General features: G+C 44.7%; 194 protein-coding genes, 1 tRNA gene and 4 riboswitches (2 of these 199 only partly in view). Of the genes, 61 read left to right on the top strand and 134 right to left on the bottom strand.

The window, feature by feature from the left end:
- Nucleotides 1-460 carry the 5' portion of a TrmB family transcriptional regulator gene (locus MHI27_RS02540; protein ID WP_042184525.1) on the bottom strand. It extends 359 nt beyond the left edge of the window, so the window shows 460 of its 819 coding nt (coding positions 1-460); it begins with the start codon at nt 458-460; its stop codon lies off the left edge, out of view.
- Between the two features lie 33 nt (nt 461-493).
- Nucleotides 494-1276 (bottom strand): zinc ribbon domain-containing protein, encoded by a 783-nt coding sequence (locus MHI27_RS02535; RefSeq protein ID WP_076285934.1) that lies wholly within the window; start codon nt 1274-1276, stop codon nt 494-496.
- A 305-nt stretch (nt 1277-1581) separates the two neighbouring features.
- Here MHI27_RS02535 and MHI27_RS02530 point away from each other — a divergent pair, with 305 nt between their 5' ends.
- The gene (locus MHI27_RS02530; RefSeq protein WP_042193221.1) at nt 1582-2256 is read left to right on the top strand and encodes a GTP pyrophosphokinase family protein; all 675 of its coding nucleotides are present in this window, start codon (nt 1582-1584) and stop codon (nt 2254-2256) included.
- Nucleotides 2257-2356: 100 nt separating this feature from the next.
- On the opposite strand, the gene MHI27_RS02525 is transcribed toward MHI27_RS02530, so the two are convergent.
- Both MHI27_RS02525 and MHI27_RS02520 read right to left on the bottom strand, forming a co-directional pair.
- A complete protein-coding gene (locus MHI27_RS02525; protein ID WP_149644614.1) occupies nt 2357-3160 on the bottom strand; it encodes a hypothetical protein in 804 nt (267 codons plus the stop codon).
- A gap of 32 nt (nt 3161-3192) precedes the next feature.
- The gene (locus tag MHI27_RS02520; RefSeq protein WP_076285936.1) at nt 3193-6279 is read right to left on the bottom strand and encodes a DEAD/DEAH box helicase; all 3087 of its coding nucleotides are present in this window, start codon (nt 6277-6279) and stop codon (nt 3193-3195) included.
- A 499-nt stretch (nt 6280-6778) separates the two neighbouring features.
- Here MHI27_RS02520 and MHI27_RS02515 point away from each other — a divergent pair, with 499 nt between their 5' ends.
- Nucleotides 6779-7555: a tryptophan-rich sensory protein gene (locus MHI27_RS02515; protein ID WP_076285937.1), complete on the top strand. Its 777-nt coding sequence runs from the start codon at nt 6779-6781 to the stop codon at nt 7553-7555.
- An 83-nt stretch (nt 7556-7638) separates the two neighbouring features.
- Here MHI27_RS02515 and MHI27_RS02510 read toward each other — a convergent pair whose 3' ends face one another.
- The 5 genes from MHI27_RS02510 to MHI27_RS02490 all read right to left on the bottom strand — a co-directional run bounded on the left by MHI27_RS02510 (nt 7639) and on the right by MHI27_RS02490 (nt 11954).
- Nucleotides 7639-8019 carry a RidA family protein gene (locus MHI27_RS02510; RefSeq protein ID WP_076285938.1) on the bottom strand — a complete coding sequence of 127 codons (381 nt, stop codon included), beginning with the start codon at nt 8017-8019 and terminating at the stop codon, nt 7639-7641.
- Nucleotides 8020-8112: 93 nt separating this feature from the next.
- Nucleotides 8113-8778 carry an oxidoreductase gene (locus tag MHI27_RS02505; protein WP_405175504.1) on the bottom strand — a complete coding sequence of 222 codons (666 nt, stop codon included), beginning with the start codon at nt 8776-8778 and terminating at the stop codon, nt 8113-8115.
- A gap of 20 nt (nt 8779-8798) precedes the next feature.
- Nucleotides 8799-10073, bottom strand: a complete 1275-nt coding sequence (locus tag MHI27_RS02500) for an MFS transporter (protein WP_081393187.1) — start codon at nt 10071-10073, stop codon at nt 8799-8801.
- Nucleotides 10074-10168: 95 nt separating this feature from the next.
- Entirely contained in the window at nt 10169-11581 is a 1413-nt protein-coding gene (locus MHI27_RS02495) for an ATP-binding protein (protein ID WP_405175503.1), read from the bottom strand.
- Between the two features lie 169 nt (nt 11582-11750).
- Nucleotides 11751-11954, bottom strand: coding sequence for a CsbD family protein (locus tag MHI27_RS02490; protein WP_042184513.1), 204 nt, complete (start codon nt 11952-11954; stop codon nt 11751-11753).
- A 447-nt stretch (nt 11955-12401) separates the two neighbouring features.
- Between MHI27_RS02490 and MHI27_RS02485 the strand changes: the two genes are divergently transcribed.
- The 4 genes from MHI27_RS02485 to MHI27_RS02470 all read left to right on the top strand — a co-directional run bounded on the left by MHI27_RS02485 (nt 12402) and on the right by MHI27_RS02470 (nt 16913).
- On the top strand, nt 12402-13292 hold the full coding sequence (locus MHI27_RS02485) for an FMN-binding protein (protein ID WP_076285940.1): 891 nt from the start codon (nt 12402-12404) through the stop codon (nt 13290-13292).
- A 48-nt stretch (nt 13293-13340) separates the two neighbouring features.
- The gene (locus MHI27_RS02480; RefSeq protein WP_042184509.1) at nt 13341-15221 is read left to right on the top strand and encodes an FAD-dependent oxidoreductase; all 1881 of its coding nucleotides are present in this window, start codon (nt 13341-13343) and stop codon (nt 15219-15221) included.
- Nucleotides 15222-15465: 244 nt separating this feature from the next.
- Nucleotides 15466-15915, top strand: a complete 450-nt coding sequence (locus tag MHI27_RS02475; RefSeq protein WP_405175502.1) for a hypothetical protein — start codon at nt 15466-15468, stop codon at nt 15913-15915.
- A gap of 17 nt (nt 15916-15932) precedes the next feature.
- The gene (locus tag MHI27_RS02470) at nt 15933-16913 is read left to right on the top strand and encodes a polyprenyl synthetase family protein (RefSeq protein WP_149644609.1); all 981 of its coding nucleotides are present in this window, start codon (nt 15933-15935) and stop codon (nt 16911-16913) included.
- Nucleotides 16914-17649: 736 nt separating this feature from the next.
- Here MHI27_RS02470 and MHI27_RS02465 read toward each other — a convergent pair.
- The 10 genes from MHI27_RS02465 to MHI27_RS02420 all read right to left on the bottom strand — a co-directional run bounded on the left by MHI27_RS02465 (nt 17650) and on the right by MHI27_RS02420 (nt 29686).
- Nucleotides 17650-18534: a UbiA-like polyprenyltransferase gene (locus MHI27_RS02465; protein WP_405175501.1), complete on the bottom strand. Its 885-nt coding sequence runs from the start codon at nt 18532-18534 to the stop codon at nt 17650-17652.
- 38 nt (nt 18535-18572) lie between these two features.
- Complete coding sequence (locus MHI27_RS02460) at nt 18573-19859, bottom strand: aspartate aminotransferase family protein (RefSeq protein WP_339268474.1); 1287 nt, start codon at nt 19857-19859, stop codon at nt 18573-18575.
- 97 nt (nt 19860-19956) lie between these two features.
- Nucleotides 19957-21882, bottom strand: a complete 1926-nt coding sequence (locus MHI27_RS02455) for a peptidase U32 family protein (protein WP_405175500.1) — start codon at nt 21880-21882, stop codon at nt 19957-19959.
- Nucleotides 21883-21925: 43 nt separating this feature from the next.
- On the bottom strand, nt 21926-22717 hold the full coding sequence (locus tag MHI27_RS02450) for an energy-coupling factor transporter transmembrane protein EcfT (RefSeq protein WP_042184497.1): 792 nt from the start codon (nt 22715-22717) through the stop codon (nt 21926-21928).
- Nucleotides 22710-23615, bottom strand: a complete 906-nt coding sequence (locus tag MHI27_RS02445) for an ATP-binding cassette domain-containing protein (protein WP_405175499.1) — start codon at nt 23613-23615, stop codon at nt 22710-22712. The genes MHI27_RS02450 and MHI27_RS02445 overlap by 8 nt, the downstream gene beginning before the upstream one ends.
- A complete protein-coding gene (locus MHI27_RS02440; protein ID WP_405175498.1) occupies nt 23606-24460 on the bottom strand; it encodes an ATP-binding cassette domain-containing protein in 855 nt (284 codons plus the stop codon). Before MHI27_RS02440 ends, MHI27_RS02445 begins: the two co-directional genes overlap by 10 nt.
- 29 nt (nt 24461-24489) lie before the next feature.
- The gene (locus tag MHI27_RS02435) at nt 24490-25047 is read right to left on the bottom strand and encodes a Gx transporter family protein (protein ID WP_042123757.1); all 558 of its coding nucleotides are present in this window, start codon (nt 25045-25047) and stop codon (nt 24490-24492) included.
- A complete protein-coding gene (locus tag MHI27_RS02430; RefSeq protein WP_042184493.1) occupies nt 25031-25420 on the bottom strand; it encodes a NusG domain II-containing protein in 390 nt (129 codons plus the stop codon). The genes MHI27_RS02435 and MHI27_RS02430 overlap by 17 nt, the downstream gene beginning before the upstream one ends.
- An 821-nt stretch (nt 25421-26241) precedes the next feature.
- Nucleotides 26242-27177 (bottom strand): alpha/beta hydrolase, encoded by a 936-nt coding sequence (locus MHI27_RS02425; RefSeq protein ID WP_405175497.1) that lies wholly within the window; start codon nt 27175-27177, stop codon nt 26242-26244.
- A gap of 172 nt (nt 27178-27349) precedes the next feature.
- Nucleotides 27350-29686: a choice-of-anchor A family protein gene (locus tag MHI27_RS02420; RefSeq protein ID WP_405175496.1), complete on the bottom strand. Its 2337-nt coding sequence runs from the start codon at nt 29684-29686 to the stop codon at nt 27350-27352.
- A 110-nt stretch (nt 29687-29796) separates the two neighbouring features.
- Nucleotides 29797-29887: riboswitch (cyclic di-GMP riboswitch) on the bottom strand.
- Between the two features lie 492 nt (nt 29888-30379).
- On the opposite strand from MHI27_RS02420, the gene MHI27_RS02415 reads away from it, so the two are divergent.
- Nucleotides 30380-30772 carry a hypothetical protein gene (locus tag MHI27_RS02415; RefSeq protein ID WP_405175495.1) on the top strand — a complete coding sequence of 131 codons (393 nt, stop codon included), beginning with the start codon at nt 30380-30382 and terminating at the stop codon, nt 30770-30772.
- 385 nt (nt 30773-31157) lie between these two features.
- Nucleotides 31158-31532, top strand: a complete 375-nt coding sequence (locus tag MHI27_RS02410; protein WP_042184482.1) for a helix-turn-helix domain-containing protein — start codon at nt 31158-31160, stop codon at nt 31530-31532.
- A gap of 64 nt (nt 31533-31596) precedes the next feature.
- On the opposite strand, the gene MHI27_RS02405 is transcribed toward MHI27_RS02410, so the two are convergent.
- The 3 genes from MHI27_RS02405 to MHI27_RS02395 form a co-directional block, all read right to left on the bottom strand.
- On the bottom strand, nt 31597-32139 hold the full coding sequence (locus MHI27_RS02405; RefSeq protein ID WP_341050551.1) for an NAD(P)H-dependent oxidoreductase: 543 nt from the start codon (nt 32137-32139) through the stop codon (nt 31597-31599).
- Nucleotides 32140-32454: 315 nt separating this feature from the next.
- Nucleotides 32455-32526, bottom strand: a tRNA-Thr gene (locus tag MHI27_RS02400).
- A 95-nt stretch (nt 32527-32621) separates the two neighbouring features.
- Nucleotides 32622-32930 carry an MTH1187 family thiamine-binding protein gene (locus MHI27_RS02395; RefSeq protein ID WP_076285946.1) on the bottom strand — a complete coding sequence of 103 codons (309 nt, stop codon included), beginning with the start codon at nt 32928-32930 and terminating at the stop codon, nt 32622-32624.
- Nucleotides 32931-33304: 374 nt separating this feature from the next.
- A riboswitch (cobalamin riboswitch) is annotated at nt 33305-33540 on the top strand.
- A 216-nt stretch (nt 33541-33756) separates the two neighbouring features.
- On the opposite strand from MHI27_RS02395, the gene MHI27_RS02390 reads away from it, so the two are divergent.
- The 4 genes from MHI27_RS02390 (at nt 33757) to MHI27_RS02375 (ending at nt 39922) form a co-directional block, all read left to right on the top strand.
- Nucleotides 33757-35742 (top strand): anaerobic ribonucleoside triphosphate reductase, encoded by a 1986-nt coding sequence (locus MHI27_RS02390; RefSeq protein WP_076285947.1) that lies wholly within the window; start codon nt 33757-33759, stop codon nt 35740-35742.
- Nucleotides 35739-36254 (top strand): anaerobic ribonucleoside-triphosphate reductase activating protein, encoded by a 516-nt coding sequence (nrdG, locus tag MHI27_RS02385; RefSeq protein WP_042184469.1) that lies wholly within the window; start codon nt 35739-35741, stop codon nt 36252-36254. Before MHI27_RS02390 ends, nrdG begins: the two co-directional genes overlap by 4 nt.
- A 55-nt stretch (nt 36255-36309) precedes the next feature.
- Nucleotides 36310-38643, top strand: coding sequence for a ribonucleoside-diphosphate reductase subunit alpha (locus MHI27_RS02380; protein ID WP_405175494.1), 2334 nt, complete (start codon nt 36310-36312; stop codon nt 38641-38643).
- Between the two features lie 247 nt (nt 38644-38890).
- Entirely contained in the window at nt 38891-39922 is a 1032-nt protein-coding gene (locus MHI27_RS02375) for a ribonucleotide-diphosphate reductase subunit beta (RefSeq protein ID WP_036682584.1), read from the top strand.
- A gap of 172 nt (nt 39923-40094) precedes the next feature.
- On the opposite strand, the gene ssuE is transcribed toward MHI27_RS02375, so the two are convergent.
- Nucleotides 40095-40643 (bottom strand): NADPH-dependent FMN reductase, encoded by a 549-nt coding sequence (gene ssuE / locus MHI27_RS02370; RefSeq protein WP_042184465.1) that lies wholly within the window; start codon nt 40641-40643, stop codon nt 40095-40097.
- 497 nt (nt 40644-41140) lie between these two features.
- Here ssuE and serS point away from each other — a divergent pair, with 497 nt between their 5' ends.
- Both serS and MHI27_RS02360 read left to right on the top strand, forming a co-directional pair.
- The gene (gene serS / locus MHI27_RS02365) at nt 41141-42427 is read left to right on the top strand and encodes a serine--tRNA ligase (protein WP_405175493.1); all 1287 of its coding nucleotides are present in this window, start codon (nt 41141-41143) and stop codon (nt 42425-42427) included.
- A 226-nt stretch (nt 42428-42653) separates the two neighbouring features.
- Nucleotides 42654-48929 (top strand): 5'-nucleotidase C-terminal domain-containing protein, encoded by a 6276-nt coding sequence (locus tag MHI27_RS02360; protein ID WP_405175492.1) that lies wholly within the window; start codon nt 42654-42656, stop codon nt 48927-48929.
- Between the two features lie 84 nt (nt 48930-49013).
- On the opposite strand, the gene MHI27_RS02355 is transcribed toward MHI27_RS02360, so the two are convergent.
- From MHI27_RS02355 to MHI27_RS02305, 11 genes are all read right to left on the bottom strand, one after another.
- Complete coding sequence (locus tag MHI27_RS02355) at nt 49014-49652, bottom strand: histidine phosphatase family protein (protein WP_149646192.1); 639 nt, start codon at nt 49650-49652, stop codon at nt 49014-49016.
- A gap of 38 nt (nt 49653-49690) precedes the next feature.
- Nucleotides 49691-50494: an aminoglycoside N(3)-acetyltransferase gene (locus tag MHI27_RS02350; RefSeq protein ID WP_149646193.1), complete on the bottom strand. Its 804-nt coding sequence runs from the start codon at nt 50492-50494 to the stop codon at nt 49691-49693.
- Between the two features lie 148 nt (nt 50495-50642).
- Complete coding sequence (locus tag MHI27_RS02345; RefSeq protein WP_405175491.1) at nt 50643-52205, bottom strand: response regulator; 1563 nt, start codon at nt 52203-52205, stop codon at nt 50643-50645.
- Nucleotides 52202-54103 carry a histidine kinase gene (locus MHI27_RS02340; protein WP_339244506.1) on the bottom strand — a complete coding sequence of 634 codons (1902 nt, stop codon included), beginning with the start codon at nt 54101-54103 and terminating at the stop codon, nt 52202-52204. Before MHI27_RS02340 ends, MHI27_RS02345 begins: the two co-directional genes overlap by 4 nt.
- A 131-nt stretch (nt 54104-54234) precedes the next feature.
- On the bottom strand, nt 54235-55911 hold the full coding sequence (locus tag MHI27_RS02335) for an ABC transporter substrate-binding protein (protein WP_405175490.1): 1677 nt from the start codon (nt 55909-55911) through the stop codon (nt 54235-54237).
- Nucleotides 55912-56002: 91 nt separating this feature from the next.
- On the bottom strand, nt 56003-56893 hold the full coding sequence (locus MHI27_RS02330) for a carbohydrate ABC transporter permease (RefSeq protein WP_340973909.1): 891 nt from the start codon (nt 56891-56893) through the stop codon (nt 56003-56005).
- 18 nt (nt 56894-56911) lie between these two features.
- A complete protein-coding gene (locus tag MHI27_RS02325; RefSeq protein ID WP_340973907.1) occupies nt 56912-57901 on the bottom strand; it encodes an ABC transporter permease subunit in 990 nt (329 codons plus the stop codon).
- Nucleotides 57902-58120: 219 nt separating this feature from the next.
- Nucleotides 58121-61348: a cellobiose phosphorylase gene (locus MHI27_RS02320; protein ID WP_405175489.1), complete on the bottom strand. Its 3228-nt coding sequence runs from the start codon at nt 61346-61348 to the stop codon at nt 58121-58123.
- Nucleotides 61349-61376: 28 nt separating this feature from the next.
- Entirely contained in the window at nt 61377-62714 is a 1338-nt protein-coding gene (locus tag MHI27_RS02315) for a glycoside hydrolase family 30 protein (RefSeq protein ID WP_405175488.1), read from the bottom strand.
- 305 nt (nt 62715-63019) lie between these two features.
- On the bottom strand, nt 63020-64039 hold the full coding sequence (locus MHI27_RS02310; RefSeq protein WP_042184444.1) for a LacI family DNA-binding transcriptional regulator: 1020 nt from the start codon (nt 64037-64039) through the stop codon (nt 63020-63022).
- 52 nt (nt 64040-64091) lie between these two features.
- A complete protein-coding gene (locus MHI27_RS02305) occupies nt 64092-64574 on the bottom strand; it encodes a hypothetical protein (RefSeq protein WP_042184442.1) in 483 nt (160 codons plus the stop codon).
- A 362-nt stretch (nt 64575-64936) separates the two neighbouring features.
- Between MHI27_RS02305 and MHI27_RS02300 the strand changes: the two genes are divergently transcribed.
- Nucleotides 64937-65662: an HNH endonuclease gene (locus tag MHI27_RS02300; RefSeq protein ID WP_405175487.1), complete on the top strand. Its 726-nt coding sequence runs from the start codon at nt 64937-64939 to the stop codon at nt 65660-65662.
- A 104-nt stretch (nt 65663-65766) separates the two neighbouring features.
- Here MHI27_RS02300 and MHI27_RS02295 read toward each other — a convergent pair whose 3' ends face one another.
- Nucleotides 65767-65964: a YwbE family protein gene (locus MHI27_RS02295; RefSeq protein ID WP_042184438.1), complete on the bottom strand. Its 198-nt coding sequence runs from the start codon at nt 65962-65964 to the stop codon at nt 65767-65769.
- A 61-nt stretch (nt 65965-66025) separates the two neighbouring features.
- Here MHI27_RS02295 and MHI27_RS02290 point away from each other — a divergent pair, with 61 nt between their 5' ends.
- Nucleotides 66026-66328, top strand: a complete 303-nt coding sequence (locus MHI27_RS02290; RefSeq protein WP_042184436.1) for a hypothetical protein — start codon at nt 66026-66028, stop codon at nt 66326-66328.
- Nucleotides 66329-66356: 28 nt separating this feature from the next.
- Here the strand turns inward: MHI27_RS02290 and sdaAA are convergent, their stop codons facing one another.
- The 3 genes from sdaAA to MHI27_RS02275 form a co-directional block, all read right to left on the bottom strand.
- Nucleotides 66357-67235, bottom strand: a complete 879-nt coding sequence (gene sdaAA, locus MHI27_RS02285) for an L-serine ammonia-lyase, iron-sulfur-dependent, subunit alpha (protein WP_042184434.1) — start codon at nt 67233-67235, stop codon at nt 66357-66359.
- Nucleotides 67232-67942, bottom strand: coding sequence for an L-serine ammonia-lyase, iron-sulfur-dependent subunit beta (gene sdaAB / locus MHI27_RS02280; protein ID WP_076285196.1), 711 nt, complete (start codon nt 67940-67942; stop codon nt 67232-67234). Before sdaAB ends, sdaAA begins: the two co-directional genes overlap by 4 nt.
- A 300-nt stretch (nt 67943-68242) precedes the next feature.
- Entirely contained in the window at nt 68243-68824 is a 582-nt protein-coding gene (locus MHI27_RS02275; RefSeq protein ID WP_405175486.1) for a DUF4269 domain-containing protein, read from the bottom strand.
- A 129-nt stretch (nt 68825-68953) separates the two neighbouring features.
- On the opposite strand from MHI27_RS02275, the gene MHI27_RS02270 reads away from it, so the two are divergent.
- On the top strand, nt 68954-69853 hold the full coding sequence (locus MHI27_RS02270; RefSeq protein ID WP_405175485.1) for an SDR family oxidoreductase: 900 nt from the start codon (nt 68954-68956) through the stop codon (nt 69851-69853).
- A gap of 32 nt (nt 69854-69885) precedes the next feature.
- Nucleotides 69886-70341: a hypothetical protein gene (locus tag MHI27_RS02265; RefSeq protein ID WP_094874201.1), complete on the top strand. Its 456-nt coding sequence runs from the start codon at nt 69886-69888 to the stop codon at nt 70339-70341.
- Between the two features lie 7 nt (nt 70342-70348).
- Here MHI27_RS02265 and MHI27_RS02260 read toward each other — a convergent pair whose 3' ends face one another.
- From MHI27_RS02260 to MHI27_RS02220, 9 genes are all read right to left on the bottom strand, one after another.
- The gene (locus tag MHI27_RS02260) at nt 70349-71989 is read right to left on the bottom strand and encodes an NAD(P)H-hydrate dehydratase (RefSeq protein ID WP_405175484.1); all 1641 of its coding nucleotides are present in this window, start codon (nt 71987-71989) and stop codon (nt 70349-70351) included.
- Between the two features lie 46 nt (nt 71990-72035).
- On the bottom strand, nt 72036-72668 hold the full coding sequence (locus MHI27_RS02255; protein ID WP_340973890.1) for an NAD(P)H-binding protein: 633 nt from the start codon (nt 72666-72668) through the stop codon (nt 72036-72038).
- Between the two features lie 217 nt (nt 72669-72885).
- On the bottom strand, nt 72886-73299 hold the full coding sequence (locus tag MHI27_RS02250) for a GNAT family N-acetyltransferase (RefSeq protein ID WP_339244486.1): 414 nt from the start codon (nt 73297-73299) through the stop codon (nt 72886-72888).
- Between the two features lie 244 nt (nt 73300-73543).
- Complete coding sequence (locus MHI27_RS02245; RefSeq protein ID WP_405175483.1) at nt 73544-74683, bottom strand: glycoside hydrolase family 88 protein; 1140 nt, start codon at nt 74681-74683, stop codon at nt 73544-73546.
- A gap of 42 nt (nt 74684-74725) precedes the next feature.
- The gene (locus tag MHI27_RS02240; protein WP_405175482.1) at nt 74726-76681 is read right to left on the bottom strand and encodes an alginate lyase family protein; all 1956 of its coding nucleotides are present in this window, start codon (nt 76679-76681) and stop codon (nt 74726-74728) included.
- A gap of 79 nt (nt 76682-76760) precedes the next feature.
- A complete protein-coding gene (locus MHI27_RS02235; RefSeq protein ID WP_405175481.1) occupies nt 76761-78383 on the bottom strand; it encodes an extracellular solute-binding protein in 1623 nt (540 codons plus the stop codon).
- Nucleotides 78384-78441: 58 nt separating this feature from the next.
- On the bottom strand, nt 78442-79302 hold the full coding sequence (locus tag MHI27_RS02230) for a carbohydrate ABC transporter permease (RefSeq protein WP_339244483.1): 861 nt from the start codon (nt 79300-79302) through the stop codon (nt 78442-78444).
- A 10-nt stretch (nt 79303-79312) separates the two neighbouring features.
- Nucleotides 79313-80233, bottom strand: coding sequence for a sugar ABC transporter permease (locus MHI27_RS02225; RefSeq protein WP_231573375.1), 921 nt, complete (start codon nt 80231-80233; stop codon nt 79313-79315).
- A gap of 281 nt (nt 80234-80514) precedes the next feature.
- Nucleotides 80515-82779 carry a helix-turn-helix domain-containing protein gene (locus MHI27_RS02220; RefSeq protein WP_405175480.1) on the bottom strand — a complete coding sequence of 755 codons (2265 nt, stop codon included), beginning with the start codon at nt 82777-82779 and terminating at the stop codon, nt 80515-80517.
- Nucleotides 82780-83034: 255 nt separating this feature from the next.
- Between MHI27_RS02220 and MHI27_RS02215 the strand changes: the two genes are divergently transcribed.
- The gene (locus tag MHI27_RS02215; protein WP_076285185.1) at nt 83035-83343 is read left to right on the top strand and encodes a hypothetical protein; all 309 of its coding nucleotides are present in this window, start codon (nt 83035-83037) and stop codon (nt 83341-83343) included.
- Between the two features lie 107 nt (nt 83344-83450).
- On the opposite strand, the gene MHI27_RS02210 is transcribed toward MHI27_RS02215, so the two are convergent.
- From MHI27_RS02210 to MHI27_RS02195, 4 genes are all read right to left on the bottom strand, one after another.
- Nucleotides 83451-83675 carry a YezD family protein gene (locus MHI27_RS02210; RefSeq protein ID WP_042184406.1) on the bottom strand — a complete coding sequence of 75 codons (225 nt, stop codon included), beginning with the start codon at nt 83673-83675 and terminating at the stop codon, nt 83451-83453.
- A gap of 111 nt (nt 83676-83786) precedes the next feature.
- On the bottom strand, nt 83787-84650 hold the full coding sequence (gene cysW / locus MHI27_RS02205; RefSeq protein WP_042184404.1) for a sulfate ABC transporter permease subunit CysW: 864 nt from the start codon (nt 84648-84650) through the stop codon (nt 83787-83789).
- A 523-nt stretch (nt 84651-85173) separates the two neighbouring features.
- Nucleotides 85174-86028, bottom strand: a complete 855-nt coding sequence (cysT, locus tag MHI27_RS02200) for a sulfate ABC transporter permease subunit CysT (RefSeq protein ID WP_076285184.1) — start codon at nt 86026-86028, stop codon at nt 85174-85176.
- Nucleotides 86029-86128: 100 nt separating this feature from the next.
- The gene (locus MHI27_RS02195) at nt 86129-87256 is read right to left on the bottom strand and encodes a sulfate ABC transporter substrate-binding protein (RefSeq protein WP_405175479.1); all 1128 of its coding nucleotides are present in this window, start codon (nt 87254-87256) and stop codon (nt 86129-86131) included.
- Between the two features lie 388 nt (nt 87257-87644).
- Between MHI27_RS02195 and MHI27_RS02190 the strand changes: the two genes are divergently transcribed.
- Nucleotides 87645-89912 carry a chlorophyllase/cutinase-like alpha/beta fold protein gene (locus MHI27_RS02190; RefSeq protein WP_339244481.1) on the top strand — a complete coding sequence of 756 codons (2268 nt, stop codon included), beginning with the start codon at nt 87645-87647 and terminating at the stop codon, nt 89910-89912.
- Between the two features lie 129 nt (nt 89913-90041).
- On the opposite strand, the gene MHI27_RS02185 is transcribed toward MHI27_RS02190, so the two are convergent.
- Nucleotides 90042-91091, bottom strand: a complete 1050-nt coding sequence (locus MHI27_RS02185; RefSeq protein WP_042184396.1) for a lactonase family protein — start codon at nt 91089-91091, stop codon at nt 90042-90044.
- 249 nt (nt 91092-91340) lie between these two features.
- On the opposite strand from MHI27_RS02185, the gene MHI27_RS02180 reads away from it, so the two are divergent.
- From MHI27_RS02180 to MHI27_RS02170, 3 genes are all read left to right on the top strand, one after another.
- Nucleotides 91341-91601, top strand: a complete 261-nt coding sequence (locus MHI27_RS02180; protein WP_042184394.1) for a GlsB/YeaQ/YmgE family stress response membrane protein — start codon at nt 91341-91343, stop codon at nt 91599-91601.
- Nucleotides 91602-91836: 235 nt separating this feature from the next.
- On the top strand, nt 91837-92337 hold the full coding sequence (locus MHI27_RS02175; RefSeq protein ID WP_042184392.1) for a CcdC family protein: 501 nt from the start codon (nt 91837-91839) through the stop codon (nt 92335-92337).
- Between the two features lie 172 nt (nt 92338-92509).
- Complete coding sequence (locus MHI27_RS02170) at nt 92510-93472, top strand: L-lactate dehydrogenase (RefSeq protein WP_042184390.1); 963 nt, start codon at nt 92510-92512, stop codon at nt 93470-93472.
- Nucleotides 93473-93543: 71 nt separating this feature from the next.
- On the opposite strand, the gene MHI27_RS02165 is transcribed toward MHI27_RS02170, so the two are convergent.
- Nucleotides 93544-95790: a heavy metal translocating P-type ATPase gene (locus MHI27_RS02165; RefSeq protein WP_339244479.1), complete on the bottom strand. Its 2247-nt coding sequence runs from the start codon at nt 95788-95790 to the stop codon at nt 93544-93546.
- A 232-nt stretch (nt 95791-96022) separates the two neighbouring features.
- Here MHI27_RS02165 and MHI27_RS02160 point away from each other — a divergent pair, with 232 nt between their 5' ends.
- A complete protein-coding gene (locus MHI27_RS02160) occupies nt 96023-96784 on the top strand; it encodes a CPBP family intramembrane glutamic endopeptidase (RefSeq protein ID WP_149646218.1) in 762 nt (253 codons plus the stop codon).
- A 55-nt stretch (nt 96785-96839) separates the two neighbouring features.
- On the opposite strand, the gene MHI27_RS02155 is transcribed toward MHI27_RS02160, so the two are convergent.
- From MHI27_RS02155 to MHI27_RS02140, 4 genes are all read right to left on the bottom strand, one after another.
- Complete coding sequence (locus MHI27_RS02155) at nt 96840-97205, bottom strand: metalloregulator ArsR/SmtB family transcription factor (protein ID WP_042184384.1); 366 nt, start codon at nt 97203-97205, stop codon at nt 96840-96842.
- A gap of 109 nt (nt 97206-97314) precedes the next feature.
- On the bottom strand, nt 97315-98049 hold the full coding sequence (locus MHI27_RS02150; RefSeq protein ID WP_076285177.1) for an ABC transporter permease: 735 nt from the start codon (nt 98047-98049) through the stop codon (nt 97315-97317).
- Between the two features lie 2 nt (nt 98050-98051).
- On the bottom strand, nt 98052-98768 hold the full coding sequence (locus tag MHI27_RS02145; protein WP_076285176.1) for an ABC transporter permease: 717 nt from the start codon (nt 98766-98768) through the stop codon (nt 98052-98054).
- On the bottom strand, nt 98765-99676 hold the full coding sequence (locus tag MHI27_RS02140; protein ID WP_042184378.1) for an ABC transporter ATP-binding protein: 912 nt from the start codon (nt 99674-99676) through the stop codon (nt 98765-98767). The genes MHI27_RS02145 and MHI27_RS02140 overlap by 4 nt, the downstream gene beginning before the upstream one ends.
- A 350-nt stretch (nt 99677-100026) precedes the next feature.
- Between MHI27_RS02140 and MHI27_RS02135 the strand changes: the two genes are divergently transcribed.
- Nucleotides 100027-100284 carry a hypothetical protein gene (locus tag MHI27_RS02135; protein WP_405175478.1) on the top strand — a complete coding sequence of 86 codons (258 nt, stop codon included), beginning with the start codon at nt 100027-100029 and terminating at the stop codon, nt 100282-100284.
- 393 nt (nt 100285-100677) lie between these two features.
- Here MHI27_RS02135 and MHI27_RS02130 read toward each other — a convergent pair whose 3' ends face one another.
- The 5 genes from MHI27_RS02130 to MHI27_RS02110 form a co-directional block, all read right to left on the bottom strand.
- Complete coding sequence (locus tag MHI27_RS02130; RefSeq protein ID WP_179085800.1) at nt 100678-101733, bottom strand: hypothetical protein; 1056 nt, start codon at nt 101731-101733, stop codon at nt 100678-100680.
- Entirely contained in the window at nt 101723-102298 is a 576-nt protein-coding gene (locus tag MHI27_RS02125) for a sigma-70 family RNA polymerase sigma factor (protein ID WP_405175477.1), read from the bottom strand. Before MHI27_RS02125 ends, MHI27_RS02130 begins: the two co-directional genes overlap by 11 nt.
- Nucleotides 102299-103099: 801 nt before the next feature.
- Nucleotides 103100-104515, bottom strand: a complete 1416-nt coding sequence (locus tag MHI27_RS02120) for a HAMP domain-containing sensor histidine kinase (RefSeq protein WP_339799953.1) — start codon at nt 104513-104515, stop codon at nt 103100-103102.
- Nucleotides 104512-105186 carry a response regulator transcription factor gene (locus MHI27_RS02115; RefSeq protein WP_076285173.1) on the bottom strand — a complete coding sequence of 225 codons (675 nt, stop codon included), beginning with the start codon at nt 105184-105186 and terminating at the stop codon, nt 104512-104514. The genes MHI27_RS02120 and MHI27_RS02115 overlap by 4 nt, the downstream gene beginning before the upstream one ends.
- 148 nt (nt 105187-105334) lie before the next feature.
- Nucleotides 105335-105754, bottom strand: a complete 420-nt coding sequence (locus tag MHI27_RS02110) for a pyridoxamine 5'-phosphate oxidase family protein (RefSeq protein WP_042123646.1) — start codon at nt 105752-105754, stop codon at nt 105335-105337.
- Between the two features lie 161 nt (nt 105755-105915).
- Between MHI27_RS02110 and MHI27_RS02105 the strand changes: the two genes are divergently transcribed.
- The 6 genes from MHI27_RS02105 (at nt 105916) to MHI27_RS02080 (ending at nt 112308) form a co-directional block, all read left to right on the top strand.
- Nucleotides 105916-107130, top strand: a complete 1215-nt coding sequence (locus MHI27_RS02105; RefSeq protein ID WP_379424929.1) for an MFS transporter — start codon at nt 105916-105918, stop codon at nt 107128-107130.
- Between the two features lie 80 nt (nt 107131-107210).
- Complete coding sequence (locus tag MHI27_RS02100; RefSeq protein WP_339244475.1) at nt 107211-108662, top strand: hypothetical protein; 1452 nt, start codon at nt 107211-107213, stop codon at nt 108660-108662.
- A 149-nt stretch (nt 108663-108811) separates the two neighbouring features.
- Nucleotides 108812-108922, top strand: a riboswitch (TPP riboswitch).
- Between the two features lie 160 nt (nt 108923-109082).
- Nucleotides 109083-110132 carry an ABC transporter substrate-binding protein gene (locus tag MHI27_RS02095; protein ID WP_405175476.1) on the top strand — a complete coding sequence of 350 codons (1050 nt, stop codon included), beginning with the start codon at nt 109083-109085 and terminating at the stop codon, nt 110130-110132.
- 265 nt (nt 110133-110397) lie between these two features.
- The gene (locus MHI27_RS02090) at nt 110398-110691 is read left to right on the top strand and encodes an MTH1187 family thiamine-binding protein (protein WP_036682688.1); all 294 of its coding nucleotides are present in this window, start codon (nt 110398-110400) and stop codon (nt 110689-110691) included.
- Nucleotides 110688-111449, top strand: a complete 762-nt coding sequence (locus MHI27_RS02085) for an ABC transporter permease (RefSeq protein WP_076300092.1) — start codon at nt 110688-110690, stop codon at nt 111447-111449. Before MHI27_RS02090 ends, MHI27_RS02085 begins: the two co-directional genes overlap by 4 nt.
- 16 nt (nt 111450-111465) lie before the next feature.
- Complete coding sequence (locus tag MHI27_RS02080) at nt 111466-112308, top strand: ABC transporter ATP-binding protein (RefSeq protein ID WP_081382967.1); 843 nt, start codon at nt 111466-111468, stop codon at nt 112306-112308.
- Nucleotides 112309-112422: 114 nt separating this feature from the next.
- Here the strand turns inward: MHI27_RS02080 and MHI27_RS02075 are convergent, their stop codons facing one another.
- The 3 genes from MHI27_RS02075 to MHI27_RS02065 all read right to left on the bottom strand — a co-directional run bounded on the left by MHI27_RS02075 (nt 112423) and on the right by MHI27_RS02065 (nt 115889).
- Nucleotides 112423-113973 (bottom strand): flavocytochrome c, encoded by a 1551-nt coding sequence (locus MHI27_RS02075; protein WP_076285167.1) that lies wholly within the window; start codon nt 113971-113973, stop codon nt 112423-112425.
- 203 nt (nt 113974-114176) lie between these two features.
- On the bottom strand, nt 114177-114926 hold the full coding sequence (locus MHI27_RS02070) for a WecB/TagA/CpsF family glycosyltransferase (RefSeq protein WP_076285166.1): 750 nt from the start codon (nt 114924-114926) through the stop codon (nt 114177-114179).
- Between the two features lie 78 nt (nt 114927-115004).
- The gene (locus MHI27_RS02065) at nt 115005-115889 is read right to left on the bottom strand and encodes a nucleotidyltransferase domain-containing protein (RefSeq protein ID WP_405175475.1); all 885 of its coding nucleotides are present in this window, start codon (nt 115887-115889) and stop codon (nt 115005-115007) included.
- 183 nt (nt 115890-116072) lie between these two features.
- Between MHI27_RS02065 and MHI27_RS02060 the strand changes: the two genes are divergently transcribed.
- Nucleotides 116073-117104, top strand: a complete 1032-nt coding sequence (locus MHI27_RS02060; RefSeq protein ID WP_076300090.1) for a YncE family protein — start codon at nt 116073-116075, stop codon at nt 117102-117104.
- 52 nt (nt 117105-117156) lie between these two features.
- On the opposite strand, the gene MHI27_RS02055 is transcribed toward MHI27_RS02060, so the two are convergent.
- Nucleotides 117157-118680: a DHA2 family efflux MFS transporter permease subunit gene (locus MHI27_RS02055; protein ID WP_076285163.1), complete on the bottom strand. Its 1524-nt coding sequence runs from the start codon at nt 118678-118680 to the stop codon at nt 117157-117159.
- Nucleotides 118681-118872: 192 nt separating this feature from the next.
- Here MHI27_RS02055 and MHI27_RS02050 point away from each other — a divergent pair, with 192 nt between their 5' ends.
- The 5 genes from MHI27_RS02050 to MHI27_RS02030 all read left to right on the top strand — a co-directional run bounded on the left by MHI27_RS02050 (nt 118873) and on the right by MHI27_RS02030 (nt 124292).
- A complete protein-coding gene (locus MHI27_RS02050) occupies nt 118873-119763 on the top strand; it encodes a TetR/AcrR family transcriptional regulator (RefSeq protein WP_405175474.1) in 891 nt (296 codons plus the stop codon).
- Between the two features lie 26 nt (nt 119764-119789).
- Entirely contained in the window at nt 119790-120479 is a 690-nt protein-coding gene (locus MHI27_RS02045; RefSeq protein ID WP_042193184.1) for a response regulator transcription factor, read from the top strand.
- Entirely contained in the window at nt 120476-121480 is a 1005-nt protein-coding gene (locus MHI27_RS02040; RefSeq protein ID WP_405175473.1) for a sensor histidine kinase, read from the top strand. Before MHI27_RS02045 ends, MHI27_RS02040 begins: the two co-directional genes overlap by 4 nt.
- Before the next feature lie 114 nt (nt 121481-121594).
- Nucleotides 121595-122356: an ABC transporter ATP-binding protein gene (locus MHI27_RS02035; RefSeq protein WP_076285161.1), complete on the top strand. Its 762-nt coding sequence runs from the start codon at nt 121595-121597 to the stop codon at nt 122354-122356.
- Entirely contained in the window at nt 122346-124292 is a 1947-nt protein-coding gene (locus MHI27_RS02030) for an FtsX-like permease family protein (protein ID WP_405175472.1), read from the top strand. Before MHI27_RS02035 ends, MHI27_RS02030 begins: the two co-directional genes overlap by 11 nt.
- Nucleotides 124293-124350: 58 nt before the next feature.
- Here the strand turns inward: MHI27_RS02030 and MHI27_RS02025 are convergent, their stop codons facing one another.
- Together MHI27_RS02025 and MHI27_RS02020 are read right to left on the bottom strand one after the other, a co-directional pair.
- Complete coding sequence (locus MHI27_RS02025) at nt 124351-124896, bottom strand: GNAT family N-acetyltransferase (protein ID WP_339244462.1); 546 nt, start codon at nt 124894-124896, stop codon at nt 124351-124353.
- Nucleotides 124897-124965: 69 nt separating this feature from the next.
- A complete protein-coding gene (locus MHI27_RS02020; protein ID WP_405175471.1) occupies nt 124966-125637 on the bottom strand; it encodes an O-methyltransferase in 672 nt (223 codons plus the stop codon).
- Nucleotides 125638-126017: 380 nt separating this feature from the next.
- Here MHI27_RS02020 and MHI27_RS02015 point away from each other — a divergent pair, with 380 nt between their 5' ends.
- Nucleotides 126018-126914, top strand: coding sequence for a LysR substrate-binding domain-containing protein (locus MHI27_RS02015; protein WP_379424919.1), 897 nt, complete (start codon nt 126018-126020; stop codon nt 126912-126914).
- A gap of 439 nt (nt 126915-127353) precedes the next feature.
- On the opposite strand, the gene MHI27_RS02010 is transcribed toward MHI27_RS02015, so the two are convergent.
- Complete coding sequence (locus MHI27_RS02010; protein ID WP_405176686.1) at nt 127354-128538, bottom strand: MFS transporter; 1185 nt, start codon at nt 128536-128538, stop codon at nt 127354-127356.
- Nucleotides 128539-128781: 243 nt separating this feature from the next.
- On the opposite strand from MHI27_RS02010, the gene MHI27_RS02005 reads away from it, so the two are divergent.
- The gene (locus MHI27_RS02005) at nt 128782-129357 is read left to right on the top strand and encodes a TetR/AcrR family transcriptional regulator (protein ID WP_076300086.1); all 576 of its coding nucleotides are present in this window, start codon (nt 128782-128784) and stop codon (nt 129355-129357) included.
- Nucleotides 129358-129439: 82 nt separating this feature from the next.
- On the opposite strand, the gene MHI27_RS02000 is transcribed toward MHI27_RS02005, so the two are convergent.
- The 3 genes from MHI27_RS02000 to MHI27_RS01990 all read right to left on the bottom strand — a co-directional run bounded on the left by MHI27_RS02000 (nt 129440) and on the right by MHI27_RS01990 (nt 134234).
- Nucleotides 129440-129922, bottom strand: a complete 483-nt coding sequence (locus MHI27_RS02000; protein ID WP_076300085.1) for an NUDIX hydrolase — start codon at nt 129920-129922, stop codon at nt 129440-129442.
- A 33-nt stretch (nt 129923-129955) separates the two neighbouring features.
- Nucleotides 129956-131671, bottom strand: coding sequence for an ABC transporter ATP-binding protein (locus MHI27_RS01995; RefSeq protein WP_405175470.1), 1716 nt, complete (start codon nt 131669-131671; stop codon nt 129956-129958).
- A gap of 310 nt (nt 131672-131981) precedes the next feature.
- Nucleotides 131982-134234: a beta-L-arabinofuranosidase domain-containing protein gene (locus MHI27_RS01990; RefSeq protein ID WP_405175469.1), complete on the bottom strand. Its 2253-nt coding sequence runs from the start codon at nt 134232-134234 to the stop codon at nt 131982-131984.
- A 145-nt stretch (nt 134235-134379) separates the two neighbouring features.
- Here MHI27_RS01990 and MHI27_RS01985 point away from each other — a divergent pair, with 145 nt between their 5' ends.
- Complete coding sequence (locus MHI27_RS01985; RefSeq protein WP_405175468.1) at nt 134380-135273, top strand: helix-turn-helix transcriptional regulator; 894 nt, start codon at nt 134380-134382, stop codon at nt 135271-135273.
- A 72-nt stretch (nt 135274-135345) separates the two neighbouring features.
- On the opposite strand, the gene MHI27_RS01980 is transcribed toward MHI27_RS01985, so the two are convergent.
- The 3 genes from MHI27_RS01980 to MHI27_RS01970 form a co-directional block, all read right to left on the bottom strand.
- Nucleotides 135346-136902, bottom strand: coding sequence for a sigma-70 family RNA polymerase sigma factor (locus MHI27_RS01980; RefSeq protein ID WP_405175467.1), 1557 nt, complete (start codon nt 136900-136902; stop codon nt 135346-135348).
- A gap of 85 nt (nt 136903-136987) precedes the next feature.
- Nucleotides 136988-137317, bottom strand: coding sequence for a carboxymuconolactone decarboxylase family protein (locus MHI27_RS01975; RefSeq protein WP_405175466.1), 330 nt, complete (start codon nt 137315-137317; stop codon nt 136988-136990).
- Nucleotide 137318: 1 nt separating this feature from the next.
- Nucleotides 137319-137723: a tautomerase family protein gene (locus MHI27_RS01970; protein WP_405175465.1), complete on the bottom strand. Its 405-nt coding sequence runs from the start codon at nt 137721-137723 to the stop codon at nt 137319-137321.
- A 110-nt stretch (nt 137724-137833) separates the two neighbouring features.
- Between MHI27_RS01970 and MHI27_RS01965 the strand changes: the two genes are divergently transcribed.
- Both MHI27_RS01965 and infC read left to right on the top strand, forming a co-directional pair.
- Nucleotides 137834-138739, top strand: a complete 906-nt coding sequence (locus tag MHI27_RS01965; protein WP_405175464.1) for a LysR family transcriptional regulator — start codon at nt 137834-137836, stop codon at nt 138737-138739.
- A gap of 60 nt (nt 138740-138799) precedes the next feature.
- Complete coding sequence (gene infC, locus MHI27_RS01960; protein ID WP_339244450.1) at nt 138800-139318, top strand: translation initiation factor IF-3; 519 nt, start codon at nt 138800-138802, stop codon at nt 139316-139318.
- Between the two features lie 108 nt (nt 139319-139426).
- Here infC and MHI27_RS01955 read toward each other — a convergent pair whose 3' ends face one another.
- From MHI27_RS01955 to MHI27_RS01915, 9 genes are all read right to left on the bottom strand, one after another.
- Nucleotides 139427-140128: a histidine phosphatase family protein gene (locus MHI27_RS01955; protein ID WP_379424910.1), complete on the bottom strand. Its 702-nt coding sequence runs from the start codon at nt 140126-140128 to the stop codon at nt 139427-139429.
- 18 nt (nt 140129-140146) lie between these two features.
- Nucleotides 140147-140749: a response regulator transcription factor gene (locus MHI27_RS01950; protein ID WP_042184310.1), complete on the bottom strand. Its 603-nt coding sequence runs from the start codon at nt 140747-140749 to the stop codon at nt 140147-140149.
- Nucleotides 140746-141900 (bottom strand): sensor histidine kinase, encoded by a 1155-nt coding sequence (locus MHI27_RS01945; protein ID WP_405175463.1) that lies wholly within the window; start codon nt 141898-141900, stop codon nt 140746-140748. Before MHI27_RS01945 ends, MHI27_RS01950 begins: the two co-directional genes overlap by 4 nt.
- Nucleotides 141901-141904: 4 nt before the next feature.
- Entirely contained in the window at nt 141905-142639 is a 735-nt protein-coding gene (locus MHI27_RS01940) for an ABC transporter permease (RefSeq protein WP_379424908.1), read from the bottom strand.
- A 2-nt stretch (nt 142640-142641) separates the two neighbouring features.
- Complete coding sequence (locus MHI27_RS01935) at nt 142642-143550, bottom strand: ABC transporter ATP-binding protein (RefSeq protein WP_076285144.1); 909 nt, start codon at nt 143548-143550, stop codon at nt 142642-142644.
- A gap of 194 nt (nt 143551-143744) precedes the next feature.
- Nucleotides 143745-144497, bottom strand: a complete 753-nt coding sequence (nfsA, locus tag MHI27_RS01930; RefSeq protein WP_405175462.1) for an oxygen-insensitive NADPH nitroreductase — start codon at nt 144495-144497, stop codon at nt 143745-143747.
- A gap of 31 nt (nt 144498-144528) precedes the next feature.
- The gene (locus MHI27_RS01925) at nt 144529-146991 is read right to left on the bottom strand and encodes a heavy metal translocating P-type ATPase (protein WP_042184302.1); all 2463 of its coding nucleotides are present in this window, start codon (nt 146989-146991) and stop codon (nt 144529-144531) included.
- Between the two features lie 113 nt (nt 146992-147104).
- Nucleotides 147105-147305: a copper chaperone CopZ gene (gene copZ / locus MHI27_RS01920; RefSeq protein WP_042184300.1), complete on the bottom strand. Its 201-nt coding sequence runs from the start codon at nt 147303-147305 to the stop codon at nt 147105-147107.
- Nucleotides 147306-147358: 53 nt separating this feature from the next.
- Complete coding sequence (locus tag MHI27_RS01915; protein ID WP_231573462.1) at nt 147359-147631, bottom strand: metal-sensitive transcriptional regulator; 273 nt, start codon at nt 147629-147631, stop codon at nt 147359-147361.
- Between the two features lie 377 nt (nt 147632-148008).
- Between MHI27_RS01915 and MHI27_RS01910 the strand changes: the two genes are divergently transcribed.
- The 7 genes from MHI27_RS01910 (at nt 148009) to MHI27_RS01880 (ending at nt 154524) form a co-directional block, all read left to right on the top strand.
- Nucleotides 148009-149529 (top strand): MDR family MFS transporter, encoded by a 1521-nt coding sequence (locus MHI27_RS01910; protein ID WP_042184296.1) that lies wholly within the window; start codon nt 148009-148011, stop codon nt 149527-149529.
- Between the two features lie 5 nt (nt 149530-149534).
- On the top strand, nt 149535-150098 hold the full coding sequence (locus MHI27_RS01905) for a PadR family transcriptional regulator (RefSeq protein WP_042184294.1): 564 nt from the start codon (nt 149535-149537) through the stop codon (nt 150096-150098).
- A 118-nt stretch (nt 150099-150216) separates the two neighbouring features.
- Nucleotides 150217-151194, top strand: coding sequence for an aldo/keto reductase family oxidoreductase (locus MHI27_RS01900; RefSeq protein ID WP_405175461.1), 978 nt, complete (start codon nt 150217-150219; stop codon nt 151192-151194).
- 394 nt (nt 151195-151588) lie between these two features.
- The gene (locus MHI27_RS01895; protein WP_405175460.1) at nt 151589-152734 is read left to right on the top strand and encodes a hypothetical protein; all 1146 of its coding nucleotides are present in this window, start codon (nt 151589-151591) and stop codon (nt 152732-152734) included.
- Nucleotide 152735: 1 nt separating this feature from the next.
- Complete coding sequence (sipW, locus tag MHI27_RS01890; RefSeq protein WP_076285139.1) at nt 152736-153323, top strand: signal peptidase I SipW; 588 nt, start codon at nt 152736-152738, stop codon at nt 153321-153323.
- A 91-nt stretch (nt 153324-153414) separates the two neighbouring features.
- On the top strand, nt 153415-154035 hold the full coding sequence (locus MHI27_RS01885; protein ID WP_076285138.1) for a TasA family protein: 621 nt from the start codon (nt 153415-153417) through the stop codon (nt 154033-154035).
- Nucleotides 154036-154194: 159 nt separating this feature from the next.
- Nucleotides 154195-154524, top strand: coding sequence for a helix-turn-helix domain-containing protein (locus MHI27_RS01880; RefSeq protein ID WP_042131791.1), 330 nt, complete (start codon nt 154195-154197; stop codon nt 154522-154524).
- A 202-nt stretch (nt 154525-154726) separates the two neighbouring features.
- On the opposite strand, the gene MHI27_RS01875 is transcribed toward MHI27_RS01880, so the two are convergent.
- A complete protein-coding gene (locus MHI27_RS01875; RefSeq protein WP_231573373.1) occupies nt 154727-154882 on the bottom strand; it encodes an anti-repressor SinI family protein in 156 nt (51 codons plus the stop codon).
- Nucleotides 154883-154909: 27 nt separating this feature from the next.
- Nucleotides 154910-154994, bottom strand: a riboswitch (cyclic di-GMP riboswitch).
- 471 nt (nt 154995-155465) lie between these two features.
- Here MHI27_RS01875 and MHI27_RS01870 point away from each other — a divergent pair.
- On the top strand, nt 155466-158333 hold the full coding sequence (locus tag MHI27_RS01870; RefSeq protein WP_405175459.1) for a 2-oxoglutarate dehydrogenase E1 component: 2868 nt from the start codon (nt 155466-155468) through the stop codon (nt 158331-158333).
- Between the two features lie 52 nt (nt 158334-158385).
- On the top strand, nt 158386-159660 hold the full coding sequence (gene odhB / locus MHI27_RS01865) for a 2-oxoglutarate dehydrogenase complex dihydrolipoyllysine-residue succinyltransferase (RefSeq protein ID WP_405175458.1): 1275 nt from the start codon (nt 158386-158388) through the stop codon (nt 159658-159660).
- 273 nt (nt 159661-159933) lie between these two features.
- Here odhB and MHI27_RS01860 read toward each other — a convergent pair whose 3' ends face one another.
- The 5 genes from MHI27_RS01860 to MHI27_RS01840 all read right to left on the bottom strand — a co-directional run bounded on the left by MHI27_RS01860 (nt 159934) and on the right by MHI27_RS01840 (nt 165512).
- Nucleotides 159934-160902, bottom strand: a complete 969-nt coding sequence (locus tag MHI27_RS01860) for a hypothetical protein (RefSeq protein ID WP_405175457.1) — start codon at nt 160900-160902, stop codon at nt 159934-159936.
- Nucleotides 160863-161471, bottom strand: coding sequence for an RNA polymerase sigma factor (locus tag MHI27_RS01855; RefSeq protein ID WP_405175456.1), 609 nt, complete (start codon nt 161469-161471; stop codon nt 160863-160865). Before MHI27_RS01855 ends, MHI27_RS01860 begins: the two co-directional genes overlap by 40 nt.
- Before the next feature lie 334 nt (nt 161472-161805).
- The gene (locus MHI27_RS01850) at nt 161806-163056 is read right to left on the bottom strand and encodes an OFA family MFS transporter (protein ID WP_340973829.1); all 1251 of its coding nucleotides are present in this window, start codon (nt 163054-163056) and stop codon (nt 161806-161808) included.
- Nucleotides 163057-163182: 126 nt separating this feature from the next.
- Complete coding sequence (locus MHI27_RS01845; protein WP_234532744.1) at nt 163183-163911, bottom strand: LytTR family DNA-binding domain-containing protein; 729 nt, start codon at nt 163909-163911, stop codon at nt 163183-163185.
- Complete coding sequence (locus MHI27_RS01840) at nt 163908-165512, bottom strand: sensor histidine kinase (protein ID WP_269321837.1); 1605 nt, start codon at nt 165510-165512, stop codon at nt 163908-163910. Before MHI27_RS01840 ends, MHI27_RS01845 begins: the two co-directional genes overlap by 4 nt.
- A 262-nt stretch (nt 165513-165774) precedes the next feature.
- Here MHI27_RS01840 and MHI27_RS01835 point away from each other — a divergent pair, with 262 nt between their 5' ends.
- Complete coding sequence (locus tag MHI27_RS01835) at nt 165775-166290, top strand: nucleotidyltransferase family protein (RefSeq protein WP_405176685.1); 516 nt, start codon at nt 165775-165777, stop codon at nt 166288-166290.
- Nucleotides 166291-166341: 51 nt separating this feature from the next.
- Here MHI27_RS01835 and MHI27_RS01830 read toward each other — a convergent pair whose 3' ends face one another.
- A complete protein-coding gene (locus MHI27_RS01830) occupies nt 166342-167859 on the bottom strand; it encodes a methyl-accepting chemotaxis protein (protein WP_405175455.1) in 1518 nt (505 codons plus the stop codon).
- Nucleotides 167860-168103: 244 nt separating this feature from the next.
- Between MHI27_RS01830 and MHI27_RS01825 the strand changes: the two genes are divergently transcribed.
- The gene (locus MHI27_RS01825) at nt 168104-169198 is read left to right on the top strand and encodes a GGDEF domain-containing protein (RefSeq protein ID WP_405175454.1); all 1095 of its coding nucleotides are present in this window, start codon (nt 168104-168106) and stop codon (nt 169196-169198) included.
- 172 nt (nt 169199-169370) lie between these two features.
- On the opposite strand, the gene MHI27_RS01820 is transcribed toward MHI27_RS01825, so the two are convergent.
- Complete coding sequence (locus tag MHI27_RS01820) at nt 169371-172493, bottom strand: EAL domain-containing protein (protein WP_405175453.1); 3123 nt, start codon at nt 172491-172493, stop codon at nt 169371-169373.
- A gap of 291 nt (nt 172494-172784) precedes the next feature.
- Here MHI27_RS01820 and MHI27_RS01815 point away from each other — a divergent pair, with 291 nt between their 5' ends.
- Both MHI27_RS01815 and MHI27_RS01810 read left to right on the top strand, forming a co-directional pair.
- Nucleotides 172785-172928, top strand: coding sequence for a hypothetical protein (locus tag MHI27_RS01815; RefSeq protein ID WP_167348483.1), 144 nt, complete (start codon nt 172785-172787; stop codon nt 172926-172928).
- Nucleotides 172929-173099: 171 nt separating this feature from the next.
- The gene (locus MHI27_RS01810; protein WP_405175452.1) at nt 173100-175427 is read left to right on the top strand and encodes a septation ring formation regulator EzrA; all 2328 of its coding nucleotides are present in this window, start codon (nt 173100-173102) and stop codon (nt 175425-175427) included.
- Between the two features lie 100 nt (nt 175428-175527).
- Here the strand turns inward: MHI27_RS01810 and MHI27_RS01805 are convergent, their stop codons facing one another.
- From MHI27_RS01805 to MHI27_RS01695, 23 genes are all read right to left on the bottom strand, one after another.
- Nucleotides 175528-177129: an ATP-binding protein gene (locus MHI27_RS01805; protein WP_076285217.1), complete on the bottom strand. Its 1602-nt coding sequence runs from the start codon at nt 177127-177129 to the stop codon at nt 175528-175530.
- Between the two features lie 180 nt (nt 177130-177309).
- The gene (locus MHI27_RS01800; protein ID WP_405175451.1) at nt 177310-178098 is read right to left on the bottom strand and encodes a formate/nitrite transporter family protein; all 789 of its coding nucleotides are present in this window, start codon (nt 178096-178098) and stop codon (nt 177310-177312) included.
- A gap of 333 nt (nt 178099-178431) precedes the next feature.
- Nucleotides 178432-180927: an S-layer homology domain-containing protein gene (locus MHI27_RS01795; protein ID WP_405175450.1), complete on the bottom strand. Its 2496-nt coding sequence runs from the start codon at nt 180925-180927 to the stop codon at nt 178432-178434.
- A gap of 251 nt (nt 180928-181178) precedes the next feature.
- The gene (locus MHI27_RS01790) at nt 181179-182279 is read right to left on the bottom strand and encodes a toxic anion resistance protein (protein WP_341058992.1); all 1101 of its coding nucleotides are present in this window, start codon (nt 182277-182279) and stop codon (nt 181179-181181) included.
- A gap of 11 nt (nt 182280-182290) precedes the next feature.
- Nucleotides 182291-182911 (bottom strand): hypothetical protein, encoded by a 621-nt coding sequence (locus tag MHI27_RS01785; RefSeq protein WP_405176684.1) that lies wholly within the window; start codon nt 182909-182911, stop codon nt 182291-182293.
- A 118-nt stretch (nt 182912-183029) separates the two neighbouring features.
- Nucleotides 183030-184085, bottom strand: coding sequence for an ATP-grasp domain-containing protein (locus MHI27_RS01780; RefSeq protein WP_405175449.1), 1056 nt, complete (start codon nt 184083-184085; stop codon nt 183030-183032).
- On the bottom strand, nt 184082-184915 hold the full coding sequence (locus MHI27_RS01775) for an HAD family hydrolase (RefSeq protein ID WP_042184268.1): 834 nt from the start codon (nt 184913-184915) through the stop codon (nt 184082-184084). Before MHI27_RS01775 ends, MHI27_RS01780 begins: the two co-directional genes overlap by 4 nt.
- The gene (locus MHI27_RS01770; protein WP_339244422.1) at nt 184912-186063 is read right to left on the bottom strand and encodes a cysteine protease StiP family protein; all 1152 of its coding nucleotides are present in this window, start codon (nt 186061-186063) and stop codon (nt 184912-184914) included. Before MHI27_RS01770 ends, MHI27_RS01775 begins: the two co-directional genes overlap by 4 nt.
- The gene (locus MHI27_RS01765) at nt 186047-187489 is read right to left on the bottom strand and encodes a phosphoribosyltransferase family protein (RefSeq protein WP_405175448.1); all 1443 of its coding nucleotides are present in this window, start codon (nt 187487-187489) and stop codon (nt 186047-186049) included. Before MHI27_RS01765 ends, MHI27_RS01770 begins: the two co-directional genes overlap by 17 nt.
- Nucleotides 187434-188645, bottom strand: coding sequence for an HpcH/HpaI aldolase/citrate lyase family protein (locus MHI27_RS01760; RefSeq protein WP_256716336.1), 1212 nt, complete (start codon nt 188643-188645; stop codon nt 187434-187436). Before MHI27_RS01760 ends, MHI27_RS01765 begins: the two co-directional genes overlap by 56 nt.
- A 171-nt stretch (nt 188646-188816) precedes the next feature.
- A complete protein-coding gene (locus MHI27_RS01755) occupies nt 188817-189557 on the bottom strand; it encodes a TerC family protein (RefSeq protein ID WP_042123539.1) in 741 nt (246 codons plus the stop codon).
- Between the two features lie 26 nt (nt 189558-189583).
- Entirely contained in the window at nt 189584-190885 is a 1302-nt protein-coding gene (locus MHI27_RS01750) for a TerD family protein (protein ID WP_405175447.1), read from the bottom strand.
- Between the two features lie 242 nt (nt 190886-191127).
- Nucleotides 191128-191709 (bottom strand): TerD family protein, encoded by a 582-nt coding sequence (locus MHI27_RS01745; RefSeq protein WP_076299900.1) that lies wholly within the window; start codon nt 191707-191709, stop codon nt 191128-191130.
- Nucleotides 191710-191760: 51 nt separating this feature from the next.
- Nucleotides 191761-192336 carry a TerD family protein gene (locus MHI27_RS01740; RefSeq protein ID WP_042184261.1) on the bottom strand — a complete coding sequence of 192 codons (576 nt, stop codon included), beginning with the start codon at nt 192334-192336 and terminating at the stop codon, nt 191761-191763.
- Between the two features lie 29 nt (nt 192337-192365).
- Entirely contained in the window at nt 192366-192962 is a 597-nt protein-coding gene (locus tag MHI27_RS01735; protein ID WP_076285126.1) for a TerD family protein, read from the bottom strand.
- Between the two features lie 126 nt (nt 192963-193088).
- A complete protein-coding gene (locus tag MHI27_RS01730; RefSeq protein WP_042184258.1) occupies nt 193089-193535 on the bottom strand; it encodes a tellurite resistance TerB family protein in 447 nt (148 codons plus the stop codon).
- A 327-nt stretch (nt 193536-193862) separates the two neighbouring features.
- Nucleotides 193863-194738, bottom strand: a complete 876-nt coding sequence (aguB, locus tag MHI27_RS01725; protein ID WP_076285125.1) for an N-carbamoylputrescine amidase — start codon at nt 194736-194738, stop codon at nt 193863-193865.
- A 53-nt stretch (nt 194739-194791) separates the two neighbouring features.
- The gene (locus tag MHI27_RS01720) at nt 194792-195820 is read right to left on the bottom strand and encodes an agmatine deiminase family protein (RefSeq protein WP_341126412.1); all 1029 of its coding nucleotides are present in this window, start codon (nt 195818-195820) and stop codon (nt 194792-194794) included.
- Between the two features lie 145 nt (nt 195821-195965).
- Nucleotides 195966-196514 carry a phosphodiesterase gene (gene yfcE, locus MHI27_RS01715; RefSeq protein ID WP_042184252.1) on the bottom strand — a complete coding sequence of 183 codons (549 nt, stop codon included), beginning with the start codon at nt 196512-196514 and terminating at the stop codon, nt 195966-195968.
- 126 nt (nt 196515-196640) lie between these two features.
- The gene (locus MHI27_RS01710) at nt 196641-198125 is read right to left on the bottom strand and encodes a glutamate synthase subunit beta (protein ID WP_405175446.1); all 1485 of its coding nucleotides are present in this window, start codon (nt 198123-198125) and stop codon (nt 196641-196643) included.
- A gap of 297 nt (nt 198126-198422) precedes the next feature.
- On the bottom strand, nt 198423-200378 hold the full coding sequence (gene pulA / locus MHI27_RS01705) for a type I pullulanase (protein WP_405175445.1): 1956 nt from the start codon (nt 200376-200378) through the stop codon (nt 198423-198425).
- Between the two features lie 121 nt (nt 200379-200499).
- Nucleotides 200500-201123, bottom strand: coding sequence for a C39 family peptidase (locus MHI27_RS01700; protein WP_405175444.1), 624 nt, complete (start codon nt 201121-201123; stop codon nt 200500-200502).
- Nucleotides 201123-203324 carry a PAS domain S-box protein gene (locus tag MHI27_RS01695; protein WP_405175443.1) on the bottom strand — a complete coding sequence of 734 codons (2202 nt, stop codon included), beginning with the start codon at nt 203322-203324 and terminating at the stop codon, nt 201123-201125. The genes MHI27_RS01700 and MHI27_RS01695 overlap by 1 nt, the downstream gene beginning before the upstream one ends.
- 280 nt (nt 203325-203604) lie before the next feature.
- Here MHI27_RS01695 and MHI27_RS01690 point away from each other — a divergent pair, with 280 nt between their 5' ends.
- Nucleotides 203605-204420: a hypothetical protein gene (locus MHI27_RS01690; protein ID WP_405175442.1), complete on the top strand. Its 816-nt coding sequence runs from the start codon at nt 203605-203607 to the stop codon at nt 204418-204420.
- Here MHI27_RS01690 and MHI27_RS01685 read toward each other — a convergent pair.
- Nucleotides 204413-205189 carry a YheC/YheD family protein gene (locus MHI27_RS01685; protein WP_231573370.1) on the bottom strand — a complete coding sequence of 259 codons (777 nt, stop codon included), beginning with the start codon at nt 205187-205189 and terminating at the stop codon, nt 204413-204415. The genes MHI27_RS01690 and MHI27_RS01685 overlap by 8 nt on opposite strands.
- A 182-nt stretch (nt 205190-205371) precedes the next feature.
- Between MHI27_RS01685 and MHI27_RS01680 the strand changes: the two genes are divergently transcribed.
- Nucleotides 205372-206475, top strand: coding sequence for a glycosyltransferase family 4 protein (locus MHI27_RS01680; RefSeq protein ID WP_405175441.1), 1104 nt, complete (start codon nt 205372-205374; stop codon nt 206473-206475).
- 58 nt (nt 206476-206533) lie between these two features.
- On the opposite strand, the gene MHI27_RS01675 is transcribed toward MHI27_RS01680, so the two are convergent.
- The gene (locus MHI27_RS01675; RefSeq protein ID WP_076285116.1) at nt 206534-207775 is read right to left on the bottom strand and encodes a DUF445 domain-containing protein; all 1242 of its coding nucleotides are present in this window, start codon (nt 207773-207775) and stop codon (nt 206534-206536) included.
- 273 nt (nt 207776-208048) lie between these two features.
- Here MHI27_RS01675 and MHI27_RS01670 point away from each other — a divergent pair, with 273 nt between their 5' ends.
- Nucleotides 208049-208912, top strand: a complete 864-nt coding sequence (locus MHI27_RS01670) for a Cof-type HAD-IIB family hydrolase (RefSeq protein WP_405175440.1) — start codon at nt 208049-208051, stop codon at nt 208910-208912.
- Between the two features lie 101 nt (nt 208913-209013).
- Here MHI27_RS01670 and MHI27_RS01665 read toward each other — a convergent pair whose 3' ends face one another.
- The 4 genes from MHI27_RS01665 to MHI27_RS01650 all read right to left on the bottom strand — a co-directional run bounded on the left by MHI27_RS01665 (nt 209014) and on the right by MHI27_RS01650 (nt 214829).
- Nucleotides 209014-211242 carry an amylo-alpha-1,6-glucosidase gene (locus MHI27_RS01665; protein ID WP_405175439.1) on the bottom strand — a complete coding sequence of 743 codons (2229 nt, stop codon included), beginning with the start codon at nt 211240-211242 and terminating at the stop codon, nt 209014-209016.
- A 64-nt stretch (nt 211243-211306) separates the two neighbouring features.
- Nucleotides 211307-212185 (bottom strand): carbohydrate ABC transporter permease, encoded by an 879-nt coding sequence (locus tag MHI27_RS01660; protein WP_283912014.1) that lies wholly within the window; start codon nt 212183-212185, stop codon nt 211307-211309.
- An 18-nt stretch (nt 212186-212203) separates the two neighbouring features.
- A complete protein-coding gene (locus tag MHI27_RS01655) occupies nt 212204-213094 on the bottom strand; it encodes a sugar ABC transporter permease (RefSeq protein ID WP_042184236.1) in 891 nt (296 codons plus the stop codon).
- Between the two features lie 22 nt (nt 213095-213116).
- Nucleotides 213117-214829, bottom strand: coding sequence for an ABC transporter substrate-binding protein (locus MHI27_RS01650; protein WP_405175438.1), 1713 nt, complete (start codon nt 214827-214829; stop codon nt 213117-213119).
- A 252-nt stretch (nt 214830-215081) separates the two neighbouring features.
- Here MHI27_RS01650 and MHI27_RS01645 point away from each other — a divergent pair, with 252 nt between their 5' ends.
- Together MHI27_RS01645 and MHI27_RS01640 are read left to right on the top strand one after the other, a co-directional pair.
- Entirely contained in the window at nt 215082-216650 is a 1569-nt protein-coding gene (locus MHI27_RS01645) for a response regulator (protein WP_405175437.1), read from the top strand.
- Entirely contained in the window at nt 216628-218349 is a 1722-nt protein-coding gene (locus tag MHI27_RS01640; protein WP_405175436.1) for a sensor histidine kinase, read from the top strand. Before MHI27_RS01645 ends, MHI27_RS01640 begins: the two co-directional genes overlap by 23 nt.
- Nucleotides 218350-218452: 103 nt before the next feature.
- On the opposite strand, the gene MHI27_RS01635 is transcribed toward MHI27_RS01640, so the two are convergent.
- The 3 genes from MHI27_RS01635 to MHI27_RS01625 all read right to left on the bottom strand — a co-directional run bounded on the left by MHI27_RS01635 (nt 218453) and on the right by MHI27_RS01625 (nt 221026).
- Entirely contained in the window at nt 218453-219814 is a 1362-nt protein-coding gene (locus MHI27_RS01635) for a sugar phosphate nucleotidyltransferase (RefSeq protein ID WP_405176683.1), read from the bottom strand.
- 11 nt (nt 219815-219825) lie between these two features.
- Nucleotides 219826-220662 (bottom strand): DUF6492 family protein, encoded by an 837-nt coding sequence (locus MHI27_RS01630; RefSeq protein ID WP_042184227.1) that lies wholly within the window; start codon nt 220660-220662, stop codon nt 219826-219828.
- A gap of 64 nt (nt 220663-220726) precedes the next feature.
- On the bottom strand, nt 220727-221026 hold the full coding sequence (locus MHI27_RS01625) for a hypothetical protein (protein ID WP_405175435.1): 300 nt from the start codon (nt 221024-221026) through the stop codon (nt 220727-220729).
- Nucleotides 221027-221241: 215 nt separating this feature from the next.
- On the opposite strand from MHI27_RS01625, the gene MHI27_RS01620 reads away from it, so the two are divergent.
- The gene (locus MHI27_RS01620) at nt 221242-223545 is read left to right on the top strand and encodes a UvrD-helicase domain-containing protein (RefSeq protein WP_405175434.1); all 2304 of its coding nucleotides are present in this window, start codon (nt 221242-221244) and stop codon (nt 223543-223545) included.
- Between the two features lie 66 nt (nt 223546-223611).
- On the opposite strand, the gene MHI27_RS01615 is transcribed toward MHI27_RS01620, so the two are convergent.
- The 10 genes from MHI27_RS01615 to MHI27_RS01570 all read right to left on the bottom strand — a co-directional run.
- Nucleotides 223612-224193: a 50S ribosomal protein L25 gene (locus tag MHI27_RS01615; protein ID WP_076285107.1), complete on the bottom strand. Its 582-nt coding sequence runs from the start codon at nt 224191-224193 to the stop codon at nt 223612-223614.
- Between the two features lie 171 nt (nt 224194-224364).
- Nucleotides 224365-224637: a helix-turn-helix transcriptional regulator gene (locus tag MHI27_RS01610; protein WP_076285106.1), complete on the bottom strand. Its 273-nt coding sequence runs from the start codon at nt 224635-224637 to the stop codon at nt 224365-224367.
- A 15-nt stretch (nt 224638-224652) separates the two neighbouring features.
- Nucleotides 224653-224889, bottom strand: coding sequence for a DUF6953 family protein (locus tag MHI27_RS01605; RefSeq protein WP_042123499.1), 237 nt, complete (start codon nt 224887-224889; stop codon nt 224653-224655).
- A 109-nt stretch (nt 224890-224998) separates the two neighbouring features.
- Nucleotides 224999-225316 carry a hypothetical protein gene (locus MHI27_RS01600; protein WP_060623858.1) on the bottom strand — a complete coding sequence of 106 codons (318 nt, stop codon included), beginning with the start codon at nt 225314-225316 and terminating at the stop codon, nt 224999-225001.
- A 93-nt stretch (nt 225317-225409) separates the two neighbouring features.
- Nucleotides 225410-226276: an alkaline phosphatase family protein gene (locus MHI27_RS01595; protein ID WP_076299988.1), complete on the bottom strand. Its 867-nt coding sequence runs from the start codon at nt 226274-226276 to the stop codon at nt 225410-225412.
- Nucleotides 226277-226290: 14 nt separating this feature from the next.
- Nucleotides 226291-227334, bottom strand: a complete 1044-nt coding sequence (locus MHI27_RS01590; RefSeq protein ID WP_405175433.1) for an ABC transporter ATP-binding protein — start codon at nt 227332-227334, stop codon at nt 226291-226293.
- Complete coding sequence (locus tag MHI27_RS01585; RefSeq protein ID WP_042184213.1) at nt 227331-228134, bottom strand: ABC transporter permease; 804 nt, start codon at nt 228132-228134, stop codon at nt 227331-227333. Before MHI27_RS01585 ends, MHI27_RS01590 begins: the two co-directional genes overlap by 4 nt.
- Nucleotides 228131-229054: an ABC transporter permease gene (locus MHI27_RS01580; protein WP_405175432.1), complete on the bottom strand. Its 924-nt coding sequence runs from the start codon at nt 229052-229054 to the stop codon at nt 228131-228133. Before MHI27_RS01580 ends, MHI27_RS01585 begins: the two co-directional genes overlap by 4 nt.
- Before the next feature lie 92 nt (nt 229055-229146).
- A complete protein-coding gene (locus tag MHI27_RS01575) occupies nt 229147-230259 on the bottom strand; it encodes an ABC transporter substrate-binding protein (protein WP_405175431.1) in 1113 nt (370 codons plus the stop codon).
- A gap of 297 nt (nt 230260-230556) precedes the next feature.
- A protein-coding gene (locus MHI27_RS01570) for an ABC transporter permease (RefSeq protein WP_042184207.1) crosses the window boundary here: on the bottom strand, nt 230557-230686 show its end. 647 nt of this gene lie beyond the right edge of the window; 130 of the gene's 777 nt are visible here — the last part of the coding sequence; its start codon lies beyond the right edge, outside the window; the stop codon is at nt 230557-230559.

Raw genomic sequence — 230686 nt, 5'->3', positions numbered from 1 at the left:
CGCCACGCAACTCCGCCTGTTCAAGTTCACTCCGTAGAAGTGACGCTTCCTCACGCCACATATCCACTACAATCTCTTGCTCAGCCATATTAAGTTGGCGAATAAGAGCGCCCAATACATTGCGGTCACCTTCCACATTATAAAACGAAGGGCTAACAGGTCCACCGCGAGGCATCTCACTTTCCATATAAGCCAGTGAAGCTTGAACCCGTCCCGAGATCATGGTCGCAAGCTCCTCTGGATTGAGAACACTGTACCGCGCAGGTTCTCCTTCGCCACATCGTACATATCCCTGCTGCGTAAGGCGTTGTAACGCCGCATACACATTCGATCTTGAAACTCCGAGCTGTTTGGCAACCTCATAGCCAGAAGCCTGACCTTTTGTCGCAAGCTCTACCATAATTTTGGACTCCATCTCTGTGAAGCCCAGATTGCGCAGATGCAGCAGCAGCTGTTCCATCTTGTTGTCCCCCTAAGCTGACTGAAATCCGTTCTATATTTGCTCTGACCCACATCGCGGGCACCATAAGGAGCCCTTAGGTAATTCGTTCCGACAGATTTGGCACTGGATCATATCTCGTACACCATGGTCCTCAGTGACCGCAGATTCCTCCTGGTGCTCATTCTTGTGCCATTCGCCGAAGCGACGGTCTAATTCAAGTTGTCTTTTTCTTTCCCGTTCCAGCTGCTCGGCTTGTTTACGTTCCCGCTCAATCTCTTGCTCGCTCGCCTTATATTCTTCAAGTGGCAGCTCATCATCCGGATGCTGAACTTCAGCATATACAACACTCTGCGGGTGCAGCTTCATTGCAATTTCCTTCTCTTCATCCGTAAGCTCATCTGCGCCATAATATTGATCTTCATCATCTTCATTCACAGATTGAACAAATACCGGTGTAGAAGGCACCCTTCTCGAAGCGGACAATGGCTCCAGCTTACTTCCGCATTTCGGACAAAAGTTTGCATCAAGCGCCACAATATGACCACATGAACATAACCGCTCATTTTTCAGCTCAGCAATTCGTGTCCGCAGGACTTCGATTTTTTCCTGAAGTTTGGAACAGTTACGGGACAGCTCCACCATTTTACCTTCAGCTACCGACATATCCTTTGAACGATATCCTTCATAAAAAAGTCTGCCCATTTTCGTAAATTCAACTTCCATCTCTTGTTCAACATCGGAAATAAGTCCGTTCAGCTTGCCGATCTCTACTGAGTTTTGGGCTTTTTCGGTAACCCGACTCGCGCTATCTTTAATTTTTTTGATAAAACTCATTACAGTTCCTCCCTCTCCAGCGATACGTGTTTCTATCATACCAAATGTATCGAGTAGATTCATTAATGTGCTTTAATACGCGATTTAGAGGAGAATGTTCCTATAAAATCCATACTAATTGATTTAAGCCACTTCCCCCTTACACTTATGGGTTATATTTCCTAATTTTGAATGTAATTTTGCGTCAGGGGTTCTACATCGGTTAAAATAGAATTATCACAAATAACGAAATCGGGAGAGTTTCAGTGGAAGAACATGAGAGCACACAGCTTACGCTTAGTCAGCTACAGGTACACGTAAAGGATCTGCAACAGTGGCAAGGTAACAGCAACGAGGATTTCGCCAAACTGGTTAACGAATTCGAAGCCTTACCGGCACTCTATCGCCACGCGTTAAATGATCTTCAGAATAAAATTGATGTAATCAAGACGGAATGGCAATCCCGCGACGGCTTCAGTCCCATCGAACATGTCAAATGCCGGATCAAAGAACCAAAGAGCATTCTTCAAAAGATGGAGCGCAAAGGCTACGGTTTCAGCTTGGAAAATATGGAGCAATACATTCACGATATTGCCGGAATGCGGATTGTATGTGCCTTCGTTAAAGATATATACCGTTTAGTAGATCATCTTAGTACACGCGAAGACATCCGCGTGCTTGAGATTAAAGATTATATAGCTCATCCTAAACCAAACGGATATCAAAGCCTTCATCTTATAGTCGGTATCCCACTCGTCCTGCTGGAAGGAACACGCTGGGTCAAGGCTGAGATCCAGCTGCGCACCCTAGCTATGGACTTTTGGGCAAGCATGGAACATATTCTGTATTATAAATTCGATAAGCAGTTGCCTTCGCATGTCGCTGAGGAACTAAAAGAAGCCGCGCGCGCTGCTGATGAACTAGATCAAAAAATGCTTCGTCTTCGCCGCGAAATTCTAGAGCTTTCAGAAGGAGAATTGCCTCCTGCTGGTCAGCATTAGAATAACTAACCAGAAACTCTGTTAGATAATTAGGCAAAACAAGAGGCTGTTTCAAGAGTAGCATTCCCTACTTTTGAGACAGCCTCTTTCGTATTTTCACTTACCGCTTAATCGGACCCTTAGTCGCTCGACGTGCAGACGCTTCTGCAACCCGCTGCATAATCAAAGTTAATCCCTCAATGGCTTTAGGTGTCTGCGGTAGCAATGTTCCCCAGTCTTCTGTAACTTCAGCTACTACTACCGGCGAAGGAAACGGTCTAGCCGCAATCTCATGGAACTGTGGCCCAGGCTGATGTAGCGAACCTTCAGCAGCCGCTTCTGCCAGCCATTCGCCAGAGGAAATGGCCGGACCCTTGCGTTCAAGCCGAGCCAATTCCGTAGAAAGTTCACTAACAGAGGCCTCTTCTTCCTCTGTTTCAGCTTCGTCGCTAGAAATATTCCCTTCAGCCCAAAGGGCAAAAATTCCGTCCAAGAGCTCTCCTTTAGTAAATCCTCTCAGCGAAAGTGCCAGCAGTGGCTCTTCAGCAAGACGTTCTTTAATAAGCTTCAAAGTTTCCGCCTTATACTCCACACCTTCACCCTCAAAAAGGGCTTGCTCCAGCTCACTATCCGTAGGTAGAAGCTCAAGCTCTGCCAGTTCACCCGTCAAACGCCCTTGCAGCAAGGCAAATACTTCCCCGGGACTTAGTGCCAGACTTCGTAATATTTCTTTTCTTCGGGAAGCATGCCATACCGGAACCTTCAGAGAGAGAGGTCGATCCGCTTGTTGTTCCTGAGCAGGCGCGCTGGCGTTCAATTCACCCTTCGACCGAGACCCTCCCGTCACTTTCCCAGGTAGCACCGTCCATGCTGCTTTTACTAATCCAGGCACAACTTCCAGCTGCATCTCTAACCGTTCACTCATTGTTCGATCCCTCCGTAACACTCATATCTGTCTTACATCCAGTCCTGATCCTGCAGTTCAATAAGTTCCTTCAGCTCATGATTGGACATCTCAGTCAACCATGTTTCGCCAGAGCCAACAACCTGCTCGGAAAGATTTTTCTTACGCTCAATCAATTCATCAATACGTTCTTCCAACGTTCCTTGGCAAATCAACTTATGCACTTGAACATTTTTATCCTGACCAATTCGGAACGCCCGGTCTGTCGCCTGATTCTCAACTGCCGGATTCCACCAACGGTCGTAATGGATGACATGATTAGCTCTTGTAAGATTCAACCCTACGCCACCCGCTTTTAAAGAAAGTACGAAGAAGGATGGGCCTTTTCCCTCTTGAAAATCATGAACCATCTCGTCGCGCTCTCGTTTTGGAATTCCGCCGTGCAAGAACAGCGGCGCTGTTCCATAACGCTTAGTCAGCTTGCTAACCAAGAGCTCACCCATCGCTACATATTGAGTAAAGATCAACACAGATTCTCCGACCTCCGCAATGCTATCCAGAATCTCGAACATGACTTCCATTTTACCGGAATGCTCACTTCGCGGACCCCTGCCTTCTTCTTTGCGGAATAGCTGAGGATGATTACAAATCTGCTTCAATTTCGTAAGAGAAGACAGCACGAGTCCTCTGCGAGCCATCCCGCTACTCTCTCCAATCACGCCAAGCATTTCATCCACGACACCCTGATATAGGACTGCCTGTGTTTCCGTCAGCGGACAATAAGACTTCAGCTCCAGCTTCTCCGGTAAATCTTTAGAGATATCCGGATCGCTTTTCAAGCGGCGCAACAAGAATGGAGATACCAAGCGATGTAATTCCCTTAGTCGTTCTCCACCCTCTCCAGATACATAACGCTGCCGGAAGGAATGGTAGGTTCCTAGATAACCCGGGTTTAAAAAGTGAAAAATAGACCATAACTCACCTAGTCTGTTCTCTACAGGTGTCCCCGTCATAGCTATGCGATGCGGCGCTGATAGCTTCATCACACTTTGCGCCTGTTTCGTCCGATGATTCTTAATATACTGAGCTTCATCCAGCACCACAGTGGACCACTGAACATTCGCTAAATCCTCGCTGTCACGACCTGCTAAATGATAGGTCGTCAATACAATATCATGACTGGCAGCCAGTTCTAAAAAGCTATCTCCCCGCACTCGGCGTCCACCATGATGAATGTGAACTTTAAGAGAAGGCGCAAAGCGCTGCAATTCCCGCTGCCAGTTCCCCAAAAGTGAGGTTGGGCATAGAATCAGCACAGGCTCCTGCTTCTCTTCAGGTGGAGCACTTAAAGCACGGTCCAGCAGGCAGGTAATGACCTGCACCGTCTTACCGAGACCCATGTCATCGGCCAGACACACCCCAAATCCCAGACCACTGAGAACGGAGAGCCATTGATAGCCGCGCTCCTGATAAGGTCTCAGGGTGCCGTGCAGACCTTCAGGTACGGCACGCACTGGAAGATTACGCAATATGTCGCCCCGCATCAGCGATGACAATAGTCCGGATGTTTCCATCCCCGTGACCGACATCCCTTTCCAGAGCCGCTCTTCACCATCCTCAGCCTCTAGACGCATCCAATCGGCCGCGGTCATTTCCCCATTTTCATGGCGTTTCATATATCTAAGAACCTGGCGAATTTCTTTAGGATCTACCTCAATCCATTCTCCGCGGAAACGTACAAAGGGTACGCCTGCCTCCACTAGTGCGTTTAGTTCTTCTTCACTGATTGTACTCTCCCCAAGTGAGGCTTCAATGCGAAATGAAATCAGCTCTTCCATCCCAAGAGCCACTGGAGCAGGACTATCAATCCCACTCACTACCGGCTGCATTTTCATCTTCATGCCAATCCGGCGGCGTCCCTCACGGCTCCAGCGCGATGGCATCTGCACGGTTATTCCACGCTCACGCAGCTGCTGCACCGTCTCCTTCAAAAAGAAATAAAGACGCTCTGGTTCCAAATCTGCTCCCGTAGGTGCAGGCATAGAAAGAGCGCGCTCTATGTCTGGAGAGATTCTTGCCGCTCGGCCCAGCGCTATAAGAAGCTGCTGCTGTATATTGCGATAGCGTTTCCCCCATAACGTAAACTCTCGTTCCTTACTGCTCCAAATCGATTTTGCCGGAATCCAGAATTCCCCTTCTTCCTTGTTCTCCGCCCAGAAGGTTAAGCGCCAGATTTCGTCATTATCTCCAGGGGGCTCAAGACGTAGCCCAAGACCCAGCTGTCCACTCCGCGCTTCTTCAGGTTCCGATTGCGGCACATCGCTACCAGCTGTCTCATTCACAGTAGCCAGAAGATCTGTCACCTCTGCTTGAGTTCCCTGCACGGGTATATCCCGGCTGCCTGTAAGAAGACTATTCCACCACAGCTCAGTTAAAGGGGAGTAACCCCGGCGATAATTGGCTTTGTAAGGGGTAAGTTCACTTTCAATACCCGCAATCACTTTCTTTATCTCTGCAGTCATTACCGCCTGCATAAAGGAGTAAAGCACATAGGCGCCCGCCTCTTCCCTCGAAGATAAATCCCCCGCTTCAGCAATATGCGTCCCTAAGGCCAATACCGGCATGGACGACGCCAGCTGCAGAAAGATCTCCTTATCCTCCTGCTTTCGAAAAGCTGGAGACCAGCAGACCGTTGCTGCTTGTTCACCACCACGACGGCGTGAACCTACCGGACGTGGGGGCAAGGCTCCTGGTGTAACGCCGCCAGTACCCATCAATTCCAGCGCAAAGCGAGCTGCTGCCGCCCAATAGCGCAATTCGCCTCCAGGTTCTACTCCCTGATCTCGGCATAACGTCTCATCCCATGCCAGAAGCAGTTCAAATGCATCGCTAGGGACTAAGGCGAGCCCTTCGAATGTTCTTCCGGGCAATCCACGGCGTGCTGGCTTCCCCTCTACAGGAGGAGCCGGATATTTCACTTCTGCGAGCCGCAGAGCAGCACTCGCAAAAGGGCGAACTCCTCCCTGCAGCTCCAGCCGCTTCACCACTCGGGTCCAAGCGTCAACCTTCGGCTCCGAAGTTTCGCCAGAGAAGCAAAATAACACATCCCCCAACCATATTGCATAAAGATGCTTAGTCATCGGTGATCTCCTGTCTTTTAAGCAAGCAAAAAAAGAACCAGTCCGCCACCATCAGGTGGTAACTGCAACCTTTTCCGCGAGAAATAAATTTTGAAGCTATACAAGTAGAAGTAGTTTCTCCATCCTTTTAGAGATGAGATACACTCCTGTAAGAAATATAAGGATAAAGAACTAGGATAAAACTTATCTGCTCTTGAATCTTCATCTCTTCATCTTATACGAAAAAGCGCTGATTTAAAAACGTTTCTGCATATTTTCTGTAGATTTTTATACAAATAAAGTTGAAGTACGTAGAAACACCCATGAATTTGATTCATTTCAGCATATTTTTAATAAATGTTCTAGCCACTATCGTAAAATACCCTTCACCACTACCATACTATCCATGAACATTATGACTCACTAGTCACTTCTTTTCTTGTTTATAGTCTTAATTGTGCCGAAAGCGGGTATATTCTAAGTAAGCATCACCCTATTAAAAAGCTAGGGAGTGAATTCTTTGAGACGTTATAATCCTTATAAATGGTGGAATCTTCTGTTCTTTTTAGGTGTGATTATCGTGAATGTGCTCTCGGTCACCTTACCATTAGGCGGGCACAGCACTGGAGAAATCTCTGATAAATATCAGACCTACATCACACCTGCCGGTTACGCGTTTTCCATCTGGTCATTGATTTATCTACTGTTAGCCGGCTTCGTTATTTATCAATTCCGCTCCTATACAGCCTCTAGAGATTCTGTGCGGGCGATTCAGTTCTGGTTTGTTCTGAGCTGTATTTTTAATATGAGTTGGCTCTTCCTTTGGCAATACTTATACATTGAGCTCTCTCTGGTTGCTATGGTGCTGATGTTAATCACACTGATTGTCATTTACCGAAAAACACGTTTGATCGCTAATCCTACCTCAGGCGAGAAATGGCTGATGAAGCTACCCTTTAGTATATACCTTGGCTGGATCTCTGTGGCTACTATCGTGAACATCAGCGTTGTTCTGGAAAAGAATCATTGGGAAGGTTGGGGTCTTAGCGGTAGCACTTGGGGCGTTATTATGCTCTGCGTGGGAACTCTACTTGCAATTGTGGTCAGCTATCCTTACCGAGATAGCATTTATCCACTCGTATTCGTGTGGGCCTTCATTGCGATTGCCTTGGAACACAAAGAGACCAGCGATGTCTATTTAACGGGACTGATTACAGCAGGCCTCCTGCTTCTTTACAGCATCTGGTTATTTTTCAAACCCCGCCGTAGCAGGTATCGGAGATACAGAAGTTACTAATTCTAATATAAAAAATGGCAGGCTAGGTTTTCCACCTTAGCCTGCCATTTTGGTAAAATAATAAAAGTGCAAAGGATAACTCCTTATTTCTTACGAGCTACCGCTTCAATCTCAACAAGTCCGTCTTTAGGTAGACGCGCAACCTCAATAGCACTGCGGGCAGGATAAGGTTCTTTAAAGAAGGTGCTATAAACCTCATTAACGGCCGCGAAATCATTCATATCCTTTAAGAATACAGTTGTCTTTACTACATGGTCTAATGTTGCACCAGCTTCCTCAAGAATGGCTTGTACATTGTTAAGCGCTTGACGCGCTTGTTCTTGTACTCCCTCAGCCAAATTACCCGTTTCCGGATTCAGACCAAGTTGTCCTGAAGTGTATACCCAGCTACCCGTGGTTATAGCTTGACTATAAGGACCGATTGCTCCGGGTGCTTTTGTTGTAGCTACTTGTTTTTTGCTCATCTTACTACCCCTCTCCATTATGTGCTGATCATTTATTGTCCATTGTAAGTCCTGTTCTCATCTTAATGCAAATTTATTAGAGACCCAGAAAGCTTAGCGTTTCCCAATCACATGTATCACTTCATTCGTATAAATATGTAATCCACGGGTATCCGCAGACGCAATGTTAACCATAGCTCTTGCGACTGTCGTACCAGGTATCGCACGATATTTAGCCGCCTTACCCACCATTACAAAATCCAGCGCTTTCATCAAACTGGCTCCGACTCTCTCCCCTAATCTGAATTCTTCACGTTGGCCTAGTAGCAAGGAGGGGCGAAATATATGCATACCTTGAAATCCAATAGCGGTTAAACCTTCTTCCGCTCTTCCCTTAGTCCGACTGTAGAAATTACGCGACTTCGCCTTTGCCCCTATTGAAGAGACGACCAAAAACTGTTTAACACCCTGTTCTCTCGCTATGGCTGCAGCATCAAGCGGATACTGTAGATCGACTCGTTCAAACTTTTCTTGTGAACCCGCCTTTTTTATCGTAGTCCCTAAACAACAGAAGATGGAATGTACCCCTACGAACGACTCTGTATAGTTTCTTAGGTTCTCCCAATCTACAACGATTTGTTTAAGCTTAGGATGTTCTATGGCTAACGGTGTCCGTACAAGCACCCTTACTTCTTCCCAGCTATCACGATTTAACAATTCCTCCGTAACCGCTTTGCCTACCAATCCGGTGGCACCTAATACCATCGCTATTCTTAACAAGGAATAACCCCCTTTTACTTCTATTCGTCCTTTAGAATACGACGACCTAGCAGAAACGCAAGCGCAATCATCAGCGTCCCTACCACTAGCTGCATACCGTATACCTGAGTCCATTGCGGCCAGTGCGAAATTTTTTCATAGAGCTGACCGCCAATAAGCGGACCAAAAAAGGATGATAACCCGGTAAGCGCCGCATATGTGGCCATATACATCGGCCGTTCTTTTTTCGGCGTGTCTCCAATAATAAAGTTAAAGGCCAGCTGGTTGAAACCGCCTACACCAACACCAAAAACGATATGGGCCGCGAATAAGACCACCAGCATCGGCATCACAGACAAGAGTCCCCACATCAATGAGGACAACGCAATAATTGGCAAAGTAAAGAATAACAGTCGCTTATTGCTGTATTTCGCATTTAGATTGCCCCAAACGTAGAAGCTAGCCATCATAAACACGGTCTGGGACACATTAAGCAATGACAACGTTTCATAATTAATATGAAGTAACTGCAACATGACATAAGAGTATAGCGGAACCGTTAGGTTCTGCAACAACAGCCAAGCAGCCAGAAACAAGGTTGACTTCATAAATAATGTATCTTTAAGCGGTTTCTTAAACATGGGCAAAAATTTATGCTCTTCTGATTTCTCGAACGGTACATCCGGATAAAAAAAGAATACTACGACATTCGATATCGAGAAGATCCACACAACAATATATAGAATCAGAAAACCATGACCCCCGGGATAACGGTCCAGAATAATGCCTCCGCCATACATAACCAAACTACCAAGTGCATTCAGGACCGTGTTACGAATCCCAAAATAACGTCCACGTACCCGTGCGGGAACTAGATCACTAATCACAGAGCTCCACAACACACCACCAGCAGTATTGGCAATAAAAGCAGTAGTATATAAAGCAATAAATGCGATGACCCAATATTCTTTAGGAAAAATAAACGGGATTAGTCCCGTAGAACCCCAAAGTATCCTATGCAGACCGATAAAAGTAACCATAGCCCATTTGCGACTTGGCAGCTTCTGAATCAGAAAAGCTACCCCAATCTGTGCCACATTAACTAATGTAGTAAGCGCTAGCACAAATCCAATTTGGCTAGAGGAAGCTCCTAAATACAGTAGGAATCCTGTTAGGAACTGCCCTTGCAGCAGTACCTGAAAAATAGTTGACGGCACACCTTCCAGCGTAGCTATACGCAAATTTCTGCGATGCACTGAAGGTTTACGAACACGTTTTGAAACCGTAACCTTATGCTTATTTTCCATGTTGTCCATAGAGGCGGTAACACTCCTTTGATGCGGCATTGGCTTCATTCTACTCCGCATCAATCTACTGTCAATACGCCAAATCACCAAATAATATTGGAGCTTTACTCACTATCCACTTCAAGGGGCAAATAAAGCGAAAATCGACTCCCCTCCTCTTCCTTACTCTCCAGAGAAATGAACCCGCCGAGCAATCTGGCCAAGTCATTACTAATAGAAAGTCCTAGTCCTGTTCCACCATATTTCCGGCTAGTCGTTCTGTCTGCCTGTTGAAAGGCTTCAAAGATCATGGCATGCTTCTCCGGTGCGATTCCTATGCCACTATCCTCCACATCAAATACAAGCCAATGTTGCACGGCATCCCCTTCCCCACCTTCCTGCTCGTGGATATGCAGCGATACGTAACCTGTCTTTGTAAATTTAAAAGCATTTGAGAGCAAATTACGCAAAATCTGCTGTACGCGATGTGGATCGGAATGAATCATTGGAGGGACATTCTCATCCATGGAGATATTAAAATCCAGTCCTTTTTGTTTGGCCGTCACAGCGAACTGCATTGCCAGCAAATCTGGGATCTCGCTAACATTTAATTCTTCATTTATAATATCTAATCGACCTGCCTCCACCTTGGATAAATCCAGAATGTCGCTGATGATCATCAATAGTTCATCACCCGAACGATGGATAATGGCTGCATACTCTCTTATTTCTGCTTCCGTAAGCAAATCATCATTTTCTTCAATTAATTGCGATAAATTAATGATGCTATTCAATGGAGTTCTAAGCTCATGTGACATATTGGCGAGAAATTCCGATTTGAATTGAGATGCCATCATTAACTGATTAGCACGCTCTTCAAGATCAAGCTTGTTCTTATGTAATTCTTCAGTCTGAGTAGACAACTGTTCGTTAGCATGCTGGATCTGCTCATTCCTTAGAAGACCGAGTTGAAAATCACGGATAATTAATGAGAACAAAATACTTAAAATTAGCCCCGCAGGGAACGTAATTGGCATAATCTCTCTTATGTACTCTTCCACAGGGATAACGCCTAACGCCATAATGTTTATGGCATTCATAAGATTAACGATTAGAATAACGATCAGACCTTGATTCACAATACTGAGGGTTGAGCGTCTGACCCAGTAGCTAAGCGCCGCGCAAATAACTCCCAAAATAAAAAGATTTAGCATTCCTGCAACTGCTGCCTCTGTCACTCCAAAAGTTAACCTTGTAAGCCCCGTCCCTATACCGATCAATATAAGTGTGATGGGTCTAGGATACGCCAGCGTCGAGATGATTAAGGGTACAAACCGCAAATCAAAGATCACATGGTCGTCCAGATTATAACCAAAAAGAGTACTGATCCAACCAGCAAAGATCGCCAGGATCACCCAGCTCGCCTTCTTTATTCCTACACTTGCATTTGAAATGGTATGTTTATAGATCAGATTAGCCAAATAGGCCACGGCTATAAGAATTGCGGTATTCCCGAAAAATATTTTAAGATACCCCATAGTTTTGCTCCTACCTGCACAAGATAAATTACAGATTTCATCTCACAATAATACCATAGCTTAACCTACGCACACCTAATTGTTGCATAGGAAGAGCGCAAATCGTATACGATTTGCGCTCTTCCTATGCATTTTATATTTGGGCATTGAGAGTATAAGCTATTTCGAATTAATCGCGGTAAGAACGTCCCCAGCTTTGATACTCTTTTTCCGCGTCTTCTTTCGAATGTCCATAACGCTCTTGTAGTTTACCTACCAACTTATCCTTTTCACCATCAATCACATCAAGATCGTCATCTGTAAGCTTGCCCCATTGCTTTTTGGCCTCGCCTTTGAGCTGTTTCCATTTTCCTTTAAACACATTGTTGTCCATTATATGCTCATCTCCTTAGCTGAATTAAGTAGGGTAGAATACTATCCTGTGTTATCGTTACATTACCCTGTCCTATGCGCCATGAATCTTACCTAATCTATAGAAAGTCACAATTTGTCAAATAATAGTTTAAAAAAAGGTATTCAAATCCTTTAAAATTTGATACAATCAATGTATAAATTAAACATTTAATTTTTTAAGTGATTTTTTTCACATGAGTTATTTGCTCTATGTGCTAGAATGCCCTCGGAGATGAAACAACATCATTAAATTTTTTTCTATCGTATGCCGATATATGTCATGATACTGTTAGAGTTTGGCTCTTCACCCCAAGATTAAAGTGACAAATATCATTTATAAAGTGATTTTTATCACTTCGCATTACTATTAAAATGTTTTACATTTTAATATATATATTTTAAACTATATTTTTGGAGGTCATAACAAATGAAAAAAACAACAGTAATCTTGTCGACTGCCCTTATCTTAGGTAGTTTGCTTGCAGGTTGTGGTAACAACACAGACAACACACCGGCGGCTACTAATGCTCCAACAGAAAACAGTACAGCAACTAATTCCACTAACACTGGAACTGAAGCGGCTAAGTACAAAGACGGAAATTACTACTCTGCTGCTGAAGTCGACGCTAAAACTGGCTGGCAGTATTATGCGCTTCTGACTGTAGAAGGCGGTAAGATTACTAAGGCTGACTGGGACGCTTTTAACGTAAATACTGCTGGTGACTCTAAGAAAAAACTTTCTGAAGATGGTAAATATGGCATGAAAGCTGGTGGTGCTTCTTCTGAATGGCACGAGCAAGCAGCAAAAGCTGAAGCTTTCCTGATTGAAAAACAAGATCCAGCAGCTATAACTTTAGACGCTGAGGGGAAAACTGATGCTATCTCCGGTGTATCTGTACACGTATCTGACTTTGTAAAAGCTGCTCAAGCTGCTCTGGCTGCTGGACCTGTTGAAGCTGGTCAATACAAAGACGGAGGTTACCATGCTGAAGGCGAAATGGATAAAGACTCCGGTTGGAAATCCACTGTTGACTTGACTGTTGCTAACGGTAATGTTGTTGCTGTTAAATTCAGTGGCGTAAATGCTGCTGGCGACGACAAGAAACAATTCTCCGTCGATGGTAAATACGGTATGAAAGCTGGCGGCGCTTCTGCTGAATGGCATGAAGAGATCGCAAAAGTTGAGCAATACTATCTTGAAAAAGGTACTGCTCCAGAACTTACAGCTGAAGGTAAAACTGATGCAATTTCCGGCGTGAGTATTCATGTTGGTGAATATTTTACACTTGCTGAAAAAGCACTCGAAGGCGCGAAATAATTTCGCATAACCTTCTGCAGTTAATCAGACGAATGAGGTGAATTTCTTTTGAAAAAAATAGTCATTTTGGGCGGCGGCTACGGCGGCGTACTCACGGCTAAGAAACTGGCAAAGAAATTTAAGAAAAACAAAGATGTTGAAATCACACTGATCGACCGGAATCCATATCACACTCTATTGACTGAGCTGCATGAGGTTGCCGCGAACCGTGCTCCAGAGGATTCAATCAAGATCGATCTAAAGAAAATCTTTGCTGGACTTAAAGTGAATGTTGTTCTTGACGAAATCAGCAATATTGATTTCAAGGGTAAGAAACTCAAATCCAATAAAACTACCTATGCGTATGATTACCTTGTAATCGGTACAGGTAGCAAACCAACCTTCTTCGGCATTCCAGGTGCAGAAGAGAATACCTTCTCCTTCTGGTCTTACGATGATGCGGTAGCATTGAAACGTCAAATCCGCGACATGTATACCAAAGCCGCTATGGAGAAAAATCCAACTGTACGCCGTGCAATGTTAACTTTCGTTATCATTGGTGCCGGCTTTACAGGTGTCGAGCTTGTTGGGGAAATGGCTGAGCAACGCGAGGAATTGTGCAAGGAGTTCTATATCGACCCATCCGAAGTAAGATTGATTGTGGCTGATATGGCTCCGAAGATTCTGCCTATCCTTCCAGATAAGCTGATTCAAAAAGCCGAAGCTCACCTTCGCAAGCTGAACGTGGAAATTGTTACAGGCGCCAAGATCACTGAAGTAGGCGAAGGTAGTGTTGCCCTTGGTGAGAAAAATGTTGTCGCTTCACAAACCATTGTTTGGACTGCAGGTGTTGAAGGTTCTGAAATCGTGGGTGGACTTGAAGTACAACAACAAGGACGCAAACGTATTGTTACGAATGAGAACCTTGAAAGTGTAGATCATAAGAACGTATATGTAGTAGGGGACAACATTTTCTTCATTCCTGAAGGTGAAACTCGTCCTGTACCACAAATGGTTGAGAATGCTGAACAAGCAGCTCCGATCGTTGCTGGTAACATTGCAGCTGACATTCAGAACACTGCTAAAAAAGCATACAAACCAGGTTTCCACGGTACCATGGTATCCATCGGTAGCCGCTACGGTGTAGCAAACGTTGGTTTGCCAGGCAAGTTCTTTATGCTTACTGGTTTTATGGCAATGTTATCCAAACACTTTATCAATATGTTCTACCTGTCTCAGGTTGTAGGCTTCAATAAGGTTTGGACTTACATGATGCATGAGTTCTTCCATGTTGAGAACCGTAAGAGCTTCTTGGGCGGACACTTCTCCAAGCGTTCACCTAACTTCTGGCTCGTTCCGCTTCGCATGCTGCTTGGTGGAATGTGGTTATATGAAGGTATAGATAAGCTACGGAAAATTTGGGTAGATCCTAACAAGATATTCCTAATTCCAGCCGCTCCTTTTGCAACGGATGCTTCATCAGCAGCCAGCGTAGCGGTGGATGCAGTTAAAACAACAGTAGATGCACAATCTGCAGCTTCAGCAGTATCCACTGCAAAAGAAGCGGTTGAAGCATTGCCAGTTCCTGGCTTCGTATATAATATTACAAACTGGTTCATGGATTTGATGTTCTACAACAACGACGGAAGTTATACTTTCCTCGCAAAATGGTTCCAAATCGGTATGGTATGTGCAGAAATCGTGTTCGGTATTATGCTCATCGTTGGTCTGTTCACAGCTATTGCTTCTATAGCGACGATAGCCATGTCCGTCATGATCTGGTCGACCAAAATGGCTTCTACAGAAATGTTATGGTATGTTGGTGCGGGTATCGCCTGCATCGGCGGATCGGGCAGCACATTTGGCCTAGATTACTATGTACTTCCTTGGCTTAAGAAACATTGGAAGAGAGTTCCGATCGTCAGACGATGGTATCTATACACCGACTGATTATAAAGCCCTGAATTCGTGTAATTTATTTTAAAGAAAATATGTAGATTGCATGTCAGTAAGCTAAATATGGATGTACTTCAGAGTAATGTGTCCCTAGGACACATTACTCTCCTTATTTACAAGAAGAAAATAATCTTCCTAATATCAGGAAATGGTCAATTTATTCTTTAATGAATGGTTTTGTAGGGATGATCAGGGGTATGGTTTCTTCCGGCAAAACCGACAAGAAGGAGAGAATCTTGTGAACAAACAACTCATAGAAGATACCCTCCGGTTGTTGCATACTGAAATGTCACCTATTGCCGGAATTGAGCTTAATCCCTCTCCGGCTGCATGTGAGCAGCTAATCTCGGTACTAGAACGCCATGATCTGGAATACAACCGCAAAGTCAATTTGCTGGGTATTTACACTATTCTCACTTTGGCAGCTGAGCGCCATATGGAATGTATCCCACGTCATCCCGACCTTACACGCAACATTTTGGATGGAGATTATTTGTACAGCTTTTACCTTCAGTTTGCGGTGAAATGCCGTGAGCTCGACCTAGTTGCTTATCTAGCTCCTTCGATCAAAAAAATGCAAATTAGACGGTCAAATGGAGACTTCGCGGAACATGATCCAGCGGCTGGAATCGAACAGTTCTTGATTCAAGAGTGCAGACAGCGCAGTCGCACAAGCAAAGCCATTTGACAGGTGGGATCTATAAGATGAAGCTGCATGAGGCCTTAAACATAGACATAGATGAAATTAATCGTGAAATCGTAAATCTTGTGGCACGAGATAAGGATGTTCCTAAGAAATCACAACTCGGGCAAAGTGTTCTTGAGCTTATAAATTCCGGAGGTAAACGCCTCCGTCCTCTTATGGTCATTGTTGGCAGTCGTTTTGGCCGAAAGGATACGGGTCGAAGAGCGCTTCAATTAGCTGCTGCCGCTGAATTTATTCATGTTGCCTCATTAATTCATGATGATATCATTGACGATTCTGAGTTACGGCGGGGCAAACCCGCCCTACATACTAAGACGGGCACACTATCAGCTGTGCATATTGGCAATTATATGTCCGCTCGGGTTATCGAACTGTTAAGCAAATATACCGGAGACAAAAACAAATATGTTCATGACTTATCTTCTGTAGCTACTGCTCAGCTCTGTCTAGGTGAGTATCAGCAAATGGAACATGCTTTTGATTATGAGATTACAATGGAGCAGTATCTTGAGAAGTCCTTAAACAAAACAGCTCTTCTTATGGCCACCTGCTTACGTGTGGGTGCATTATCCACCGAAAGCTCAGAGGAAGTGGCCAACCTTCTGTATACCTTTGGCGAAGCCTTAGGCATGTCTTTTCAAATACAAGATGACCTGCTGGATTTCACGCAGTCTGAGGCTGTGCTGGGTAAGCCCGCCGGCAGCGATCTGCGTCATGGTCAGGTTACCCTGCCAGTGCTTTATGCATTACAGGATCCAAAGCTTTCGCCTGTGATTCGTTCAATCGGCCCTGATTCTTCCGATGCTGAGGTGGCACATGTGCTTGCCCTTATTAAGAGAAGCGATGCCTTAGCTCGCGCCGAACAGTTCAGCCAGAACTATCTAGATAAGGCTGGAGCGATTGTGCAGCAGCTCTCCTCCTATCCGGCGCATGCCGATCTGGATACGCTGCTGCAATATTTTGCCGACCGTGATCGCTAAGGATCTGCTCTCAGAGCAATCAAAAACGGATACCACCCATTTACTTGGGTTGGTATCCGTTTTTTTTATGTACTTTTGCTAAACAAGCCGAACGTAGCGCAGCGCCCGTGAGCGTGTTTAGCTCTTGGAGAATAGTCTCTTAGGATTTGACGTTACTATATAGGGAATTCCTCCCTCTAATTAGCTAATAATCACTTGAATTCCACGATTATAGGGAATTCCTCCCTCTAAAAACCTAAATTCGCATGGTTTATAGACCAATCAGCCAATTTAGAGGGAGACTTTCCCTATAACAAGATCTAAAGTCAATAAAGCTCGGTAATATAGGGAGGTTTTCCCTATAAGTCTGCCTTGGATTAGTTCAGCCCTCTCATACGGCTCTAGCCCCCCCCCTCGCAGATGTCCACAAAAACAAAAAAGGAAAGCCGCGTAGCCAGCTTTCCGATCCCTTTGCCTACCCTCTTTTGGGTAGGCTGTTGTCTTTTGTTGTTAGCTTGGAGGCAATGCGCCATTGGTTAGGACTTCACTGCGTGGAATTTTGGAACTGTAGAAGCGTAGCGCTCGCCCGAAAGCTTTCCGTAGGAAAGCTCACTTCTAAAGCATACGCTATTCTCGGATTTCTACCGCAGACAGCCGGTTCAAATCAAAGAAATCCGAGAATAACAGCGATCGAAAGTCCAACATTCCACGCAGTGCAGCTTCCTAACCTCCTAACCATCCATCGAACTAACTCTCCCTAGCTAACATAAAAAAAATCAATCAGCGTACACAATAAAATCACTATGCTGATCACCTGATTCAGATTATAAGAGGCCACCTTCATCAGCTTACGATTCGATGGTTTTATAATCTTATGCTCGGTCATCAGGAGCAGCGTCGCAATGCCAATCCCTACCAGATACATCCAGCCGAGATCACGCCATAAATATAGGAACAATAGCAGCATAATCATGATGAAATGTAGTCCTTTTGCAATGCGCAACGCGTTCTCTAGTCCAAAAAAGCTAGGAATAGACCATAGACCATGCCGCCGGTCAAAGTCGATATCCTGAGTGCCGTAAATAATATCAAATCCGGCAATCCACAGCATAACAACAGTACCGATAACAAACGGTGTAAATGCGATATTTCCGGTTACAGCGAACCATGCGCCAATCGGTGCAGAAGCAATAACAAATCCTAAATATAAATGACTGAGAAAGGTAAACCGCTTCGTGTAGGAATAGGTTGATATCAATACGATAGCCACCGGTGACAAGATCAAGCAGAGCAAATTAAGCATGCCTGAAGCCACAATGAAAATGGCATAGTTGACAATAACAAAGACAACAACTTCTTTTTCCGCCAGTAAGCGTTGAGGCAGATGTCGATGTGCCGTACGAGGATTCTGTTCATCGAACGTACGGTCCGCTAGCCGATTGAATGCATTGGCGCCATTACGGGCGCCTATCAATGCAATCAATCCCCAGATCATCACATGTCCCGATGGCCAGCCCTCTGCGGCCCATACCATCGATATAATAGCAAATGGCAGCGAAAAAAGTGTATGAGAGAACATCACCAGTTCGCTGAACATTTTAAGCTTTAGGCCTGCAGTTTTAAAAATGTTTAGAATAGCCATTAGTTTTCCTCTTTCTTCGCTACTTGAAATTCATTGTATTAGTCATTAAGCTCCGCAAGAACTTCGTTCAGGACGTTAAGCATCCCGTCGATATCTTCTTCCGTAATAATCATCGGTGGCTGGAAGGCTAGTACATTGCGCCCTATGCCATTTTTGCCGATTAGATAACCTCGGTCCTTCATCGCCTCCAGCACTTGATCTGTAAGTGCCGCTGCACCCTCAGCATCTACACCCGTTAGCTCCGCACCCAGCATTAGTCCAGTTCCCCGCACATCAACCATCAACGAAGGATAACGAGCTTGCAAAGCCTTCAGACCTGCCTTCAATCGTTCTCCGAGCTGTACCGAGCGTTCAGGAAGCCGTTCATCTCGAATATAATCAAGCACAGCCAGCGCTGTTGCAGCAGATACCGGATTCCCTCCAAATGTGGAAGCTGAAGGACGGTTTAGGGCAAGGGCAATCTCATCGGTTGTAGCGAAGGCTGCAACTGGAATTCCGTTACCGAGTGCTTTAGCCATACTTATAATATCGGGCACAACGTCAAAATGCTCCATAGCAAACATTTTACCAGTACGTCCAAATCCAGTTTGGATTTCATCAGCGATTAGGAGTACACCGTATCTCTCTAACAATGCTTTTACATCACGGAAGTAGGTTCGGGTTGGCATAATCATTCCGCCGTTGCCTTGGATTGGCTCTACGATCATGGCAGCGATAGTATTCCCCTTCTCTTCAAGCACCCGCTCTAGCGATTCCAGGGATAACGATGCCGCTTCCTCCAGCGATAAATCCGGATGATAAGGGCGAGGAATAAACTCAACGTCATGATCCAAGTATTTATCGGTACGCCACATAGGCAGGCCTGTCACACTCATAGTTAGATTGGTACGGCCATGCAGGCCACTCTCCAGCGCTATAAATCCTTTACGTCCCGTATACATCCGAGCGAGCAGCAGAGCTCCCTCATTAGCCTCAGAGCCACTGTTAACAAAGAAGGTCCGTCGTAGCCCACCCGGCATAACCTCTTCCAAACGCTCTGCCAAATCTACACTCGGTTGAGTTAGATAGATGGTTGTCGTATGCTGCAGCTGCTGCAGTTGTTCAATCGTGCGTACTGTTATAGCCGGATTACAGTGACCACATGCGACTACGGATACGCCAGCGAAGAAATCCGTATAGGACTTTCCTTTTTCATCATAAACAAACTGCATTGAACCACGAACAAGCTGAGGTGCATCACGGTAAAAATGCTGTGTACAAGGATAGAAATATTGCTTACGTTTGGCTGCTACTGCTTCTCTTCCGATGAAGTCTTGTTGTTCCATGAAGGGTTCTCTCCTTTTTGTGAAAATAGTAACTTATTCATAGAGTCCTGTGCACCGCCCTATCACTAGGCGATATTTAGTTCCCATTAAAATACAATTAGTTGAACTGTAGCGAGCCCAAAGTATAACCAGCATAGACTGGCTTAAGGCCGCCCAGCATGTCATCCCCGCTATCAGATCCGTTGATTGCCTGTTGATAAGAAACAATAATTTCACGTAGCTGTTCGACGCTATAGGTTGCTCCTTCAATACGGAAGCTTGATATCCCTAGTCCACTCATCTCACTCAACAAAGGTAAATAGCAAAGCTCTTTTGCGAATAAAAGATGGCAACGGCCGTGCTGATCACGATATACCGGATTCTCGCCTTGGTCTGTCTTTAGTACCAATACATTATTGTGTACATATTGATTATCCTCTTCAGCAATAGGCTCCATTAACTCCGTATTCTCATAAAGATCATGTTCCATATACATTAGTGCAGGTGTACCATGAACAACAACTTCCAAAGGCGTTTTGCAATGAGAGGCAAAGGTAGCAAAATGCTCTAGCGTCATTTCTGGCGATACCGAAAGCTGAGTTAAACCTAAGTTAGCATATAATTGCGCTGAAAGATGATTGTATACATTTAAGTTACTGTCCCCAATTAGCGGATAGCCTGTATTGTTATAACGACGAATAGCTCCTAAATTTGTAACGATAATACCGTCAATCGGCAAGCGTTCTCCGCCAAGCAATTGATCATATTGGTCAAAATGCAGCTCGGTCATCATACGTGGTAAACCCAAGTAGATTTTGCTATCGCCCTTTAGCTCACCCAGTTCCTTGATGTCACGCTTTGTAAAAGGTTTATCTGGTTCAAATACATCCCCTGGCAAGTAGAGGCTATCTACACCAAGCTCTAAGACCATCCGTGCCTGTTCCATATTATTCACACGTACAGCTAACTTAGCTTTTGTCTTTTGCGGTTGCTCGACCTCAGCCAATCTTTCCCGCAACTGCTCAACTCGTTTCTCAGACAGCTCACGCTCTGCAGTTGGTGTACTGAATACTTTTCCAGTGCTATAAAATTTACCAGTTCCTTCATAACGGCGGTTAATGTTAGTCAGTCCTGGTTTGCCGAAGGCATACGCCGTCGAAAAGTCACGTTTACGGTTGTTATGAAGCTCTTTCGTATCTACCGTACGATCAAAGCCAATCGGATCATCGATATACCGGTCAATGGCTTCGCCGTAGCTATTCGCCAGCATCACCATAAACTCCTTATCCCGCATGCGGCCCTCTATTTTGAAGGAGGTAATCCCTGATTCAATCAATTCCGGAAGATGCTCATACATAAACATATCTTTTACAGCTAGGGGGTATTCGGCCGGATATACATACCCGTCTTTTTTAACCCGATAATCCCAGCGGCATGGCTTCATACATTTCCCACGGTTACTGCTCATACCGAATACATGGGAGCTGAAATAACAATTCGCACCGTGAACGGAGCACATATCCCCGTGAATAAAATACTCCAGTTCCATCCCACTCCGCTGACCTAGCAGCTTAGCTGTCTGCAAATCCATTTCCCGCGAAGTAACCACACGACTTACACCCAGGTCACGCAATGCGTAGATCATTTCCAGATTGTGAACATTCATCATGACCGAAGAGTGAATAGGAAGATTAAGCTCCATCTCGCGAATTAGCTCCAGCACTGCCATATCCTGAACAATCAAGGCATCAGGACGAGCACCATCAAGGAAACGCAAATATTCTTTAGCCTCTTCCACATCTTCTTCACTAAATAGGTTATTCACTGTGATATACACTTTTTTGTCTAGACGGTGAGCAATATCTAGTGCCTCTACGATCTCCTCATGAGACAGATTATATCCTTTACGCATCATTCTCATATTCAATACAGGTCCACCAAAATAAACTGCATCACATCGTGCCTGGATCACTTCCTTGAAAATCTCAAACGTTCCTGCGGGTGCTAATAATTCAATCTCTCTACCATTAAAATAACGTGCCATTCAAGTTCCCTCCCAAGTTGATACTCTCCATACAAGTTGTACTTTACACCAAAGCTACTGCAATCCCCATTACAATAAACATAGTAATAAAAATAGTATCGAATATGCCCCACCTTAGGCGGTGATACTGGCTACGCGGAGCATCCATACGAAAGCCACGAGCTTCCATGGAATATACCAGATCCTGCGCACGCCTAAACGCACTAGCGATAATCGGAACCAGCAAGGACACTAACATCCGCCCCTTTTCCTTTAAAGGTAGCTCCTTCAGATCAGCACCCCGTGAGGCCTGCGCTTTCATGATAATCTGCGACTCATCTAGAATCGTAGGTATGAAACGAAGGGAAATGCTGATCATCAGTGTGATACGGTCGGGCTTCAAGCCAAACTTTTTGAATGGAGCCAAAATCCCCTCTAGCCCTTGATTCAGCTTACCCGGCGTTGTGGTGAATGTAAGTAACGCCGTGAAAGTGATCAGAAAGAACATGCGGATGACCGAAAATGCGCCTAATCTTAGCCCTCCTTCATAAATGGACCACGAACCAAGCGTAAGCACCGCCTCACCCGTCTTCACAGACAGCAGCTGTACGATAAAGATAAATAGCATTAAATACCGTAAAGGCTTAGCTGCTTTCAGGAAGTATTTAAGCGGAATCCGAGTGGAAGCCATAACCGCTATTGAGAAAATAGCCAGCAGCGCCATAGCCATCCACGAACGGGAGAGCAGGATAACAGCTACGTATAATAGCATTCCGGTGATTTTGGCACGAGCATCTAGCTTATGCACCCATGAACCGGTCTCAATACTGCGCCCTATGATTAGCTTCTCATTCATGACCATCCCTCTTTCCTTCGCGCTGCTCGCTAGAGTTGCCTGATCCAGATGGCAGCGAAGCGATTAGCTCTGCTAAGCTCTCTGCCGTTAAGCGAGGAGCTTCATCCGTAAGATCAAAGCGATCAGCTACTGCACGCCAGTAACGAAGGGACTGCGGAACCGTCAAGCCACACTGTTCCAGAATCGAAGGGTCATCTGCCAGCGCTTTTACGCTGCCTTGAAATGCCGTACTGCCCTCTTTAAGGACAAGCCAGTTGTCCGCGTAAGGCAATAACTCATCCATCCGATGCGTGACGACGATGATCGTTCTCCCCTGCTCACGGCATAAACGCTCCAGCAAGTGGATTAGATCTGCACGGCTGATGGGATCAAGCGTAGCCGTCGGTTCATCCAGAACGATGACTTCAGGGTCCATAGCTAGTACGGAGGCGATAGCTGCCTTACGCATTTGCCCACCGCTCAATTTAAAAGGATTCCGCTCTAGCAGCGCCAGATCCAGCCCCATATCCAACATGGCCTGTCTTGCGCGTGCCTTTGCCTCTTCGAGGCTCATGCCGAAGTTAAGAGGACCGAAGATAAGATCCTTTTCGACCGTATCTTCAAACATTTGCTGCTCTGGAAATTGAAATACCAATCCGACTCTACGGCGCAGCGGCATCAGCTTAGGTGATTTCTCCCCCGCCTGGATGGTTACATCGAGTACTTTTACTGTACCCTCCGTTGGTTTCAGTATCCCGTTAAACAACTGCAGCAGTGTCGATTTACCAGAACCTGTCGCCCCAGCAATACCAACCATAGAGCCTGTTGGAACACTGAGGTTAATGTCGCGGAGCGCCGTCAGCTTCCATAGGCTTCGGTCAGCATAGGAATAACTTACTTGCTGTAATTCTATGGCCATAACGTGTCTATAAGCTCCTTTTCACTGGCGGGAACATCCACATGGATGCACTGATTCTGCAGCTCGCGTGCAAGACGCCAAGGATACGGTTCACACAGATGGCATTTTTGCAGAAGCTCCTCGTTCCGGAACAGCTCCGCCGGTGTAACATCAGCAGCTAAACCACCTCCATGCAGTGCAAGCACCCGGTCCGATGCCAAAATCTCATCTGCATCATGCGTAATCATAAGGATCGTATACTTTCCTTCCGCTCGCATATCCTGCAAAATACCAAGAAGATCATTTCTGCTTCCTTCATCCAACATAGAAGAGGCCTCGTCAAAAATGACGATGCCTGGTTCCATAGCAAGAATGGAGGCGATAGCGACACGCTGCTTTTGGCCTCCAGACAGCTCACCTGGGTGTTTGGACAGCAGATGATTTATTCCCAGCCTCGTCGTATAAGAGTGTAATCGTTCAGCCATCTCTTCGTACGACAAACAAAGCCCTTCCAGGCCGAATAAGATATCTTCCTCTACAGTGGCTCCAATAAACTGATTATCTGGATTTTGGAACACCATACCGATGCATTGCCGAATGCTTCCGATCGTTTCCTCACTCAGTTGCATACCACTAACCACAATCTCGCCAGCACTCTTAGGCAGCAAAGCATTTAGTAGCTTAACTAGCGTAGACTTCCCGCAGCCATTGGGACCAACCAAGCTAACCCATTGTCCCTGAAAAATAGATAACGTTATATTTTGAAGAATCGGATGCTCAGGATCATAACCAAACGATACCCCATCCAGAGAGATGATAGCTTGTCCTTCTCCCTCTAATTCTTGACCTTCATATGATTCATTCATGTTAGTCATCCTTCCGCTGATGTGACTAATCAGTCCAAAAACTCTTCAAACAACGATATTTTTGACAATGAAGCCACCAAATAACGGACTGCATAGCCCACGGCAATTCCTGTTACTACTCCAGTGATTAGCAGCATGGGAAGATAATAAAAAATACTAAGGGATGAGAATACCATAGAAGCTGCCAGCAGCTGACCGATATTATGTGCAATCCCACCAGCTATACTAATGCCGATCAAGCTTATACTCTTGCCTTTGCCACTAATCAGCATTAACACGAACATTACAACAAAGCTAAACAGCGAACCGAATAAACTGAATAGTAAGCTTGAAAAAGTACCTAGCAAAAATGCAGTAAGCAACGTTTTGAGGATGACAAGCAGGAATGCGTCCCGTCCACGTAAAAAGTAAATACAAGTCAAAATCATAATGTTAGCTAATCCTAGTTTAGCACCCGGCACCAGTCCCATTCCTGACAACGGAATCTGCGCTTCTATTAGACTAAGCACTACTGCCACTGCGGCGAAAATCGCAATAATTACCGTTCTTTTTAAAGCTGTTGCAGATTCACTACTGGACATAGGCATCTATATCATCCTCCCCCGACGCACTTGTGATTTCCACTAATACTCTATGCGGTAGACAGACAATCGTCTGTTTGGGCAGGGTAATAAAACCAAAACCTAGGCATACTTGATCCGGGCAGTCGGCATCGTACATTTCAATCCCGTAATCATGCACCTTCAAGAGGTTATAGCCACGTTCGGTACGGACCTCAATGGTTTGTTCTTCTTTTGTAAGCTTTACCGTTTTAAATAACTCGCCGTCCACCGTTACATTGGCTACGAGATTTTTACCGGCCCCACCTTTATCATCATTGTCCGAAAACCATCTCGGTGCGAGAAAAGCGAGCGCAGCAATTAACACGATGGAAATCAACCACACATCTGCGCGTTTCATAAAAATCTCCCTTATTTTTTAATTAAAATCCAGACTTATTAATTATAACGGTCTACCCTCAATCCTTCAATCAATGTTGGGGTTTATTGTCAGTTTTAGAGAGCTGTTCACAAAATAGGCACGCAAAATAACCCCAGCAAACACAACCCATTCGTCTCTGGCATTTTCAGTTGTAGTTTGTAGCGTTTGCAAAAATATCCAACTTACATTTTAGCCCATTTGCACCGAGATCGCCCATCTCCTCTGGTTTACTAGCTTTTCCGGAATAATTCACAATTAACCCAATTTAAGTTACTTTCAAAATCTAAGCGCTCCTTATCGAGGTTTGTTCCTCTCTAAAATCAAACAACCCTTATCTTGGAATTCATTATTATATTTGCCTTTTAAACAATACTGTGTTATATTTATATCGTATTTGTTTTCGATATATTGTATATCCCCATCAAGAAGATGTCAGGCCGACTATTTTACACTTCGGCAATTTGGACACAGAGGCTTCATGTTTTCTTGCAGAAACTTTCCTTTTTATGAGACTAAATTCGAAATATAGCATTCCGATTCACACTGGCGCGGTCAATGGAGCCGCAAGGGCAAAAGAGAGGTAGGGCTTTTGTCGTATTGGAAGGATTATTCTCGCCACACGGCTGCTGGAAATAACAAGGAATTAAGACACCCGTTACTCACGAACGGCGGGGGATGAATATAACGAAAAAGCATGGCTGTACGAACCTTACATAAGGACACATGCCATGTGTGGAAAAATATAGGCGCCCGATAACCGCTACCTAGCGGATATCGGGCGCTGTCTACGTTCAGGGCTTCTAATTTACATATTGATTCACAAAAGCTGTTACTACGTTTATATACCCCGTCTTATCCATATCATAAGCTAACCCATGCCCTGCTTGCGGCACTACGAACTTCTCTTTGGGACTCTGACATGCCTCATACAATTCATTCATCATACTATATGGTACAAAATTATCGGCATTCCCATGAATAAAAAGAATCGGTACCTTCGCCTTCCTCACCTGTTTCAAGGCAGACGCTTCACTAAAACCATACCCTGCTTTCAAACGAGTAATTAGACTCGCACTTTGAATAAAAGGGAAACTTGGCAAGCGATACATACGCCGTAGTTGGTAGGCTAATTGTGCTTTAACTGAGCTGTAAGCACAGTCCGAGACAATAGCTTTAACCTGCGGCGGGAGTTTTTCACCTGAGGTCATTAGCACTGTAGCACCACCCATAGAGACCCCATGCAGCACAACTTGAGCACTGGGCCCAGTCTTTTCTATTATATATTCAATCCACTGCAAATAATCCTTGCGCTCATGCCATCCAAAACCAATATAATTGCCAGCGCTTTCCCCATGTCCCCTGGCATCGGGAATCAGGATATTAAAGCCCAGTCTCTCGTAATAGATTTTGGCGTACGCCCCCATATCCTTCCCTTTTCCAGAATAACCATGAGCTAAAATCGCCGTACGACCTTCAGCACGATCCGAAAGGAGCAAGTACCCTCTTAGTTGTAGCCCGTCCTCAGATGTAATCTCCACATTCTCAAAGCTCTGACTGGAGATCCAATCCTTCCCCTCACCCCAAGAAGCCCCGGCAACCGGTGGATCAACCTTCAAATCACGATTATTACTCAGGAATTCCTTCGGTGCTCGTTTAATAGCAATTCCATAAAAGAAAAAGCCCGCATAGATCAGAGCTCCTATGACGATGACAGCGCTAATGAAGAACCATACCAATTCATCTTCCCCGTCCTTTCCTCATATCCGTTGTAAATCAGTATAACATCTACTTAGAATGCGCCAAAATATAACAATCGTAACAAAAGAAAACCGCCATCGGAATATGTCCCGAAAGCGGCTTTACTATTCTTCACGGCATAACTTGTATTCAAGCTACAATCACCGTTTATTATTTCTTGCTCGAGAATCTATTTCTCATTAGCAATCCAATAAGTGCAAAACCTAGACCAGTTACATAATAAGGGACTGAACTTGATTCTCCCGTTTTTGGAAGTTCATCCACAGGTGGATTACCTAGCGGGATTGTATCATCCACTGCAGCAATATCCTCTGGTGACGGCGTTGGTGTTACTGTCAATACTGGTCCTAATGGAATCTCATCATCATCAACAAGTACCTCTGTGTTGCTCGACGGTGTTGGTGTTGGTACTTGTGTTGGAGTCGACGATGCTACAGGGCCCAACGGTACAGGATCATCATTAACAACGATAGTGCCAATTACAAATGATGGTGTTGGTGTCGGGAACACCGGAGGCTCCGGCGTTGGCGTCGGTGTTGGCGTTACTTCTGACGACGGTGTCGGTGTTGGCGTTACTTCTGACGACGGTGTCGGTGTTGGCGTTACTTCTGACGACGGTGTCGGTGTTGGCGTTACTTCCGACGACGGTGTCGGTGTTGGTGTTGGCGTCACTTCCGACGACGGAGTCGGCGTTGGTGTTGGCGTCACTTCCGACGACGGAGTCGGCGTTGGTGTTGGTGTCACGATCGGCGTCGGTGTTGGCGTCACGATCGGCGTTGGTGTTGGTGTCACGGTCGGCGTTGGTGTTGGTGTCACGATCGGCGTTGGTGTTGGCGTCACGATCGGCGTTGGTGTTGGCGTCACGATCGGCGTTGGTGTTGGCGTCACGATCGGCGTTGGTGTTGGCGTCACGGTCGGCGTCGGTGTTGGCGTCACGGTCGGCGTTGGTGTTGGCGTCACGGTCGGCGTTGGTGTTGGCGTCACGATCGGCGTTGGTGTTGGCGTCACGGTCGGCGTTGGTGTTGGCGTCACGGTCGGCGTTGGTGTTGGCGTCACGGTCGGCGTTGGTGTTGGCGTCACGGTCGGCGTTGGTGTTGGCGTCACGGTCGGCGTTGGTGTTGGCGTCACGGTCGGCGTTGGTGTTGGCGTCACGATCGGCGTTGGTGTTGGTTTTGGTTTTGGTGTGTGTGTTGGCTTTGGTGTGTGCGTTGGCTTCGGTGTCGGTGTTGGCTTTGGTGTGTGTGTCGGCTTCGGTGTCGGTGTTGGCTTTGGTGTGTGTGTTGGCTTCGGCGTTGGTGTTGGCTTTGGTGTGTGTGTTGGCTTCGGTGTCGGTGTCACGCACGGCGTAGGCGTCACGGTCGGCGTTGGTGTTGGTGTCACGGTCGGCGTCGGTGTTGGCGTCACGGTCGGCGTCGGTGTTGGCGTCACGGTCGGCGTTGGTGTTGGCGTCACGGTTGGTGTCGGTGTTGGTGTCACGGTCGGCGTCGGTGTTGGTGTCACGGTCGGCGTCGGTGTTGGCGTCACGGTCGGCGTCGGTGTTGGTGTCACGGTTGGTGTCGGTGTTGGTGTCACGGTCGGCGTCGGTGTTGGTGTCACGGTCGGCGTCGGTGTTGGTGTCACGGTCGGCGTTGGTGTCGGAGGTGGTTCTTCCCCTCCATATGGATACCAATGCATCTGCACCCCACCAGCAAATCCCTTTGCAATCAGCGTCCCATGCAGTTCACCGGAATTATAAGTTACTTTTGCAAGCGGAGCTAGGATAGTTCCTTCTATTGTTAAACTTCCAATATCAACAGTGCTAGCTTCATAAAAATTAAATAATACCTTGTTAGGGCTACCTCCCCAGATTTGAAAGCTTGGAATGTTAACTGAACTTCCGCTAACGTTAATGATAACTGTGGCGCTATTTGCAATATTAAACTGTAAGCCATTAGCACCAGCGAAATCGGCAGCACTAAGATTAAGAACGTTAAATGGTTCCGGAGCATCAATCGTTATTTTCCCATATTCCTTTTTGAAAGTTCCTATTGTAGCAAGCGAAGAGAATTCATTAGAACGTCCAATAAGAAATTGCTCTTCAGCATCAAAATCAATAGGAGTCCCTTTTCTCGCTGGTTCTTTAAGATCTACACCGTTGCTGGAAAAAACACCACCATAAACGGATGCTCCATGAACAGTCCCATTAGTAAAACTGATGTCATTACCAGCAATAAGAACATCTCCACCTGGATTATCCTTGGATACGCCGTAATTCTGCAAAGTAATATTACCTTTGGCCGCAAGGCGCCCATGAACCTGATCATTAGATTGTTTGAAATCGCCAAAAATAAAAGTATTAAAATTCCCTGCAATACCTAACACAGGTGTAGGAGTATAGGGAAGCACCTCCCCAGCCGCATTTACCAAATGACCTCCAGAAAGACCACTACCTACTGTCAAAATCCCCGCTAATATTAGTGCTAGCAGCGGTTTCATTCTTCTTTTCAAAAAGCACACCTCCTAAATCTATGATTTATATTCAATCAGAATAATTACCAGAAACTCTAAAGGACCTAACAACAAAAAAGACCGCCAAAAAAGAAGTGGAATTCCCTTCTCATGGCAGTCGGACGGTCATAGCGCATTTAAGACACTTTAGACTCCTGGACTTTGCGTCCCACCCTTTCAGGCGGTTTGCTATTATCATGATAATATATGTATTGACTTGCAGATTAGAACTAGCATTTTAAGCATCCTATTAAATAATCGTCTATGACTTTTAATACTTTTGAACTAATAATAGTTTAGCGCTCCATCCCCACAATTGTCAATCAATTCCTTTTGATATTCATACGCGTAAGCAAGCACAAAAAAAAGCGCCTAAAGGCGCTTCACACAAAGGTTTTCCTTTAATTTTAAAGTAACTTTATCCAACCTAATATCGATATCCATAATGGAATACTTAGAATCAAACCAAATACCATTCCACGGCGGAGACTTCCTTCCTCATTCATCCTAATTCTCCCTTTATATAAGTCTGAAGCATTATTTTTTATTATTACAATTTTAATATATTTTATTCTTTCTAATTTAGTTGTGAATTCAATCACATCGGACTAGCTGTTTAGAAATACCATTGATTATTTTTGGAATATCGGGGTAGAATACGAATATACGTTCCCATTAGAGGTGATGAGATTCATGAATAGAGCTGAAAGCAGGGACAACATGCTGGTGAAATCTTATTTATTGCTTCCGATGATTTTATCAGCTTTCGAACGGGACTCCGCCATTCTATCTGCACATTTACGAACACCCACCCCCTATCTGGAGGTTCTTGAAACAGCCGCAGCAGTTGCTACAACAGATCTAAGAGATGTTCGTTCAGAGATGAGAAAACGGGGAATCAAGGTTTATGGGCAGAACAGACTTAACACGGGGATAGAAGCCAAATTTATATGTCGTGGCTACCATGAACGAATGCTGCTGTTAAACGACATTGTCGCTGCCCAAGCTGCCATTCATATGCGCAGATATCTCGGTCTGGATATTTCATCTTTTAAGAGCTATGAAGAGCAGTATCAGATTAAGTGAAGTAGCGAAGAAGCTGCCCCCTCCCCCATTTAATTAGCGAACAAAAAAATAGGCCTTACCATGGGAGTTGGCAAGACCTGAGAGATTTATACCACAAAACACTGGGGGGTGTTTGGTGTCTTCAATATATACCTTGAACCTGAAAATAAGATGATGCTCACATGAAAATTACATTAAAAAACTTCAATTCGTCGCTTAGGCTATCCGCTTGATAGTTAGCCACGAGTGCTTTGAACTAATTGTTTCAAAATGATATAGTGAGTTCGTTGCTCGCAGGATGACTTGATAGCAGGTTGTAAAACATAATAAAGTCGGGACCTGAGTACGTAGCGACAACAGGCGTTTGCCTTTTCGTTGAATATTTTCTGAAGGAGGGTAATAGCCCATGAGTGATGAAATCTGTATACCACCTGGCATTCAGCAGAAGGACACTAGCTTTGGCTACACCTTGTCTATCATTAGTGGTAAATATAAAATGACTATTCTCTACTATCTCTCTGAAAACAAGATCGTGCGGTTCAATGAACTGCAACGGGGTATCGGCACAATACCTTTTAAGACGTTAAGCGTTATGTTGAAAGAACTGGAAGCCGACTGTCTCGTCAGGCGCGAGGAATTCCCCCAGATTCCCCCTAAAGTTGAGTATTCCTTGACCGAGAAGGGCCAATCGCTTATTCCGGTGCTGGATATGATGTGCACTTGGGGAGAGAAAAACTTCGTTCCAGCCGCGCAAGAGATAACAATACCTTTTACGATTTAACGACAACTTATGACAAAAGCAGCATTTCCATTAATGAAAATGCTGCTTTTTGTTTCAATTCTAATTACATATTTTCGATAAATTCAACATAGCCTTGCGAACTGACATCCAATTTCTTCAAGTAATCCGTACTTCCTACCGTCTCAGATTCCGTGCCATAAATGGCATAGAAGGAACGATAATCAGCGTTGCAGTACAAAAAAGTCGTGTCAAAGGGAGATAAAATACGGTCAAGCCCGTAGCCGAGTTTACCTTCTTCACTAAAGTCTTTTGCACTTCCTCCGGCAGTTACAGCTAATGCGATTTTTCGATTTCTTAATTTATCACTCTTCGAACCATATGCCCATCCGTAAGTAAATACTTCGTCCAGCCACTTTTTAAGCAGAGGTGGACTACTAAACCAGTAGACAGGGAATTGTAAGACGAGCTTATCATGCGCTTCAATCAGTTGTTGTTCCTTTTCCACGTTGATTTTTTCATCGGGATAGGCTTTGTACAGCTCGTGCACCGTATATTTGTCTGGATATTTACGGAGTTCTTCGATCCAGCGTTTATTAACGACGGATGTTTCGATGTTTGGGTGCGTGACGACAATAAGTGTTTTCAATGGTGTATCCTCCATGTTTGAATCAGATTTAGGACTTGAGTATACCTCCCACCATGCCATCGCGTAAGTATGCACTTTTAGTTCACGTACTTACCTAAAGGTAAGCACTGCAACCTGCCTGCACGTATGATTGATGTATAGTCTTCGGGGCGAATCTCGTCTTCGGTGTACACCAAATATCACACAAGAGAGACTGGGTCATTCCGCCATTTTACTTGAGTAAAGGTTAGACGAATGTTAGAAGATAGGTGATTTCAAGACAAATGGCACGGTCCCGAAATCCCGGAAACCGTGCCATTGCGCAATTCTTAGATATGCTGGTGAAGGGAATTGAACCCCCGGCCTACGCATTACGAGTGCGTTGCTCTACCCCTGAGCTACACCAGCTTAAGGCTGATTTTTCTGTCAAACAAAAAATATTATACAACTTTCAGTCAGAAACGCAAGCCTATTTCTCCCTATTTCCCTACTCTCCCAAACTGCTATTCCACCTGTAGTTTACGCTCCACAGACTCCAGCTTTCCACGGCTAGTGGAGGGTTTATCGCGGCGGTCGTCTATTTTAAGTGAGGTAGAGACACGCTCTGCACCTGCGGCAAAAGGAGACTCGTGCAGCGCTTCGACTGCAGCAAAAATACGCTGAAGAGGCCCTTCGATGATTGTACCCATGGATGTAAGCTCATAAGTAATCCCTTCTACCGTCTTCAGCACTCGCTGCATATCCGCAACATAGCTGCTAAGGCTCGTACTACCTGTTCCAATCGGAATAACGGTTACTTCAGCAATAGGCATGAGAATACCTCCTCGGAATTTTAAAGTATGTGTGTCCTTCTATTGTAACAACTCCACCGCTCTCCCACAAATGATCTCAGCTTTATTATGCCCCTTCTTCTTTCCCCAAAATTCTCCGAAATATGACTTTCGCCACAAGTATTTTTTTTAACATGAATTCTAGGGTCATCTGCACTACATTTATGGACTCTTTGTGGCATCTTTTCGGACAATTTATGAATCATTTTTTATATGCCTGTGGATCAATTGTGGATTACTTATGGACAGCCTGTGGATCATTTGTGGAGTACTTTTGAAGAACCCGCTCCCCGCGCGGGTTTTCTAAAAAACTGTTTACAAACACAACATCTTGGGTTATTTTTATCTAACGACAACAAAATATAGTGGAGACAGGCGCTTTGATCCTTTATCGGAATCAGAGCTTAATAGGGAAGTACGGTGAAAATCCGCTGCGGTCCCGCCACTGTAACCGGATGCCCCTTACAAGCTTTTAGAAGCTTAAGATGGGCAGATCTCCTGGCAGAAGCCACTGAGGGGTAAGAGCCCCCTTGGGAAGGCGCTGAGAGGTCCTACGGAAGCCAGGAGACCTGCCTGTTTCGACGACACCAACTATGAGTGCCTGCGAGGAACAGGAACGGTGTCCGCATGCGGTCATCTTCTTAGAGGCCACTACAAATATCTGTGTGGATATTTACATAACGCATCGGGCATTTTCTGCCATCCTCGCTAGAGGATGCTTTTTTTATGAGATCACAATGAATATACGGCCGCTCATGCGGTCGAACTTCTTAATGATAAGACGATAGACTGAGAGGAGAGCTATACAATGACGTTGTTGGAGAGACAATTTAACGGTACAACAAATGCACGAGAAGTTCTTTTAGAAGAGCTCATTGATTTAGGACGCGATATTATCGACAGCCGGGATTTGGACTTGCTGCGCGAGAATGCCAATTTGAACGGAGAGAGTTTCTCCGGTAAAATGAGCAAGTTCGGCAGTGAATATTCAAAATGGTATGCCCGCAACTTTACGATGCCGCCGCAGCTAGTGCAAGCCATTGATGACAATGTCGTCTATGTGCATGATCTGGATCAATACGCAATCGGAACGACTAACTGCATTTTTATCCCGTTTGATAAGCTTCTCCGCGAAGGCTTCAACACCGGCAACGGCAGTGTTCGTCCTCCGAACTCCATAATGACAGCTATGTCACTGGTAGCAATTATTTTTCAATCCCAGCAAAATGCTCAATATGGCGGCGTATCCGCCAATAAGCTCGACTATGATCTTGCACCTTATGTAACCAAATCCTTCGCTAAGCTGTTCCGCAAGGGTCTGGATTATTTTGATGAGGGACAAGCTAATGATTCTTTGGGCGAGATTACAATGAGTCGGACCGATCTGGCGGAGTTATATCCAAAAGCGTTTCGTTTTGCACTAAAGGAAACCGAAATCGAAACCCTGCAAGCGGCTGAAAGTATGGTACATAATCTCAACACCATGTCCAGCCGATCCGGTGGGCAAATTCCGTTTACCAGCATCAATTATGGTACTTGTACTTCACCAGAAGGTCAGCTTGTGATCAGCTCCCTGCTAACAGCAACGATGAACGGACTTGGCAGCGGAGAAACACCTGTGTTCCCGATTCAAATCTTCAAATGCAAGCAAGGAGTCAATCAACAGCAAGGTGATCCTAACTATGAATTGTTCCTAAAAGCGGCGGAATGTTCTGCACGCAGACTTTATCCGAACTTCGCTAATCTGGACGCTCCGCTCAACTTGCAGTATTATGATCCAAGTGATCCTGATACGGAATTTGCTACAATGGGCTGCCGCACCCGAGTGCTCGGTGACCGTTTTGGGCGTAATCATTGCTCCGGGAAGGGCAACCTTTCCTTTAATACACTGAATCTGGTTCGGCTCGGTCTGGCACACGGCACAGTAACAGGCCGACGTACCGTCGCAGATGAAGCTGGCTTCTATGAGGATCTAAACCACTATATGGATATTGCGCTGGAAGGACTTCTTCATCGGTTCCACATCCAAAGCGCGCAAAAAGCTAAAGCATCCGATTTCATGATGCGAGAAGGCGTCTGGGAAGGCGGCGAAAATCTCGCTCCTGAAGACTCTGTAGGCGAACTACTTAAGCATGGTAGTCTGTCGCTTGGCTTCATCGGTATGGCGGAATGCATGAAAGCCATGTACGGCAAACACCATGGCGAGGATATGGAAGTCCATGCCAAGGCTGTGGCTATCGTGCGTCACATGCGGGAGTATTGCGACCTTAAAAGTGAGGAACTTAATCTCAACATTACCTTGTTCGCAACACCAGCAGAGGGCCTGTCCGGCAAATTCACCAAGATTGATCGCAAGGTACTGGGTTCTATTCCGGGCGTAACTGACCGTGAGTATTATACGAACTCTTTCCACATCCCTGTATACTACGATCTAGGTGCTGCTCAGAAGATCAGCTTGGAAGCTCCTTTCCATGAATACTGCAATGCCGGGGCTATTTCTTATGTCGAATTAAATGGCAATGCCCGCAGCAATCCATCTGCTTTTATCAAAATCATTAAATATGCACTAGAACAACAGGTCAGCTACTTCAGCATTAACCATCCGATTGACCGCTGCTCCAGCTGCGGATACGAAGGTGTAATTGGGACAAACTGTCCTTCCTGCAACGCACATGAGAATGACGTGCACATCCGTCGTTTGCGCAGAGTTACAGGTTATTTAACTGGCGACTATCAGACCCGCTTCAATGCCGCCAAACAAGCCGAAGTACGGGATCGCGTTAAGCATTTATGAATATTTGCGGATACTATCCGGAGTCGATTAACGAGGGAGAGGGCATGCGGGCCGTCCTCTTCATCAGCGGCTGCCGTCATCGTTGCCCGGGATGCTTTAATCCCGAGACATGGAACTTTAAATATGGAGAAGCCTTCACCTTAGAACGTCAACATGAAATCATTGCAGAAATCGCCGCTAACCCTTTGCTGGATGGTCTAACACTGGCAGGCGGCGATCCTTTTTTCTCGGCAGAAGAGGTACTTGGGTTCATTCATGAGCTTCGCGCCGTGCTCCCAGGCTTCCCCATCTGGATTTACAGTGGTTATACGTATGAGGAACTAACCGCCCTTCCCGGTTCGCCGGAGTGGAATCTACTTACACAGTGTCAGGTATTAATAGATGGACGTTTTATAGAAGAATTGAAAGATACTACACTTCCTTACCGAGGAAGCTCTAACCAACGCATAATCGACATTCCGGCCAGTACGAACGGCTCGGAGGTCTTTCTGTGGCAGCCTACTGCGCTATAATATATCAATTTTTGATATTCAAAATTAACCCAAAATAAGAAGGGATGAAATAACCATGCCACAATTCGTAGTAAAACCAGATAATCGCCAACTGGCTTTTGATGAGAAGCGCCTTTCCGTATACGCCGACCGTATCTTAGAAGGTCTTGATCAACTAAATAAAGAAACATTGCTGCGGGGAGTAATTTCCAAACTGCGTCGTGACTCCGTAAGCGGAGAAGAAATTAGCAATGCCTTCACCATGAGTGCTTTAGAGCTTGTAACGAAAGAAGAGCCTACTTGGAAGTTTGCAGCTGCCCGTGCCCTTCTGACTACCCTTTATAAAAAAGCAGCCGTTCATCGCCGCTATAAAGCTTATCCAGAAGAGCCTTACGGTGAGCTGTACCCGCTAATTACGGATCTCGTAAAAAAAGGAATCTATCGTGAAGAGCTTCTAAGTCATTACACCAAAGAACAAATTATCGAACTAGGTGGGTGTATCGATTATACACGCGATCTTTTGTTTGACTATATCGGTCTGCTTACGCTATCCGACCGTTATTTGGCGCATGATTTTGACGGCCGTGTAATGGAGCTTCCGCAAGAACGTTACATGATTATTGCTATGTACCTGATGCACCGTGAACCACCTGAGAAACGTCTTGAGCTTGTAAAAGAAGCTTACTGGGCTATGAGCAACATCTACATGACAGCTGCTACCCCTACAATGTCCAATGCCGGCAAAAAGGTCGCTGGACAGCTATCCAGCTGCTTCATTGATACGGTAGACGATTCCCTAGAGGGTATCTTTGACTCTAATACAGACGTAGCGCGCCTTAGCAAAATGGGTGGCGGTATCGGCGTCTACCTTGGTAAAGTACGGGCACGGGGTTCGGATATCCGTGGCCATAAGAACACTAGCTCCGGCGTAATTCCTTGGATTCGCCAATTGAACAATACAGCAGTCAGTGTAGATCAACTTGGAACACGTAAAGGTGCTGTCGCTGTCTACCTTGATGTATTCCATAAAGATATTCTCGCTTTCCTCGATCTTAAACTAAATAATGGTGACGAGCGTATGCGTGCACATGACGTATTCCACGGTGTAACCCTGCCGGACTTGTTCATGGAAGCCGTTGAATCACGCAGCCACTGGAACCTCTTCTGCCCACATGAAGTGAAGAAGGTTATGGGCTGGACGGATGAGAACGGTCGTCCGCTTGGTCTGGAAGACTTCTACGATGAAGAGCTTGGTAAAGGCACTTTCCGTGAAAAATATGCTGAAGCTACAGCCAATTTGGAATTGTCCCGTATTACCGTTCCTGCGATCGACATCATGAAACGGATTATGAAATCACAGCTTGAAACAGGTACTCCATATATGTTCTACCGTGATACGGTTAACCGGACGAACCCGAACCGTCACCAAGGTATGGTCTTCTCTTCCAACCTGTGCACAGAAATTATGCAGAATCAATCCGCTACCGTTATTGAACAGGAAGAATTAGTAACCAAAGATGGCAAGACCCGGATTGTTATCTCCAAAATCCCTGGCGATTTCGTAGTCTGCAACCTGAATTCGATTCACTTGGCACGTGCGATTCCAGCTGGTGTGCTGGAAAGACTTGTACCTATCCAAGTACGTATGCTGGACAACGTAATCGACATTAATAATATTGAAGTTCTGCAAGCACAATACACGAACAGCCAATACCGCGCAGTGGGTCTCGGCACATTCGGCTTGCATCACCTATTGGCACTCAAGGGCATTCGTTGGGAATCTGATGAAGCCGTAGAATATAACAACCATTTGTATGAACACATCAACTACCTGTTGGTACGTTCGAGCATGGAGCTTGCCCGTGAAAAAGGCCGTTATCCGAAGTTCGCCGGTTCCGATTGGGAGACAGGTGCATACTTTACTTCACGTGGCTACGTTAGCGGTGAACAAGAAGGTAAATATGTAACCACTGAACAATGGCGCGAGCTGCAAGAAGAAGTGGCTAAAGACGGTGTTCGTAACGCATGGATGTTCGCGATTGCACCGAATGGCTCCACATCGATTATTGCCGGCTCCACAGCCAGCATTGATCCTTTGTATGAATTGCTTTCCTATGAAGAGAAAACAACTTACAAGATCGCTAACCCAGCACCGGATCTGTCCGACAAGACGATTTGGTACTATAAAACTGCGTTTACAATTGACCAAAACTGGTCGATCCGCATGGCTTCTGCTCGTCAGCGTCACGTCGATCAAGGCCAAAGCTTTAACCTGTATGTTCGTCCTGACATCAAGGCTACCGAGTTCCTTGAGCTGCATCTGAACGCCTGGAAGGGCGGATTGAAATCAACTTATTATGTGCGTAGCCGTGCTTTGACAATAGAAGAGTGTGATTCTTGCGCTAGCTAATTATCTTAGTGCCCTGAATAGAAAAACGATGATGAATTTCGTAACTGCGAGGAATGTTTGGGCTTCCGGCCGCTGTTGTCATCAGATGTCTTGATCTTTACCGCTATTAGCGGATGACATCCGATGACAAAGGCGGTCGCTGACGCTCCTACAGCTCCAAACTTCCTCTCCGTTACTCCATCACCGCCTTTCTATGAACAAGACACCAAAGAAAGATTACCCGCGCAAAAAAATGGAGGGAAAATAAATGCAACTACAAAAGATTTTTAACACTGAAGCACCCAACCAATCCACACGCATCATCGACGGTGAGTGCTCCGGTATTCTGAACTGGAACGATATTCGCATGCCACATATGTACAAGCTGTACAAGGTGCTGCTGCTTAATCACTGGATCGCCGATGAAATCCCAATGTCCAAAGATGCGCAACAATTTCCTATGCTCGATGCTGAGGAGCAACGCGTATTTAAGATCAACATCTCCCTGCTCGCCGTGTTAGACTCGATGCAGACGATGTTCGTAAGCGACGTGAAGCGTTATTTTACTGACTCTTCTCTAGAAGCTATCTCTGCCATTATCGGACAACAAGAAGTGGTGCATAACCAATCCTATTCCTATGTTCTTTCCTCAATCGTGTCGGAAAGTGAGCAGAAAGAAATTTTTGAATATTGGAAAAAAGACCCTGTCCTGCTGGAACGCAATCAGTTTATCTCTGATATTTATCAAGAGTTCCGTGATAACCCTACGAGACAGACCTTTTTCCATGCGCTGGTAGCGGATCTCATCTTGGAAGGAATTTTCTTCTACAGCACCTTCGCCTTCTTCTACAATCTGGCCCGTGACCAGAAGATGATGGCGACCAGTCAAATGATCTCTTATATCCAACGTGACGAGAACCAGCACTGCTATTTCTTCGCAGAAGTATTTAAGCAGCTGCTTGTAGATTTCCCTGAGTTGAACACTAAAGAGAACATGGATTACGTGTATCGTACGATCGACCGCGCGGTAGAGCTTGAAACCAACTGGGCTTACTACACCCTTACTAATGTCCGCGGTATTGATCTTAACGAGCTTAGTGACTACATCAAATATACAGCGAACAAGCGCTTAACTTTGATGGGTATGGAAAAAGCCTACCAAGGCGTTGATGTTAACTGCATGCCTTGGATCAAACCTTTCTCCGATGATGCGCTTAATGCCACCAAAACCGACTTCTTCGAAGCTAAATCCCGTAACTACGGTAAGGTTGGCGACGATAACGGATTCGACGATTTGTAAGACCGGATTATAACGAACCCTATATAAAAAAAGAGGCCATTCTCTACTTTCATAGTGAGATGGCCTTTTTGCTATAGCAAAAAGCGTCCCTTCACCCCTTGGATCAGGTATGAATGAGACGCTTATATAGTTGGTATGAATCCATTCGAAACAGAATGCTTGCTACTTAGTCTTAAGCCTTGCGTTCCACACGATGTGTAGTTTCTTCTGCAAGCTCAGCTAACGCATCATTCAGACGCAGCTTCAGCTCCTCAGCAAGCTCTACCACTCCGTGATCATTACGAACCACCTGAGAATCCACGGCATACACTCCACCAAGAATGTAACGTGCACCGAGTACAGACAACACAGGTTTCAAAGCATAATCAATCGTAAGTAGATGTGCAAGACTGCCACCCATGAAGAGCGGGAGTACGATTTTGCCGGCCAATCCCTTTTGTGGAACTAGATCCAAGAAGGTCTTCAGCACGCCTGTATAAGAGGCTTTATAAACCGGGCTAACCACGATTACCGCATCCGCTTCGGCTACAAGGCCGTTCGCTTTGACGATAGAATCACTCTCAAACTTGGTATGAATCAAATCTTCCGCTGGCAGCTCTGCAACGTTAATACGCTCAACCTCAAAGCCCTGATCCGTTAAGCTTGCCTCCGCATACTCTATAACTGCATTGATGCGCGATACCAAGGAAGGTGTTCCGTTAATCACAACAATTTTAGCCACTTCTCCACCTCTTTCATCCCATTAAGCAGCTCACACTGCAAGTATTTATCCCGACAGGAATACTTCAAATTAATATTAATCCTATCGCAGATCAGATATTATTGTCAAACCATAAACGCTTGCGCTCATCCCACTCTTGCGATATACTAAGCAACAATATTAAATCCAAGAATCAGGCCAATGACCGGCATCCAACCGTGAGGCGTCTGCGACCGGAGCCTATAATGACTCCCTAAGTTCACCGGGTTTCGCCCGTTACCGCGAAGACCAAAGAGGGTCGAATTCTTTCCTGCTGTTAAGGAGATTCGATCAACCTGGGTGGCACCGCGAGCTGACGCTCCTCGTCCCATGGATGAGGGCGTTTTTTGCGTTTTTTCAAGCATAAATACCTTCGGCGTCCTTTTAAGGACGGTAAGTGTTTGTGCGAGAACTAGAGGGATAAAGTGAAGTGTGAAACTTACACTTTCTTATCTTTTAAACAAAAAGGAGCGAGCGATATGCTGGAAATGAACTGGATCAAGGATAATCAAGAACTTGTAAGAAACACTGCCACATGGAAAAGAGTCGACTTCCCACTGGATGAATTGCTGGAATGGGATGAAAAGCGCCGAAGCCTGCGACAAGAAGCCGAACAAATGAGAGCCGAACGTAATGGGCTAACCAAAGAGGTTGAACGATTATTACGGCAGGGTGACCGCCCTGCTGGAGAGATCGTCAAGGCACAGGTACGAGAACTCAATCATCGGCTGAACCTGCTGGAAGCTGATCTGAACGAGGCTGAACGCCGCTGTAGAGAGCTCATGCTGCTCGCACCGAATCCGGTGTCGCAGGATACACCCATCGGCAACGATGATAACGATAATGTAGAACTGCGGTTGAACGGAGCGGTGCCGGAATTCGGCTTTGCGCCTCGTGATCATGTGGAGCTAGGTGAACTCCACGATATTATTGATATTCCCCGTGGCGTCAAAGCAGGCGGTCCTCGCAGCTATGTGCTCAAAGGAGCCGGCCTGATGTTACATCTCGCTGTACAAAGACTTGCCCTAGATGTGCTCACTGCACGCGGATTCACCGTGATGGATGTTCCTGTGATTGTCCGCCCTGAAGCGTTGGAGCGAACCGGATTCTTCCCGGGTGGGATGGATCAGACGTACGAGCTCAGCGGAGATAATCGCTGGCTGGTAGGCACATCTGAAGTGTCGCTAGTTTCACTCTACAGCGACGAGATTGTAGAGCTCGACACACCCATGCGATTAGCCGGAATGTCGACTTGCTTCCGCCGTGAAGTTGGATCAGCGGGGCGAGATGTGCGCGGGCTGTACCGCGTACATCAGTTCTCGAAGATCGAGCAAGTCGTCTTATGTCGAAATGACGAGGGGGTCTCGGACCATATGCTTCACGAGATCCTCGCGAATGCCGAGCACATTCTCCAGCTCTTAGAGCTCCCCTATCGAGTTATGGCTGTCTGCACAGGGGATATGTCCCTGAAGACGCATAAGCAGTATGACATCGAGACATGGATGCCTAGCAGAAGCGCATACGGTGAGACCCATTCGGCTTCTAATCTACTCGATTTCCAAGCTCGCCGTTCGGGCATCCGTTATCGGGATGCGGACGGTCGCTTACAATACTGCCATACCTTAAATAACACCGCAGTGGCTACGCCAAGAATTCTGATCCCGCTGCTGGAGAATCACCAGCAAGAGGATGGTTCTATCTACATTCCTCAGGCGCTGCGCAAATATATGGACGGATTAGAGCGGCTAGAACTTCCACAACAGTAGTCTGTTTTATCCAAGTAAATTTAAAATAAATAATGCCTATTCACTTCTCAACAAGAAGCTGAATGGGCATTATTTTTTTCCAGAAACGTTATACCTGGGTCAATTGTTCATTCTCTATGGTTATTAAAATGTAAAGTTTAACATTAGACGACCTTTCATTTTACATATGAGTGCTAACATTTAGTAGGTTTCTAATAAAAGATTTGAGGGGAGAATACTTATCCAAATGATTATTTCTTCAAGAGTAAGGAAATGGTGGGCTAGTGGACTGGCAATGTTAATGCTTGTCGGCAGTGTGCTACCAGCTATTCAGACTGCCGAGGCAGCACCGGATAATAGCAATGTTGTTATCTCACAAGTCTATGGCGGTGGTGGAAACAGCGGAGCAGAGTTTAAGAATGATTTTATTGAATTATACAATCCTACCAACAAACCTGTAGTTTTGACTGGATGGAAAGTTCGGTATACTTCCGCAACTGGAACCTTTAGCAGCGGAACAGAATTAACAGGAACTATTCCTGCAAATGGATACTACCTCGTCCAAGAGGCTGCAGGAACAGGAGGAACTGCTGCACTACCTACTCCTGATGCCGCAGGTATCCTAGCTATGAGTGGGACAAACGGTAAAGTCGACTTGGTTGACCCATCGAATAATACGATAGATTTAGTTGGCTATGGTACAGCTACAGGTGTTGAGGGAACTCCAACCCCTGCTCTCACCAACGCGACAGCCGCTATTCGTAAAGCCGCAGCTGGTGCACCAGCTGATAGCCGTGGTCTAGATACGGATAACAACGTTGCGGATTTTGTTGTTCAAGCAGCAAGTCCACGCAATAGTAGTTATGGTAAAGCACCAGAGACAGCTAGCTCCGTAGTAGCTTCACCAGCCGCTAATGCCTGGCCGGTAGGCACTGAAATTTCTCTGAACTCTCCGACAGTTGGAGCATCCGTCTATTCAGCTGTTTATGGATCAGGTGGTTCAACTGATTTCCAACCTTACACAGGGCCTATCACCTTAACTGAGGACACTACGATTAAGGCGTATGCTTCAGAACCGAATATGCCAAACAGCGCAATAACAACTTTTGACTACACGATTCTGACCAAAACAGACGTCGCAACAGCACGCCTTGGTAATAAAGGTCAGAATATTTCAACAGAAGGTATCGTAACTCACATTAACGCAGCAAAAATGTATATTCAGGATGGAACCGGTGGGATCGTACTTTATGAATTCCCAGAGTTCGCAAACGTTGGAGATCGTGTTGCAGTTAGTGGCGAGATGGATATCTACAGCAACCTGCAAGAGCTCAAACTCCAAAGCGGACTTCAATACTCTGTCGTTGCGAGTGATGTAGGTGTACCCGCACCTAAATTGATTACAGCAACCGACTTGTCTGCAGCGAACGGAGAAAACCATGAAGCTCAGCTGGTAACTATGAATAATGTCACTATAGATAATGTAAATGGAAATACAGTGACTGCAAGTCAAGGCGGACAACAATTCACAATTTTCTCAACCCTGCCTAAACTAGTAAAGGGTGCAACCTTTGATAGTATCACTGGGGTTATCGAGCAATATAATACAACTTATCAATTCATTCCACTTAACGAAAACGCTTTGGTGGAAGAAACCTTTTCCGTAATGGCGAGCCCTGGTGCAGGTCGCATCATTAAAGGAAGTGCTGTGACCCTATCCAGCCCTACCCTTGGAGCACAAATTCATTACACGACCGATGGAACTGAACCGACAGCAGCAAGCAAGCTTTATTCAGATCCAATTACAGTTAGTAAAGATCTTACCATTAATGCAATTGTCGTAGCAGATGGCAAGACAAGTAAGGTGTATACCTTTGCTTATAAAGCTTCTGATCTCCCTCGTATACATGATATTCAAGGAGAATCTCATGCCTCTGAGTATGTAGGTCAGAACGTTACTGACGTAGAAGGTATCGTTACCCAATACGGATACACATTCGCAACTGGCGCTTATAGAGGTTTCTTTATGCAGGACCCTCAGCCGGACAATAATGTGAACACATCGGAAGGTATTTTCGTTTACAGCACAAATGCATCCCTTAAACCTAAAGTTGGAGATTTAGTGCGCGTTAATGGAGCTGTTTCCGAGTATAACGAAGGAAGTGCGAGCAATCTAACCTCCACTCAAATTAATATGACATCACTAACAGTAGATTCCTCTTCTAGTTATACTGTGCCTGAACCTATCGTACTTGGCAAAGGTGGAAGAGCTATTCCTTTTTCCATCATTGATAATGACAGCATGACTGATTTTGAACCTAGTGAAGATGCCATAGATTTTTATGAATCGTTAGAAGGTATGCTTGTAAAACTTCCTACCCCTACGATTATTAGTCCTTACTGGACAAGTGGTAGCGGAAATTCCATGCTTTATAACATCCCTACAAGAGTAGAGAACGATACACCTGATGTCATCACACCAGCTGGTGGACTAGTTCTAAAAGAATATAACCAATTCAATCCTCAGCGCCTTATCATTGCTTATGGAAATCCGGGTCAAGAAGTCATCACCGGAGATAAGTTCGCTGGAGATATTACAGGGGTCATCGGATACAACAATGGCAATTTCAAAGTAATTCCGGAGAACGGTAAGCTGCCAACCATTACCCCAAGTACTTTTAAACAAGAAACAACTACTCTTGAGGTTAATGAGGACAAGCTATTAATCGCTTCATACAACATTGAGAACTTCTACCCAGGCGTCGGAGCAACAAAAATCCAGAAACTTGCCGACTCCATCACGAATAATATGAAAAAGCCTGACATTATCGGCGTGGTCGAAATGCAGGATAGCAATGGTGAAACCAATAATGGAATCACTGAAGCAAGTGCTGACGAACTGATTAAGGCTATTGAAACTGCTGGCGGTCCTGTATATAAATACACAGACATCGCTCCAGTCAACAATCAGGATGGCGGAGCTCCAGGCGGAAACATTCGCGTAGGCTTCTTGTACAATCCAGCAAGAGTACAGCTTGCGGATAGTGTAAACGGTCAAAAAGGTGCATCTACGCAATCCGTTGCTTATGATGCAGCGACAGACAAGCTGACTTACAATCCGGGACGAATTGATCCAACGAATGCTGCATTTGCTAGTTCACGTAAACCACTTGCTGCACAATTTATTTTCGGCGGCGAAAAAGTGATCGTGATCGCAAACCATTTCAATTCAAAAGGCGGCGATAATGGTCCTTTCGGGAACGTCCAGCCACCGGTATTGTCCAGTGAAACACAACGTCATAAAATTGCGGCGGTCGTAAACGGATTTGTCAAAGAGGTTCTGACTGCAAATCCTGAAGCCAACGTCGTAGCTCTTGGCGATTTGAATGATTTCCAATTCACTAAAACTGCAACTATTTTAAAAGGTACAGAGCTGGACAATTTGATCGACACATTGCCTTTAAATGAGCAGTATACGTACACCTATGACGGAAACTCTCAAGTACTGGATCATATTCTTGTCAGTAAAAATCTAACGGCTTCTTCCAAAGTAGATGTCGTCCATCTAAATGCCGACTTCTCTCCATCGAAAGGTCGGGTATCCGATCATGATGCGGTTGTAGCACAGATTGATTTTAGTACTGCTGAAGATTTTCCATTAACAGTTCTACACACCAACGATACGCATGCAGGATTAGATACTGTAAGCTCACCAAACAACATCTTGCGCCGTGTAACAGCAATCAAAACTGCTAAAGCGACTACAGAAAACCCTATTCTTCTCGATGCGGGTGATGTGTTCTCCGGAACACTCTACTTCAACAAGTATCTGGGTCAAGCAGATCTGGCCTTTATGAATCTGGTCAAATATGACGCTATGACTTTCGGTAATCATGAATTTGATAAAGATTCTGATACGCTTTCCAAATTTATTGGCAACGCTAAGTTCCCTTTTGTCTCATCTAATGTGAATTTCTCTGCAGATGATATTCTAAGCAAAATGTTCACCAACGAAATTGGTCGATCGGGTAATGCGGCAACCATCTACCCTGCTCTGATTAAAGAAGTAGACGGAGAACAGGTTGGTATCATTGGTCTGACGACAGAAGATACAGCGAACATTGCTTCACCAGGTAAAGTAACTTTTGAGAATGCTGTAGTGAAGGCAAAAGAAACTGTCGCTATGCTGCAAAAAGAAAAGGTTAACAAGATTATTGTTCTCTCACACCTTGGCTACGAAGAGGATCTCAAGTTAGCCAAAGCGGTTAATGGCATTGATATTATTGTCGGTGGTCACAGCCATACGCAATTAGATCAAGCGGTTGTAGATAACAGCGATCCTAATGCACCGAAGCTTATTGTACAAACTGGTGAAAAAGGACTCTTCCTTGGTCAGCTTGAAGTTAAATTTAACAAAGATGGCGTACTGACAGATTGGAAAGACCAATTAATCTCCATCGACGCTAAGAACGGCGCTAACTATGTTATCGCAGAGGATCCTGAAGCTAAAAAGATCCTGGATACCGACTATAAGCCAGGTATTCTAGAACTGAGCAATGAGGTAGTAGGAAACTCAGAGGTTATTCTAAACGGCGTTCGTGATAATGTTCGCACAAAGGAAACCAACCTCGGTAACCTGATTGCCGATGGTATGCTTTTTGCAGCCAAGAAAGCTGGCACTACTGCCGTAATCGCCCTGCAAAATGGTGGCGGTATTCGCGAGTCCATCAATGAAGGACCAATTACACAAGGTGAAGTACTCGGAGTACTACCATTCAATAACGATCTGGTTACGATCACTTTGACCGGACAAGAAATTAAGGATGCAATGGAGAATGGGGTTTCCAAAACTCCAGCAGCAGACGGGCGTTTCCCGCATGTTGCAGGGTTGAAATTCTATTATGACTCCACGAAGCCTGTGAACGAACGTGTATTACGTATCGAAGTGAAGAACGGAGACAAATATGTTCCTCTAGATCTAAAAGCATCTTATGAAGTAGCTACTAATGCTTTCACAGCTAAGGGTGGAGATTTCTATACTTCCCTTGAGAAGGCCTATAAAGAAGGCCGTGTGAATCTGCTGTACCTGCCGGACTTTGATGTATTTACGAAGTATCTTAAAGAAGTTGGAACTGTCACTGCGAACACTTCCGCTGTTGAGGGCCGGATTGTGGATCTGAAAGGTGCACCATTGCCGGAGATAACCCCAACTCCGACACCAGTACCAACACCAGTGCCAACACCAGATCCAACACTAGTGCCAACATCACCAACAGTGCCAACATCACCAACAGTTCCAACATCACCAACAGTTCCAACATCAACAGCAACAGTAGCACCAACGGCTGCACCGCAAGTAACAACAATTGATGCTGCTGATCTGACCAAACAACTTGCTGAGCTGCCAACTGGTAAACATGAACTGGTTATTCCGGTTAAAGCGACTACTGGCGGCGCTCAAGTAGAACTCCCAGGCAGTGTGCTTGTAAAACAAGCTGCTGCACAGCCTAACACCATTCTTACCCTTACTACTGATGGCGCTTCGTATTCCTTGCCGCTCAGTGTTGTAAACAGTGTATCGCTTGCCGCTCAATTAGGCACCAGCGACTTTACAATTACGGTATCCATTCTATTAGCGGATTCGAAAACGCTAAGCAGCACAAACCAAGCTATCGCTTCACAGCTAGGTAATGCAACTTTAGCTGCTCCAGTAATCGAATTTAGTGTTTCAGCAGTAGCCGGATCTAAGCGTGTACCGCTGAACAACTTCGGCAGTACTTATGTTAATCGGACTATCAATGTACCTACTTCCTTAAATTCAAATAACGCAACGGCAGTCGTCTTCGATCCTGCTACAGGCAAGATTTCCTTCGTGCCTGCGATATTTGCCCCTAAGGCTAATGGAACAACAGATGTTACGATTAAACGGAACAGCAACAGCTATTACACCGTTGTTAAATCTTCCAAAACGTTCGGAGATATTAGCGGACACTGGGCTAAAGCGTCCATTGATCTGTTAGCTTCCAAACTGATCGTTAGTGGAACCAATAGCGATACATTCTCTCCTTCACAGTCGATCACACGGGCTGAGTTCGCAGCATTAATTACGCGTTCTCTTGGACTTGTGACAACGGGTGGCGAGACAACTTTTAAGGATGTAAATCCAAACGCATGGTATGCTGATGCTATTCGCACTGCTGCAGAAGCCGAATTGATTTCTGGTTATACCGATGGCAGCTTTAAGCCAGGTAGCCCGATCACTCGGCAAGAAATGGCCTCTGTATTAGCTAAAGCCATCAAGTACACGGGCAAAACCTTAAATGCCGATCCTGCAGCACTAGCTAAATTCAGTGACGCAGCAAGCATTCCTGCTTGGTCCCAAGCAGCAGTAGCAGAAATCGCTGCTGAGGGCATCATTCAAGGAGCGAAAGACGGTTCCTTTGCTCCACAAAAGCTGGCAACTCGTGCTGAAGCCGTTACGATGCTGGAGAAGACCTTGAAATCTCTTCAGTTCATCAATTAATAAAGGCTCACAGCTCTGAGGACAAAAAGGCGGTTCCTAGGGTGCATAATGCACTCGAGGAACCGCCTCTTTTTCATATAACCTCTAGGATTCCATCCCAGCCTCATTCTCTTCATAATGACTTGTATCCCCGTGCAGCAGGATCTCCGGCACGCCATCCGTAAAATCAATCCTGGATAAGCAGGTTGGATATATGTAAGGCAGATCCCATAGCTTAGGCAACTCTCTGCCCTCAAAATAAGCCATCAAGAGCTTGATCACTACCGTATGCGTTACGATAAGAATCGTCTCACCCTGATGGGCAGTGAGAATTTCCTGAAGCTTCTCCAGTGCTCTTGTCTGCACCTCTGCGAAGGTCTCGCTGCCCTCCACTTTAAACCGGTCGGGTTCCTTCCAGAAATAACGATGCTGGTCTGAATACTGGGCTGCCAGTTCAGCAGAATCTCTACCTTCCCATACGCCCATGCCAATTTCTTTAAATGCATCGGAAATCTTCAGCGGAACATCCCGCTCTCCGCGTATAATTTCAGCTGTACGCAGCGCCCTTGGGCTAGAGCTTGCATAAATGACATCCAGATTTGTAGCCTGCATTCCCCGGCTCAACCATTCCGCCTGTTGTACGCCAAGCGTCGTCAGCGCAGAATCCATATGACCTTGCATACGATTCTGCACATTCCATTCTGTCTGTCCATGACGCGTTAGATATATCGTTGTAGTACTCATCCGTTGCTTCTCCTCCTAATCCCAAATTCAGAGATAGTCTACTTCCTGTTTTGCTCCATCCAGTTCACCGCATAGTCTACAATTTCACGCTGTGGAATCAATTGAGCTGCAGCTGAGGCGATATGACCATTTGTAATGAGCCCTGTCTCTTGCCCGAATTGCTCAGCAAGTTCAACGAAATCGTCAGAGTTCCAATCTAGCTCCTTGAATTCCACCCACTGTCTATGACCATCCACTAGTATAGGTGCCCCGCCAATGACTTCCTTCTTTCCTTCATAGAAGGCCCGGCATTCAGCAAGATGTAATGAAGTATTATTCAGATTTCCTACGCCTAGCAGCAGTACACTTCCCCCCAGATCATAAATACGAGCTAATGGAGAGTCATCCCCCAAACCGTATTCGAGGGAGTGACCATATATAATCTCATCCCTATGCTTGCCCCAAGCCGCAAATGAATGAATGGGGTGATCGCTGCGCTTTACCTCTTTTTGTCTACGGAAGCAATCCGGAATAACCCCCATTCCCCTCAGTGGGGTCAGGTCTGGATCATAAGCCGGCATCTGCTCACGGATACTCTGCCACCAAGATTCGGGCACCGGTGGGTTACTCCAGCCAGCAGGGTCCGTCAGATCACTAGAATGCGTGGGCATCACAAGTGTACCTGACTCTCCAAGGACCTCCTCAAGCGCCAAAATAACGGCAACCGGGCCACCTGCCACCCATTGGCCTAGTGATTTGAAGGACGAATGCAGTATAATCGTCATCCCCGCCTGTACACCCAGTCGCCGAAAGTCCTCTGCCAACGTCTGAACTGTAATCAAATTGCCTTGAATTTCTTCCACCCTTCATTCCTCCAAACTCTCTTGCTGCTAATCCTAGCAAAGCTTCTCACTGCCATTATATAGGAGGATCACTTGTAACGACACCCTTAACGCCCATCAAGGTACAGTACAGCAATGATATTTATACTAAAGCTACTTATCCTGCCTTTTACGACAGATCTTCAGACAGCATTTTGGCTCTATAATCCCCTGGAGAGATCCCTTCCAACTCTTTGAATACACGGGCAAATTGCTTACTGTTCTCAAAACCTACTTTCTCCGAAACCTCAGCAAGCTTGCCACAGTCTTTCGCTAGCAGTTCTTTAGCATGACGGATGCGTACTTTTTTTAAATAAATGACAAAATTCTCACCTGTATATGCTTTGAAGGCTTCGCTAAAATAAGAATAATTCAAAGAAACATGGTTACTAACCATAGCCATATTTAGTGGACGAGCATAGTTCGTTTCAATATAGTTCAACGCTTCCTCCATATCAGCATGTTCCGTATGAGCAGAGCGCACTCCTACAATGTAATCACTCACACTCAGGAGCAAATTCTCAAGCGCACGATAATAATCATGGAAATGGCGATAGTTATACATGTTACCAACCGTACGATATAGCTTTAACACCTCAACCGAGGCTTCCCCATACAGCCGAAATACTTCATCCAGCACCTGCTCATTGATACTCTGCCCGACACTCTCGAGATAAGACAAGTCCAGTTCCTTCAAATGCTCTGTTTGAAAAATAACAGACAGCAGGCATTTTATTTCCTTCTCACGTTCTGTCCCAAGCATATTGAGCAGTTTACGAAGCGCCTCCTTCGGCAAAGGAAAGTTACGACGCTCTTGACTGACATCCTCGTAATCCAAAAATCCTTCTTGCGGAAACAAAAAAGTATATTGTAGTGCCCGACAAGCTTCCTTGTAACAGGAACGAAGTTCTTCGAGACCTTTTCCCTCACGGCTGATTCCGATCGATAAACTAGTTATTTCTCTAGCTTCAGCTTGACGGGATAGTTCCATAAAGCTCTGTCTACTAGTCCCGATTAATACTAACTTACCGTCCCATTCCGTTATAATTTCTGAAAAACACTTTTCGATTGGCCCCATCAAACGTTCGACCAGCCCTTGAACTTCTGTCGCCTTCATCCGAGTCCCATCATTAAAATAGTAATTCAGCACGCCAACTGTAAAAGGAACCTCCAAACCATTTAGCTCCTCTTGCTGCTCGGGCTCCAACTGAACCTCCTGCTGCTGCAGCAGTCCCCGTAAACGGCTGGAGCGTAGCTCTTTGCGAAACTGTTCTGCTTCCCGCTCTATTTTCTTGACGCTGAACTCCTGTTCTTCCTGTTCCTTATGGATATGCAGCAGGATTTCGAACAGCTCATCTCGGCGAATCGGCTTAAGTAGATAATCCTTCACACGATAACGTATGGCACATTTAGCATATTCGAAATCATCGTACCCACTTAGGATCACCACTGCTGGTTTTTTCTCGCCTCTTACCTCCACAGATAGCTGCTCCAAAAGCGTAATTCCATCCATTACCGGCATACGAATATCCGTAATAATAATATCTGCACCATCTGTCTTAAAGACCTCGAGCGCCTCTGCACCATTGCTCGCCATTATGATCGAATATGCGGACGGAAATTCCCTTTCAATCATGATCTTCAGACCTACACGAATATTTTTCTCATCATCAACGATCAGTAATTTCTTCATGGTTGTTTTTCTCCCGTCAAAAGAACTTTCGGCAAGCTTAGACGTACCATCGTCCAACTCCCTGCCTCGCTCTGTACTACAAGCCCGTATTCTTCGCCATAAAAGATTTGCAGACGCTGGTGTACATTTCGCAGTCCTATGCCCCCTGCTCTCTGGCTTACTTCCCGCTGTTCACAGGAGCTATCACAATCACAACATTCATCCTTAGCATATATCGCCTCGTTTAAAGCAACTAGACGTTCTGGGGTAAGACCGATACCATTATCACGAAGCTCTATGGAAATATCACCTTCCGTTTCCGAAATATGAATATGAATGTTCGGGTTCTCTAAATTCTCTTTTTCACCGTTCCAAGCATGCTTAACACTGTTCTCTACAATAGGCTGCAGTGACATTTTCAGCACCTCTAGCTCCAAATATCGAGGTTCAATATGAAGTACAAGCTTAACCGGGTACTCAAAACGAATATTCATTACTTCAATGTAATTCTCAATATGGCGGACTTCATCGCGAAGCTTCACATACTCCCCAGACCATTTGAAATTATAACGCATCATTCCACCGAGCGAAGTTAGTGCGTCTGATATCGTTCGCTGATTTTCAATTTCAGCAAGCATTTTAATATTTTCAAGTGTGTTATACAAAAAATGTGCATCTATTTGATTATGCAGCGTGCGCAGCTCAGCCTCTTTGGACAATGCCTGCTTACTCACAGCCTGAGCCACCAACTTATTAATTGTATTCATTAGCTTAGAGAAATGATGGGCAAGCTCACCGACTTCTCCCCCACCCCGAATCGTAATGCCACTATATGCTTCACCTCTGCGCACGCTTTTCATCGTTTCGGTCAATCTGCGCAGATTTTTTAGAATAAAGGCATTCATCACATAAGCGATCAACGTGAGTAAAATAATAAATCCAATGTTAGCTCCAATAATAAAGTTGCGTGTACGGGAGATATCCTTCAAAACACCCTCCGTTGAGACCACATTTAACAGATAAGCATCAATACGTTCCAGCGGTGTGTTAATAAGTAAATAAGATTTACCGTTGGCTGTATAACTACTATCCCATTCACCAGTAGCCTTGAAGGTCTTGTATCGTTCAGTAATAACACTAGCCATCTCCTCGTTATCCTGTAGAAAAGACTGATCAGGACGAGTAAATAGCTGCAGCTCACCATCTACAAGGAACATTTGTGTCTGGTTATCCCGTACATCGGTATATGTCTTTGGTGTAAAGCGGTTCAACATCATATCTACTTGAACCATCCCAATATGGTTGCCAGCAGGACGACTCATCTCACGTAGTAAAGAAACCTTCGGCAAACTCTCAGTCGGTGCACCCAAGTATCTCTGCATCAGATCCGGATCACTCCTTTGAAAAGACCAGTACTCCTGTTCCTCCAACTGCAGTGCTTTCTGGTACCAGGGCTCGGAAGAGACTCGTTCTTCGCGAAATAAAATCGGCCAAATTTCATGCATCGTTTTACTTTTGGAATACAGCCGTAAATGCTCGATATTCGGATTATTAAATTGAATACGTGTCATATTCACATAAACATTTGTATTAAAATCAACCAAATCTTCAAGCATCGGCTCAGTCTCATTCGCAAGAAAGTCTTTAACATCCGAGTCAGAATACGCCATCTGTGCTGCCCGCTCCATCGCTTCAATTTGATTGTGGATATGCAATTTTTCCATTTGCAGCAAATACTCATTTTTCTCAACAGCATCTCGGAAATAGGTACTATTGATAGACTCATAAAAATAGACGGACACCAGCAAGCACGGACCTATAATAATAAAAACATAGGCAGCAATCAAACGACTCTGCAGCGACCTTCGTCCCCACCAATATAAGAAGGAATTCCAAATTTCTTTGCTGCGCTCACGCATATTATCCCTCTTCACTTCTTCAACGTTCACCTCGCTAATATCGTGAATACTTAACATACTTAACAACTATACCTTATTATTGTTTCAAAATAACCCAAAAACCCGCAATCAGCGGGCTTCTGGGTTATATTTTATTGGGCGAGCTTCACTTTGTTCTCTTCATACTTTTTCTGTTGATAGGCTTGGAATTTATCTACACCTATATCCTTTTGTTTCGCTAAATACTCACTCCATATTTTATCGAACTCAGCATCCGAAGAAGCCATAAGCAGCTTAGGAATCGTCTTCCCGCGCAGTTCTTTCAGCTTTGTAGCAATGATGCCTTCAGGGGAGTTACCTGTAGGATCAATCTGTTGGAACGTTGAAGTACTAGTCGCTTTTCCTCTCGTCCAATCTTCCAATTGTTTAAAAGGTTCTACTGATTTAGGTGCCCATTGATCCGTGATATTCGTGTTCTGCATCATCCAGTAGGTGAACGAAGATCCGTATTGCTTATCAAACGCCGAACGATCCTTATTCATTAGATCAAACACTTCAGGCTTAAATTGGTCTTTGCCATCAATCGTTTCGTAGCTGACACCCTTTTCACCGAGGAACAAATCTTTATTACCTTCTTCACTGTTCAAGTAGCTTAGGAAGCGGATAGCGCGAGCTTTATCCTTTACATCTTTGGAGATCAGCGTTACTGTCCAGCCTGCGATCGCAGGTCCATCTAGGGTCGGTTGATCCAAGTTCGTATTCGAAGGACCATCAATAGCAATATAAGTTTTGCTAGGATCTTGTTGGTAGATCGTACCTAGTTGCGCTGCAAAGTCTGTACGTTGGTAGAGCATCGCGAAATAACGACCTTGAGCGATCTTCTCTTCCATTTGTGGACGTTTATCAATAAAGATATCTTTAGCAAGCAGTCCATCCTGATTCGCTTGGCGAAGTGTCTTCATCCAGCGGATATATTCAGGATCAGTCTCACGGGCATATACCTGACCATCTTTTTCTCTAGGAATTGCCAGGAAGTTCTGAAGATAACCTTCCAGAGAATCATTACCGTTTACACCAAATTCATGCAGACCAAGCGGGATTAGCGGCTGTCCATTTACGTCAGGGAATTTCTCTTTCGCTAACTTAAGCGCATTCAAGAAACCTTCTGGTGTGCGCATATCAGGACTGCCAATCGCTTCATACATATCCTTACGGACCGCGAATACTTGGTTGGATACGTAGTTCTCTCCATATTTCTCATAGTCAGCAGGAGAGGAAGAAGAGTTAGGATAGCCATACACATTGCCATCTTCCTGAGTGTACCAATTCAGCTTATCTTTATCAGAAACTTTGTAGAAATAAGGATCATATTCATCAGCAAGCTTGTTCAGAGGTAGCGCAAGATCACCTTCGATTATTTTCTTAATTGCATCTTCATAGAAGCCCAATGTGATGAAATCAGGCAATTTACCAGAAGCAATGAGTGTGTTCAGTTTCTCATTCTCGTTACCAGCCGGAACGATGAAATTAATATCAACGCCGGTCTTCTTAGTTACATATTGAGAAGTTGGGTCCACGCCCCATTTGTTAGGGAACCAAGAGAAGTTCAGGTACCAGTCAAACGTAATCGGTGAAGTGTCAATCTTCCAACCTGGTTCATCAGCAGACAATGTAGCAGCAGGTGCATTTGTCGCCCCCGTGTTCGTTTCTTTAGTACCATCCGAATTTCCTTTAGCGTTATTTCCACTGGAACAGCCTGCGGCTGACAAGGCCATAACCGCTGCCAGAAGTAGAGCCATCGCTGTTCTCGGTTTGCGTTTCATACCCATATTCTTTACCCCTTTTCTATGATTGTTAATTATAAGCTCAACCCCAGAGCTCATAGAGATGAGCTGCTGGAGGAGTTACCTTTACTAAGGATCAGCCCTTAATGGAGCCGATCATCATGCCTTTAACAAAGTAGCGTTGTAAGAAAGGATATACGAACACGATAGGAAGTGTGGTGACCACCATCGTCGCCAGCTTAATAGACTGTGACGTTACGCTTCTTGTCATGCCGCTACCTTGTGCAGCGACCATCATTTGAGTCGAGCTAGATTGTGCTACAACGCGGAACAGGTACGTCTGAATCGGCTGTAGCTCTGTATTATTGATATAGATCATACCTGTAAAATAATCATTCCATTGGAACACGCCGTGGAACAGCGCAATGGTCGCAATAACAGGCATAGACACTGGAAGCACAATTCGTAGGAAGATGGACCAATCATTAGCCCCATCAATCCGGGCCGCTTCCTCCAATCCTTCAGGAATCTCTCGGAAGAAGGTCATGAAGATAATAAGATCGAAGAAGCTAAACATCGCAGGAATGATATACACTAAGAAATTATCTAGTAACTGAAGGTCTTTGATAAGCAAGAAGCTAGGGATCAACCCTCCCGCGAAGAAGAGCGTAACTGTACCCATAAACATGTAAAACTTTCCACCAATCAAGCCTTTACGAGAAAATGCATAGGCTACCATCGCTGTGAAAAATACATGCAGGACTGTGCCGATCACTGTTTTGGCAACGGTGATCCACATCGCCTGCATAATGCCAGGGCTGTCGAACACTGCCTTGAAGTTTCCTAGACTGAACACCCGCGGCCACCAGTATATACCACCTCGCATAGCGTCCGTGCCTTCATTAAAGGCATTGACGAGTACGTACCAGATCGGATAAAGCGTTATGAAGCAAATACACAGCATAATGATATTGTTGACGATATCGAATAGGGCCTCGCCCTTCGTTTTGCGATTGAGAGCAAACATGTGTAGGTCCTCCTTATCCTAGAACAATGATGTATCGTTGATTTTTTTAGACACTTGGTTAGCTATCAGCAGCAAGATTAGAGCAATAATCGATTTTAATAGTCCAACTGCAGCCGAATATGAGAAGCGGCCTGAGAGAATCCCTGTGTAGTACACATAATAATCGATTACATTACTTGCACTATCATTCAACGAGTTACGTAGCACCAAGATCTGATCGAAGTTGGAGCTTAGTACACCACTGACTGCAAGAATGAAGAGAATACTGATCGTCGATTTGATGGCCGGCAGCGTAACGAACCACATTTTCTGGAATCTTCCAGCACCATCAATCGTAGCAGCCTCATACATTTCAGGAGATACACCAGAGATTGCTGCTAGATATATAATCGCTGACCATCCAAGTTCCTTCCAAATATCAGATGAAATAACAATCGTCCAGAAGTAGCTAGGTTCGGCCAGATAGGTAATCGGCTGATCAATGATATTTAGCGCTAACAAGATGTTATTGATAATCCCTATATCCGCAAGCCAGGTCGCTAGAATCCCGCCGAGTACAACCCATGAGAGAAAGTGAGGTAAATACGAAATCGTCTGAATCCACTTTTTGAATCTCACCGAACGGACCTCATTTAGGAATAGTGCAAATATAATCGGCAGCGGAAAACCGATGAAGAGCTTGATCAAGCTAATGCCTAACGTATTCCTAATAACGTCAACCAAGCTTTCATCTTGTAGGAATTCTTTGAAATGAGCTAGTCCTACCCATGGAGCTTCGGAAATTGATTTGACGATGTTGAACTCTTTGAAGGCAATAATAACTCCATACATTGGAATGTAGTTGAAGATGATCATCCAGGCTACACCTAGTAGGGCCATGGTCTGTAAATGACGCTGGGCTAAAAATCTCCTCCACAGCGAGTTTCTATTTACTTTACCGGTTTCGAAATTGCCAGGAATTAACGGATTCATCGCTGGGCTTACTTCCACGCTTTTTTTGTTCTCCATCCTTTGGACCTCCAGGCTATGTATCTTTTTCTTTTTCTGAAGCGCTTACAATATCTATGTATTTATTGTATTTGCTTTTGCCTGTCTCCGTAAGGCTTTGAATTTCGGGTTATAGGTTCCATTTTTCGGGTTCAAGCTAAAACGCCTTCGGCGTCCTTTAAGGACTTTCTTATATTTGGAGAAAAAAATAAAGGGAGGGCCTAGGCCCTCCCTTATTTTCTATGCCATTATTGCTCGAATTTGCTTGATCTCTCCACGCCGCAGAGCCTCTGCCTCATCGCCACGAACGAGTGCTCCTGAAATTTCGGTCACTGTTCCATCGTGATAGACGAGCGTCATGCTCTGAATAACAACCTTCTTCTCACCAAATGTATTCTCACATTGTGGGTTCGAATAAGTTACTTCCGTGCCACCTAGAAATGTGAAAGAGAGATTGCCTTGTTCATCAAATAGCCAGCCTGGTAGAACCGGATCCAAAGATAATGTAAGCTGTCCATCTTCTACTCTGAAAACATGGCTTCCGGCCATCATCGTTCTCCACATACTCAAGAATTCAGCAGTCGACCCACTTAATCTTGCAACGAACCCTCTACCATGATTGTTCGGATCAGGATTACCTCCGGTAGCGATAAAGGATGAATTTTCAAGCGTGCTGCGTCCATAGACAGCCGGATCTAGGAACGGAACTAGCGAGGTCTTCAGTTCTCCGTAGAACTCCTCATAAAGCCCGCCCTTCAACAGCTCAAGTAAATATTTATAGGACATATGCAGGAAGTTGGACTCCCGCTCTAGCCAGCCTGGCGTAAAAGCTCTCATTCGTCCGATCTCATGAGACTCACCCTCTAGACTAACCGAAGTTTGATACATAGACGTAGTCGGATCATATAACTCTGTTTGCTTAATCAAATTATAGATTTCTTTGGCTTGCACCGGATCTTTCAGCGTCTTCAACAGGCGAGTAGGCCCCTCAAGGAAGTATGGCAATGCATAGACCTCAAACTCCTCTACCACAGCTTTTGGGAGGCCGTATCCGCTAAGTACTGGTTGACCATCAGCATCTGTTACCTGCTGGAATTTCTTCGCCTCAAAGCGGAAATAGGTTGGGGTAAGTCCGTTACCAAGTTCTACTGCCTTGTTGATTCCCTCGTCGATTTTGACCAAGAACTTGGAGAGGGCCTCACGAATGTATTCTAAGGTTACTTCAGACTCAGTTCCAGTAATACCGAAACGGATACGTGCTCTATAAGCCTCACGCGCCGAAGCTACAGTATCCCAATAATTAAATTGTTCCAAATCTCCCGATAGAACCGCCGTGACCGCATGATATACCTCTTCAAGCAACTGGGCAATTTCTTCTGGCAGGTCTACAGCTCCTTGGACGCTTTCTTTGCTGTTCAGAGCATCTAACAAAAAGACTACGGTACGTTTCAGCTCAAAAGTCTCACTCATTCCGGAGCCGAACAATCCAGGCAGTCCATTCATAGCATCGTTCCAGCCCGGCTTATTGCCTTCCATTTCTACACCCATACCATAAGGATCAAGCGTAGCAAATTTATTCAAGGCAAGAGACAGCATCTTCACGAACAGATTGGTGTGGTAAATGGCGCCGTGACCGCCTTCAGTACGCAGCCAATGGGTATCTCCAGCTTTCCATTTCAGCTTGTGCAGCTTCTCCTCATCCTCAAGGAGTGCACCATATTGCCGGGCCTTTCCGTCACTGATTACATATTTCTCACTACGTGGCAGCACATACGCTGGGCTGTCATAGAACGCATAGGTGTTATCCCCAAATAGAAGCTCCTGCTTTTTGTCAGGGAAGATATCCAAGTAACCTACTACCAGATCCATATTATATGTCCAGTGATCCGACCAGAAGCCTTCGCCAAAGGCTGCCTCAATGTTTTGCTGTGACAGGGCAAGTAATCCCGACAAAAATTGTTGTTCGCTTACCTTCAAGGCAACGTTATGATCCGCAATATAGTTCACTAAGCTACCTGGTGTGAACCGAGTGCTACACAGCTTTACAAGCTCAGCTTGATGATCTGCCGCAGCTTTTCCAATCCACTCCGCAGCTTGTGCCTTACTATCCGGTTTCACTTCAAAGGTTGTTCCTTGCACGCTCAGTGGATTGTAACCATCCGCCTGAATCAAGCTATAGAACATTTTGATGTTAAAGCTACCCACCTTCGGATTAAAAAACACATCATTTCGACGATTCTGATTCATATCACGGAAGTTTCCGTTCCCCTGTGAATAATATTCTGGGGCGAGTGAGAAGAAATTGTAGTCACGCTCCAAGTCACCGTGCTTACGCGAGTATAAGTGAACTACAAAGCCATCACCACCATTGTCAAAGACAAAAGGATAGCCTCCACGCAGGAAGTTATCGAGATAGGATTGACGGCAATACGCATCAAACACAGCCGATGAAGTGTGAGTAGCAATGTCTTCCGTTAATTCCTCCGTCAGACCTGCGGCCTCTTGAGATTTAGACAGGATATATTCATCGCGGCATAACTGCTCCGCCTTCTTATTGATTTTGTCGATGTCATTTACATGTCCAACCAGTGTATTCAGGATCAGATTGCTACCTGGTGCTAAACGTCTTGCCACTCCGCTAAAACCGCACGGAACCTTGTTGACGGGGTATTGTGGAAGCTCGCCCAGTTCGGCAAGGGTTAATCCCGCAAAGCGGTCCGGGTACGTAAGCGAGGTATTGCCACCAAAGACTAGCTCGAAATCGACGATTGGCGAGACTTTTTCTCCTTCTCCAGTGAACGACAGGTAGAAATGGCCATTGGTAATTTCGCTAACCTGTGCATCATCATTGGTACTGGAACGCAGCTTATAGAACGGAATACCATTCTCTAAGTTGTATACGTCCATCCAGCTGCGCAGCAGATTCCCTATTTCCTTGTATCCACTGTTTTCTACGCCGTAAGGCAAGATTTCAGGCAAACCATCCATCAGCTCCAGCTCGATCTCTTTACCGCCGATGTTCTCAATCTCTACCCGACGTACCAATGCTGCATAATCGTCATTAGGCAAATTAAAATAGTGTACGGTCGTCTTCAGACCATGTCCGGCATGGCTTTCTTCAATAGTAAGCCCATTAGGCAAAATGGTCATGAGGCGCTTTGCAGCAGGATCTGGACGTGCAGATTGAAACGGTTCATAAATCTCTTGCTCACCTTTAATTTTGATAAAGGTTCTGAAACCGGTCGTCCCTACGTTCTTATAAGAGATATTTGCAGGAGAGAATTCCATGATCGGCGAATTCTTATCGCGTACCCCGAAGCTGCAAATGGCCTGACCCCGATTCACATAAAAAGTCCACATCGGAATTCCCTTCAGTCCGGCAAGACCCGGTAAGAAACTGGAAAAAGGCTTTCCTTCATCAAATTGCTCCATTACAAATGTACCTGATTCGAAATAATAGTTGCTCATATTTATGTCCTCCTAAGTTGTAGATTATTTATGAAATCAAATGCGTTACGATGGAATGAGGCGATAGCTCGCAGCTTGCAATCTCTTCGCCTAGACCTAGCGTTACATTGTGCTCTTCTTCACTTTCATTCATCAGTACGACAGCTATACTACCGTCAGGATTACGGAATGCTGTGGTTAAGATACCTTCCGCTTCAGATGTAAATCCGATCCGTACTGCACCTGGCGCAATGAATTTACTGAAATGCCCAATGTAATAATAGGAGCTGTTATAGTGCACTTCATCCGTTGTAGTATCTGCAATAATCGGCGCATCGCAGAGATTGCCTACATGGTTAGGACCTCCAGTCTCATCCAGTACCAGGTTCCAATCCAGGTATCCTTCTGTCCACGCATTGAGATCTCCAATCATGTTTCTGCCGTAACGTTCGCCTGTAAACCATTCTCCCAGCTTAACGCCGCCCTCTTGGCAGCCCTCTGTGAACAACAAATGCTTGTCAGGAAATAAATCATGTACCTTTTCTACTTTGTCGAACTCCTCGCCTCCGTACCAGTGAATACCTGTACCCCACACATACTTTGCAGCTTCAGGATCAGATAATACTGCCGAAGCACGCTCGACCATAATATCGCGGTTATGATCCCAGATTACAATGTTCACATCTGAATGGCCGGTCTGATGCATCACCGGTCCAAGATAATTTTTAACAAAATCCCGTTCCTCTTCCGCACTATAAATACATGAATCCCAGACCTGAACGGCAGCCGGCTCATTTTGCACGGAAACTGCCCAAATCGGTACTCCCTCTTTTCCATAAGCTTCAATGAATTTCGTATAGTAGCGCGCCCAAACTTCTGCGTATTCCGGCTTCAGTGATCCACCGTTATTCATTTCTCCATTTGTTTTCATCCATGCCGGAGGGCTCCAAGGAGAAGCCAGCATCGTGAATGCACCGCCTCTTACTTCCATGGCATCTTTTATCAGCGGAAGTACCCACTTATGGTCATGTGAGATATCAAAAGTAGCTAGCTCTGTGTCATGATCAGCAACATAAGTATAATTACCGAGGGCAAAATCACAGCTGTGTATATGAACACGCCCCATGCTATAGCCTAATCCCTCTACTGGATGGAAGTACCGATGAATAACCTCTGCTCGTTTCTCGGAGCTCAGACGTGACAACGTATAAGCAGCAGCTTCAGTGAAAGCGCCGCCAAATCCAATCATCTTTTGAAACTCCTGCTCTGGCTTAATCTCCACATCGGCAGACCCAGATCCTACTCTTGCGCTAAAAACAATTGCATCTTTTGGAGTTAAGCGTTCCCCTGTATCTTTTGCAGTTACCACAGTTTGAACTTTTGCCATTTCATCCAGCTCCTTTGAATTGTTTTCTTACCAAAGCACTAGTCTTTACTGGATCATCTTCCGATGTTATAGATTCGGAGCAATGAGCCATCAAATCGAAACAAACGAAACCGGTTTCGTTTGTTTCGAAAAAAAATGATCTTCCAAATCAATTGAAAGAGCATTTATAACAATGGGTCTATTATAGCTCCATCTCACTACATAAGATGTGCCAAATACCACTATCTCATCTCATAAGAACAATTGAAAGCTATACTGTCTTTTACTTTAGCAGGACTCTTTTCAGTTCGTCAAGATTTATCAGACTACTTTCCGCTAATCGGAGGTGCACAGGATTCCCGTTCAACCACTTCCACCGGAACTAAAATCGCTTCCTTATCTAATACTTTACCTTCAATTGAGGTTAAAAGAATGTCCGCCGCTTGGCTTCCAAGAAGCTCCGTATCCTGACGCACCGTTGTCAAAGCAGGTGTAACGTACTCGGCAAGATCGATGTCATCGTAACCCATAACTGAAATATCCATCGGTACGGAAAGTCCACTATCTTTAGCGGCCATAATAGCCCCTAAGGCTAGTAAGTCACCGGAAGCAAAGACGGCGGTTGGACGTTCAGGGAGCTTAAGAAGCTCCAGCATCGCGTTATAGCCGCTTTCTCGAGAATAAAAGGCTCCGTTTACAACATAGGACTTAGGTACTTTAAACCCTCGCTGCTTCATAGCGGTCTTGTAACCCAACTCCCGCATTTTACCTGGAAATGTGTTCATGCCGCCGGATATATGGGCAATCTTGCGATGCCCCAAAGAGGCTAGATACTCCACTGCCAGCTGGGCTCCAGAAGTATTATCTGAGCATACCGTATGCGTCTCAGAAGTCTCGAAATCCATAATAACGGTAGGAATATCACTCTCAAGCAGTTCACGGAAATACGGATCCTCATAATCGGACAAGAAGACAACAACGCCGTCTACGCCACGAATCCTGCAATTCTCTAAATAACCGCTTTGCTTACCACCGACATCTTTGGAGATAAACATGAGGGCATAACCCTTTTCAACAGCAACCTTCTTAAAGCTTTCGATCACAGCGCTGAAAAAAGGATGGCGAATACCAAATCCCGTATTCTCTACGAACAGCACGCCGATGGTCCACGATTTCTTAGTGGTCAATGTACGGGCATGTGAATTTGGCAAATACCCCATTTCTTGGGCAACCCGGAATATTTCCTGACGAGTTTTCTCACGTACATCGGAATAATTATTAAACGCCTTAGAAACCGTTGTTGGAGAGTAACCGGTTCTTTTGGCAATATCGTATATCGTTGTCAAATCGGCTCGCTCCTTGCCCTGACAAATGAAATGCCTTTTGTTCACTGCAATTTTAACGTCTTTCCGTACCGCCGTCCAGCGAAAAGTAACTTTGTACAGAGGGGAGTAGTGTAACGGTCTGAATCAACAGCCCCAGACTCATATAGATCAGATGTATAATTGCAACACTATTCAGCATGTACGTCTGCACCGTTATCCAAATGATTTGCCCAAACCCGATATACAGAGACAAAGCCCAGAAGCTATATAATTTCTTGAACGGATTTAATCGTTCCACCAAGTGCCACTGAGGTCTCTTGATCAGACCATAAACAACGAGGAGGGGCAGTAATCCAAATACGATAAATAGCAGAATACCCGGGAATAAAAAATCAGAGAATGGCGATCTTTCCAGCATAGAAGTCGGCATTTTCATTAGATCCCCGCTTGGATCTATTACAAGAGCACCGCCCCCTCCTAACGCTCCAACCCCTAAAAAAATAAGAAGAATATAAAGCCATGTTACTGTACCCGGCCTTCCCTTCGTTAATTCCATTTCACTTCCCCATTTCCAAATAAGAATTAGAGCAACCCTATCTAGATAACGAATCTGCCCTTTTTTCTATTTTACAAGTTTTCCCTGTTTATCACCGAGATGCATATCACAAATTTGGCTGTGTTTATGGTTTTTTTACGTACGATGTGAACAGCAGCGCTTTACGTTATACTAAGTTTAGAAGCTAACATTTCAATTAACGGAACTCATAAATGAACATCATTGAATCCAAAGCATAAACAATTTCTACGTCCTTATAAGCGAGAAACCCAAGACATAAAGTATGGTGTGGAACTTATAGTTTATATTTCAAAAACAAGGAGACAGGACATGCGTACACATGCGCTGCACCTAACATACCTATGAACGATACCGACCTTCTATCTACCAAGCAGTGTGCTTATTGCCACAAGCTAAAGCCGCTCACAGAATTTCGCAGACGTACAGGCAAACGTTCCAAGGGGCAGTCACGCCGTGGTACCTGCCGCGAATGTCGGAAACAACGGGAAACACTAAATATAAAACTCACAGCAAACCCCTTACTGGTGAAGCTTGATACGATCCAAACCCATCAGCACACTCTATTGGAGCGTCCCAAAGAGGGAAAGCCGTCTTCCGCTGCTGCTTCTTCAGCACAATCTAATCCGAACCGACGCGTACGAGGTTTGGAACAACGAAGAAAACGGCCGCATTCTCAAAGCACAAAGCTAAATCCCGAAGATCCAACCCAATTGATTCCTTCAACCAAAGGGATGATTCTAATGCGTGGTCATAGCGACAAAGGACGGCGCTGGCATCAGGAGATTGATCTAGCGCTTGCAATTACCCTGGTCAGGGAACATGCCGCTATCGTTGTAAACCGTCGAACGATTCGACGATTGTATAGTAATAAGGATTTTCGCGCTTATATACTAGCCAGAGACAATTACACCTGCTACTTCTGCGGCGCTTATGGGGACACCATTGATCATTTACTACCTCGTGCTAAAGGGGGTCATACAACCCCAGATAATTGCGTCTGCGCTTGCACGTTATGTAATCAGACTAAAGCTGATAAATCTGTTGAGGATTTTATGGGCCGAATATAACAACTTAAATCAAAAAGCCCTAATCTCGTAGGTTGTTCTGTTTCCGTGAACAGAATAACCTACGAGATTAGGGTCGCTTTTTAATGTGGAGAAGTGTAGTTTATTTAGTTGCCTGTAATATTCTTAACTCGTCCTACCTGTCCGCTAGTCAATCTGACCTTAATGCCATGCGGATGCCGAGGCGAGTTCGTGAGAATATCTTTCACCGTACCGTGTGTTAGCTTGCCTGTAGGCTGATCCTGTTTAAGTACAATATCCACTTCAAGCCCAGGACGAATATCCGCTCTTACTTGTCCGTTCATGATGTAATCCCCTTTCATGGGTTATAATGTTGTCAACTACAATAGATAAGGATGAGACGTTATGGCCTTCGGCATCAATAGAGAAGAATTATCCCGGTGGAAAAAAGCGGTCTCCGCAGGAGAGATCGCCTTCTTGACTCATTATTGGCTGGATCCACGCTTTCCCGGCATCACTACCGTCACCAAGGTGGGCTGTAGTGATCTTACCACACTGAAACACTGGTGCGAGGAGAATGGATTGCCTGCCCAATATATTCATAATCGTTCATCGTTTCCCCACTTTGACCTCATTGGACCTAGGCAGGCAGAAATCCTTCGACAAGAAGGTCAATGGGATCAACTGGAACGTTTCAAACTGCTCTAAATACAAATTGTGATTTGAGACGTATTAATTACTTCTTTTTGCGTAAATCCTGCATGATTTTACGGCCGGTAGGTGTCTGAGCTAAACCGCCCCCTGCAGTCTCGCGGTGTTTCTCTGGCATAGCTGAGCCTACCTCGAGCATGACCTTGATAACTTCATCAGAAGGAATCACACTACGAACACCAGCCAGTGCCATATCTGCGGCGGCAAGTGCAGTAACTGCACCGAATCCGTTTCTAACAATACAAGGAATCTCAACAAGTCCGCCAACCGGATCACAAATCAGGCCTAAAGTGTTCTTAAGTGCTAACCCGACAGCATGCACTGCTTGTGCAGGCGTTCCGCCGCGTAGCTCGGTTAACGCGCCTGCTGCCATCCCAATGGCAGAACCTACCTCAGCTTGACAGCCGCCTTCCGCACCCGATACAAAGGAGTTATTGGCGATGACATAACCGATGGCCCCGGCTGCGAACAATCCGGATACCATGTAGTCATCATCCCAGCCAAACCGTTCCTGACAGCTGAGAAATACACCCGGAATAATCCCGCATGAACCAGCAGTAGGCGTCGCAATGATCCGGCCCATAGAAGCATTCACTTCGGATACAGCCAGCGCGTAAGCCATAGCTTGACCTGCAGGTCCACCTAGGCATGGCTCATCAGCCGCGTTGTATGCTCCTACACGCTGGGCATCCATGCCTGTAAGGCCGCTGCGCGAAGTTGTATCTTCATGCATCCCGCGATGAACAGCCTCTTTCATCACGCCATAATATTCACGCATCGTGGAAAATTCATGATCACTGGAACGTCCAGATTCCGCGCTTTGCTCTTCGAGCATAAGTGCTCCAATCGTGAGACCACGTTCCTCACACAATACAGCCAGCTCGCTAAGTGTTTGAAAATTCATGTTAAACTTTCCTTCCCCTTCTCATCTTGCTTACCTTCGTTTAAATTAACCAGCTTCACGGATTTCACAGCAGTGAGCGCTTTAAGCGCTTCAATAAGCTCCGGTGTAGCCGCTTCATCCAGCTCCAGCACCGTTAAGGCTGCACCACTACGATTCTTGCGATCCAGAGACATATGCCCTATATTAAACTGTCCGTTACGCATCACTTCCGTAACACTCGCCAGAACACCTAAATAATCCATATGATTAATCAGAACCGTCGGATAGATCCCCGTAAGCTTCACTCCAAAACCGTCGATATCAACAATCTCGATGTTTCCGCCACCAATAGATGTCCCTGTTAGTGTCAGTTCACTTCCTGTTTCTTGTCCGATGAGATGCAGCTTAACGGTGTTCGGATGTGGGAACAGACCTGTTCCTTGCTTAAAAGAAACTTCCATCCCGGCTTCGACTGCCAGTTCTAGGGAATCTGGAAGCCGATGATCGTCGGTAGTGAAATCAAGTAACCCTCCAACAATCGCCCGATCTGTGCCATGTCCCTGATAAGTTGCTGCAAAAGAACCAAAAAACGTTACTTCAGCCACACGCGGTACTTCACCCAACACCTGCCTTGCAGCCCTCCCGATCCGTGCCGCCCCAGCGGTATGTGAGCTTGAAGGACCGACCATCGCCGGACCAATAATTGAAAATACATCCTTAAAACGCATAAAAGACCTCCTGCCTGCAAGAATAGGCAATTATCGTACTCCTATATAGTATACTGCACTAGCAGTCGGAGTTCACCGTGACATTTGCTGTGATATCCAAATGCCTGACTTTGCGTATTCAAAGGCTAGTATTTCTATTTCATGTCTTGAGTATCACAAGATATCCTGGGAGCACAGCATAATTCCACCTCTATACTGCCAGCCCATCCCTTCCCAGAACCCTCTTCCATGTTCATTGGTTTCAATAACCATCAGGTGGCACTTGGCAATACCGGCTGCGCGGAGATTCTCAAGACAAGATCATACTTGTTCCCTCGCTCGAACAGAATGACATAAAGCATGAAGAGCGCTCCGAGGAAGCTTTTCCAGCTCCAGCAGCGCTTCGTAAGGATCGCCCTCTAATCCCATAGCTTTCGCAAAGGCAGGCTCTGTCTTCCATCCGCTTGATTTTAAAAGAATGATCCGTTCGCGAAAATCATCATCCATCTGAGCTAAAATTTCAGCTTCAACGATCATATGCAAATAACCATTCTGGAGCTCCGTTCGCCTCGGCTGTCCAAACAGTTCGATAGGCCAGCCCTTTACCATAAAGTTAATTTTCGTTCGAGGAATGCCTTGAACCACTCGTGATTCGCTAACAAACCCCTCCATGGCTCCAAAATATCGAACAACTTGCGCCTTAAACTTCACAGGATCATAAACCTCACAAATGATATCCAAATCGCTGCCCTCTACTTGAATTCCAAGCGGTATTGTCCCAACCAACAAAGGGGTGTAGTCTGTTAGCAAATTCATAATCTCCAGCTCTGTAAGAAGGTTATAGACCTCTTTCTGAACCACGGTTCCATGAATCAAATCATCGACATTTCTCCAATCATTCATTTTGGACAAGCGCCTCCTCCGACTTGGGTTTATAAAAGCATATGTATGTATTGATGACAGCGCACGCTTTTCTGGGCGCATGCATAGAAATATACGGAAGGTAGAACGCAAGGAGGTTATTTCAAAAAAATGAATCCCATCTACCCCTATTATGGGGAGCGGACAGTATGTAAAGAGCAGCCTATTGCTTTTCCTCCACAGCATCAAGATCGTCAGCCGGGCCTGGAGAGTCTGATGAATCCTCGTCCCATCAGTGAAAACCCGGAAATTATCGGCAGTGGAAAACTGAAGGGAAAGGTTGCACTCATCACCGGAGGCGACAGCGGAATTGGTAAAGCCGCAGCCATTGCTTTTGCAAAAGAAGGTGCAGACATTGCTATAGCTTATTTATACGAAGCCTCAGATGCGGAAGTCACTCAAAAGCGGATCGAAGAATTAGGGCAACGTTGTCTAAGGATTGAAGTTGATTTACGCCATAAGGAGAATTGCTTCAGGGCTGTGGAGCATACGATTCGCACCTTCGGCAAGCTGGACATTCTGGTCAATAATCACGGTGTCCAATATCCACAAAAAAGTATTTTGAATATCACAGAAGAGCAATTGTACCAGTCGTTCCAGACGAATATCTTTCCATTCTTTTACCTCACTCAGGCCGCACTTCCACATCTTAAAAAAGGTGCATCCATCATTAATACCGCTTCCATTACTGCCTATCAAGGAAATAAGGAGCTCATAGATTATTCCTCCACCAAAGGGGCGGTGGTCTCTTTTACCCGCTCTTTAGCCTTATCTCTCGTAGACGCTGGCGTCCGAGTCAACAGTGTAGCTCCCGGTCCGGTATGGACCCCACTGATTCCCTCAAGCTACTCTGCAGAGGAAGTTAGTATCTTTGGTACAGATACACCCTTTAAACGTGCTGCACAGCCTTATGAGCTAGCAGGAGCATATCTCTTTTTAGCGGGCCCTGATTCTTCATATGTTACCGGGACATGTATACATGTCAACGGTGGAGATATGGTCACCAGCTGATACACAACACACCACGAGAGGAATGTATACCTATGAATAAGATGCCCGATTATGATATTCCTTCAGTCCGTTTAACAAGCGGCATGTATGCCTTAACAAAATTAGCCTGCGCAGGGCTAACGTACGTCCTTATCTCCTTACTTATGCTTGGGTTTCCACAACATAACGGCATACCAGAGGGTTGGCCACTTTCGATCCCCTATGCGATTTACGCTTATGGACTACCAGCCGCACTAGTAGCCGATGTTCTGCTGCGCCTCCTGCGTTCCACATCCCACATCGTTTCCCTTGTTGTATACGTAGCCGCAGGTTTCGGTGCAGGTCTATGGCTGGCAGCAGAACAAGGTGCAGAGCTACTGCTGTGGGGCTTGGCTGGAATTTTGGGACTGTTGCTGCTACGAGTGACGCAACTGGGTGTTGAGCGTTCCCCTCTGTTACTGCCTGTGTTTGCACTATTTCTACCGCTGCTTTGCTTGCTGCTGTTATAAGCTGCACTCAGAGTGCATCTATGATATCACCGGCAATAATAGCCGCTGGATTATTCCGCTGACGGGCGGCTCTCTCCCCTGCTAATCCGTGTAGATATACACCAAAAGCTGCTGCCTGCGACTCATTCAGTCCCTGAGCCAGCAGGCTGGAAATGATGCCCGTTAGCACATCACCGGCTCCACCAGTACCCATGCCGGGATGGCCTGTGGTGTTTACATAAGCTTGCCCTTCAGGCGTTGCTATAACCGTATGTGCTCCTTTTAATACAAGCGTAACCCCATGCTCTTTCGCATATCCCATAGCCAGACTGATGCGGTCCCGTTGCACTTCAGCTGTTGTTATAATGGCAAGACGGGCCATCTCACCTGGATGAGGCGTTAGAATCACCGGATGGCGTCTACTTGCCCAGCTCTTGTAATCAGCGTCAGCTAATATATTTAAAGCATCCGCATCGATCACCAGAGGACAATCCGTCCCTTCCCAGAGATTGCGAAGCCATTCTGTATCAGCCTCGAATCGACCAAGACCGGGACCAATGGCAAGAACATCTCGCTCTTTACTTAGCTTCAGTAGCTCTGAAACGCTCCCTGCTTGCCAGGTTCCATCTTCATTGCCCCCAACATCGGCTAACATGAGTTCAGGGGCAGAACCGATGATACAGGGCAGCAGCTTCTGAGGAAGCGCCCATGTCACTAATCCGCAGCCTGCCCGGAGCGCAGCACGGGCAGAGAGCAGTCCGGCGCCGCTCATTCTTAAGGTGCCGGCAGCAAGAAGGACATGCCCATAAGTACCCTTATGGCCTTCAGGCGAACGCCGGCGGGCCAGATCTACGCCCAGATGGGCATGCAGCACTTCCGGTGTCAGCAGGTGAACCTGCACACCGCTTTCAGGGGCCAAAGAAGACGGAATGCCGATGGCCCGGACCTTCACATGCCCCGCGGCGCCTGCACCGGGGTATTGCAGGAGGCCTCGCTTGAGAAACGCGAGGCAAACCGTCACTGACGCATGAATGCAAGGCTCATGCGTCTCACCGGTGTCCGCGTTCAGACCACTCGGGATGTCCGCGGACACGATCACTTTGCCGCTGCTATTCGCTGCGGCAATCAGCTCCGCATAGGCGCCGCGCGGGGCTCCCGCGGCGCCGGTGCCGAGCAGCGCATCCAAGATGCCGCTGCACTCGGCAAGGTCCAGCCGATCCCTGCCGTATACCACGGCAGGAAGGCCCATAGCTGCAGCCGCATCGCGCTGCAGAGCTGCCTCGCCGGAGAGCGACTCCGGCGGCACCGCATAAACGAGCGTGACGGCGATGCCGATCTCGCGAAGATACCGTGCGGCGGCGAGGCCATCGCCGCCGTTGTTGCCTTTGCCGACGAGGATGAACCATCGCTCGGTGGCGGCATTGTCCAAGGTCAGCGCATGATCTGCGCTGACCTGAAATGCCACGCCAGCCAGCGCGGCATCCTTCCCGACGTCTTCCCATCCAGCTGCATTTCTGCAGCCCTCTCCACCTCTCCGCCGGCACAGCGCAACGATCTCCTCTGCGATCACTCTTCCCGCATTCTCCATCAGCGCAATAGCTGGAATCCCCAGCCGCTGGATTGTTTCTCCGTCCAGCCGCCGCATTTGCTCAGCAGTTACCAGATACATGGTTCGGCCCCTTTCCGCTACACTTCAATCCACAACTAGCTTGATATCAATAAGCTACAGTAAATCTCGTCCGGCTAAAATTCCCTTCCTCCAGCTCGTCCACCATAGCTACAGCAAAATCCTCTACACTGATTATACTTTCGCCATTCTCATCAAAAACGAGACGGTCGAGTCCAATGCGGAATTGGCCTGTACGTCGACCTGAATGAACTACCGCAGCAGGACTGGCATACGTATAGTCCAGTTCTGTGTTTTTGTAAATTTCATAAGCTTCCGCATGTGCCTCTGCCAGTGGTCTAATCTGAGCAGGGAAATCTGCCGTATCCATCAACAGCTCTCCTGATTCAGTCTTCAAACTCCCTGCACCACCCACAACTAACAGTCGATTTAGCCCAGCTTCTTGCATTCCCTCTACAATTGCCTTAGCTGCTGTTAGCAAATCCTTCTCTTGGCCGAGTGCTGGACCGTATGCACTGATTACCTCTTCATGTCCACGGACCGCAGCTGCAACTGAAGCAGGATCTAGAACATCTACAGTCGTGATATGCAAACGTTCATGTTCAAGAGTTACTGATTCTGGATTCCGTACCGCAGCTGTTACCTCATGTTTTCTTTTTAAAGCCTCCTGTACAATCGCCTTTCCAATCGTTCCTGATGCACCCAATACTACAACATCCATCTGTTTTTTCCTCACTTTTTCCGGGTAAGGCCAGCGTGCGGCCTTCCTGCTTATTTATATTTTTCAATACTCGTCTCAATAGCCTTTCCCTTACAACCTTTAATCATTATTTATCCCCTGCGGTCCATTTGAAATCAAATCGCATCCGTTAACTTCCAAACGAAAAACCCCTTCACCAATACAAGGGGCACTCTCTACTAAGTAGCATGTCCTCACATTAAGGACGTAAAAACATTCCCTGAGAACGTGGCATGACCGATTCAAAGCCATATTGTGCATACAATTTAGAGGCTTCCCCATCCGCGATTAGACTGACATAAGCCTTGTCCGGTACAGTATGAAGAAAATCCCTGATTTCCCCCATGATCAATTTTCCTAAACCGCGACCCTGATAAGAAGGCTTCACTGCGATATCCGTAACCTGAAAAAAGCATCCCCCATCGCCAATCACCCTGCCCATCCCGACCAAGGAATCCTCCTCATACAAAGTTACCGCAAAAATAGAACGAGGTAGCCCTATTGCAGCACCTTCCGCGCTCATTGCACTCAATCCAGCCTCTTTTCTCAGCGCTAAATACTGTTCCACTGAAGGACATTCATGACGTATATCCAGCTTTCCTGTTGTCCCCATACCGTTCCCCTCCTAGCATCTTACAATAAAATAGAATTAGCGCCGTTCAGCATTGCTGTTCCAACTATATACGACTCAATGGTGCACAGGCAAGACTCGCCTCCGTCGAATATACAAAAGCCGCCTGGCACATAGGCTAGGCGGCTTTTTTTATCAACGATTTTCATTATTATGAAGTATTATCTTCTTATTAAATAGGCGATTACTCCCAATAATCTGGTTAACTGATCTGGTATATCGTTTACTACCACAAGAACAAGTCGTTCCCCTTTAACTTAAAAATAGCTTCCATAAAGTAATAATCGCCATAAATGATTGAAACATGAATGTCTTTATGATGATACGCTGCTGAACCGCCCATTAAAAGATGATCAAAATCTTTCGTCCAGTCGCAGCGAGTAGCGTCCACTGTTTTCAGGAGCTTCAGCGCAGCGTTCAGATAGACCTCCTTTTCGAGCTCGCCAACAACTTGGGCGATCTCGATCAGTCCGCAAGCTGCGATCACCGCTGCCGTGGAGTCTTCGTAAGCGGGCTCCTTCGGTTGCCGGAAATCGATTGGAATAACCCCGTTATCCGGAATATTAGCCATAAAATAATGCGCCACCCGTTTGGCCGCCTGCAAATACTCCGGCTTTCCCGTATGCGTATAACTGATCATAAAGCCGTATAAAGCCCAGGTCTGCCCACGTGTCCAGGACGAGCCATCCTCGTAGCCTTGGCCGCCGTAAGTTCGGACCACGCCTCCATGGAACGGATCGAACTCCACGATATGATTCACGGAACCGTCCGGCCTGATAAAAGCTTCTAGAGCAGTGTCCGCATGCCTCATTGCGATTTGCGCATATCGCGGATCTTTAGTCTCTTCGCTCGCCCAATAGAGAAGCGGGAGATTCATCATGCAGTCCACAATCGCCCACCCTCTTGTATCTTCGCTGGCCGTATCATCGTTCCAAGCGCGGATAAATCCGCCTGCCAGATTAAATCGTCCAGCAAGTAAGTTGGCGGCATGCATTGCCCTCTTACGAGATTCCGGATTTCCGGTAACTTTATAATTGGCCAAGCTCGTAGGCAACCACATAAATCCGACATCATGATGCAGACCGTAGAATTGATGGAAGCAGGCATCCAATGCATCCTCCGTGAAATTGGCGATTTCCTTGTACTTCTGAGCACCGGTTTCATGGTGCATGAGCCACATCATACCGCCCCAAAATCCATTCGTCCACCAGTTGATATCTTTTTCGATCTGATTGTCGTGCGTGCCATTTCTTGTCGTGTATGGAATTTTGTTTCTTGATCGTTCACATACGGCGTCCATTTTGTCCGTTAGTTTAGAAATGACATTATCTACCCAAATTTGATCATCAGCCTGAAGGTTCAACAATCTGCTCACTCCTATTTTTAACTTTCTAAGGGTCCCCCCTTTTCAAGCCCGTTTGCTTATGTGCATATCTCTTTCGTTTATCGAAACCAAGTACTGATCTCCAAGCTCGAAGCTAAATACACCTTCCTCTTCTTCAATAATCTGAACGGCAGGCTGTTGCCCCCCTTGAAAAGGAATAAGCACGGTCAAGAAAGTCATAGTACCGCTGTACCTATCCTGAAAGCGGACCCTTGTCGAAGGCCTTGAGAGATCGGTCTCATCGGATAATCTTCCCTCCAAGAGATTCAATTCTCCCGTATGGCTTGTCGCTATCGCCAGATTCGCAATATCACTTGTCGCGACCACACCGTTCTTGTTCTCCTCCACCTCGACAAAATCTAGATGGAAATAACGCTGAACGCTACGATCATTTAGTCCTTCTACCCGATCTGCAATAACAATGAACCGATTATCGACTAGTGAAATATGCCGATGATGGACAACCGGATCATAGTTTGTATGGCTGGCGCTGGCGAGCTGGTAGAAGCCTCTATCCTCTACATTGTAGAATCCACCAGGCTTTTGTGGCCCAAATGTAAAGGAATTTATATACTCGAAATGATCTCGCTCATCGATCAGCAGCGTAGAGTGATAATTCGAGCTCTTAAACTGCTTACGGTCCTCATCATTCCGATAACAAAAAAATCCGGGATCGCAAATCATGTCTTTTCCGAGCGCCGTAAAATCAAAGCTCATCAGATCGATATGGGCATGGGCATTCTGAATCGGGCTTTTACATGTAAACAAAAAACTGAGAGCCTTCGAATCCCAGCCACTGCGGATAATTGCTTGATCCAATGTACGATTCCAGAATGTCGTGGGCTTATCCAATACAAACTCTCTATCCTGCAAGGAATACAGCTCCTCCACAAATTGGCGGACATCGAGCGCTCTCCATACATGCTTACTAGCTTCCCTTACAACTTCGTGTACATCAATCAAATTCGTTGCAAGCCCTAGCCAGGAGCTATCATTCAAGGCATAATACCCATAAACGCCAGACATTACCGCAAGCGGATTTGCAAAAGAGTCTCCGACAGGTACACATTTCCCGGTTGGTCTTAACGAGTAGATCGAGTAATCCAAATTCTTTCTGAACCGTCCCATGTACTCCGCAGAGAACTCAAAATCGAAACGTTTAGCCAGAACGACAGCCAGCCCGAACCAGAACATGCAGCCATTATGATACGATGGACAGCCTTCAATTTGACCGCCATCCTCTGTCAGTTGCGCCATGCTGCACTTTTCGATGCCCTCTATCGCAAAAGCCTTCCATTCCTCGGCTTCTTTCAGCTCGGGAAAGTAAAGAGCAGTCGTCAGAAGGCCCAAACATTCCATTAAATAATGGTTATGATCCGCTTTAGGCCACAGCTGAGGAGACACGTTACGCAAAGCTTTTACTTGCTTGTAAATGACTGTTAAATACTTCTCCAAAATTTCTTCCGTGAACAACTCCGAAGGGCCTAGATGCTCCAGAACAAGCGGCCAAATTTTGTAGCCCCGGATACCAATCTCCAAAACCCTCAGCGGATGGCATTCCGTAAAATAGCCAATCGGCTTAGCCAGTAAGTCCTCAGGAATAGTGACCGTTTCGATCCAGTCCAGCATTTCATCGATGACCTTGAGTCCGTATTTCGCGTCCTTGGTGAGCGAGTAGGCTTCCAGTAAATCCTGCCAATGCGTCATGCGATTCAGCTGCCATAAATATTCATTGTCATTATGTCTGCGCTCTAGCCAGCTAGGCGGATTCCCGACAAACTCTCTGACTCCCCCTGTACCAGGAAGCATGATCATTCCTTGATAGGCGAATTCGGCATTCGCAATCGTCTCGCGCACGTGATCAGGCATATGTGCTGCGATATAGGCGGCTTTCTCGTCCATCGGCTCAAGCCGTGAGCGCAAGTTAGCTAACAGCTCCGTCGTAGTCATCGGCTCTTTCAGCAATGATTGCAGATTCATTTATTCATCTCCATTATGTTATTTTGAATTCGAAATGCCCCCTCCGAAATCATCAAGACTCCGGAAGGAGCGATTCCAGCTATTTCATGTAACGGTCGTATGCACCTTGCTCCAGAGCAAGCAAATCCTTGATGCCCAAGCTTTCCAGCTCTTTAATATACTTGCTAAATGTCTCATCGTTTACTGGTTCCACGCCGAGCACCCAACGCTGCAGCTTTTCCTCCACATAAGTCAGTACGCCCGCATTTAACTCCTCAAATTTGGTCCGTTCATCATCTGTATAAGAAATCGGCGGATAAGCCTTCATAATATAGCCATTGTCAATGTATTCCTTGATGCCTTTCAACGCAGTTGCGTTTGTCCATTGTTCTTCGTAAGCGTAGTCTTGATAGAAGGCGAGCTCGATCTGGGCTCCCTCTTCCTGAAGCTGTTGAATGACTGTCTTTTCTTTATTTTTCAATAATGAATCTTTAAACTTCGGTTTGCCGTCCACGAGGTCGTAGTCCTTACCTTCGATGCCAAAGTTCATCAGTCTCCGACCCTCTTCGGAAAACCAGAAATCCATATATTTGATCGCTTCTACGGGATGCTTGGTAGTCGCCGAGATTCCCCATCCGCTTGCATGCGTCCCCTTGCGAGAACTTTCTTCGATTACTTTGCCTTCAGTGTTCGCTGGAGGCGTCATCGGAACAAAAGAGAAGCCTGGAATCTCAGTCGCAAGAATGTCATTGAAGTTAGCTGTGCTGGCGAACCAGTCGTGCGTCATGCCGCCGACATTGTCTCCGAGCAAAATGTTACGCGCCTTCTCTCCGCGGGTGAAAATTTCTTTATCGATTAAGCCTTCCTTATACCACTTCGCAATATTTTCGATGGCAGTCTTATAATCCGGCTCATACATGCCGTACTTGACGACACCGTTATCCGCGTAAAATCCGCGTTTGGCCGCATCGGCCCCGCCTTGCACGCCCCACTGAATCAGTAGATCGTAAATTCCATCCAGCTTGGATCGGCTGAAGTATGGGATTTCATCGTTTACTCCATTACCGTTCGGATCTTTTTCTTTGAAGGCTTTCAAGAGCGCATACAGCTCATCTACAGTTTTCGGCTGCTCTAGTCCCAATTTATCCAGCCAATCCTGACGTACAAACCAGCCCCTTGCAGCCGGTCCATCTGGCGTAAAGTTAAGGAAATACGTTTTGCCGTTATAGGCTTTCATATATTTAGCTGCATCTGGATGTTCGGAAAAGAACTTTTTAATGTTCGGGGCATATTTTTCAATCAGATCATCTAGCTCAAGAAAGGCCCCTTCAATCCCAAGGCTGTCGTACTGCTCCTTAATTTGATGATGGACCAGATCCGGAATTTTTCCGGAAGCCATCATTGTATTGAACAGTTCTTTACTATTCGTCGAGGCCTTAGATGCAGTACCCTTTAGCTTAATATTGGTCATGGCTTCCGCTTCTTTGAAGACAGGCCAGTTATCGTCGAATATAAACTTATCTGAGTAGTGCATATGGAGCGTCAGTTCAACCGGCTCTTTAGAGATCAAGTTCCCGGATAGTTGTTCTGTATCCGACCCTTTTGAATCATTCGCTGAACTTCCACTATTTTGCGGAGCGTTATTGTTACTACAGCCTGCCAGCAGCATACCGACTGACATCATGATTATTGCAGATGATTTCATCCATTTTTTGTTACCCATATTCATGACCTCCCAATATTGGTTTCTTGATTTCATAGTAAAAGGATTGAAGTAGCCATTAGCCTTTGACGGAACCGATCATGGCGCCTTTGACGAAATATTTCTGAATGAAGGGATAAGCTGCAACAATCGGTATAATGGAGACGATAATAGTTGCATAAATGATCGTTTCCTTAGAATATACCGCCATATTCCCCATTTCGTCGCTCACGTTCATTTCTACGATGAGTTTCTTTAGCAAGACTTGTAGCGGTACCTTACTCTCGTCGCTCAGTAGGATCATCGTCCAGAAATAGCCGTTCCAGCGGTGCACCGCATAGAATAATCCGATCGTTACAAGAGAGGCTTTGGACAGCGGCAGATACACCTTCCATAAAATCGTCAGATCATTTGCTCCGTCAACCTTTGCCGCTTCCTCGAGTTCCTCCGGAATACTCTGGAAGAACGTTCTCATGAGGAAGACATAGAAGGTCGTAATCGCGAAACCGATAATGATCGTAAACCTGTTGTCAAGCATGTTCAAATCTCTGAAATTGAGATACATCGGAATCATGCCCGGTTGGAACCACATTGTCAGCGCGATAAAGAAGCTGATGGCCGTACGCCCCATAACCCGTTTCTTGGACAGGGCATAGGCCCCGCAAATGGTGAGAATTAAATTGACGATTACGCCGAATATCGTGTAATAAAACGTGTTAAAATAGGCAATCCAAATCCCCTTTTCCGATAATACCTTTGCATAGGAGTCAAAGTTAATATCGCGCGGCAGCAAGATCACCTTGCCGGTAACGACCGCATCAGAGGAGCTGATGGATGCGGATAAGACATAGACAAACGGATATAATGCAAGCAAAGCGATTATTCCAAGAAATACACAGTTAAAGATATAGAACAGCTTTTCGCCTCTGGTTTTTTTCATCTTCCATCACCTACCATAATCCAGTCTCTGTTAACTTCTTGCTCATCTTGTTGGCAAATACGACTAGAATAAATCCAACGACGGCATTGAACAGTCCCACCGCTGTCGCCAGGTCGTAACGTGCATCCTGTAAACCGGACCGGTACACGTAGGTGTTAATAACGTCGGCCGTCTCATAGGTGGCTGGCTGATATAGAAGAATGATCGCCTCATAGCCTACTTCCAACATGGAGCCCACCTTCATGACAAGCATGATTGCGATCGTCGGAATGATGGCAGGAAGCGTGATATGCCACATTTGCTTCCATTTATTAGCTCCATCAATAACCGCTGCTTCATACAAAGCCGGATTGACACCGGACAATGCAGCTATATAGATGATGGTACCAAATCCCGCTTCCTTCCAAATATCCATGGACCCGATAAAAATCGTACGGAAATAATCGGGATTGGTCAGAAAGTATTGCTTTTCTCCACCCATCATTTCGATCAGGATATTGATAATGCCGTTGCTAGGAGCCAAAAAGTTAGTAACGATCCCAGCTACGACAACGACCGAAATAAAATGGGGCAAATACGTGAAGGTCTGCACCGTTGCTTTGAATACCCCATTCTTCAATTCGTTAAATAACAAAGCGAGGATAATCGGCACAGGGAACGCAAACAGCAATTGATACAAACTGAGCAATACTGTGTTTTTTAATAGCCGCCAGAAATATGGACTTTTAAAAAAGGTCTCGAAGTGTTCAAATCCAACCCAGGGACTCGCTTCAATTCCTTTATATACACTGAAATCCTTAAAGGCGATTTGCAGGCCGTACATCGGCTTATACGCAAAGATGATATACCAAGCCAGAAACGGTATCAGGAGTAGATAAAGATAACGGTCCCTGATCAGGTTGGTTTTTATTTCTTTAAAGTTAAGCAGCACTCTCTTCTCCTCTCGCAACGATGTTTAGCTGATCCCCTCAGGAGCGCTCCCAATTGAAAGGTCAGCGTTGCAATTTAAACTATAGGAATGAATGTAAGCGCTGTCTATCGCCATTATTTCATCTAGCGGCAACTCTTTATGTCTGGGTTCATAATGTGCATTATTTTATGTATCAACAATTTCTCGTTATATAGAGAAACGCCCGTCGAACATACAATAGCCGCCTGGCAATTAAGCTAGGCGGCTTTGTTTTGAATCAACGGTTCTCATTACTTGAAGCCTCATTCCTTCTCGTTAAGTTTCTTTGCGTATTGGCCAGGAGCTAACCCTTCATATTTGCGGAACATGCGAATAAACGTGTTTGCATTGTTGCACCCGACCATTAGTGCTAAATCTCCAATTTTGATATCTTTCTGCTGACGCATAATCTCTTTAGCTTGCTGCACACGATAAAAATTCAAGTAATCTTTAAAATTTTCTCCGGAATGATTTTTGAAAGCGATACTGACATAACCAGGAGAGAAGTTAAACTCCTCCGCTATCATGCTAAGCGATAAATCCCTATTGTAGTTGTCATGAATATATTCAATCATCCGCTTTACCGTACTGTTATCCATCATTTCATTCTGCTGATCAATCGTATCCATCATGGCGCCGAACAAGGAAGTAATGGCGGAAACCATCAGCTCCTTCGATTCGCCGTGCTGTACGATGTCCAGAGATTCCTTATGAGCTTGAACAAACTCTTCGAAAGGCATATTCAACTGCTGGATAATTCGGCTCAGCGTAGCCAACACAAGCAGGCTGAACTGGTCGAGCTGCTGCCTGGTTAACTGCCTTTGCTCCAGATTTTCCGATAGCAGACGGTTTAGCGTATTTAAAGCATTCTCCCGCTTGCCGCGAATCACATAGCTGATCAGCTCGCGTTCCGTATCGATAGGATAATAATAGCTGACCATCTGAACTTGACTGAGTTGTTTATAAGTAATGACGGAAGTCTTGTCCACAGCCGATCTTCTCTTCAGAATATCAAGCGCCTGGATAAAGGAGCGGTCAATTTCCCCAGCAGAAATTACAGGCTGGCCTACAGCTGCAGTCAATCCGTATGCATGCGCGTCCTCGATTTGAGCCATCGCTTTCATGAGCTTCTTCTGAATGGATTCCGTATCGGATTCACTGATTATGAAGACAAATTTGGTGAAATCATGATCAAGCAGTTCACAAGGGAAATGAACCTTCAACTGCTCATGAATAATCAAGGAAGTCTTTGATTTTATCGTAAGAATCGCATCTTTCGAATATTGCTCCTCCAATTCCTTAGCGTTCGAGAATGAAATCACACAAACGCTCAAGTTGCTAGAAAGGCTTTGCAGTTGATGTGCATTTAGCAGGTCATCAACCTTGTCAGGTGGAACGAGTCCATGGAGCAATTCCCGCAGGAACTTGTCTCTCATCGAGAGCTTGTGCTCATGTAGCGCGGATTTCATCTGTTCATTGGCTTTACTTATACTCGTCGCTGTCTCGTTCAAGAAAGCGAATTCATCTGCTCCCGCTGGCTCACCGTAGCTCTTGAACAATCCGACGAGATGACCCACAGGCCGGTACATACGCCTGGAAACTGCATAGGCGAACGCAAGTCCCACAAAGATAAGAATGGCTAATAGAAGTACAGCCCCTTTTAAATTAGGGGAAAAGGAGTCTACCAAAGAGTAGTTCTGTGTAACATACATATACGACCATTGCGGCATCGTATTCGAGCGGATTAAATGGAAATCGAATTCATCATTGGATAGCTTCTTATAATCCACGGTTGCCTGTTCATCCAGTTGTGCCAGTGGATAGGCAAGCAATTGCTTTTTCCGTTTATCGTCAAAGTTTGATTTAAGCGTTACGTATCGACCATTCTCGATAATGGCAAAAGCTTCTTGCGCATCAGGCGATAGGGGTGGCAGCAGCAATTGTTCAAAGAATGAGACAACAAAAAATAATGAATTCCCTATTCCTACCCGTTCCGGATTAACGATTCGTATGGATGCGCTTTCATTGTTCGTCGACGTTATATTTTGACTGCTCGATATCGTTATGTTTGGACTCGTACTGTCTGTACCTAATTGTGCCAAATCCTCATTAGTGATTCCCATATCTTCCATATAGCGTCTTCTATCCGACGAAATTTGCGGCGTAATAACCAAATCGTCGTTAGTCTTCATTAAATCGATGCTATAGCCGAATTCAGAGAATGCATCTATATGATTTTTCAGTGCATAAGAGGCTTGCGTGATCTCATAATAATCGCGATCTTTTTCGGCAAATTTAACAACATGATCATCTAATCTCAATTGTGTAATTAAATTGAAAGAAACACCGAGTTTCGTGTCAATTTTGTCGCGCGATTGCATGAGAAAATTCTGCTGGTTTTGACTCAATTCCGATCGCACTCTTTGACCGTCTTTAAAAAAAGAAAGGCAGACCGCAATCATCGTGTAAGCGAATACAATAATAAGATAAGCTATAAGTAGTTTTGTGAAAAAGGACTTTCTAAGCAATGTGATCTCCCCTTGATGATTCCTTTATAAATTGAAAATCACCCAATGGTAAAATTTTGTCTCCTTATTGGGTGAGCGTATATCTTTACACTCTTTTGGAAATATCTAACTCACACTATATATGAATATGAAAATGCCGTCCATTCCCAAAATTCATACACATCCACCAAAGTGGTAAGTATTATATTCTTGAATCCTATTACTCACTGTGTGGAATAGTATTTATAACAATATTCTAAAAAGGTTGGTGGCATAATGTCTCCTGTAGCAAAGCTGTTTAAATGGGGAACGTGTGTGTATGAGGCTTTTCTGGCTCTGCCTGTCCTCGGCGGTCTCTTTATTATAGCGAATGGTTGGGTCCCTCTTGCCGTTGCCTTTTTGCTCCACGCTGTAGCCATTGTAATCCTGCAAAGAGAGCGGAAACCCATCGTAGGGAATGTTCTAGGCATTATCACCTCGATTTTAGCGTTTATCCCACTCTTAGGTTGGATTATGCATGGCATCACTGCGCTCGTACTGTTGGTTGAAGGGATTTCCTCTTCACGTCAGGCAAATCGTTATTAATAAGAGCACCTAAATCGTCAGAAAAATAACCCGCCCCTATTCAGGAGTGGGTTATTAGCGTTTATTCTTAAATATGATATATACCTTTATGATTGCCCGAGATTGTATCAACGTCCTGCCGATTGGGAATCGGCCCGCCGGGTTCCACTCTCATTAATGTAACGCCCGTTTGCGTTGCCATTGCCATTCTCAAAACGTTTGCGTTCCGTACGCTCCATCTGAACAATCTGACCTTCATGCACTACGATGTGCAAGGAGCCAAATTCCATATCATCCAGAAGCCCTGCAATCCGCGTAAGCCATAAATCATCCACTTTCAGCGGTTTAGCCATTCTCTAGCCTCCCTTTCCCCATACAAAGGATTATATCCGCCTAATCTCCATAATTCCGTTATTACCAACCAGTATACTATGAATTAACTTAGCACGGAACCAAAAGTACTGTCAATGGGCATTTTTTCGTGATAACCAGCTTTTAATAATCATCGTCACCAAAGCCAACAACAGGAGCAGAGATGCTACTGCAAAAGAGGCTGAAAATTGATATTCATTGTACAAAATCTCAACATGCAGCGGCAGTGTATTCGTCTCCCCACGTATATGCCCGGACACCACAGAAACTGCGCCGAACTCGCCCATGGCCCGCGCATTACACAAAATAATACCGTACAATAAGCCCCATTTAATATTAGGAAGCGTGACTCTGAAAAAGATTTGCCACCCATGTGCTCCGAGGGTAATCGCTGCCTCTTCCTCCTGTGTCCCTTGATCCTCCATCAGTGGAATCAACTCACGTGCCACAAAGGGAAAGGTCACAAACAGCGTGGCCAACACGATGCCTGGAAGCGCAAATACGATCTTGATATCATGGGCGCTCAGCCAAGGGCCAAACCAACCGTTGGCGCCGAAGACGAGCACAAAGATCAGACCGCCGATGACAGGCGATACTGCAAAGGGAAGATCAATCAAGGTAATGAGAAACCCTTTACCGCGAAAACGAAATTTGGTTACTGCCCATGCAGCCGCTACACCAAAAAAGGTATTCAGTGGTACAGTGATCGCTGCAACAAGCAACGTCAGCCGCAAAGCGGAACGGGCATCTGGATCGGTCAGAGCGGCTATATATACATCCCAGCCCTTTTTCAGCGCCTCTGTCAGCACAACAATCAAAGGCAAGGCAATCAGCCAAAAAAGGACTAGTCCAGCAGCTCCGATCAATACCCATTTTACAGCCTTGGTTTCCGTTGTCGCTGGCGAGGACGTATTCTTCTGTAGCCGGGGGGCTTGGAGTGGGATGGTGCCTGCCAAAAGTTATTCCTCCTTTAAAGGGTTTTACGAAAGCATGATTAGCTTCTGAAAAATGCCGTATTTCGGTAGATGTGAAGTGTCTTCGAGAAATCTTGGTTTTCCGATCGGTTGCTGTCTCGGAAATTTAATGAAACAAGATTACTGGTAATGGGTCACTCCAAGGAATATTGGACTTCCGATCGCTGTTATCCTCAGATTTCCTGAATTGAACCGCTGTCCGCGGTAGAAATCCGAGGATAAAGGCGAACGCTAACGCTTCTACAGTTCCAATATTCCTCTCCGTTCCTTTCTTACCAGTTATCTGGTTCAAAACTTCGAGATCGCTATCGCTCCTCTAAAAGCAAATGCACTCTGCGACTCCTCAATTTGCCTTAGGATTCCGCATTTCACGGAAGCAAGTATGCTTCGTAAAATAAAGTCGTCATTTACCTGTTCGGATGTAGCCTCGCTAATACTCGCTCAGCAAGTTCTAATACAAAAACATTAGAGAAAAGGGAATAAAATCTGAGTAAAACCGAAAGACCTACCGAGAAGTCTTACGCACCCAACGCTGGAGCGTATTAATGACTAACAGCATTAAAAAGGAAATGAGCAGCAGGAGCAACGCAACGGCGGTAGCACCAGCGTAATCATACTGCTCCAGTTTGGACATAATAAGCAAAGGCGCAATCTCCGTTCTCATCGGCATATTACCGGAGATGAACACGACAGAGCCGAATTCACCAATACCACGGGCAAATGCCAAAGCAAAGCCTGTTAACAACGGCGGGAACAGCTCAGGCAGTACTACTGAACGAAAGGTTCTCCAGCGGCCTGCACCGAGGGTTGCCGAGGCTTCCTCCATATCTCGGTCCAAATCCTCCAGCACCGGCTGTACCGTTCGCACGACGAACGGTATCCCGATGAACATTAAGGCAAGGGTAATGCCAAGCGGAGTAAATGCCACCTTTAATCCTAGTGGCTCAAGCCACGCCCCGATCCAGCCATTTGTGGCATAAAGAGCCGTCAAGGAGACACCAGCTACAGCTGTCGGTAAAGCAAACGGAAGATCGATCAGCGCATCAAATATTCTTTTGCCCGGAAATTCGTAACGCACTAGTACCCACGCCAGCAAGAGACCTAGAATAGCATCCACAAAAGCAGCAGCCGCTGCCGTAGACAGGCTGACACGATACGAAGCCAATACACGCGGATCGGTAGCTACATCCCAGAATTTCGCCCAGCTCAGCCCAGTAGAATTGAACAACAATGCTGAAAGTGGCAAGAGTACCACGAGACTCAGGTAAAGTACGCTGTACCCCATCGTTATCCCAAAACCGGGTAGTATCTTTCGCCGCGTTGTCGCCGATACAGCTGTAGTCGTTGCGGTGACATTCATCCCCTATTCATCCTTTCTCGCCTTCGGCAGGTTAGCCGATCAGCCCCTTACTAGGGACAAATCTCTTAAAGAAAAATATAATTTTCGTTTTATTAATCTGTTATTTAGCACCCGGCACATAGATCTTGTCAAAGATCCCGCCATCGTTAAAATGCTTCTCTTGCGTTTCTTTCCAGGTTCCGAATTTATCAGCCAATGTGAAGAGCTTTATTTCCGGAAACTTATCTTTATATTGTTCTTTCACGCTTTCTAGCGTTGGACGGTAGTAGTTCTCAGCCGCGATTTTTTGTCCTTCTTCCGTATAGAGATACTTCAAGTAAGCCTCGGACACTTCACGCGTATTTCTTTTATCCACAACCTTATCTACTATTGCTACCGGCGGTTCAGCCAGAATGCTCTCAGATGGATTTACGATATCGAATTTATCTGGACCAAGCTCTTCTACAGAAAGGTAAGCTTCATTCTCCCATGCAATCAGCACATCGCCAATTCCACGCTCTACAAAAGTGGTCGTAGAACCGCGCGCACCCGTATCCAGCACCGGAACATGTTTGAACAATTCTTTTACAAATTCCTCAGCCTTAGCTTCGTCGTTATTGTTGTGGTCTAGCGCGTAACCCCACGCCGCCAAGTAGTTCCAACGTGCGCCACCTGATGTTTTCGGATTCGGTGTAATCACTTCTACGCCTTCCTTAAGCAAATCCGGCCAATCTTTGATTCCTTTTGGATTTCCTTTGCGTACTAAAAATACGATCGTCGAGGTGTACGGTGAACTGTTATGATCAAATTTACTTTGCCAGCCTTCATTAATAAGTCCCTTTTCCTGCAAGGCATCAATATCATAACCAAGTGCTAATGTCACAACATCCGCTTCCAGACCATCAAGTACAGCACGGCTTTGTTTCCCCGATCCACCGTGGGATTGTTTAATGGTGACCTTCTGTCCTGTTTCTTTCTCCCAATAGGTAGCAAAGGCTTTATTATAATTCTCGTACAATTCGCGAGTAGGGTCATAAGATACGTTCAGTAGTTCTACTGGATCTTTAGATGGAGTTTTTGTTGCTTCAGCCGCATTTGTGGCCTCCGCTGAATTGGTTGTTGCTGGTGCGTCTGTTGCCGAACTAGCACTATTGCCGTTGTTGTTATTGCTGCCGCAAGCAGCAGTAAGCCCTGCCGTCAGCAACAAGCTAAACCCTACAAGAAGCCCTTTATTCATCTTTTTCTTCATCTTTTCCACTCCCCCATGTTTTTCTTGCCTTCATTTCTTTCCTGTGGATAACAAAAAGAACGGAGGAAAGCCCACGTATGGCAGGTCAAACCGGTCCTATGACACGTGTCTGCGAGCCTAATGCAGGCGTTCCTCCGTCTGTACGGTAAGAACTTTCTTCAATTATTCCTATCTACTTAGTTGGTTTATATGGATATAATACTGAAACCCTTTAACCGTGTCAAACCTTTTTTTCCAGCCAATGACAAAGGAATCTTTCAAATCCCACGCTATTCAGGCAATAGTGTGGGTTCCTGTAAGATCCACTTGTTATTGATGCTATAAAGTAATATTATTGCTACAGCTTATGGTCTAGAGAAATTACCGCTTAATGTCGGGAGTGAGAATCATGGGTATGGATTTAGAGTACGTCCCTGCGCCGATAAGACCACGGCTTCATAGGAGAATGACTCAAGAAATTAGTCGAAGGATTAGGGGAACTTACCGTTATGATACAACGGTCTGGAGGACAGCAATCGCTGGTCTTTGGATCGTTTGCTTTTTAGCCTTCACCACTGCCGTATTAGGTATACCCACTGGATTAGGGGTGCCAACAGATATTGCACTCGCTGCAGGTACGAGTACCATTCTGCTGGCCATTGCCAGCAATATCATTGCTGTACTGATCGCCTTGACCGGACTGCGCATCCCACGACTATTCGCAGGTTGTGTATTGAGCGATGTTGGAGCGATTCTACTAATCTTATATTACGCAGATTTTGAGATTGAAGCTGCGGCTCTCATTGCTGTTCTACTATCCGTATTAGGTGCATTGGGCGGATTAGCCATCGGTCTGCTGCGCAGCAAAAGAATAACCATGGGACTTCTGCTTACCATTACGGTGACTTTTTCCCAACTTGCTCTGGCAAACGGAGTGCAGGAAATACCTACTTTGGAACCCATTGATATCAGTGATTCAGATGTGATTCCATTAACAGCCGCAAGTCCATCACAACCTGGCAATCAAGCCTATCAGACCTTCACTTATGCCAGCGGTAAGGATCTGCATCGGACCGAATACGGCAAGGATACCAATGTGATCTCTTCTACAGTAGATGCTTCTGCTTATATTAAGGATTGGTCAAAACTCCGCACTTTATTCTGGGGTTTCGATTATAATGCACTTCCACTGAACGGCCGAGTATGGATGCCTGAGGGCGATGGTCCCTATCCGGTAGTTCTGATGGTGCACGGAAATCATATGATGGAAGATTACTCTGACGGAGGGTACGCTTATCTCGGTGAACTCTTGGCCAGCCGGGGGTTTATCGCAATTTCCCTGGATGAGAATTTCCTGAACTATTCTGCTTGGTCCGGTATTCCGGACAATGATTTCAAAGTACGGACCTGGATCATTCTGAAACACCTGGAACAGCTAGCAGCTTTCTCGGATGAACCAGACAATCCTTTTTATCAAAAAATAGATTTCACAAAAACCGCCCTGCTCGGCCATAGCCGTGGAGGACAAGCTGTTGCTATGGCAGCAGACGCCGAGCGTTGGTTCAAAAATGATCCCGTTATGAAGGCAGTAGATCGTTTTAATATAGCCTCTGTGGTCGCCCTTGCCCCTACGGACAAAACGATAGACGATCAGCAAGCCCGTCTCAAGGATGTCAACTATTTGACTCTGCAAGGGGCTCGTGATGGGGATGTACATGATTTCTATGGTGACCGGCAGTATATACGTACATCCTATTCCCAAGGGTCCTCTGCTTTCAAAAGCTCGCTGTATATTGCGGACGCCAATCACAGTCAATTCAACAGTGATTGGGGCGCGTATGATCAGACATTACCTGCTGGCCTCTTTTTAAATCGAGCGCAAACTATGGATGCAGATAAGCAGCGGCAAATCGCTAAAGTGTATGTATCAGCTTTTCTAGAGACCACTTTGCATGGAAAAGACGAATACCAGAGCTTGTTCCGGGATTACCGCAGCGGACTGAAATGGCTACCGGAGACCACTTACTACAATCGATTCCAGGATGGGGGATATCGGCCTGTAGCCACATTTGACGAGGACCGCAACAAGAATACCGTTAATCTCGGAACAGCAGAAGCATCCGGATTATCCTGGTCGGAAGAGCTCGCGAAGGATCGTGAATCGAAGAGCAAAGCCACATATGGTGTCGTTCTTGAACGCACAGCCAAAAAAGACGAGGAAGCTTATTACAACATTAAGCTTAAAGACAGTGTTGTTACTGAAATGGCCCTTTCAGACGCAGATGGCCTTACATTTTCCTTAGCAAACCTCAATGGTGATATCAAAGATGAACTAAGTATTCCGCTACCTCCCAATGTAGAGGTTGAATTAACCGACAAAAATGATACCTCGGCACGCTTGCCGTTAAGTGAGGTAATGGATATTCTTCCACTTCCGCAAACTCAGTTCACGTTATTCCCATGGCTTGAAGAACGGATTAATGATGGGAAGTACGGTGATCTGTCCGAAGCTGTATTTCAGACCTATGAGATGCCGTTCGAACAGTTTCAGGAGGAAGAACCTGAGCTAGAGCCTGAGAACCTGACGGAAATCACCTTCTACCTTGAAGCCGAGGGAGATAAAATCATGCTAGATGACATCGGCTTTTACGATCTAGGAATTCGAAATATGTTTTAAGGTAACTTGCCATTATACCATTTAAGGCCTTCCCCTCAGCACATGTACAGCTGATTGGAAGGCCTTTTATTTTGATAAATTTCGGGGAATAGCCCCTAATATTGAAACATACAATAACCTATTCCCAGCCTACACGGCTTGAATACAGACCGGTGTCTTTATCTTCAGCTCGTTCCCTGTAGGAATTAATCTGCCACTGTCACTATCGATGGAGAACGAAGTAATAATATCACTATTTTGATTCGCAGCGAGCAGCTTGCCACCAATAATGGCGAAATTACGCGGAGTACGTCCGCCTGTAACCTGCCAATCTACCGCTTCAAGATGACCTGTTGAACCCTCAATATGGAACAAGGCGATACTATCTTGTCCCCGGTTTGAGACATACAAGAATTTACCACATGGCGATACATGAATATCGGAAGCTGTATCATCACTACCCGCATTATATTGCTCTGGAAGCGTGCTGACATGCTGTAAAATGCTGAGGTTTCCATTCTGCTCATCATTAGCAAATACCGTTACTGTACAGTTTAGTTCATTCGCCAGATAAATCCATTGTCCTGAAGGGTGTACCGCCAGATGGCGTGGACCTGAACCTGGTGGGAGATTAATCTCCCGATGCTTAGACAGCTTACCTTCTTCAAGGCGATAAATCAGGATTTGATCCAGTCCCAAGTCGCAAACCAGTATATGCTTGCCACTTCCATCCGGAATGACGGAGTGTGGATGCGGAGCTTCCTGACGGTCTTCACGAATTCCTGAACCTACATGTTTCACTTGATCAGACATGACCTGAAGCGAACCATCCTCATTTACAGGAAATACGTTGGCATTGCCACCGGAATAATTAGAGACGAATATGTAATCTTGCTTAGGACTGATCGAGACATAACAAGGAGCGCCACCTTCCGTAGGACGACTTCCAAGTGGACTCAACGCTTTAGTAACAGGATCAATAGCAAAAGCATAGACCTCGCCCTCATCCTTCTCACTAACCGCATAGAGCACGCTGCCTGTGCTGTTTACTGCTAAAAACGATGGATTCTCAATGCCCTTAGTACCCTCAAGAATCTTCATTTCCCCTGATGAAGGACTAAGTGAGCAGAGTAGAATAGCTTCCTCACCTTCAGGGTTGTACGTTCCCACATAAAACAATACCTCATTAGGCCGTTCCATAGTAGCGACTCCTTTGTTTGTATAAATTGTATTTACTTCTTAATTACCCTTTACTGATAGCAACTCACTCAGTATTTTATAATATTTTTTCACTATAGCATGTTTATAGTTGTAATACATTATCGAGTTCAATTTTGAAGCCATTTCCTAACTCTTCCGGCAGTAGTAAGTTTTTACAAGTGGTTTAAACATGATTGGCAAGGTTAATAGTAGACATCGAAAACAACAAAACGAAGGAGTTGAAGTAACATGAGTTTTTTATGGATGTTAATTGTTGGTGGGATCATTGGTTGGTTAGCGGGTCTGATTATGGGCAGAGATATTCCAGGCGGGGTAATTGGTAACATTATCGCAGGTATTATCGGTTCATGGCTCGGTGGCGTGCTTCTGGGAAGTTGGGGACCTAAAGTAAGTGATTTCTATTTCTTCCCTTCTTTGATCGGGGCCGTTGTTCTGATCTTTATCGTCAGCCTTATTCTTCGCTCAACAAATGGACGTAGCCGTTCATAAGCTTAGGCTGAACCAATAATTATTGGACTACTTATATTATTAAAAAAATAGCAGGTCAAGGTTAACTACCTTGACCTGCTATTTGGTGTTTTCGGCCTCTTTCTACTTAATGTAGTATGCAGTGCTTTTCACGGAGCTACTACCTCCATACAGCGGCTACACTTCAATGTTCCGCCATCGTTTTTCTGTTATAATGAAGATACAAGTGACTCAAATCATAGAGAGGTCGTGAATCATGGGTAGCATTAACCCCTCACTCCTACATATCGGCTCCACTATAGGGACCTTGCTCATGGCGCTAATGGTTATTTTTATTCGTCTAAAAGCTAGCGCACGTCCGGTTACCATTCGAAAAATATGGATTCCACCTCTCGGGATGTCGACTGGCTTTGCCATGTTCGTTGTACCTGAAGTTAGGTTTCCTTTATGGTGGGCAGCACTCGCCTTTTTGATTGGCTGGTTCATCTTCGCGTATCCTCTAATACGCAGCACAAACTTCGAACAACGGGATGGACAAATTTATGCTCAGCGTTCTAAGAGCTTTGCTTTCATTCTGCTCGGACTCCTTTTAGTTCGCACCTTACTTCATGAATTTATTAATAGTTATGTCAGTATCCCTCAGTCCGGTGGGTTATTCTTCATCTTAGCCTTCGGAATGATTCTTCATTGGAGATTCTTTATGTACAAACGTTATAAAGCTATGACCTCCTCGGAGGCACAGTCCTTACAGTCATAAGTATATATTGTTATTCTAAGAAGCCATTTCAATTCATACGATTGAGATGGCTTCTTACGTGGATGAATACCTTGTAGGAAAAAACATTTTTCTGTGTCCGATGTTAGGTAACTTGTGGAGGGATACGTTAAAATATATGCATACCTAACAATAGAAAGCGAGGTCAAGGCAATTGAAAAGTAAATCAAGAAAAGTTGCCATCGTCGGTGCCGGGATGGTCGGTTCCAGCTGCGCCTACTCCATGGTCAATCAGGCAATTTGCGACGAGATCATGATGATCGACCGCACCTATGACCGCGCTATGGCACAAGCACTTGATCTCTCACACTGCATGGATTTCACAAGCACACGCACCAAGGTGTATGCCGGAACCCATAGCGACTGCGCAGGAATGGATGTAGTTATCTTAACAGCCGGCGCTAATCCAAAGGCAGGGCAGACAAGACTTGACGTCCTGGAAGCTTCTGCAGTCATTACTAGAGAAATTATTACCAACATTATGGCTGGGGGATTCGATGGAATATTCGTAGTCGCCGCTAATCCAGTCGATATTGTCACTTATATGGTATGGAAAATATCAGGGCTGCCTCGCCACAGAATTATTGGTACAGGAACCTCCATTGACTCCTCGCGCCTAAAGACACTACTATCTGATGTTTTCTCCATCGATCCACGCAGCGTAAACGGCTACGCACTTGGAGAACATGGTGAATCCCAGTTTGTAGCTTGGTCACATGTGACGATTGGCGGTAAGCCCATCCTGCAAATTATGGATCAGCATCGTGAGCGGTTCCAGCATCTAGATCTGGAGGATATCTCCCGCAAGACCAAAGATGCGGGCTGGGAGATATTTACCAAAAAAGGCTCCACACATTTCGGTATTGGCAGCGCACTGGCTTACATTACTCGTTCCATTCTGAATGATGAGCATAAGATCATTGCCGTATCCGCAATTCTGGATGGAGAGTACGGGCAAAGTGGTATATGTACCGGCGTACCTGCCATTATTGGCAACACTGGAATTCAAGAGCTACTGGAGCTTAACCTAAACACCGAAGAAGCGGAGAAATTCAACGCCTCCTGCAGCATTGTTCGCTCAGGCATTGAGAGCTTACACTTGGAAGACAGCATTTAATCTCCTGCAAACAGAAAAAATCGCTCTTTGGGGATCGGTGAATAACACCAATACCCTAAAGAGCGATTTTTTTATCCTTGATCTTTAACTTTTAATGCTCGGATACTGTTCAGTACAGCCAGCACGGTTACCCCAACATCTGAGAATACAGCCTCCCACATCGTGGCAATCCCAAATGCGCCGAGAATAAGAAATATAGCTTTAACGCCTAGAGCAAAAATAATATTTTGCCATACAATCATCCGTGTACGCTTGGCAATTCCGATAGCAACAGGAATCTTCGAAGGCTCATCGGTCATAATTACAATATCTGCCGCTTCAATCGCAGCATCGGAGCCCAGTCCGCCCATTGCGATCCCAACATCTGCTCTAGCTAGTACTGGGGTATCGTTAATTCCATCACCGACAAAAATAATTTTCTCGCGATGTGACTTTTCACGATCCAGCTTCTCGATGGCCTCTACCTTATGCTGCGGCAAAAGCTCCGCGTGAACCTCATCTACACCTAACTGCTTCCCAACATCTTCAGCTACAGAAGAAGCATCGCCAGTTAACATCACCGTTTTACGGATGCCAAGCTTCTTGAGGCTCTGAATAGCCTGCTGCGAGTCCTCCTTCACTTCATCAGCAATCACCAGATAACCCCCATACTGATGATCCACCGCGATGTGAACAACTGTACCGCTTTGCGCTGGCACGTCATAAGTTATGCCCTCTCGCTCCATCAGACGCGCGTTACCTGCAAGTACGGTCTTGCCTTCAATCGAAACCTCGATTCCATGACCGGAGATTTCGTTGTAATTCGAGATCGTTTCCTTAGAAATCTGTTCTCCATAAGCCGCCCTAATCGATTCGGCAATCGGATGGTTCGAATGGCTCTCCGCATAAGCAGCTGTCTGCAGCAATTCATCCTTAGACTTGCCACCTGACGGATAAATTCCTGTAACCTTAAATTGCCCCTTAGTCAACGTTCCGGTCTTATCAAAGACAACTACTTTCACATCATTTAACGCTTCAAGATAGTTGCTTCCTTTAATCAGAATACCACTGCGTGAAGCTGCTCCAATCCCTCCGAAGAAACCAAGTGGAATCGAGACCACAAGCGCACATGGACAGGAGATTACGAGGAATACAAGCGCCCGGTAAATCCAATCTGAGAAGTTTGCCCCGCTAATCACTAGCGGAGGAACGACAGCTAGCAGCACAGCTGTGATCACTACTATAGGTGTGTAAGCCCGTGCAAACTTAGTAATAAAGTTCTCTGTTTTGGCTTTGTTGCTTGAAGCATTCTGTACCAACTCCAGAATTTTGGATACGGCTGATTCACCAAAGGTCTGTGTGACTTGCATCGTAATAACGCCGTTCCGATTAATAAATCCACTTAATACTGTGCTTCCCGGTCCAGCCGAACGCGGTACAGACTCCCCGGTAAGTGCTGATGTATCCATCATGGCGCTTCCCTCAAGGATCGTTCCGTCCAGAGGTACCTTCTCACCCGGTTTCACAACAATCACATCACCGATCGACACTTCCTCAGGAGAGACTCGTTTTAGATCATTTCCAAGCTTAAGGTAAGCAAATTCGGGACGGATATCCATAAGTGCCGTGATAGATCGACGTGAACGGTTTACTGCTAGACCTTGGAACAACTCTCCGATTTGGTAAAAGAGCATAACCGCTACGCCCTCTGGATACTCACCAATCGCAAAAGCACCGATGGTTGCAAGAGCCATCAAGAAATTCTCATCAAATACCTGACCCCGGATAATGTTCTTAACCGCCTGCCAGACAACTTCACTACCCACAATGAGATAGGCTGCTAAGAAAATCAGCAGTTCTACTACACCCTCCACCGGTAAGAATATTCCGGCAAGCGCGAGTATCCCACCGCCACCTAACCGCAGTAGAATCTTACGCGTATCGCCTTCCCCATGCTCGTGGCTGTGGCCATGGCTGTGACCATCCGCATCATCATGCTTATGTCCGTCTGCAGCCTGATGATCGTGTTCATGGCCATGTTTGTGATCCTCTCCATGCGTATGACTACTGTTATTCTGCAGCTTGCGACTGCCCTGAGTCTTCTCTCTTACATTTACATGGGGCTCAAGTGCCTTCACCGTTTTCTTTGCTTCTACAATCGCCGATTCCTCATAACCTGCGGCGGTTTCCATCGTCATTGTCTTCGTAACAAAATTAACGGAACAAGACGATACGCCCTCAATTTTCTTCACTTTATCTTCGATTTTCCTTGCGCAATTGGCGCAATCTAAGCCTTCTAATTCCCACTGACGTTTTACTTTTCCTTGCATCGTATCCATACGGCACATCTCCTCAAATAAAAACCATATATGAGCACTTGTTCATATGTTTTCTTATTGCTATTATATTCTCTTTATTTTTGAAGGTCAATACGTCATATACACCATTTTTCTCCGCTCTCATAAAAATTAAATAAATTGATCTTTTCGTGAAAATATGGTAAATCATGTATGATCACACCCGAGATGAATTGGCAACTAAATCACACAGAAGGAAGGATGAATGTAGACCATGTCAAAGCTAGCCAAGACGTCTTCTTTTTCACAGAAACACCCTGTTTGGACCGTTGTTATTATTGAGGTGCTGTTACTTCTAGCTGTATCTGCCGCCGGGACTTACGCTACAATTAAAGAGCTTTCGTACACCGCCCCTGTACTGATCTCCTTTATTCCAATCGCGCTTGTACTGATCATCTACTTCACGGTTAAGAACAAATGGAGTGATCTTGGCTTCCGTCCTCTGAATACCATTTCCTCTGGGAAGTGGATTTATTACGCACCTCTAGCTGTCGTCCTGATCACCATATCCTTTAAAGGTTTTCGTGAGATCAGTACGTCTGAGGTGTTGTTCTTTATCTTCTTCACCCTGCTTGTAGCCTTTGTGGAAGAAAGTATTTACCGCGGATTGATTTTCAAGACTTTACTCACTAAGGGCGCTAAAACGGCTGTGATTACTTCAAGCATACTCTTCTCTATTACCCACTTGCTTAATGCTTTATCCGGTACAGACATGACGCAAATCCTCCTACAGCTCGTATATTCTCTTCTGATCGGTTTTGTGCTTACCTTGTTGATGCTGAAAAATAATAATATTCTACCGCTGATATTGTTTCATTTTGTACATAATCTAATTCAGTTTGTTGGTAACGATAATACAAGCGAATATATGGGGATCGATCTATTCATCCTTCTCGTACTCGCTGTGCATTGTCTCTGGCTGGCTCTATCCTTTAGAAAACCAACCCTATCGAGCAACCTAAATCAATCTAGTTAACGCAAAAGAGCGGTTCTCCAATAATCGGAGAACCGCTCTTTTTTGAAAAGTACAGCTATTCATGACGGACATGTTCATGCGTCTGCAGAAAAATCTGCTCTACATGCGCATCGTTGAGCGAATAGAATACCGTCTTTCCTTCTTTACGACGCTTCACAATTCGTAAATTCCGTAAATAACGGAGCTGATGGGATATCGCAGATTGTCCCATATCAAGGATCACGGACAAATCGTGTACACATAATTCTTTCTGGGACAAAGCGTAAATGAGCCGCACTCGTGTGGGATCACCCAACGCTTTGAACATCTCTGCCATTTTATCCGTTATTTCTCGGTCAGGCAGAATCAATGCAATGGATTCCGGTTCAAGCTCCGAACCCTTGCATGTGTTATCGCAATCTTCTAATGCCGTTGGCTCCATGCTATCGCCTCCTCCACCAGCTAGTCAGCTTTGCTGATTGTTTTCCTCAATTATATGAAAACCAGCTCTGGATGTCCATGGAGAAGGCTTTTATAAGAATCGCTGTAAATCAGACCGCTTTACGATAAAAGGAGAATAGTCCTGCCGCAAAAAACACAATAAAACTACCGCCCACTACCATCATCAGCGTTTCGAACGGTAAATTAAAAGCCCCAAACGTGTCATCACCATACGGCATCATAGCCAACATCGGTTGTACCCAAGGATAATAGGGGCCATAGGTTGAAGAATTGGCGATCAGCATATTAGGAATGGTCAGACTCACATTCAGCGCCAGCGGTGCGCCAAAACTGCTCCAGCCTTGAGAGATAGCCAGTTGCAGTGCAGCGAGTGGCAGACAGGCAATAAAGCCGCCAAATACCGAGCTAAGCAGCAGCGACCAAGGGATCGAATCCGGAATATTTCGGAAAAAACCCATTCCCAGCACCATCACCAGGAACGTTAGTTGAACCGCAGCCAGCAATCCGATAATCATCACATATTTTGAGAGGTACACTGATAACCGAGTCACAGGCAGAGACAGCAACATCTTCCAGCCTCCGTCATGATGCTCATAACGACAGATCAGCGCTGCGAAAATACCCGAGAGCACAGGTAGAAACAGCAAGGCATGCATCATGGACATCACATTTAACAACAGTTCCCAACTCATCTTCTCCCCTTGATTATCCGCCAATGCCCCGGGAAGTAATGCTAAAATCGGACTGCCTATAACTAAAAGCCAGACATATGATTTAGACATTTTTAATCGTTCTGCCGACAACACTCTCCAAAATGAATTCATCGTTAATCCACATCCTTTCGTGCGAAGTGCAGTGCACCCGGCAAAAGAATCAGCAGCCCCAGCAGCAACCCTGCACCGCTAAATAAGAGACGATGCGAAGATTCCCAAGCCATATATGGCCATGTTAAAGGAACCCACTCCGAAAGTAACATGGAGAAGATAGACACCAGAGATAAGGTTATTCCAAGAGCAACTGGCAATGTCTGATTACGGTTAGCCAGAGAAAGCCACAGCTGCAAAGCGATAACCGGCAATGCTGCAATATAGGACATAAAGCCAATTCGTAACACATCCAAATACGGAATCAGTTCGACCTTGAAGCCCAAAACAAGCCCTAAACCAACTGTACCCACCGAGAGCAACAAACAAGAAACCGCCACTAGCACCAAACATAACACCAGCTTAGCCATAAATACTGAAGTACGTGAGATAGGTAGTGCCAAGAGCTGCTTCCACGAGCTCATCTGATGTTCTACATTTGCAATCAACGAGCATACTAAGGTCCCTCCAAGAAAGAGAGCAATGGGCACAAATGCAGCCACATTGTTCAGAAGCCCACCCCATAAATCCGCACTATACTGCTCGCGAAGATAATCATAACGAAGGCCGAAATTCAAGCCTTGCATGGCTACAAGTCCAAGCGGTCCAAGAAACACTAGAAACCAGAGTCCCTTGCCACGGATTTTGAGCCAATCCGCCGACAGTGCCCGCCACATCATGATTCCTCTCCTCCTACAACCTGCAGGAAGAAGTCCTCAAGTGATTGTCTCCGCTCCTCTACACGATAAATAGCATGCCCATTCTCTACCAACGCTTTGACTAGCAAGGCAACTCTTGCATCGATCATCCGGGAGAAGACTAGCTTTTGGTCTTGAAGTATCCCTGTGTACCCCCGTTCTTCAGCAAGACGCAGCGCGGCCTCCGGGTCCGAGACTGCTAACCGCATTTCTCCCCCGGCTTGCCGCTGCAGATTCGTTATACTATCTTGGTACACCATTTGCCCTTGACGAATGATCCCTACGGTATCCGCCATTTGCTCAATTTCACTAAGCAAGTGACTGGATACTACGACGGTAATCCCTTGCTCCTGCGGCAATCGTTTAATCAGTCCGCGAATTTCCTGAATCCCTGACGGGTCAAGTCCGTTCGTCGGCTCATCCAGAATAAGCAGCTCCGGTTCCCCGAGCAAGGCAGCAGCAATACCTAGTCTCTGCTTCATCCCAAGGGAGAACCCTTTAACTGGACGTTTCTCTTCCCCTGTTAAGGAAACAATATCTAGCACCTCAGCAATCCGTGACTTCGGAGCACCAAGGATACGCCGGATGGCTTCAAGATTATCCACAGCGCTTAAGTGCCCGTAATAAGATGGAGACTCGACAAGCGACCCTACCTTCCGCAAAATTTGCAGTTTATGCTTGCGAAGATCCTGGCCGAAGACTTCAATCCTTCCTGATGTTGGAGTGATCAGTCCAAGCAGCATACGAATTGTTGTTGTTTTCCCTGCCCCGTTCGGGCCAAGAAAGCCATAGATCTCTCCCTTGCGGATGTTCAAATTTAAATTTTCCACCGCAGCCCGGCCACGGTATTTTTTTAATAAATCCTTCGTTTCAATCACTGTTTCTTTCATGTTCCTCACCTCGGTAATTAGCATAACGTCCCAAGGTTAAGAACAAGGCGGCACGAAGTTTAAGTTTTGTTTAAATTTGACGATATGGATGTTCAATGAAAATAAAGTCCTAGACCGCCGCTGTTTAATCAGCAAGATTTCTTAGAACAACGGCATAAGGGTAAGGCTTGGACTTGGTAGCCACTCCGTCCTTCTGTAGTCTGCGGCTTCTCACAAAGGCAACAGTATGGGCGGCGATCGACGAGCGCTGTGCGAATCAGGCATTCAACATTACGAACGGCGACCTGTTTCGTTGGAATGAGTTATAGCCGAAAATCGCTCAATACTTTGGCATGGAAACAGCGCCTCCGTTGCAGATGTCTCTAGACGTTGTCATGGCGGACAAGGAGCAGCTTTGGAACAAAATGATTGAGAAGCATGGGCTTGCTCGGCATTCCTATAAAGACGTGTCCTCTTGGCTATTCGGCGATTTCGTGTTTGCATGGGACTACGATTTTTTTGCCGACGGAACTACGGCTCGACGTTTAGGCTTTCACGAATTCGTCGATACCGAAGAAATGTTTATGAACATCTTTGACGACTTCCGCAAGCGTAAAGTCATCCCGTAAATTACCGTATAAATTAAGAGTGCCTACCTTATACGTGCTCAACATTTGGTTTTGTTTTATGTGGTTTTATCTAATGTTCGTTAAAAAAGCTTTGCAGCGTTTCTAATTTTACGCATAAAAATCTCCGTTCTGTCCATTCTACTTTTGATTAAAACACAAATGACCCGCAGGAAGGGACACTTTTAAAAAGTGTTCCATCTTACGGGTCACCGTTTCAGAGTTGAGGTTTTTGTACTCCTATTCTCCGACCAACCCAACACTGATTGTATTGCCTTGAACAAATACCTGGAAGAACAGTTTAGTTCAGTCCTTGTCCTTTTTAGTGTAATTCAACATGATCGTTTTTGGCTCTGGATTATCCATTGGGTTCTATACCTCATGCACCTTGACTTGTTATTTCTTCGATGGTGTTTCATTTTTGTGTTCAATAATTTGTAATACTTTTGGTTCAATAGCTTTTAACTGTTGTTCATTTGAACGATTACTTTTAGGAACTTCACCATTAATTTCACCTTGAATTTGTCCATCAACCTGTGTTTTTGCAATGACATCAATCACTTGTTGTTTAGAGACATTTTTAGATGCTGCAATCTCCACAACAGATTTACCTTTTGCTAATTCTTGTTTTAATTCTTCTGGGCTAATTTTTAGTAAAGAAAACAGTTTTGCATCATTTAGATAGGCATCAGCAGAATAATCAGGCTTACCATTTCTAGAGAAAAAACCTTCTACTTTAATGTTTGAAGGTGTAGTCTCACCTCCGATCAGAGAAACACTGATTGTATTGCTCTGAACAAATACCTGATAGAACGGTGTTTTTGATCCCTTTTTGGTGTAATTCAACATAAACGTTTTTTGATCCGGGTTCTCCATTTTCTCCATAGCAAATTCGTACTCTTCGATGTTGCCATACATTTTATCAATTAGATAATCTACCTTCGACTTGATTTCCTGATCGGATAAAGTAGTGAGTGGCTTCTCCTTAGGCTCCCAATTCTCTTGAATCACGTGTTCAATCGCACCCGTAATACCGTTTGTATGAAGGGTAATCTTTTTGCCGGTTCCTTCTTTTTCCTGCAGTATGATGCTTGTTTGGACACCTTGAACGTTGCTTGCATCGATTATCTCAAACGATTTTGTTTCGGGAAATGTGCTATACAGCTTCTCAAGTGTTGCTTTGCCAACCTCATCCGCCTTGACTTGTTCAGCATTCATTGGTGTTCTAGTAAACATTTCAATCAGGGTAGGGGCCGCATATGCTGCGGTTGGAATTAAAATCGCAGCAGCAACTATTCCACCAATTAATCGTTTTTTCATGGTTATTCCGCTCCTTTTTGGTTGCAAATATTGAGAATAGGATTGTTCTATTCGTTTGGAAATAGCCGGAGGGCACTCCATAGTTTCTGCCTCTTTGTGCAGATGTTCACGGATTTTGCGTTCAGTTAGCATTGATCTTTTCCATCCTTTCTGGGGGGAGATTCCATAAGTTTTTTCGAAGCGCCTGAAGGCCAGCATGATATCTGGACTTGACTGTACCCAGCGTAATATCAAGCAATGTCGCGATTTCCTCAAGAGTATAGTCGTGAAAAAAGCGGAGGATAATCACCGTTCGCTGTTTGTCGGTCAGTTTTTGGATTGCCTTCGATATCATTTGGTTCGTCCCATCCATCAACACAGCAGGTTGATCCCAATGAGACTCTTCCCGAGAGAAGGCACGAATGCGTTCAAAAATTCGGAATCTCCGCCAGCTCTTGACCCGAAATCTCTGCACTTGACGGATTACCAAGCCGTGTAGCCAGAAGTGGAAAGGTCGGTTCGAATCGTAGTTAGCTAGTGATGTCCACATTTGCATATAGATCTCATTCATGACATCTTCCCGATCCTGCTGATGATCCACCAGAAAGGAGACTGTCCGGTAGACGTCCTGATAGGTGGCATCATACATCGTATGAAACGCCTGTTGATCACCGTCTTTCATTTTTATGAGTAACTGGTACATGTATTCACTTTGCATTCAGAGGGCCCTCCTAAGTAAGCTGCTTACACACTATATTGTCTCTCTATCAAAAAAAAGTTCGGTTTCCTTTGTTTTTTTTTGCAAAAGGCTGATTGTCGGCGGCCATCGATCAGGAAGACTACCAGAAGTGCAACGCCCCATATGGCAGCCGTGGCCTGTCTAGTGCTTTATTTTTCAGTCTAATCACACTGATCACTTGCTGTCGTAAAGGGGTATCAAGTATTAAACATTACGTCCACTACGAGAATAAAACAAAAGCCGGATTCCTTAGAGTAGGAAAACCCGGCTTTTGTTTTATTGGATAGTCCTTAGCGTATATTTTCGTTAAAATGTTGGCGGGGCCCCTGTAAGCATTGAATTAGCCAGAACGGTAGCCTTTCCCTCGTACTTTCTCTCTATATGCGAATCCCCCCAACGGCACATCAGAAGTAGGAGTTCCTTTAGACTCCAGCTCTTAAATTCATTATTACGTTTCTTACCGAATGTCAGATGAAAGAGAATAACAGGTTTCCATTTCCCACCATCACCTCTAAAGTTGCCTCTACTGCAGTATTGTATATTTTTTCAGTCTTTTTCACACAACTTGCCCCTTTTCGAAATATTTCAACACAGGTCATTGGTAACTCCTGAGAATTGGAACCATTAAATAGCCCTATTAAACATTATAACTACAACCAAATATATTACGCTATTCTGCTCGTTAGTTGTTAAAACAGGTGCCGTTGAGCTCGTTTTTATTGACTATTTTTTCCCGTGAGAGCTTAATGACGATGGTAAGTCTAAGATTTTATTTTCTTTCTACAGCGGATTAAAGATTACTACGGAAGTTCCATCTCCTGTACTCTCCATATCCCACTCTAACTCCATATGCTTCATTAACAGATCCACGATGGACAGCCCTAATCCTGCCCCTTTGTAATCGGATGGACTCTGGATACCTCTGCCGTGATCCGTAATCAAAATAACACGTTGCCCATTACGGGACTCCGTAGAAATCCCTACATAAAGACCACTGCTGGCATGACGTACAATATTCTGAAACAGATTATCAAGAATACGGCGGAACCAGACCTCATCCACCATCCAGAACAGCGGATCAGCCTCCAAGTCAATATCGATCTCGAAGTTCTCTTTTTCCCATACGGGGTACCAAGCAGCAGCACTTTCCCGCAACAAGCGCAAGACATCTTTACGCTCCTTCTTCAAAGTGATTCGTCCGCTGTTGAGGAGATTGTAGGATAAAAGATTCTCGATCAAGACGCTAAGATCTGCTATACGCTTATCCATTAGCTCTAAGGACTGTTGTCCTTGCGGGGTTAAGCTCTCTTTAGTCATTACATGGATGTGACTGCGAATAACCGTTAGTGGTGTACGCAAATCATGAGATAGGTTAGATACTAGACGTTTACGCAGCTCTTCCTCTTCGATTTCCCTCTTTCGACTTTCGTCAAGCTTCGCCACCATCGTGTTAAAAGCTTCCTCCAGTCTGCCAATCTCATCCAGCTTGCCCGTCATAATAGACTTAGGCATTCTATCCGGTCCCGTAATCGTCATCGCGGTTTGCAGCTGTAGTAGCCGTTTGCGTATTTTTCTAAAGAACAGCAAAGAAACCAGTGCGAACCCTCCAAAAAGTACAAAGAGCACAAAGTAATACAAAGCCCAAGCCCCGACTCCCCCATAAGCCCCTTTGTTGAGCAGCTTGTTTGGAATTTGCATTACCATAAACCCTTTACCCGCATCCACTCGGTCTCCCATGAAGGCGACGATGGCTAAAGGATCACGTTTTGTACTTTCTTTCATAAAAAAAATAGCCTCAGCCGCCGTCCACTGCTCCGGAACTCCGCTGCCATGGTCCGGATTGCCTTCATCAGGTGTGAGAATCAACTGGGTCATTCCCTGCCCATCTACCCAAAACATAGTAGCCTCAGTGTATTTCCGGCTCATTTCATGTAGCCGCTCATTTATGCCTTCTGAAGAAGCATCTTCCAATTGAAGCGCCTCTTTATGCCACATGGTCTCCAGCGCTGCAACACTCGAATACAGAGAGGTGTCTACAGGTGGAGCCCCTTTAGTCACTTCATTAACCATATTGTAGAGAACAAAAGATAACGGCAGGACCACAGGGATAAAAAGCAGTGCAGAAACAATAATAAGCAAATATCCCGATAGCAAAGAGGAGTTACGCTGCTTGCGAATGCGCCCTAACCCCCTCATGCTCTTACCCGATATCCGATCCCCCGGACAGTTTCTATAATTTCGGGATTGCCCGGATCAAGTTCTAACTTTTCGCGCAAATATCGTATATGTACCATCAAAGTTTTATCCCCTTCGAGATAGGCTTCTCCCCAGACGGCTTCATAAATCTGCTCCTTCGTCATAATCTGGCCGAGATGACGCAGCAAATAAGAAAAAATCTGAAATTGCTTACCCGTAAGCATGACTTCTTCCTGTGTCTGAGCATTTATTACTCGGTTATCCCCTTCATATACGACTAGGTGTTTAAGCGTGAGCGAATCCTGAACAGATGCCCCATTCCGCCTGAGCAGCACTTCAATTCTGGCAGCCAATTCATCCGGATGAAAAGGCTTCGTCAAATAATCATCCGCGAATTCAAGCCCCTGCAGTTTATCATCAATAGAGGTTCGCGCAGAGAGCATCAAGATCGGAAGCTTAGGGTACGCCCGCTTCAATCGTTGTCCGACAGTAAAGCCATCCAGGCCAGGAAGCATTACATCCAGAATGGCCAATTGACAAGGCGCCGCTTCCTCCGTCGCTCCCTCCCCGCTCCGCAGCCAACGCACACTATAACCACGCTCACTTAAATCCGCAGACACGACGCTGCCGATTTCATGATCATCTTCAATATATAACAGAGTAACGGTCATGTATTTTAAGTCCTCCCCTGAGAAATTACGTAAAAAGTTGAAGTCATTATAACATGTTTTAACAGGTCACTCAGGGACTTATCTTTTAAAAAAGCCCTCCTAAACCCGTGGGGGATAGGAAGGCTTTCGGAATCGATTTTAAATTGGTTTAGGGAGTCCACACGCCGTGCTCTTTATTACTGCCAACATACTCAATACGCGTTGGAGTAAGTTCAAGAATCACATAATTAGGGTCATCAGGCCCTGTAAACCATGGCTCCAGCTCTTTGTTCCATACCTTTGTGCGCAGCCCTTCATCTTTAGAAACGGCAACGGTGGCTTCAATCTCCAGCACGTCTTTGCTTCCGCCTGACTCATATCCAAGCAGCAAAAAAGCATTCGGATTATTCGATAATTCCTCCACCTTATGAGTTTTGCGATTCGTAGCTAAATAAATCTTCAAACCCTCATGGAAAATGGCCATGTAACGTACTTTCGGCTTATTTCCTTCTTCGATCGTACCAAAGGAACCAAACTTGTTGTCATCCAATGCTCTAATAATGAGTTGCTCCAGTTGTTTGTTATCCATTACGTAAATCTCTCCCTTCAAGCATGTAAACAAAAGTTTATATATCCAAGCTCACCGTTTGGATTTATCATAACAATGGTGCTTATTATAATGTACCCTTCCGGTTCACATTGAATCCGACCTTACTCCATAAACCACTTTCAATATAAGGGGCTTACTTCGTGAAAAAACTGATCTGGATCGGCTGTCTTTCCTACTTTGTCATTGGACTTGCTCATGTAGTGCTGGGATCTATTCTTCCCGTTCTGCTACAGCATTATGACCAAAATTATAGTGCCGGCGGGCAATTAATCTTTAGTCAATTCGCTGGTTTTCTGGCTGGTGTGCTTGTCTCTCCCCTACTCAATCGCCGTTTCGGGAAACGAGGAGGCATTATTATCGCCACCGCTCTTCTCCTGACTGCTGAGATTGCGTATGCTTTTCTACCCCCTTGGGAGTGGATGTATGTCATTGCTGTTGCGGCTGGCTTTGGTTTCGGTATGATCGAAGCCGTCATCGGCACCATCATTATCGGAGCTGTGACAGAAGGAACCGCGATCGCGATGAGCCGACTTGAAGTCCTATTTGGGATAGGAGCACTTGTTATGCCTCTTATCGCCAGTCCGCTCATTGCTACCGGAGCATGGAGATTGGCATTCCTAATTGTCGCTGGCTTCTCATTACTTTCCCTCATTCTCTGGGGAAGAGGCCATTTTGGGAATCTGCAGCGTATACTGGACGAGCGAGCACCTCGCAAAGTCTCAGCATCCGCACATTCCTCGCAGTCCAGCACACAGCTTCCGTATAAAGGGAAACAATGGATTCTGCTGGGCATCTTCATCCTTTTCTTCTTTCTCTATGTAGGTACGGAGATGAGTCTGGTCAACTTTATGCCCGCCATCTTTATCGCCAAGCTAGGGATGACAGAATCTGCGGCGGCGCTGACAGTCACTTTCTTTTGGCTAGCTATGTCTACGGGAAGATTGTTTGCTGGAGTGATTGCAGAGAAAATTTCTTACCGTGTATACATTTTAAGTAGCTGTTTAATGACCTTGTTACTGCTGGCTCTTTTTCCGTTCACAGATAATCGATTAGCTGCATTCATCGTAATTATGCTACTTGGGCTATTTATGTCCGGTATTTTCTCCATAGCTCTAGTCTTCTCCAGCAAGATGCTGCCAGGAGCCGAAGAATCAACACCCAGCATAATGATCGCTGCTGGAGGTGTCGGTGGAGCTCTGCTGCCCCTATTTATGGGCTGGTCTATGGACCATCTAAAAGCGGCACAAACTGCTGGGTTACTTGCCGGTTTTGCCGCCTTCTTGTTCTTGCTGAGCATTGCCGCATGGAGATTCCAATCCAGACAAGCAGTGCAAAGAAAGAGTTCCAGTATTTAGAATGTTAAAATGGTATCAACCTAATCCTTTTAGGGTAATGTCATCTATAAGCATATTCTGAGCACAAGGATGGACGATGAATGGATAAGCTTTCAACTGAGCCTTTATTACATACTGCGCTTATGCAGTTTATTTTTCCCTTTTCAATAAAAAAGGGCGATTCTAAGAAGCTTATCCAACAATTGCAGGATGATGGCTTCACACGTTTTTTTCTGGATAATAAAGAATTAGAAAATGCCTATTACGGAGAAGGCCACTGTGTTTCCCATGAACGGATGGAGCGCACCTATTTACCGTTTGCTGCACACATTCTTTTTCCACGCAAGAAGGATGAAGACTCTTTCCGCCGCTTTTCCAGAGTCAATAATCTGGACTGTATTCTAGAGATTCCTCAGCAGTCTATATTTTTTAAAATTCTCTCGACGGATATATTCATATGTCCTTTTCAGCTTGGATTTGTGACGATACGTGTCCAGCTTGAGGGGGATTCGATTCCCTTTAGTAATGCACTGGAATTCGCGGACCGCTTCCGGACGCTTGAGAATACCTTCGTACAGGATGACTACACCTATATCCATTGCGGAGAACAGACCTATGAGATGGTAGAGGATTTTGTCTTCCGAAATCTGGTGGATGGACTGGAGCCTTTTCTGGATCACTCGGATATTAATGGGGCTTATTTCGAGACCCTTCCCTTTTTCGTAGATGAAAGAATGCAGGTGCAAGCCTTTTATGGCTTTCAGAGTGAAGGGGATTCTGATGAGATTAGTATAAATATACGCTATCGCGCCTCTCAGCTTGATGGAATTGATCTGAACGGGAAGCCCTATGCCAGTGCCAGCGATCCAGCGTATATTGCGAACTACTGTCATGAGCATTCCTATAATCGATGGGGCCCAGACTCGTATTATATGATGAATGAGCAGACCTTTTGCTGTCTAACCCGAGCTGAACCAAAGATCGCCGTTAGCCTCGCCAACCAGATGTACGGGCAATATTATTACGGATTTCTACTCAATATTTTCCACAAAATCGTTCTGCTAAAGCTGGCAAATATGCATTCCCGACTACGCATAAACCACGATTATGATGAGATCGATAATTTAATCTACTCGATTAATAAATTCTCGGCAAAGTTCTATTTCTTGGAGCTGATTTCACAGTCGCAAGGACGGGAGATTTTTCTTCAGCTGCGTAAAGTATACGGGAACGACGCTCTGTTCGAGGAAGTAAAAGAAACCTTGACTGACCTTTTTCAGTATCAAGATAAGTTCCAGTCGAAGCGCCGGGATAATCTGCTGATGATCCTCACTGTATTTACGGTGGTAAGTGGGATTTATGGCATGAATCAAGTCATTGACGATCTGGATGGAAAGATTCAATGGAGTAAGATGGTTAGCTATTCCCCCTTTGAGTTTCTTGCTCTTTTCGTGATTATGAGCGGGATAATGATCAGTGTTGTCCTTACGCTAGGTGCTCTGGTTACTGAGCTTAAGCGGCGTCATCGCAAGAAACATAAAGATCTGGATTAATGAAAACGGACGGAGAGATTTGAAAAATTTAGGAGCGTGCTACTAGACATTCCGAGAACAGCCGTCTATAATACACCGTATGCAAGCATAAACGCCTTCAGCGTCCTTATAAAGACGATTAGCGTTTAAGCGAGAAATACCCGTTAACTTCATAGAACCAGGGGTGCTGGAATTGGCCGGCTGAGATTGTATCCCACAAGATACTGACCCTTATACCTGATCTGGATAATGCCAGCGTAGGAATCGCCAATTGGTTTTGGTCCCTGTGACCTTTACTAACCTTGCGCCAAGCCAGCGTCCCGATCACTCGGGGCGCTTTTTTTGTGTAGATCACAAAAGATGTAGAAGAAATGTACATACTACACTTTATGGTTCATGTTGGATGACGGGATCTGGCAACCTTAAAGGAGAGAAGAAGACATGCAACTCAAAAAAGCACTTATGCTTAGCCTCACCTGTATGCTCATTCTTGCGATTGCCGGATGCGGCAGCAACAATGGGAATACAGCCGGAAACAAAGGAAATGCTGCGGATTCGAATGCAGCGACCGGATCAAATGCTCCGAAAGAGCTTACCAAAGTTAAGGTTGCACTGGATTGGACACCGAATACGAACCACACCGGTCTATACGTAGCCAAGGATCTTGGTTATTACGCGGAAGAAGGTCTGGATGTAGAAATCGTTCAACCTGGCGCAGCGGGTTCTGATACTATGGTTACCTCTGGCGAAGCCGCTTTTGGGATCAGCGCTCAGGAAGGATTGACTCTAGCCCGTCTACAAGGCGTTCCCCTTGTCTCGATTGCAGCCATTATTCAGCATAATACTTCGGGATTCGCCGCTCCAGTGGATCGCAAGATTAAATCACCAAAAGATTTTGAGGGTAAAACTTACGGAGGTTGGGGCTCTCCCGCTGAGGAAGCAGCCATGAAGGCGATCATGGACCCTGTTGGTGGCGATGTGAAAAAGGTGAAGCTAATCAGTATTGGTGAAGCTGACTATTTTACTGCAGTCAAACGTGACATTGATTTCGCTTGGATCTTCTACGCTTGGACCGGTATTGAAGCCGAACTGCGTGGTGAGCCTCTGGATATGCTCTACTTGAAGGATTATGCGCCTCAGCTCGATTATTACACCCCTGTGCTGACCACGAGTGAGAAACAGATTTCTGAGAATCCAGATTTGGTGAAGGCTTTCCTGAAAGCCACATCGAAGGGTTATCAATATGCGATTGATCATCCAGAAGAGGCTGCCGCTACATTATCCAAGGCTGTGCCTGACCTTGATGCCGAGCTTGTCCTAGCTAGCCAAAAATGGCTTAGCCCGAAATATAAGGACGACGCCCCACGCTGGGGAGAGCAAAAAACCGAGGTCTGGCAGAATTACGGCGACTGGATGTATGATTTGAAGCTGCTGGACAAACCGCTGGATGCAGCTAGTGCATTCACGAATGATTTTTTACCGGCGGAGTAAATAACAATTATAAATGAATCACTTCGTTATCAAAGTTGGATTTTTGAACTTACCTATTTCAATGAGAGTTCAAAAAGTCAGCTTTCAGAACCAAGAAGGTTGGACGTTACTTGAGGAAGGAGGAACGGAGCGTAGTGATGTGCTACGTGAGTACCGGACTTCCCAAGTTCGTTCAAGATTCGACGCCGAATCTGCTTCCTGAATTACATCGTTATCAAAGTTGGCTTTTTGAACTTACCTATACAATTTGAGAGGATTGATTATTGTGGCTAATACATTATTAAGCATTCAAGTAATTCCTAAGACTCCAAACAATGAGGACTCCATCCCATACGTAGATAAAGCGATTGAAGTTATTCAAAAATCCGGCGTTAAACATCAGGTGAATCCACTGGAAACTACTATGGAAGGTGAACTGAGCGAGCTCCTGGAGGTTGTACGTCAAATGCAGGAGGCGCTGATCGAAGCAGGTAGTCCAAGCGTGATCTCCCAAATCAAAATCGCTCATAACCCTAACGGAATCAGCATGGATAAATTGACGGAGAAATATCGGCCGTGAGATCGACCTGGAAGCTAATATGGCCGCCCCTTGTGGCGGTCGTCTTCTTTTTAACCGTATGGCAGTTATCTGTTTCTCTATTCCATATCGAATCCTGGATTCTGCCGAGTCCTGCTGATATTGCTCGCGAATCCACCAGTAATGCCTCAGGTCTCTGGGCTCATACGATGGCTACGCTCCGACTCACATTAATCGGTTTTCCTATTGGTACAGGTGTAGGCTTGATCGTCGCTCTACTTTTGCATCTTTTACCTTGGGCTAGACGGGCTTTTTATCCACTCATTATTCTGAGTCAAAATGTTCCCTCTATCGCACTCGGACCACTGCTTATCATCTGGTTTGGCTTCGGTCTTTTGCCCAAAATCGTGCTGATTACACTGGTATGCTTCTTCCCGGTAGCTGTCGCTGCAATGGGCGGCTTGTCTCAAAGTGATCAGGTCATGATGAATTATATGAAAATGGCGGGCGCAAGCAAGTGGCAAATCTTCACCAAGCTGGAGCTTCCGTCTTCTATCCCGGCACTATTTTCCGGTGTGAAAATATCAGCTACCTATGCGGTTATGGGAGCCGTGGTCGCTGAGTGGATTGGCGCGGATAAAGGGATTGGCTATTATATGCTCCTGCAAAAATCGGCTTACCGTACAGATCGGATGTTTGTCGCTATTGTTATTATTGTGCTCCTTAGTCTTGTGCTTTTTGCGATTATCGCCTTGCTCGAAAAATGGTTAGTTCGCTGGAAACCGCGCCGTAACTCATAGAAAGGAAGATGCCTGTATGTCTCAAGCGACGCAAATAGAGCAAAGAACAACTGAAAACATAAGCTCTCCTGAAGCTCATACTGCACCACCTGCTCTTGAAGTAAGCGGCATCTCCAAGTCCTTCACCCATCGTCGCCGCGAGACGAACGTGCTTAACAACGTCTCTCTTAAGGTAGAGCAGCAAGAGTTCGTTTCGATCGTCGGTCCTTCCGGCTGCGGAAAAAGCACCTTATTCCATATGATCGGCGGACTAGTGAAGCCCGATGCAGGAACGATCCGCATGAACGGCAGAGCCGTTACGGGTCAACGTGGTGAAATCAGTTATATGCCGCAGCAGCCTGCGCTTTTTCCTTGGCGAACGATTGAAGATAATGTACTTCTAGCCGGGGAAATTAAAGGCGCTCTGCAGGATGGAGCTCGTGAAGAAGCGCGCCAGTGGCTCGCCAAGGTTGGCTTGAATGGATTCGAACAGGCTTATCCGCATATGCTGTCTGGTGGGATGCAACAGCGTGCTGCTTTTCTCAGAGCATTGCTGGCTCCGCAGGAGTTGATGCTGCTCGATGAACCTTTCAGCGCATTGGATGCACTAACTCGCAGTGAAATGCAGCGCTGGCTGCTGGAGCTGTGGGAGGAGAATCGCCGTTCCGTGCTATTCATTACCCATAACATCGAAGAAGCGTTGCTGCTCTCGAATCGTATTTATGTATTCTCGGGTCGCCCCGGCTCCATCCTACATACTGTTGATGTGCCATTTCCACGGCCACGCCGCGATGAGATTACGGATTCCCCGGAATTCCTTAAACTCAAACGCCAGCTGTCACAGTGGATGCGAGAAGAACAAGCTAAAAGCGAGAAGTAGCTTTTTGAATAGAGGTCACTCCACTCACTTTAAACGAGAGATTAAACAAAGAACCGCCCGGGCTTCAATTAGCCCAAGCGGTTCTTTTGTTTTAACCAGAATAGCAGTTAAATCTTATTGTGCTTGTACAAACTCAGCAGATTTAATCCCTGCTTGACGGCCGAAAATAATGATTTCAGCTACAGAGTTACCACCGATCCGGTTTTGACCGTGCAATCCACCTGTAACTTCACCAGCCGCATACAGGCCAGGAATAGCAGCGCCGTCTTTATTTAATACTTCTGTGTTCGTATTGATCTTCACACCGCCCATGGTGTAATGAATCCCTGGGGCGATCTTAATAGCGTAGTAAGGACCCGCGGATAAATCGTTGTCCATCCCTGTTGTTCTGCCGAATTCAGCATCGTTCTTGTTCTTTACCGCGCTGTTCCAAGTATCAAGTGTCGCTTTTAGCTTATCGGCTGGAACACCGATTTCTTTCGCCAATGCTTCGATGGTATCCGCTTGGATCACGAAGCCCATTTTGTCATATTGTTCAATTGCTTTCACGCGTGATTTGACGCCGGAATCAAAGACAAGCGTTGCCGCTTTTTCAGGAAGTGCATTGATCGCTTCGGTAACTTTATCACGTGTAGTCAATTCGTTTACGAACCGTGTGCCTTCGCTATTCACGAGGATAGAACCTTCGCCGCGTACAGCTTCCCCGATCAGATAAGATTTTTCTTGTTGAACTGTTGGGTGAACCTGGATTTGATCCATATCAACGGTGGTTCCGCCAAGTGCCTCAATCATCTTGATGCCGTCGCCGGTACTGCCGATTTGGTTAGTCGTTACGTATCCTTCCAGATCAGGTCTAACTTTTGATATCATATCCATGTTGGATCCAAAACCACCTGTTGTTACAACAACTGCCTTCGCTGTAATGGTTTTTTCATCAGCTTGGTTAAAGAGTACTTTGACGCCGTTAGCCTTACCGTCTTTTTGAGTAATTTCTTTAACATCCGCGTTCACAAACAGTGGAATTTCTTTTTCTTGTACGTTTCTAACCAATCCTTTGACAAGGTATTGGCCTACCGCAGAGCCGTCTTCTGGACGGTGGGTGCGTTTTTCGCTCATGCCGCCTGTGATCGTAATATTGTTCAGCTTGATTCCGATCGAATCCAACCAATCGATTGCACTTGCGGAATTGTCAACGAAGAAACGAAGCATCTCTTTATCGTTCGTGTCATGGCCGCCCTTTAGTGTCTCTTCATAAAACTTATCATTGCTATCTTCAATGCTTTGCTCTTTTTGAAATTTCGTTTGGGAAGCGTTCATTCCTGAGGAGGATTTACTTGTATTCCCACCTGCAACCGGCATTTTTTCTAAAATAACAGGGTTCAAGCCTTTGGCCTTAGCTTCCAGTGCAGCAGACATTCCTGCACCACCAGCACCAACAATAACGATATCATAATTATCTTTTAATTGATCCAGTGGTGTGTAACTAGCTTCTGATGCACCTGATACGGCTTCAGCTTTATCATTTTTGGCCGTCTCATTTACCTTACTTTTGTTCTCGTTGCCATTACTATTACCTGCGCTGTTGCTATTACTGTTACCGCAGCCTGCGATTACGAGCATGACAGAGAGAATGAGAATGAGAGCAGTACTTGTTGTCTTCTTCATCTTTATAACGCCCCTTTGTGAATGTTTTCACATTAATGATAACGCAAAGATGCTGTTTTGGGAAGTTTTTTATGTAATTAGTTATGGTTACTGTTACATTTCCATGAATATTTTCATTTAAATTTTCATAAAAATTCTTAATTTCAATATTTCCTCAGCTTACTACTCAAAAAAAGCCACCCTTTCCAGGGCGGCCATCTGCCTTATTTCCTAATCATAGCTCGATACACGAATTTAGGAAGAACTGCTTGCCTGCGCCAGCGCGACTTTTGTCCTTTGGCCACAGGTGCGAATAAGAGTCGATGCAGCCACTCCAAATTGAGCTTCTTCCATATCGCAGGGGCTGGAGTCACTTTTCCCGCTATAACATCCAAGCTTCCCCCCACGCCAAACACAACCTTAACCTGAGAAAGCGCCTGTTTATGCTTATAAACCCACTTGTCAGAGTATGGAGCCCCCATCGCGACAATCAGGAAATCTGGCTGTGCGTGCTGAATCTCTGCCACAATGGCCGGTTCCTCTTCTTTAGCAAGAAAACCATTATGTCTTCCGGCAATTTTCACATTCGGATATAGCTCTGTAATCTTTTCGACCGCTTTACAGCTGGTATGCTCATCCGTGCCTAAGAAATAAAAGCTCCAGCCCAGCTTATTCCCTTGTGCGAGCAGCTCAAGAAGTAGTTCATACCCCGTAACTCGTTCAGCTATAGGGTCACCTTTTCTTCTCGATGCCAGCACAATGCCAATCCCATCAGGAGTAATCAAATCTGCCTCATGGAGTATGGTTCGAAGCAGCTCATCCGATTGGCTTGTTATCGTAATTTCCGGGTTCGCCGTAATCAAATGAAATAGCTTCGGTTCTCCGGATTGAATATGTTTTGTTAGATGAAGTGTTGTCTCGTTTAGTGTTAGTTTTGAAAAAGGAACGCCTAATATAGAGACTGTCCCAGCCATTTAATCACCTCTTACTGAAAAGTTCATTCCAGTATACCTTACCGTAATCAAGAAGGATAGTCAGCGTCATTACTCCGTTTATTCCTCCAAAAACTTCCACCACTCTATTAACCAAGGTTCATCGATCCCCCGCAGGCGGAATTCCTCCAAAAGTATCTTTCGAAATTGTTTTTCCATTTTGACAAAATTATTGTCCTCCTGGTACATGGGAGCAAAGGATTCATCCTCTCTAAGATAACTCCAAAAATCGCCTGCACACTCCAAAATCTTTCGACCTGCGACCGTTTGCTGCGCTACGGGAACAAGCCATTTGTCATAGGGATACGGATAACCTTCAATAGTGATTGCACAGCGTAAAGCCTCTTTATAAAGGGAAACCGCTAAGAACAAGATTGGAAAGGCGTCGCCACGAACTACAGGATTATCTAGACTTCTGGCATAGCTTCTTAGCTGTATGTATGAATTCTTACGAATTTTCATTAGTACTTCAGGTTGGAGTGGAACATAGGAATGGAAAAGTGACTTCAGATCCAGCAGATCGTAGTAAATATAGGACACTGATGCATTCCACAGCCATTCCATATCCCCGCTCATTAAAGCTTCTTTGATATCAGATATTTTATGGAGTGTATAATGCCCTGTCTTCCCACTCGGAAGCCTTAAATCCATAAAAAAACTACTGTGCTCCGGAATCAGCCCTTTTTCCTCGAACCGATGATTAATACTGTTGTAAGACTCATCCTCACAAATAATGATTATATCTACATCCGACTGCCCATCTACCACCCCGAGTGCGGTCGATCCATCTAGGATAATGCTTACCCTCTGACGATCTTCTTGCAATAACGGATGATTCAGGATCTCTTGCGTAATGAACTTTCCAATCTCCTCTAGTAATTCGCGATGAAGTAGCAACTTATCAGGTGTTAGTAAAATATCCGACAATACTGATTTCATCATCATATCCATTAGCCTCCAATCGATCTCAACCCCACTATTAATATAGCGCTTACATTTAATCTCAAATGTAGATTCGGGAATATTATTCTACACTCCGAAGATACATCTTGCAACGATATATGTAGTACCCTTTTGCCTAAGCCTAAATATAATGAAGTATCTATTTACTTGAAAAGGGGTATAAGCATGGCGCAGCCAAAAGTGATTGCTACAGTCCGCTCTGCCGGACCGATCGGAGATATCGAAGTAAATGTCAGCACAAATAGGGTATACTTTGTTAACCCAGACACTGAGGCTGGAACTATCGGGGTACTCGATGGCATAACGAATCGAATTATCGCACGCATCAATGTTGGAAGACTGCCAACACAGCTTGGGATTAACCCCCAAACTAACCGAATCTATGTAACAAATTTTCGTGACGATACGGTTTCTGTTATTAACGGGCGGACAAACCAGGCGATAAAGACTGTGAAAGTGGGCCGCATGCCTGATAATATCGGAGTAAATGTTCGAAAAAATTTGATTTATGTAACTAGCATAGCAGGAATTATATTCGTCATCGATGGGAAAACAAACCAGATCAAAACGAAGATTGAAGTCGGCGGTCGCCCTTCCAGAATCGTTATTAATGAGCTTACAAATCGTATATATGTGACCAATACAATAAAAAATTCCGTCTCCGTCATTAATGGAAATACACAGGCTATCATTGCCACCATAAAAGTCGGTAATAACCCTGTGATACCACCCGCACTTAATGTAATCACAGGCCGCATTTATGTCGCTAATAACTTAAGTCGGTTTCTCTCGGTAATCAACGGCCGCAACAATAAATTGCTGCAAAATGTACAGCTAGGGCGTCTGCAAAGTGAGGTCGTTATCAATCCGCTGACAAACCGTATCTATGTCTCAAGTGCACAAGTTGAAGGTAAAGGAAAGCTATTCGTCATCAATGGAAGTAACAACAAAATCATCACTACAAAGGTTCTGCCTACCTCCTCCAACATAACCATTAATCCGAATACAAATCATTTGTTTGTTGGTAATTTCGATAAGAACCACATGTCCGTTTATAACGCCACCACGTTTAAAAGGCTCGTAAGATTCCCTTTAGTGTCAGGCAGTACTGTGCTAAACCCAGTCACCAATAGAGTTTATGTTGGAGGAAATGATTCCATCACAGTCATTCAGGATGTATCAGAACTTATATTTTAAAAAGGCGCCCACCATTAGGTGGGCGCCTTTCTATATAACAAATCTCGTAGAACTAATGCGTTGTAACTTGCTTAGCAGCTACTTTCTTTGCAGTCACTTTCTCTTCTGCCGTTTCCTTAGGCTGTACACCTCTTTTAATAAAGAAGGCTAGAATAAATGCAATAATCGCTACGCCTACAGATACCAAGAATGCATCGTTAATTCCTTCAATAGTAGCTTTCGCAATGACTTGATTTTGTATACCAAGCAATTGGTCTGCCGAAGGTTTAGCCGTTAATTTACTTACAGCATCAGCGACCATATCTTTCACATGTGAAGTGGTACTGTTAGACATAATGGTTACGAGCAGTGCCCCACCTATCGCCCCTGATACTTGCTGAATCGTACTGTTCATAGCTGTACCATGCGGCGTATATTTGGCTGGGATAGAATTCAAACCATTGGTCATAACTGGCATCATCACCATAGAGATCCCGAACATTCTCACCGAATATAGAATCATGAGTGTCGAATATTTAGTAGTTTCAGTCAGATCACTAAAGAAATACGTACTAATCACTACAATCGCTAGACCAATTAGCGCTAATACCTTACCGCCGAATTTATCGAACAATTTACCTGTGATTGGAGACATAACACCCATAATTAACGCACCAGGCAACATTAGAAGTCCCGAATCCAGTGGTGAAATCCCTCTAATATTTTGCAGGTAAATCGGCATTAGCATCATCGCTGAGAACATTGCCATATTCAGTGTAATCGAAATCGCTGAGGATAAAGCGAACATCGGATATTTGTACACTCTGAAGTTAAGCATAGGCTCCTTCATCTTCATTTGGCGCATAATGAAGATCACTAATCCAATCGCTCCGATAATAAGCGCGGAGTAGACCATTGGATCATCCCATCCTTTGTTCCCAGCAGAACTGAAGCCGTATAGGAGACCCCCGAAACCAATCGCTGATAGAACTACAGATAAGAAATCAATCTTAATAGCCACATCTTTTTTAGGATCATGCAATTTGAAGAAGGCCAGAATGAACACCAATACGGCGATTGGGGCAATCATAAAGAATAGTACAGGCCATTCATAGTGCTGAATAATCCATCCAGATAATGTAGGTCCGATAGCTGGTGCAAAAATCATAACCAACCCGAACATCCCCATAGCTGAACCACGTTTCTCAGGTGGAAAGGTAGTGAACAATACATTCATTAATAATGGCATCATGATCGCAGCCCCTGAAGCCTGAACCATTCTGGCGATCAGCAACACAGGGAAGCTTGGTGCTAATCCGCCGATAAAAGTTCCTATCGCAAATAATCCAATCGCGATTAAGAACAACCGTCTCGCGGTATACTTTTGAATCAAAAAAGCTGTTGAAGGAATCATGATCCCGTTCACCAGCATATAGCCCGTTGATAGCCACTGTACCGTTGAGGCACTGACATTAAAATCCTTCATAATCGATGGTAAAGCTATATTGAGTAGGGTATTACTCAGTAAAGCAACAAATGCACCAATCATGAGGATTGCCAATATCCCGTAAGATGCTTTACTTTCTTTTGCTTTCATTTTGGAATCCTCCATTCTATAATCATACTAACGGTTCAAAATTGAACTCGTGTTATAATCCGGTGTAGAATATATTACTCCCTTATTTCTCGCTTGGCAAGACAAAAATCACTTAAAATTGAAATTGTATTAAGTGGAAATATACGCTAGTCTATATTGGAACAAAGAGTTCAGCTTAAAGGGGCACCTCAGATGATAAATAAACGAAAAGAGCAAGTGGTTCATAAAGCGCATGAATTATTTATTGAAAAAGGCTACCACGCCACATCCATTCAGGATATTTTGAATCATAGCCGGATCTCCAAAGGATCTTTTTATAACTATTTCCCTTCAAAAGGGGATCTCTTTAAGGCTGTATTTACGTCCATTCACGATCGACTTGAAGAAGGGCGAAATTCCCTGCTCATAGGTCAAGATCCTTCTGACATTAAGATATTTGCCGAGCAGATTCAGCTGGTCATGAAAATCAATAAGAAAAATAAATTGTTACAGCTCGTAGAAGATGCTTTGGTCTCCAATGACCCAGACTTAATAACGTTTATCAAAAAAACAAAGTTCAGCCTCCTTACCTGGGTACATGAACGTTTCCTTCATATTTTCCCTGAGGATAAGAAACCCTATTTACTGGACGGAGCCATCATTTTTACAGGAATTCTGCAAAATATGCTACAAATCAACAGTGCTATGAATGAAGTCATCACCTCTAAGCAAATCATTGATTATTGCACTACGCTTATCCAAACCATTGTTGAAGAAGTAAGTCAAATGGGCATTCAACTCATCTCACCAGAGCATGTGGGCAAATTATTACCCGCAGCGGAATATAGTGATTTTTTCAATAATGATTTGTCCTTTGCAACCATCAGCTTAAAAAAAGTAATAGAGAGATCATTTACAACTGGTGATGCGAACCTCACTAATTATCTAAAGCTGTTATACTTTATCCAGGAAGAAATCATGAACAACAAGGAACCGAGACAGTTCTTAATCGAAAGTGCTCTACTATCCTTAAGGACATGTCCTAATCTAAATGAAGCCAAAGAGTTTAAGCATTATCAGGATGTATTATCTAAAATGCTGTAAAGCTAACTAAAAGTGTGGTGAAGCATTTGTTCAAGCTATTATTAATCGAAGACGATTCAACGCTGTTTAATGAGATCAAGGAGCGACTTACCCAGTGGTCTTATGATGTGTATGGCATTCAGGATTTCAGCAATGTCACGCAGGAATTTATAGAGATCAAACCTGATTTAGTCATCATCGACATCCAATTACCTAAATTTGATGGGTTTCATTGGTGCCGAATGATTCGTTCCCACTCTAACCTTCCGATTATCTTCTTATCATCCCGGGATCATCCTACAGATATGGTAATGTCGATGCAGCTTGGAGCCGATGACTATATTCAAAAGCCCTTCCATTTCGATGTACTCATTGCCAAAGTACAAGCGATTCTTCGGCGCGTCTACAATTACAACACGGATAACCTTGAGCTCAAGACATGGTGTGGAGCAACCGTGGATTATGAGAGAAATGTATTGACGCATGATATGGGATCGATTGAGCTTACGAAAAACGAGATTTTTATATTGAAATTGCTTATTGAGAAAAAAAATAAAATCGTCACCCGCGAGGAATTAATCAATAGCTTGTGGGATGATAAACGTTTTATAAGTGACAACACCCTTACCGTCAACGTAAACCGGCTGCGAAAAAAGCTGGATGAGATAGGCTTGGGTAGTTTCATTGAAACGAAAGTAGGACAAGGGTATATGGCCATCGAAGAGGAAGCACTATGATTAAAAAGTATCTCTTGGAAAGAAGTAGCTGGATCCTACTAGTCCTCTTTACCAATCTTTTTATACTTTTTGTCACCTATATGGATTCATCAATCCCATTCTCTTCAGTTCTCTATCTGGTCTCCTTGTCGATGCTTTTTTTTGTGATGTTCTTAATCCTTCGCTATCCCAGAGAAACCAGGTTCTATAAAAGCTTGGTTGAGCGAGATGATGATCTGGATGTAACGAGTATCGCCACCCCCGAAAGCCCGTTTGAGCATATTATTGAGGAGAGTATTATCAATCAAGCTAAATGGTTAAAACAGGCAGCCTCGAACAATCAAATGACGTTAGAACAGGAAAAAGATGAACTATTATCGTGGATTCATGAAGTGAAGACCCCTCTGACAGCGATGCATCTAATGATGGAGCGAATCGAAGATGATGTAATGAGGAAACATCTGACCTATGAATGGCTGCGCATACATCTTCTGCTGGATCAACAGCTACATCAAAGGCGAATTCCCTTTATCGAAAATGATCTGTATATAGAACATATCGATTTAGAAACGCTTATTTTCGGGGAGATTAAGACGTTGCAATCCTGGTGTATTCAGAAGGGAATCGGCTTTGAGCTGAACTTGGAAGTAGCTGAAGTGCTTAGTGATGCCAAATGGCTGGCTTTTATTATCCGACAACTACTAACCAACGCCGTAAAATATAGTGAGGCTTCAGATATTACAGTGAGTAGCTATCAGCAAGCTGAGCATATCGTTCTTGAGGTGAAGGATGGTGGGCGCGGGATAGATCCAAAGGATCTGCCTCGGATATTTGATAGAGGATTTACTTCCACCACCGTGCATCGCGACAATGCCGCCACAGGGATGGGATTATATTTAGCCAAAAAAGCGGCGCAATCCTTGTTGATGGTCATCGGAGTTGAATCGAGGCCCGGATCAGGGACGACGTTCACTTTAACCTTTCCGCTTAAAAATGAATTTGTGAAGCTCTCAAGCGTGTGACAACAATGTCACATGCTTTTTTATTTTGTTCGGGCAATCGAAGGATAAGAACGGCAAAGCCTTTTATAATAAAGCTATACAAAAAGAACGAGTATAAAAAGGGAGTGAATCATTATGGCAATTCTTGAAGCCACTAAAATTCATAAAAGCTACGGAAATAAATTAAACAAACAATCCGTGTTGAGTGGACTAGATATTTCTATAGAAGAAGGCGAATTTGTTGGGATCATGGGCTCTTCCGGTTCAGGAAAGACCACCCTGCTTAACGTTCTCTCGTCAATTGATCAGATCAGCAACGGATCGATTACCATTGAGGGTACTGAAATTTCTAATATGAAAGAAAAGCAATTAGCTGAATTTCGGAAAAATCATTTAGGATTTATTTTTCAAGAATACAATCTCTTAGATACGCTGACGGTGAAGGAAAACATCCTGTTACCTCTATCCATTACCAACACCCCTAAGAAAATTGCCAATGAGAAATTCGAAAACGTCGCGAGGGAGCTGGGGATTTTAGAGTTGAAAAATAAGTACCCGAATGAAATCTCTGGGGGTCAAAAACAACGCACCTCTGCAGCCAGAGCCTTCATTCATGATCCAAGCATTATTTTTGCTGACGAACCTACAGGAGCCTTGGACTCTAAATCTGCTTCTGATTTGTTAAACAAGCTGAGTGAACTAAATCAAAGACGAAAAGCAACGATCGTTATGGTTACACATGATCCAGTGGCAGCTAGCTATTGCAGTAGAGTTATTTTTATAAAGGATGGTACGATCTATACGCAATTAAATAAAGGAGAACAATCAAGACAAGTCTTCTTCAACGACATCATAAAAACACAAGGTGTATTAGGTGGTGTGCAGAATGAGCATTAATGTACTGATGCTTCGAAATCTGCGAAAAAACATCAGAAATTACTATCTGTATGTATTTGCTCTCGTTTTTAGCGTGGCCTTATATTTCGCCTTTGTTACGTTGCAATACGATCCCTCGATGGATGCAGTAGAAGGCTCGATCAAAGGTGGCGCAGCAATCAAGGCTGCCTCGGTCTTACTGGTCGCGATTGTATCCATTTTCCTGTTATATGCAAACACTATCTTCATCAAACGCCGGGGAAAAGAAATTGGTCTGTTCCAGTTAATAGGGATGACCAAAAGTAAAATATTCCGAATCCTTTCGGCAGAGAATTTCATCCTATATTTTGGTTCTTTAATTCTAGGAATAGCCGTGGGCTTTTCTATTTCCAAATTAATTCTTATGATTCTTTTTAAAATAATGGGGATCGATGCGATAGCATCCCTTCGTTTTTCTACCCCAGCCCTGGTTCAAACGCTGATCGTATTCTTTGTAATCTATCTTTTGATCATGCTGATGAATTATGGATTTATTAAAAGACAAAGCATTCTATCCTTATTCCGGGTGACCTCAACCACAGAAGGCAACGTGAAAAAGCTGTCCTTCTTTGAAATGATTATAGGGATCGTTGGGATTGGATTGATTCTGCTTGGCTATTCGATTTCATCCCGATTATTTAGCGGAGACTTAACATCAATGACTGAGCTATCTATATCCATGATCACTATTCTGGCTTCAGTTATCATCGGGACTTATCTTTTTTATAAAGGCTCGGTAAGCTTTATCTTTCATCTCATTCGTAAAAAGAAAAACGGGTATCTGAATATTAAAGAGGTGTTGTCTCTCTCCTCCATTATGTTCCGAATGAAATCAAATGCCGTACTGTTAACCATCATTACAACGGTATCAGCTCTGGCGCTGGGTTTATTATCCTTGAGTTATATTTCTTTCTACTCTGCTGAGAAAAGTGCGAAGCTCTATGTTCCGTCAGATTTTATTCTTACGGATATCCAGGATGCTAAACAATTTAAAGAGGCATTAACGACTGAAAATTTGCTGTTTACGGAAAAAATAACCGAAGTCATTCAAGTGGATGTAAATATAGAGAAGCTTCTGGCAGAAAATTCCAAATCGCTCGGTATGATGTCGAATAATATGACTCTTCCCGTCATCAGTGAAAATTCGCTGGAGGGCATTGATCTATCCCCGGATGAGGCCTATTTTACGAAGACAAGTAGTGCAATGGAGAATCTGATTTCTATGAAGGACCAGGGTGGCATTGAATTCAAGGGACAACATGAAGTCATTCCGCAGTTTTATAAAAGAATTGATATGGAAGCCCCCGTTTTATACAATTTCACAGGTGGTGGCTTACCCCTTGCTATTGTAGACGACACGACCTTTGAACGCTTAAAGAAGGATCTAGATCCAGCCCTTCAAAGAAAGTCCTCTCTTAATATCGGCATCGATATGAAAGAACGGGCAAGCGTTGAGCAGGCTAATGAGCTTTTTCAGAACATGAAATTTGCAAAAGGCCACATAAACGACTCTCAACTGGAGACGATGAACAATCAAAAGCAAACTATGGGACTTATCATGTTTATCGTGGCCTTTCTGGGGTTAACGTTCCTGATTACCTCTGGATGCATTCTTTACTTTAAACAAATGGATGAAAGTGAGAATGAAAAGCCCAACTACACGATCCTCAGAAAGCTTGGTTTCACGCAAGGGGATCTGCTTAGAGGGATTCAGGCGAAACAATTATTTAATTTTGGGATTCCATTAGTCATTGGATTGCTTCACAGTTACTTCGCCGTAAAATCAGGATGGTTCTTCTTCGGTACAGAGCTCATGACACCGATGATTCTGGTGATGCTGCTATACACCGCTTTGTATTCGATTTTTGCAGTGCTATCCGTGTTCTATTATAAAAAGGTAATTAAAGAGTCACTTTAAAAAAAGAGGGGTTCCACAAGCCAGCATGGCTTAGGAACCCCTTGTTGTTATCATACCTCTATCTCCTATCTTCATATTCAATTCTAGTTAACCCGTAAAAGACTATATCCTCGAATTTATCCCATTTTAAAATATGCCGTTTAAATTCCCCTTCAAATCTCATTCCAGCTTTTTTCATAACGTTAGAGGAGGCAGGATTTCTAGTCATTGCCGCTGCCCATATTTTATTTAATGCGAGGTCTTCAAATCCAAAATCAATTAATCGCTTAGCTGCTTCAGTCGCATAACCATCTCCCCAAAAAGATCTTCCTACCCAATAAGCAAGCTCACCTCTTTGATGCGATTTGTCTATATTTAGACTCATACAGCCTATTAAGGTATTACTCTCTTTACTAATTAAAGCAAAAGGAAATCCTTCCCCTTCGTCTGCGCTTTTCCTACAGGCACCAATCCAAGATTCAGCCGCTCCATCAGGGTATGGATGAGGAATAGACAGCGTTGTTCTAGCTACTTCTATATCCCCAGCAAGCTCTTGAACTTTACTTGCATCTGTGGATTGAAACGGTCTTAGTATTAACCTTTGTGTTTCAAATGTAGGTTGCATAGAAAGTACCTCTCACTATTGGATTTTCAATAGATTATATTACAATTGTTGGATATTGCAATACATATATCAGCTATTCACAATCCCCAATACGAAACCATCATATCCTTTACTTCCCACTGTCTGAATGGCAGTAGCCGAAATCTTAGGCTCTTCAGCCAACAGATCATAAAATTCCCGTACGCCTATTACACGAGGATCTTTGCTATTCTTGTTAATGATCTCGCCTTCACGAATCACATTATCGCCTATAATCACCGTACCAGGCCGGGAAAATTGAAGCGCCCACTGTAAATAGTTAGGGTTGTTGGGTTTATCGGCATCAATGAATATAAAGTCAAAGGGTTCCACACCCTCTTGTTTCATCTGAGACAACTGCCCCAAAGCATCGCCTATACGAAGTTCTATCAGATCATCTACCTGAGCAAGCGCGAAATTGGCCCCAGCCACCTGAGCATGCGATGGATCTAGCTCCAAGGTAACGATATGTCCGTCAGACGGGAGCGCCCTTGCCATCCAAATTGTACTGTACCCACCCAAAGTGCCAATCTCCAGAATCCGGCGTGCACTTTTCATTTGAACCAATAGGTTAAGGAATTTGCCCTGACTAGGTGAGACATCAAAGGGCGGCAGCCCTGCCTGTTGATTCGCGGACAACACTTCCTCCAGCACGGAGTCCTGCGGAATTAAGCGCTCTGTAATGTACTGATCGACTTTATCCCATGTAGTCGGTTGATTCATATTTATCACTTCTCCTTTGAAATAAAATTTTCATTTCCACAATTAGGGATCGGTCGTAACTACGAGGAGTGTTTGGACTTCCGGCCGCTGTTGTCTCCAGATTTCTTCGATTAAAACCACTATTCTTGGTTGAAATCCGTAGACAAAGGCGGTCGCTGACGCTCCTACAGTTCCAAACCTCCTCTTCGGTACTCCTTTTCCCTAACTAAAGATTTAAGTCCAAAATATAAGTTCATATTCAACTTCAAGTTCAAATTCAACTTCAACTTCAACTTTATACCTGTATTGTAAATCAGTTATAATCATAAATATAATATATCTTTAAAACTAAACTATATATTAAATATATGAATTAAACGATAGCAGATAGGAGCTTAACCATGAATCTACACGCCTTGCGCTTATTCCATGTAATCGCATCGACAGGAAGTGTGACACGCGCCTCCGAAACTTTAAATATCAGTCAGCCTGCGATTACGGCTCAGATCAAGAAATTCGAAAAGGAAATATCCTTCACCCTATTTAAGCCTCAAGGTAGAGGAATTGCTTTAACGGATGCAGGTGAAGAGCTTGCCCTACTCGCGAAAAGACTGTTCGCCGTTGAACAGCAGATCGAACAATTTGCTCAAGATTACGTAAACGGCACGAATGGAAGTATTCGTCTAGCCGCGACGTATTTGCCCGCTCATTTCCTTATCCCTACCTGGATCGCAAAGTTCAAGCAACAATATGAGCAAGTGGAAATGGTGATTACTACCACCAATTCAAGCGATGCCCTGAAGCAGCTGTTAAATGTAGACGTGGATATGGCGATTTACGGAGGGATTACCGAGGCCTATCCAGATACGATCCGGACAGAAGAGTTATTTCAGGATGAGTTATGGTTTGTGGTCGCACCCCATCACCCCTATGCACATCAGCGAATTTCTTTATCCGAAATGATGAAGGAGCCCTTTGTCATGCGTGAGGAAGGGAGTTCGACGAGAGAGAGATTATTATCGTTATGCCGTACATATAATACGCCAGCTCCCACGATCTCTTTGCAGTTTAATGGACTTCATGAAGCGATTCAAGCCGTTATCGCCGGGTATGGCGCCAACTTCGTCTCTTCACTCGTTGTTCGCGAATATGTTGAACGTGGAGAGTTATGCCGAGTTTATGTTGAAGGCATACATCTGAAGAATAGCATTGCAATCTGTACGCGAAAAAATGAACCATTATCCGCCTCGGCGGCAAACCTTATTCAAATGATTCGCCAAAATCCTTATACGATGTAGCATTAATGTTTATGGAGGCTTATCGGAATCGAGGCAGGGAAGCATCCTGGAGCATACTTTTCGCTGCATACCTCTCGCTGGAATAGTGAAAACCTGCAATAGTGCAGCTTTTTGTACAGGCATCCTCATCATGCAGACCAAAAACTGCAAATGTGCAGGAAATATCATCACAAATGGCTTGAAAGCTTCTTCTAGCACAAAAATAACTGCAGATTCGCAGGAATAAGTGCTTCAGCTCTCCACGTATTATAAAAAGATGTACTTTTGCAGGTTTATCCACCGATATAGTTACTAATTAGTCAATCATCACATTTTGAGCAACACTGTGCTGATTATGTCCTCGAGCCAACCTATATTTACGTAAAAAAGACTGCTCTCCGGGCTGACTATATCCAGCCCGGAGAGCAGTCCTTGTAAGTACCGGCTTTATTGGAACGCCTTACGCTTGCTTCTTCTCCGTTAAATAGTACAAGAAGGCCAAGATCGGCAGCGCCAGACCGATCAAGCTGGTCAGACTCCAGCCCCCGTACGCATATGCCCAGCCGCCTAGTGAAGAGCCAACGGCTCCGCCTACAAAAAATATCGCCATAAATAATCCGTTTAAACGTCCTCTCGCCTCGTTGCCAAGGGAATAAATTGCCCTTTGTCCAAGCACCAGATTACCCGATACCCCCATATCCAGCATAATAGCTGCTGCAACCAGCAATCCGAGCGTCACTCTTGAATCATTCTGAAACAAGTAAGCAAGAAGAAAAGCCACAGCTGCCAGCACAAACGCAAGTCCGGTCAAAGGGCGGGTCCAGCCCCGGTCAGCCAATCTCCCAGCGATGGGAGAAGCGATAGCCCCAGCCACTCCGGCTAGCGCAAACAAGGCAATGCCTTGCTGACTTAAATGATACGTATCGGCCAGATGCAAAGAGACCGTCGTCCAGAACAGGCTGAAAGCTCCAAACAGGCTAGCCTGATAAATCGCCCGGCGGCGTAACACTGGCGTACTCTTCAGTAAAGTACCTAGAGAACGGATCAATCCGCCATAATTCATTGTAGGCACAGGTTGACGCTGCGGCAGCACACGGGACAATAGAAGTGTTAATAAGGAAATCACTACGGCGGATATGGCATAAATCGCATGCCAACCCCACAATCCAGAGACAAAGCTGGCCAGTGGCCGGGCGAACATAATACCGAGCAGCAGCCCACTCATTACATTACCGACCACCCGGCCGCGCTGCTCTTCAGCAGCCAGAAAAGACGCATACGGCACAAGAATCTGGGCAGCTACGGAACCGAGACCAATGAACAGGGATGCTCCCAAAAAGATCGCTGCATTCGGAGCTAGTGTGGCTGCTACCAGTGATACCACCACCATAGCCAGCGACACCACTGTCAGGCGGCGATTCTCAATAATATCGCTAAGCGGTACTACGAACAAAAGTCCAAGAACGTATCCTACCTGGGTCAAAGTTACAATCAGACCCGCTGCCCCAGAAGAAAGCTGCGTAGCTTGGGCGATCTGTCCGATCAGGGTTTGGGCGTAATACAGATTGGCCACAATTAGTCCGCAGGAGGCCGCTAATAGAAATGTAATCCATCCAGGGATCGTCTTTCCTTCCGCATGCTCCATCGCTGAATTCACTGAACTTCCTGAACTTACAGGATTCATTCGTCTTCCTTGATTCATAAGATCTCCACCCTTCGATTATAAATACTGAACGTACCGTTCATTAATTAATTTAAATATATACTGAACGTTCAGTTTTGTAAATAGGCGATTGGCTACTTCACATAACCTTTTGTATAATGAACGTATAGTTTCTTTTTAGATCGCAAGTTAAATAAAGGATAGATTAATCGGGAGGGATCTCTGATGGATAAAAAAAGAGGACGGCCGCGCAATAGCGAAGCCGAGGCTTCTATTCTGGCAGCATCGTATGATTTACTACTAGAGACTGGATTTGGTGCGGTGACCGTAGAGAAAATCGCGGAACGGGCCAAGGTAAGTAAAGCGACCATTTATAAATGGTGGCCTAACAAAGCAGCTGTGGTCATGGACGGCTACCTCTCTGCAGCATCCGCAAGATTGCCAGTGCCGGACACCGGTTCGGTCATGGACGATATTATGATGCATGCCACAAACCTGGCTAATTTTCTTCGCAGCCGAGAAGGAAAGATCATTACCGAGTTGATCGGCGAAGGTCAATTTGATGCCGGCCTTGCTGAGGCCTATCGTGCGAGGTTTTTCGCTCCCCGTCGCCAAGAGGCACGACAGTTGTTGGAGCGTGGGGTGACCCGGGGCCAATTAAAAGCGGAACTGGATATTGGGATCACGATTGATCTGCTGTATGGACCGATATTTTATCGGCTTCTGATCACAGGGGATGAGCTAGACGAAGCTTTTGTGAAATATTTGATCACCTCTGCCTTTGAGGGCATCAAAGCATAACGAGCATAAACGCCTTTGGCGAAACTTATACTTTCTTATATTTTAAAAAGCCATCCTTTGCAGGATGGCCTATCACTTATATTTACACCGTTCGATCTAAGTTAACTTCAAACGTGTCTCCAGTTACATAATCCATATACCTCGTATTCCCATCGTAATCCAAATAAGCTTGATAGCGGGTACGAATAGCCGGTTGTGTAATCCAATCAAGTACTTTCTCTTTTGCCATCCACATCACTTCAGAGGTTTCCTCCGAGGTACATAATTCCCCACCCACAGGCTTGCAGATAAAATCAAACATAACCTTGGTAGGAACATCGGTTACACCGTCATACCATTTATGAATGCCTGTATTGGAATACACACCAATCAATTGAGATACCGTGACGTCTATTCCACTTTCCTCTTTAATCTCTCGAATTAATGCATCCACCAGGTTCTCTCCGACCTCTACTTGTCCACCAGGAAATACCCATCCACCATCATGAGTCTTTACTAAAAGGATATCTCCTTGTTCATTTTCTGCGAATCCACCTGCCGCTACAATATGTGTTGGCCAAGCCATAGAATGCACCTCTTTTTAGAAGAGGTTAACAATTTAATCAGCATTTGTAAACGATATTTTTCTATTCCATAACGCTTTAAAAGCTTCGCAATGCTCTATTAAATCATCAAACTTTCCTTCACCCACGACCGAGCCTTGGTCCACTACCAGTATCTTATCAACGTCTTTTATAAAATTTAGTCGGTGGGCAACAATAACGATGGTTTTATCCTTAAATTCCTGTAAAATCGTCTCCATGAGACTTTGCTCCGTGATATTATCAAGTGCAGAAACAGGTTCATCTAGAATTAGAATGTTTCTTTTCTGAGCAATGATTCTGGCAAAAGCTAATCGCTGTCTCTCCCCGCCTGATAATTTAACCCCTTTTTCACCTACCAAAGTATCTAAACGATCCGGTAATTGGCTTACCTTTTCCTGCAGATGAACCTTTTCCAAAATCTCATACAACTCTTCATCGGACAAGGAATGCTCATCAAATATAATATTGTCCCTAATCGTAGCGTCAAAAATCGGCGTGTCTTGTGATAAGTAAGAGATATGATCATAGTAGCTATCCAGATGGATCTCATCGATATCCTTACCGTCCAATAAGAGTTCACCTTTGTCCTTTTTTAATAAGCCTACGATTAACTTAATCAGAGTTGATTTCCCGCCCCCACTTAATCCGACAATAGCAACCGACGTTCCTCGCGCGATCGAAAAGGATAGATTATTCAAGATCTTCACTTGTCCATAATCAAAAGATACATCCCTAAATTCAATATTACCGTGGATCTCAGTGATAACTTCTCCTCGTTCTAGATTCTTATCTTCTGGGGCATGAATAAACTCCTCAAATCTCTTGTAGGTCACTCTATTCAGTCTGTAATCTACAAAGAGGACATTGAAGATAGCAATCGGTGAATAAATCTTATCAATAAACATAAACAAAGCGACCACAACACCAAGTGACGTCTCACCTGCGACAATGCTTTTCACACCGTAAATTAAGACAACGACTTTAATAATCGTGACAAACAACTCGAATATCGCGAAAAAAGCTTCATGGATCATTTGTAACTGAGCATTTTTTTGAATGATAGTGCGTGCAGTCTGGCTTAATTTATCGATCTCTTTCTCATATCTTTTGTTCGTTCGGAAAACGACTAATTCCATAAATCCACGGATAGAGAATCTGGACATCTTTTCTTGTTCCTCTAGAATGGCCGCCTTCATCGCATACAGAAATTTCAACAGCAGATTCGTTATCAAAAAGACGACCACGTAGCCAGCAGCAATCACTACCATGATCCTTAAATCATAGAAGCTGATAAAGATAAGACTGAACAGAAGAGTGGGCAATAACTCATGTAATGTTTTGAGGAAAAAGGAGAAAATCATGCTGTTTCCAGCTGCTGCTCCATTCTCGATCACTTTAATCATCTGACCTGTGCCCATATCCTGATAGGCTTGATAGTCGATTTTGGATATTTTAGATAGTGCAAGTATCTTTAACCTCTCCGTTATACTGTTCGATAAATACACACTTGGGTATTCGTCCACATAATTTAGGATCACCACCCCAGCCAGCAAAAGGCCGTACACCAAGATTAAATTAAATATCTCACCAAAGCTGTTGATCACCGTGACCTTGTCTAATATTTTTTGAAACACTACAATGCCTAAACTACTCAGCAGTTGAATAGTAAAACCCAATAAAATATAACCGCATATCCACCATTTCAGGTGAGCTAGACTCTTTTTCAACATATCGTTAATCCCCTATCTTTTAATTGAATGCAAAAAAGCCAGGCAACCCCACCATCCAACTATTAAAAACCATCCACAATTAAACGGTTCTCAAAGTTAAATAGGTTAAGTGCCTGGCTCTATACAAAAAGCTGCCTATGGCACCGTTCAAAGCTCTAGTTAATGTAATCAAAAGGGTAGACTCCCCCCTTGATAGCTGGTACGCGTTTGACCCAGCCCGATAACTAGTTACTTCGAACGATACGGAAAGACATCCATTTCACCCCAATTAAAAGAATTGTTCCTATTATAATTCTCTAATCCATATATTTCAAGAATTACGTTTGACGATACGTAGTCCTGCCACTTGGCCCACCTTATGTCCTTCATGCGAAGCGAACTTGATCGTAACCGCTGAGTTGCTGCTCGTGATCGTCTGCGGAAGCTCGTAACGAATCGTCTCCAGCTTGTTCATCTCTTCAGACTCAAGGACGCCTAGCCCAAGTTGTTCACCATCTGCCGTAATATCGAAAGCCACCGAAGTATCGTTGGACTTCAAATACGTTACCACCAGATCCACTTGCTCCTCTGGCAAGACTTCCATCGTGAAGGAAAACCAGCCATTGATCCAGCTATCGCGATACTTGCGGTTGTAGATTTTGCCTAAGCCTACATACTCTCCTTCGAAGTTATGGTCACGTTCAGGTTGCATTTCAGCAGGTTGTACCGAATCGACGGTTAGCTGTTCAAGCAGCAAGTTATTCTCCACGGCTTCGCGATATTCAACTTCTATCAGCTTCCATTCCTCCGGCGTAAACAAATCCCAATACACAGAATAACGATGATCATGCATAGGGTAGAATGGACGAAGCTCATGGTCTCCTGGATATCCTAAACCTTTCATCCGGAACACATTTTTGCTAACGTTAGACTGAATCAGGCTGTCCGTTAGTGTCTCGCGATCTCCGATTAATACAGAAGCAAGGGCGCGATCACTGCCTAGCTCAGCATTTATAGGTCCAAAATCACCTGCAAGCACAAGCGGTCCATAGAGGAATGCAATTCGGTTTGGATTATCCGGCATGGACTCGATTCTTACCGACATCGGAATATCATATTCGACAACGTCTCCATCCTGCCATACTCTATCCAAAGCTAGGTAGCTGGATTTGCCCACATTCACTTGAATGTCTTCACCATTTACTTTAACGCTCATGCCTTGCTCAGCCCAGTAGGGGTATCTTAGCTTCAATGTGAATTTAGTTGGTTTCTCCGTGCTGATACGCAGGGTGCCTAGTCCCTCTTCAGGGAACTTGGTCTCTTGCTTCAAACTAATGCCTTGCTCTTTCCAAGTCACTGTTGAAGGTACGTACTGATTCACATACAGCTCATCTTCACTATGGAAGTAAATCGCCGAGCCATACATAGAATGGCTTTCCATTCCTGAGCCTACACAGCATGTAAAGCTCTCAAACTGGGAGTTGAACGACTTATGTCCACCCATTTCGAGGGATACAAAATAACACACACGTCCATCAACCGGCTCCTGAGAAGCTAGGATATGGTTATACATTGCACGTTCGTAGTAATCCGCATATGCGGCATAAGCATCCCACTGGAACATATGCTTGGTCAGCTTCAACATGTTGTAGGTATTACACGTCTCACATGACCCCTCTCCCAATCGGTCGTTCAGCTTATCCGGTTCGCCGAAATGCTCATTATAGCTGTTGCCGCCAATCACGTACGAATGATGATTCACGACCCGATCCCAGAAGAAGCGGGAAATACCTGCATAATGCTCCTGCCCTGTTACCTCATATTGTCTAGCAGCTCCAATGATTTTTGGAATCTGTGTATTAGCATGTCTTCCAGCTAGGGTATCTTTTTCTATAGCAAGATCATTTAGCACTTCCCCATGATAAAAGCTTTCCGCTAACGTGAGGAAACGGTCATCACCAGAATCCTCTGCCAAATCTGTGAGGACTTCATTCATACCGCCGAATTCACAACGCAGCACCTCTTGGATCTGATCTTTATTCAGCCCTGAAAAAATATCCTCAAGCCACATTCCAAGCTTCGTTTCCATAACGAGCGCCTTCTGATTTCCGGCCAATCGATAAGCATCACGAAGACCCGCAAACAGCTTATGCATCGTGTACAGCGGTACCCAGCCACCGTTGAGGTCAAAGCCCTGTGAGCGAATGTCGCCTACCTTCACTTCCTCAAACAGCTCTTTGCCACGAGGAATACCGGAAATGAAGCCATTACCATGCGCATTCTGACAATGTTCCAATTCGTCTACTACATAATTCACGCGGGTGAGCAGCTCTTCATTCCCTGTAGAGGCATACATTAACGCACATCCAGAGATATAATGGCCTAACGTATGGCCGCTAATGCCTTGAGATTCCCAGCCTTCATAGTGAGCAGCCTTAGGCTCTAAGCCAGCATATTGACGAAAACGCGACAGAAGCCGATCTGCCTCAAGCTTGAGTAAATAATCCGTATTTAACTCCATCGCATGGAGAAGTGGACCTGAATCAATGCGTACATTCTGCAAATCAAAAGCTTGCGTCTTCAATGAAATCGCTCCCTCGCAATCTTGTCAGGGTGATATGACAAGTGTATATTTGTATCCATAAGATAACATCGGAACGTTGATTTGTCGGTAGATCAGCCATACAAATGGTGGACAAATCCGACTTATTAATTGCTAGGAGGACCGCATGACCTATTTGAAAATAAATGCAGATACTCCTGTTCATTTTACTGCGGCAGGTGAATTCATCTCAGAAACGCCATGGAAACATGTGGAGCGTGTTATGGGGAACTACGAACTAATCATTGGCGTGAACGAAACGGTATATTTGAGTGAGCAAAACAAACAATTTGAAGTAGGCCCTGACGAAGCCCTTTTGCTTATGCCTAATCGCACGCACGTCGGCTATAGAGAATCACGACCCGGGGTTAAGTTTTATTGGTTTCATTTCGAGCTGAAAAGCGAGGGTTTATTGCTGAGTGAGGAGGAAATGAAGCCTGAGGCGGAAGAAATCTTTTCGCGCACACAGCGCTTATGGTCCGTACATGATCTATATCTACCACAGTTCATAAAGATCGAGCACAGTGACCGGATTCATATCCTGGCGAATCAAATCCTCCATGTGGCTAACTCAGGATATTTGACCTATTCCAGTGTTAATTATTTGTTGACCTCACTCTTAATTGAGCTATCTGAGCATGCGCTTCAGCCGTTCGCCAGTAAGCTAATCCGTGCGCAACAAGATGTCACCTTTGTAAAAATAGCCGAGTGGACAAGAATACATGCAAGTGAACCTCTTACGGTGGCAATCATCGCGGAGAAATTCAATTACAACAAGGATTATTTAGCTCGGCTATTTAAACAACATACCTCGATGGGGCCCTTGGAGTATATTCATTCAGTACGTGTGACTAAAGCGAAGGAGCTGCTAACCAGAACCGCCCTCAGCGTGAGGGAAATCGCGACAGAGACGGGGTTCACCGATGATAAATATTTCATGCGCCTCTTCCGAAAATACGAAAACATGACACCGACCCAATATCGTAACGCCTATCATAAGACGTTTATGAATAATGATTGAAGAAAAGAAGCTGCCTCTAAGTAGCATTCACTACTTTTGAGACAGCCCCTTCTCTAACTAACAAACTTTAAATTATTGAATCGTTTGCGAAGAAGAATTCCAGCGCCAGCGCGGAGTCGATCCTTGCAGATGCACCCCTCCATACCATTCATCGATTCCTTTTTTCTGAACCCAGTCTTCATTTCCAGCCAATACACTTTTGCCTAGCTCGGTTAATGCAAGCTCGCAGTCTTTGAATGGCATTACTGGATCGTTATAACCAGGAAAATCATTGAACCCATGGGTTTGCAGCAAAGGGTACGGGCGTTGTGCCATCTGTCTTAGAATATGCCAATATTGCAAATCGCCCATGCCTAGTATATGAAGCTTATCTCCCACATTTTTGAACAACCCGTAAGGGGAATTCATTCCAGCATGAATCATCTCCAGAGTCATCTGTTCAACAATACCAAGTCCATTAGAGGTCGATGGGAACCGAGATAAATGCGCTATGAAGGCGTCATGTGCAAATGGCAATGCGGATGTATCCTTAGTTAGTAGCTGTTGTAATGATTCTGGATTCGGTGATACATAGGCTTCCCAGAGTTCTTGGCCTACCTTTAGCTCCTTGTCGCCGATTAACTTCCACGTTCCTGATAAAGTCTCCATTTGCTCTACAGATAGTTGTCCAAGTCCTCGAAACAGCTCAATGCCGGGATATTCTCCAATGCACAATAAACTTAGCTTCGTGGATCCCTTCTTCTGCTTCGAGAACCAATGGAGCAAATAGCACAGCATCGTCTGATCGAATAGATCATGCTCGAACCATAATACAACTTCATCATATTTATGAAAATCAGCTAAAATCTTCTCTTGCCTCTCACTATTTTCAATAAATTCCTTCTGCGGAATCCCCATCGTTTGTTCTAAATAATGCGCTCTTACTAAGCGGTTATTCTGTTCCGCAGGCTCTAAAAAGACCGGCCCATGTGAGTAGACCTCTCTCCAAACTAATACATCCCCTTGTACAATTCCCTGACGCAGCTTCTCTCCCACTACATCTCCGTTTACAATATGAAGCACACCTTTTCCTCCTTCGTACAAATGATTGAACACGGAGAGGACATCCGCAACAGGTAGCGCACCCTTAAGCTTGCGGCGAGCATCAAAGAGTCGTTTCTTCAATACCGGGACTGAAGTCCCCAGAAAGTCAGCAATCTCTTGAAGGGAATATCCCTGAAAATAATATAATTGAACGGCGATCCGCATATTGGATGTCAATGCAGCTATAGACTCGTGAAGCAGTAGCCGCGCTTCTTTTTTCTCAATAATGTCTGTCACATTAAATGAAGATTCTCTCGATTCCACTGCTTCATCGTAAGGTACTGCAGGATGCTGCTTTCTTCGCAAGATACGATAACATTGCCGCACCACAATCGCTTTAAACCAGCCCGGGAATGCCTCTACTGCTCGTAATTTATTCAAATGCAAAAAGGCTTCTGTGAAAGCTTCCTGCACAGCATCTTCCGCTAATTGATAGTCACGCAGCTTTTCGAACGCAACTGCATTTGCCATCGGTGTAAAGTGCCTAACAATCTGTTCAAAAGCTTGTCGGTCTCCTTGTTTAGCCTCTTCGATATACTGAAGCATTTTCTCCCCCGCTCCCTTCTTCCGTATTATATACAAGTGCCAATGAAGTTCCTAAAGGTTACGGATGGGATTGAAAAGTCAGACGTTATTTATTTTTTCCTATTACATCCTTTGCAACCTCTAGAGCTGAAGAGGCTCGCGGCCAACCTACATAAAAAGAAAGGTGGGTGATGGCCTCCACGATTTCTTCAAGTTGTAAGTCGTTCTCTAAAGCCAAGCGCAGATGATAGGGAAGTTGTTCCGTCATGCCTCCCATCACCAAAGCAGAAATCGTAATCATGCTACGATCCCGAAGTGATAATTGCTCCCGTCTCCATAAGTCCCCAAATAACACATTTTCCGAGTAGTCGACGAATGCTGGAGCGAACTCCCCTAACGATTCCCGTACATTTGTGACGATTTTCCGATGCGCCATATTACACCTCCCTAACCGGAGGTTGTAGCATTTGAGCAACACCGTTACCAAACGACCAATCTTCGAATTCCGTGTCGACGAGCACAATGAATATATCTTCTTTTCTGATGTTTAGCGTCATCGATAATTCCTCGGCTAACATCGCGTAAAAGCTTGTTTTCTGCTCCGTCGATCTTCCGGATTTCAGCGTAACTTGGATATATATCAGTCCGTCGCTTCGTTCAATATTTAAATAATCTTTACTATAAAAAAATCCCCCCGCTTTATGCGCATGAAAAACCTGAAACATATCCTCCTCCGGTACATGGAAATGCTGAATTAACGCGCTCATAATCGCTCTGCATATTCCTTCTAGCTGATGATTGTCGTATTGTTGCTCCAGATAACTGACTCTAATGAATGGCATTTTAATTCACTCCTTCTTTGGAATTCTTTTATTGTACTCTCAGTATTTTGATTTATATAATTGAATAAGATAATAATCTTAATCAATTATACCGATAGAGGTGACAATCGATGGATCTAAAAGAACTGATGGCTTTTAAGACCATCCTTCAAGAAGGCACTTTCTCACGTGCTGCCGAAAAGTTGAATTATGCGCAGTCTACCATTACCAACCAAATTCAAAGACTTGAAAAAGAACTGGGCATACAACTCTTTCACAGAGGCTGGGAAGTAGAACTGACAAGTGCTGGGCAAGTTTTTGCAGCGGAAATCGATAACCTTATTCAACATTGGAACTATGTATCAGAACTCACCAAGGCTTTACAGCATGACGAAATTGGCACACTCCATATCGGAGGCATTGAATCCATGATGGAATCCGTCCTACCGAACGCCTTGGGAAAGTTTCATGAGCAAAAACCCAAAATGGAATGTAACTTCATTCAGGGTAACACTGATTCGCTCTCACAACTTGTTCTACAAAGTGAACTGGATTTCGCCATCTGCGGTGAGCCGTCCGACCTGTCTTTCTTTTATTTCGAACCGCTCTATCACGAGAAAATCGCTTTTATAGTAGATCACAATCATCCTTTAAGCGGACGAGACAATATTTCATTTCGAGAAATTCTTGAATATCCAATTATAGCTGGAGGACACACTTGCTTATATTATCTTCGGTTAGCTAAGCAATTTTCGAGATTCGAATTAAAGCCCACTCTATCCACCATAAGTCAAATTTCTGCTATTCCTCATTTTATAAGAAAGAACCCTGGGGTGGGGGTAGTGCTTGATTCGACAGCTTTAATGACAGATATCGTAAAAATCGATGTTGAACTAAGCGAGCCGTTCATTCAAGTGGGTATATTGCAGCGGCGCAACCGAGAATATCTAGCAACATCATCAAAAAAACTATTCATACAAATCATAAAAGAGGAAATTGAGAGGATTAGTAACGCTAATCCTACGCTCAATATTTGAACCTCAAGCTAGTTCCATATATGATAGCTATATCATTGTTCTCAGGGAGGATTCACCCAAGTGGCTGTATTAATTAACGAACAAATTAGAGCATCCGAAGTAGTACTTACTGGACTTAGAGGTGAGAAGCTGGGGATTGTGTCCAGAGAAGAGGCGCTGGCCATGGCTCGTTCAGCAGGTGCTGATCTGGTATGCACCTCACTAATGAGCAGCCCACCGCCCTGCAGCCTAACTGCAAAGGGCAAAGCAAAAGCGGCCGCGCAGAAAGAAGCAGCCTCAGCACGCAAGGCTAGTGGTGGCTCAGCAGTAAAGGGCGGCAGCAAGGAGAAGGTCAAAGAGCTCCGCTTCACGGCTCATATTGAAGAGCATGACTACGATACGAAGCTCCGTCAGGCTGAGAAGCATCTCCGCTCCGGCAAGCCGGTGCAATTAGTCGTGAAGGCATCCGGCGCCAAAGAAGCGGCTGCCTCCAAGGCCGTATTGGAGCGACTAGTGACTGACTTGAAGGAAGTTGGAACGAAGGACACTGGCATCCAGACAGGCGGCAAAGGTTCACAGGTGAAATTAAATCCACGGTGAAGAGTGGCCTATTCGCTCCGATCAAATAGAGCTAGTAAAAAGGCCATCCTCTGTGGGATGGCCTTTCACTTCATAGGCAATGTTCTTACTCACTCTTAAGCATTCACTTTAAACATGATTGCCCATTAATCCCCTCGGGCGATAGTTCATGCCGCCAGCATAAAGGTGGGAGACATCTCCTAGTCCAATACATCTAGGAACCGCAAAGTGCTCGCTGCGCTCTTCAAACAAGATCGTCGTTACCGAGCTTGGCGCTAACCAAAATACGGACCAAGCCAAAGCTAAAGGAATCTGTAATAAATGAGCTAGCCATGCGAGACCAAAGCCACCATGGCATACTACTCCAATCTTCTTGGTAGAAGGCTCAAGGATCCGATACAGGCCATCTTCTCTTTTATAATGGTGTCGGAGTAAGAATTGATCTGAAGCCGCTTGTAATTCGCTGAACCGCAATCTGTATTCCTCTTGCTTCAACCAATGATCTGTTTCATCAGACCATACTCTCTTTCCACTCGATAGTTCGCTAATATGTTCTCCGGGGCTATCCCAAATAGACGACAATTGCCCATCTAACATAATCTCTGTCCAATCCAGTTCACAAGTCCAAGGTTCTGTCTGAATTACAAGTCCCGTCTCTTTGGCCACATAACTGGCTGTTGTCTGTGCTCTACCCAGTGGTGAAGCATATAGTTCATCCAGACCGATAGATGCCATGCGTTTTCCTAGTGCTGCTGCTTCCTGATGCCCGAATTCTGTTAGACCATCTATGGAATAGTCCGGATCACCATGACGAATCAGAAATATTTGCATAATAATGCCCTGCTCCCCTCAAATCCAGCCTTTTTCCTCTGCCAGTCGTACCGCCTCAATTCGACTTTTCACTTCCAGCTTATTGAGTATTTCTGAAATATAATTGCGAACAGTTCCGTAAGAAAGGTGTAGCGAAAAAGCAATCTCCGCCGCCGTTTGCCCTTCACCAGCCAACTTTAAAATCTCTCGTTCCCGTGCTGTTAGTGGATTTTCTTCCCGCAGGCTACCAAAAACTAACTCGGGGGATACCTCCCGATGTCCAGCCATTACACGGCGAATAGATTCAGCCAGCTTATCTACAGGCTCGTCCTTCAACAAATACCCTTGTATACCAGCCTTCACTCCACGCTCGAAATAGCCCGGACGGGCAAAGGTAGTCAAGATGATAATTCGAGTCGGACAACCTTTACTCCGCAATATTTCTGCAACCTCCAAACCGCTCTTGAACGGCATTTCAATGTCCATGAGACATACATCCGGCTGAAGCCTGTCGATTAAAGCTAACGCCTCAGCTCCATCACAAGCCTCTCCGACGACTTCGATATCATCCTCAAGATCCAGCAGCGATGCCATCGCTCCCCGAAGCAGACGTTGATCCTCCGCTATAACGATGGTTATCATGCACTCTCACCTCCTGTTGCTTCCTTAACGATTAGAGGGATCATAACGATCAGCGTAGTTCCCTGACCTTCTTCTGAGCTTAGCGACAGAGAGCCATCAATCAGGGATAGACGTTCCGCCATCCCCTTCATACCATTTCCATCACTAAGCTCACCATTACATCTCTCACCGTTCTGGAGGCCAATTCCGTTATCTTTAACGGTAACTCGAACTTCTCCGGCGGTCTTTACCACCCCGATGAAGCATTTATCCGCTCTACTATGCTTCACAATGTTAGTCACTGCTTCTTTAATACAGAGGCTGAGAATATTTTGCGTCAGATCGGATACTCCCTCTAGCGAGATGTCCCCTTCCACTTCCAAGGCAATCTCCGCCGTGCGCAGCATTTCCCCGGTTTCTGCCAGTTCTTCTGCTACTGAGATCGCACGCATTTCCGACACTAGCTCGCGCACCTGACGGAGCGCAGCCCGCGAAGTACGCTGAATTTCCCGCGCCTCCTCTTGGGCTCGCTCCGTATTTTTGGTCACCAGCTTCTCTACGAGCTGGCTTTTTAATGTAATTAAGGACAGCGTATGCCCGAGGGTATCATGCAAATCACGAGCGATTCTCATGCGTTCCTCACGCTTCACCAACTCTTTAATCACCTCATTAGCTTGATCTAGCTCTTTCTCCAGCTTCTGATGTTGATGCATGGATCTTACGCCGAATGGCATAATCAGCATAATAACGATAAACGGGACTAAGAACATAATACTAACCCATTCCAACTCACGGCCTACTAAGACCAGCACCGAAAGTACCATGACCACAAAAGAAGTAAATGCAATTTTAAACCCTTTATTCTCCGTATAATAAGCTATAAAATTCACGGTGAAAAAGCCCATATACAGATTAAAGGGCGTATAGAACAAGCTAAGCACCACGATGATCACCATTTGAGTCGTTAACCAAACATTAAACACGCCACCCCGAACCCAATACAGCTGGCGATAGCTGATGGCAAACACCGCTATCATAATCCCACCTAGAATGAGCTTCACTCCAGTCTCCCCGCGCAAATTCAGGATGGGCAAAATCAGATATACAGCCCATACATAAGGGAAAAACCCCTGACTTCTCGGAAATAACTGGAACTTTCCACGCTCAGTCATTACTTTACACCGCTTCCTGTTTTTTTCGAATATAAACCGATAGTAACATAAAAACTACCAAATATCCGAGCAAAATCAAGACATTACTCCAATGCGGGGCTGAACCACGTACAATCTCCCACGCCCCATTTCCATAGTTATAAGAAGGTAACCAATGACCAATCTTCTGCATTAAACGTGGTAAAATCTCAATTGGCATCCACATGCCCCCCGCTACAGCAAGCGCCATATAAATCACGTTACTGACTCCACTAGCCGTATCCACCCGTTTCATAGCACCCACAAGCGTACCAATCGCCAAAAATGGAAGGGAACCGATCAGAATCCATAGCCCACTAAGCACCCATTGACCCGCAGATAAGGAGACACCGTTGATTAAATATCCTGCGGCAAAAATACAAATGACCGAAAACAGATGCATCATCGTTTGCCCGAACATTTTTCCGAAGAAATAGACGGAACCCGGTAGCGGGGTAATCCGAATAAAGGTAGTCCAGCCTTGTGTTCGTTCTTGCACCAAACGAATGCCAAGCGTCATGATCGCAGAGCCCATTACACTAAAGGTTGCCATCGACATTAAGTAGTGAGCGCGCCAAGTCGGGTCATCGTTACCTGTATTAACCACGCGGGTGAAGATGAAGTAGAACATAATGGGCATGAGCAATGACCAGAATACGTAATAAGGATTACGGACGATCCTCAGCATCTCGGCTTTACACTGTACAGTAATTAATCTCATCTTTAGATAGCCTCCTCTTGGTTCATGGTCAATTGTTCAAAAGCGTCATCCAAACGTCCCTGATCTATACGAACATCCTTCACGGGAAGTCCAGTAACAAAAATCGCTCGCAGCGCTTCATCCGTATCGTCTGTCGTCACATGAATTCGGCCCTCTTTTTCATAACAACCCTCAATAGCGGTTAGTTCCAGCAGGCTCCTGCGTAATTTTGATCGATCACCTATTGGCAAAAAGGACAGCGAACGCTTCACAATCCGCGATTTAATCTCATCTGGACTTCCGTCAGCAACTAAATGGCCTTTGCTAAACAACAGAATACGATCCGCAATATCTTCAGCTTCCTGCAAGTAATGTGTCGTGAACACAATCGTCTTGCCCTGCTCCGCAAGTCCACGAACCGTATCCCAGAACCGCCGCCGGGAAGTAATATCAAGTCCAACCGTAGGTTCATCGAAAAAGATCAGCTCTGGATCACCAGCCAGGGCCAGCGCGAAGCCTAGACTACGCTTTTGACCGCCCGAGAGCTTCTCGGCGTATCTATTCAGATCCGCTGGCGCAAGCCCTGTAGCTTTAATTAGAAACTCCATATCCATCGGCTGTGGATAATAGCTACGGATCAGAGCAATGATCTCCCGAACCTTCAGCCGATCCATCACACTTACCTCTTGCAGCATCGCGCCGGTCTTTTCACGTACGATTTTATCTTTTGGATGTTGTCCAAATATTTTCACTGTACCTTCAGTGGGCTCTAATAACCCCAATAACATTCCCAATGCCGTTGTTTTGCCTGCTCCGTTCGGTCCAAGAATAGCTGTAATCGAACCCTTGGCAATGTTGAAGCTGATATTATCTACTGCTTTCTTATCCTTATATAATTTGCTAACTCCATTCATCTCAATAACACTGTCCATTTCGTAACCCCTCCGATTCCGAATGCGTTTGATCTATTTCAATCATATGGAAAAAGGAGACCTGACATTAGTATGGACTGTCATTTCTTTAAGATGACAACTGTCACCTTCATGCCTCAGGGTACGAAAAAGAGGTTGCCCTATCCGTAGTATTAACTACGAATAGAGCAACCTCTTTAAGCGAAAACGCTAGATTACCTCTTGAAGAATCCTTTTTCGAGCAGGAATTCCTTCATATGCATTCGCGCTGGCTGTGCCAGCCGTTCTGCCATAATCACCGACCAAGGTGTATCCTTGGCACCATGCGTCCGCTCACGCATATAGTCTGAAGAGACTTTATCGTAAGTCTTGACCTGCTCCACTGTGGTTTCGGCATTGTAGCGATTGCGATGTAGAACAGCCTCTAATGGCAGACGCGGACGCAGGCTTGAGGCTCCATCAGGGTAGCCCACACACATTCCAAATATCGGGTAAACCAGCTCGGGCAGTCCAAGCAGCTCAGAAACCTCCGCAATCCGGTTACGGATTCCGCCGATATAAACAATCCCGAGCCCGAGTGATTCCGCAGCCACAGCAGCATTCTGAGCAGCAAGCGCAACATCAACGGTAGCTACAATAAGGTTCTCCGTAGAATCTTCATACGATGTCTCTCCCTGCAAATGAGGTTTTGTGACCTCACGCAGCCGATATAAATCCGCGCACCAGACCAAAAAGACTGGGCATTGTTCGATATAAGCCTGATTACCCGATAATCCGGCAAGCTCTGCTTTTATAGCCGGGTCAGTCACTGCAATAACACTATAGGCTTGTACACTGCTGGAAGTCGAAGCCATTTGGCCTGCTTCAATAATAGCTGCAAGCTGCTCTTCACTTACTGGCTTATCCTGATACTTGCGGACAGATGCATGGTTCATTAATAGAGATATTGTCTCGTTGTTTTCTTGCACAGCGGCCACTCCTTACATAGTTAGGTTTCTCTTAAAGCTTTACCCGCTGCAAACGAAGTGCATTCAAGACGACGGACACAGAACTGAATGCCATCGCAGCTCCAGCTAGCCATGGAGCCAGAAATCCGAGTGCAGCAATCGGTATACCTATTGTATTGTATGCAAGTGCCCAGAACAAATTCTGCTTAATATTACTCATCGTTTTACGGCTCATCATAATGGCATCGGGTATGCTCTTCAGATCTCCCCGCATCAGTGTAATATCTGCAGCCTCCATTGCTACATCCGTCCCTGTACCAATCGCCATGCCCGTATCTGCGGTAGCCAGTGCAGGAGCATCATTGATGCCATCCCCAACCATAGCTACCTTTGTCCCATTCCGCTGCAGCTTACGAACTTCCTCCGCTTTGCCTTCTGGTAGAACCTCTGCTAACACTTTTCGAATACCTGCTTGCTTCGCAATAGCTTCTGCGGTGATTTTATTGTCACCTGTAATCATAATGACCTCTATGCCCATCGCATGAAGCGCAGCTACAGCTGCTTTAGAGGTTGGCTTAATCGTATCCGCCACAGCGACAATCCCGGCAATATCATCGTCCACCGCTACAAGCATAGCTGTCTTTCCTGCCTCTTCCAGTCTCTTCATGACTGGGGTCCACTCTGTGATGTCCAATTGATGATCTTCCATCATACGCCGTGTACCCACCCTAACTTGTTGATCGGAGACAACAGCCATAATTCCCCGTCCAGGTACATTATCAAACTGTTCAGCGGTGGGTAAGATCAAACCTCTGTCAGCGGCTCCTGCTACGATTGCTTCCGCAAGCGGATGTTCTGATAATTTCTCGGCTGCCGCAGTTAAAGCTAATAGACGATTCTCTGCACTTTCTTTACCATAAGCGGCAATTCCAGTGGTAGTCACGATATCAGTCAGCACGGGCTTACCATTTGTAACCGTACCTGTCTTATCCAAAACAACGATCTTAATCCCTTGTGCGCCTTCTAAATGCTCACCACCCTTGAACAGAATACCAAGCTCCGCAGCGCGGCCCGATCCCGCCATAATGGAGGTCGGCGTTGCAAGACCTAACGCACATGGACAAGCGATTACGAGCACCGCAATAGCTTTTTCAAGGGCATCGGCAAATTGACCAGGTGCTGCCCAGAAGTACCAGACCAAGAAAGTGATCATCGCAATGCCTACAACAATCGGTACAAAAATACCTGAGATGACATCCGCGATCCGCTGGATCGGCGCTTTGGAGCCTTGGGCCTCCTCCACTACTCTAATGATTTGAGCGAGAGCAGTGTCTCTTCCTACTTTGTTGGCTTTAATTCTTAAAATCCCATTCTTATTTAATGTAGCACCGATAACGGTATCTCCAGGTTTTTTCTCTACAGGAATACTTTCTCCGGTCAACATAGACTCATCCACAGAAGAAGAACCCTCTACTACCTCGCCATCCACCGGCACCTTTGTTCCAGGCTTCACCAATACAATATCACCGGGAATCACTTCATCTGTCGAAATATTCATTTCTTTGCCATCGCGGATCACGAGAGCCGTCTTTGCCTGAAGCCCCATTAAGCTCTTAATAGCGTCAGAGGAACGTCCTTTGGCTAGCGCCTCGAACCATTTACCGACGAGGATGAGCGTGATGAGTACAGCACTCGTCTCATAATACATTGGGGCGGTATGATTCATTCCCTTCATACTTAATGAATCAATCGTCAGATAAAGACTGTAGAAATACGCTGCTGATGTCCCCAGTACGACCAACACATCCATATTGGCACTTCCGTTACGAAGTGCTTTATACGCGCCTACGTAGAACTGCCAACCGATGATAAACTGTACGGGGGTCGCCAGAACAAGCTGAAACCAAGGATTCATAAATAACTCCGGTGTTGGAATCCAGCTTGTGAATGAGAAATGACCTGCCATCGCCCATAACAATGGGAAAGAAAGAATAGCAGAAATGATCCACTTCCACTTCTTATGCTGAATTTCCTGTACACGACGATCCACATGATCCTTGCGGTCTTCTTTAAGAGTAGCTTTATATCCGATATTGCTTACCTTCTCCATGATCTCTCTTGGACTAATATTACCGGGAGTATATTCTACATGTGCCGTTTCCAGCGCTAAATTCACATTCACTGCTGCGATCCCCGGCGTACGACTCAACACTTTTTCGATCCGCGCCGAGCATGCAGCGCAGGTCATGCCTGATATATCAAAATCCGCGGTCTCTTTGACGGTATCATAACCAAGAGCGCGGATTTTATCTTCAATTTGTGGTAACCCTGATACAGAAGGATCGAATCCGACAGTGGCTTGTTCCAAGGCTAAATTTACATTTGCGCGAGAAACACCCTCCATCCGGGACAAACCTTTCTCAATTCGAGCTGCACAAGCAGAACAGGTCATGCCTGTAATCTGTACGGTCGCTTGCTGTTCATTGGGTGAAGCTGTTATTTTTAACTTATCCATGATTCCAAAGCCTCCTCATACCCCTATAGAGTATGATAATTTCTATAAAAAGAAAAGGCATTGGAGCTTATGGCATTCCCATACAGCTCCAAGCCTTATTACTTTGCTTCAAATTAAACTACATCATACCCTTGCTCTTCAATAGCTTCTTTAATAGCTCCAAGGCTCACCTTGTTCTCATCATACTCAACGGAAACTTTTTTAGCAGCAAGATCAACTTTAGCAGTAGCTCCAAGATTACCTACAGCCTTCTCTACAGAGTTGACACAGTGACCACAAGACATTCCTTCAACGTTTAATGTAGCGTTCGACATTATAATTACCTCCAGTAAATGTTATGAAGCCATGCTCAAGGAGCATTAGCTTATTATTTCATTAATTTGTTAACCGTAATTAGCAGCTCATCGATAACCTCATGTTCACCGGCTTCGATTCGTTCAATAATACAACTCTTCATATGCCCTTCCAGCAGCATCTTACCAACACCGTTTAGTGCCGCTTGAACCGCTGCGAGCTGATTGAGCACATCGTCACAATAAGTATCCCGCTCTATCATACCCTTTATCCCGCGGATCTGGCCTTCAATCCGGTTGAGGCGAGTATTCAAACCATTTTTGAAATCTGTCGAATGATGACTCATTCGTTCTCCAGATGCTGAAGAATGACAGTCAGCTTCGCAGGATTTCTCAGTTTGTTCTTGCTTACTAGTAGACATAAGAATCAGCCTCCTTGCCAATAATATAATATACCCCCGTAGGGTATGTCAAGAGGCGTTCTTTATTTCCTATCCCCCAAATCCCATTTTTTCAAGCTTAAACGCCTGCGGTGTCCTTATAAGGACGGTAAGCGTTTAAGCGAGAAATATAAGACATATAGTATTGTGTGAAACTTATACTTCTTATATTTGAAAAAAACTATTGCTACCCTATTCAAATTTGAATATAATAAATTTTGCTTCTAACCTATGAACATTTTTTGAACGGATTTATCACTATTAGAAAAAGGAGCCTGCGAAGCATGCATACTAAAGAAAGTAATCTTAAACTCGTAGTTATCGGCCTGCTGCTCGGTATTCTGATGTCCGCGATGGACAATACCATTGTAGCTTCAGCTATGGGAACCATTGTTTCCGACCTTGGTGGTCTGGACAAAATCGTATGGGTCACTTCGGCCTATATGGTCATGGTAATGGCTGGAACCCCTATCTTCGGCAAGCTCTCGGATATGTATGGACGTAAACGTTTCTTCATGTTCGGACTGATTGTATTCCTGATTGGCTCAGCACTGTGCGGTACTGCAACCAGTATTACACAACTAAGTATTTACCGGGCAATTCAAGGAATCGGCGGCGGTGCACTAATGCCTATCGCCTTCACCATCGTTTTCGACATTTTCCCTCCTGAAAAAAGAGGAAAGCTGACCGGCCTTTTCGGTGCGGTCTTCGGAATCTCCAGTGTACTCGGACCATTATTGGGTGCATATATTACCGACTATGTAGGCTGGCAATGGGTATTCTACATTAACCTGCCGCTCGGAATTATTGCACTTTTTCTGATTGCAACTTCTTACAAAGAATCGATCTCTCACGCTAAACAGCGCATCGACTGGGGCGGAGCCTTCACTCTCGTCGGCGCCATTATCTGCCTAATGTTTGCGCTAGAACTGGGAGGCAATCAATACGCTTGGGATTCCAGTGTCATTCTCGGCTTATTCGCCGGCTTCGCTGTACTCTTGCTGGCATTCATCCTCATTGAGAGAGTGGCGGCTGAACCTGTTATCTCGTTCGCGATGTTCAGTAAACGGTTGTTTGCAACAAGTAGTGTGACAGCCTTGTTCTATGGCTCTGCCTTTATCGTAGCCACCATCTACATTCCTATCTTTGTACAGGGCGTATTTGGCGGCTCCGCTACGAATTCTGGACTGATCCTCATGCCGATGATGATCGGTACGGTCGTGGGCAGTCAGACCGGTGGGCTACTTACAACCAAAACCAGCTTCCGCAACATTATGATCCTATCCGCAGTCTGTTTTGTAGCAGGCGTCTACAGTCTAAGCACTTTATCACCAGATACCTCCCGTCTCATGCTTAATGTATTCATGGCCTTAACTGGATTCGGCGTGGGCTTCTCCTTCTCCGTGCTAAGCATGGCAGCTATCCATAATTTCGATATGCGCCAACGCGGTTCGGCAACATCAACAAGTACCTTTATGCGCTCGCTTGGGATGACGTTGGGGATTACGATCTTCGGTATTATTCAGCGTAACAACTTCACTAGCAGCATTAGCGAAGCTTTTGGCGGAAGTGAGCAGTCAGCAGCCTTCGGCGATCCACGGGCAGCCCTGACACCTGAAGCAAGAGCCAAGATTCCACCTGAAATTTTAGAAAAAATATCTAGTGCACTGTCCTCTTCAATCGCACATACCTTTATGTGGGCCATGATTCCTGCCGTCCTTGGTTTAGTCTTTGTGCTGCTTATGCCAAAAGACCGCCTCACCATTCCGAGTAAAACTGCTCAGGCGTCCGAGGGTAAAAGGTAACGATTATGTCGATGAAATTGGCTATTCTCGGACTATTGCTTGAACGAAATATGCACCCCTATGAAATTACACTAGTCATGAAAGAGCGCTCCATGGACCGGATTACAAAGCTCCAGCTTGGGTCTCTCTACTATGCTGTCGATAAACTTGCACAAGATGGTTATATCGAAGCTTTAGAAGTGATTAGCAGCAGTGATCGCCCAGACAAAACCATTTACGGTATTACTGAGCAAGGTAAAAATTTATTCGAGCAGTTAATTCTACAGCAAATTAAAAAGAACGAGCCCTTCTATCATCCGATGTATATGGCTCTAGCCATGTCCCGTCATGTTGATCAAAACAAAGTGGAGAAGCTGCTCGAAGAACGTATTCGTGAAACCGAACATCAGGTGAATCTGGCTTATCAGGTATATGAAGAACATATTCCTATTGTTCCTCGTTCCGCCCTTCATCTCATGTACGGCACCTATGAACACACCCTTATTGAACTAAAATGGCTACAACGTCTCTATGATGATGTTGTAGCACGCAAGTTGAATGACATTGGAACACCACTTAATACAGAGTAGAGTCCTTAGGACCTCTACTCTTTTTTTCGCTTTTGCAGAGACAATAAATACCATACTAGAATCTAAGCGTGTACAATATGTACGTGTACGCAATCATATTTTCCTAGGAGGAATCACATTGTTGAGAACACTGCCTTTAAACAAGCGCGGTATACCAGCCAGCCGTATTGCTCTAGGTTGTATGGGATTTGGTGGGGGCTGGAATCATGAACCGATTACCGCCGAGAATGTTAAGCAAGGACATGCAGCCGTCGACGCAGCACTATCTATTGGTATCAATATGTTTGATCACGCAGATATTTATACCCGTGGTAAAGCCGAGAAGGTATTCGGTCAAATCTTTAAAGAACGCCCAGGACTCCGCGAAGAAATCATTATTCAATCGAAGTGCGGTATTAAGCTAATGGAGCCTGGAGACAGCTCTAATGTCTTTGACTTCTCAAGCCAGCATATTCTAAGCAGTGTAGAAGGAATATTGTCGCGACTAGGAACGGAGTATATTGATATTCTGCTGCTCCATCGGCCTGACCCCCTAATGGATCCAGAGGAAGTAGCTTCTGCTTTGCATCAATTAAAGGCAACAGGTAAAGTTCGTCATTTCGGCGTCTCCAATATGAGCGCAGCGCAGATCAAAATGCTGCAAGCCTATTGCGATGAACCTTTTATCGTAAACCAGCTACACATGAGCCTAGCCAAGCTCAGCTGGGTCGATGCTGGAATCAGTGTAAACCGTGAACCTTGGAAGGATATTACCTTTCCCGAAGGAACCCTTGAACATTGTCGAATGGAGAACATTCAGCTTCAAGCTTGGGGCCCACTCGCACAAGGCTTATTTAGCGGACGTTCATTAGAGGATCAACCAGAGAATATCGTCCAGACAGCTGCCATGGTTAAACAACTTGCAGATGAAAAAGGAACAACACCCGAAGCCATAGTGCTATCCTGGCTAATGACACATCCGGCAGCTATTCAGCCTATGATTGGGACTGTGAATCCGCAGCGCATCGCTTCCTGCGCCGATGCGGACAAGCTGGAGCTTACTCGTAAAGAATGGTATGACCTATATGTTAGTTCACGTGGTACTCGTCTTCCCTAACTGAGCCCACAATTAAACTCGCAAGAATTCTTAATAGCCTAATCGTGCCTCTCGCATGATTAGGCTATTTTTAATACATTCCCCTCCTATGCATCGTTCTCTATTGCGAATAAAAATAGATATCAAGCGATAAACCGAGATAAATAGAGATAAATTAACATTTTTGTTCTTTATAGAGCACAAACGAGACTTATTGACAGTTTTCTTTTCAATTTATTCCATGTATTATTCATTACAGAAGTTGTTCTCAATAAAGAACAACAATAACGAACCAAAGTAACTCAAGACATTGAGGGGAGGTATTCCTCTGAGACCCAGATCAGCAAAAAGAAGACCTAAACGAAAGAAACAAATCGGATTACGTGTTCTGCAATCAGGAATGGCTGTCTCCGTCTTGTTTCTGACTACCTCGCAGCAAGTGGGTAGTACCTATGGTGGTTTTGGAGCTACTACGCAAACCACTAGCACAATTAGCTTTTGCGAAGTATTTCCAAACTCGATCAAGGGGCTTCTAACAGAACTCAAAGATCATATCGAAAGAGCTACTGCTTTAAAAGGATCGCTGCAAAGCTATACCCCTTCAGGCAGTCTCTCAGACGTTTCGGGAATAGAAGGCATGACGCTGGATGAGCTTGATGTCGCAGCGCAAGAGATTTCCACACAAATCTCCGCGCTTCAATCTCAAATCGATGGCGTGAATGAGCAACTGGCCACCAACAGCCAAATTTGGAACGAAATCAATGGAGAGCTGAACGCAGCAGCAGCCGTCCTATTCCAGATTGGAGGATATATGACCTCTCTAGATTCAAACTGTCTAGAAATCAAGGATGAACAATTCTTCAGAGAGCTGCAAAGCAGCCTGAATCAAAGCGGTGTAATCTCTGAATCCCTGAATGCTTCCTTAAAGGGAGTCATCCAATATCTAAACTCCATACACGACATCGGGCTTCCATTTGCTTCGGTAGTGACCAGTGATGTATATGGACAACCCGAGTTACGCAACGAGGCGTTTCAGCAGCCGTTACCTTTCCTGATTCCTTTTAGTCAGCCGGCCGGCAATATCTCTAGCGAACTTACCTCCACTTATGAAAATCTCAATACTGAAATGAATGATCTTAAAGAATCGGCTACTTCAGGAATCAGCAATCTTCAGAGTCAGCTCCAATTGATCAGTCAAACCCGTGAACAACAGTTGGAAGCACTTGAGAAAGCCCGACTAGAGGCGCTGGAACAAACGAAGAAAGAAGAAGAACGTTTGGCACTGGAGAAAAAAGAAAAGCAAGAAGCTGAGGAGAAAGCAAAAACGGAAGTGACTCCACCGAAAGGTGAAGCTACTCCAGAGAACATAAATAAAGAACAGCCTGAAGCCCCAGCCACTAACCCGGTCGTTCCGGAAATTGGTGAAGAGCTAACGATTCCAAAAGATGTACCACAGCAAGCGGTTCCTCAGGAGGCGCCAAAAGCGGAAGATACAACCACTTCCCCACCGGTAGCAACACCAGCCCCTTCGGACCCTCAACAAGTTAAAGGTGGCGAATAATATGCGGATTAAAAAAATGATCAACAATACATTATCGAGCATCATGCTTGTGATATTCATTCTGCTGGTGGTAGCCGTAGTTTTATCAAAGGCCTCCGGCGGTGAACCTGCCTTCTTCGGATACCAGATCAAATCGGTACTCTCAGGTTCGATGGAACCAGGGATTCAAACCGGATCGATTGTCGCTTTAAAACCCGGAGGAGATATGAATCGCTTCAAAAAAGGCGATGTGATCACCTTTAGAAATGAAGAAAACCTGCTCATTACTCACCGTGTTGTAGAAGCAACAATGAACAACGCTACTGGTGAAGCCATGTATCGCACGAAAGGCGATAACAATGATGCGCCTGATATGAACCCTACCAGTTCCACGAATGTTGTAGCTGAGTATACCGGGGTCACCGTACCTTACGTAGGTTACGCTATGAATTTCGCAGTTTCCAAAGCTGGAAGTGTTGTGCTCATGATCGTACCAGGCTTGATGCTCCTGCTCTATGCCCTGTATTCATCATGGAAGGCTGTAGCTGCACTCGAAAAGAAAAATGCTGCTATACTTCCCACCTCTCCACCTCCAACTGAAATACAGTAATTCGTTGATTGTCCGCTTCCGCTTACGAACCGGAAGTTACAATATATAACTTTTATAAAAAAACCACAAAAACCGAGGAGGAATTTTAATTATGGGTATCAAAAAAACATTGGGTCTTGGCGTAGCATCAGCAGCACTGGGTTTATCATTGATTGGTGGAGGAACCTTCGCTTACTTTAGTGACACTGCACAAAGCACTGCTACATTTGCTGCAGGTACACTCGATTTGAACTCCGACCCTTCAGTTATCGTTGATTTGAAGGATCTGAAGCCAGGCGATACGATCAAAAGAGACTTCAAACTAAAAAATGACGGTACACTTGATATCGGTTCGATCCTCCTCAAAACAGCTACCTCTATTAATGATGTAGGTGGTAACAACGGCGCTAACGATTTGGCAAAATCCATCAAAGTTAAATTCCTGGTGAATAAAGATAAAAGCGGCATCTTACCTGGTAGTGAAGAGAAAGTAGTTTGGGAAACTACCCTAGCCGATTTGAAGACTCAGACACCGGATCTCGTAAAAAATACTGGACTTGATGCAATCTGGGGTACTAGCGAAGCATCTGGAATTAAGGCCGGCACAAATGATAGCTTCACCGTTCAATTCGAATTTGTTGATAACGGCCAAGAGCAAAACTACTTCCAAAAAGATTCATTAACTCTGACTTGGGATTTCGTAGGTAAGCAAACTGCTGGATCCGCTAAATAATCTAATAAGTCTTCCATTCGAAGAGCAGCAGATTCTTATTCCGGAAAGCGGATAAGTAGATGCTGCTCTTCTCTTTACAATAAACTTTGTCGAATTTATCGATATTTGCTATACTAATAACAAAAATTACGGAGGGGCGTCAGCATAGTGGCACAAAATATGGGCCAACGTATCCAGCATCTCCGCCTAGAAAAGGGGTTATCCCTATCTGAGCTTGCGGACAGAGCGGATGTTGCTAAATCGTATCTTAGCAATGTGGAGAGAAACATCCAATCCAATCCTTCAATCCAGTTTATCGAAAAGATCGCCGATGCGCTTCAGGTATCCATCCACGCTTTGCTCTATGGAGAACCTAATGATGCTGAGGAGTCACCTTTAGATTCGGAATGGTTCCGATTGGTGCAGGAAGCTATGGCCTCAGGCATAAGCAAACGCGAATTCAAGGAGTTTCTGGACTACCAGAAATGGCGCCTTGATCAGAAGGATTAATATTCCACCTGACCTGATAAGATCCTCTTCTACTCATACTATCAAACATAAGCGCCTTCGCCCTCCTAACATGGACCGCGAAGGCGTTTTATATTCTAGTAAAATATAAGGACTATTTATCTTGTATACTTTCTTATATACCGAAAAAGGGCCCAGCGAGTTATCGCTGGGCCCTTTTTCAAAATATAACGCACTAAATGTATTACTGCACGGCTTGCACAGTCTTCTCATGAAAGAATCGACGAATTTCATCTGCCTTTATGCCAGCCTTCTTAGCTGCTAATAATAAATGTACCCACTCAACGTCTAGATCAATGACCTGCTGTTCTCTGTTGCTTCCCTGGTTGGACTTGTCCAAAAAATCTCCTCCTAAGATTTTACGTCCCCAGGCAATCCGGCTGTCATAGTATTTCTACCTTAGACCCGCGACTTTGTGCCCCTGCCTTTCGGCAGGTTTACCTTTTACTGGACCCTTTACACGAAAGGATCTACTTTGAAATATATGAAAATCGCTAACTGCAATAACATTATACTATACTAAAGTGGAAAAGTGTGTCGATTTCTGATTAGTTTTTCCATTAAAAAACAAAAAATAGAAGCTCTTTTGTGCGATATCTTGTCCTTTTAACACGATACTCGTCCTATTCATAAAATTAATTAAGCCGATAGAATGATACTTCCTTCCCTATTAGTTAAAAATAAGGATATTAGAATCATTTTAGTGGGCCTTAGGAATGGGTAATGAGAAGAAACAGCGTTCTTTTCATTAGAACAAGCTAACCCATACCATTTTGCGAACGTATTGGACGAAAGAATGAATTGATTACACGTGTGGAAAGTAGCACAATAAGATGAGAAATGAAACCGCAATCATCACAGCTCCAGTAAGCGTTGACACAAAATGTCACGTATGGAGTTCATCCGTTAAGGAGGATGTATTCATGGCAGCCAAAGAGCCCTATAACGAATCCATTTGGAGTAAGTATTACGGACCCAATTTAGGCTACATTCAAGAAAGATATGAACAGTTTGTGAAAGATCCTTCCACCGTAGAGAATAATTATCGCGAGCTTTTTACAAATTCGGGTCCCCCACCCCTAACACCGGATAGCGAACCGGCTCCACAGCCTCGCATTTCGGGAGACACCGAATGGCTTAGAAAGGCAGTAAGAGCTTCCAAGCTAATCGCTAATATTCGTATATATGGCCATATGGCCGCTGATATTGATCCGCTTGAGCGCGATCACAATCCCATGGCTAAATATCTTGAACTCGAAACCTATGAGCTGACTCGTGAGGATCTGCTCGCACTACCTGCCACGCTCATTTGGGAGAATGCGCCGAATGATGTGCATACCGGATGGGATGCAGTTCAGCGTATGCGTCAGGCTTACACCAAGACAATCGCCTATGAATTCGGGCATGTGCATGAAGAACAAGAACTGAAATGGTTGAACAGACAGGCAGAATCCACAAGCTCACCAGCGCCTTTAAATAATGCAGAACGTAAAGAGCTGCTAAACCGCCTGATCCAAGTAGAGCAATTCGAAACCTTCCTCCACAAAACCTTTGTGGGTCAGAAGCGGTTCAGCTTGGAAGGCAATGACGCTCTCGTACCGATGCTGGATGAAATCGTACGCGCTGCTGCGCATGACGGCGCAGAGCATATTCTGATGGGCATGGCGCATCGTGGTCGCCTCAACGTTCTTGCACATATTTTGGGCAAACCTTATGACATTATATTTTCAGAGTTTCATCATTCTCCGAACAAGGAGCTTTTCCCTTCCGAAGGCTCTACAGGCATTAACTATGGCTGGACGGGTGATGTGAAATACCATCTGGGTGCAGACCGCGCTGTCCGTGAAGGAGAAACCGTACGCACAAGAATAACACTAGCGAATAATCCAAGTCACTTGGAATTCGTCAATCCTGTCGTGGAAGGCTTCACTCGTGCTGCTCAAGAAGATCGGAGCACAGCCGGATTGCCGAAGATTGATACCAGTAAAGCTATGGCGGTACTGATGCATGGCGATGCTGCTTTTCCAGGTGAAGGGATTGTTGCAGAAACACTTAATATTGGCAAACTTCAAGGTTATCAGAATGGCGGGACGATCCATATCATTGTTAATAACCGGATCGGCTTTACGACAGAAAGCGAAGACTCCCGTTCAACGCATTATGCGAGTGACATCGCCAAAGGATATGAAATTCCAATTATCCATGTCAATGCTGATGATCCTGAGGCCTGTATATCAGCAGTTCGTTTAGCTAGTGCATATCGCAATCAATTCAAAAAGGATTTCGTTATTGATCTCATCGGCTATCGTCGTCATGGACATAACGAAATGGATGATCCTGAAACTACACAACCTATCGTGTACGGTAAGGTACGCAATCATCCAACCGTTTACAAGGTGTATGCGGAGCGGCTACAGCGTGAAAAAATTCTTACAGCTGAAGATGTACAAAAGATGCACGTTGAAACAGAAGGCGTATTGCAACGTGCGTACGATAGTATGAAGGAAGGCAATCACAAGAAAAAAGAACCAAAGGCCTTCATTCCTCTTCATACAGATCGCTCAGCGGCAGGCACTACAGCCGTACCGATCTCCAGTCTGCAAGAGATTAATCGTGAGCTACTGAGCGTACCTGATGGATTCCAAGTCTATCCGAAACTGGAGCGAATTCTGCAGCGTCGCAAGGACGCACTGAATGAGGGTGAAAAGGTCGACTGGGCACTCGCTGAGTCCCTCGCCTTCGCAACCATCCTGAAGGATGGAACGCCAATTCGACTTAGCGGTCAGGATGCACAGCGTGGCACCTTCGCACACCGCCATCTGGTGCTGCACGACAGCAAGACAGGAGAATTATTCTCTCCGCTTCATCAGCTTAGTAATTCTCGCGCTTCCTTTGGCGTATATAACAGTCCGCTATCTGAAGCTTCTGTGCTAGGCTTTGAGTATGGTTATAATGTGTTCGCACCAGAAACCTTCGTCATCTGGGAAGCACAATATGGCGACTTCGCCAATGCAGGTCAGGTTATATTTGATCAGTTCATTGCCGCTGGACGTGCGAAATGGACGCAGCGCAGCAATCTCGTCGTCATGTTACCGCATGGCTACGAGGGACAGGGACCCGAGCATTCCAGTGGTAGATTGGAACGCTTCCTACAGTTATCCGCGGAAGAGAACTGGACCGTTGCTAACTTGACCACTGCTTCTCAATATTTCCATGTCTTGCGGCGCCAAGCTGCTTTATGTGGACAGGAAGACGCTAAACCACTGGTGATTATGACGCCGAAGAGTCTCATTCGTAATCCGCGCAGCACATCTGCCGGAACTGAGCTCGCTTCCGGACAATTCCAGCCTGTGTTAGCTGAGCCTCTGCTAGGCCAGAAGCCAGGTGAGGTCAAACGTCTAGTAGTCTGCAGCGGTAAAGTAGCTATCGACATCCAAACAGAGCTAGAAGCTGCTTCAGACAAAGATTGGTCATGGCTACATGTACTGCGCTTAGAGCAACTCTATCCGTTCCCAGAACATGAACTGAGTGCTCACTTAAGCTCCTTCACATCCCTTCAGGAAATTGTCTGGGTGCAAGAAGAGCCGAAGAATATGGGCGGATGGAGTTATACCGAACCTCGGTTACGGGACATCGCACCGCAAAACACTAGCGTGAGATATATCGGACGTCCTGAACGTTCCAGTCCTGCGAGTGGTTATGCAGATGTTCATAGCTTTGAACAGCGTAGAATTGTTTCAGAGGCCCTAAAAGCAAATTCACAAGTACAAACAGCTGTACCGTCCTCTTAAGAGGACGGTATCACAATAGCGTAAACCATTATGTTTGGGGAGGTAACGGCCTGTGTCAGAAATCTTAGTACCCGATCTGGGAGAATCTATATCCGAAGGAACCATCTACAAATGGCTGGTTAAAGAAGGCGACACGGTAGGTCAAGGTGATGTGCTTGCTGAGTTAGAGACGGATAAAGTGAATTTGGAAATTAGTGCGGAGGTGGAGGGTGTCATCTCCTCCATCCTACGTCAAGCGGGCGAGAACGTAGCCGTTGGCGAAGCCATCGGCATCATTGGAGCCGCTAGCGGCAGTACGCCGCAGGCCGCTGAGAGCAAAGCGCCTGAAGCGGCACCGGCAAGCGGCAGCGCAGCAGCCGCACCTGTAGCAGCGCCCGAAGTCGCTGTAGCGGGTGGCGAAAGCCCCGCTGCACTGGCATCGCCGGGCGCACGCAAGCTGGCACGGGAGCGCGGCATCGACCTCGGCGATGTTAGCGCCCGTGATCCTATCGGCCGGATTGGTCAGGCCGATGTGTCGGGTCATGGTGCAGCAGCGTCACAGGCCGCTGCACCGGCAGCTCCGGCGGCACAAGCCAAGCCGGAGCCAGCGAAGCCGGCAGCGAGCAAAGCCGCGCCGGAGGATGGCAAGAACGTGGAGCGCAAGCGCATGTCGCGCAGACGGCTCACGATTGCCAGCCGCTTGGTAGAAGCGCAGCAGACCGCAGCCATGCTGACCACCTTCAACGAGGTGGACATGACAGCGATCCTCGACATCCGCAAGCGCCGCAAGGATGCTTTTAAAGAGAAGCATGAGGTAGGACTAGGCTTCATGTCCTTCTTCACCAAAGCCGTGATCGGTGCGTTGAAGACCTACCCACTGCTGAATGCAGAGATTGACGGTGAAGATCTGATCGTTAAGAAATTCTACGATATCGGTATTGCCGTTGCAGCTAAGGAAGGTCTGGTGGTTCCGGTTGTCCGTGACGCAGATCGCCTTAGTTTCCCGGAAATCGAACGTCAGATTGGCGAACTCGCTTCCAAGGCACGCGCTAATACACTTAGTCTCTCCGAGCTTCAAGGCGGTACGTTCACTATCACCAACGGTGGTGTATTCGGTTCACTATTATCCACCCCGATTCTGAATACCCCTCAAGTAGGTATTCTAGGGATGCATAAGATTCAATTGCGTCCAATTGCGCTGGACGAAGAAAGAACCGTTAACCGTCCAATGATGTATATCGCCCTTTCCTACGATCACCGGATCGTTGACGGCTCTGAAGCGGTTAGCTTCCTCGTCAAAGTGAAGGAATTGCTGGAAGATCCAGAAGCACTGCTGCTGGAAGGCTAACCCTGATCGATCTTCCGACTTAAGAATATAAAGAAGGTATCCCTAAAGCTTCGCATTAGGGATACCTTCTTTTATATCTGAATCAACTCTCCCATATCCTCTTCCTTAATTGCATTCTCTACAACTAAAATCCGTAAAAACGTTTATTTCCACTAATCTAACCAGTAATAGCTGTATTAAATACAACTACAGGGCTTATATAAAGGTATTAGTTAACTTTAATTGTATATAGTACAACTAGCTTAGCGCATGCAACTACAAAACTACAAGAATCTACTTCAGCAGCTCACCAGCCACCTGCAGAAATTGCTCCTTACTCAAAATCTTATCTCCGTAGCTGCTTAGTGTATAATACGCATCCTGCTTCTCGTTATACCAATTCAGATAATCGTAGCTTACCTCTTCCTTCACTACTTTGTTATAGATCACTTCTGTGCCTGCCACCATAATCTTATCCGCTTGATTCTCAGGTTCTTGCTCCACGAACACTTTCCCGCCATGCATGATCGTGGCAGAGATACCTATAAAAGCATTATTCTTGGAGTAAATTGCACTGATCCAGCCTGGTTCCGACCAAGGTATAGCCTTCATAAATAAATTACTACTTCCCTTATCTTTGTTTGCTTGGGCAGTAAGATCTTGTAACGTCTCCTGATATAGAGAACTGTTCTTCTCCGCATCCGTAGTCGGATGATTAGGGTTTATAACCCCATATTCAAAAGCATACCCTGCTACCAATGCAGGAAGCATCGGCGCCCCTGTCCGTTTGATTTCCTTCAGGAAATCAGAATATTCGCCTATCCGCTGCTCTGTATACTTAAAAGACAATTCTGTTGCCAAGCCTACTGCACCTACATTATTGTTCACAAGATAGGCGATCAATTCTCCCGGTTTAGCGAAAGCATCTACTTTCTGTGCATACTTATCATAGGAGGCTACTCCTGCAGATTCATTCGGCGCAACATGCTGAACCTTTACTACGCCTTCACTATTGCGGATCTGTATATATTCCGATGCAGCGTAAGCTGTCACTGAGATCATCAGGAACAAGGCTAACATACTGGCAATTGTCGTTGTTTTATTCATCGTCTTCAGCGAGAGCGAGAATGATCGCTTTTGCTCTGATATGCCACGGATATGTCCCATAACCTTCTCTTCTACATCGATCTCACCCAGAAGTTCATTCCCGGCTGAGGCATAAATTATATTTTGGTATTCATCGCTGATTGTGGTTCGTTCCATCTGATCTCCTCCTCCAATTTCATAACTTCCTGCACCTTCCGCTTGATCCGATTCATTCTCTTCGTCAGTGCATTGGGACTGACCCCAAGAATTTCGCTTATCTCCGCATAAGTTTTTTCCTCGAACACCCGCAGAATAAGCATATTCCTCTCTTCCAGCGACAACTGTGCTAAAGCGGCTGACAATGAGGGATTAAACAACCGATCATCCAGCTCTTGTTCAGGACTTGCAGACATAAAATCAGGCTTGAAGATACTCATGACTCGCTTTTGCAAACGCCGTCTGCGCAGCAGGTTTAAGCAATGATGATACGCGATTCGATAGAGCCATGCCGAGAAATGCATTTGCGACTTGTATTGATGGATAGATTGATAGCCTTTTACCAAAATATCCTGAACTGCGTCCTCCGCATCCTGCTTGTTTTCTAACAAACGATAGCAATAGTGGTAGATTGGCGTTTGGAAAGCTCTAACGATAAAAGCATACCGTTCGATATTGCCCTTTTGAATACTAATGATGAACTCTTCCAGCTCCTTTGGGTCTAGCGAATCCTGTGGCGTTGTAAGCACCTCCTTAACCTTTATATCTTCTATAACACTTGGGCAGCGAAAAAAGTGCCTATGTAAACCGAACTATTCTCCCAAATTCACTCCAATTATACACATGTAGAGGCTAATAAGAGCTATACAGTCCGTAACCCTAGCAGAATGAGCCAAAAATCAATAGTAGCTGCAATACGGACCGTGTTTCTGTAATATTCTCCAATGAGTAATTCATTCTGAATTCAGATCACCTTAGTTTTTTTGTTTCACATGCTCCACGGACTACTGCCCGCCATTAGAAAAAAGACGTACAACTGTTGTCAGTTTGTACGTCTTTGTTTAATTTATTGTCTTTTTACCTTTAAGCCGTCCGTTCTGTAGCTTTGAGCCGAAGCGCTTTCTTCTCTTTCGCTTTCTCCACCGGAGGTTTTAGCGAAATCGCGATGATACAGGCCAGAAGACACAAGAGACCAAAGATCACGAAGGTAGGTTTAAACCCGCCCAGGAAGACAGCGATGAACGAACCGGAAAGGGCTCCAATACCGAAACCTTGATATACGATTCCATAGTTCTTACTGTGATTCTTAAGACCAAAGAAGTCACTGACAATCGCCGGGAACACTGTAATGTTACCCCCGAAGCAGAATGCAATGGCAGCTACACAAGTGAAGAACAGTCCGAAATTCAGCGTCGCATAGCTTAGGGTCAACATAGCGGCTGCCGTTACTGCAAGCGAAGCGCCTACCAGCTTCAAACGGCTCATTTTGTCAGACAAGGCACCCAAGATCAAACGTCCTGCTGTATTAAAAATTGCGATCATCGCTACGGCATTAGCTGCCGTCTGTACATCAAGTCCAGCCAGCTGCACACCGATGTCTTTTACAATACCGATCAAATACAGACCACACATACAAGCGGTAAAGAAAATAATGAACAACAGATAAGCTTCTTTCGTACGTAGCATTTCTTTTACCGTGTAGTCTTTTGGTTTAGCGATAGTCGAAGTTGCTGTTGCACCCAGTGATGCCGCTTGTACTGGAGCTTCTCTGACGAGCAAGGAACCGATTACAATCATCACCATAACAATCATGCCCCAATACATAAACGTATTAGACACACCCACCGAGTCGATCAAACTACCATTGATATATTTAAAAATCAAACTCCCCGTTCCGTAAGCACCCACGGACACACCGGAGATTAAGCCTTTATTATTCGGAAACCATTTAATTAAGTTAGATAATGAAGTGATATAAGCTGTTCCGTCTGCAAAACCAACGATTACACCAGCCAATATATAGAACATTAGAAGCGAATTGGCCTGAGAGCTAAGAATCAATCCTAGACCAAGCACAATCCCTGCGGCGGCAGTTAACCGGCGAAGACCAAAACGATCCTGCAATTTCCCTGCGAACAAAGTCGCAAAAGCGAGTGCAAAGCTCGTGATCGAAAACGTAATCGAAACAGAATTAAGCTCCCATCCGAATTTTGTTACCAGATGTGCATTGAACAAGCTCCATGTATAAATGGTACCTAGACCCATCTGCATAATTACTGTTCCTAATACGATAAGCCACCGTTTGGCGTTTTTGTTGTCCATCGTCGAAGTCATGGTCTATTCCTTCTTTCCCTCTCGTGATCTGCTACAAGAGCTTCTATTGCCTCTTTATTGTAGCTAAACCAGCGGATGTTGAGAGAAATTTGGCATGAGATGACGAAAATGAAGAATGAACTGCATTTATAGGCGCATGATCTGCCTGAATTCCTTTACCTTGCTTCGACTTACCGGCACCTCAAACTCCAAATCATGCAGGCGCAACAAGTATGTATTGTTGAACCAAGGGATGATTTCCTTGATTTTGGACAGGTTAACGATATAGGAACGATGGCAGCGAAAAAAACGATCCTCCGGCAGTCGATTATAAAAATCGCTGATGCTGAGCGCCATACTATACTCCTCACCTTTAGTTATTACGCTCGTACTTTTCTCTTGTGCGGAGGCGTAATAAATATCATCAGCATTCACTACGATAATCTTTTCATTTTTCCACAGATTCACTTTATCACTAACTGGATTACGTTCCTCTTCCCCATGTCTTCCGCGAGCAGCGAACGCCCCCTCTAGCTTGTGCAGCATAGCCTTAATACGAACCTCACTGTAGGGTTTAAGAATATAGTCAAACGCTTCAATCTCAAATGCCTCGGCGGCATGCTCCTTATACGCAGTAATAAACACTATATAAGGTTTTACCGAGAATCTGCTAATATTCTGAGCCAGCAGTACTCCGTCGATCGAGGGTATGTTAATGTCCAGAAAAATCACATCTACCGTCTCAACCTGTAAAAATTTGAGTGCATCCAGCCCATCTTCAAATTGTGCGGCAATGTCGATCCCACTGTGAGTTTCTATTAAATAAGCCAGTTCCTGTCTTGCTAGCTCTTCATCCTCCACGATAATTGCTCTCATAGACCCTCCTTTTTGACATCAAAATAAATGTTCGTCCCTTTATCGAGCCTCTGAATCGTAAGACCAGTTCCATAGATGAGCTTGACCCGTTGATGTACATTAAACAGTCCGATCTTATTCTCCGGCATATCGCCAGCATAGACCTTCTCTATGGTTTCTTCGCTGATGCCAGCTCCGGTATCCCGAATGCCAACTCGCACATTATCGCCTTGATCTTTTACAGAAATCGTTACGGTTCCCGTCCCTCGTACCTTCAATATGCCATGTATGATCGCATTCTCTACAAGCGGCTGAATGATCAGACTCGGAATCCGAACCTGAACCTCATCAATATCATAGAGGACATTAAGCCGGCTTCCGAAGCGCGCTTTTTCAATCTCTACGTATTGTTGAACCTGTTGCAGCTCGCGCTTAATATCAATGAATTCATCCGTTAGCTCCAGATTGTATCTCATATAACCGGACAGATTCACGATCAGCTCGCGCGCCTTATCCGGGTTAATCCGAATCGAGGACGCAATCGCGTTCAGCGCATTGAACAGAAAGTGTGGGTTAATGCTTGTCTGCAGCGCCTTTAGCTCCGCTTTGTTCGCCATTTCTTTAATGCCCTCAACCCGCGATACTTCCATTAGTGTAGAGATCATTTGCGACAAACCTACAGCCATAGCTTGTAGAGAATAAGTGATCTTGTGGGCTCTGGTGTAATAGATTTTGAGCGCTCCCGTCACTTCGCCTTTTTCCTTCAATGGAATAATAATCAGCGATTTAATCTCCGGATTCACATAATCACTATCGTCGTTACGGATCGTAATTTCACCACTGGACAACGTCACTTTAGTTTCTTCACTTATAATTTCATTGGTCGTAGTATAATCCTCTTCTCCAACACCAACGTAAGCGAGAATGAGTCTTGTATCCGAAATAGCTACAGCATCTGCACCGATATCTTCTTTGATAATTTGGCAGATGGTACGAAGCGACTCGGGATTAATATTGCGAAAATAAGGCAAGGTCTTATTGGCAATATCCAGTGCCAGCTTGGACTGCTTCGCCGCAATCCGTTCCTTTTCACCTTCCACACTCTGCACTAGCATGACAATCAGACCGACACTAATCTGGCTCATAATCATCGGAAAAGCAATTTTGGACACGATATCCACACCCAGCGACGACGGTTCGGCCATCACTAGAATGAGCAGCATCGTCAGGGCTTCACAGGCCATCCCGGCCAAAATACCGGCCATCCAGCGACGTTCACCAGAAGTGCGGCGGTATATTACCCCTGACACAATCCCTGCGGTAATACTCGTAATCAGACAAGGAAGAGAGGTTACCCCTCCGATATCAATTAAAAAACGGTGAACCCCTGAGATGATGCCTGTTATGAGTCCTACCCATGGCCCGAACAAAATCCCACCAGACACGATGGCGATAATTCGCACATTCACAAGCGAGCCTTCCACATTAATGCCACTATAGGTACCGAAGATGGCAAATAAACTGAATATCGTCGTCGCTATGGCAAGCTCCTGCGGGGCGTAGGTTCCTTTTTGAAAAATCTCTTTAAACCGCGGCAGACGAGTCAGCACGAACAGACACATCAGCAGTAGTGCAGCTCTTTCGAATAATTGCAGTAAAATCGTAAACGTATATTGCACGGTCTCCGCCTCCAAAGGACTAGATGTCGACTTATTATAAAGATAGTTCATGCCTCTGTCCATTCAGCCTATCCTTTAATACCTCTATTGAAACTCTTGTTGTATGATATGAACAGAATAAAAACATACATATACGGAGGTGGGCGGTTTGCAAAAATTAGAACACGAGGCAGATATCATACAGCTTGTACAAAATGATCCCTGGATGATGGATATATTAGAAAATGCTAGATCGTTGCAGTTACCTGACTGGTGGGTTTGCGCTGGCTTTGTGCGTGCAAAAATTTGGGACACCCTTCATGGCTTTGAAGAACGGACACCTTTGCCAGATGTTGATGTTATTTATTATGACGACAGCAATCTTCAAGAGGAAGTGGAAAAGGATTGGGAGGCGAAGCTAAGAGATTTAAACCCCAATGTTCCCTGGTCTGTTAAAAATGAAGCAAGAATGCATACCGTCAATCAACTTCCACCTTATACATCAGCTGTTGATGCGATATCCAAGTTTCCGGAAACCGCCACAGCGCTTGGACTCTCCCTAGATCCATCAGGTAAAATCATCCTAGTCGCTCCACACGGAATTTCCGATGTTATTCATGTAGTATTACGACCTACCCCACATTTTACTGAAAACCCGAACTTACTCCCTATTTATGAACAACGCGTTATTAAAAAGAACTGGCAGGAGACGTGGAAACAGTTGCAGATCAGCACTACCTAAAATAACAAAAAGCAAGCCCCCCAATATAGCAGGCTTGCTTTTCTGGTTTTATTACACCGCCAAATCGATACCTACTACACCAACGACATCTCCCTGACGATTCTTAATCGCTCTGGATAATGTAACACAAGAACGCTTCGTAATCGCTGATACATAAGGCTTCGAGACATATTCACCTTCATTTATGGCCCCATTCCACCAATCACGTCGCTTGGCATTCAAGAGGCCAGCCGCTGGCTCGGAATAGATAAAGGTCCCATCCGTCCGATTGGACCAAATGGCTTGTACATCCGGAATTTTTTTAATGTAAGAGGTCAAAACACCTTGATGAACTTCAGTATCTGGGTCGTACAGTTCTTCCTTAGTTGAAATTGTCTCCAAGAGACTCTGCATTTCTTTAAGCCGGGCAGCATATTGGCTCATCTCGATTTCTTCTCGGGCTGCTATGCTGGTAACCGATTGCTGCAACGATTGCGACTCCGCTAACAGATTAGCGCTGACTTCGTTCAGCTGCCCGATCTGGCTCCGCTGCCGTGTCACCTGTTCCAGCGTAAGATCGACATTGGCAATCGTCTCATTCACGATAGCCACTGCCCCACTCAGCTCCGTCGTCACTTCAACAATCAGCTTGCCCTGCTTCGCGGCAGCATCGATGGTTTCTGTTACGGCGCTGCCTACCTCATCGACTCTCGACGCGATATCATCGAGTCGAAGCTTCACAGTGCCGACCTCGTTCACCCCACGTTCCACTGAAGCTTGCTCTTTCGTCACGGATTCCAGCACCTGCTGTACTCCGTTATTAATGTCGAGCAAGATGCCAGAGGAACGGTCTACCGAGCTCTTGCTTTGATCAGCCAGCTGCCGAATCCGGCTGGCCACCACCGCAAATCCGCGGCCCTGTTCCCCGGCCCGGGCCGCTTCTATAGAAGCATTAAGCGCTAGCAGTGAGGTCTCATCCACAATTCCGTTAATAAGCGTATTGATCTCTTCTACCATCGCAATATGATTACTCAAGATAGTAAACTTAGCTAACATGTCCCCGCTCTGCATCTGTAAATCCTTCATCACAGCATCTGCGATGCTCAAGGAATCAACCATGGTTGTCATTCCTTGACGAGCATATTTCATATTTGACCCCAGTCTCTCCGTCAACTCTTCGATATGTGCGGTAACAGATGCTACTCCGCCCATTGTCTGATAAGCACCTTCAATATTAGCTTTAGCTTCGTTACTGCGAATCCGCAAATCCATCTCGTATTCATGTGAATAATCTGCTGTCCGCTGCAGCTCTTCTGTATGACGACTGATTTCTTCGAGTGCACCATGCAGTCGGTCCGAAGTAACTACAATCTCATTGCCAAGCAGCTCAACTTTATTCTGCGACTCCTTCAGCAGCGCTTCTTTGCGGTAACCGTAGCGGGACAAATTCAGTGAGACCCAGCCTAGAGAAGCCATAAGCAGGATGATTACCAGCTTATGAATCCAGAACATGTCTATCAACAAACTGTAAACACTGACAAGGAGCAACAGGACGACTACAAAAATCTGGCTTCGACGAATCTGCATCATTATTCCCACTCCACTCGATTGATGTTATGTATTCTAACATTATATCAGCAGAGTTAATTAAAGGAAATACTTTCTATACTATTCCTTTTCGATCAGTCTTTCCACACGCAAATCCATATCCCTGGAGGACCTACACCAACGTAACCGTAATATACGAATATATTTGGAGATAATTGGTCGAGAGGGAATCCGTAATTATTGTCGAATATATAAGCAAATTGCCACTGGAAAAGAGGAACACATTATGCATACTACATCTCAAACTCCTCGTCAGACCCATTGGAATCGCGTGCTGCTTAATGCATTCTGGATCATCCTGATTGTGGATTTAAGTATTCATATGTTTGTTTCTCAATGCCTATGGGGCCAACATTCGGATACCCTAACCATGGGAGAGTTTATTACTCAGTCGCTGATTCCTGATTCCATCATATTGACTTTGATCATTATTCTGGAATTTATCTATAGATGGAAACCCCTATGGTCCGAGCTAGCTATTACAGTAGCGAGCCATTTATTTGCGCTTCTGATGATCATCAATCTCAATGATGAACTGTATGTTATGTCATTAATTATGCTGCTGCCGCTGCTTGTATCCATGATCTATATGAAGTCTAGCTATATGATAGCCTCTTCTGCTGTTTGTCTACTGTACACGATCATTTTATTCATCAAGGCATCTAATCACGGATATGTCCCCATCACCCAAACTATCATTATTGTTCTTATTTTTGCCGCTACTGCTTTAGCAGGCTTTGCAGTCATCGGTCGTGGGCGTGATTTGATGCGATCGCTGGAGAACTCTGTAAAGTCAGAACAGGAATTACGCATTCAGAATATAATCATGGATCGGCTATCCAAGATCGATCCTCTGACGGACCTTTATAATCATAAGACGTTTCATGAATACTTAGGATGGCTGATCGATCATCAGCAGAGTAATCCATTTCCCATGCAGCTAGCCGTTATGGACATCGACAACTTCAAAAAAGTAAATGATTCCTATGGGCATTCCGTTGGAGATATCGTATTACAAAAGGTTGCAGCGATCCTCCTCGAGCATGTCGGTCCTGATGATTTCGCGGCTCGCTTTGGCGGGGAAGAATTTGTCGTCATTCTGACTTCTAAAACCCCTGATCATTCTCATGAGATTATGAAGCATATTCTAACGTCCATCACCGATACCCCTTTTGCGGAAATGAACGGTAAAAGCGTAACCGTCAGTATCGGTATGCACGATTTTATAGGAACAGATTCCAAAAACTCTACATTTCAGAAAGCAGACGATGCACTTTACGAGGCTAAGAATACTGGGAAGAACAAAATCGTAATCAGCTAAAGACCGAACACAAGCAAAAACGCCTTCGACGTCCCTAATGGACGGTAAGCGTTTATGCGAGAAATATAAGGAAAAATATATAGCGTGAAACTTATAAATTCTTATATTTGAACAAATAAGCCCACGGATCTTTTCACGGGCTTGTTTGTGTTCATCTGTTTGAATCTGACTGCTAAATCCCATAGCGCCTCTGTGTTTCCAAAAGCTCTTCGACTGCCTGCTTTGGCACAGGTCTGCTAATCAGGTAGCCTTGAACCTTGTCGCAGCCTAATTGCTTGAGCAAATCCATCTGAATAACCTCTTCTACACCCTCTGCTACAACTTTCAGTCCCATATTATGCCCCAACTGTATAATGGACTGCACAAAAGACTGGCTGTTAGCTTTTTCTGAGAGTGAATCAATAAAGGTTTTATCCATCTTGAGCGTTGAAATCGGCAATTGCTGCAAATAGCTAAGTGATGAGTAACCCGTTCCGAAATCATCCAAGGCGATACTAATGCCCTTAGATTTAAGAAACTGCAGCTTACCCAGAATACTCTCAAATGATTTCATAAAAATAGACTCCGTGATTTCCAGCTCAAGACAGCTTGGATTTAAGCCACTTACTGCCAGACTATCCTGTACCATCTCGATAAAATCGTTCTGGAATAGCTGAATAATCGAAATATTGACCGATATTTTATAAGGAACACCTGTACGATCTTGAATACCTTTCATAAAGATGCAAGATTCGCGAAGCACCCATTCACCAATATCGATGATCAGTCTGGAATCCTCAGCAATTTTTATAAACGAAAGTGGAGATACAGAACCAAGCGATGGGCTGTTCCAACGAATTAAAGCTTCAAAGCCTGAGATGAATCCGGATTCGATATCCATCTGGGGCTGATAGTTCAGTTCAAATTCATTATTGTTCATTGCACTGCGCAAATGTTTCTCTATATTCATTCGTTCATTAAACGCTGTATGCATCGATTTGTCATAGACTACATAAGTTCCCTTGCCATCCTCTTTAGCACGGTACATCGCCACATCCGCATTACTCAAAATTTGCTCGGCCGTCTCCCCATCCTCTGGATAAAAGGAAATTCCGATGCTTAGCGAGACGTACAAATTACTCTCTCCTATTAAAAAGGACTGCCTGAACGCTCTCATTATACGCTCTGCCAGATTCAACACAGCCTCACGGTCCTCTGTATCCTTAATAAAAATAACAAATTCATCTCCACCTAGCCGTGAGAGCATATCTCCTTCCCGCATCAGTGACTGCAATCTCTCACTTGCCTTCCGGATGAGTACATCCCCGGATTTATGACCTAAGGTATCGTTGATGTATTTGAAATTATCTGAATCTAGAAACAGTAGTGCAAATTTCCCTCCCGGATGCTTTAGATACTTCTCCATGGTCTCCAGCAGACATAAACGGTTAGGTAAATTACTGAGCGCATCCACATAAGCCAGACGATGCATATGTTTCTGATTGTCTAGAAGCATATTATATTGTACCAGAAGCTCCTGTTGAGTAGTCGCGAGCTGCTCATAGGTCGCCCCAAGTTCTTGGTAGCTGTTGCTCAGATTAAGCTCCGCTTGCTTCCGCTCGCTGATATCAATCAAGGAGCCCATGAATAACAGAACTTCATCCTTTGGATTAACGGTAGCCTTACCCCTAACTTCAAACCACACGATTTGATTATCTTTGGTAATCATGCGGAACTCCGTTTCGAAAATAGGTGTAACACCCTCCAGGTGATCATGTTTAAGCTTACGGGTTGAAGCTAGGTCATCGGGATGAACAATACTAAAAGCTCCCTCTTCAAACGAGTTGATTTCATCCTTCGTGTAACCTATGAGGTCATACCATCGGTCTGATAAATGAAATCGTCTCGCCTCCAAATCAAACTCCCACATATATGCACCAGAACCTTCTGTGGTGAGCCGGAAACGTCGTTCACTGATTTGAAGCCTATTAAATTGTTCCTGTAGATCGACCTCTGTCGCTGAGAGCTCTTCGTATGTAGCTTCCAATTCCCTATAACTTAGCTGTAGCCTCAGCTCATTTTGTTTACGATTATCGATATCCACACCTACTAGTACAAAGATATCGGCTGCTTGCTTATCAAGTCCTTTTAATAAGGCTGTCCGGAATGAGAAATATCGCGCTTCAGATGACTGGTCTGGGAGCTTAATTTCTACGTTGTTAACATATTCATTCCGTATTGCCCGCATCAAAAGATCACGGATTGCAGCCGTACTACCTTTTAGACCACCGATATCCTCAATATTTACTCCCAGCACCTCTTTTTCGCTTAAACCCGTCATCCGCTCAGCGAACTTGTTAAACCGCACTACCTTTTTATCTGTCTGCACCGCCCAAACTACCATGCCACTATGCTCTATAACATCCTCAAAAAATTGATGCTCTGAATAAACAGCACGCCGTAAACGATTAATATTCATTTTAAGCAGGACTCCACCCAGCATAAGAAGACAGAATAGAAGGATTGCTCCGTAAACCCATCTTTTGTGGATCATGCCTTTATAATAATCAGAATGAACGAAGAAATAGTTCTGGTACAATTCTTCAAAAGCACCCGAATGCTGTAATTCCACCAATCTCTCGTTAACATAAGAAACTAACTCCGGTGTAGACTTATTGATTGCAAAAGCCACATCCCTGGGATAAAGATCATTCATTTTCTTAATAATACTGTCCGTCTTCCCCTGTTCAACGAGCAGATAATCGACCACCTCCTGATTCTCAAATAGAAGGTCAATCTCCCCTTTTTCTAAAGCCTCCAAGGCTTCAGGAATCGTAGCAAATTCTACGTAATCATTAATTCCCAGTTTCCCGTTCAGTACTGTTTCAGAATACTGCCCGTTTCCTAGACCTATCTTATAACCTCCAAGCTTATTTAAATCGATCTCACCCTTAAGCCCTCGCCTTGCGTAGATTGAAATATAGCTTTTGAAAACAGGTTCCGAAAATAACAACTCTTGTTTTCGGCCTTCCGTTACTGCCATTAGACCCGCTGTTTCGATATCTCCCTGAACGAGCCGATTATATACATCAGGCCACTTTCCTGTACTGTAGTGGACATCGTAATCCTGCTTCTCAAAGATCATATTACTCAATTCAATATCAAAACCGGTCATGTACCCATCTTTTATATATTTATAAGGTGGATATTCCAGCTCTACTTGATATTCGATCTCCTTTCTTTCGGCGTGAATGGCAGTAGGAGGTAAGAGCATAAATAGAATGCTAATCAGAAGCAACAGTCTGTACTGCTTCATCGCTCATTCCCCCTTTTTACTGAATTTACAGTAATATCCTAAATGTTATTCGACAAAATATGGCAATACCCCTGCTTTTTCTTTCCTCGTCACATAATATACGCAAATCCCATCAATGAACCCTTCCCTTTGTAAATTATATAAAATTACGGATGCTACATTTTTATATTGCTTTTTAGATGGAAAATGTGGATAATAGCAATAATGATACAAGTTGATAATGATTATCATTATTAAATAAGTTATTGATTTCACTTTACTATATTTAAGTTAAAAGGAGACTGATCACCCATGAACGTTACCTCTACCCGAACAACACTACAGGTTGACGATTATCTGGATCTGCTCAATCTTGCCGTTAAAGTTGGAGATTTAAAATGGCAAAAAGAAATTAAATCCAGATTGCAATACATTCTTTGTCTGCCGACAAGATAATCTTTCTGAATATTCGCCGCATTCCTTTAGGGAATGCGGCTTTTTTTGCTTGTATGATTGGCAGCCATGTAAGAATAGGAGTATCCCCGCGTCACGTGAAGGTTAATGATATAGTATAATTATCAGCATAATATATTGAATACAAAGTCCTTCAGATTGGAGCGTGTCAGCTTGAAAAAGTATTTAGCTTTATTCTTATTGATCAGCGTGTTATGGATACCCGTTGCATACGCCGCCGAAATCCCTGCTCAACAGGGATTAGTAACCGATAAAGCTGGAATGTTTAGTTCCGCAGAAGCGACGTCCATTTCTGCTGCTGCCACTGGAGATCTCGTTACTATGCATGTACTCACCGTAGATTCCTTAAACGGCACTCCGGCCGATAAATACGCCGAGGATACTTACGCCTCATGGGGACTGTCCACTCGCGATATTCTCTTGCTGATCTCCGCTGGCGATCAGTCCATTGAACTTAATTTTAACAATCCTGGCTTTCAAACCTCGTTAAATGCCTGGTCCCAAAATCAGGGAGGAAAATCAGGAAGTGCTGCCATTACAGCGCTGCTTGATACTTATTTCATCCCTTATGCCAGAGAAGGAGACTTCTCTGGAGGGACAAAGGCTTTAATTAAAGCGGTTCATTCCATCGGGGAGAGTACCGGAAATGCTGGAGGAAGTGCAGGAAGCGGTAGCGCAGTTGGCAGTACGAATAGCGGTTTAGGGAACGGAACCTCCGGTAAACCAGGGAACTCGGTCAGTACAGGAAGCCGCTCCAGTAGCTCCATGTTTACGATTGCCGCCATTCTAATCGGAATCGTACTAATACTACTTGTGCTATTTATTGCGATCACAGGTCTACGTCGACGCAAACAGCTAAACGTACAACAAGAGCAGTTATCCGATTTGCTAGTACGGGCGAATCGAGCATTGGAGTCATTAAAGCCATTTCAAGGGATCGTTCAGGGAAAAACCGAGGTACTGGTAGAAGGCATTTCAAAACGACTCTCTGCAAAGCTCGTTGAAATCTCTTCACTGCAAAATGATGGGCAAGGTGTACAGCCACCCTTTTATCGTTTGACTGCCCTTAAGGCAGCCGTGGAACAATTACAGCAGACAGAGGACTCCTTCCGCGCAGCGCTTGAGGAGGAAGAGAAGAACATTGCTGTCATCAGTGAAGCTGATCGCAATGTTAAACAGCGAATTACAGAGCTGAAAGAGGATGCACCAGAGCTTGAAGAGCAGCTACAAGGTGCGGTTAAAGAAACTGGCTATGCACTTCAAGAAATTGTAGAAGAGCTCAAGGAGCTTGCCGAGGAGACCTCTAAGGCAGATCAATTGGAGCTTTTTGACCCTATCGCCGCACAAGAAATTACCGAGGATGCACAAGATCGCCAAGAAAAGATTGAACAAGACCTGAAGGATGTCGATCTCTACGATGATAAGCTAAACCAGTTCCCTACGGTATTAGCTGCAGCCCGTACCAAAATCACAAACATCATCGAGCTGAATTCACTCCACAACATGAAGGTAAAACCATTTGACCGTCTGGAGCAGGCCCGCGCAGAATCGCTGACGCTTGAAGCGCCGCTGCGTGTTGGAGATATGGATGAGGTGCGCAAGATTGGCGCCACTCTTGACCTTCTCCTGGATGAGGCTGTTGCTATGACAGAACAACAAGCACTCCTTCGGCAAAACAACCGCAGAGATTTAGAGACATTCCGCACCGAATGGAGCCAATTAAAACAGCGGCGAGACGGACTGCAAAGCCGGATTACCGAAGCACGTATGTATTTTGAAGAACAGCATGTGTCAACTGTGGAGAACATCCTTACAGAGTGGAGCACACGCCTTCGGGAAGGTGCTAGTGAAGTGGCGCAGATTGAGAATTGGACTAGTGATGAGCGCGGCGAATATGATAAGGCCCACAATGCGCTAGAAAAGTTGCTATCCCTCCTAGATGAAGCTGCAAGGCAGTTCGATGGTGTCTCAGAAAGTCTAAATGCACTTCATGAAAGACTGGATAAGGTCACTCGCCTCTTTTCCGAAGGGCAAAGCCGGGTGGAAACGACCCAGCGAATGCTGCATAGCAGAGGATTATCTTCTAGAATTGACTTCGAGCTATCCTTACTGCCGGAATACAGTGCACTGGATCACCGCCTGGCATCCCGGCCTTATAATCTTGAGGAACTGGAGTCCCTTGGCCGTTCTTATGATTCACAGATCACTTCCTTTGTGAATGAAGCGAACCGACTCGTTCGTCAGAAGGAAGAAGAAGAAAGACTAGCTCAATTAGCTATGATGAGAGAACAGCAACGTCGCGCGCAGGCTCGCAAGCGAATGTCCTCTGGCCCACCTTCATCAGGTGGATTCGGTGGAGGACGCTCCTCCGGTGGCTCCTCCTGGGGTGGAGGCGGCAGCGGTGGCAAATCCTCCGGCGGATCTTCTTGGGGCGGCGGAGGGAAGTCCGGCCGAAATTCATCAGGCGGATCCAAGTGGTAGACTATCTCCAAACAAAAGACTCTTCCAGCCTGCTTGGGCGGAAGAGTCTTTTATTATGAATTACTACTTGCATGACGAAGAAATAGTCATGACAAGCCCTTTATTTTATTGGCAGATAAATCGTAACGGCCGTACCTACGCCCACTTCACTCGCTATGGCCACTCGCCCTCTATGTGCAGATACTATCTTTTTAACAATCATGATTCCCAGTCCATTACCATCACCTCTGGTCGTGTGAAAAGGCTGGCCTAATTTATCGAGTACTTCCCGGTTCATACCCTCTCCATTGTCTGTGAAGGTAATCTTCTGGAATCCATTCTCCACATCTAGGGCAACTGTAATGCTTCCGCCAAAGGGCAAGGCTTCCATTGAGTTTCTTAGGATGTTTAGGAAGACCTGCTTGATATGATTGCGATCACACAAGATATTCGCATCAAAATGGAATTGCGTGTTCAATGATATATTATTCATCTCCACTTGAATCGCAAAGATGCTGAGCACTTCCTGCAGAATCGTGCTACATTGTTCTACCCTATAATGTGCGGCCTGCGGTTTACCTAGTATGAGGAACTCACTCACAATGAGGTTCATTCTTTCTACTTCTGACATAATAAGATCATAATGTAGCAGTTGCGAATCTTTATTGGCCAGTTGAAGCATTCCTTTGACTGTAGTTAGCGGATTGCGAATCTCATGTGCGATACTCATGGCTAGTTGTCCAGCAACCACTAGCTTCTCTGTATTGCGCAGCACTTCTTCCGTTTTTTTCATCTCTGTGATATTACGAAGACTCCCAATCACACGAGCTAAACATGCATTCGAATCATAAACCGGAAGCACATCCAGCATATAATGTTCAAACAAACCGTTGCTCTCTTGAATCACTTCCAGCCCAGCACATGCCTCTTGCTGAAGAATGACATGCTGAAAATAAGAGCCCACATTTCGAATTTCGAAGACACTGGCACCGATAACAGATTCTTGATGTTCACCATCCAAATGAAGCATGTTTAAGCAGTTCTCATTTATATTGACGATCGTTCCGAGTTCATCCGTTATAATAACACCCAAATAATTGGTATCCAATAGGATTCGATTTAAAAGCTGAAGCTCAGCATTCCCTCTACGCAGCAAAATCTCGCGTTCGATGGAGTCAGCCATGGTACAGAGTAAAGGCAATAAGTGGGGATGCGCCACATCTATATCCGCCATAAATGATATCGTCCCCAATATTTCTCGTCCATCCTCTTTATAAAAAGGAGCCGTACAGCATACTAAACGATGAAGAATTTGATGATAATGGTCTTGTCCCTTCAACTGAAAAGGCCGCTGGTGTTCGAGACACAACGCAATTGAATTTGTACCCACTTCTTTATTTAGTTGTACACCTTCTTTGATGCCAACCTGCCCAACGAGATCAATAATTGTCGGATCCCCTTTGAACGCCAATAGATAACCTGCATCATCCGATATCGTAACAAGGATCGGATTACCTTTTACTGAAGAAAGGAACTTAGTCACAAAAAAATCAATAACCTCAATCACTTCACTATATACACGGAGTTGTGACCCCAGTTCATCTGCAGCATAACATTTTGGAAAAATAGGAGGCTGCTCAGGGTCTATTCCTTGATCCATGCAATGCTGATTGGAAGCCTTAATGATAGTCTCATCCGTCAGTACCCCTGTTGTCTTTTCCAAAGCCTTACCCCATTCTGTATGAATCTTCAATTTTGTAATACTAATATGTATTCTACTTCTTTCCCCCTAATCCTTTTGAACCCTAAAAAATCAAAATATCCCAATGCGAATAAATTTCTTGCAGCACAAAAAAACTCCGCTCTTTTAAAGAGCGAAGTTGCGGATGCACATTATTTCTTCTTAATCCTTCGTGTCGTCAAGAAAAGGTTTGTTCACATAATAATACATAACCCCCATCAGAACTCCACCGCCAATTAGATTTCCGATTGTAACGGGCACAAGATTATGTACCACACCGCCCCACGAAACCGTTCCGGGATGGTCAAGGACTAATGCAATTGCAAAGGTGCACATATTGGCAATACTATGCTCATAACCGGAGATGAAAAAACAGAATACGAATAAGACCATTGCGAACATTTTGGCCCCATCGCCCTTTATATTCATCGGGATGAAAAAAGCCATACAAACGAGCCAGTTACAGAGGATAGCACGGAAAAAAAGCTGACCTGCCGGAGCCTCCATTTTATGCTCAACCACATATAGTAAAAAACCATTTACATCAGAACTGTAAAACAGGCCTGTTAAAAAAATCAACAGTGCAAATGCAGTAGCACCAAGAATGTTACCTATATAACTCATGACCCACATGCGTACAACCTCGGTCCATTTCATTTTGCGCCTCAAAGCCGTGTACGTGTAGTAGAAAGTATCTCCGGTAAATAAGTCCCCTCCCCCGTATGAGATTAGGATGATCGCTGCTCCAAAAGTAATCGCAGCCATTGGATACGCAAATGGTGAATGCTCCATATAGAAGTAGTTGCCTGTCTTGAATGCTACAATTACGCCGAACCCGATAAACATACTGGCCAGCATGGCTCTGGCAATATAGCGCAATATACTTTGCCGATAGATCTTTTGTTTCTTAAGTGCTAATTGTTCAACCTGAAGCAGCGCCTCGTTCTCCATGTGACCTCCTTAGGGATTTTGGTATTTCCAGCTAGTTAAGGGCTAATCGTACAGCCTTGAGTTATTATACCCAATAACCCGCTGGAAATTACTTGAACCAAGTTGTGGTTGAAAATCCCCGAATTTCTTAGAGGAATTGATGTTAATTCCCGCTAACTATCGTCATTCAATTTGGCTATCGCTTCTGCTTTTTCGCTGCTGGCCACGATGATAAGCACGAGTATTAAACACCCTAAGATCATATGCCTATCCCCACTTTCTACACATGTAGTCTTGTGACAACTTATGTATGAGGATAGGGCTTTATGATTGCTGTGAGTCCTTGTTCCCTTATTAGTCTTTCAGGACCCCTGTGTAATAGCTTATTGCCTTATAATCTTTATCATAAAAAATAACGATATATTCTTCTGTCTGTCCATTTAAAGCCGGGTTCAAAGAATTAAACATTACATAAGATGAACTGCCAGCTTGGTAGATTTCATTCACATGCTTCGCTGTATTTTCAAATGTGAAAATTTGTCCTGCCTCGAGTTTCGATCGTGGTGTAACTGTGAAATAAATTGCCTTTGGATTTGCGCGTAAATAGTCTCGGACATTAATACTGTCTACACGGGCCCCGTTCCCATAGTGACGCTCCATAGTTACGCCTTCTGATATCTGGACCTCTGAGCCGTCCCATATAGGAGATTGGTTAGAGAATTTCATCAGCCGTGTCGTATAACGTAAAGGTTGACCTGCCGTATCGTAATAAACTAACGTTACGTTATAAATGCCCACCTTATCTCGAATAGGCAGAACCGTTGTATTAATCTCTGAAAAAGGATGTTTGCCATATATACTTGGAGTCTTTAAATCGACCTCAGTGATTGGATTCTTGGTAATGTAGAAAGAGAAGCTCCCAATCCCTCTTCTCAAAGAATCCGGGAATTCTATAGAATATGCATTAACCAACGTACCGTTGAATTTAGCAGATCCAATCCCAATATAAGAAGAGACAAGAGGGATATTCTGTAAAGGTCCTGATTTCTTGAAATTTTCAAGCTTTATTTGAGCGTTCATAAGCTTTTCTTTGCGCTGCTCACTAATTCGATCTCGGAGAGCTTCATTAAGTATCCCATAGGCTCTGGTGGCTCTATTTATAGTATCCTCATCCTTCAACTCCAGACTGAAAGGAATGTCGTCAATTCTCTTCTCGGCGGCTTCAACTGCCAGCTCGTCACTTAATTGAATTTTTCCTTCGTAATAAGCAATAGCCTTCAAATTGGTGTCATAGAAAACAATCATATATTCTGCTTCGTTGTAGGTTTTATAGTTATAATAAGACTCGTAAGCAATAGGAATATATCCAGGTGATGTTGCCCCGCTGGAAGTATAAGTAGTTTCGACCACTCTAATTCGATTGCTTTTGTATAAAGTACGCGAGGCAGAAATACTATCATTAAGTGTAGGGTTCTGATCCAAATCCATGTAATACTTAGGATAAATCGTATAAGAAACCGCATTACCATTTAACTGTGCAAAAGCATTTGTAACATCAATAATATCAGAATAGTATTCCCCTGGATTTATCCAACCGTCATAGATAAATTTTTCTTGTGTAATGGTCACTCCACTTTCCAACTTCACCATGTCACTGGCTTGCTCAGTTTGCGAGAACTGCAAGTTCATCTTTTGGGTGTAATACCCTGTGATTTCTTCTTTATGGTTTCTAACAACAACCGATACATACTTTTCCCCATCCCTGCCTCCATCTATATAACTAGAAGACACCGTGATTGCGGGTAACATGTTAGCTGTAAAACCGGACATAGTTATATATGAATTAAGATTAGTAAGGCCCCAACGAAGATCTCTATCATTAATCGGCTCGGATGTAATATAGTAAGTGATCTGATCATTTAGATTCACTGTTGTGCCAAAAACTTTACTAAAATCAACTTTCAGATAAACGGAATTTGTGACTGACTCATTTGGAGTAGATGTAATATGAATATCTAAGGCGGGCAATTCTTTTATAGGCATTGTAGGTTCAAGGGTTGACGTTGGTGAAGCAGTGGGTGTGGGTGTCGGTGTAGCGGTTGGAGTAGAAGTTGCCTCAGATTGACCACCACCAGCACCTCCGCCACCACTGCCTCCGCCAGCGGATGCTGCAGTTGCCGTTGCCGTTGGCGCAACACTAGGTAAAGAAGTTGTAACTGGAGAAGTTGTCGGCAACACTATATGTGTAAGAGCCTCAGCGGAATCAATCAGTGTCAAGGACTCTGCACGGGTTAATGCCTGTCCAGGCGCAAAAGTCCCATTAGGATATCCTTTCAGAACACCGGCTTTAACTGCTGAAGCAACGCTTTCTTTGCTCCATGCAGCAATTTGTCCAGCATCGCCAAACACCTTCAGTTCATCAACACTCCCCCCTTCCAGTTTCAACAGTCTGCTAATAATGACTGCTGCTTCCTGGCGGTTAATTGGAGCATTCGGACGCATCTCGTTGTTAAATCCTTGGATATATCCGGCTTCAACTGCTCTCGCTATCTCATTATATGCCCAGTTAGTAGAAGGCAAATCATCGTATCTAATCTTAGCTAGCTTCGTATAATTAAACGCACGGTTGACCAATGTCATAAACTCAGCTCTTGTTATGGTTTGATTTGGCTTTACAGAGCCATCCTCAAAACCCTTCAACTTGCCGCTGTCTAACCAGCTATTAATAGCTTTTTGAGCCCAATGGCCTTCGTAATCCTTGCTATTTTGTGCTGTTACTACCCCTAAAGAACTAAAAAGCATACTTACGCCCAGTGCACCAGCTAATATTCCCCTAAACTTTCTGCCCATCCATTTACCCCTCCCAATAGGTATGCCCGTTTCTCTTGAAACAGCGCATGATAAAGCCGATCCTTTCATCTTAGGTGCACCTGAGCATCAATAAATCCATCAGATCTTTACCATAATATATCATGAGAAAATTTTAGTAAATTGGAATATATTATAACTAATGTTGAAAAATGAACAAAGAAAAAAGCCTGCTGATAAATTCAACAGGCTTTACATCCTATACTGTGTATTCATGCAAATTTCAGAAACAATTAGTTCAAGAAGCTGCTCAGTTGACTCTCAGCCTCTCCTTGCTTCAGTGCCTGAGGCTTGTCCGCCTCATTTAGTCCTAAACGATTGCCTAGTTGAGTATTGATTACTGTCATTTTAGACGTATAATCCTGGCAGCTCTCAATAATACGACGGTTGGACTGTTCTGAAGTGTCTAATGCGCTAAGCAAATCGCCGATCGCTTGATTCACAGCTTCCATAGACATAGAAGGCTTAGATAGCAACTCGGTTGTTTTCTCTGTAGTGGTACGCAGCAAACGTGCATTTTCTTTAAATTGATCTTCAATCGTTTTATTCGTCGCTTCTACAGCGTTGATAACATTCTCCTGATCCGCTAACGACATCGCAATCATTGCCGACACTGTGATTAGATTAGAGGTCTTATCAATGGCGTTATTCACGGAATCAATCAGCTTGTCATTATTGTCATTAATGATGTCTGTAGCAGCAATCGCTTGATTATACAGCAGAATCATTTCTGTCATCGACTGAATTCGAACCATCACTTTACGCAAACCGCGCTCCAGATAAGCTTTACGGTACTCATTCTCAGGCTTCGCGATCTCTACCTCGAACAACTCTTTCAACTTAGTGCCGAAAGCAATTTTGGTCTGTAGGTTATAGATCTCTTCCATAGAAGTACGTTTCAGCTGACGCATATTCACAATGCTCTCTTCGAGGGTATCTCTACCATCGCGAAGCCCTGTAACAATGGCATCAATGTTCGTGCGGACCGACTGATATTTGTACACATAGTTCTTCATCGGACTCTTGCGTAGCATCTTGCCAAAGAAGCTCACATTCTTACTTTGCTGCAGATTCTCACACTCATTCCGCAGCTTCATAATCATGTTAGGCACTTCAACGCGTTTACCAGACATCAGGTCATTCACCGGGCGATCCAGCAGCTTCAAGGTTTGTCCTGCTTTTTCCTGCGTCTTAACCCCAAGCTTACCGATATCATCCATCAAGGAATCCAGTGTAACAGTATCCGTTTGGGATACCTTCTCAATTAATTGTGCCGCTTCCTCGACTACCTTTTGTTCATCTTCTTTTTTTAATTGGATCAACTGCGTGGACATGGGATTCCCTCCTATAGTTCGGAACTGCTGTACCGCTGATGAATCAGTTCCGCCTTCGTCTGAAGTTCCATCAGGTCTTTATGTTCGATCGTGGACGCAATATCCGATATTTTGGAATCGACATCTCTTAGACCGTTCAGCAGCATTCTCCGATTCTTCGTCTTTGCTTCACCGCCTAGGCGTAAGAATGGGTTGATTACACCATTCAAATCCTTCAGAATCAATCTGCGGACCGTATGATTAATCTCGCCGTTATTCAGCTCCTGCAGCAGTGGAATTACACGTTGAAGTCTCGCGAAGAGCGCCAATGATTTCTCGACAATTTCATTGTCCAGCGTATCCTTCTGCCCTTCTGAGATAATCATATCTTCCAGAATGCTAAGATACTCCACAACCGGAGCGAACTCCGGTCCAATCTTCACCGCGCTCTCAGTTCTACCGTCATAGCTGTGATTACCTGATGTAGTATCATTTGTCGTGTTGCTTAATTGAGGAGCACTCGCAGCGGGTGCCTTAGCAATAGGTGTCGTCACTGGGCCTGCTGGCAACACCTCCGCTGGGAGATTGGTTTTTGGACTTCTCGTTACCAGAGCACCTATCCCCGCACCCGCTAAAGGCAACAGCAGAGAAATGAATTCGGGAAGAAAAGAACTCGTTAATACAGCAACAACGTAGCCGATACCGGCGTAAAGCAATACTTTCGATTTAAACTGAATTGTTCTCACCTCTTGTGAGCGACTTTATGAACGCTCAATTCACGGCATCCGGAATGACAGATTGGCCGTTTAATTTCATAATCATCGGTTGCTCCAGATGGCTAGCTAATACATCACCTTCAAAATTCATAGGCTGAACCTCGCCACCTAGTGCGCTTTTGACGGCTAAATAAGGAAAGTTAATCCCTGACAGACATGACATATGCAGTCCACCGGACATTCGTGGGTTAATTTCCAACAGCTTTGGAGTATCTCCATTGTATTTCATTTGAATATTGAAATTGAAGGGGATCTTGTAAACTTCTGCAACTCTAGCTGCAATCTCCTCCAGTTCAGGAATATGCTCCATCAATCGCAGACGACCGCCCACTTTTCGACGTGGCACAGCTACTAACAGCTTACCGTTCTCATCTGCCAGACAATCTATACTATACTCGTAACCCTCCAGTAATTCCATCACCATCAAATCAGGGAAGGTCTCTTTGCTTGCAAGAATACGATAGGCATCATCAAACGTAATCAATGGAGTTACATACCCAAAAAGCTCTTGAAGAGGATCGCGGGTATTGTCGATAATACGGAATCCTAACCCGCCTTCTGTTTCAGTAGGCTTAAAGCAAACACGATGTCCCTTGGCTACAAGGTCCTCGTAAGCCTCTTTAAACTGTTCCGCTGTACTAATCACATGATAATCTGGGATACTCATAATGCCTTGCTCACTAACATTCTCGTAAAATTTACCTTTGTCCATAATGGACTCCAGCAAATCAAGATCTCTACATACCAGAACCTTTGTACCAATCGCATCAAACATTGCCGCATGGAGAGCAATATCAAGCATATGCAACCGTGGAATAAAAACATCGATCTCATTACGCCGACAGAAATCAACGCAAAACTGAACATATTCTATTCCCTTCAGCGCCGGCTCGGTTTCAGCAAAGTCAGCACCTTGTAGCGACATATGGCGGATATCCGGGTGTGTCGCAAAGATTTGAACCGGTATACCATCCTCGTTATTGCGGAGGAGATTCATATAATGGTAAGCCACGGAAAACCAACGATTGAAATAAATATTTACCTTTTTCATAGTGGCCCCACTCCCAATGCAGTTAGATTATTATAGATCATATTTACATACTGCAAAATCTCATCTCCAGCAAATACACCTGATTCTTTCGTAAATGGATATCTTGATTTTACAAGACCACTCTGTTGCTCTGCAAATATTTCACCATGGCAAGGGGCAATAGCATAGTCTGCACTCTCAAGCAGACTCTTATCTAGCAGTGAGTCCCCGGAGGCCACCATTGGTTCAGAGCGAACGGTGCGCCGCAAATGGAGTATAGCATCGCTTTTGTTCACGGCAGCCGGCACAGCGTACAGCTTGCGGCCTTGTAAAGAAACTCTCCAGCCGAGATTATAGAGCCGATCTGATAAATTAGTGATTTCATCTAAAGGCAACTGATCCCGATAAACCATGAAGGAATAGAATAGATCATCACAATAATTCTCACTAATGATCCAATCCTCACGTACAACCGCTTTGATATATGATCTAACCTCTTCAGCCCCAGCAGAGTGACGAGCTACCAATCTACCGATTGATTCTCTCCATTCCTTATCGACAACTCCACCGATTAGGATATTTCCCCCATTGCTTGTAACCGCATAGTCAGGTATGACCGTTTCTTGAAACAGATTAATACGCTTATATTGTTGTATCGTACGCGTAGTAACCGGGATGAAAATAATCCGCGTGTTCAGATCCATCAGCTGATTTAATGCTTGCTGCGAAATGTAGGATCTCGTCTTTCCCTCTATAATTTCCGCCGGAATTAGACCCGGAGTATTCTCCGGCACACCTATTGCACCTAAAGAATAGATCAAAGTACGATCTAGATCACTAGCATATATCATTCTGTCTCCCCCTTCAGCGGTTTAATTATTCCGCAGCAGGAGTACGTCATCCCAGGAAAGATCTCAACAGGAACACCCCGGTCCTTCGCTAAGAGAAGAATATGCTTTAGATTCGGATTATCCATAGTATCGACAAGAATTTTCCAAGGTACTCTGCGCAGTAATACGCGGGTTGTTTCGCCGACTCCCGGCTTTATTAGATTAATGTTATCTATACCGAAAGTCTCCTGAATACTCTGAATATCACGAAGACCCTGCCAAGTGATTTCTGGCGGATGCTCCAGCATCTGTCCAGCAATATTCTTCGCTTCTGCTACTATGGAAGGAAAATACGGGCAAATCGTATCAATAAATACATTGGACTCGTCCGCATCCAGCCACTCCTTATAAAACTTTGAACCATGAAATTCCTCAGGACCAATGAGATCAGCGTGTAACACCGTTCGGCTCATCAGCCCTGAAACGGTGGAGTTTAAGCAGGCGCTAGGAATGAGATAGTCTTCTCTAGTCCCAAACATGCCTGCGCAGTTTCCCGGGTCAGCCAATACGGCAAGATCATCATTTAAGCGAATACCATACTTCTCATAGAGGGTGTTGCAAGAATCAATCAGCACCCCACGGATAGCCCCTTTTCCTGTCCACCCATCCACAAACTGCAAATCAGCATCAAGTCCATGCTTCTGCAGAATGTAGAGTATCGCATTCTCATCTATACCTTTTCCTCGAATAATAGAAATACTATAATGCGGCAAGTCTACCTTGTATCTCTCAGCTATATAACGCTTAATCAGTATACCAATGGGTGTTCCTGCTCTAGCTAAAGAGACAAGCACCGTACTTAGTCCTCTTCTTGAGACAATCATCTCAGAAACAATGGCAACAGCTAAAGCAACCTTCTTAGCTGATTGCTGCAGCGTCTCATGAAACAAGTCGATATACTGCTCGGTAGGCTGATATTCAACGGGCAACATCTCAGAATAATGGACACCCGATTGGATAGCTTCCTCCCTTTCCTCTGTCGCAAGCTCCAGCGAAACGTCACTAAGATCCTTGAGCAGAAACGTAACATCTGACGGTGGATAGCTACCTAGCGGAACAGGTTCTGCTATTTTTTTGTCCATGACTTTATGATTACTTGTTCCCTTCATACTGGAGGCCTCCACTTCTTCCTTCAGGAGTCAGTACAATAAGATGCACTTTATGGCGGGCCAGTGTCTTCAGTATATCAAGCATGGGTTTCATTCGTTCATGCGGTACATCACGCTCAATCAGCACGAATATATCATCATACTGATCAGAATCCACATTATAAATAAAGTTTGTAATTTCCGGATCGCTAGCTGAAGGATATGCGGCAGCACTATGCACTCCGTAATCTGGTCGACGTTCAGGGTGGATTGGACTGCGAGTAGAGGACTGATATGAAATGCCTTCCCCCATCTCAGCAGCTATCCGCATAGGAAGGTACATAAATTCCCCTACACCCATCACTAGAGTCTTAGAATCTCCCCCTCGCAGTTCTCTTAGCTGAGCGGCTATCCGGGTTACTCCTACATCAAGAGCATCATTATTCAGCGACTCCAGTCCGAAACGTCCGCTGTACTTCAAATAAGGAGACGAGTTGGTGTCACCATATGAATCTACGGATGTTGCCTGCAGACGTTCTAAACCGTCCACTACATAAGTGGTCACTACTTCGGATTCCACTGAAGACGATAACAAATATTTGTCATTCCTAGCATTTAGCAAAGGCGTGCCTTTTACTTCAATACTTCCTTGAAGCAAACATAAGGACTTAATCCGAATCCCCAGTTCCTGTTCTAATTCGCTATAGGTATGAAGATTATTACCGCTCCTCCAATCCAAAATAGAAACGACTACGTATTCCTCCCGAGGGAATTTGGACTGAATATCACGGATCGTATTAATCGCTGTATTCCCAGTTGTAATCTCATCATCCACCAAAATAATCGGCTCAGTCCCTGATAATAGCTTAGTATTCAAGGCGTAACATAGATGGTCAACCGCATGTGAATGCTCTTCTTCAAAGCTAACAATGGACTCCAAATCGATGATATGTTCACGGGTAGTATGAATATATGATGCTGCATCGGCAAACATGTTGTACACACTGTGACCCAGCGCAGTTGCAGTCTCAGCAAAACCAATAAAGACAACAGGCCTAGGAAGAACTAATTTTGCCGCTAATAAATGCTCATAGGCTTCCTTGGCAGACTCAGGGTGCATCAGTCCGTGTACAGCTTTATCTAATAAATCTTCCATCCTATCATTATCCGCAGAATTACCGTTCATCTCCTGATATAACAGCAGCGCTAATGCAGCACCACTTAGCAGAGAGGTGTACGGATTAACAGGGATATGTTTACCAAGTACCTTGCTGACGAACAAAAAGGAGCGTTTCTTATTAATCCGGGCTGCCATGGAGAATAAAGTATCCACAGGCAAATGAAAGGGATTAGATGTTTCGGTAACCGTAACCTGCAGGTTCTCGACTATGTTATACGTGTGTAAATTCGTTTTCGGGTAATAATCCGACAAAATGCTGTTGTTCATGTAACACCCCGTATATTTGTGATCGTAGTAAAATCCGTTTTGCCCAGTTCAAATGCGGCTTAATCTCGTTCATCTTATTAGAATATTGACTCTTGAAGACTCCTAGGCTGCCATCGTTACTCTCTACGATACTGCAGGCGTCAACATATTCCTCGTGCATTACCGTGTACATGGCCTGAACAGGTCTGAGGTGTGAGGGATGTATAATCGTCTTGCCCAAGATTCCATTTTCTTTATCTAAAATCACTTCACGAATAAGCCCATCCATGCTGCTAGAAATGTAACTATTTCGCATGTCGCGGCCGTTTTTACCATAGGTGTCCTCAAACGGAGTCTGCCGTAGCTGTGGTCTGAGCACCCGATGCCCTTTATTCGCAAAATATTCCCAGACTGGTCCGGAAATTACATACCCTTCTTCCACTCTGCCAAAAATATTAATAATATCCGATATGCAGTCTCGAATAGGGGTAAGATCATAAATACTAATATCAGGACTACGGCGCAGTCCGAATAAACTTGAGAAGTCTGTTGCTCCAATTCTAACGTTCAACACATATTCGCGGTAGTTGCCTAGCAAATTACGAATAGATAAAAGACTATCTACCCGGCTCTCCCGGTAAATAATAGGCGCACTTTCCAGGATTGGCATGCCATAAAGCACTGGGTCTGAGTAACTGCGCGTTCTATTGTAATCGGCTATCGCCTCGAAATATTGGATTCCGTTGTCGACCGAAAACTTAGGGAAAACAAACCCTGTTAACATCGTAACCAAAGATCCTAACCGAAAAATCAGCTGCTGTAGCTGCTCCGGGTTACGAACTCGGATGAAGAGAAGCGGAAGACTATCACTCCCGCTTGGCTCGTTCTCCTCATATGCGGCGAGAAAAATAAGATGCTGAATGAGAGACTCCTCTGCATGGTCAACCTCGTTATCTCCGATCGCATCCTCCAGATCAATAATAACGGTTACAAGTCCTGCACTTTTAAGCTTCAAAATGTCTTCGGGAACACTAGCACGAGTTGCTGGCATATAAAGGGCAGCTCCAACAGCATGAGCCAGCAAATCTTTACTCGTAGTATTATGGTTAAATGAAATCGGCGGATTATAAAATAAGGCTATTTCTTGTTCTTTCGTCAGGTAATCGAAGTATCTCAAGATGGTTCCCCCTTATAGTTTTGCGAAGCCAAGCAAAACAAGCGCAGGCCTCTCCTATAGAGAGTGGCAGAACCAGCTATACCCTATCCGGTTCTCTCATATATAAGTGAAGGCCTACGCTATAAACATATACGATTACCTGAAAGCAGCAGTGTTCAACTAGCTTTGAAATCAAGCATTTCTATGGGCTTCTTTTTTCTTACGCAGTACGCTGTAAAGGATCGTACCACCGAATACAAGAATAATGATTGAAAAGAATAATACATGTGGCATTTCGTAACCAAAAGCGCCCGCGAGCATTTTACCAGCAATAATGGCAATAAGCGCAAAAGCGGCACGCTCGAGTTCCGGAATTTTATCAATAAGCTTTAAGAATAATTGCGCTACTCCCCGCATCATCAGAACGCCTATGATTCCGCCCATAAAGAGCACCCAAACCTGGTTACTAACACCAAATGCAGCAATAACACTATCAATACTAAAAGCAATATCCATTAATTCAACAAGGAGAACCGTCTTCCAAAAAGAGAACCCCTTATTCTCGATCTTCTCATCGCCACCGCCCTTAAATAACCCGCCATAAGCGATATAAAAGAGATAGGCTGCACCAAGAACCTTAACCAACATGAATTTAATAAGAAATGTCCCTAGACCGATAGCCAAAAACCTGAATACATAAGCTCCTATAATACCGTAAAAGAGCGCCTTCTTCTGTTGTTCTTTAGGTAAATGCTTAACCATGACGGCGAGAACAAGCGCATTATCTGCAGAGAGCAGTCCCTCTAGCAGAACTAAGCTACCAATAATGCCCCAGCTAACCGGGTCTGAGAGCGTACCTACCACATCGCTCCATGAGAAAAAATGACCGTAGTTCTCACTAATATTCCTAAAAAAATCAGCGAACCAATCCATTACACTTGCGCCTCCGAAAAAATCGTCTATTTACTGCCAGCAACCCAGCGCAGTCCCCAACCATATGCCTCATCAATCTCCCGATGACCACTGTAATATTGGACCAGCCGTTCAACACTGAATGTCTCGTTATTCACATTCCGAAATAACGCGATGGCACACATGCCTTTGCGGTTGTTATGCTCGTCCAAATTGACAATAATATCGGGGCCATCACTCTGGGTAATCGTGACAACACCGTCAGCTTCTGACCAATTGGTAACACCCTTATAAATAAAAGAAAAAATTAGAATCCGTTCAATATCAGCAATTTCGCTGCCATTAATCCGCAGATTCTCACCGGTTGTTACAGAGCCTGTCCGGTCATCTCCATCAAGCATGACATAAGGAGGTTGGTTCAATGAGCCAAAAGCATTGCCCAGCGCCTGAACTACTCCCTTACTGCCATTCTTCAACTCATATAGACAAGCAAGATCTAAATCCACACCATTTTTACGATTAAATAGCCCTCCACCCTGCTTCTGATTCCAGTTAAGGTTAATTAGCAATTCGCCCAAACCACCAGCTGATTTCTTCAGGTTGATCGAATCGCCTTTTTTCTTCAGTTCGATCTTCTTCAGGTTGAGATTGACCGGAGGGGGTGTTACAGGTGAAGGCGCAGCTGCAGGAGGAGGTGGAAACTGAATCTTAGGCTCCGCTACCGGCGCTGATTGACGTTTAAGCTCTGGCTGCGGCGGAGCAGCAGGCTTAGGCACTGGTATTGGTGTCGGTGCCGGTTCATCGTTCGCTTCTATCCCAAAGTTCCTACACAGTTCCTGTAGACCACCAGCAAAACCCGCGGCAATGGCGCTGAATTTCCATTCACCGTTATATCTATATAATTCTCCTACCACAACAGCCGTTTCCACGGAGAAATGATTTTCAAGATCACATCGGAGAAGCTCCGCACCTGTTACTTGATTCAGAATCCGAAAATAGGCCTGATTTACCTGCCTAAAGCTTTGACCTCGCTTCTCGCCATCATAAATGGTAAGTGTAAACGCGAGTTTCATCACATCAGAAGGAACTTTGTTTAGTTCCACGTCAAATTGCTTGAGGCTGTTTGATGTAGGCATTTCCTTATATCTGATATAAGGTGTAGACGGATTATTATAAAATATCAAATCCTCATCTTTGCTTACTTTACCTTGCGCTCCAAGCAAAAAAGCAGAAGTATCAATCTCAAGTGAAGATGGCGATTGCCAGCCAATCTCTACGATAAGAGAATCAAGTCCAGGATTGCCTTTAGTTAAATCAACCTTTTGTCCTTTGACAACTGTAATACCCATTCTTACACCACCTTTATAAATGGAGCAAGCATAAACGCCTTCGGCATCCTTATAAGGACGGCAAGCGTTTAAGCGAGAAATATAAGACATAATGTATCGTGTGAAACTTATACTTTCTTATATTTTTAAATAACCCCACAAAGTGGAGTTTATACTTCGAGACCCATTCCATTTCCTTTGTGAGGCAATCCATAAAGAATTAAAAAAAGGGCAGGATCGGTGATGACCCCGCCCGGAAGATGCTATTGCGCGTCCAGCCCATAATTTTTACACAATGCGCTAAGGCCGCCGCCAAAACCACTACCTACTGCCTGGAATTTCCAATCCGCACCATTGCGGTAGAATTCGCAGAATACAACTGCCGTCTCTGTTGAGAAATCTTCACCCAGGTCGAAACGGAGTACTTCACGATCTGTGGAAGCATCCACAACACGTACGAAAGCATTGGAGACTTGTCCAAAGTTCTGTGCACGAGTTTCGTAATCATAAATCGTTACGGTAATACCAATACGCTGAATATGGGCAGGGACTTTGCTAAAATCAACGATAATTTGCTCGTCATCTCCGTCGCCTTCTCCTGTACGGTTATCTCCCGTGTAGACTACAGAGCCTGCGCCACCATTTGGGTTGTTATAGAATACAAAATCATCTGTACCTTTAGCTTTGCCGTCTTCATGAAGCAGAAACGCTGAAGCATCGAGGTCAAAATCTTGACCTCCACTATACTTATTAGTGTCCCAGCCCAATCCAACTACTACCTTTGTCAGACCTGGATTAGTCTTGGTAAGATCAATCCGCTGTCCTTTGGAAAGACTGATCGTCACTGACATAACCTTCTTTCATGAGTGGATTCAGTTCACTGTGTATTACAAGATTTATTGCAAGCCGTAATCGCGAGTCAAACCGCTCAAGCCGTCTTTGTAGCCGCTACCGATTGCATTGAACTTCCACTCTGCACCATGACGGTACAATTCACCGACAACAACGCCAGTTTCAATAGAGAAGTCTTCACCCAAATCGAAACGGATTAGTTCTTCATTGTTCAAATCATTTACGATACGCACATAAGAACGAGAAACTTGACCAAAGTTTTGGCTTCTTGTTTCAGCTTCATAAATTGTAATAGTAAAAGCTACCTTTTCTACATCCGCTGGGATACTCAAAAGATCCACTTGAATCTGCTCATCATCACCATCGCCGTCACCTGTACGGTTATCACCTGTATGAACAACAGAAGCGTTCTCGTTCTGTTTATTATTGAAGTAAATGAAGTTGGTTTCTTTTTCAACTTTGCTGTTCGCATTAGTCAAGAATACGGAAACGTCCAAGTCGAAATCTTTACCGCCGTCATATTTATTAGTGTCCCAACCAAGACCTACTGTGATTTTGGATAGACCTGGATTTGTTTTTGTTAAATCGATCTTTTGACCTTTGGATAGATTAATTGCCATGATAACATTCCTCTTTTCTTTTATTTGGATTATACGTAGCGTTCTGCCAGTTGATTGATATGTGCCGCGTGACTACCCTCACCAATTGCGGCGAACTTCCACTCTCCACCTTGACGGTAAAGTTCCCCACAAATAAGCGCCGTATAGCCATTGTAATTATCAGATAGGTTGAAACGGATTAGCTCATTGTTGCCTACAGCGTTCATCACACGGATATAAGCTGATTTAATCAATCCGAAATCCTGTTTACGGTTCGTGGCATCATAAATATTCACAACTACCAGAACCTTGTGTACATCGGAAGGAATGGCATTCAGGTTAACCATGATTTGCTCATCGTCTCCGTCACCATCACCCGTGAGATTGTCTCCGGAGTGAATGACAGAGTTACAAGGACTTTGCTTGTTATGGAAGCACACCAGGTTACCCTTCTTAACTAGCTTACCATTCTCGTTCAGCATCAGTGCTGAAGCGTCACAGTCCACGTTGGCCTGTTTCTTCACACCGAAGAATCCTCGAGCTGGCTCAGCCGGATCCCAACCTAAACCTACAATTACGTTAGATAAGCCTGCATTACCTTTTGTGAGATCAATCTTCTGACCTTTTACCAGATTAATTCCAGCCAACTTTACGTACCTCCATTCCCTAAAAAGAATCACCATCTATTAGTCTAGCTTTTGGATGTTATATGAGTGATACGCTAAAGAACTAAATACGTTTCATCCGAACTCATGTATATGGTATTACATCATTTATAAACTGAATTCACCAGGGTTTAATCCCAAGACACCGCAAATATGCCGCACAACTGCTTTTTCATTGTCATCAAAATCACCATCAGCTGATCCAATAGCTGAGCACACACCCACAATTACACGTCCCACATCTGGTTTACCGGTAAACTTACCGATTGCTTTCAGTGCTTCCTGCTTACCGATTTCTGGTGAGAACTCAAAGTTACTTACATAAAAGTTGAACTGGGTAATGACATCTCTCATGTCAAACACCTTAAGCTCATTACTCATATTCATGTAACCAGCCATTTTATTCTTTTCAGCTTCTTCTATTTTACCGTCGGCAGCAGCAACCAAGGCGCAGCCCGCAACTACCGCATTCATGAAATCTTTATTTTTGAATTTCTTTACTTGTTCTGTTAGTCCGTTTTTGGTTGTATTCAACCAGTTTTTAAATGTGCTCATCGTTTTCTCCTTCTATCACTGCAAGATTATGATAACAAAAGATATCCCAGAGCCTCCTCTCCACGTATCCGACAGAATTTTCATAGTAGATCCCTGAATCACGGTTTACTCTTCTAATATACCTGATAAAATAGCAATATTCTACTTTTCCAGACTTTTACAGTACTTTTGATAGAAAAGATTGTGTCCGATCTTGCACAGGAATTCCGAACAATTGCTCCTCTGTTCAAAGAACCCCCGTATTTCTCGTTGAAACACCAAAAAAGGCACTGCCAGAGATTCTATCCTCTCTAGCAATGCCTTTAGCATATTTAACTGTGAAGTCTTTTAAAGAATGATGTCCCCATCATAAGAACCAATCATTTTGTACAGATCCGGTCGGCGATCACGGAAGACGCCCCACTCGATCCGTCCGACTTCCAAAGCATCCAGATCAAATTCGCTCACTATTACAGCTTGCTCGTCCCGGCCTGCTTCAACAATTTTATTGCCTTGCGGTCCCGCAATGAACGAAGAGCCGTAGAAATTAATGCTAGAATCTTCATCAATTTCTTCACCGATACGGTTGGAGGCAACGACTGGAATAAGGTTAGCCGCTGCATGCCCAAGCATACAAGTCTGCCAATGATCTTTAGAGTCGATCGATCCATCCTGCGGTTCTGATCCGATAGCGGTTGGATAGAACAGAATTTCTGCTCCCATCAGGCTCATCACTCTAGCCGCTTCCGGGTACCACTGATCCCAGCAAATCCCTACACCAATCTTGGCATAGCGAGTGTTCCATACTTTAAAGCCAGTATCTCCCGGATTGAAGTAGAATTTCTCTTCATACCCTGGGCCATCTGGAATATGGCTCTTGCGGTATTTGCCCAGTATCGTTCCATCGGCATCGATTACAGCTAGTGAATTGTAACGTGCGTAGTTCTTTTTCTCATAAAAACTGATTGGCAGCACCACTTGCAGTTCCTTGGCTATTGCTGTGAAATGATTAATCGCTTTGTTATGCTCAAGCTCTGTTGCATATGCGTAATAATCAGCCTTCTCTTTCTGACAGAAATACGGAGTCTCGAACAGCTCCTGCAGCAAAATAATTTGTGCTCCCTGTGCCGCCGCTTCTCTGACCAATGTTTCAGCTTTGCTGATATTCTCATCAATATTGCTGGAACAGCTCATTTGCGTCGCAGCTACTTTTACATTTCTCAAGAATCTGTCCTCCTTATATATAAATGTCCCTTTGGACGTTTAGTTTCCTTCAATTATTGCTGAGCAGGCATTTGTTGCGTAGTGCAGTGAACGTTCCCGCCCTCGGTGATGACCGCCATACCGTTAACTGTACGAATCTTACGTTCCGGGAACAAACCAGCCAGTACTTCCTCGGCAAGTTTATCTGTTTCCACCGCTGTACCGCCAAACACAGGTAAAATAATTCCACCATTTACGAAATAGAAGTTCAAATAACTGAGCGTCAGACGGCTGCCGTCATGATCCACCCGTGGTGGTTGCTGAATCTTGATGATCTCCAGCTTACGCCCTTTGGCATCTTTGGCATTCTCCAAAATACGAAGATTCTCCTGTGTAATCTCAAAATTCTCGTCCTGCGGATCCTCACAGACCTGAATAATGACTTTACCTGGAGCAGCGAAGCAAGCGATATTATCCACATGACCATCGGTTTCATCACCACTTAGACCACGCTTAAGCCAGATAATAGTTTCTGTACCTGTATAATTGCGCACGTACTCTTCAATATTCTCGCGCTTCAAATCCGGGTTGCGGTTCGTATTGAGCAGACATTCTTCTGTAGTAATCAAGGTGCCTTCTCCATCCGTATGGATCGAGCCGCCTTCCATCACAAGCGGCGCATCAAAGCGTGTCACTTGTGTGTGTTCGAGAATCTGTGGAGCTACCTCATCATCCAGATCCCAAGGTGAATATTTACCGCCCCAGGCATTAAACTTCCAGTTCACGCCTGCTAGAACGCCGTCTTTATTAACAACAAAGGTAGGCCCGTTATCACGCAACCAAGCATCGCTATGCTTTATAGGTAGTAGCGTTACATTCGGTCCGCTGACCAGACGTTCTACCTTTTCCACGTCCTCCGGGTTAACGATAACCGTAATCGGTTCAAACTCGGCAATAGCTGTAATAATGTCAGCATAACCTTGGCATACCGACTCGTGGTTGTCCGGGAAACACATAGATTCCTGCACCGGCCAGGAGATAAAAGTACGTTCATGCTTGCCCCATTCCGGTGGCATTGTATAGTTCAAATCTTTAGGATTCATGTGTTAACTACCTTTACTATTATATTTGGAGCCAGCCCTGCCCTAAAACTCCTACCTCATCATACAATAATATGTTCTAGTGCTCAATTCCCTAGAACACTAATAATGTTGGAAGGAATTCGGGTCACAAGAGATCTGACTGAGCTTATAGTGTAATCCTTTTTACCACATCGCCCTCAAAATCCTTAACGATGAATTCTCCACCCTCAAGGATACCATAGGAATTCGGATTATTCTCTTTAGGCAGCGATATCGAACCGGGATTCAGCACGTATACGCCCTCTTTTACATCCGCAACCGGAAGATGGGTATGCCCCTGAATAAAGATATCCTTCTCAGATAGTGCCGGTAAATTCTCAATACTAAAGCCATGACCGTGTGTAACATAGATTCGTCTGCCTTCATGCAGGAGCATCACATAATCGCCCATCATCGGAAACTGCAGCAGCATCTGGTCTACCTCAGCATCGCAGTTACCACGTACTGCCGTTATAGGCTTCTTTTTGTTATATTCATTCAGTTTATTAGCAACTCCCTGCGGGTCATAACCCTTCGGCAGTGGATTTCTGGGACCGTGATATAAAAAGTCTCCTACGATTACAAGACTGTCTGGCTGTTCTTCCTCTACCTTTTCCAAAGCCCGTTCTAACCAGAATAAAGAACCGTGAATATCGGAAATAAACATTAGCTTCATCATGTATTCTCCTTTTCGACTTAAATAGATCTTGTGCTTAGGTTTCAATTTTAACCTTGAATAGGCAAACAACGCAAAAGCGGACGTTCCTCCAAAAGGAACGCCCTGCCCTATATGCCTCTATTCTTACGGCAAATTCGATGATCCCATCAAGAATCGGTCCACTTCGCGGGCTGTCTGACGCCCCTCATCAATGGCCCAAACGACAAGGCTTTGGCCGCGGCGCATATCACCTGCTGTGAATACCGCCTCTACATTGGTCGCTTGTGCTCCGAACTCCGCCTTGGCATTTCCGCGCTCATCACGTGCCACCCCAAGCTCACCTAGCACAATCTCTTCGGGCCCTGTGAATCCTAATGCGAGTAGTACCAGCTGTGCCTTTAGAACTTCTTCACTGCCTGGTACTTCAACCGGAACTATCCGTCCCTGTTCATTGCGAGTCCACTCAATGCGCACGGTATGCAGCTCCTGCACATGTCCACCATCGTCACCAACAAAACGTTTCGTCGAAACGAGATAACGACGTGGATCTTCCTTATACAGTGAAGCCGCTTCTTTTTGGCCATAGTCCACCTTAAGAACCTTTGGCCATTCTGGCCACGGATTGCTAGGCTGACGGGTCAGTGGAGCTTGTGGCATAATCTCAAGCTGGATCACACTACGACAGCCGTGGCGGATCGACGTAGCTACACAGTCTGTGCCAGTATCCCCGCCACCGATTACAACTACATCCTTATCTGCCGCAGACAAGTATTCACCATCAGCAAGCTCTGAATCCAGTAAGCTCTTAGTATTCAGTGTCAGGAACTCCATCGCCTGATGAATGCCCCGCAGCTCACGACCCTCTATAGGAAGCTCTCGTGCCTGCATAGACCCGCCACACAAGATAACAGCATCGTGCTCCGCCTTGAGTTGTGACGCCGAGATATCTCTCCCAATCTCTGTACGAGTTACGAATGTAATGCCTTCAGCCGCTAGCAGGTCTACTCGGCGCTGAACCGTCTTCTTATCCAGCTTCATGTTCGGAATACCATACATCAACAAACCACCAATCCGATCTGCCCGTTCATACACGGTCACCGTATGCCCCGCCTTGTTAAGCTGAGCTGCACAGGCAAGACCTGCTGGACCCGAGCCCACTACAGCTACCTTTTTACCTGTGCGAGTAAGCGGTGGCTCAGGAACAATCCAACCTTCTTCAAAACCTCTATCTACAATCGACTTTTCAATCGACTTTATCGTTACGGGCTTGCCGTTCATCCCTACTGTACAAGAACCTTCACAAGGTGCCGGACACACACGTCCAGTAAATTCAGGGAAGTTATTGGTCTTATGCAGACGTTTCAGTGCAACCTCCCAGTTCCCACGATAAACCATATCATTCCATTCAGGAATCAAGTTGTGTAGAGGGCAGCCGGAAGCCATACCAGACAACAGACGTCCTACATGACAAAATGGCGTACCACAGTCCATACAACGCGCGCCTTGCTCGCGCAGATTCTCTTCATCCATAGGAATCGAGAATTCATCCCAATTCTTAATCCGCTCAAGCGCCTCACACTCCGAAGGCGTCTGCCGTTCAAATTCCAAAAATCCGGTTGCTTTCCCCATCTCTCTCATCCTCTCTAAATATCCCCACAGATATATACTTCCTAAACCGTTAAAAAAGAAAAGTACGCGCTATGTTTGTCTGCTGCCAAGCCTATGCCACTCTAAAGCGACAAAGTAAATGCTTTCATATTAACATCCAATATCATCATCGAAAATGAGTAATGTCACCTTTTTATGTAAAATGAAACAATCAAATTAAGAAAATGGAAAAACAAAAAAAAAAGCACACAGTGTACTGTACCTGATTAAAGTACGTTACTCCGCATGCTTTTCAATAATGATCTTGTAAAAGACTAATTATTTCGCCGTCAGGACTACTGTCCCAATCCCATTTACAGTTAGCTTATTTCCAGTCAGCTCCTGCGTAAGATCAGCCCCGAAGATGGTCTTCCATGCTCCAAGCTGCGGCAGAACCACAGTGGTCTGTTCAGCATTCGCATTAAAAAGAACATAAATATGCTTCGCTGCATCTCCTCCAGCATGGCCACGTAGCGTGTAAGCTACTGCACTTGCCGGTGCTTTTTCAAAAACCAAATGGTTCCGAATGTCCGCTGCTGTTCGCATACGGAAGGCCGGGTGAGCTTTACGCAGTTCGATTAACTGTTTCATATACGCCACATCTTCCTGATGCGCGGCGCACAATTCCCAGTCCATACGATTGATATCGACCGAAGATTTATAGCTATTCTCCACCCCGTCCTTCGTACGCATAAACTCCTGTCCTGCATGGATAAAAGGAATCCCCTGACTCATGAACACTATCGCAGAAGCTAGTCTGTGCATGGAACGGCGCTGAGTAATCGTCTCACCCTCGGTGGACAATACGATTTTATCCCATAAGGTATGATTATCATGACACTCCACATAATTAACGTTTTGCTGAGGCTCCTCGGCAAATTGCTTAATTCCTGGGCTGAAGTCAATTCCTCCCGCAATCCCCGCCTTGATCGCAGGCTCCAGACCCATCATTCCACTGATGAAGCCCGGCTGATCGTACAAAAAGATATTTCCTTTAATAGCATCCCTGAAATCATCATTAAAATGTCCGATTCCCGGCATAAGGGAGGCATTCTTCTGATGAGCGAGCCGTTCCATCGGTAGCTCAGTCCCCATCATCCAGCCTTCACCGATCGTCATGATAGACGGATCTATCCCATCCAGACGCCGCCGAGTTTCCCGCATCGTATCGACATCCATCAAGCCCATCAAATCAAAGCGGAAGCCGTCGATATGGTATTCTTTAGCCCAATAGACCACGGACTCCACAATGAAGCGGGACATCATCAAGCGTTCTGTAGCCACGTCATTGCCACAGCCTGAGCCATTCGACAGGCTTCCGTCTTGTTTATAACGCAAATAATAGCCAGGAACCAGTTTAGTGAAATTCACGCGATATCCGTCGTACACATGGTTGTAAACAACATCCATAATGACGCGGAGTCCACGATCATGAAGCGCTTGAATCATTGTTTTTAGTTCTTGAATGCGTAGTCCGGGCACATAAGGATCCGTAGCATAGGAGCCTTCAGGAGCATTGTAGTTCTTCGGATCATAACCCCAGTTAAAATGAGGCTCATCCAGCTTCGTCTCATCTACACTCTCTGTAGAATAATCATAAATAGGCAATAGCTGCACGTGGGTTACACCGAGATCTGCGATATGATCGAGTCCGGTGAGAATGCCCTCTGGTCCGCGGGTTCCTTCTTCCGCCAAAGCGAGATATTGACCCTTATGAGCCATACCGCTTGCTGGATGAATGGATAAGTCACGCAAATGAAGCTCATAAATAATAGCGTCTACAGGATCCACAAACGACGGCTTATCTTCCGTCCACCGCTCAGGGTCCGTCTTGCGCAAATCTAGAATAGCACCTCTGTCCCCATTCACGCCGACAGCACGCGCGTAAGGATCAGCTGCTTCATTCCACTGTTCACCTAGACGCACTCGGTAGGTATAGAACTTGCCATCTAAATCACCGTCAACCGTAGCTCTCCACGTTCCCCGAATATCGCGAATCATAGCATATTTGGACCCCGCAGCTCCCTGCCATGAATCATAAATTACTAGCTCTGCCTCCTGAGCCGTAGGGGCCCAAAAGCAAAATGATGAACAGGCCGATGAATATGTAAGTCCGAGATCATCCCCGTCATAACTAAACAACTGATCAAACTCCTGAGCGAATACGGAAATCCCTCTAGTAGTCGCAGGATCACCATAATAAATCGGTTCCTTCATTTCCTTTTGTACGGACAAAGCACCTATCCCCTTTTCCAGTTATTAACTGGATTATAGTATGATCCTCGAATTTGTGCAAACGTTTGGACTCAAAATAACCAGATCATTTTTCCAGGGTAATTGCATAGCTAAATCACGATTAACTAGGCGTTTCTATGATATTCATTCCCACCATTGTAATGATGTCTTTATTTGCATAATATGGGATGCGGCGTTCTTTACAAAGAGCAATCCTTCCATCCTTATACCTCACACCATTATCCTGAACGATGAGGATTGGACGATCCCCGTTATCAGGTACTTCATATCCTATTCCTAATACCCAATGGTAATCGTAAGCAAAATTCCCTCTCCACCGAAAATTAAACCATTTATCAAATTTAACAGCTACTGGCCGACCTGCATCAATCTCCACTTTATACACATCGAAATCGTTAAAAGTAGAGACAGAAAGTTTATGTCCCCCTTTTGGCGAGATTGAAGAGTGGATATAAGCTGTGATCCCCTTTACAAAACTACGTGTACTCATCCCCAAAGGGGTACCTCCGTGATGACTGTATATGTAATTAATATGAGCTGCTTTAGAGTGAAAATGACCTTTGCCACGAATAAAGTCCATTCCTAGCTGGGTATTCCAATACTCGGTTAAAGCTGCCAGCGTAGCTGGTCCACATGCAGAAGACGGGGATGAAACCCCAGCCTCCCACTGTGTGTATGGATCTACCGATAGTTTGTTACTGAGACTGGAGTTTCTATTCCTCATCAGGATGGTTCTCCCTTTGAAGAGTTCGGCTTAGAAGCTGAAAGGGCAGGGCCTTCCGGAAGTAAAATCACATTTTCACCAACATCCATAGATCCCTCTGAATTAGATCGTGATTCCATTTCCTGTGCGGGCTTCTGCTCTGCCTGAGCAATATCTTCCTCTTCGCCCTCATATTTGTTTTCAGGATTAATCTGTAGTGTGAAATAGAAATTAGAGCCGTTTCCTTCGCTACTCTCCACCGCAATGGCTCCGCCCATCAGCTCGACAAGCTTCTTGCAAATGGCTAGTCCTAACCCCGTCCCGGCATACTTACGATTAAACGAGGAGTGCAGCTGGTAGAATGATTGAAACAGCTGATGCTGCTTTTCTAAAGGAATACCTATCCCCGTGTCTCTGACATTAAACTTCAAAGTCGATTTCTTTGAAACCACGGACAATTTTTGCTCCACATAAATACAGACTTTACCTCGGTCAGTAAATTTAATCGCATTGCTGACCAGATTAACCAATACCTGACGTAATCGTCCTGCATCTCCCATAATGAACGTAGGAACTCCTGGTGCCATGCTGTAAGACAGCTCAAGATTTTTTTCCAAAGCCTTAGCCATAAACAGATCCGTTACACTGTCCAGTACCTCTCGAAGATGCACGGGCTCATGTACGATCATCATTTTTCCGGCCTCAATTTTACTGTAATCGAGAATTTCATTCAGAATATATAGAAGAGAGCTACTGCTCTCCTTAATAATATTTGTGTACTCACGTTGTTCTTCATCTAGTTCCGTCTCGGCAAGCAGATCAGTCATCCCTACAATGCCGTTCATAGGCGTGCGTATTTCATGGCTCATAATGGCTAGAAACTCTGATTTAGCCTGGTCCGCTTTTTCCGCAGATTCCTTCGCCCGAATGATCTCCTTCTCATCTGTAATATCCCTGAAGACGACTACAACACCCTTAGGTTCACCTTTATCAAAAAGAGGGGTTACTTGGTACTCCGCAAGAAAGCTTGTACCATCTTTACGCCATAAGACTGCATCCTTGCTCTGGTAAGATCCCCCTGACCTAATGGCTTTGATAAGTGGCGACTCCTCTGGTCGGTAATGGATCCCATCAAGCGCTGTCTGCTGAATATGATCTAGATAGGTATGACCCATGATCTCATCATGTTCATAGCCGAGCATATGCAAACCTGCAGGGTTGATGAAGGTCACCTTCTCCTCCATATCGAGTCCAAAAATACCCTCAGATACTGCATTTAATATAAGGGTGTACTCATTGCTTAGCTTCTCAATTTGTTCTGTATATCTTATACGTTCCGTAATGTCACGGGAAATACCATATACACCAACCACTTGATCGTCTACAATGATCGGAATATTAGTGGTATTAATCTCTACAAGATGGCCTTCTTTATGAATAAGCGTCAGATCATAGCTTTGGGGATAGCCCTTAGCAGCTAAGTTAAAATGATACAGCGTCTTCTCCATGTCCTTCTCATGCACAACGGGACCAAAGTACATTCCGATCAGTTCTTCCAGCGAATACCCGGTCAGCTTCTCCAGATTCGCATTGGCTGTTAAATAATCCCCTTGCAAATTCATTGAGTACACAGCAGAGGGATTATATTCAAATAAGGATTTATAGCGCTGTTCATTCTCCTGAAGCTTGAATTCGAACTGTTTGCGCTCTTCAACTGCATGACGCGAGATTAAATCCAGCGAATTCTCGGAAATCAATCTATAATTACGTTCACTTTGATAAATCTGTTCCTCTAGATCTCGTTGATCTGCCATTTGTTGGTCTGCAATCTTTCGGTCTGTAATATCTTCGGCGTACACAATAATACACGAAGGGGCTTGTCCTGCTGTTCCAAATCCTGAGAATGTCAGGGAAAGCCATACCGGTTGATCCCCTTTGTGAAAGCATTCTTCCTTCTTCCAGCTCCCTGCTGGAGAATTCTGAAGCTCGTCCATCACCAATCTATAGGAAAGCTCTTTCGAAGGCGTCTGTCTATTTTCCATTTCTGCAAAAATAGCCCCAGCAAGAAACTCAGCTTCCGTAAAGCCAAGTAAATTGCAAAAAGCCGGATTGACCTTCAGCCAGTTGCCCTTACCATCGTTTAAAGACAGTACGGCTATTCCCTCTGGGGACCACATAAATGCATGTTCCAACATTGTGCTATATTCTACCGCGTTATCCATCTACGCCAGACCTCCTTTGTTGCGAACGTTGCATCCTTTATTCCATCCTAAGTTCAGTATACGATAAGAGAAGTGAGTATAGAAATGCCCTCCGTATCATTTTGAATTGTGAATAGCTTAATTTTAAATATTGACTGGATGGCCTGGGGCAAACTATTATTAAACATAATAATATCGTTCGTGACCTATTACGCTGGAAGCACCCGTAATAAAGGCTTTTGCCTTTGCTACGGGTGCTTTTTTTTGTTGCCATTAGGTTTCGATAATAGGAGGAGAATAAATGAAAATATTTAAGCCAGTGCCCTTACTACTGCTTACGATCCTGCTACTGCTAAGCACATCATCAAGAGCTATTGCTGCATCTACAACAGAATTAACCCCTTCTATAAAAGCAGCTTTTGATCTGACGGCCGCAACGGCAGAAGGTCCTGCCAGGGTTAAGCTGACTTCTCTTTACAATGATTTATCCACCTTAAAGCTGCAGTATGATCAGCGCGAGGAGCAAATCCGAATCCTTCACTACAATAATGAGCAATCGCTAGTTGTGGTTCGTCAACAAATTAAAGGAATTGATCTTGAAACAGTGACCCGATTGGAAGCCTCCGTTAAGAGTAGCAAGCAGCGCTATCAGCCCTTATTTGACCAGTATAGTGCACTTAACAAGCGAATTAGTATCGCCAAGTCACTTAAGGACAAGACCTTGAATACCGTACTGCGTGCCCAAGGTGATGCTATGAAGATCTTGGTTCAGTTGGCACGCCAAGAGATCAGTGACAAGCAGAATCAGCTGAACGCCGCGAAAAAGAAACGTTCCCAAAAGATAGCCGAAGCGCGTAAAACCTTGTCTGGCATTGAAAGTCCTCAAATCACGATCAAATCTAACAAGAGCGTGATCACCTCGTTAAACAAACGTGTCTCAGCAGATTGGACTGACTTTAAAGCAGCGATTCGCAAACAAAACCTTACCCTAACCAACCAGTCCTTAGCTGCACTGGTCTCCGGTTACCGTCAGATCGCAACCCATAAGCAAAAAATAATTGAGCTCGAACAAAAGGTTTCCCTTGTTATTGCGAATACGAAGAAGCAAATCAGTTAGCGGACTTCTTCTTCTCATTTGCTCTGCGGTAAGCCATCACTTTGCGGTACATGCTTTTATTAGAAAGATGTTTGAAAATATATGGATCTGGACTCGTATTCACTTCAATAATCCAAGGCGTCATGTGCTTATCTAATCCTACATCTACACCAATCTGTTTAAAGCCAGGATATTTCTTATGGTAGAAACGTCCGGTATCCTCACCTAGCTTTCGCAATATCTTAAGCATCTGAGCTTGCTGAGCATCGTTCAAATAAGGCGACAGCAGCTTCTCCATAGACATTAGCGTACCACCGTTATGATAATTGGTAACAATCTTGCCCTTCTCAGCTACTCGGCCAATCAATCCGGTAGTTTCCCATTTGCCACGCGGACTGAGCTGGACCATCACACGGATATCAAAACGATGCTTTCCGTGCTTTAGCAAAACAATCCCTCTCTGAATCAAGTAACTGCGTCCGCGTGTTGCTTTCTTAAGGGATGAATAAAAGGTGTCATAGGCTCCAAAGGTTTTTATCTTTGTTCCACTTTGGTATTTGTATTCTGTTCCATGAGAATCCTTACTCTGTTCAACCTTCATTACACCGTTACCATAGGTGCCATGTTCCGGCTTAACGTAAATCATCCCATATTTCAAGAGCATCGTTCTTAAGTTTGCTTTACTAAACTTCACTGTTTCTGGAATGAGCGGTGAAATCTCGGAACTTTGCATGAGCACCTTGGTTTTAATCCATTTGCTGGTCAACGCAGACTTTAACTTTGTTCCCAATTGCCCTCTCCCCTGTCACTCAAATAATGATAACAGCCTTGCTTAACCTTAGTATTTTATGCTCCGACTATATGAATGGAATGGGTTGAACGCCCTCTCCGCTCTCAGATGTATCTCCAGATACTCAAGCTGCATATGGTGGGAAGAGGATAACCATTAGCGGATCAGAGGAGGCATGAACCATGCATATTTGTATTATTGCGCCGGAACGTCTCCCGGTTCCGGGAGACGGGTCAGTAGAAATCTGCATTTGGGCCATTGCCAGAAGGCTGGCTGAGAAACATAAGGTTACCATTGTGAGCCGCAAAGTGCCGGGACTGCCCGATGCTTCCATATTGGAGCGGGTCAGAATCATTCGGTTGCCCGCAAGTACTCCCGTTCATTATCGTACTTCGGTATTAGACTACATTCAGAATGAGTCATTTGATATCGTTCAGGTCGATAATCGCCCCCATCTTATGTCTGCTGTAAAGAAACGGCTCCCTCATCTTCCGGTATTTCTATTTCTGCATTCTCTTACATTCACACCGGACACAGTTAAGACTGCTAGGGCCTTGTCTAGAGCAGATCTGATTATTGCGAATAGCCACTCTCTACAGCGAAGACTAACCCGTCGCTTCCCGCAATTAAACAATGAAATCCGTATTGTCCTGCTCGGAGCAGATCTTGATCGATTCACTCCTGTAGCGCTACAGGAAAAATACCATCTTCGCAAACTTTACAGACTCCCGAGGGTCTTTACCGTCTTATTCGTCGGTCGAGTCATTCCCCGCAAAGGGGTGCCCGTATTGATACGTGCTATGTACCATTTAAATAAGCACCTTCCTGCTCATCTTGTAATTGCAGGCAAAGGGAAACCGTCATATTTGCGACAGCTGAAGCTGCTTGCACAGCGACTAGGCGTATCCGTTTCCTTCCTTGGAAATGTAGCTCATGAGGATATCCATACCCTTTATCAAGCAGCCGACTGCTTCGTATGTCCTTCTCAGAATCATGAATCCTTTGGGCTTGTTAATGTAGAGGCCATGGCCTCGGGACTACCGGTCATCGCTTCTAGCAATGGCGGTATCCGTGAGATTATCGACTCCGGCCATAACGGATATCTGGTGGAACGATATCGCGAGGCCTTGCCCTTTGCTAGAGATTTGCTGCGACTAGGCCGGAATCCGGAGGTAGCAGCAACCATTGGGAAACAAGGACGAGCGGATGCGCTTGAAGCCTTCAATTGGCAACGTACAGCAACTGATTTGGAGCGGATTTATCAAGCTGCCTTAGTACAGCGATAGACCCTACAAACATAAAAAAGTAGTCCGCCTCCATTCACTGGAGACGGACTACTTTGATTTAAATAAATTGAACAACCGTAAGTACAAGCCCTACAACAAAACCGCATAAGGCACCGTTCACACGAATCCACTGAAGATCTTTACCTACTTTATCCTCCAGCATATTCACTAGACTAGCATCGTCCATGCTATCCAGATTCTCCTTCACCAAAAGACCGATTCGGAAGTGGTTAGCCTCTACAAATGCAATCAATGAAGCGCGAATCCGCTCCTCCCAGCTACCGATCCACTCTTGTTCCTTACTAATACGGCGCATAAGAAGGGTGTATAGTGCAAATAGTTTTCTTCCGCCAGCTGCCCGGTCCTCTTCTAATAAGGAGAGTGCCTTACTACGTACGTTCTCCAATTGAGTATGCAGAAAAGCAGTTACCGCTTCTCCCTCAAGCTCTTGTAGTGCCCATTCTTTCACAGAAGTCATTCTAGCCTCATCATTAACAATCTGGAACAACGCCACCCGAATTTCCCGGATGATCTCTTCACGATAAGGGCTATCCTCTTCACGAAAATCGCGAATACCGGACTGCAGCATGCCTTGCAGCATTTCACCAAGCATATCCGCATCCATGAATCCAACGAAAGCCTGAAAAGCCATCCCTTTCAGTCCACCGAGCTTTACTTCAGCCAGTTTCTCACTGGCGATCTTACCCAGCATAGCTTTCGTTTCAGGACGACCGCTCCAGTTAGATACCCCTTCTAGCGCATAATCCAGAGCCGCTACATCTTTTCCATCGTTCATTAATTTAGTGACAATCTTATCAGCCGCAACTCCAAGCTCCGCTTCACGAATATAGTCAGAGGCTGCCTTTTGAAGAAAAGGTACAGCTTTCTCTACCGGAAGACGTGACACGAATTCGCTAAGTTGCTCTAGGATCTGGGCTCTCGCCTTCTTCTTGCTAAAGAACTTCGTCAGCAGCTTGGAACTCATAGACATAATGCCAAACTTGCGCAGCTTGTTCTCAATACTCTCTTTGTTCAGCAGCTCAGTCTCCATAGCGGTAATTAACGACTGAATAATCTTATCCCGATTCTTGAGCAGCAGTGAGGTATGTGGAATACGCAGCCCGAGCGGATGGCGGAATAACGCGGTTACCGCGAACCAGTCGGCAATCCCCCCAACCAGCCCAGCCTCAAAGCCACCTCTTAGTAGAATTACAGCGAGATTTTCAGGTAGAAATAGTGTAATCAGAAACCCACATGCCATAAAAGCTAGTGACATGGTGGCCAAGTTTTTGGATCTCACGATTAGTCCCCCTTACATACACAGCTGCCGATGTCCTTACGCAGGAAAAATACCGACGGATCACGTCCCACGAACATGAACTGACGATAGACTCGGCTAGTCGATTAGTTTAACAACTATTGTACCACGACTGAACTATATTCTAAAAATATACGATTAGACTAGGAATGAAAAGGTGTTTTTGGTTTTCAGAATATTAATGATAAGATACAATTAACGTTCTCACTAGCCCGCGAAGGGGACAACTATGACTGGATAAGGAGATCTTACAATATGCTGATTGCTTTAGATATGGATGGAACATTGCTGAACGAAGAAGGACAAATTAGCCCAAAGAACCGCGAGGCGATTATAAAGGCTCAAAATTTAGGTCATATCGTAATTATTGCTACGGGACGCTCTTTTATGGATGCGGAACGACAACTGCGGCTGGCAGATCTGGAATGCCCTGTAGTTAGTCTGAATGGCGCAGTGGTTACATTGTCTGACCACACGCTGGCAGCAAGTAAACCGCTGAAGAAGGAAGACATCATTCCTGCATTACGCTGGATGAACGAAATTCCGGATTTGTATTACGAGGTATACACAGAGGACAACGTATATGTGGAGCTCAATAAACGGGTACGATTAGAGAAACTATCTGCACTAAGTGAAGAAGAAGTACCTGAGGAAGTCAGCTGGCTGCTAAAAGCAATGATCGATCAGCAGTTTCAACAAGCGGCTGTAACTTACGTCGAAAGTATGGAAGAGATCTGGAGTAAAGAAGAAAACGTCATTTATAAAACATTAGCCTTTTCTCTAGACCGGGAACTGCTCAAAGAAGCCTCCACCCGCTTCGCCGCGATCCCTGGCCTTATTATTACAGCCTCCCATGTCAATAATATCGAAATTAACCATGAGGACGCCAACAAAGGCTCCGGTGTAGCTATGCTCGCCGCCCACTATGGCATCCCGCTAACAGATGTAGCCGTAATGGGTGACAGCTATAATGATCAACCCATGTTCGAGGTGGCAGGCTACCGGATTGCCATGGCTAACGCAGCACCGATTCTGAAGGAAATGGCTGAATTTGTTACCGTCAGTAATGGGGAAGATGGAGTGGCAGCAGGACTTGAGCATCTTATTTCTAAATTCTGAGCCAACATGCCTGGCTTAAATCATAAACAGCCAAAATAACCTCTAACATCAACCTGAGGATGGGTTAGAGGTTTTTTTAAGATTGTCTTAACTAATTATAGCTACAGCTTTATACAAGGATGATTGTCCAAGCTCAATGGCTTGGCAAACTCAACGTCTTTTAATAACTCGTTATTCCGCTTATTGTGCATAACACGTGATTCGGATAGCTCTGACTGAATCTCCTTGAGCATTTGACGATTCTCATCATATAAGGTAACTGCCAGTGTATGATCATTTTGTCTTACAACCAGCTCCATATTGGGCTTAACTTCAAGCGATACCGTTTCAAAAGGAGACATATCGATGATAACTTCCAGTCCCACATTCTTGAATGTATAGGCGTAAGTGATTTCAAGTCCACGGTTATACGTGGCTTCGATCCTTCCATTTCCTATATTCACATCATAAGCCAAGGATTCAAGCTCTTGCGGAATTCTTGGAGCAATTGTCAGTATATTGTTAATCAGGTCTGGACGGATACCTAAGAAATATTGGTACCACACACGCAGGTGCTCAGCATTGGACCAAGCTTGCAGGTATGCACCCGTCAACTTCGCCCATTTCTCATCTTCCTCAGGATAAGCATCCATATTCTCACAAAGTCCACCAACAACACCTAAATTCAAGGCCTGCCAGTTCATATTCTTGAATAGCTGATAGGCCGTTTCTTCCTGCCCTGCTTCAATCATACGCTGCATCGCAATACCATTAAGCCAAATCCAAACCGCACCGTTATGGTAAGCCTCGTCTTTCGGATAATGAGATGTTAAATGAAACGGACGAAACAATGGATGATGTCTATCTAGCGAAGCAACACCCCATGGATAGACCAACTCTTCCCACGCGGTACGAATCGCTCTAGCCTTAAAATCGTTTTCATCAAACATTTCAAAAGCAAATAACTGGTTTGGGCGCAGGGAGAATTCGGGCTTGTCTTCTGCATCCAGTCTGTCTGCTAAATAAGGATGCGCTTGATCAATGAAATCAACCTCAAAATGGCGCTTCAAGGTTTCAGCAATGCCCTTCCATTTATCAGCATTCACCTTGTCATTCATATATTCAGCAAAGTAAACACCAGCAAGCAATTGGTTATACCAGAGTGCTTGAATATCATTGGCACGGGTATCCCGAGGAGAATATGACTCCAAATTGCCATCCCGGGCATCCATCCAAGTTTCATTATCTGCGTGCTTTAAGTACCCTTTATCATCTACCCAATATTTTATGGAACCTTCAATACTATATTGTACATTTTGATAAAGCTCTTTAATGATCGCTGTATCTCCTGAATACTTAACGTAATCCTGCAACTGGATAATGAATCGCGGCGTACCATCCGTTGTATGGTAATCCACTTTTCCAGGAGACAAGATATTTGGAATTCTACCAAAGTATTTAGAATCTTCGTCCGTATTCTGAAACTCTGCGAATGATAGCAAGATATTTCTAGCCGTTTCGAATTGCCCTGTAACGAGCACGGCACCTGGAAGAGCTATGAATTGATCCCGTCCCCAATATTCGTTAAACCATGGCAGCCCTGCATAGATACCATCACCCTGCTGTCTTGTAACCAACTGATCCATTGTGATGTTCAACCAATTCATGGCTAAAGTAAATGTATCATCACTGCTGGTTAAATGGGCATTATGGTGTAAGAAATCTTCCATCCGCTTAACACGTTCATCTTTCAAAGTACTAATATCTTGTCTAGCTTTAAGGACTAAGCTTGCTGCTTCTTCGGATGTCTTACCTGCAGCGATATAATAACCCCCAGCGTTTGCATCGGCAATTAGAACTTCATTATCCATATGCAAAGGTGAAAGGTTGATAGCACTAACTGCAATCACCCAATCTCCCTCGATAGCGCTAAAGAACGCGAGATGATCCTGTTGGTTTATATAGCTAACATTCTCTCCCCTTAAAACGATGCCTATGTCTTCCTTAGCATTAGCGAGACTAATTTCTAATAGATTATGATAATCCAACAACCACAGCTCTTCTGTAAGATCGGCGTGCTTACGCACCATTTTATAAGGATAGGCCCAAACTTCAGATTGTCGATTGTCTAGCTTCTGTTCACCTACGAATAAGGTGTATCCACCGAAAATTCTATTCTTAGCAATATTAAGTCCCTCAAAAAATGCATGTTCCACATGATCCGTATGATGGGATTGCGTAAAATAAAATGCTGCCTCTTTATTCGTAAATGAAATACTCCGATTGGCATCTTGAGAGACAAATGTCTTCATGTCATCCAGAATTGATGTATGAACTTGATTACTATTCATTGTAAGCCTCCTACTTGAAAATAGTAGGCCGCTATGAAGCTTCATAGCGGCTGTCTACTAATATTTATTCTTTAACCGAACCAACGACAATCCCTGATACGAAATACTTTTGCATAAACGGATAAATCAACAACAATGGTAGCGTAGAAACTACGATTTTAGCAGCGTTCAAAGTCTTATTCGAAACTTTTGCTAATTCCAATAATTTTTCAGGATCTGTAATGTTCTGAACCTCAACGCTAAGCTGTTGGATATAGGTTTGCAATGGATAATTCGCCGTTTTATTAATATATACCAGGGCACCAAAGTAATCATTCCAATGGCCCACAATAGTAAAGAGCGTAACGGTGGCAAGTGTAGGCAATACTATCGGAAGATAGATTGTTCCTAATATTCTCCACTGTGAAGCTCCATCTATATTTGCAGCTTCCTCTAGAGATTTCGGTACAGCCCGGAATGCATTCATCAGCAAGATAACATTCCCTATCGGTACTGCACCCGGCAAGATCAATGACCAGATGGAGTCTAAAAGATTAAGCTCTTTGACTACCATAAAGGTGGGAATCAATCCACCTGAGAATAACATTGCAAAGATAACGAGATTCATATAAATCTTCTGACCCGTGAATACTCGCGAACTTTTAGACAATGGATAGGCTGTAAGAATCATCAGTACCATATTCACAAGCAGACCTAACACTACCCGTTCTACAGAGATCATGAATGAACGCCAAAACTGGCTGTCAGACAATAACTTTTCATAGGAGCTAAACGTCGGATTAACCGGGAATATACTTACTAGATTTGCGGAAGCCGCCGCATTATCACTGAAAGAGATGGCTACTAAATTGACTAACGGTATGAGACAGGACAAGGCGAACGCTAGAACAAATACCCAGATAATAACATCTGCAATACGACCCTTGATGTTAGATGCGTAAATGGGAGAACCCCCCTTTCTTTAGAAAATACGATAATCCGTAAGTTTTTGGGCCAATTTATTCGCAGAAAGAATCAGTACGATACCAACGACCGACCGTAATAGGCCAACTGCTGTACCTAAGCTGTATTGTCTTTCTACCAGACCCACCCGATAAACGTAGGTATCAATAATATCCGAAGATTCATACACCAAAGGATTATACAGATTGAAGATCTGATCAAAACCAGCATTCAATACATTCGGCAAGTTCAAGGTTGTAACCAGCAAAATAGTTGGCATTAAGCCTGGCAACGTGATGTGCCACAGTTTCTTAAACCGGTTGGCTCCATCAATGGAGCCCGCCTCATAAAGTCCGGGATCAATGGATGTAAGGGAAGCTAGGTAGATGATTGAACCGTACCCAAAACCCTTCCAGACATCTGTTAATACTAGCATCGGTCTAAACCAGGTATTGCTGGCCATAAACAAGACCGGGTCAATCCCAAACCAACTTAACATAGCATTAACAGGACCTTCATAAGAGAAGATATTCATGACTACAGTAGCTAAGATCGCCCATGACAAGAAGTTCGGTAGATAAACGACCGTCTGTATGAATCGCTTAGCAAACTTTACCCGAATTTCATTTAATAACAGGGCAAACACGATGGATGTAAAAGTACCAACGATAATTTTCCATAACGCGATAACGATCGTATTACTGAAAATCTGTTTGCTGTCAGGAATTTGGAGCATAAATTTGAAATTATCAAGACCTACCCAGGATGAACCACTCATTCCCTTAGCCGGAACATAATTTTGAAAAGCCATTATAATACCGAACATTGGAATAAACGAAAAGATAATTAGGAAAATCATGCCTGGCGCCATCATGAGATGGAATGCTGTCTGATCTTTTTTATTTTTCATTTACGGATCATCTCTTTCAACATCATTTGGTTGCTATCGCTTCGTTAACTTCCTTAGTAATTACTTCGCCGCCAGTTTTATTCCAGCTATCTACAAACTTATCAAACGCGTCAGGTGTTTGCTCACCTGTAATGATCTTCAAGTACATTTCAAGTTCCATTTTAGTAAGTGTCGGCCATTTCAACGTCATGGATGATGTACTTCCAAAGAATAATGGATTCACTTCTTTAATATTAGAGGCTTTCACCAAACTAGCTGTCGTAATACTGGAAGTATATCCAGCCCATGCATTGGAGTCTGGTGTTTCTCCATTCTTCTTACTATCAAGAAATTTCTTATAGGAGTTATAAGCCGTTAAATCCTCATTGCTAGTTAATTTACTTGTATCGCCTGTTTCTAATGCTTCTTTCATGATGTCAACGTTACGATAGAAAGCGTCATAATAATCGATATTAATGGCGAGCGGAGATCCGCCAACATTCATGCTCTTATAATCTTCAAATTCTTTCAAAGCTTTTTCATCTTTTTCTTGGTAACGCTGATAGTCATATTGAGCACTCACAAGCTTGGCTGCAAGTTCAGGATGTTCAAAGCCTTTGCGAACAACCAAATAACTGCTGGAAGGATTTCCAGTGAACATTGTAAGCGAGCCATCCTCTGATTGTGGGGCAACATAAGATACCCATTCCGCTTCTGGATTCAGCTTAAGTGTGTCAGCCACAGTCCAGCTTCCCCACCAGTTATCCATGAATGACCCACTTTTTCCGCTTGTAAGTAGCGCCTTGCGGTCATCACCAGTACGTACTGCAAACTGACGATCAATCAAGTTATTCTTGTACATTTCAGACAACTTGGTCAGTGCTGGCTTCATCTCTGGTTGAACAGATCCGTATACAGCCTTTCCACTTCCATCATCAATCCACTGTTTTGGATACGCACCATATAGTGAAAAGATATTATTAAATGAGAATTGTCCACCAGAGACACCGGCAACGTTTTCATTATCGACAACAAGACCTAGCGTCTTACCCGCTCCGTTACCACCTGGATCTTTTTCTACAAATTGCTTAATAATGTTCTCGACATCAGCCATTGATTTCGGCTCAGCAAGTCCCAATTTGTCCATCCAGTCTTTGCGAAGCCAGAGGATACCAGGACCATGTGAGATTTCAGTAGTTGGTATGGCCATCAGCTTGCCATCGAACTTTGCGCTATCCAGAACACGACCACCGTAGGAATCATAAATTTCCTTAATTCGATCGCTGGCAGTATTTTCATAAACCTCTGTCAAATCTGCAATCAGATCGTTCTCATAAAGCTGTTGCAATGTCGCGTAGTCAGGAACCACCATTAGATCAGGGATTTCACCGCTTACAATCGCCATCGAAACTTTCTGACTATAGTCTGTACCATCATTGGACTCAAACGAGGTCGTATTTTGAATGTTCAGCTTATCCTTGAAATATCTTGTCCACACATTGTTTGTGGCATTATCTTTCTCATAAGGCGTTCCTGCAAGTGCTGAATAGCTCGTTGCCACTTGTCCAACAGAATAAGTAACTGTTTCAGGATAGGCGCCAAATGGAGTCGTCTGTGCTTCTTTCCATGCAGGATCACTCGCATCTGTCTTTGGGGTAGATGCTGAAGAATTATTAGAACTTGAACAACCTACCATAGCAACAGCTAATAGTGATGCTAATACTATGGAGCTTGATTTTCTCAATTTATGTTTCATTATAAGAGCCTCCCTTTTTCTATAAAAAAACTCGTATTAGAAAACGATTTCAAAGCGCCGGCCAGCTTCAAAAAAATTTTTATTGTTACTTCCTTAAGTTTATAGATTATTGCTATCCATCGTAAACGCAAAAAAATTATGTTTTACACAAATAAATACTCATCATTAACGATAATATCGAGGAATAATTGCTACGGTCGAAGATGTTATACTACAATATCAATGTCACTACATGTCGAAAGGTGGTAAATAATGTTATCCATATTGGTGGTAGATGATCATAAGGAGGAGCGAGAGGGGATTGCTTTCCTCATTAAGGAGCTTGGCTTCCCCCTCCAATTGCATGTTGCAGAAAACGGTCGTAAAGCACTTGAATATGTAAGCGCACACTCTGTCGATATTCTATTTACCGATGTGCGGATGCCTATAATGGATGGATTACAGCTAACAAAGGAAGCATTAAAGTTGCACCCCAAATTAAAGGTGATTTTATTCAGTGGATTCGCTGAATTTGAGTATGCCAAAACAGCCCTCTCCCTGGGCGTATCCGAGTATCTTTTGAAACCGGTTAACATTGAAGCATTCCAAACTACTTTAGAAAAAGTTATTCAGGAATTAAAGAGCCAGCAACAAAAAGAAGAAGCGTCACAAAGAAAGCTAAGCTATGTGAGAAAACATCTACTCTTCTCTCTAGTCAATGGCATCGGAAGCCCGCCTCCTCTTCAAGAGCTGTCTATTGAATTACCCAGCCATTACAATAAAATGCTTTTGTTAGAATTCGATAAGCCATTTTTTGAATCTGTGGATTCGGAGTTCGAAGAGTTTGTTCTTGGTTTAGTAGACACATCTGCTGATTACTTAAATCTAAACGGATGTCAGAGTCTACTACTGTTTCCCGAGCAAGAGTCCCCTTCTTCCCGGTTTGATAATAATTCAGCGATGCACCTGCATCATTGTATCCTTGATAAATATAAAGTGAATTGTTATCTCGCTATGAAAGAGGAACTAACCTCAATACTAGATTTAGGTTCACTTTTGACTTCATTAGAAGAATTGATGGAATATCGTTTTTTTCTCCCAGATACCTTTGTGTTTAATACACAAAATGACTTACATTTCTCTGAGGCCTTGTATCCAGACCTTACAGATAGCCATCTACTAGATCAGATTCGAAATAATCTGAAGGATCAAGATATTTTTAGCTTACGAGCAAATACTGAGATTTTATATCAAAAATACGTACATCAAGTACAGTATTCACATTTATATGTAAAGTATATGTTCTCCACAATCTATCAAGAGATCATGACACAAGCTGCACCTATATCAGAAATGGAGCTGCAGACTGCCGTCGAGATCATATATGGATCTGAAGATTTGCGGGATATCAAAGATATCATATTTGAAGGTATCGCTCGGATTGATCAGAACTCTACTAACCATGAGCCTACTCAGAACCGTGATGTCGATGCCGTCAAACAATATATTGAACAATATTATGCAGATGATCTCAGTCTGGAAATGCTTGCTGCTAAAGTGTATTTGTCTCCACATTATCTTAGCTCCATATTCAAGAAGCAGACAGGCTGTGGGCTTAATAAATATATTAAGAATGTCCGCATGCAAAACGCAAAAGAGTTGTTAACAAATACGCATCAAAAAATATCAAATATTTGCACCGCAGTGGGCTATCGCAATATTTCATACTTCTGCCAAAATTTCAGGGATTTCTATGGGTACACACCAGAAAAATACAGACAGTATAATCAGAAGTCCTCTGTATATCGGGAGGAGCATCATGCAACTTTGGCGGACACTTAAGCAAAATATTCGCGACTTGAAGTTTCAAACCAAGATCATGCTTTCATTTATGTTAATCAGTATGATTCCTGTGATTGTATTGGGCAGCTTCTGCTATCAAGAAGCCAAATCATCCCTCATTAAGCAATCCAAATCTGATTTGAAAGCAGCCTTAAATCAAGGGGCTTTAGCTTTAAATAGTCATCTGGATGTCTACAATAAACTCATGAATTTCTTGAGTTTTAATCAGGAAATTATTAATTCAGCTAATCATACCTATACAAGTATGTATGAAATGTATGATCAGTTAACCCATGTGATTGACCAAAATTTCAATACGGCACGGTATCTAAATACAGGTGTAGAACAAATCACTCTGTATACAGGAACCAATCTTTTGGCACATGGCAATACTGTCCGAGCCCTAAATGATATTAAACAGAAACATTGGTACCCGACGTTGATGAAGTCAGTCGATGTCCTGTGGTTTACGGATAATAAGGAGATTTTTGCTGTTCGACGCATTATTAATACGAAACAGAAAGATCCAAAAGAAAATGTGCTGTATGCACGTGTGAATTACGATTCGTTATTCACACCTTTTGACTCCCTACTCTCTCAAGGTTCAGAGATTCTCGTCAAAGATGCTTATGGAAAGTCGATCTATGCCTCGCCTGGTATAGAAGGATATATTCCTTCCAATAGCACAAACAACTTAGATACGCTGCAATGGAAAAATACAAAGTACACTGTATTGCAATCTGAAGTTCCTATATCAGGATGGACAGTGATGTTATGCAAACCTACGAAGATGATTACGAATTCTGCTTGGAAAATCCTTTCGACAGTTGGGCTTGTTATTGTTGCCTGTATTGCTGCCGTTGCTATAACCGCCAATCTATTTTCTCGAAAGTTCAATTCACAAATTAAGCGTCTGCGCAATAATATGCGCACCGTAGAAGAGGGATCCCTGGAAGTCACCGTCACCAGCACATCCAAAGATGAAATTGGGGATCTAATTAGAGGCTTTGGCAATATGGTTGACAAAACAAAAGTGTTAATCGATAAAGTCTACATTGAGGAAATTTCACGAAAAGAATATGAAATGAAAGCCCTACAGGCTCAGATTAATCCTCATTTTCTATATAATGCTCTTTCGCTCATCAATTGGAGAGCCATCCGAATCCATGCAACAGATATAAGTGAAATGGCGCAGCTTCTATCCACGTTCTATCGGACTACGCTGAATAAAGGGAATAATATTATTTCGGTTTCAGATGAACTATTGAATGTACAATCTTATATACAGATTCAGCTTAACATGCATAGCAATAGCTTTGAGATAGAATATCAGATCGACGAGGCTATTCTCTCTTATTACATGCCTAACCTGATGCTTCAGCCTCTAATTGAGAATGCTATTATTCATGGTATTGAGAATAGAGAAGAAGAAGGAAGCAAAATTATTCTATCCGGAGAAATGGTGGAGGAGTGTATCATCTTCAAAGTAAAGGATAATGGCGTTGGCATCCCACAAGAACGACTCAATCTTCTGCTTAAATCCCAGTCTATAGGCTATGGGCTCAAAAATGTAAATGACCGGGCTATGCTAATGTACGGACCAGAGTACGGCTTGTCCATTACCAGTATTCTAGGACTGGGAACGGAGGTCACATTTCGATTTCCATCCAAAAGATACGAAGGTGGCTCAGATCTATAACTCTTTTAAATGCAGTGATGTTAACTAGTTACACTCTAAAATTAAATTCAACCGGGACATGTACGCTGGATTAAACCCGGTTGATTTTTTTCAATCTATTGAATTACAAATGATCAGGAGCGCTTTCCTCCCCCACCCATTCAGCAGAAACACGTACATAATCCCCCACATCAGAAGATGTCACCAGTTCAATAATGATCAATTCGAGTGGCGTAATCGCCCGCAAACCATGTCTCGCACCGGCAGGTACTATAACTGTGTCTCCGGCTGCAACTGCATGAAGAACGCCGTTCATACGGTACTCTCCATTGCCCGAAAGAAAAGACCATATTTCTTTGGTATGCCTGTGAAAATGATAGCTGGTGTGCTTCCCTGCCAACATCGTGATTTTGGAAGTCGTAACCTCAACTCCTGCTGCTGTTCGTGAGAAATCCAGAATGCGTGAGCTCCCCCACCGCTTTTCTTCAATCATCGGCTTCGCGGCATGACCCTCCAGCTTCTGCTTAATCCGTTTCGCCTGCTCGATCCCAGCAACTAAAATACCATCCGCACCCGCCGCCACAATCAAGCCTGGGGCACCGATGACATGTACGGGACAAGAGAGTTCGTTCACTAAATAGGTTCCTTTTGAATCCTCAGAAATGCTCCCCCTGCCAATTACCTTTTCCTGCAAATGAGGGGTAAGCGCATCCCAACTACCAATATCCGCCCAAACTCCGGTGTAAGGAATAACTACCGCTCGCTGCGTATGCTCAAGCACTTCATAGTCAAAACTTCGTTCTGGCAATTCGTCATAACGCTCCACTAGCTCCATGTAATCTGCTGAAAGATTCCGTTCCACCATAGTTGAGAGCAAGTATCCTAATGTGCAGGAAAACACCCCACAGTTCCATAGTCCTCCACAGGAGATGAACTCGGCTGCCGCCATTTCGTCTGGTTTCTCTGCAAATTGCTTCACATTTAGAAAAGACGTCCCCTCTGAACCTTCACTCGGCAATATATATCCGAACTGTGTGGATGGGAATTCAGGCGTAACACCGATCAGGGCAATATCCGCTTGTGATTCGGACAGCACGCTGGGAAACTGCCGAAGCTGACTGAAAAAAGAAGCCTCCACATAAGAATCCACCGGAATGACCACAACGATCTCTTCTAAGTCTATTTTCTTCACGGAATGCAAATAGCTCGCCGCCAATGCAACTGCAGTAAAAGTTCCCCGCTTCTGTGGCTCCGCCAGTAAAGCAACCTGATTACCAACAGATTTTCGGGTAATTTCCACCTGACTGCGATGGGTTACAATGCAGCTTGAATCTAACAATCCTGCCTCATCCAGCCCTCTACATACTCGCTCGATCATCGACTCCATGCCGCCATTTTCTGTTGGGAGAAGTCTTAAAAATGCCTTTGACCTGATCTCATTCGACAGCGGCCACAGCCTCTTCCCCGATCCCCCTGAAAGGAGCACGATCTGCAACGCTATCGCCCCCCTGCGCTGGACTTACTACTCGGTGTTCTCACATACCCCTTCCGTTTATGAAAAGACAATGATCTATACTTTTCGGCCAGCTCATTCAGCTTCTGCTTGGACAGCTGACCTGCGTTCATATGGAGGCCTTTATTACGCGCTTTTTGGATCTTCATGCCCCCACGATCCTTCGAATACAGGTAATTCCCATAAGTTTCGAATTCAGAAAAAGCAAATTGCTTAGTGCGGTTCATACTGTGTATAATCGCCGAATACCAAGGCTTCTGATGCTTTGCTTCAATCTCTCTTTTCATCTGAGTCAATTGGCTGCGTTCAAACAGCATATAATGCGTCACAAAAGAAGAAGCAGATGCCGCCTTCTTACCCATTAGCTTCCTATAGGTTGTAAAGTACTGAGGCTGACTCCAATTGCGGCTGTAAAAAATCGTCTTTCCCTTCTCACGGAATCGATGAGGAGCGATTAAGACCGTATCTGCATCGATGACTAAAAAATAGTCAGCCGTACACAGCTTGTCACCATTCAGTTTCAACAATTGCTGGAACAACCAACCGGATCTTTCCCATTTCCGTGAACGGTAATGGATATCTTTTTTTGTAATCGGGAGGACTGTATTCTCATCGACAAAGGTACAGCCCTTTTTTCGGCAGAAATCCAGTATACGTGTCTTTTTTGGAGCAACAATCAATATACGACCTATCGGATGCTTAACATGTGTTCGGACAGCGTCAATAACATAGGGGAGTGTAGCCAAATCTTTCTCGATAGCCGGAATCAGTACATCTATGGTAACGGCATGTCTTATGCGGACCTTTTTAGGCGAGGGCATACGGTCATCTCCATATCATGATTTTGCTTTAGGATATGAGGATAATAAGGAAAGGGAATGGGCTTTACTGTAAACTTAAGAGAGGACAAGGGGGATTTATATCCTTCTTTTCGCCCATAAGGCCAAATCCGCTCACTTCTGGGGGATTTATACCCTTCTTTTCGCCCGCAGAGCCCAATTCCAACTTTTCTACGGGATTTATACCGTTCTTTTCGCCTGCGGAGACCGATTCCAGCCTTTCTACGGGATTTATACCGTACATCCCGCCACTCGAGCCCAATTCTAGCTTTTCTACGGGATTTATACCGTACATCCCGCCACTCGAGCCCGATTCCCGCTTTTCTACGGGATTTATACCGTACATCTTGCCCACCAATCCCCATTCACACAACCAAGCTCCACACACCCCCATACTATATCCAGCATTTTTTTCTGTGCAGCAAAAAGGCTGGGATGGTATATTGTAGATTGGCTAAATTTCCGGCGTATTTTAATCGGCACATTTTAAGATGAGCTCAACCATTCTCCAACTAGTTTTGTTGAGCTCACTCTATACAGAAATATATGAAGGTGAATCTATTGAATAAGCTCTTATTTCATAATATTCCGCTGGGAGCAACCGGCGAACGCATCCCGCAAGCGGCTGTAGCTTCAGCACAGACCAGCAAGGAGCTAGTGAAGCGGGAGGAGGGGGACTCCGCTTATTTCCGGAGGCTGGAGGAAGGCGGCATCCTGCTCAACCGCCCGCAGATTGCTGCGGTGCGCCATCATAAAGGGCCGCTACTGACACTGGCCGGTGCAGGCTCCGGCAAAACCTCGGTTCTGATCTGCAGAACCGGTTATTTGTTGTCGGTGCGCGGCGTCTCGCCGAGTCAGCTGCTATTGCTGACTTTTTCGAGTAAAGCCGCGGCAGAAATGCGCGAACGAATCGCCCTGCTCCCGGGAGTTAGCACAGCGGACGTTGCAAGACTTCAGGCCCGTACGTTCCATTCTTTTTTCTTATTTTTCTTGCGCAGACAAGGATTGCAACAGGAAATTTTCAGTGAGACACGGCGCCAGCACATCCTATTGAAGCAGATCATGCGTGAGCTCGGACTGCCGAAGGATGCTTATCCACCGGAAACCGTACTCTCTCTGCTCTCTTCCTGCAAAATGAACATGGGCACCGTGGAAGATCTACCAGAAGGCACCACCGCCGAAAAAGAAATGAAGTCCGTTCTGGAAATATACGAACAATGGAAACTAGACAATTTCAAAATCGATTTCGATGATGTCCTCTTAATTGCTTATCGGATGCTGAAGGAGCGTCCGGAGCTTTTGCAAGAGTTGCAGATGAGATATCTGTACGTGATGGTGGATGAGTTCCAGGATACAAACGCCTTGCAGTATGAACTTGTCAAAATGGTCGCTCACCCACAGCATAATCTAATGGTGGTTGGTGATGATGACCAAACGATTTATTCCTTCAATGGAGCGCGCAGTGAGTTCATTCTAGAGTTCGAGAAGCTCTATCCGGGAGCAAGGGTTATTACGCTCGATATTAATTACCGCTCAGGCCCAGCTATCGTTGGACTTGGCAACGGCATTATCAAGCACAATACACGTCGGCGTTCCAAAACCCTGCAAGCCGCAAAAGGTAGTGGAAGTCAGCCACGATATATGCGTCCGCAAACTGCAGATGAAGAAGCCGAGCAGATGATCGAGCATATTTTAAACGAGGTCTCTAGCGGCAAAAGAGAATATAGCGACTTCGCCATGTTGTACCGGGCGTCGAGCAGTAATCGGGCCGTTCTCGAACTGCTCCTTTTACGCGATATTCCCTATATTGATTACGGAGAAGGGCAATTATTGTACGAGCACTGGCTGATCTCTCCGGTAGTGGATCATTTGCGACTCTCCGTGAATCGGCGAAATTTTGCAGCGATGGAGAATATCCTGCCGACGCTATATATGAACCGTGAAAAAGGCATGAATCACATCCGCCAGATGGAAGCTAGACAGCCCAAGCAAGGACCGTTAATCCACCTGTTGTCCATGCCCGGCATGGAGGATTTCAAAGGAACCAAGCTAAGAGATCGGCTCGATCTAATCCGAAATATACGCGAGCTGACCCCAATACAAGCAATCCGGCAGATTCGTACCCAATTCTACGATTATTTCATCGAAGCGAATGAACGGCATCAAGCGACGCTGCATCGAGAGACGTTAAAAGAAATGCTAGATGAGCTAGAATCCTCCGCGGCGCGTTTCGACAGCATCCCTGCCTTTCTTGATTTCATAGATAATGTCACGGAGCGTAACGAGCATAATCGCCAACCAGGTACTAAAGAGCAAGGCAATCGGATTGCATTAATGACCATTCATAAATCAAAGGGGCTAGAGTTCCCTGTAGTCTTTTTAATTGGAGCGTCTGAGGGAATTCTTCCGCATAGCTCTGCACTGGAGGGTGATCGGCTAAAAGACCGCAAGCTTGCGGCCGGAAGCAGCGGAGCCTCAAGCTTAGCAGCACTGGAGGAGGAACGGAGACTGGCGTATGTAGCCGTTACGAGAGCCCGAGAGGAGCTATTCATCAGCTCACCTGCACAGCATCGGGGTAAAAAAGCGGAGGTCTCCCGCTTCATGTTATCCGCCTTCCGTTCAGCGGTTTCTTCCACAGCAGCAACTACGGTGAGTAGAACCGTGACAACAAGATCCTTGCCGACCAGCCGAGCGACCACGACAAAAACAAAAACCCATGTCGTTCCGGTATGGAACTGCACGGGCAACAGTTGTCCTGGTTGGACACGCATGAAAGCTGGCGGAGCAGAGGATCATCTAACCTCAAAGCCCTGTCCCTTATGTAGCTCACCTATGGCAAAGGATCAGCGAGAAGTTCCCGTATGATTTACACGCAAAAAAAGCAAGTTTCCTCTTCCCTGGAAACTTGCTTTTTTTAATATAAATATATATTTAAGCTGTAGTTACTACTGCTTCTTCAACTTCTTCATGTACAGTCTTAATCTGAATCATTACTGCATTCGGATCGGTCAGCACTTCGATTCCATCTTGGAAAATCAGGTCAGAAACTAGCAGCTGATCGCCAATATCAAGTTTACTAATATCTACTTCCATAGAAGTAGGCAAAACGCCCGGCATACAACGAACTTCTACTTCATACAATTCCACTTGCAATACGCCACCGGCTTTCACGCCGATTGCTTCCCCTGCAAAATGAATCGTAACTTTACTATCCATATTTACAGACATGTTCACATGCTGGAAATCAATATGCAAGATCTTACCTGACAGAGAATCCTTTTGAATATGCTGAACAATGATCGGCATTGCTTCATCGTCCGTTGTTTTTGCTTGCAGAATAGCCCGTGGATTTTTTCTCAAAGTACCCAACAGCTCTTTTTCATCCACTTCTACGTTCAGAGTATCTTTACCCACTCCATACAATACAGCCGGGATACGTCCCTGTTTTCTCGCTAATTTCTTTTGGGACTTTGTTTCGCCAGTACGCTTGTTTAATTGAATAAATTTACTCATTTTTTATTTCCTGCTCTCTTTGACCATAAATTCTTGTCATCCTAAGTATAACATGACCATATAATCTAGTCAAATTTAGCGGAAATCTCCCTTTTCCACACAAAAAAGAAGACTTGAGTGAATTCAACTTCCCATTCCTCAACTCTTCCCAACTGCACTTCCTCAATTTATTTAACTCTTACTTAATTCATCTTCACCTATCACTTCTTCTATTGTACAATCACTTTCATTCAACTCTTCGATTCCGATGAGTTCCCCAGGCTGTACATTAAAATATAAACAAAGCTTTAAAAGCAAGTCTCTGGGATACTGTACCATCTCATCCTTATACATACGGCGAACCGAATCAAAGTGATAATTAATATCCTTAGCAAGCTTTCGTATAGAGAGTTTGGGATCATGATTCTCCATGACCACACTTAATTTACTTCGGATAACCGGCATACATTCACCCCCAGCTTAAGTCCACGCCCACAAAAATCCATCGCGATCCCACGCGATTTTGCCGCCGTGCAGCTTCCGGAAAGCTTTCTTTACTTCCTTGGACAGCGAGGCATTGCCATTCTCATTCACAAATACAAATTGTTCCCCAAAGTTCTCTTTCACATATTCAATCGCCGCGGTCTGATACAAGGTACCCGTAAACCGAATTTCCTTAACCATCCATTCCGCTACATCTTGTGCTGTTACTTCCATATGGATGTGCCTCCTTTCATGTACTTCATGCTAAAATGTGCCCTCATTATAACATGAATACAGCCCGACCGGACAAACGTCCGAATCGGGCTGTATTAGGATGTCTTAATTATTGTGGATAGGTATGATTCGAAGGATAACGAGTCTTCTGTCCACCGCTTACCATCAACAGAATCCCTGTAATCAAGTGTAATACCCATCCCACTATTGGAATCCAAGCCAATAAAGAAGTTACAATTCCGAGCACTGAACCATAGATAGATTCATTGTTCTTTAAAGATAAAATCAAAGTGATTAGATGAAGAATAAACATAAATCCCAGTACAGAGTACCCACTGAACACTACAATAGTAGCACCCAGAAATGGAATTGCCAAAATAATTTCAAACGAGCCTGTAATCCATTTCATAGCTTTAGAAGCGCTCAAAAGACAACCTCATAATAGGTAAAATATACTATTTATTATACAAAAACCCAGCGTTCCCGTATATGATTTTCATCTTGCTTTACTATTTTATTTTCATCCTAAAATCACAGGTTCATTCACCTCATGAAGTGGTTGCTTTTGCACAAAAGGGGGCAAGCCTTCCTTGCTCATTGCAGCTGAGGGAGCAAGCCCTAAGCAGTGGCACATTAACGGAGCCAGCCTTAATTGGGGGATTGCTTGATCTTCTTTTGCCAGAGGCAATGCATCTACTCCAAACGTATATAACGGCACATCCCGCTCGGAAGAGGTGACCCCTCCATGGTACCCATTTGCGTTCATCCCATGATCTGCCGTAATCAGAATCTTATACCCCTGCTCCATCCAAATAGGCAAAACAGTGGCTAGCAGTCCATCGGCGTTACGCACGGAAAGCTCATATTCCTTGCTCTCCCCGCCATAACGATGCCCGGCGTCGTCTATATTCATGGAGTGAATGTATAGAAAATGCGGATCATAAGCACTCCGTAAATACACGGCATCGGCAAACACATGACTGTCAGGATAGTGATCCTCGAAATAAAAGCTGCCATGCTGAATTGGCATCATCACATTATGCTGATGGCGATCAGCCAGTGGATCAAAGGGGGCCGAATTATAAAGCTCACTGACCCAATGATAGGCGACAGCAGCTGTACGCAAATTAGCGGCTACTGCCAAATGAAATACACTTTCTTCATGGCTAGGTCTCACAATATGGTTAGCCGTAATTCCATTTTTGGACACGGGTGTACCCGTTAAGAGCACTTCATAAAGCGGACGTGATAGACTGGGTAATTCCGACTGTACTCGATAACAAGATAAGGATCCTTGCTCCACAAGATGCTCCAGATAGCCCATGTATTTGCGAGCAGCATCATATCTAAGTCCGTCCAAGACAACCACAATGAGTTTATTGGTCATATCCGTCAATCTACTCACGCTCCTTCTCGCTCTAAATGTAAAAGCTCGGAAGGGTTCAGCGCCAATGTGACTTTGTCCCCTTCTCCAACCCGCAGCCAGCGTCCATCATTTAAAAGATCAACCGTTAAGCGGATTCCTTCAGCCTCAACCGTACATCGAATAATATTGCCTAGCACAGACACCGATTTAATCATTCCATTCACCAGTTGTGCTCCGGCAGCAGCCTCCTGCTGACCCGCCCCATCATGCAGTAACGTTACGGCTTCGGGGCGAATAGCAAAGCTGTCCATCCCACTATCTATTCCGTGGAACAGCGCCATCACCTCTGGCCGAGTCAATACATTATAACTGCCCATGAACCGAGCAACGAACTCTGTGCGCGGCGCGGTGTACAGTCCTTCCGGTGTTCCATCTTGGACGATGCGTCCACCATTCATAATGCAGATGCGGTCGGATAGAATCAGCGCTTCTTCCTGATCATGCGTAACGAATAGAGTCGTCATGTTAAAGCGCTTCTGAATATCACGAATTTCAGCACGTAGATTCTTGCGGATCTTGGCATCGAGTGCACTCAGGGGTTCATCCAGCAGTAATACTTTGGGCTGCACGGCTAGAGAACGGGCCAGCGCTACCCGCTGCTGCTGTCCACCGGAGAGTGACTGCGGATAGACGTCCCGCTTCTCCTCTAGATCGACTAAAACCAGCAGTTCCTCGCAGCGGCTACGTCGGGCGGCTTTGGACAAACCACGCATCTTCATTCCATACTCAATATTTTGGCTCACCGTCAGATTAGGGAATAGAGCATAAGACTGGAACACCATCCCCACCTCGCGTTTACGGGGCGGCAGATTTGCCAGATCTTTATTCTCTAGAAGGATTCTGCCGCCATCCAGCTCCGAAAGGCCAGCTATGCAGCGAAGTAACGTACTTTTCCCGCAACCGGAAGGTCCTAGCAGCGTCACAAGCTCCCCTTCACGTATCTCCAAATCTATATTGTCTAGCACACAGGTCTCACCAAACATTTTGAGTATTCCCTGCAGCTTCAGATAATCGTTCATCCCTTAACGCCTCCTCCCATCTTTTTGCCAAGCTTCATTAGTACCATCGAAAGGACTAGAATAAACAGAAAATACGAGATGGCAATCGCACTGGCTAAATGTCCGCTTTCGCCCATTCTTTGATATAGATACACCTGAATCGTCTGAATATGCCCGCCAACTAGCATGTTTGTAAGAACAAATTCACCGAACAGAACGGAAAATGATAATAAGGTAGAGACGATAACGCCAGGCCAGATATTTGGCAAAATCACATTCATAAAAGCCGTTCTGCGGCGGGCTCCAAGCAATTCTGCGGCATGCAGCAGTTCTACGGCGTTAACGGTCAACAGACTATTGCGAATGCCCTGATACATATAGGGAAGAATGACCACAAAATACGCCCCCACCAATAAATAAGCTGTTCCAGCGATATCAAAGAGGCCAGAGGAATAGGTACGAATAAGTCCCACCGCAGCCACTACACCAGGCACCGCATAAGGCAGAACAACAATCACTTTCATAAAGCTCTCCCAGCGCGGAAAATAAATGGTGATGACAAAAACAGCTGGCAGCATCACGGCCAGACTCAGCACCACGCTAATCAGGCATAAATACAGCGAGGTCCAAAGCGCCTCCAAAAAACGAATATCCTTAAACATTTCTCCGAACCAATTCAGTGTCCAAGCTTGAGGCAACAAGGTATTCTGCCAGTCCTGCGCGAAGGCATAAATACCGGTTGCTAACAGTGGAAGTAATAAATACACCATGAGCATTAGCATGAAAGTGCGCGGAGCGAAGCCTGCTTTACGTATATTCATTGCCCCACCTCCTCACTAGCTGCCGTCCACAAGCGCCGAGAATATTTGGTTTTCACATCCGGTTTACTGAGAGCTTTAGCTCCAAATCTCTCCGTTCGCCGAACCATCAGATGATTCAAATAGACGGCCAAAATCGTAGTCAGACCCAGCAGAACAGCAAGCGTACTCCCCATTTCTGGCTGAGTAACCACATCTCCAGCAACCAGTGAACCGATACGTACAGCCAGCAGATTATAATTCCCGCCAACCAAAGCATATGCCGTTGCATAAGCACCCATCGCATTGGCAAACAGTATTCCCAGTGTGCCGAAGATCGCCGGAGTTAGAATTGGCAGCCCAATCGTCTTCCAGAACTGCCACGGTCCTGCTCCCAGCAAGGACGCCGCCTCTCTCCACTGCTCACGAATTCCGTAAAAGGATGGATACAAGAGCAGTAAGGCTAATGGAACCTGAAAATATACATACACCAGAATCAGACCAGACCAGCTATATAAATCAAAATCGGTAAAAACACTCCAGCCCCACTGTTTGAATAAGAGCGTAAACACTCCATTGTTACCAAGCAAAATAATATACGCAAAAGCCAGCGGAACTCCTGCGAAGTTAGAGGTCATATTCGACAGCATTAAGAGTCTGTCTCTTACCCTCGGAGTGAACCGAGTAATACAATATGCACAAAAAAGTCCGACAATGATCCCTATCAGACTTGAGGTTAAAGAGATCAGCAAGCTGTTCTTGATTGCCTGCATGTAATAGGCACTTTGCAGTGCATGCAGGTAATTGCCTAGCGTAAGTCCAGTTCCATCTGCCTTTTGGAAACTTCCCGTCAGCATGGACAATACAGGCACCAGCTGAAATGCCAACACCATCAGTGCAAACGGAATGAGTGCCAGGATCACACCGCGGCTTTTCTGTTTCAACTTCCTCACTCCTTGTCGCGGGAATAGAACAAGGGCACCTTACGGCATCGTAACGAAGGCGCCCTGTTTCTTTTTTTGGGGGAAGAACAATTCTAGTTCAAATGCACAAGCACACGTTCCTGCCATAACTGTGGAATGGTCTTCGCTGTTTCTTCCCATACCTTGTAATCGCCAACAGGCTTAGCGTTAACATACTCCTCTTTTGGCAGCAGCTTAGCCGCAACATCATCCGGCAGTGTTACACTGTCACGGATCGGACGAGCGTACCCTTTGGCAAGATTAATCTGTCCTTCATCACTAAGGATGTATTGACGTGTCAGCTTCGCAGCGTTAGGATGCGGCGCATATTTGTTGATGATCGTTGCATAACCGCTCACCACACTGCCTTCCTTCGGAATGGCTACTGCGAAGCCATCTTTGTTGATCTGATCTCTATAGTTCAAAGCGTTGAAATCCCACAGCAGGGTAACTTCTACTTCCCCTTTTTCAATGTTGGCAAGAGAAGCTTCTGCATTGGAGAGACGTCCTTTTTTAGCTAAATCCTCGAAAAAAGCAATCCCCGGTTCAATGTTCGACTCATCGCCACCAAAAGCAATCGCTGCGGCCAATACAGCCATCTGCGCTTGAGCAGCTTTGGTTACATCACCTACGATGATTTTGTAATTTCCGTTCTTCAGATCTTCCCAGCTCTTCGGTGGATTAGCCACGAGCTTGGTGTTTGTCAGAAACGAAATTGTCCCTTGATAGCCGACAATCCAATTTCCGTCCTTATCCTTAGCCCAATCAGGGATCTCATCCCAGTAGGTCGTTTTATAAGGTTGTGTTACTCCTTTTTCCACGGCAACCGATCCAAAAGCGATCCCTACATCTCCGATGTCAGCCGTTGGTTTATCTTTTTCCGCATCAAACTTGGCAATTTCCTCCGCGCTCGACATATCCGTATCTGAATGTGTAAGACCATACTTACTACTCATATCACTCCATGTATCTTTCCAGTTCGCCCAGGAATCCGGCATTCCCACGCTGATAACACTGCCCTCTTCATTAGCTTTACTCTCGATCTCGGTCAGACTTAATTCTTTGGTGCCAGCATTTCCATTCGTTGATTCGTCAGCCTTAGCCGAATTTCCACAAGCAGCAAGCAACAGGACGAGCAAGGATAACATTAGACCCATCGATAATTGATTTTTGATCCCTTTTTTCATGATTTCCCCTTCACTCCTATTTCTTATTTGCGGGCTTCTCTATGCTCCAACTGTTAGGCACCCAATTGCAGTATAGGCGTGTACTATTTTCGCGGCATTAAGGAGGATAGGAATATTTGTAAATAAAAAGTAAGACATACCAAGTATAAATGCATTCGGCGTCCTTATAAGGTCGCCGAATGCATTTATGCGAGAAATATAAAACATAAAGTATAGGTGCTAAACCAATACTTTCTTATATTTCAAAAAACCACCTGATCCACTCAGGCGGTTCTCGTGTTTATGCTTAAAGCTATACTACCTTCTACGCGCCGCCACACTTACCACGCCGTATCTATAGAGCACTTTCTTGCCGAACCAGCCAAATAACCGATCCGTGAAAAAGCCCATAAAGCCAAGACAGAATAACCCTACAAAGATCCAATCT

The sequence above is a fragment of the Paenibacillus sp. FSL H8-0261 genome, assembly GCF_045040645.1.
Lineage (GTDB): Bacteria > Bacillota > Bacilli > Paenibacillales > Paenibacillaceae > Paenibacillus_AQ.
Note: the sequence above shows the minus strand (reverse complement) of the source record. Positions and strands in the feature narration are given on the sequence as shown.

Coding starts and splice junctions, on each gene's coding strand:
- MHI27_RS02130 (WP_179085800.1), bottom strand. CDS start 101,733: ATGCTAACTGAACGCAAAATCCGTGAACATCTGCACAAAGAGGCAGAA.
- MHI27_RS02295 (WP_042184438.1), bottom strand. CDS start 65,964: ATGAACGGACAAGTAAGAGCGGATATTCGTCCTGGGCTTGAAGTGGAT.
- MHI27_RS01780 (WP_405175449.1), bottom strand. CDS start 184,085: ATGAAAAAGGTAAATATTTATTTCAATCGTTGGTTTTCCGTGGCTTAC.
- MHI27_RS02510 (WP_076285938.1), bottom strand. CDS start 8,019: ATGAGCAAAAAACAAGTAGCTACAACAAAAGCACCCGGAGCAATCGGT.
- MHI27_RS01720 (WP_341126412.1), bottom strand. CDS start 195,820: ATGAATCCTAAAGATTTGAACTATACAATGCCACCGGAATGGGGCAAG.
- MHI27_RS01700 (WP_405175444.1), bottom strand. CDS start 201,123: ATGAGGAATAGAAACTCCAGTCTCAGTAACAAACTATCGGTAGATCCA.
- MHI27_RS02270 (WP_405175485.1), top strand. CDS start 68,954: ATGAATCCCATCTACCCCTATTATGGGGAGCGGACAGTATGTAAAGAG.
- MHI27_RS02315 (WP_405175488.1), bottom strand. CDS start 62,714: ATGGCAAAAGTTCAAACTGTGGTAACTGCAAAAGATACAGGGGAACGC.
- MHI27_RS01575 (WP_405175431.1), bottom strand. CDS start 230,259: ATGAAAAAAGGGATCAAAAATCAATTATCGATGGGTCTAATGTTATCC.
- MHI27_RS02030 (WP_405175472.1), top strand. CDS start 122,346: ATGAGCATTAATGTACTGATGCTTCGAAATCTGCGAAAAAACATCAGA.
- MHI27_RS02115 (WP_076285173.1), bottom strand. CDS start 105,186: ATGACCGTTACTCTGTTATATATTGAAGATGATCATGAAATCGGCAGC.
- MHI27_RS02235 (WP_405175481.1), bottom strand. CDS start 78,383: ATGGGTAACAAAAAATGGATGAAATCATCTGCAATAATCATGATGTCA.
- MHI27_RS01940 (WP_379424908.1), bottom strand. CDS start 142,639: ATGAGATTAATTACTGTACAGTGTAAAGCCGAGATGCTGAGGATCGTC.
- MHI27_RS02100 (WP_339244475.1), top strand. CDS start 107,211: ATGGATAAGCTTTCAACTGAGCCTTTATTACATACTGCGCTTATGCAG.
- MHI27_RS02175 (WP_042184392.1), top strand. CDS start 91,837: ATGGGTAGCATTAACCCCTCACTCCTACATATCGGCTCCACTATAGGG.
- MHI27_RS02150 (WP_076285177.1), bottom strand. CDS start 98,049: ATGAATTCATTTTGGAGAGTGTTGTCGGCAGAACGATTAAAAATGTCT.
- MHI27_RS01665 (WP_405175439.1), bottom strand. CDS start 211,242: ATGAATAGTAATCAAGTTCATACATCAATTCTGGATGACATGAAGACA.
- MHI27_RS01975 (WP_405175466.1), bottom strand. CDS start 137,317: ATGGCGCATCGGAAAATCGTCACAAATGTACGGGAATCGTTAGGGGAG.
- MHI27_RS01630 (WP_042184227.1), bottom strand. CDS start 220,662: ATGCCCTCGCCTAAAAAGGTCCGCATAAGACATGCCGTTACCATAGAT.
- MHI27_RS02445 (WP_405175499.1), bottom strand. CDS start 23,615: ATGGCCATAGAATTACAGCAAGTAAGTTATTCCTATGCTGACCGAAGC.
- MHI27_RS01820 (WP_405175453.1), bottom strand. CDS start 172,493: ATGAAGCAGTACAGACTGTTGCTTCTGATTAGCATTCTATTTATGCTC.
- MHI27_RS01595 (WP_076299988.1), bottom strand. CDS start 226,276: ATGACCAATAAACTCATTGTGGTTGTCTTGGACGGACTTAGATATGAT.
- MHI27_RS02300 (WP_405175487.1), top strand. CDS start 64,937: ATGAACGATACCGACCTTCTATCTACCAAGCAGTGTGCTTATTGCCAC.
- MHI27_RS02260 (WP_405175484.1), bottom strand. CDS start 71,989: ATGTATCTGGTAACTGCTGAGCAAATGCGGCGGCTGGACGGAGAAACA.
- MHI27_RS01885 (WP_076285138.1), top strand. CDS start 153,415: ATGGGTATCAAAAAAACATTGGGTCTTGGCGTAGCATCAGCAGCACTG.
- MHI27_RS01645 (WP_405175437.1), top strand. CDS start 215,082: ATGTTATCCATATTGGTGGTAGATGATCATAAGGAGGAGCGAGAGGGG.
- MHI27_RS01655 (WP_042184236.1), bottom strand. CDS start 213,094: ATGAAAAATAAAAAAGATCAGACAGCATTCCATCTCATGATGGCGCCA.
- MHI27_RS01625 (WP_405175435.1), bottom strand. CDS start 221,026: ATGTACGGTATAAATCCCGTAGAAAAGCGGGAATCGGGCTCGAGTGGC.
- MHI27_RS02415 (WP_405175495.1), top strand. CDS start 30,380: ATGAATAGAGCTGAAAGCAGGGACAACATGCTGGTGAAATCTTATTTA.
- MHI27_RS02495 (WP_405175503.1), bottom strand. CDS start 11,581: ATGGGGTATCTTAAAATATTTTTCGGGAATACCGCAATTCTTATAGCC.
- MHI27_RS02500 (WP_081393187.1), bottom strand. CDS start 10,073: ATGGACAACATGGAAAATAAGCATAAGGTTACGGTTTCAAAACGTGTT.
- MHI27_RS02215 (WP_076285185.1), top strand. CDS start 83,035: ATGTCTCCTGTAGCAAAGCTGTTTAAATGGGGAACGTGTGTGTATGAG.
- MHI27_RS01980 (WP_405175467.1), bottom strand. CDS start 136,902: ATGCTTCAGTATATCGAAGAGGCTAAACAAGGAGACCGACAAGCTTTT.
- MHI27_RS02250 (WP_339244486.1), bottom strand. CDS start 73,299: ATGGGGACAACAGGAAAGCTGGATATACGTCATGAATGTCCTTCAGTG.
- MHI27_RS02125 (WP_405175477.1), bottom strand. CDS start 102,298: ATGCAAAGTGAATACATGTACCAGTTACTCATAAAAATGAAAGACGGT.
- MHI27_RS01755 (WP_042123539.1), bottom strand. CDS start 189,557: ATGGATTGGTTCGCTGATTTTTTTAGGAATATTAGTGAGAACTACGGT.
- MHI27_RS02010 (WP_405176686.1), bottom strand. CDS start 128,538: ATGGAGCATGCGGAAGGAAAGACGATCCCTGGATGGATTACATTTCTA.
- MHI27_RS01770 (WP_339244422.1), bottom strand. CDS start 186,063: ATGAAGGGAACAAGTAATCATAAAGTCATGGACAAAAAAATAGCAGAA.
- MHI27_RS01825 (WP_405175454.1), top strand. CDS start 168,104: ATGCATACTACATCTCAAACTCCTCGTCAGACCCATTGGAATCGCGTG.
- MHI27_RS01935 (WP_076285144.1), bottom strand. CDS start 143,550: ATGGACAGTGTTATTGAGATGAATGGAGTTAGCAAATTATATAAGGAT.
- MHI27_RS02470 (WP_149644609.1), top strand. CDS start 15,933: ATGAAGCTGCATGAGGCCTTAAACATAGACATAGATGAAATTAATCGT.
- MHI27_RS02275 (WP_405175486.1), bottom strand. CDS start 68,824: ATGAATGATTGGAGAAATGTCGATGATTTGATTCATGGAACCGTGGTT.
- MHI27_RS02380 (WP_405175494.1), top strand. CDS start 36,310: ATGCCACAATTCGTAGTAAAACCAGATAATCGCCAACTGGCTTTTGAT.
- MHI27_RS01845 (WP_234532744.1), bottom strand. CDS start 163,911: ATGAGAGCAATTATCGTGGAGGATGAAGAGCTAGCAAGACAGGAACTG.
- MHI27_RS02160 (WP_149646218.1), top strand. CDS start 96,023: ATGTCAAAGCTAGCCAAGACGTCTTCTTTTTCACAGAAACACCCTGTT.
- MHI27_RS02455 (WP_405175500.1), bottom strand. CDS start 21,882: ATGGCACGTTATTTTAATGGTAGAGAGATTGAATTATTAGCACCCGCA.
- MHI27_RS02240 (WP_405175482.1), bottom strand. CDS start 76,681: ATGAATCTGCAATCATTGCTGAAAGAGCCGATGACTACGACGGAGCTG.
- yfcE (WP_042184252.1), bottom strand. CDS start 196,514: ATGAAGCTAATGTTTATTTCCGATATTCACGGTTCTTTATTCTGGTTA.
- MHI27_RS01690 (WP_405175442.1), top strand. CDS start 203,605: ATGAAAATATTTAAGCCAGTGCCCTTACTACTGCTTACGATCCTGCTA.
- MHI27_RS01880 (WP_042131791.1), top strand. CDS start 154,195: ATGGGCCAACGTATCCAGCATCTCCGCCTAGAAAAGGGGTTATCCCTA.
- sdaAB (WP_076285196.1), bottom strand. CDS start 67,942: ATGCGTTTTAAGGATGTATTTTCAATTATTGGTCCGGCGATGGTCGGT.
- MHI27_RS02410 (WP_042184482.1), top strand. CDS start 31,158: ATGAGTGATGAAATCTGTATACCACCTGGCATTCAGCAGAAGGACACT.
- MHI27_RS01775 (WP_042184268.1), bottom strand. CDS start 184,915: ATGATATATGCTAGTGATCTAGATCGTACTTTGATCTATTCTTTAGGT.
- nrdG (WP_042184469.1), top strand. CDS start 35,739: ATGAATATTTGCGGATACTATCCGGAGTCGATTAACGAGGGAGAGGGC.
- MHI27_RS01585 (WP_042184213.1), bottom strand. CDS start 228,134: ATGAATATACGTAAAGCAGGCTTCGCTCCGCGCACTTTCATGCTAATG.
- MHI27_RS02450 (WP_042184497.1), bottom strand. CDS start 22,717: ATGAATGAGAAGCTAATCATAGGGCGCAGTATTGAGACCGGTTCATGG.
- MHI27_RS02020 (WP_405175471.1), bottom strand. CDS start 125,637: ATGAATCAACCGACTACATGGGATAAAGTCGATCAGTACATTACAGAG.
- MHI27_RS02490 (WP_042184513.1), bottom strand. CDS start 11,954: ATGGACAACAATGTGTTTAAAGGAAAATGGAAACAGCTCAAAGGCGAG.
- MHI27_RS01835 (WP_405176685.1), top strand. CDS start 165,775: ATGATGGATATATTAGAAAATGCTAGATCGTTGCAGTTACCTGACTGG.
- MHI27_RS02195 (WP_405175479.1), bottom strand. CDS start 87,256: ATGAAGAAAAAGATGAATAAAGGGCTTCTTGTAGGGTTTAGCTTGTTG.
- MHI27_RS02290 (WP_042184436.1), top strand. CDS start 66,026: ATGGCCTTCGGCATCAATAGAGAAGAATTATCCCGGTGGAAAAAAGCG.
- MHI27_RS01995 (WP_405175470.1), bottom strand. CDS start 131,671: ATGTTGAAAAAGAGTCTAGCTCACCTGAAATGGTGGATATGCGGTTAT.
- MHI27_RS01605 (WP_042123499.1), bottom strand. CDS start 224,889: ATGGAAGTAACAGCACAAGATGTAGCGGAATGGATGGTTAAGGAAATT.
- MHI27_RS01615 (WP_076285107.1), bottom strand. CDS start 224,193: ATGAGTAAATTTATTCAATTAAACAAGCGTACTGGCGAAACAAAGTCC.
- MHI27_RS01950 (WP_042184310.1), bottom strand. CDS start 140,749: ATGATAACCATCGTTATAGCGGAGGATCAACGTCTGCTTCGGGGAGCG.
- MHI27_RS01590 (WP_405175433.1), bottom strand. CDS start 227,334: ATGAACGATTATCTGAAGCTGCAGGGAATACTCAAAATGTTTGGTGAG.
- cysT (WP_076285184.1), bottom strand. CDS start 86,028: ATGAATGTCACCGCAACGACTACAGCTGTATCGGCGACAACGCGGCGA.
- MHI27_RS02330 (WP_340973909.1), bottom strand. CDS start 56,893: ATGTTTGCTCTCAATCGCAAAACGAAGGGCGAGGCCCTATTCGATATC.
- MHI27_RS02055 (WP_076285163.1), bottom strand. CDS start 118,680: ATGAAAGCAAAAGAAAGTAAAGCATCTTACGGGATATTGGCAATCCTC.
- MHI27_RS02535 (WP_076285934.1), bottom strand. CDS start 1,276: ATGAGTTTTATCAAAAAAATTAAAGATAGCGCGAGTCGGGTTACCGAA.
- MHI27_RS02255 (WP_340973890.1), bottom strand. CDS start 72,668: ATGGATGTTGTAGTATTGGGTGCATCAGGAACGATTGGAAAGGCGATT.
- MHI27_RS02485 (WP_076285940.1), top strand. CDS start 12,402: ATGAAAAAAACAACAGTAATCTTGTCGACTGCCCTTATCTTAGGTAGT.
- MHI27_RS01905 (WP_042184294.1), top strand. CDS start 149,535: ATGTCGATGAAATTGGCTATTCTCGGACTATTGCTTGAACGAAATATG.
- MHI27_RS01640 (WP_405175436.1), top strand. CDS start 216,628: ATGCAACTTTGGCGGACACTTAAGCAAAATATTCGCGACTTGAAGTTT.
- sipW (WP_076285139.1), top strand. CDS start 152,736: ATGCGGATTAAAAAAATGATCAACAATACATTATCGAGCATCATGCTT.
- MHI27_RS02190 (WP_339244481.1), top strand. CDS start 87,645: ATGGGTATGGATTTAGAGTACGTCCCTGCGCCGATAAGACCACGGCTT.
- MHI27_RS02210 (WP_042184406.1), bottom strand. CDS start 83,675: ATGGCTAAACCGCTGAAAGTGGATGATTTATGGCTTACGCGGATTGCA.
- MHI27_RS02110 (WP_042123646.1), bottom strand. CDS start 105,754: ATGGATAACAAACAACTGGAGCAACTCATTATTAGAGCATTGGATGAC.
- MHI27_RS01790 (WP_341058992.1), bottom strand. CDS start 182,279: ATGTCCACGCAGTTGATCCAATTAAAAAAAGAAGATGAACAAAAGGTA.
- MHI27_RS02345 (WP_405175491.1), bottom strand. CDS start 52,205: ATGAAGAAATTACTGATCGTTGATGATGAGAAAAATATTCGTGTAGGT.
- MHI27_RS01740 (WP_042184261.1), bottom strand. CDS start 192,336: ATGGCAATTAATCTATCCAAAGGTCAAAAGATCGATTTAACAAAAACA.
- MHI27_RS01795 (WP_405175450.1), bottom strand. CDS start 180,927: ATGGGCAGAAAGTTTAGGGGAATATTAGCTGGTGCACTGGGCGTAAGT.
- MHI27_RS01695 (WP_405175443.1), bottom strand. CDS start 203,324: ATGGATAACGCGGTAGAATATAGCACAATGTTGGAACATGCATTTATG.
- serS (WP_405175493.1), top strand. CDS start 41,141: ATGCTGGAAATGAACTGGATCAAGGATAATCAAGAACTTGTAAGAAAC.
- MHI27_RS02265 (WP_094874201.1), top strand. CDS start 69,886: ATGAATAAGATGCCCGATTATGATATTCCTTCAGTCCGTTTAACAAGC.
- MHI27_RS02080 (WP_081382967.1), top strand. CDS start 111,466: ATGTCTCAAGCGACGCAAATAGAGCAAAGAACAACTGAAAACATAAGC.
- MHI27_RS02015 (WP_379424919.1), top strand. CDS start 126,018: ATGAATCTACACGCCTTGCGCTTATTCCATGTAATCGCATCGACAGGA.
- MHI27_RS01610 (WP_076285106.1), bottom strand. CDS start 224,637: ATGCCGGTTATCCGAAGTAAATTAAGTGTGGTCATGGAGAATCATGAT.
- MHI27_RS02070 (WP_076285166.1), bottom strand. CDS start 114,926: ATGGCTGGGACAGTCTCTATATTAGGCGTTCCTTTTTCAAAACTAACA.
- MHI27_RS01650 (WP_405175438.1), bottom strand. CDS start 214,829: ATGAAACATAAATTGAGAAAATCAAGCTCCATAGTATTAGCATCACTA.
- MHI27_RS01945 (WP_405175463.1), bottom strand. CDS start 141,900: ATGACTGAGCGTGGAAAGTTCCAGTTATTTCCGAGAAGTCAGGGGTTT.
- MHI27_RS02040 (WP_405175473.1), top strand. CDS start 120,476: ATGATTAAAAAGTATCTCTTGGAAAGAAGTAGCTGGATCCTACTAGTC.
- MHI27_RS01830 (WP_405175455.1), bottom strand. CDS start 167,859: ATGATGCAGATTCGTCGAAGCCAGATTTTTGTAGTCGTCCTGTTGCTC.
- MHI27_RS02325 (WP_340973907.1), bottom strand. CDS start 57,901: ATGGAGAACAAAAAAAGCGTGGAAGTAAGCCCAGCGATGAATCCGTTA.
- MHI27_RS01910 (WP_042184296.1), top strand. CDS start 148,009: ATGCATACTAAAGAAAGTAATCTTAAACTCGTAGTTATCGGCCTGCTG.
- sdaAA (WP_042184434.1), bottom strand. CDS start 67,235: ATGAATTTTCAAACACTTAGCGAGCTGGCTGTATTGTGTGAGGAACGT.
- MHI27_RS01730 (WP_042184258.1), bottom strand. CDS start 193,535: ATGAGCACATTTAAAAACTGGTTGAATACAACCAAAAACGGACTAACA.
- MHI27_RS02230 (WP_339244483.1), bottom strand. CDS start 79,302: ATGAAAAAAACCAGAGGCGAAAAGCTGTTCTATATCTTTAACTGTGTA.
- MHI27_RS02075 (WP_076285167.1), bottom strand. CDS start 113,973: ATGAAGAAGACAACAAGTACTGCTCTCATTCTCATTCTCTCTGTCATG.
- MHI27_RS01710 (WP_405175446.1), bottom strand. CDS start 198,125: ATGGGGAAAGCAACCGGATTTTTGGAATTTGAACGGCAGACGCCTTCG.
- MHI27_RS01800 (WP_405175451.1), bottom strand. CDS start 178,098: ATGGAGAACGAGGCGCTGCTTCAGGTTGAACAATTAGCACTTAAGAAA.
- MHI27_RS01970 (WP_405175465.1), bottom strand. CDS start 137,723: ATGCCATTCATTAGAGTCAGTTATCTGGAGCAACAATACGACAATCAT.
- copZ (WP_042184300.1), bottom strand. CDS start 147,305: ATGTCGAACGCTACATTAAACGTTGAAGGAATGTCTTGTGGTCACTGT.
- MHI27_RS02360 (WP_405175492.1), top strand. CDS start 42,654: ATGATTATTTCTTCAAGAGTAAGGAAATGGTGGGCTAGTGGACTGGCA.
- MHI27_RS02320 (WP_405175489.1), bottom strand. CDS start 61,348: ATGAGCAACTATTATTTCGAATCAGGTACATTTGTAATGGAGCAATTT.
- MHI27_RS02095 (WP_405175476.1), top strand. CDS start 109,083: ATGCAACTCAAAAAAGCACTTATGCTTAGCCTCACCTGTATGCTCATT.
- MHI27_RS02165 (WP_339244479.1), bottom strand. CDS start 95,790: ATGGATACGATGCAAGGAAAAGTAAAACGTCAGTGGGAATTAGAAGGC.
- MHI27_RS02050 (WP_405175474.1), top strand. CDS start 118,873: ATGATAAATAAACGAAAAGAGCAAGTGGTTCATAAAGCGCATGAATTA.
- MHI27_RS01815 (WP_167348483.1), top strand. CDS start 172,785: ATGAACGTTACCTCTACCCGAACAACACTACAGGTTGACGATTATCTG.
- MHI27_RS02435 (WP_042123757.1), bottom strand. CDS start 25,047: ATGCCTATGTCCAGTAGTGAATCTGCAACAGCTTTAAAAAGAACGGTA.
- MHI27_RS02460 (WP_339268474.1), bottom strand. CDS start 19,859: ATGGAACAACAAGACTTCATCGGAAGAGAAGCAGTAGCAGCCAAACGT.
- MHI27_RS02005 (WP_076300086.1), top strand. CDS start 128,782: ATGGATAAAAAAAGAGGACGGCCGCGCAATAGCGAAGCCGAGGCTTCT.
- MHI27_RS01985 (WP_405175468.1), top strand. CDS start 134,380: ATGACCTATTTGAAAATAAATGCAGATACTCCTGTTCATTTTACTGCG.
- MHI27_RS02375 (WP_036682584.1), top strand. CDS start 38,891: ATGCAACTACAAAAGATTTTTAACACTGAAGCACCCAACCAATCCACA.
- MHI27_RS02440 (WP_405175498.1), bottom strand. CDS start 24,460: ATGAATGAATCATATGAAGGTCAAGAATTAGAGGGAGAAGGACAAGCT.
- MHI27_RS02000 (WP_076300085.1), bottom strand. CDS start 129,922: ATGGCTTGGCCAACACATATTGTAGCGGCAGGTGGATTCGCAGAAAAT.
- MHI27_RS01750 (WP_405175447.1), bottom strand. CDS start 190,885: ATGGGTATTACAGTTGTCAAAGGACAAAAGGTTGATTTAACTAAAGGC.
- MHI27_RS02025 (WP_339244462.1), bottom strand. CDS start 124,896: ATGCAACCTACATTTGAAACACAAAGGTTAATACTAAGACCGTTTCAA.
- MHI27_RS02520 (WP_076285936.1), bottom strand. CDS start 6,279: ATGACTAAGCATCTTTATGCAATATGGTTGGGGGATGTGTTATTTTGC.
- MHI27_RS02305 (WP_042184442.1), bottom strand. CDS start 64,574: ATGGAATTAACGAAGGGAAGGCCGGGTACAGTAACATGGCTTTATATT.
- MHI27_RS02140 (WP_042184378.1), bottom strand. CDS start 99,676: ATGAAAGAAACAGTGATTGAAACGAAGGATTTATTAAAAAAATACCGT.
- MHI27_RS01915 (WP_231573462.1), bottom strand. CDS start 147,631: ATGAGTCATCATTCGACAGATTTCAAAAATGGTTTGAATACTCGCCTC.
- MHI27_RS01860 (WP_405175457.1), bottom strand. CDS start 160,902: ATGGAACGAACCACAATCAGCGATGAATACCAAAATATAATTTATGCC.
- MHI27_RS02335 (WP_405175490.1), bottom strand. CDS start 55,911: ATGGGTATGAAACGCAAACCGAGAACAGCGATGGCTCTACTTCTGGCA.
- MHI27_RS02145 (WP_076285176.1), bottom strand. CDS start 98,768: ATGATGTGGCGGGCACTGTCGGCGGATTGGCTCAAAATCCGTGGCAAG.
- MHI27_RS02120 (WP_339799953.1), bottom strand. CDS start 104,515: ATGAGGGGGTTAGGGCGCATTCGCAAGCAGCGTAACTCCTCTTTGCTA.
- MHI27_RS01840 (WP_269321837.1), bottom strand. CDS start 165,512: ATGTGTCTGTTCGTGCTGACTCGTCTGCCGCGGTTTAAAGAGATTTTT.
- MHI27_RS01925 (WP_042184302.1), bottom strand. CDS start 146,991: ATGGATAAGTTAAAAATAACAGCTTCACCCAATGAACAGCAAGCGACC.
- MHI27_RS02060 (WP_076300090.1), top strand. CDS start 116,073: ATGGCGCAGCCAAAAGTGATTGCTACAGTCCGCTCTGCCGGACCGATC.
- MHI27_RS01955 (WP_379424910.1), bottom strand. CDS start 140,128: ATGCAAATATTTCTGATTCGTCATGGTGATCCGGACTATTCCATAGAT.
- MHI27_RS02185 (WP_042184396.1), bottom strand. CDS start 91,091: ATGGAACGGCCTAATGAGGTATTGTTTTATGTGGGAACGTACAACCCT.
- MHI27_RS02035 (WP_076285161.1), top strand. CDS start 121,595: ATGGCAATTCTTGAAGCCACTAAAATTCATAAAAGCTACGGAAATAAA.
- MHI27_RS01765 (WP_405175448.1), bottom strand. CDS start 187,489: ATGAACAACAGCATTTTGTCGGATTATTACCCGAAAACGAATTTACAC.
- MHI27_RS02065 (WP_405175475.1), bottom strand. CDS start 115,889: ATGATGATGAAATCAGTATTGTCGGATATTTTACTAACACCTGATAAG.
- MHI27_RS01680 (WP_405175441.1), top strand. CDS start 205,372: ATGCATATTTGTATTATTGCGCCGGAACGTCTCCCGGTTCCGGGAGAC.
- MHI27_RS01965 (WP_405175464.1), top strand. CDS start 137,834: ATGGATCTAAAAGAACTGATGGCTTTTAAGACCATCCTTCAAGAAGGC.
- MHI27_RS02430 (WP_042184493.1), bottom strand. CDS start 25,420: ATGAAACGCGCAGATGTGTGGTTGATTTCCATCGTGTTAATTGCTGCG.
- MHI27_RS01670 (WP_405175440.1), top strand. CDS start 208,049: ATGCTGATTGCTTTAGATATGGATGGAACATTGCTGAACGAAGAAGGA.
- MHI27_RS02180 (WP_042184394.1), top strand. CDS start 91,341: ATGAGTTTTTTATGGATGTTAATTGTTGGTGGGATCATTGGTTGGTTA.
- MHI27_RS01850 (WP_340973829.1), bottom strand. CDS start 163,056: ATGACTTCGACGATGGACAACAAAAACGCCAAACGGTGGCTTATCGTA.
- MHI27_RS02390 (WP_076285947.1), top strand. CDS start 33,757: ATGACGTTGTTGGAGAGACAATTTAACGGTACAACAAATGCACGAGAA.
- MHI27_RS02355 (WP_149646192.1), bottom strand. CDS start 49,652: ATGAGTACTACAACGATATATCTAACGCGTCATGGACAGACAGAATGG.
- MHI27_RS02340 (WP_339244506.1), bottom strand. CDS start 54,103: ATGCGTGAGCGCAGCAAAGAAATTTGGAATTCCTTCTTATATTGGTGG.
- MHI27_RS02525 (WP_149644614.1), bottom strand. CDS start 3,160: ATGAGTGAACGGTTAGAGATGCAGCTGGAAGTTGTGCCTGGATTAGTA.
- MHI27_RS01870 (WP_405175459.1), top strand. CDS start 155,466: ATGGCAGCCAAAGAGCCCTATAACGAATCCATTTGGAGTAAGTATTAC.
- MHI27_RS02155 (WP_042184384.1), bottom strand. CDS start 97,205: ATGGAGCCAACGGCATTAGAAGATTGCGATAACACATGCAAGGGTTCG.
- MHI27_RS02465 (WP_405175501.1), bottom strand. CDS start 18,534: ATGGCTATTCTAAACATTTTTAAAACTGCAGGCCTAAAGCTTAAAATG.
- MHI27_RS02395 (WP_076285946.1), bottom strand. CDS start 32,930: ATGCCTATTGCTGAAGTAACCGTTATTCCGATTGGAACAGGTAGTACG.